The sequence below is a fragment of the Sphingomonas sp. HMP6 genome (genome assembly GCF_013374095.1).
In the GTDB taxonomy this organism is placed as follows: Bacteria; Pseudomonadota; Alphaproteobacteria; order Sphingomonadales; family Sphingomonadaceae; genus Sphingomonas.
Genome location: NZ_AP022672.1, coordinates 1,205,034 through 1,434,140, shown reverse-complemented (window position 1 = coordinate 1,434,140; position 229,107 = coordinate 1,205,034). Strand labels below are relative to the sequence as shown.

At 64.1% G+C, this 229,107-nt stretch carries 211 protein-coding genes, 4 tRNA genes and 2 pseudogenes (1 of these 217 cut by a window edge); 112 read left to right on the top strand and 105 right to left on the bottom strand.

From position 1 onward, the window contains the following. A protein-coding gene (locus HMP06_RS07170) for a hypothetical protein (RefSeq protein ID WP_176496479.1) crosses the window boundary here: on the top strand, positions 1-210 show its 3' end. 1,275 nt of this gene lie to the left of the window's left edge; only the last 210 of its 1,485 coding nucleotides appear in the window; the start codon falls outside the window, past its left edge; its stop codon occupies positions 208-210. A gap of 3 nt (positions 211-213) precedes the next feature. On the opposite strand, the gene HMP06_RS07165 is transcribed toward HMP06_RS07170, so the two are convergent. After that, positions 214-1,215 carry an NADP-dependent oxidoreductase gene (locus HMP06_RS07165; protein ID WP_176496478.1) on the bottom strand — a complete coding sequence of 334 codons (1,002 nt, stop codon included), beginning with the start codon at positions 1,213-1,215 and terminating at the stop codon, positions 214-216. 179 nt (positions 1,216-1,394) lie between these two features. Between HMP06_RS07165 and HMP06_RS07160 the strand changes: the two genes are divergently transcribed. Both HMP06_RS07160 and HMP06_RS07155 read left to right on the top strand, forming a co-directional pair. After that, a tRNA-Ala gene (locus HMP06_RS07160) sits at positions 1,395-1,470 on the top strand. A gap of 445 nt (positions 1,471-1,915) precedes the next feature. Continuing rightward, on the top strand, positions 1,916-3,523 hold the full coding sequence (locus HMP06_RS07155) for a carbon-nitrogen hydrolase family protein (RefSeq protein WP_176496477.1): 1,608 nt from the start codon (positions 1,916-1,918) through the stop codon (positions 3,521-3,523). A 235-nt stretch (positions 3,524-3,758) separates the two neighbouring features. On the opposite strand, the gene HMP06_RS07150 is transcribed toward HMP06_RS07155, so the two are convergent. Together HMP06_RS07150 and HMP06_RS07145 are read right to left on the bottom strand one after the other, a co-directional pair. Beyond that, positions 3,759-4,667, bottom strand: a complete 909-nt coding sequence (locus HMP06_RS07150) for a cobalamin B12-binding domain-containing protein (protein ID WP_176496476.1) — start codon at positions 4,665-4,667, stop codon at positions 3,759-3,761. Between the two features lie 433 nt (positions 4,668-5,100). Beyond that, entirely contained in the window at positions 5,101-5,487 is a 387-nt protein-coding gene (locus HMP06_RS07145) for a BLUF domain-containing protein (RefSeq protein WP_176496475.1), read from the bottom strand. A gap of 379 nt (positions 5,488-5,866) precedes the next feature. Here HMP06_RS07145 and HMP06_RS07140 point away from each other — a divergent pair, with 379 nt between their 5' ends. From HMP06_RS07140 to HMP06_RS07120, 5 genes are all read left to right on the top strand, one after another. After that, a complete protein-coding gene (locus HMP06_RS07140) occupies positions 5,867-7,441 on the top strand; it encodes a glycosyltransferase family 39 protein (RefSeq protein ID WP_176496474.1) in 1,575 nt (524 codons plus the stop codon). Positions 7,442-7,465: 24 nt separating this feature from the next. Next, entirely contained in the window at positions 7,466-7,882 is a 417-nt protein-coding gene (locus tag HMP06_RS07135; RefSeq protein ID WP_176496473.1) for a hypothetical protein, read from the top strand. Between the two features lie 3 nt (positions 7,883-7,885). Continuing rightward, positions 7,886-9,289: a RiPP maturation radical SAM C-methyltransferase gene (locus HMP06_RS07130; RefSeq protein ID WP_332103033.1), complete on the top strand. Its 1,404-nt coding sequence runs from the start codon at positions 7,886-7,888 to the stop codon at positions 9,287-9,289. Between the two features lie 129 nt (positions 9,290-9,418). Continuing rightward, complete coding sequence (locus HMP06_RS07125; RefSeq protein WP_176496471.1) at positions 9,419-11,275, top strand: asparagine synthetase B family protein; 1,857 nt, start codon at positions 9,419-9,421, stop codon at positions 11,273-11,275. 27 nt (positions 11,276-11,302) lie between these two features. Beyond that, positions 11,303-11,590 (top strand): PqqD family protein, encoded by a 288-nt coding sequence (locus HMP06_RS07120; RefSeq protein ID WP_176496470.1) that lies wholly within the window; start codon positions 11,303-11,305, stop codon positions 11,588-11,590. Here the strand turns inward: HMP06_RS07120 and HMP06_RS07115 are convergent. The 4 genes from HMP06_RS07115 to HMP06_RS07100 form a co-directional block, all read right to left on the bottom strand. Then, positions 11,587-12,177 (bottom strand): 2OG-Fe(II) oxygenase, encoded by a 591-nt coding sequence (locus tag HMP06_RS07115; protein ID WP_176496469.1) that lies wholly within the window; start codon positions 12,175-12,177, stop codon positions 11,587-11,589. The two genes, HMP06_RS07120 and HMP06_RS07115, sit on opposite strands and share 4 nt — an antisense overlap. Positions 12,178-12,197: 20 nt before the next feature. Then, the gene (locus HMP06_RS07110) at positions 12,198-13,025 is read right to left on the bottom strand and encodes a Stf0 family sulfotransferase (RefSeq protein WP_176496468.1); all 828 of its coding nucleotides are present in this window, start codon (positions 13,023-13,025) and stop codon (positions 12,198-12,200) included. A gap of 108 nt (positions 13,026-13,133) precedes the next feature. Continuing rightward, a complete protein-coding gene (locus HMP06_RS07105; RefSeq protein WP_176496467.1) occupies positions 13,134-13,286 on the bottom strand; it encodes a hypothetical protein in 153 nt (50 codons plus the stop codon). Positions 13,287-13,345: 59 nt separating this feature from the next. Continuing rightward, positions 13,346-14,410, bottom strand: a complete 1,065-nt coding sequence (locus HMP06_RS07100) for a 50S ribosomal protein L11 methyltransferase (RefSeq protein WP_176496466.1) — start codon at positions 14,408-14,410, stop codon at positions 13,346-13,348. A gap of 184 nt (positions 14,411-14,594) precedes the next feature. Between HMP06_RS07100 and HMP06_RS07095 the strand changes: the two genes are divergently transcribed. The 6 genes from HMP06_RS07095 (at position 14,595) to HMP06_RS07070 (ending at position 21,048) form a co-directional block, all read left to right on the top strand. After that, a complete protein-coding gene (locus HMP06_RS07095) occupies positions 14,595-15,680 on the top strand; it encodes an acyltransferase family protein (RefSeq protein WP_176496465.1) in 1,086 nt (361 codons plus the stop codon). A 98-nt stretch (positions 15,681-15,778) separates the two neighbouring features. Next, positions 15,779-16,402 (top strand): PAS domain-containing protein, encoded by a 624-nt coding sequence (locus HMP06_RS07090; protein ID WP_232089898.1) that lies wholly within the window; start codon positions 15,779-15,781, stop codon positions 16,400-16,402. 323 nt (positions 16,403-16,725) lie between these two features. After that, positions 16,726-18,342: a phytoene desaturase family protein gene (gene crtI / locus HMP06_RS07085; RefSeq protein ID WP_176496464.1), complete on the top strand. Its 1,617-nt coding sequence runs from the start codon at positions 16,726-16,728 to the stop codon at positions 18,340-18,342. Between the two features lie 386 nt (positions 18,343-18,728). Next, entirely contained in the window at positions 18,729-19,577 is an 849-nt protein-coding gene (locus HMP06_RS07080) for an oxygenase MpaB family protein (protein ID WP_176498405.1), read from the top strand. After that, positions 19,574-20,329 (top strand): NUDIX hydrolase, encoded by a 756-nt coding sequence (locus HMP06_RS07075; RefSeq protein WP_176496463.1) that lies wholly within the window; start codon positions 19,574-19,576, stop codon positions 20,327-20,329. Before HMP06_RS07080 ends, HMP06_RS07075 begins: the two co-directional genes overlap by 4 nt. Continuing rightward, positions 20,329-21,048, top strand: a complete 720-nt coding sequence (locus HMP06_RS07070) for an extensin-like domain-containing protein (RefSeq protein WP_176496462.1) — start codon at positions 20,329-20,331, stop codon at positions 21,046-21,048. The genes HMP06_RS07075 and HMP06_RS07070 overlap by 1 nt, the downstream gene beginning before the upstream one ends. 248 nt (positions 21,049-21,296) lie before the next feature. Here HMP06_RS07070 and HMP06_RS07065 read toward each other — a convergent pair whose 3' ends face one another. The 4 genes from HMP06_RS07065 to HMP06_RS07050 all read right to left on the bottom strand — a co-directional run bounded on the left by HMP06_RS07065 (position 21,297) and on the right by HMP06_RS07050 (position 24,054). Next, positions 21,297-21,851 carry a hypothetical protein gene (locus tag HMP06_RS07065; RefSeq protein WP_176496461.1) on the bottom strand — a complete coding sequence of 185 codons (555 nt, stop codon included), beginning with the start codon at positions 21,849-21,851 and terminating at the stop codon, positions 21,297-21,299. Between the two features lie 218 nt (positions 21,852-22,069). Beyond that, positions 22,070-22,378, bottom strand: coding sequence for a hypothetical protein (locus HMP06_RS07060; RefSeq protein ID WP_176496460.1), 309 nt, complete (start codon positions 22,376-22,378; stop codon positions 22,070-22,072). 55 nt (positions 22,379-22,433) lie between these two features. After that, a complete protein-coding gene (locus HMP06_RS07055; RefSeq protein WP_176496459.1) occupies positions 22,434-23,210 on the bottom strand; it encodes a transglutaminase-like domain-containing protein in 777 nt (258 codons plus the stop codon). Positions 23,211-23,316: 106 nt separating this feature from the next. Further along, positions 23,317-24,054, bottom strand: coding sequence for a Bax inhibitor-1/YccA family protein (locus tag HMP06_RS07050; RefSeq protein ID WP_176496458.1), 738 nt, complete (start codon positions 24,052-24,054; stop codon positions 23,317-23,319). Positions 24,055-24,172: 118 nt separating this feature from the next. On the opposite strand from HMP06_RS07050, the gene thpR reads away from it, so the two are divergent. After that, positions 24,173-24,718, top strand: a complete 546-nt coding sequence (thpR, locus tag HMP06_RS07045; protein WP_176496457.1) for an RNA 2',3'-cyclic phosphodiesterase — start codon at positions 24,173-24,175, stop codon at positions 24,716-24,718. A 351-nt stretch (positions 24,719-25,069) separates the two neighbouring features. After that, the gene (locus HMP06_RS07040) at positions 25,070-26,641 is read left to right on the top strand and encodes a spinster family MFS transporter (RefSeq protein ID WP_176496456.1); all 1,572 of its coding nucleotides are present in this window, start codon (positions 25,070-25,072) and stop codon (positions 26,639-26,641) included. A 138-nt stretch (positions 26,642-26,779) separates the two neighbouring features. Here the strand turns inward: HMP06_RS07040 and HMP06_RS07035 are convergent, their stop codons facing one another. The 3 genes from HMP06_RS07035 to HMP06_RS07025 form a co-directional block, all read right to left on the bottom strand. After that, positions 26,780-27,319: a superoxide dismutase family protein gene (locus tag HMP06_RS07035; RefSeq protein WP_176496455.1), complete on the bottom strand. Its 540-nt coding sequence runs from the start codon at positions 27,317-27,319 to the stop codon at positions 26,780-26,782. 146 nt (positions 27,320-27,465) lie between these two features. Beyond that, the gene (locus HMP06_RS07030; RefSeq protein WP_176496454.1) at positions 27,466-28,488 is read right to left on the bottom strand and encodes a ferritin-like domain-containing protein; all 1,023 of its coding nucleotides are present in this window, start codon (positions 28,486-28,488) and stop codon (positions 27,466-27,468) included. Between the two features lie 32 nt (positions 28,489-28,520). Beyond that, a complete protein-coding gene (locus tag HMP06_RS07025) occupies positions 28,521-29,528 on the bottom strand; it encodes a ferritin-like domain-containing protein (RefSeq protein ID WP_176496453.1) in 1,008 nt (335 codons plus the stop codon). A 442-nt stretch (positions 29,529-29,970) separates the two neighbouring features. Here HMP06_RS07025 and HMP06_RS07020 point away from each other — a divergent pair, with 442 nt between their 5' ends. Beyond that, complete coding sequence (locus HMP06_RS07020; RefSeq protein ID WP_176496452.1) at positions 29,971-30,486, top strand: HEAT repeat domain-containing protein; 516 nt, start codon at positions 29,971-29,973, stop codon at positions 30,484-30,486. Between the two features lie 223 nt (positions 30,487-30,709). Here HMP06_RS07020 and HMP06_RS07015 read toward each other — a convergent pair whose 3' ends face one another. From HMP06_RS07015 to HMP06_RS06995, 5 genes are all read right to left on the bottom strand, one after another. Beyond that, positions 30,710-32,101, bottom strand: coding sequence for a DUF1501 domain-containing protein (locus tag HMP06_RS07015; protein WP_176496451.1), 1,392 nt, complete (start codon positions 32,099-32,101; stop codon positions 30,710-30,712). Between the two features lie 11 nt (positions 32,102-32,112). Next, positions 32,113-33,855, bottom strand: coding sequence for a DUF1800 domain-containing protein (locus HMP06_RS07010; protein ID WP_232089897.1), 1,743 nt, complete (start codon positions 33,853-33,855; stop codon positions 32,113-32,115). A gap of 183 nt (positions 33,856-34,038) precedes the next feature. Next, positions 34,039-34,851 (bottom strand): hypothetical protein, encoded by an 813-nt coding sequence (locus HMP06_RS07005; protein WP_176496450.1) that lies wholly within the window; start codon positions 34,849-34,851, stop codon positions 34,039-34,041. 202 nt (positions 34,852-35,053) lie between these two features. Further along, positions 35,054-36,091 carry a type II toxin-antitoxin system antitoxin DNA ADP-ribosyl glycohydrolase DarG gene (gene darG, locus HMP06_RS07000; RefSeq protein ID WP_176496449.1) on the bottom strand — a complete coding sequence of 346 codons (1,038 nt, stop codon included), beginning with the start codon at positions 36,089-36,091 and terminating at the stop codon, positions 35,054-35,056. Continuing rightward, complete coding sequence (locus tag HMP06_RS06995; RefSeq protein WP_232089896.1) at positions 36,091-36,903, bottom strand: DarT ssDNA thymidine ADP-ribosyltransferase family protein; 813 nt, start codon at positions 36,901-36,903, stop codon at positions 36,091-36,093. Before HMP06_RS06995 ends, darG begins: the two co-directional genes overlap by 1 nt. A gap of 280 nt (positions 36,904-37,183) precedes the next feature. Here HMP06_RS06995 and acnA point away from each other — a divergent pair, with 280 nt between their 5' ends. The 4 genes from acnA to HMP06_RS06975 all read left to right on the top strand — a co-directional run bounded on the left by acnA (position 37,184) and on the right by HMP06_RS06975 (position 42,193). After that, the gene (acnA, locus tag HMP06_RS06990; protein WP_176496447.1) at positions 37,184-39,856 is read left to right on the top strand and encodes an aconitate hydratase AcnA; all 2,673 of its coding nucleotides are present in this window, start codon (positions 37,184-37,186) and stop codon (positions 39,854-39,856) included. Next, the gene (locus HMP06_RS06985; protein WP_176496446.1) at positions 39,853-40,110 is read left to right on the top strand and encodes a CBU_0592 family membrane protein; all 258 of its coding nucleotides are present in this window, start codon (positions 39,853-39,855) and stop codon (positions 40,108-40,110) included. The genes acnA and HMP06_RS06985 overlap by 4 nt, the downstream gene beginning before the upstream one ends. A gap of 290 nt (positions 40,111-40,400) precedes the next feature. After that, positions 40,401-41,786 (top strand): helix-turn-helix domain-containing protein, encoded by a 1,386-nt coding sequence (locus tag HMP06_RS06980; protein ID WP_176496445.1) that lies wholly within the window; start codon positions 40,401-40,403, stop codon positions 41,784-41,786. A gap of 209 nt (positions 41,787-41,995) precedes the next feature. After that, on the top strand, positions 41,996-42,193 hold the full coding sequence (locus tag HMP06_RS06975; RefSeq protein WP_176496444.1) for a hypothetical protein: 198 nt from the start codon (positions 41,996-41,998) through the stop codon (positions 42,191-42,193). Positions 42,194-42,249: 56 nt separating this feature from the next. On the opposite strand, the gene HMP06_RS06970 is transcribed toward HMP06_RS06975, so the two are convergent. Next, the gene (locus tag HMP06_RS06970) at positions 42,250-43,074 is read right to left on the bottom strand and encodes a helix-turn-helix domain-containing protein (protein WP_176496443.1); all 825 of its coding nucleotides are present in this window, start codon (positions 43,072-43,074) and stop codon (positions 42,250-42,252) included. Positions 43,075-43,275: 201 nt separating this feature from the next. On the opposite strand from HMP06_RS06970, the gene HMP06_RS06965 reads away from it, so the two are divergent. The 3 genes from HMP06_RS06965 (at position 43,276) to HMP06_RS06955 (ending at position 47,001) form a co-directional block, all read left to right on the top strand. Next, positions 43,276-44,271, top strand: coding sequence for a hypothetical protein (locus tag HMP06_RS06965; protein ID WP_176496442.1), 996 nt, complete (start codon positions 43,276-43,278; stop codon positions 44,269-44,271). 136 nt (positions 44,272-44,407) lie between these two features. Beyond that, a complete protein-coding gene (locus HMP06_RS06960) occupies positions 44,408-46,003 on the top strand; it encodes an isocitrate lyase (RefSeq protein ID WP_176496441.1) in 1,596 nt (531 codons plus the stop codon). A 137-nt stretch (positions 46,004-46,140) separates the two neighbouring features. Further along, positions 46,141-47,001: an ATP-grasp fold amidoligase family protein gene (locus tag HMP06_RS06955; RefSeq protein ID WP_176496440.1), complete on the top strand. Its 861-nt coding sequence runs from the start codon at positions 46,141-46,143 to the stop codon at positions 46,999-47,001. Here HMP06_RS06955 and HMP06_RS06950 read toward each other — a convergent pair. Genes HMP06_RS06950 through HMP06_RS06940 form a run of 3 tightly spaced genes read right to left on the bottom strand, consistent with a single transcriptional unit; the run spans position 46,998 to position 48,417 of the window. Beyond that, complete coding sequence (locus tag HMP06_RS06950) at positions 46,998-47,948, bottom strand: aldo/keto reductase (RefSeq protein ID WP_176496439.1); 951 nt, start codon at positions 47,946-47,948, stop codon at positions 46,998-47,000. The genes HMP06_RS06955 and HMP06_RS06950 overlap by 4 nt on opposite strands. After that, positions 47,945-48,142, bottom strand: coding sequence for a hypothetical protein (locus tag HMP06_RS06945; protein ID WP_176496438.1), 198 nt, complete (start codon positions 48,140-48,142; stop codon positions 47,945-47,947). The genes HMP06_RS06950 and HMP06_RS06945 overlap by 4 nt, the downstream gene beginning before the upstream one ends. Further along, positions 48,139-48,417: a hypothetical protein gene (locus tag HMP06_RS06940; RefSeq protein WP_176496437.1), complete on the bottom strand. Its 279-nt coding sequence runs from the start codon at positions 48,415-48,417 to the stop codon at positions 48,139-48,141. Before HMP06_RS06940 ends, HMP06_RS06945 begins: the two co-directional genes overlap by 4 nt. Before the next feature lie 133 nt (positions 48,418-48,550). Between HMP06_RS06940 and HMP06_RS06935 the strand changes: the two genes are divergently transcribed. The 5 genes from HMP06_RS06935 (at position 48,551) to HMP06_RS06915 (ending at position 55,440) form a co-directional block, all read left to right on the top strand. Continuing rightward, positions 48,551-49,510 carry an ArsR/SmtB family transcription factor gene (locus tag HMP06_RS06935; protein ID WP_176496436.1) on the top strand — a complete coding sequence of 320 codons (960 nt, stop codon included), beginning with the start codon at positions 48,551-48,553 and terminating at the stop codon, positions 49,508-49,510. Beyond that, complete coding sequence (gene metF / locus HMP06_RS06930; protein ID WP_176496435.1) at positions 49,507-50,457, top strand: methylenetetrahydrofolate reductase [NAD(P)H]; 951 nt, start codon at positions 49,507-49,509, stop codon at positions 50,455-50,457. The genes HMP06_RS06935 and metF overlap by 4 nt, the downstream gene beginning before the upstream one ends. A gap of 132 nt (positions 50,458-50,589) precedes the next feature. After that, positions 50,590-51,636: a homocysteine S-methyltransferase family protein gene (locus tag HMP06_RS06925; RefSeq protein ID WP_176496434.1), complete on the top strand. Its 1,047-nt coding sequence runs from the start codon at positions 50,590-50,592 to the stop codon at positions 51,634-51,636. Positions 51,637-51,764: 128 nt separating this feature from the next. Then, positions 51,765-54,428, top strand: coding sequence for a methionine synthase (metH, locus tag HMP06_RS06920; RefSeq protein WP_176496433.1), 2,664 nt, complete (start codon positions 51,765-51,767; stop codon positions 54,426-54,428). A gap of 79 nt (positions 54,429-54,507) precedes the next feature. Further along, the gene (locus HMP06_RS06915) at positions 54,508-55,440 is read left to right on the top strand and encodes a right-handed parallel beta-helix repeat-containing protein (RefSeq protein ID WP_176496432.1); all 933 of its coding nucleotides are present in this window, start codon (positions 54,508-54,510) and stop codon (positions 55,438-55,440) included. A 7-nt stretch (positions 55,441-55,447) separates the two neighbouring features. Here HMP06_RS06915 and HMP06_RS06910 read toward each other — a convergent pair whose 3' ends face one another. Then, positions 55,448-56,425, bottom strand: coding sequence for a phytanoyl-CoA dioxygenase family protein (locus tag HMP06_RS06910; protein ID WP_197940727.1), 978 nt, complete (start codon positions 56,423-56,425; stop codon positions 55,448-55,450). Then, positions 56,422-58,077: an alkaline phosphatase family protein gene (locus HMP06_RS06905; protein ID WP_176496431.1), complete on the bottom strand. Its 1,656-nt coding sequence runs from the start codon at positions 58,075-58,077 to the stop codon at positions 56,422-56,424. Before HMP06_RS06905 ends, HMP06_RS06910 begins: the two co-directional genes overlap by 4 nt. 86 nt (positions 58,078-58,163) lie before the next feature. On the opposite strand from HMP06_RS06905, the gene HMP06_RS06900 reads away from it, so the two are divergent. The 4 genes from HMP06_RS06900 (at position 58,164) to HMP06_RS06885 (ending at position 63,987) form a co-directional block, all read left to right on the top strand. Then, complete coding sequence (locus HMP06_RS06900; RefSeq protein WP_176496430.1) at positions 58,164-60,215, top strand: protein-disulfide reductase DsbD family protein; 2,052 nt, start codon at positions 58,164-58,166, stop codon at positions 60,213-60,215. A gap of 526 nt (positions 60,216-60,741) precedes the next feature. Next, on the top strand, positions 60,742-62,232 hold the full coding sequence (locus tag HMP06_RS06895; protein ID WP_176496429.1) for a circularly permuted type 2 ATP-grasp protein: 1,491 nt from the start codon (positions 60,742-60,744) through the stop codon (positions 62,230-62,232). Next, complete coding sequence (locus HMP06_RS06890; protein WP_176496428.1) at positions 62,232-63,167, top strand: alpha-E domain-containing protein; 936 nt, start codon at positions 62,232-62,234, stop codon at positions 63,165-63,167. The genes HMP06_RS06895 and HMP06_RS06890 overlap by 1 nt, the downstream gene beginning before the upstream one ends. Before the next feature lie 13 nt (positions 63,168-63,180). Then, positions 63,181-63,987, top strand: coding sequence for a transglutaminase family protein (locus tag HMP06_RS06885; RefSeq protein ID WP_176496427.1), 807 nt, complete (start codon positions 63,181-63,183; stop codon positions 63,985-63,987). A 45-nt stretch (positions 63,988-64,032) separates the two neighbouring features. Here HMP06_RS06885 and HMP06_RS06880 read toward each other — a convergent pair whose 3' ends face one another. Together HMP06_RS06880 and HMP06_RS06875 are read right to left on the bottom strand one after the other, a co-directional pair. Beyond that, a complete protein-coding gene (locus tag HMP06_RS06880) occupies positions 64,033-64,836 on the bottom strand; it encodes an arginyltransferase (protein ID WP_176496426.1) in 804 nt (267 codons plus the stop codon). 232 nt (positions 64,837-65,068) lie between these two features. Beyond that, positions 65,069-66,307, bottom strand: coding sequence for a threonine ammonia-lyase (locus tag HMP06_RS06875; RefSeq protein ID WP_176496425.1), 1,239 nt, complete (start codon positions 66,305-66,307; stop codon positions 65,069-65,071). 55 nt (positions 66,308-66,362) lie between these two features. Here HMP06_RS06875 and HMP06_RS06870 point away from each other — a divergent pair, with 55 nt between their 5' ends. Next, positions 66,363-68,024 carry an amidohydrolase gene (locus HMP06_RS06870; RefSeq protein ID WP_176496424.1) on the top strand — a complete coding sequence of 554 codons (1,662 nt, stop codon included), beginning with the start codon at positions 66,363-66,365 and terminating at the stop codon, positions 68,022-68,024. A 764-nt stretch (positions 68,025-68,788) separates the two neighbouring features. Here HMP06_RS06870 and ctrA read toward each other — a convergent pair. Continuing rightward, positions 68,789-69,493 carry a response regulator transcription factor CtrA gene (gene ctrA, locus HMP06_RS06865; protein ID WP_176496423.1) on the bottom strand — a complete coding sequence of 235 codons (705 nt, stop codon included), beginning with the start codon at positions 69,491-69,493 and terminating at the stop codon, positions 68,789-68,791. A gap of 149 nt (positions 69,494-69,642) precedes the next feature. Beyond that, entirely contained in the window at positions 69,643-70,548 is a 906-nt protein-coding gene (locus tag HMP06_RS06860) for a LysR family transcriptional regulator (RefSeq protein ID WP_176496422.1), read from the bottom strand. A 90-nt stretch (positions 70,549-70,638) separates the two neighbouring features. Between HMP06_RS06860 and HMP06_RS06855 the strand changes: the two genes are divergently transcribed. The 3 genes from HMP06_RS06855 (at position 70,639) to wrbA (ending at position 72,625) form a co-directional block, all read left to right on the top strand. Then, a complete protein-coding gene (locus tag HMP06_RS06855; RefSeq protein ID WP_176496421.1) occupies positions 70,639-71,181 on the top strand; it encodes a putative colanic acid biosynthesis acetyltransferase in 543 nt (180 codons plus the stop codon). Positions 71,182-71,263: 82 nt separating this feature from the next. Beyond that, positions 71,264-71,962 carry a pirin family protein gene (locus HMP06_RS06850; RefSeq protein ID WP_176496420.1) on the top strand — a complete coding sequence of 233 codons (699 nt, stop codon included), beginning with the start codon at positions 71,264-71,266 and terminating at the stop codon, positions 71,960-71,962. Between the two features lie 60 nt (positions 71,963-72,022). Beyond that, positions 72,023-72,625 carry an NAD(P)H:quinone oxidoreductase gene (gene wrbA, locus HMP06_RS06845; RefSeq protein ID WP_176496419.1) on the top strand — a complete coding sequence of 201 codons (603 nt, stop codon included), beginning with the start codon at positions 72,023-72,025 and terminating at the stop codon, positions 72,623-72,625. Here wrbA and HMP06_RS06840 read toward each other — a convergent pair. After that, positions 72,615-73,463: a M15 family metallopeptidase gene (locus HMP06_RS06840; protein WP_176496418.1), complete on the bottom strand. Its 849-nt coding sequence runs from the start codon at positions 73,461-73,463 to the stop codon at positions 72,615-72,617. The genes wrbA and HMP06_RS06840 overlap by 11 nt on opposite strands. 29 nt (positions 73,464-73,492) lie before the next feature. On the opposite strand from HMP06_RS06840, the gene HMP06_RS06835 reads away from it, so the two are divergent. Continuing rightward, a complete protein-coding gene (locus HMP06_RS06835; protein ID WP_176496417.1) occupies positions 73,493-74,167 on the top strand; it encodes an RluA family pseudouridine synthase in 675 nt (224 codons plus the stop codon). A 22-nt stretch (positions 74,168-74,189) separates the two neighbouring features. Here the strand turns inward: HMP06_RS06835 and HMP06_RS06830 are convergent, their stop codons facing one another. Both HMP06_RS06830 and arfB read right to left on the bottom strand, forming a co-directional pair. Next, the gene (locus tag HMP06_RS06830; protein WP_176496416.1) at positions 74,190-76,007 is read right to left on the bottom strand and encodes a hypothetical protein; all 1,818 of its coding nucleotides are present in this window, start codon (positions 76,005-76,007) and stop codon (positions 74,190-74,192) included. An 84-nt stretch (positions 76,008-76,091) separates the two neighbouring features. Then, positions 76,092-76,514, bottom strand: coding sequence for an alternative ribosome rescue aminoacyl-tRNA hydrolase ArfB (gene arfB / locus HMP06_RS06825; RefSeq protein WP_176496415.1), 423 nt, complete (start codon positions 76,512-76,514; stop codon positions 76,092-76,094). A gap of 63 nt (positions 76,515-76,577) precedes the next feature. Between arfB and HMP06_RS06820 the strand changes: the two genes are divergently transcribed. Next, positions 76,578-77,063, top strand: coding sequence for a GAF domain-containing protein (locus HMP06_RS06820; protein WP_176496414.1), 486 nt, complete (start codon positions 76,578-76,580; stop codon positions 77,061-77,063). Positions 77,064-77,174: 111 nt separating this feature from the next. After that, positions 77,175-78,206, top strand: coding sequence for an RcnB family protein (locus HMP06_RS06815; RefSeq protein WP_176496413.1), 1,032 nt, complete (start codon positions 77,175-77,177; stop codon positions 78,204-78,206). A 129-nt stretch (positions 78,207-78,335) separates the two neighbouring features. On the opposite strand, the gene HMP06_RS06810 is transcribed toward HMP06_RS06815, so the two are convergent. The 3 genes from HMP06_RS06810 to HMP06_RS06800 all read right to left on the bottom strand — a co-directional run bounded on the left by HMP06_RS06810 (position 78,336) and on the right by HMP06_RS06800 (position 80,984). Further along, on the bottom strand, positions 78,336-79,655 hold the full coding sequence (locus HMP06_RS06810; RefSeq protein ID WP_176496412.1) for a M20/M25/M40 family metallo-hydrolase: 1,320 nt from the start codon (positions 79,653-79,655) through the stop codon (positions 78,336-78,338). Between the two features lie 425 nt (positions 79,656-80,080). Then, positions 80,081-80,476: a hypothetical protein gene (locus HMP06_RS06805; protein ID WP_232089894.1), complete on the bottom strand. Its 396-nt coding sequence runs from the start codon at positions 80,474-80,476 to the stop codon at positions 80,081-80,083. Positions 80,477-80,528: 52 nt separating this feature from the next. Continuing rightward, positions 80,529-80,984 (bottom strand): universal stress protein, encoded by a 456-nt coding sequence (locus HMP06_RS06800; protein ID WP_176496410.1) that lies wholly within the window; start codon positions 80,982-80,984, stop codon positions 80,529-80,531. A 132-nt stretch (positions 80,985-81,116) separates the two neighbouring features. Between HMP06_RS06800 and HMP06_RS06795 the strand changes: the two genes are divergently transcribed. Genes HMP06_RS06795 through HMP06_RS06775 form a run of 5 tightly spaced genes read left to right on the top strand, consistent with a single transcriptional unit; the run spans position 81,117 to position 85,722 of the window. After that, positions 81,117-82,397 (top strand): pyruvate dehydrogenase complex dihydrolipoamide acetyltransferase, encoded by a 1,281-nt coding sequence (locus HMP06_RS06795; protein WP_176496409.1) that lies wholly within the window; start codon positions 81,117-81,119, stop codon positions 82,395-82,397. Between the two features lies 1 nt (position 82,398). Then, positions 82,399-82,611, top strand: coding sequence for a hypothetical protein (locus HMP06_RS06790; protein ID WP_176496408.1), 213 nt, complete (start codon positions 82,399-82,401; stop codon positions 82,609-82,611). Then, positions 82,604-82,987: an acyl-CoA thioesterase gene (locus HMP06_RS06785; protein WP_176496407.1), complete on the top strand. Its 384-nt coding sequence runs from the start codon at positions 82,604-82,606 to the stop codon at positions 82,985-82,987. Before HMP06_RS06790 ends, HMP06_RS06785 begins: the two co-directional genes overlap by 8 nt. Positions 82,988-83,015: 28 nt before the next feature. After that, positions 83,016-84,410, top strand: coding sequence for a dihydrolipoyl dehydrogenase (gene lpdA / locus HMP06_RS06780; protein WP_176496406.1), 1,395 nt, complete (start codon positions 83,016-83,018; stop codon positions 84,408-84,410). Between the two features lie 34 nt (positions 84,411-84,444). Beyond that, a complete protein-coding gene (locus HMP06_RS06775) occupies positions 84,445-85,722 on the top strand; it encodes a Xaa-Pro dipeptidase (RefSeq protein WP_232089893.1) in 1,278 nt (425 codons plus the stop codon). 12 nt (positions 85,723-85,734) lie between these two features. Here HMP06_RS06775 and HMP06_RS06770 read toward each other — a convergent pair whose 3' ends face one another. Further along, complete coding sequence (locus HMP06_RS06770; protein WP_176496404.1) at positions 85,735-86,202, bottom strand: bactofilin family protein; 468 nt, start codon at positions 86,200-86,202, stop codon at positions 85,735-85,737. A gap of 73 nt (positions 86,203-86,275) precedes the next feature. After that, positions 86,276-87,079 (bottom strand): hypothetical protein, encoded by an 804-nt coding sequence (locus HMP06_RS06765; RefSeq protein ID WP_176496403.1) that lies wholly within the window; start codon positions 87,077-87,079, stop codon positions 86,276-86,278. A 97-nt stretch (positions 87,080-87,176) separates the two neighbouring features. On the opposite strand from HMP06_RS06765, the gene HMP06_RS06760 reads away from it, so the two are divergent. Next, on the top strand, positions 87,177-90,395 hold the full coding sequence (locus HMP06_RS06760) for a bifunctional cytochrome P450/NADPH--P450 reductase (RefSeq protein WP_176496402.1): 3,219 nt from the start codon (positions 87,177-87,179) through the stop codon (positions 90,393-90,395). A gap of 46 nt (positions 90,396-90,441) precedes the next feature. On the opposite strand, the gene HMP06_RS06755 is transcribed toward HMP06_RS06760, so the two are convergent. Next, positions 90,442-91,062 carry a DUF1353 domain-containing protein gene (locus HMP06_RS06755; RefSeq protein WP_176496401.1) on the bottom strand — a complete coding sequence of 207 codons (621 nt, stop codon included), beginning with the start codon at positions 91,060-91,062 and terminating at the stop codon, positions 90,442-90,444. Between the two features lie 100 nt (positions 91,063-91,162). Here HMP06_RS06755 and HMP06_RS06750 point away from each other — a divergent pair, with 100 nt between their 5' ends. From HMP06_RS06750 to HMP06_RS06735, 4 genes are all read left to right on the top strand, one after another. Then, positions 91,163-92,668: a WS/DGAT/MGAT family O-acyltransferase gene (locus HMP06_RS06750; RefSeq protein WP_176496400.1), complete on the top strand. Its 1,506-nt coding sequence runs from the start codon at positions 91,163-91,165 to the stop codon at positions 92,666-92,668. After that, positions 92,665-92,994, top strand: a complete 330-nt coding sequence (locus HMP06_RS06745; RefSeq protein WP_176496399.1) for a phasin family protein — start codon at positions 92,665-92,667, stop codon at positions 92,992-92,994. The genes HMP06_RS06750 and HMP06_RS06745 overlap by 4 nt, the downstream gene beginning before the upstream one ends. Positions 92,995-93,090: 96 nt before the next feature. Further along, complete coding sequence (locus HMP06_RS06740) at positions 93,091-93,552, top strand: phosphate-starvation-inducible protein PsiE (RefSeq protein ID WP_232089892.1); 462 nt, start codon at positions 93,091-93,093, stop codon at positions 93,550-93,552. 201 nt (positions 93,553-93,753) lie between these two features. After that, complete coding sequence (locus HMP06_RS06735; RefSeq protein ID WP_176496398.1) at positions 93,754-94,281, top strand: hypothetical protein; 528 nt, start codon at positions 93,754-93,756, stop codon at positions 94,279-94,281. A gap of 153 nt (positions 94,282-94,434) precedes the next feature. Here HMP06_RS06735 and HMP06_RS06730 read toward each other — a convergent pair whose 3' ends face one another. From HMP06_RS06730 to HMP06_RS06695, 8 genes are all read right to left on the bottom strand, one after another. Next, complete coding sequence (locus HMP06_RS06730) at positions 94,435-95,226, bottom strand: esterase/lipase family protein (RefSeq protein WP_176496397.1); 792 nt, start codon at positions 95,224-95,226, stop codon at positions 94,435-94,437. Positions 95,227-95,278: 52 nt separating this feature from the next. Beyond that, positions 95,279-95,815 (bottom strand): GNAT family N-acetyltransferase, encoded by a 537-nt coding sequence (locus HMP06_RS06725; RefSeq protein ID WP_176496396.1) that lies wholly within the window; start codon positions 95,813-95,815, stop codon positions 95,279-95,281. Continuing rightward, positions 95,812-96,879, bottom strand: coding sequence for an alpha/beta fold hydrolase (locus HMP06_RS06720; protein WP_176496395.1), 1,068 nt, complete (start codon positions 96,877-96,879; stop codon positions 95,812-95,814). The genes HMP06_RS06725 and HMP06_RS06720 overlap by 4 nt, the downstream gene beginning before the upstream one ends. After that, positions 96,876-97,229: a poly(R)-hydroxyalkanoic acid synthase subunit PhaE gene (locus HMP06_RS06715; RefSeq protein WP_176496394.1), complete on the bottom strand. Its 354-nt coding sequence runs from the start codon at positions 97,227-97,229 to the stop codon at positions 96,876-96,878. The genes HMP06_RS06720 and HMP06_RS06715 overlap by 4 nt, the downstream gene beginning before the upstream one ends. A 74-nt stretch (positions 97,230-97,303) precedes the next feature. Further along, complete coding sequence (locus HMP06_RS06710; protein ID WP_176496393.1) at positions 97,304-98,758, bottom strand: efflux transporter outer membrane subunit; 1,455 nt, start codon at positions 98,756-98,758, stop codon at positions 97,304-97,306. Beyond that, the gene (locus HMP06_RS06705; RefSeq protein WP_269473408.1) at positions 98,755-101,943 is read right to left on the bottom strand and encodes an efflux RND transporter permease subunit; all 3,189 of its coding nucleotides are present in this window, start codon (positions 101,941-101,943) and stop codon (positions 98,755-98,757) included. The genes HMP06_RS06710 and HMP06_RS06705 overlap by 4 nt, the downstream gene beginning before the upstream one ends. A gap of 7 nt (positions 101,944-101,950) precedes the next feature. Continuing rightward, complete coding sequence (locus HMP06_RS06700; RefSeq protein ID WP_176496392.1) at positions 101,951-103,153, bottom strand: efflux RND transporter periplasmic adaptor subunit; 1,203 nt, start codon at positions 103,151-103,153, stop codon at positions 101,951-101,953. A gap of 133 nt (positions 103,154-103,286) precedes the next feature. Next, positions 103,287-103,469, bottom strand: a complete 183-nt coding sequence (locus HMP06_RS06695; protein ID WP_176496391.1) for a hypothetical protein — start codon at positions 103,467-103,469, stop codon at positions 103,287-103,289. Positions 103,470-103,578: 109 nt separating this feature from the next. Here HMP06_RS06695 and HMP06_RS06690 point away from each other — a divergent pair, with 109 nt between their 5' ends. Beyond that, the gene (locus HMP06_RS06690; RefSeq protein ID WP_176496390.1) at positions 103,579-106,062 is read left to right on the top strand and encodes a TonB-dependent receptor; all 2,484 of its coding nucleotides are present in this window, start codon (positions 103,579-103,581) and stop codon (positions 106,060-106,062) included. Between the two features lie 112 nt (positions 106,063-106,174). Beyond that, positions 106,175-107,287, top strand: a complete 1,113-nt coding sequence (locus HMP06_RS06685; RefSeq protein WP_176496389.1) for an S-(hydroxymethyl)glutathione dehydrogenase/class III alcohol dehydrogenase — start codon at positions 106,175-106,177, stop codon at positions 107,285-107,287. Here HMP06_RS06685 and HMP06_RS06680 read toward each other — a convergent pair. Beyond that, positions 107,281-109,662 carry a TonB-dependent receptor gene (locus HMP06_RS06680; RefSeq protein ID WP_232089891.1) on the bottom strand — a complete coding sequence of 794 codons (2,382 nt, stop codon included), beginning with the start codon at positions 109,660-109,662 and terminating at the stop codon, positions 107,281-107,283. The genes HMP06_RS06685 and HMP06_RS06680 overlap by 7 nt on opposite strands. Before the next feature lie 227 nt (positions 109,663-109,889). Here HMP06_RS06680 and HMP06_RS06675 point away from each other — a divergent pair, with 227 nt between their 5' ends. From HMP06_RS06675 to HMP06_RS06665, 3 genes are all read left to right on the top strand, one after another. Continuing rightward, positions 109,890-111,896 carry a TonB-dependent receptor gene (locus HMP06_RS06675; protein ID WP_176496387.1) on the top strand — a complete coding sequence of 669 codons (2,007 nt, stop codon included), beginning with the start codon at positions 109,890-109,892 and terminating at the stop codon, positions 111,894-111,896. Positions 111,897-112,004: 108 nt separating this feature from the next. Next, positions 112,005-112,664, top strand: coding sequence for a YoaK family protein (locus HMP06_RS06670; protein ID WP_176496386.1), 660 nt, complete (start codon positions 112,005-112,007; stop codon positions 112,662-112,664). A gap of 68 nt (positions 112,665-112,732) precedes the next feature. Further along, complete coding sequence (locus HMP06_RS06665) at positions 112,733-113,416, top strand: NAD(P)H-dependent oxidoreductase (RefSeq protein ID WP_176496385.1); 684 nt, start codon at positions 112,733-112,735, stop codon at positions 113,414-113,416. 151 nt (positions 113,417-113,567) lie between these two features. Here HMP06_RS06665 and HMP06_RS06660 read toward each other — a convergent pair whose 3' ends face one another. Further along, a complete protein-coding gene (locus HMP06_RS06660; RefSeq protein WP_176496384.1) occupies positions 113,568-114,467 on the bottom strand; it encodes an HpcH/HpaI aldolase/citrate lyase family protein in 900 nt (299 codons plus the stop codon). 298 nt (positions 114,468-114,765) lie between these two features. Between HMP06_RS06660 and HMP06_RS06655 the strand changes: the two genes are divergently transcribed. Together HMP06_RS06655 and HMP06_RS06650 are read left to right on the top strand one after the other, a co-directional pair. Then, on the top strand, positions 114,766-117,522 hold the full coding sequence (locus HMP06_RS06655; protein WP_176496383.1) for a TonB-dependent receptor: 2,757 nt from the start codon (positions 114,766-114,768) through the stop codon (positions 117,520-117,522). Between the two features lie 99 nt (positions 117,523-117,621). Continuing rightward, positions 117,622-118,884 (top strand): annotated as a pseudogene (locus tag HMP06_RS06650) (sodium:solute symporter family transporter); the annotation flags it as partial. Positions 118,885-119,313: 429 nt separating this feature from the next. Here HMP06_RS06650 and HMP06_RS17975 read toward each other — a convergent pair. Next, complete coding sequence (locus HMP06_RS17975; protein WP_269473407.1) at positions 119,314-120,477, bottom strand: ROK family transcriptional regulator; 1,164 nt, start codon at positions 120,475-120,477, stop codon at positions 119,314-119,316. A gap of 363 nt (positions 120,478-120,840) precedes the next feature. On the opposite strand from HMP06_RS17975, the gene HMP06_RS06645 reads away from it, so the two are divergent. After that, positions 120,841-122,148 carry a phosphodiester glycosidase family protein gene (locus tag HMP06_RS06645; protein WP_176496381.1) on the top strand — a complete coding sequence of 436 codons (1,308 nt, stop codon included), beginning with the start codon at positions 120,841-120,843 and terminating at the stop codon, positions 122,146-122,148. Between the two features lie 353 nt (positions 122,149-122,501). On the opposite strand, the gene HMP06_RS06640 is transcribed toward HMP06_RS06645, so the two are convergent. From HMP06_RS06640 to recJ, 4 genes are all read right to left on the bottom strand, one after another. Continuing rightward, on the bottom strand, positions 122,502-123,095 hold the full coding sequence (locus HMP06_RS06640; protein ID WP_176496380.1) for a hypothetical protein: 594 nt from the start codon (positions 123,093-123,095) through the stop codon (positions 122,502-122,504). A gap of 67 nt (positions 123,096-123,162) precedes the next feature. Continuing rightward, entirely contained in the window at positions 123,163-124,002 is an 840-nt protein-coding gene (locus HMP06_RS06635) for a PDZ domain-containing protein (RefSeq protein ID WP_176496379.1), read from the bottom strand. Positions 124,003-124,210: 208 nt separating this feature from the next. After that, a tRNA-Glu gene (locus tag HMP06_RS06630) sits at positions 124,211-124,285 on the bottom strand. 80 nt (positions 124,286-124,365) lie between these two features. Continuing rightward, positions 124,366-126,126: a single-stranded-DNA-specific exonuclease RecJ gene (gene recJ / locus HMP06_RS06625; RefSeq protein ID WP_176496378.1), complete on the bottom strand. Its 1,761-nt coding sequence runs from the start codon at positions 126,124-126,126 to the stop codon at positions 124,366-124,368. Positions 126,127-126,352: 226 nt separating this feature from the next. Between recJ and HMP06_RS06620 the strand changes: the two genes are divergently transcribed. Further along, entirely contained in the window at positions 126,353-128,632 is a 2,280-nt protein-coding gene (locus HMP06_RS06620; protein WP_176496377.1) for a penicillin acylase family protein, read from the top strand. A 151-nt stretch (positions 128,633-128,783) separates the two neighbouring features. Here HMP06_RS06620 and HMP06_RS06615 read toward each other — a convergent pair whose 3' ends face one another. The 4 genes from HMP06_RS06615 to HMP06_RS06600 form a co-directional block, all read right to left on the bottom strand. Continuing rightward, positions 128,784-129,464: a prolyl hydroxylase family protein gene (locus tag HMP06_RS06615; RefSeq protein ID WP_176496376.1), complete on the bottom strand. Its 681-nt coding sequence runs from the start codon at positions 129,462-129,464 to the stop codon at positions 128,784-128,786. 89 nt (positions 129,465-129,553) lie between these two features. After that, on the bottom strand, positions 129,554-130,558 hold the full coding sequence (locus tag HMP06_RS06610; protein WP_176496375.1) for an RcnB family protein: 1,005 nt from the start codon (positions 130,556-130,558) through the stop codon (positions 129,554-129,556). A 107-nt stretch (positions 130,559-130,665) separates the two neighbouring features. After that, on the bottom strand, positions 130,666-131,208 hold the full coding sequence (locus tag HMP06_RS06605) for a (2Fe-2S)-binding protein (protein WP_176496374.1): 543 nt from the start codon (positions 131,206-131,208) through the stop codon (positions 130,666-130,668). 83 nt (positions 131,209-131,291) lie between these two features. Next, complete coding sequence (locus HMP06_RS06600; RefSeq protein WP_232089890.1) at positions 131,292-134,018, bottom strand: TonB-dependent receptor domain-containing protein; 2,727 nt, start codon at positions 134,016-134,018, stop codon at positions 131,292-131,294. Position 134,019: 1 nt separating this feature from the next. Between HMP06_RS06600 and HMP06_RS17890 the strand changes: the two genes are divergently transcribed. Together HMP06_RS17890 and HMP06_RS06595 are read left to right on the top strand one after the other, a co-directional pair. Then, the gene (locus HMP06_RS17890) at positions 134,020-134,370 is read left to right on the top strand and encodes a hypothetical protein (protein ID WP_232089889.1); all 351 of its coding nucleotides are present in this window, start codon (positions 134,020-134,022) and stop codon (positions 134,368-134,370) included. Between the two features lie 17 nt (positions 134,371-134,387). After that, complete coding sequence (locus HMP06_RS06595; RefSeq protein ID WP_176496372.1) at positions 134,388-134,912, top strand: hypothetical protein; 525 nt, start codon at positions 134,388-134,390, stop codon at positions 134,910-134,912. 244 nt (positions 134,913-135,156) lie between these two features. Here the strand turns inward: HMP06_RS06595 and HMP06_RS06590 are convergent, their stop codons facing one another. The 4 genes from HMP06_RS06590 to HMP06_RS06575 form a co-directional block, all read right to left on the bottom strand. Continuing rightward, positions 135,157-135,918, bottom strand: a complete 762-nt coding sequence (locus HMP06_RS06590; RefSeq protein ID WP_176496371.1) for a class II aldolase/adducin family protein — start codon at positions 135,916-135,918, stop codon at positions 135,157-135,159. A 180-nt stretch (positions 135,919-136,098) separates the two neighbouring features. Beyond that, positions 136,099-137,220: a CaiB/BaiF CoA transferase family protein gene (locus HMP06_RS06585; protein ID WP_176496370.1), complete on the bottom strand. Its 1,122-nt coding sequence runs from the start codon at positions 137,218-137,220 to the stop codon at positions 136,099-136,101. Then, positions 137,220-138,404 (bottom strand): acyl-CoA dehydrogenase, encoded by a 1,185-nt coding sequence (locus HMP06_RS06580; protein WP_176496369.1) that lies wholly within the window; start codon positions 138,402-138,404, stop codon positions 137,220-137,222. The genes HMP06_RS06585 and HMP06_RS06580 overlap by 1 nt, the downstream gene beginning before the upstream one ends. A gap of 39 nt (positions 138,405-138,443) precedes the next feature. After that, positions 138,444-139,688 carry a TetR/AcrR family transcriptional regulator gene (locus tag HMP06_RS06575; protein WP_176496368.1) on the bottom strand — a complete coding sequence of 415 codons (1,245 nt, stop codon included), beginning with the start codon at positions 139,686-139,688 and terminating at the stop codon, positions 138,444-138,446. A gap of 143 nt (positions 139,689-139,831) precedes the next feature. Here HMP06_RS06575 and HMP06_RS06570 point away from each other — a divergent pair, with 143 nt between their 5' ends. From HMP06_RS06570 to HMP06_RS06545, 6 genes are read left to right on the top strand one after another with little or no spacing between them, the layout of a single operon-like run. Beyond that, the gene (locus tag HMP06_RS06570; RefSeq protein ID WP_176496367.1) at positions 139,832-141,115 is read left to right on the top strand and encodes an acyl-CoA dehydrogenase family protein; all 1,284 of its coding nucleotides are present in this window, start codon (positions 139,832-139,834) and stop codon (positions 141,113-141,115) included. Continuing rightward, positions 141,112-142,197, top strand: coding sequence for a Zn-dependent alcohol dehydrogenase (locus HMP06_RS06565; protein ID WP_176496366.1), 1,086 nt, complete (start codon positions 141,112-141,114; stop codon positions 142,195-142,197). Before HMP06_RS06570 ends, HMP06_RS06565 begins: the two co-directional genes overlap by 4 nt. Beyond that, positions 142,197-143,264, top strand: a complete 1,068-nt coding sequence (locus HMP06_RS06560) for a phosphotransferase family protein (protein WP_176498400.1) — start codon at positions 142,197-142,199, stop codon at positions 143,262-143,264. Before HMP06_RS06565 ends, HMP06_RS06560 begins: the two co-directional genes overlap by 1 nt. 3 nt (positions 143,265-143,267) lie before the next feature. Next, the gene (locus tag HMP06_RS06555) at positions 143,268-144,032 is read left to right on the top strand and encodes an SDR family NAD(P)-dependent oxidoreductase (RefSeq protein ID WP_176496365.1); all 765 of its coding nucleotides are present in this window, start codon (positions 143,268-143,270) and stop codon (positions 144,030-144,032) included. An 11-nt stretch (positions 144,033-144,043) separates the two neighbouring features. Beyond that, on the top strand, positions 144,044-144,844 hold the full coding sequence (locus tag HMP06_RS06550; RefSeq protein ID WP_176496364.1) for an SDR family NAD(P)-dependent oxidoreductase: 801 nt from the start codon (positions 144,044-144,046) through the stop codon (positions 144,842-144,844). Beyond that, entirely contained in the window at positions 144,841-146,556 is a 1,716-nt protein-coding gene (locus tag HMP06_RS06545; protein ID WP_176496363.1) for an alpha/beta hydrolase family protein, read from the top strand. The genes HMP06_RS06550 and HMP06_RS06545 overlap by 4 nt, the downstream gene beginning before the upstream one ends. An 87-nt stretch (positions 146,557-146,643) precedes the next feature. On the opposite strand, the gene HMP06_RS06540 is transcribed toward HMP06_RS06545, so the two are convergent. From HMP06_RS06540 to HMP06_RS06515, 6 genes are all read right to left on the bottom strand, one after another. Then, entirely contained in the window at positions 146,644-147,522 is an 879-nt protein-coding gene (locus tag HMP06_RS06540) for an acyl-CoA thioesterase (protein ID WP_176496362.1), read from the bottom strand. Continuing rightward, positions 147,522-148,649: an acyl-CoA dehydrogenase family protein gene (locus tag HMP06_RS06535; protein ID WP_176496361.1), complete on the bottom strand. Its 1,128-nt coding sequence runs from the start codon at positions 148,647-148,649 to the stop codon at positions 147,522-147,524. The genes HMP06_RS06540 and HMP06_RS06535 overlap by 1 nt, the downstream gene beginning before the upstream one ends. Before the next feature lie 94 nt (positions 148,650-148,743). After that, positions 148,744-149,925, bottom strand: coding sequence for an acyl-CoA dehydrogenase family protein (locus HMP06_RS06530; RefSeq protein WP_176496360.1), 1,182 nt, complete (start codon positions 149,923-149,925; stop codon positions 148,744-148,746). After that, the gene (locus tag HMP06_RS06525) at positions 149,926-151,227 is read right to left on the bottom strand and encodes an amidase family protein (RefSeq protein ID WP_176496359.1); all 1,302 of its coding nucleotides are present in this window, start codon (positions 151,225-151,227) and stop codon (positions 149,926-149,928) included. After that, complete coding sequence (locus tag HMP06_RS06520) at positions 151,224-153,254, bottom strand: 3-hydroxyacyl-CoA dehydrogenase NAD-binding domain-containing protein (RefSeq protein WP_176498399.1); 2,031 nt, start codon at positions 153,252-153,254, stop codon at positions 151,224-151,226. Before HMP06_RS06520 ends, HMP06_RS06525 begins: the two co-directional genes overlap by 4 nt. A gap of 94 nt (positions 153,255-153,348) precedes the next feature. Further along, positions 153,349-154,581, bottom strand: coding sequence for a serine hydrolase domain-containing protein (locus tag HMP06_RS06515; RefSeq protein ID WP_176496358.1), 1,233 nt, complete (start codon positions 154,579-154,581; stop codon positions 153,349-153,351). Positions 154,582-154,761: 180 nt separating this feature from the next. On the opposite strand from HMP06_RS06515, the gene HMP06_RS06510 reads away from it, so the two are divergent. Continuing rightward, entirely contained in the window at positions 154,762-156,462 is a 1,701-nt protein-coding gene (locus HMP06_RS06510) for a class I adenylate-forming enzyme family protein (RefSeq protein WP_176498398.1), read from the top strand. 18 nt (positions 156,463-156,480) lie between these two features. Here the strand turns inward: HMP06_RS06510 and HMP06_RS06505 are convergent, their stop codons facing one another. Together HMP06_RS06505 and HMP06_RS06500 are read right to left on the bottom strand one after the other, a co-directional pair. Beyond that, on the bottom strand, positions 156,481-157,173 hold the full coding sequence (locus HMP06_RS06505; RefSeq protein ID WP_176496357.1) for a hypothetical protein: 693 nt from the start codon (positions 157,171-157,173) through the stop codon (positions 156,481-156,483). A gap of 30 nt (positions 157,174-157,203) precedes the next feature. Continuing rightward, a complete protein-coding gene (locus HMP06_RS06500; RefSeq protein WP_176496356.1) occupies positions 157,204-158,691 on the bottom strand; it encodes an FGGY family carbohydrate kinase in 1,488 nt (495 codons plus the stop codon). A gap of 54 nt (positions 158,692-158,745) precedes the next feature. Between HMP06_RS06500 and HMP06_RS06495 the strand changes: the two genes are divergently transcribed. Next, a complete protein-coding gene (locus tag HMP06_RS06495) occupies positions 158,746-159,960 on the top strand; it encodes an AI-2E family transporter (RefSeq protein ID WP_176496355.1) in 1,215 nt (404 codons plus the stop codon). A gap of 45 nt (positions 159,961-160,005) precedes the next feature. Further along, positions 160,006-160,082: transfer RNA gene (locus HMP06_RS06490), tRNA-Asp, on the top strand. A 114-nt stretch (positions 160,083-160,196) separates the two neighbouring features. On the opposite strand, the gene HMP06_RS06485 is transcribed toward HMP06_RS06490, so the two are convergent. The 4 genes from HMP06_RS06485 to HMP06_RS06470 form a co-directional block, all read right to left on the bottom strand. After that, complete coding sequence (locus tag HMP06_RS06485; RefSeq protein WP_176496354.1) at positions 160,197-160,406, bottom strand: DUF2842 domain-containing protein; 210 nt, start codon at positions 160,404-160,406, stop codon at positions 160,197-160,199. Beyond that, positions 160,403-160,951: a 5-formyltetrahydrofolate cyclo-ligase gene (locus HMP06_RS06480; RefSeq protein WP_232089888.1), complete on the bottom strand. Its 549-nt coding sequence runs from the start codon at positions 160,949-160,951 to the stop codon at positions 160,403-160,405. The genes HMP06_RS06485 and HMP06_RS06480 overlap by 4 nt, the downstream gene beginning before the upstream one ends. Positions 160,952-161,243: 292 nt before the next feature. After that, positions 161,244-161,531, bottom strand: a complete 288-nt coding sequence (locus HMP06_RS06475) for a cell division protein ZapA (protein ID WP_176496352.1) — start codon at positions 161,529-161,531, stop codon at positions 161,244-161,246. After that, positions 161,531-161,716 (bottom strand): hypothetical protein, encoded by a 186-nt coding sequence (locus HMP06_RS06470; protein ID WP_176496351.1) that lies wholly within the window; start codon positions 161,714-161,716, stop codon positions 161,531-161,533. The genes HMP06_RS06475 and HMP06_RS06470 overlap by 1 nt, the downstream gene beginning before the upstream one ends. A gap of 180 nt (positions 161,717-161,896) precedes the next feature. Here HMP06_RS06470 and gap point away from each other — a divergent pair, with 180 nt between their 5' ends. Genes gap through HMP06_RS06455 form a run of 3 tightly spaced genes read left to right on the top strand, consistent with a single transcriptional unit; the run spans position 161,897 to position 164,549 of the window. After that, positions 161,897-162,907 carry a type I glyceraldehyde-3-phosphate dehydrogenase gene (gap, locus tag HMP06_RS06465; RefSeq protein ID WP_176496350.1) on the top strand — a complete coding sequence of 337 codons (1,011 nt, stop codon included), beginning with the start codon at positions 161,897-161,899 and terminating at the stop codon, positions 162,905-162,907. Between the two features lie 47 nt (positions 162,908-162,954). Continuing rightward, a complete protein-coding gene (locus HMP06_RS06460) occupies positions 162,955-163,362 on the top strand; it encodes an MOSC domain-containing protein (protein ID WP_176496349.1) in 408 nt (135 codons plus the stop codon). After that, positions 163,359-164,549 (top strand): phosphoglycerate kinase, encoded by a 1,191-nt coding sequence (locus tag HMP06_RS06455; protein WP_176496348.1) that lies wholly within the window; start codon positions 163,359-163,361, stop codon positions 164,547-164,549. The genes HMP06_RS06460 and HMP06_RS06455 overlap by 4 nt, the downstream gene beginning before the upstream one ends. 34 nt (positions 164,550-164,583) lie before the next feature. On the opposite strand, the gene HMP06_RS06450 is transcribed toward HMP06_RS06455, so the two are convergent. Then, on the bottom strand, positions 164,584-165,108 hold the full coding sequence (locus HMP06_RS06450; RefSeq protein WP_232089887.1) for a TlpA family protein disulfide reductase: 525 nt from the start codon (positions 165,106-165,108) through the stop codon (positions 164,584-164,586). A 148-nt stretch (positions 165,109-165,256) separates the two neighbouring features. Between HMP06_RS06450 and HMP06_RS06445 the strand changes: the two genes are divergently transcribed. Together HMP06_RS06445 and thiE are read left to right on the top strand one after the other, a co-directional pair. After that, complete coding sequence (locus HMP06_RS06445) at positions 165,257-166,153, top strand: fructose bisphosphate aldolase (protein ID WP_176496347.1); 897 nt, start codon at positions 165,257-165,259, stop codon at positions 166,151-166,153. A 48-nt stretch (positions 166,154-166,201) separates the two neighbouring features. Next, positions 166,202-166,882 (top strand): thiamine phosphate synthase, encoded by a 681-nt coding sequence (gene thiE, locus HMP06_RS06440; protein ID WP_176496346.1) that lies wholly within the window; start codon positions 166,202-166,204, stop codon positions 166,880-166,882. Here thiE and HMP06_RS06435 read toward each other — a convergent pair. Continuing rightward, positions 166,879-167,958 carry a potassium channel family protein gene (locus HMP06_RS06435; RefSeq protein ID WP_197940747.1) on the bottom strand — a complete coding sequence of 360 codons (1,080 nt, stop codon included), beginning with the start codon at positions 167,956-167,958 and terminating at the stop codon, positions 166,879-166,881. The two genes, thiE and HMP06_RS06435, sit on opposite strands and share 4 nt — an antisense overlap. A gap of 108 nt (positions 167,959-168,066) precedes the next feature. On the opposite strand from HMP06_RS06435, the gene efp reads away from it, so the two are divergent. The 23 genes from efp (at position 168,067) to HMP06_RS06320 (ending at position 190,521) form a co-directional block, all read left to right on the top strand. Beyond that, positions 168,067-168,630, top strand: coding sequence for an elongation factor P (efp, locus tag HMP06_RS06430; protein WP_176496345.1), 564 nt, complete (start codon positions 168,067-168,069; stop codon positions 168,628-168,630). A 137-nt stretch (positions 168,631-168,767) separates the two neighbouring features. Further along, the gene (locus HMP06_RS06425; protein ID WP_176496344.1) at positions 168,768-169,580 is read left to right on the top strand and encodes an inositol monophosphatase family protein; all 813 of its coding nucleotides are present in this window, start codon (positions 168,768-168,770) and stop codon (positions 169,578-169,580) included. Between the two features lie 218 nt (positions 169,581-169,798). Beyond that, positions 169,799-170,173, top strand: coding sequence for an NADH-quinone oxidoreductase subunit A (gene ndhC / locus HMP06_RS06420; RefSeq protein ID WP_176496343.1), 375 nt, complete (start codon positions 169,799-169,801; stop codon positions 170,171-170,173). Further along, positions 170,164-170,709, top strand: coding sequence for a NuoB/complex I 20 kDa subunit family protein (locus HMP06_RS06415; RefSeq protein ID WP_176496342.1), 546 nt, complete (start codon positions 170,164-170,166; stop codon positions 170,707-170,709). The genes ndhC and HMP06_RS06415 overlap by 10 nt, the downstream gene beginning before the upstream one ends. Next, positions 170,706-171,275 (top strand): hypothetical protein, encoded by a 570-nt coding sequence (locus HMP06_RS06410; RefSeq protein WP_176496341.1) that lies wholly within the window; start codon positions 170,706-170,708, stop codon positions 171,273-171,275. The genes HMP06_RS06415 and HMP06_RS06410 overlap by 4 nt, the downstream gene beginning before the upstream one ends. After that, on the top strand, positions 171,268-172,035 hold the full coding sequence (locus HMP06_RS06405) for an NADH-quinone oxidoreductase subunit C (protein ID WP_176496340.1): 768 nt from the start codon (positions 171,268-171,270) through the stop codon (positions 172,033-172,035). Before HMP06_RS06410 ends, HMP06_RS06405 begins: the two co-directional genes overlap by 8 nt. Positions 172,036-172,183: 148 nt before the next feature. Continuing rightward, positions 172,184-173,419, top strand: a complete 1,236-nt coding sequence (locus tag HMP06_RS06400; RefSeq protein ID WP_176496339.1) for an NADH-quinone oxidoreductase subunit D — start codon at positions 172,184-172,186, stop codon at positions 173,417-173,419. Then, the gene (locus tag HMP06_RS06395; protein ID WP_176496338.1) at positions 173,416-174,024 is read left to right on the top strand and encodes a hypothetical protein; all 609 of its coding nucleotides are present in this window, start codon (positions 173,416-173,418) and stop codon (positions 174,022-174,024) included. The genes HMP06_RS06400 and HMP06_RS06395 overlap by 4 nt, the downstream gene beginning before the upstream one ends. A 2-nt stretch (positions 174,025-174,026) precedes the next feature. Next, positions 174,027-174,695: a complex I 24 kDa subunit family protein gene (locus tag HMP06_RS06390; RefSeq protein WP_176496337.1), complete on the top strand. Its 669-nt coding sequence runs from the start codon at positions 174,027-174,029 to the stop codon at positions 174,693-174,695. Further along, the gene (locus tag HMP06_RS06385; RefSeq protein WP_176495223.1) at positions 174,692-174,862 is read left to right on the top strand and encodes a hypothetical protein; all 171 of its coding nucleotides are present in this window, start codon (positions 174,692-174,694) and stop codon (positions 174,860-174,862) included. Before HMP06_RS06390 ends, HMP06_RS06385 begins: the two co-directional genes overlap by 4 nt. After that, a complete protein-coding gene (nuoF, locus tag HMP06_RS06380) occupies positions 174,863-176,167 on the top strand; it encodes an NADH-quinone oxidoreductase subunit NuoF (protein WP_176496336.1) in 1,305 nt (434 codons plus the stop codon). Further along, entirely contained in the window at positions 176,167-178,167 is a 2,001-nt protein-coding gene (gene nuoG, locus HMP06_RS06375; RefSeq protein ID WP_176496335.1) for an NADH-quinone oxidoreductase subunit NuoG, read from the top strand. Before nuoF ends, nuoG begins: the two co-directional genes overlap by 1 nt. A gap of 133 nt (positions 178,168-178,300) precedes the next feature. Further along, positions 178,301-179,344 carry an NADH-quinone oxidoreductase subunit NuoH gene (gene nuoH / locus HMP06_RS06370; protein WP_176496334.1) on the top strand — a complete coding sequence of 348 codons (1,044 nt, stop codon included), beginning with the start codon at positions 178,301-178,303 and terminating at the stop codon, positions 179,342-179,344. A gap of 418 nt (positions 179,345-179,762) precedes the next feature. Further along, positions 179,763-180,248 carry an NADH-quinone oxidoreductase subunit NuoI gene (gene nuoI, locus HMP06_RS06365; RefSeq protein ID WP_176496333.1) on the top strand — a complete coding sequence of 162 codons (486 nt, stop codon included), beginning with the start codon at positions 179,763-179,765 and terminating at the stop codon, positions 180,246-180,248. A 162-nt stretch (positions 180,249-180,410) separates the two neighbouring features. Next, on the top strand, positions 180,411-181,022 hold the full coding sequence (locus HMP06_RS06360; protein WP_176496332.1) for an NADH-quinone oxidoreductase subunit J: 612 nt from the start codon (positions 180,411-180,413) through the stop codon (positions 181,020-181,022). 157 nt (positions 181,023-181,179) lie between these two features. Next, positions 181,180-181,485: an NADH-quinone oxidoreductase subunit NuoK gene (gene nuoK, locus HMP06_RS06355; RefSeq protein ID WP_176496331.1), complete on the top strand. Its 306-nt coding sequence runs from the start codon at positions 181,180-181,182 to the stop codon at positions 181,483-181,485. A gap of 6 nt (positions 181,486-181,491) precedes the next feature. Next, the gene (gene nuoL, locus HMP06_RS06350; RefSeq protein WP_176496330.1) at positions 181,492-183,546 is read left to right on the top strand and encodes an NADH-quinone oxidoreductase subunit L; all 2,055 of its coding nucleotides are present in this window, start codon (positions 181,492-181,494) and stop codon (positions 183,544-183,546) included. Between the two features lie 127 nt (positions 183,547-183,673). Next, positions 183,674-185,203, top strand: coding sequence for an NADH-quinone oxidoreductase subunit M (locus tag HMP06_RS06345; protein WP_176496329.1), 1,530 nt, complete (start codon positions 183,674-183,676; stop codon positions 185,201-185,203). Next, complete coding sequence (nuoN, locus tag HMP06_RS06340; protein ID WP_176496328.1) at positions 185,200-186,639, top strand: NADH-quinone oxidoreductase subunit NuoN; 1,440 nt, start codon at positions 185,200-185,202, stop codon at positions 186,637-186,639. The genes HMP06_RS06345 and nuoN overlap by 4 nt, the downstream gene beginning before the upstream one ends. 47 nt (positions 186,640-186,686) lie before the next feature. After that, the gene (locus tag HMP06_RS06335; RefSeq protein ID WP_176498395.1) at positions 186,687-187,436 is read left to right on the top strand and encodes a biotin--[acetyl-CoA-carboxylase] ligase; all 750 of its coding nucleotides are present in this window, start codon (positions 186,687-186,689) and stop codon (positions 187,434-187,436) included. 112 nt (positions 187,437-187,548) lie between these two features. After that, positions 187,549-188,331 (top strand): type III pantothenate kinase, encoded by a 783-nt coding sequence (locus HMP06_RS06330; protein ID WP_176496327.1) that lies wholly within the window; start codon positions 187,549-187,551, stop codon positions 188,329-188,331. A gap of 198 nt (positions 188,332-188,529) precedes the next feature. Beyond that, the gene (locus tag HMP06_RS06325) at positions 188,530-190,116 is read left to right on the top strand and encodes a ribonuclease J (RefSeq protein WP_176498394.1); all 1,587 of its coding nucleotides are present in this window, start codon (positions 188,530-188,532) and stop codon (positions 190,114-190,116) included. Positions 190,117-190,233: 117 nt separating this feature from the next. Beyond that, positions 190,234-190,521, top strand: coding sequence for a DUF1467 family protein (locus tag HMP06_RS06320; RefSeq protein ID WP_176496326.1), 288 nt, complete (start codon positions 190,234-190,236; stop codon positions 190,519-190,521). Positions 190,522-190,677: 156 nt separating this feature from the next. On the opposite strand, the gene bfr is transcribed toward HMP06_RS06320, so the two are convergent. From bfr to aroQ, 9 genes are all read right to left on the bottom strand, one after another. Continuing rightward, positions 190,678-191,163, bottom strand: a complete 486-nt coding sequence (gene bfr / locus HMP06_RS06315) for a bacterioferritin (protein WP_176496325.1) — start codon at positions 191,161-191,163, stop codon at positions 190,678-190,680. 35 nt (positions 191,164-191,198) lie between these two features. Then, positions 191,199-191,369: a (2Fe-2S)-binding protein gene (locus HMP06_RS06310; protein ID WP_176496324.1), complete on the bottom strand. Its 171-nt coding sequence runs from the start codon at positions 191,367-191,369 to the stop codon at positions 191,199-191,201. Between the two features lie 101 nt (positions 191,370-191,470). After that, positions 191,471-192,064, bottom strand: a complete 594-nt coding sequence (locus HMP06_RS06305) for a peroxiredoxin family protein (protein ID WP_176496323.1) — start codon at positions 192,062-192,064, stop codon at positions 191,471-191,473. A gap of 54 nt (positions 192,065-192,118) precedes the next feature. Further along, positions 192,119-194,359 (bottom strand): phosphoribosylformylglycinamidine synthase subunit PurL, encoded by a 2,241-nt coding sequence (gene purL, locus HMP06_RS06300; RefSeq protein ID WP_176496322.1) that lies wholly within the window; start codon positions 194,357-194,359, stop codon positions 192,119-192,121. Between the two features lie 41 nt (positions 194,360-194,400). Beyond that, the gene (locus HMP06_RS06295) at positions 194,401-194,757 is read right to left on the bottom strand and encodes an arsenate reductase family protein (RefSeq protein ID WP_176496321.1); all 357 of its coding nucleotides are present in this window, start codon (positions 194,755-194,757) and stop codon (positions 194,401-194,403) included. Then, positions 194,754-195,701: an alpha/beta fold hydrolase gene (locus tag HMP06_RS06290; RefSeq protein WP_332103025.1), complete on the bottom strand. Its 948-nt coding sequence runs from the start codon at positions 195,699-195,701 to the stop codon at positions 194,754-194,756. Before HMP06_RS06290 ends, HMP06_RS06295 begins: the two co-directional genes overlap by 4 nt. A gap of 2 nt (positions 195,702-195,703) precedes the next feature. Next, positions 195,704-197,056, bottom strand: a complete 1,353-nt coding sequence (gene accC, locus HMP06_RS06285; RefSeq protein WP_176496320.1) for an acetyl-CoA carboxylase biotin carboxylase subunit — start codon at positions 197,054-197,056, stop codon at positions 195,704-195,706. A gap of 1 nt (position 197,057) precedes the next feature. Beyond that, complete coding sequence (gene accB, locus HMP06_RS06280) at positions 197,058-197,537, bottom strand: acetyl-CoA carboxylase biotin carboxyl carrier protein (protein ID WP_176496319.1); 480 nt, start codon at positions 197,535-197,537, stop codon at positions 197,058-197,060. A gap of 36 nt (positions 197,538-197,573) precedes the next feature. Next, positions 197,574-198,008 carry a type II 3-dehydroquinate dehydratase gene (aroQ, locus tag HMP06_RS06275; RefSeq protein ID WP_176498392.1) on the bottom strand — a complete coding sequence of 145 codons (435 nt, stop codon included), beginning with the start codon at positions 198,006-198,008 and terminating at the stop codon, positions 197,574-197,576. Between the two features lie 173 nt (positions 198,009-198,181). On the opposite strand from aroQ, the pseudogene thiS reads away from it, so the two are divergent. From thiS to HMP06_RS06255, 3 genes and pseudogenes are all read left to right on the top strand, one after another. Continuing rightward, positions 198,182-199,299, top strand: a pseudogene (thiS, locus tag HMP06_RS06265) (sulfur carrier protein ThiS). 43 nt (positions 199,300-199,342) lie between these two features. After that, positions 199,343-200,116 carry an alpha/beta hydrolase gene (locus tag HMP06_RS06260; RefSeq protein WP_232089886.1) on the top strand — a complete coding sequence of 258 codons (774 nt, stop codon included), beginning with the start codon at positions 199,343-199,345 and terminating at the stop codon, positions 200,114-200,116. 96 nt (positions 200,117-200,212) lie between these two features. After that, entirely contained in the window at positions 200,213-200,383 is a 171-nt protein-coding gene (locus HMP06_RS06255) for a CsbD family protein (protein WP_176496317.1), read from the top strand. Between the two features lie 52 nt (positions 200,384-200,435). On the opposite strand, the gene HMP06_RS06250 is transcribed toward HMP06_RS06255, so the two are convergent. The 5 genes from HMP06_RS06250 to HMP06_RS06230 all read right to left on the bottom strand — a co-directional run bounded on the left by HMP06_RS06250 (position 200,436) and on the right by HMP06_RS06230 (position 204,369). Continuing rightward, a complete protein-coding gene (locus HMP06_RS06250) occupies positions 200,436-201,182 on the bottom strand; it encodes a class I SAM-dependent methyltransferase (protein WP_176496316.1) in 747 nt (248 codons plus the stop codon). 145 nt (positions 201,183-201,327) lie between these two features. Then, on the bottom strand, positions 201,328-202,989 hold the full coding sequence (locus HMP06_RS06245) for a thiamine pyrophosphate-binding protein (protein ID WP_176496315.1): 1,662 nt from the start codon (positions 202,987-202,989) through the stop codon (positions 201,328-201,330). 480 nt (positions 202,990-203,469) lie between these two features. Continuing rightward, entirely contained in the window at positions 203,470-203,805 is a 336-nt protein-coding gene (gene grxD, locus HMP06_RS06240) for a Grx4 family monothiol glutaredoxin (protein ID WP_176496314.1), read from the bottom strand. A 4-nt stretch (positions 203,806-203,809) separates the two neighbouring features. Continuing rightward, positions 203,810-204,046 carry a BolA/IbaG family iron-sulfur metabolism protein gene (locus HMP06_RS06235; RefSeq protein ID WP_176496313.1) on the bottom strand — a complete coding sequence of 79 codons (237 nt, stop codon included), beginning with the start codon at positions 204,044-204,046 and terminating at the stop codon, positions 203,810-203,812. After that, entirely contained in the window at positions 204,046-204,369 is a 324-nt protein-coding gene (locus tag HMP06_RS06230) for a DUF1476 domain-containing protein (RefSeq protein ID WP_176496312.1), read from the bottom strand. The genes HMP06_RS06235 and HMP06_RS06230 overlap by 1 nt, the downstream gene beginning before the upstream one ends. Before the next feature lie 190 nt (positions 204,370-204,559). On the opposite strand from HMP06_RS06230, the gene HMP06_RS06225 reads away from it, so the two are divergent. The 3 genes from HMP06_RS06225 (at position 204,560) to HMP06_RS06215 (ending at position 208,156) form a co-directional block, all read left to right on the top strand. Next, a complete protein-coding gene (locus HMP06_RS06225; protein WP_176496311.1) occupies positions 204,560-206,005 on the top strand; it encodes an Nramp family divalent metal transporter in 1,446 nt (481 codons plus the stop codon). A 316-nt stretch (positions 206,006-206,321) separates the two neighbouring features. Continuing rightward, complete coding sequence (locus HMP06_RS06220) at positions 206,322-207,758, top strand: sensor histidine kinase (RefSeq protein WP_176496310.1); 1,437 nt, start codon at positions 206,322-206,324, stop codon at positions 207,756-207,758. After that, complete coding sequence (locus HMP06_RS06215; protein ID WP_176496309.1) at positions 207,758-208,156, top strand: response regulator; 399 nt, start codon at positions 207,758-207,760, stop codon at positions 208,154-208,156. The genes HMP06_RS06220 and HMP06_RS06215 overlap by 1 nt, the downstream gene beginning before the upstream one ends. 338 nt (positions 208,157-208,494) lie before the next feature. Here HMP06_RS06215 and HMP06_RS06210 read toward each other — a convergent pair whose 3' ends face one another. The 11 genes from HMP06_RS06210 to HMP06_RS06160 all read right to left on the bottom strand — a co-directional run bounded on the left by HMP06_RS06210 (position 208,495) and on the right by HMP06_RS06160 (position 217,914). Next, positions 208,495-209,496, bottom strand: coding sequence for an NADPH:quinone oxidoreductase family protein (locus HMP06_RS06210; protein WP_176496308.1), 1,002 nt, complete (start codon positions 209,494-209,496; stop codon positions 208,495-208,497). Continuing rightward, positions 209,459-210,088, bottom strand: coding sequence for a 3-isopropylmalate dehydratase small subunit (leuD, locus tag HMP06_RS06205; protein WP_176498390.1), 630 nt, complete (start codon positions 210,086-210,088; stop codon positions 209,459-209,461). The genes HMP06_RS06210 and leuD overlap by 38 nt, the downstream gene beginning before the upstream one ends. Then, on the bottom strand, positions 210,088-210,921 hold the full coding sequence (locus tag HMP06_RS06200) for an N-acyl homoserine lactonase family protein (protein ID WP_176496307.1): 834 nt from the start codon (positions 210,919-210,921) through the stop codon (positions 210,088-210,090). The genes leuD and HMP06_RS06200 overlap by 1 nt, the downstream gene beginning before the upstream one ends. Positions 210,922-211,083: 162 nt before the next feature. Next, entirely contained in the window at positions 211,084-212,532 is a 1,449-nt protein-coding gene (gene leuC, locus HMP06_RS06195) for a 3-isopropylmalate dehydratase large subunit (protein ID WP_176496306.1), read from the bottom strand. A 49-nt stretch (positions 212,533-212,581) separates the two neighbouring features. Continuing rightward, complete coding sequence (locus tag HMP06_RS06190; RefSeq protein ID WP_176498389.1) at positions 212,582-213,442, bottom strand: alpha/beta hydrolase; 861 nt, start codon at positions 213,440-213,442, stop codon at positions 212,582-212,584. Between the two features lie 35 nt (positions 213,443-213,477). After that, positions 213,478-214,113: a CoA transferase subunit B gene (locus tag HMP06_RS06185; RefSeq protein ID WP_176496305.1), complete on the bottom strand. Its 636-nt coding sequence runs from the start codon at positions 214,111-214,113 to the stop codon at positions 213,478-213,480. After that, a complete protein-coding gene (locus tag HMP06_RS06180) occupies positions 214,113-214,466 on the bottom strand; it encodes a DUF5076 domain-containing protein (protein ID WP_232089885.1) in 354 nt (117 codons plus the stop codon). Before HMP06_RS06180 ends, HMP06_RS06185 begins: the two co-directional genes overlap by 1 nt. Continuing rightward, on the bottom strand, positions 214,463-215,281 hold the full coding sequence (locus tag HMP06_RS06175; RefSeq protein WP_232089884.1) for an HAD family acid phosphatase: 819 nt from the start codon (positions 215,279-215,281) through the stop codon (positions 214,463-214,465). Before HMP06_RS06175 ends, HMP06_RS06180 begins: the two co-directional genes overlap by 4 nt. A 200-nt stretch (positions 215,282-215,481) precedes the next feature. Then, positions 215,482-216,183, bottom strand: coding sequence for a CoA transferase subunit A (locus HMP06_RS06170; RefSeq protein WP_176496304.1), 702 nt, complete (start codon positions 216,181-216,183; stop codon positions 215,482-215,484). A 99-nt stretch (positions 216,184-216,282) separates the two neighbouring features. Beyond that, entirely contained in the window at positions 216,283-216,975 is a 693-nt protein-coding gene (locus HMP06_RS06165; RefSeq protein WP_176496303.1) for a VIT1/CCC1 transporter family protein, read from the bottom strand. Between the two features lie 9 nt (positions 216,976-216,984). Continuing rightward, positions 216,985-217,914, bottom strand: a complete 930-nt coding sequence (locus HMP06_RS06160) for an SMP-30/gluconolactonase/LRE family protein (RefSeq protein WP_176496302.1) — start codon at positions 217,912-217,914, stop codon at positions 216,985-216,987. A gap of 115 nt (positions 217,915-218,029) precedes the next feature. On the opposite strand from HMP06_RS06160, the gene HMP06_RS06155 reads away from it, so the two are divergent. The 4 genes from HMP06_RS06155 (at position 218,030) to HMP06_RS06140 (ending at position 221,758) form a co-directional block, all read left to right on the top strand. Beyond that, a complete protein-coding gene (locus HMP06_RS06155; protein WP_176496301.1) occupies positions 218,030-218,398 on the top strand; it encodes a BlaI/MecI/CopY family transcriptional regulator in 369 nt (122 codons plus the stop codon). Next, positions 218,395-220,089: a M56 family metallopeptidase gene (locus HMP06_RS06150; protein WP_176496300.1), complete on the top strand. Its 1,695-nt coding sequence runs from the start codon at positions 218,395-218,397 to the stop codon at positions 220,087-220,089. The genes HMP06_RS06155 and HMP06_RS06150 overlap by 4 nt, the downstream gene beginning before the upstream one ends. Before the next feature lie 89 nt (positions 220,090-220,178). Then, on the top strand, positions 220,179-221,057 hold the full coding sequence (locus HMP06_RS06145; RefSeq protein WP_176496299.1) for an MBL fold metallo-hydrolase: 879 nt from the start codon (positions 220,179-220,181) through the stop codon (positions 221,055-221,057). Continuing rightward, entirely contained in the window at positions 221,054-221,758 is a 705-nt protein-coding gene (locus HMP06_RS06140; protein ID WP_176496298.1) for a DUF4230 domain-containing protein, read from the top strand. The genes HMP06_RS06145 and HMP06_RS06140 overlap by 4 nt, the downstream gene beginning before the upstream one ends. A 4-nt stretch (positions 221,759-221,762) precedes the next feature. Here HMP06_RS06140 and HMP06_RS06135 read toward each other — a convergent pair whose 3' ends face one another. Continuing rightward, entirely contained in the window at positions 221,763-223,124 is a 1,362-nt protein-coding gene (locus tag HMP06_RS06135) for a peptide MFS transporter (RefSeq protein ID WP_176496297.1), read from the bottom strand. A gap of 142 nt (positions 223,125-223,266) precedes the next feature. Here HMP06_RS06135 and HMP06_RS06130 point away from each other — a divergent pair, with 142 nt between their 5' ends. The 4 genes from HMP06_RS06130 to HMP06_RS06115 are packed head-to-tail and all read left to right on the top strand — an operon-like array spanning position 223,267 to position 226,683. Further along, positions 223,267-224,046 carry a hypothetical protein gene (locus HMP06_RS06130; protein WP_232089883.1) on the top strand — a complete coding sequence of 260 codons (780 nt, stop codon included), beginning with the start codon at positions 223,267-223,269 and terminating at the stop codon, positions 224,044-224,046. Positions 224,047-224,097: 51 nt separating this feature from the next. Further along, complete coding sequence (gene nadA / locus HMP06_RS06125; protein ID WP_176496296.1) at positions 224,098-225,108, top strand: quinolinate synthase NadA; 1,011 nt, start codon at positions 224,098-224,100, stop codon at positions 225,106-225,108. Positions 225,109-225,112: 4 nt separating this feature from the next. Further along, positions 225,113-225,958, top strand: a complete 846-nt coding sequence (nadC, locus tag HMP06_RS06120) for a carboxylating nicotinate-nucleotide diphosphorylase (protein WP_176496295.1) — start codon at positions 225,113-225,115, stop codon at positions 225,956-225,958. An 11-nt stretch (positions 225,959-225,969) separates the two neighbouring features. Next, on the top strand, positions 225,970-226,683 hold the full coding sequence (locus HMP06_RS06115) for a ribonuclease T2 family protein (protein ID WP_443026500.1): 714 nt from the start codon (positions 225,970-225,972) through the stop codon (positions 226,681-226,683). Between the two features lie 3 nt (positions 226,684-226,686). On the opposite strand, the gene HMP06_RS06110 is transcribed toward HMP06_RS06115, so the two are convergent. The 4 genes from HMP06_RS06110 to HMP06_RS06095 all read right to left on the bottom strand — a co-directional run bounded on the left by HMP06_RS06110 (position 226,687) and on the right by HMP06_RS06095 (position 229,076). Continuing rightward, complete coding sequence (locus tag HMP06_RS06110) at positions 226,687-227,100, bottom strand: DUF4112 domain-containing protein (RefSeq protein ID WP_176496294.1); 414 nt, start codon at positions 227,098-227,100, stop codon at positions 226,687-226,689. 27 nt (positions 227,101-227,127) lie between these two features. After that, entirely contained in the window at positions 227,128-228,600 is a 1,473-nt protein-coding gene (locus HMP06_RS06105) for an ABC transporter substrate-binding protein (RefSeq protein ID WP_232089882.1), read from the bottom strand. A gap of 54 nt (positions 228,601-228,654) precedes the next feature. Further along, positions 228,655-228,740: transfer RNA gene (locus tag HMP06_RS06100), tRNA-Leu, on the bottom strand. 57 nt (positions 228,741-228,797) lie between these two features. Continuing rightward, positions 228,798-229,076 (bottom strand): integration host factor subunit beta, encoded by a 279-nt coding sequence (locus HMP06_RS06095; RefSeq protein WP_176496293.1) that lies wholly within the window; start codon positions 229,074-229,076, stop codon positions 228,798-228,800. Positions 229,077-229,107 lie beyond the last annotated feature (31 nt).

Sequence of the window (229,107 nt, the reverse complement as noted above, 5' to 3'; positions counted from 1 at the left end):
TATTCTGGTCGTCCGGCCGGTGTTTCCGCAGCGGCCTGGGCGGCGGCAATCGCGCGGTCACGCGCCGACCATTCGGCGCGTACACTCGATCGAGCTATGCCCAACGATCCAAAGTTTATTGACGATGCGGATAAGGCTCGACGCCAGAACGGTCTCTCTGTCGGCCCCTGGAAAAACCGTGGCCAGCCGCTCGACCCGTCCTGGCGCTAGGCATCAAACCTTGACCAGCATCTTCCCGGTATTCCCACCCGTGAACAGCCCAAGGAACGCCTCCGGCGTCGCCTCCAGCCCGTCGAACACCGTCTCCGAATTGTGCAATTTGCCCTCGGTCAGCCAGCCGCCCATCACGCGGTAGAATTCCGCCGCATGGCCCATATGGTCGCTCACCAGTAGGCCGGTCATGCGGATGCGCATCCCGATCAGCCGCGCGAGATAGCGCAGCTCGGTCGGCTTGGCCGAATTGTAGATGTCGATCATCCCGCAAATCGCAAAGCGCGCGTGCAAATTGCCGGTCGCCAGCGCGGCATCGAGATGCTCACCGCCGACATTGTCGAAATAGACGTCGATGCCGTCCTTGCCGATCTCGCCCAGCGCCGCCATCAGCTTCTTCACCAGCGGTCCGTCGCTCTTGTAATCGATCACCGCATCGGCACCGAGCGACTTGACCAGCGCGCATTTCTCCGCCCCGCCCGCGCTGCCGATCACCGTCATCCCGCTCGCCTTGGCGACTTGCACCACGGTCGATCCGACTGCGCCCGCCGCGGCCGACACGAACACGACATCGCCTGCCTTGGCCTCGGCGACGCGCAGCAGACCGAAATACGCCGTCATCCCCGGCATCCCCAGCAACCCCAGGAATTGTTGCGGCGGTACGCCCAGATCGGGCAGCTTCTGCACGCTCGCACCCGGCAGCACGGCTTCGTCGCGCCAGCCCAGCATGTGCTGCACCATGTCGCCGACCGCGATGCCCTCGGCTTTGCTCTCCACCACTTCGCCGATCGCGCCGCCCTGCATCGGTTCGCCCAAGGCGAAGGGCGGAACGTAGGATTTCACGTCGTTCATCCGCCCGCGCATGTATGGATCAACCGACAGCCAGCGGTTCGCGATGCGCACTTCGCCATCTTTCAGCGCGGCACTAGCAACGTCGATCAGCTCGAAATCGGTTGTTACCGGCATGCCGTTCGGGCGCGATTTCAGGGTCCAGGCACGGGTCATCGATGACATCCTCTTGGTGATTTTCGAAAGCTGGGTATGCCGATGCCGCTACATTGGCAATGGCCAATCGCCGATCGAGAACGCCGAGCGGAGCGCAATCCGCGGCGCGTGGTTGCATCGGGTAAAAAGCGTCGCTAAATCTGCGCCGCAGCCCGTTTGAGGGCGCGAAGGCGTGGTGCGGGGCTGTAGCTCAGATGGGAGAGCGCTGCAATCGCACTGCAGAGGCCAGCGGTTCGATTCCGCTCAGCTCCACCACGCTTAACCTATTAAAAAACAATGATAAAATCCTCTACCTTTGGATTGCCAATCGCAAGCGCGGCGCTGTTGGGGATCACCATGGGATCATCAACCACCTGAGGGTAGGTTGAACGGGACGCGATTTCGATCTAGCTGCCATTCGTTCAGCGCGACCGTAATCACGAAACGACCCACAGTCGGACGTTCGTTCACCTCATTTTGGGAAGGCAGTGTTCGACCTGCCGCGTCGGCAGGAAGATCGCCGCTTGCCCCACGCAAAACCGGTCGAGATCCGACTCCCACGCAGCGAAGGGCATTATTTTGCATCGCCAGCGCTCCAGAGTCATACACGACAAGCGGTAGGAAGCCGCGGCATGTCGCCGGTACTTTTGGTGAATGCCTCTGGACAAGCGGATCAGAAGCGCTTTGAGAGCGTCCGCACCGTCGCAAGCAGGAACGTATCGTGCCCAGTAAAACGCCCGCCACCCTCGAAATTCGCGTAGCCGTGCCCCAGGACGTGTCGGGGATTCTCGCGCTGATCAGTCGCGCCTATCCCGGCATCGAGAATTACAGTTCGGGCCAGATCAGTGGGCAGATCAACAATTTCCCGCAAGGCCAGTTCGTTGCGGTTTTTGAAGGGGCAATCGTCGGATATTGCGCGTCCTCGCGGATTGACGAAGCCATTGCCCTCACGCCGCATGACTGGGCCACGATCAGCGGCAACGGCTTTGGCAGCCGTCACGATCCGACCGGCGACTGGCTTTACGGTATCGAGATGGCCGTCGATGAACGCCATCGCGGATTGCGGATCGGCAAGCGCCTTTACGAGGCCCGGCGTGTCCTCGCCGAACGGCTGGAATTGCGTGGGATCGTGTTCGGCGGTCGCATGCCGGGATATGCGCGTGCCAAATCCAAAATTGGCGATCCGACGGAGTATTTAAAGCAGGTCGTCGCAGGCGAGCAGCGCGACCAGGTCATCGGCTTTCAGCTCGCCAATGGCTTCACCCCCATCGGCGTGCTCCCCAAATATCTACCCTTCGATAAGGCGTCGGGCGGCTTTGCGGCGCACATGGTGTGGCGCAATCCCTATGTCGATCCAAACGAGCCGCCGGCGTTTCGCGTGCCGCGCGACGTGGAGAGCGTCCGCCTGGCGACAGTCCAGTTTCAGGCCCGCGCCGTCGAGGATTTCGCGGCGTTCGTGAAGAACGTCGAATATTTCGTCGATGTCGCGGCCGACTATCGCTCGGATTTCGTCGTCTTTCCCGAGCTCTTCACGATTCCGCTGTTATCATATGAGCCGAAGACGCTGTCGCCGATGGAAGCGATCGACCGCATGACCGAGCATCGCGAGCCGATCGTCGCGGAGCTTTCGCGCATGGCGCTGCGCTACAATATCAACATCATCGGCGGGTCGCATCCAACGCGTGTGGCGGATGGCAGCATCCAGAACGTCGCGTACGTCTGCCTGCGCGACGGGTCGATCCACTCACAGGAGAAGATCCACCCGACGCCGAACGAAGCCTATTGGTGGAAGATCAAGGGTGGCAGTTCGGTCGATGTCATTCAGACCGACGTCGGACCGATCGGCGTTCTGATCTGCTACGATAGCGAGTTCCCCGAACTTGCCCGGCGGTTGGTCGACGAAGGCGCGCGGATCATTTTCGTGCCGTTTTGTACCGACAACCGCCAGGGATACATGCGCGTGCGCTATTGTTCCCAAGCGCGCGCCATTGAAAATCAGTGTTTCGTGGTGCTGTCTGGCAATGTCGGCAATCTGCCCGGCGTGGACAATATGGACATCCAATACGCCCAGTCCTGCATCCTGACGCCGTGCGACTTTCCGTTCGCGCGCGACGGCATCGCGGCAGAGGCGAGCGAGAATATCGAAACGCTGACCATTGCCGACGTGAACATGGCCGATCTGACCTGGGCGCGGGCGGAAGGAACCGTCCGCAATTTGGCCGACCGCCGCTTCGACTTGTACCGGATCGACTGGAAGATCGGGAGCCCGGGCAATTCGCCATCACCCGAAACGCCGCCACGCGGACTCAAGGCACCGGGGGGAGGCTGACGGGCGACGGATTGTTCACGAGAGCCGGTCCCGTCGACACGCTGAGACTTTCGCGCCGCGCGCCTCGCAATATAGCGAGCGCGCGAAAACGGGCGTGTGCGCGGACTCTACCTGAAGGGCCTATGGCTGCAACGCCGCATTGGCCCGCAAAATCGTCGATGCCACTGGAAAAAGCCAGAAGCCTCTCTACGAGATACGCGCCGCGGCCTCTGCATTTGGCGTTACTGCCTGCAAGTTACCGCAACGCGCTGTCCCGGAAGGTAGCCGCCGCGAGATCAAAGAGTTTCTGCGCGACGATGACGGCGGCGGGCGCATTTGGCGCCGTGGCGTCAGCGCCGACGTCATGCGCCAGCGCTGGGTTCGCCGTGAACATTGGTCCCCCGACCATGATGCCGACCGCCTGATTACGCGACTCCCGGCGTATCTGCGCGATCGTGGTCCTCATGCTATCGAGCTGGCGCTCCGACCCGGCCGTTAATCCGACGACCGCAAACCAGGTGCTCTTCGCAACGTCGGCGATGTCTTCGGATGTACCCTCAAGCTCTGTCCGGACCTGCCATCCTGCCGCCAGCAGGAACCGCTCAACCATTGTGACTCCGAAGGAATGTTGGTTGCCCGGCGTCATTGCCATCAGAATATGGCGACGCTCGTCCAGCGCCGCTAAGGTGTAGGTGTCGTTAAAGATCGCCAGCAGCTTCTGCAGCCGGGCAATACCCAAGGTGACATCGATGAAGTCGCACTCGTCGCGGTCCCACATCTCGCCGAGCAGCCGCGCGGTCGGCTCTAACAGGTCGAGGAATAACGTATCGGTTGAGAGCCCACGGTCGCGAAGCACGAGCACGTAGGCGGCCGCCGCCTCCAGATCGCTGCCCAGAACGATGTCGGCGAGGCCCGTGATGTCGGCGCCGGTCGGGGCCAGCGTCTCGATGACCAACGCTACCGGCGGTGCAGCGGGAATGACCTCGGTGTGCAGCCGGAGCAGCCGTGGTACGATCTCGTTCGCGACGATGCGCGCCAGCTTCGCCTGGCGCTCGGCCACGTCGTCCCGCAGGTAAATCTCCGGCGAGATGAAGTGCGTTTCAAGGCGGTTCAGGCTGCGACGGTCGATTGTCGATTTTGCTAACGCCCTACTCGCCTGCCCCACGAACGTCCTCCTCGCCTCGCCATTGTGACGATCGTAATGTCTGAAATCAGCACATTACGGCGCAAGTGTCGATACCTGAGATTGGCGCAACGGTCGGAATGGGAATGCCGATGCAGCCGGTTTATTGGTCGGGCCAGAAGCGCTAGACCAGCTCAAGCCGACTCTAATTCCCGGCAAGCTCCTCCCTTTTGGCGAGGCGCTTACCAGGTTTTGCTGGCGGCGTTGATCCAGTCTCGGACGATCAGGGTGCTCAAGGCCGCTCCACACGCCGGACACCTGTTTGTTCCGAAAGGGCGCCGGTCCGTTCGTCGGCAAGCTCGGTTCGGAATGGCGCGCGGTGGACCTTACCAGTCGGGCCAACGATCAAATCCGGTCGGTCGGCACTCGGCCATGATCAAACCTTTGTCTTCGGCAGGATCATCCGCTGGAAGAGCTATGCCGATGCAAAGTCGACGATCATCTTGTCGAGGCGATCAATTTTCTGTTCGTCCACGTTTAGCCCATGGCCGAATACGTCAGCAATGTTTTGCGCCGTATAATTCCACTCTCCTGCGTAGGCCATCGACCAACCGCCAAGCCGACGGGTGTTTTGAGGCCTCACCCGCAATATCGTGACGTCGGCATGGCGCGTATCGCGCGCGATGCTTTGCATCAGCGTGTCGACCGCGTCAGTGGATCCCTCAAGCAATTGTGCGAACCAGTTCTTCGCCCGCACCAGGCCGCCGGTGATTCCCACCGTCGGATTGTAAGCATGCGCGTGCGCTATAATTGCCGCGAATTCGGCGTCCCGCCGCACTGGATCAATGGTTACGCGGCTCACGTATAGGAGTGAGCATTCCCTGGTCATAGTCTGTGGGCCTTAAACGAAGTCGACCAAGCGGCCATGCGGCGGGGGATCGTCAAACCCCGGCTTTTGGCAAAAGGCAACGCCTCTGCGTCCGGGCGATGCTGCCCATGAGACGGGGCGGTCGCGAAGGCGGGCGCGACGACTGAGCAATTCGTAGCGATACGAGGTGAAGCGTGTCACTGCAGTTCCCCGGCTTCGAGGGCGCCGCGCCGGAACCGCCCGGGGGGCCTGATCGACGGCGATGTCCGGGCATTGACCCCCGAACGGGAGGACGATCCGATCGAGCCACATGACTTGATGCCGGGCGCGGGGCGATTTGGACGGGGCCGCGACTTGCGATAGGGGGCGGGCGATGTCGCTGCCTGGATTTCAGCTCGCCTATTTGGTGCCGGCCCTGGCAGTCCTTCTGGCCGCGTTCGCCCCGCGTACGCCGCTCCCGGCCACGGTCCGCCGCGCCGCAGCAGGTGTCGCACTGGCGACACTCGCCGTGGCGATCGGCCTGCGGCTGGGGGTGATTGCAGCCGCGCTACGCGGTGCTGTGCCGTCCGCCTGGGATTCGGGGCTTCAGGCGATTGCCGGGGCGTGGCTGAACGGCCAGCCGATCCAGCCGGCACTGCGAGACGGATTGTTCTATCGCTGGGCCTATGGGCCGTTGCATTACGAGATCCTCGGCGTGACCCAAAGCTGGTTCGGCATCGGGGATCCGCTGGTCGGTTTGCCAATGGCGCTTGCGGAGCTCGCTGCGGCGATTGTTACCTGGCGGCTGGCGCGGGCGATGGGCACCTCCCGCCTCGCGTCGACTGCGGCCACCGGCCTCATGGTTGCAGAACTCGGCTTGCTCGATGTCGGTGGCGTCCGGTCCGATCAGATGCTCGTGCTGCTCGCGGCGCTGGCATTGGCCGCAGCGCGCGCGGCCGATCGCAATCGCGGCGCTGCGGTTCTGCTCGGCCTGTGCGGCGGGCTCGGCATGGCGCTGAAATTTACCGCGTTTCTCTACGTCCTCCCTGCCTTGCTCCCGATGTTGATGCAGCGAGGCACAGCGCGCGGTTCTAAGCTCGGGCTTGTGGCGATCGGCGCCGTACTCGGTGCGGTTGTGCCCTATCTGGTACCCGCGGCAGGGATCACGCCGCAGATCTTTTACGAGGAAACCAGTCATTACCGGCCGATGCTCAAGGCGTTCGGCCACAATCTGCTGTTCACGATCATCGCATTGCTGCCGCCGCTCTTATGGTCCCGCAGCGAAAACCGCCGCGACCGCGCGGCGGAGTTGGGTTGGATCGCGCTGCCATGGGTGCCGATTTTCGTCATCGCCTGCAATGGTGCGGCCGGGCCGTGGCACCTGGCACCGTTCCTGCCCGCCGTCACATTATGCTTGGCGCGGTCGCTGGATGATCGCGGCGGTATCGCCGCGCGTCAGCTGGCCCTGATCGGCGCGTTGATAGCGCTGGTGCTTATCGACGCGCGCCAGCGCACCCCGCGCCTGTTCGACAGGCGGGAGGCTGCGCACAACGCGCAACTGCAAGGCAATATCCGACGCTTTCTGGACGCGCATCCGGGCGAATCCGTCGCGATCGGCAGCGGTTCTGGCCGTCGCGCAAACGGTCGCTCCGGCGATGCCGACGTTGCCTATTTCCAGGCCGAAATCCCCCGCGCCAAGCGCCCCTTGCGTTTCATGGAGCAGAGCTTTGTGCTGGTCAGCAGCGCGGCGACGGCCGATATCGTCACGCGAAAGCTCTTCGACCATTGCGCTGTTACATATTGGATCACCGGGCGCGGCGCGCCCTTTGCCGGGCGGCTCTACGATCCCAGCCTCGAACCGGCCTTCCGCGCACGCTACCGGATGACGCAAGCCTATCCCGACATGGCGATCTGGACGTGCGCGGACGCGGCGATGGGGCTGGCAGACGTGCCACGTCGTGTTAGGTAGGGCTGGCACATAAGGGGGCGCGAGATGGAGCATGACGTGACGGCAAACGCGACCGACGTCTGTCTGGTCGTTCCACCGTTCGATTCGATGCATTACCCCCAGCTTGGCACCGCCATCCTCAAAAGCGCTTGCGTGGCACGGGGGCTTCGCACGCGCATCGTGTATGCCGGCATTGCCTTGGCCAAGCGGGTCGGGCTCGAGGCCTATGACGCCATCAGCCACGGCGAAATGAATCAGATGGTGGGGGAGCGGCTGTTCCGCGCCCATGCCTATCCCGCGGCGACGGTGGCAGGTTTGCCGCCGCTCGATCCGCTGCCCGACGCGCGCCGTGCCGAGTCCGATCGCGTCGAGCCTGCGATCGCCCCCATGCTCGCTGAAGTGACCGCACAGATCCTGGCCCTGCGCCCGCGCATCGTGGGCGTCTCCTCGACCTTCGAGTAGAATCTGGCGGCGGCGACGATCGCCCGCTTGGTCAAGGAAGCCGACCCCACGATCGTGACGGTGATGGGCGGCGCCAATGCCGCGTGGCCGCTAAGTCTCGGCTTGGCCAAGGCATTTCCGTGGATCGATCATTTCTTCGCCGGGGAAGCCGATGTGGATTTTCCCGAATTTTGCGAGGACTATCTCCGCCGCGGCATCCGACCCGAGGCGCGCGTAATTCGGTCGGAACCGGTGCGCGACATGCGCACGGTCTTCCCACCCGATTACACCGATTTCTTCGCCGACCTGCGCCCGGTTCAGGCATCGGGCGCGCTGCCGGATTGGCTACCGCGCTATTTGATGATGGAAACCTCGCGCGGTTGCTGGTGGGGGGCAAAGAACCATTGTACCTTTTGCGGCTTGAACGGTGAGGGCATGGCGTTCCGGGAAAAACCGGTTGCCACCGTAAAGGCGGAGCTCGACGCGCTGCAGCCCTGGGGCGTGGAAAGGGTCTGGATGACCGATAACATCATGCCGGTCCGATATTTACGCGACTTGTTGCCGGATCTGGCCGCGGCCGGCGCGCCGATGAAATTATTCTACGAAGTGAAAGCGAACCTGACCGAAGCGCAAGTCGACACGATGGCGATGGGCGGGGTCGTGGCGATTCAGCCGGGGATCGAATCATTGTCCAGTCCAGTGCTCAAATTGATGCGCAAGGGCGTGTCGGCGCATCAAAACATCGCCTTGTTGCGCCACGGCCGCGGGATCGGCATGCAATTCTATTGGGGCATCATCTACGGTTTCCCGGGTGAGGAGGTGGAGCATTATGAGGCGATGGTCCGCCTGATGCCAAAGCTCGAGCATCTGCACGCGCCGACCGGCGGCAATAAGATTTTGATCGATCGCTACAGCCCCTATTACTTCGATCCGATCGGCCTCGGCATTGGGGAAATTACGCCCGCGCCAGGCTATCGCCAACTCTATCCGCTGCATGTCGGCGCCGATGAGGTCGGCTATCATTTCGGCGGCACCTACACCACGCCGCTGCTCGATGATGCCGATCTTCGGTCACGGCTCACCGCAGCGATCGAATCGTGGAAAGCGGCGTGGCGGCAGGAGCCGCCCCCCGCGCTCGAACTTTTCCAGATCGGCGCGACCGAAGCGGTGCTCGATACGCGCAAAGTGGCGCGCGCACCGATGACGCCGTTGACGCCAGCGCAGGCGGCGCTGCTGCGGGCGCTCGACAAGCCGACCTCACGTCGTTCGATCCCACCGGAGAAACACGCCGACGTCGCTTGGCTGGTCGCCCGCGATTTCGTGATCGATCACGAAGACATGCTGATGAATATCGTGGTGCGCGCGCGTCCCGCTGTGATCGCCCGCCGGGCTGCCGCCGGTGCGACGGCGCTGGAGGCTGCAGCCTAGCATAGGCGGGCAGAGCGGGGTGTGCGCGATTGTCGTGCCTCGAAAAGCTGGTACTACCCCGTGGCAGTACGTTGAACGAGGGACGGAATGGGAGCGATCGCCGGCGCCGTTCATTGCGATGGCCGTGACATGACCGAGGGATTGCTCTCGTCGATCGTACGGGCTGCCGTGCCGCGCGGCTTCGACGGGGTGTCGCACTGGCGCGATGGTCCGGCCGGGCTGATCCGCTTCGCCCACGCAACCACGCCCGAAGCGGTTGGCGAGCTACAGCCGTTCGTCAGCGCAAATTCTGGCGCAGTAATGGTGTTCGACGGTCGGCTCGACAATCGCGGCGACCTGCTCCGCCAACTCGGCGCACACGGCGACCAGCTGGCAACCGCGCCGGATGGCGAAATCGCGCTCGCCCTGTTCGACCGGCGCGGCGATAATTACGTTACCGCGTTGGTCGGCGACTTCGTCATCGCAGTGTGGCAGCCGCGCGACCGGCGCTTGTTATTGGTGCGCTCGCCTTATGGCTGGCGTCCGATCGTCTGGACCTTCGATGGCACGACCTTCGGTTTTGCGACCGAACCGCGCTCGCTGGTCGTCGGGATGGGCATGGAGCGCAAGCTCAACGAAGCGGCGATCGGCGAATTCCTCTCCGCGCGTTTCGTCAGCCAGACCGAGACGTTCTGGCAGGGCCTAAACCGCTTGCCACAGGGCGCGGCGCTTGCACTGGAAAAGGGCCGGGTGCGCGAATGGCATTGGCATGTCGGCCCGTTCGAGGACGTGTCGCGGATGAGCGATGCCGATCATGTCGCGCGCTTTCAGGAATTGTTCGATCAGGCACTGATCGCGGTCACCCGCAGCGCGACGCCGCTCTCGTCGCAGCTTTCGGGCGGGCTCGATTCCTCCTCAGTGGTATGCCGCGCGACCCAGCTTCACCGCGCCGGGCGGATCGATCGGCAGATCGGCGCGATCACCGCGCGCTTTCCGGGCGAACCGCATGATGAGACCGAATGGAGCAGCGCGGTCGAGGCGCATCTCGGCATCACCGCGAAAGTCGTCGGCTCGCATCCGTTCGATCCCGACGCCGCGCGGCAATGGTGCGCCGATACGCTGCAACTCCCGCTGCGGCCCAACGTGCTCGATACGATGGCAGAGGTCTGTATCCGTCAGCAAGCCGACGGCGAACGCGTCTTGCTGACCGGCGAAGGCGGCGATGATTGGCTTGCCGGGTCGCTAGCCTATTGGCCCGATCTGGTTCGCTCCGGGCGCTGGGCGACGCTGGTCAAGGCGGGGTTCCAGCATTTTCCCGGTGCGCCGGCGCATGTTTCGGCCCGCCGCATCCTGTATCACGGCGTCGGGCCGCTGGTGCGCAAGAGCCAGCGCGAGCGGCTGTTGCGGCCGCATCTCGATTTCGCGACCGCCGCCCCGCCGTGGCTCAATCCCGACTGGGCGCGGCGCATTGGACTGTCGGACCGCTGGTATGCCGATGCGTTGCCGCTCGATTTGCCCGGAATGGCGCAAAAGCAGCGCTACGGCGTGTTCGCGCTCGCGCGGCGGCATGTGAATGTCGAACCGGCAATGGCCTATGCCGCCAGCTTCGGCATCGAACACCGCCATCCCTTTCACGATCAGCGCTTGGCCAGCTTCCTGATGGGCGCGTCGGGGTCGATGCTGAACCGCTTCGGACAAAAGAAATATCTGCTGCGCCAGGCGATGAAGGGAGTCCTGCCCGAAAAGGTCCGCACGCGGCAAAGCAAGGCGACCTTCGTCGCGCACACCGTCGATGCGATCTCCGAATTGCTGCGTCAGCGCCCGGCCGATCAATTGCTGTGCGCCCAGCTTGGCTGGGTCGATGGCCCGAAGATTGGGGAAATGCACGCCGCGTTTCAGCACTGGCGTGACGCCGGGTCGACCGGCGTCGTGCCGGATCAGCCGTGGGGGCCGGTGTGGTTCACGCTGGCGATGGACATGTGGCTCGAAAACGCCTTCAAGATTTGAAACGGTACGGGCTGGGAAGGGGCAGGCATGTCAGCAATTGAAATCGACGACACGATGACGGTGAGCCGGCACCATGAGATGATCGCGGCCGATATCGGCGACGAAGCGGTGATACTGAACGTGCAGAACGGATACTTCTTTCAACTCAATCGCACCGCTGCGTTGATCTGGGGGGCGTTGGAAACACCGGTCTCGGTCGGGACGCTCTGCACCATGATCGCCGACGCGCATTCGGTCGATCCCGATACGTGCCGCCAGGACGTCATCGCGTTCATCGCCGACATGCACGACCGGGAGATCGTAACCATCGCCTAGGGTTGGCGCGCGCGATAGACCCAGCAATTGATGGCGAAGCGCGAATCCCCGAATGCTCCGGAGGGGCAGCGCACCGGCAAGACTTCATGCAGTGCCCAGGACGGAAAGACGACCAGGCTGTTGCGCTCGGGCGTAACATCCACGCCCGCATCCCCGGGTTTCGCGCCGATCCGGTGCAGACGGAGGCACCCCCCCGAAAAGCCCTTGGGCGTGCGGTGAAAATAATAGACCGCGCTGAGCATACGATCGCCCAGTCCGTTGCTGCGTCCGGTGACAAGATCACCATGCAAGGCGAAATGCGCGCCGTCATTATGCGCGACGACTTCCAGCTCGATCCGGCTTGGCGCGAACGGTGTCATGCGAAGCTGAGCAATCAGTTCGGGCAGCCGCGCGCGGATGTAGCCGTCGAACAGGTCGGTGAACGGCCCCAAATCACGCAAGCTTACCGAACGGCGGAACGCTGGATCGATCAACCCCTGGTCGAGCGCGGAGGGGGAGAAGCGCGCCGCATTGGCCAGCGTCCACTCCAGCAGGGCATCGTGCTGTGTAGCGGCGAGCACGTCCCGCTGCACCAGCCAGGGTGGCATCGGCCCGGGCGGTGCTCCGGTCACGTCGTCGTCACAAGTGCCGCACGCGCATTATGCTCCTGCAGAAAACGCAGAACCAACGCCTCGCTGCGCGCGTCGGACTGTCGGCGCATCCGCACCGGACCCGGTTCCGCATTGCTGCCCAGATGATCGAACACCGCGCGCATGGTCGCTGCGTAATCGCGCGAAAGATCTTCATAGGCGATGGGGAAGGGGGCCGCGCCGATCGCCGCGAAGAAGCCGCGCCAGTGCCGGTGGCAGAAATCCACATAGGCGATCAGGCGCTCGATCGTCGCCAGATCATAAGCGGGCGGTGCGGCTTCGGCACGTTCGCCCATGCCGGGGATTTGCCGCCAGATGCCGGTGCGGGTCACGGCTGCGCTGGATACCGCCTGCCGCACGCGGTCGCGGCGGATCAGATGAAGGTAGGTCGGGGCCGGAAACAGCGGTGCCAGCAACCCGGCGATCTCGCGATAGGTTTCGGGCGATATCGTTTCGGGCGGACGGCTGTGAAGATCGGGGAAACGGTCGGGTGCCAGTTCCAGCGCCAATTCGGCGATATCACGCCAGAACAGCTTTACCGCCAGCGTACCGTTCGGATCGGTTCGGCGTCGGTGCACCGCGCTGGCATAATCCGAGATCGTGGCACATCCCCATCGCGCCGCGATGCCCGGGCGGAAGCCCGCGTGGAAATATTCAAGCGGGCAGCCCAGCCCTCCCGCAAAATACAGCGCCTCGCCCAGCAAGGTGCTGCCCGATCGCGGATGCGTGCACAGCAGGATCGTCCGCCGTGGCGGATCGGTCGCGATCGGATAATCATGTTCGGCGGTCGCGAGATCGTAGATCATGCGGGATGATCGCACGGTCTATGCCCCATCGTGTCAATTACGCCATCAATTACGAATGCGCTGCCGACGCGGCAAATTTCGCGCACACTTCAGTCCGTCTCGAACGGATCAACTAAGGTTGCTGAGGCCGTCGTTGGGACGATACGAAATGCCTTCGGCGGCTTGAACTGGCGCATAGGCGGTCAGTTCGGGCTTCACCCACTCCGGCTTTGCGGCCGCTTCGATTACACCAGCCTGAACCGTCTTTTTGATATCGTCCATGGTCGTGTTCCCTGAAGTCGGCGTTACGACCCTACCCATCCCGGAAATCGGCGAAAATGTCAATGTTTGGGGTGTAGTTCGCGCCACAGCCTGACGCGGTTCCCCTCATGGCAAGCGGCAATCGCAACGGCCTCGCCCGGCACGGTCGCAAGCGGCTCGACAAACGGCCAAAATATCGCCGCCCAGCACGAGCTTGCACTGGGCGCGGGCATGTTTTCGTAGAGCGTTTCGTCGTCGAGGTCGAGCGCGATCCATTGCACCACCCCACGCACGCGCCCACCGCGGGAGCGCAAAAGCATGTGCGTCCGCGCGCCATGCCACGGCCCGCGCGCGAAATCGAAAGCGAACAGATCGGCCGCGTCGCTGCGCAGCGTGATCGATGCGTTACCGACGGGAATCTCCCGATACGGCCGCCGCAGCCGGTTGAACGGGCTGAGATCGAACGAGTCGATTTCGGTCAGGTCCGGTTGAACCGAGCCGCCATCGTCCATCAGCGCGATCCGCATCCGGCCGCGCACCGGTATGACCGTGCCACCCGGCTTCAGCAGCCGCGGCACCGCATCGGCATGGGCCGGCAGCGCGCCTTCGCTGACCATGTCGTTGCTGACGATTTCGGAGACCAAAATGTCCGCCGGACCACAAATCTCGCTGGGATCGAGCGCGGTCGAATGCGCGGTGAGCACGGTGATTCGATCGGCGAAACCGTTGCGGCCGATCGTGGCGCGCGCTGCGGCGGCGACTGCGGGATCGGCCTCGCACGTCACGACTCGCCCCGCGCCAGCCCGCGCCGCCATCATCGCGAGCAGCCCCGAACCGGTCCCGATTTCGAGCACGGTGCAGCCCGGAAAGACCGCGCGGCGCAACGCGGCGTCATAGGCGGCATTGCGCACCTGATCGCGCACAATCGAAAAGTGCCACAGGGGCACGCCGTCGCTCAACACCTCAGTGGCGAGCGCGCGGACCTCCCCGTCCCCCGGCGCGAGTGCCAAGGCGCGCGCGGCCAGGTCGAGCGCGCGGTCGCGGTGGCCGGCACCCGCCAATTGCCGGGCCAGCGCCATCATTGCCATCGGCTGCCCCTCGACCAGAGCGCACAGCCCCAATAATTCCTGAGCGCGATCGCGCATCGTAATCCCCCGTCGCGCGGCGCAAAGACCGTGGAAAGTGTTGGGTACAAGGCTCGGGCCGCAAATGCCAAGCGGCGCGGTGCGTGGCTTCCCACGCCCGTCCGACTTTGCAAGCGCGCGTCTTCGTTCTAGATATTCCCTGGCACCACGTCCCGGCGCGGGTGGTGATGAGCAAGGGGGCGTAATGCACGATTTCGCCGCGCAGACGGGCTCCTGCCGCCGCGCGCAATCCTTCGTCATACTGGATATCTTGCGGGGCGTGGCCGCGATCAGCGTCGTCGTGCTGCACTTCCGCCCGATCTTCGCACCGATCCGGGCGGCGGGGGGCTATCGCGCGGTTGATCTGTTTTTTGTGATCAGCGGCTTCGTCCTGGCGCACGCTTACGACGGCAGGCTGGCAGCCGGGATGCCCGTCGCGTCTTTCTTGCGAGCGCGGTTCGTGCGGCTGTTTCCGTTTTACCTGCTCGCGCTGCTATTGGGGGTAGCGGAACTGGCCTATCTGAGCCGCCATCTCGGGATGACCGACATCATCGCGGCGTCCACGATCTTCGGCCTGTTCATGCTGCCGACTCCGCCGATCGGCTTTGCTTACGATCCGCTTTTCCCGGCGAACGTCGTATGCTGGACGCTGTTCTGTGAACTTTGCGTCAACGCGCTCTATGCCGCCTCGCGCAAATGGCAGTCGATCCCGGCGCTCGTTAGCACGGTCGCAGCGGCGGCCTGCGCGCTTGTGGCGATAGCCGTCTTTCGCGGCACGCTGAACGGCGGCGGGTTTTGGGGTGACACCTATGTGGCGTGCGGTCGAACGCTGTTCTCGTTCTTTGCCGGCGTCCTGCTCTTCCGGCTAGGTCGCCCACGGCGTGCGCCGGATCGCCGCATGGCGACCGGCATCGCGGTCGCGGTCGTCGGCCTGGCGCTGTTCTGGCCTTTCCCGGCGGCCGCGCGCGGCCTGATCGATGTTGGGGTAGTGCTGTTCGTTTTCCCCGCAGTGGTGCTGCTGGCGACGGCGCGCGCGCCCGAGCCATGCGGATCGCTCGACCGGCTGCTGGGGGAAATATCGTATCCGATTTACGTCCTGCAAATGCCGCTGCTCACGACAATGATCATGGCGCTCGACCGGTTGTTTCCCACCCTAATCGCACGGACCTCGCCGTGGATTGGCATTGGCGCGCTGATCGCGCTGGCTACCGCGTCGCTGCTTCTTGTGCGCTGGTGGGACCAGCCACTTCGCCGGTGGATCGCGCGCTGGGGGGCACCGCGGGGTTCCTGACGGTCGCCTCCGCCCGTCTGCCACCCTGCGGGATAAATCGGGTGTCATCCCGCCCGCGCCTTGGTATGATCGGCGCAATGCACAGGATTCAACGCTAGATGGTGCCCGCCGCCGATCCTCTCGTCGTCAACGACCGCCACATGCGGCTCGTCACCGATAGCCCGGTGCCGTCGGTGATCAGCGATCCGCGGTTGCCCGACAACCCGATCGTCGCCTGCAATCAGCCATTCTGCGATTTGACCGGCTATCCGCGCGAAGAGGTGATCGGGCGTAATTGCCGCTTTCTGTCGGGCCCGGCGACCGAGCCGTGGCTGACCGAGGAAATCCGCCGCGGGGTGCGGGAACATCGCCCGGTGCTGGTCGAAATCCTCAATTACAAGCGCAACGGCCAGCCGTTTCGCAACGCCGTGCTCGTCGCGCCGATTTATGACGAGGACGACGCGTTGCTCTATTTCCTGGGCTCGCAGCTCGAAATCGATGCCGATGCCGCAGCCCCGACCAGTATGCGCCGGATCCGCGCTGCCGAAATGGTCAAATCTCTCTCGCGGCGGCAGGGGCAAGTGCTCAAGCTGGTGGCGAGCGGCTTGCTCAACAAACAGATCGCCGCCGAGCTCGAGCTCGCCGAAAAGACCGTCAAGATGCACCGGGCGATCCTGATGGAGCGACTGGGGCTGAACACGACCGCGGACTTGATCCGGCTGGCGGTCGAAGCCGGACTGTAATCGCGTCTCGCCGCGGTACGGCACAAGGTCTGTATCGCGGGATCGGCACTGCTCCGCTATCTCTTGGTCGTCGTCACAACGGCATTTGATGCGTCTTCCGCCATTAGACGTATCCGCCGACAGTCCCTCCCATCGTCGGTGCCGTTGTGACGACGCTGCCTGGCTTCGTCTTCCCCCGCACCGGCATCGCCCACCGTCGTTGCAATTTGACGGTTCAGGTGCTTCGGTTACTGGCAGCTATAGTGGCGTTAGCCCTCCGTCGCGGGGGCAGTGCCGCAACCCGCATTCCGGCGCACCCGCGCCCCATCAGGACCAGCCCCGTTATGACTCGCCAGACTGCCATCGTGATCGGCTCCGGGATCGGCGGCATCGCCTGCGCGATCCGGTTGCAGAGCCTGGGGTTCGACACGCGCATCGTCGAACAGCTCGATGCGCCGGGCGGCCGCGCCTATGTCCGCCGCGCGGAGGGCTTCACCTTCGACATGGGGCCGACCGTGCTGACCGTGCCGCACTTCATCGAAGAGCTGTTCTCGCTCGAACGCGACGCCGCGATGCTCGGCGAGCCCGATTTTCCGGCCGACGTGCTGGCCGAAAAGCGCATCCTGTCGGGCATCAGCGGCGGCTCGAACACCAGCCGCTATCTTGAGATCGTCCCGGTCCTGCCCTTCTACCGCATCTATTTCGATGACGGCACCTTCTTCGATTACGACGCCGATCCGGTCAACGTCCGCGCCCAGATCGCAAAGCTCGCTCCCGAGGATCTGGAGGGCTATGAGCGTTTCCACGAGGCCGCCCGTGCAATCTTCCAACGCGGCTTCCTCGAACTCGGCTACACCTATTTCGGCAGCCTCGGCTCGATGCTCGGCGTCGTGCCCGATCTGCTCAAGTTGGGCGCGGTACAGCCGCTGTTTTCGCTCATCAGCAAATATTTCAAGAGCGACAAGATGCGGCAGGTGTTCAGCTTCGAACCGCTGCTGGTTGGCGGCAACCCGCTGAAGGTGCCCGCTATCTATGCGATGATCCATTTCGTCGAAAAGACCTGGGGCGTGCATTTCGCGATGGGCGGCACCGGTGCGCTCGTCACTGCAATGATCCGCAAGTTCGAGGAGCTCGGCGGCACGCTGCAGCTCAACGCCAAGGTCGATCGGATCGACGTCGAGAAGCGCGGTGGCAAGCGCGTTGCAACCGGCGTGACGCTCGCCTCGGGCGAGACGATCGCGGCCGATCTCGTGGTCTCGAACGGCGATTACGCGAATACCTATCTCAAGTTGGTCGACAAGACGCATCGCAAGATCAATCGCGACGCGCTGGTCAAGTTCCGCAAGCAAAGCATGTCGCTGATGGTGATCTATTTCGGCTATCAGATGCGCGACGGCGATCCCGATCTGCGCCACCACAACATCATCCTCGGGCCGCGCTATGAGGAATTGCTGACCGACATTTTTGAACGCAAAGTGCTCGCCGAGGATTTCTCGCAATATCTCCACATTCCGACGATCACCGATGCGAGCCTGGCGCCGCCGGGGCATCATGCGGCGTACACGCTGATCCCGGTGCCCAACACGCTCGGCGATGTCGATTGGGACGTAGAGGGGGAGCGTTTCGCCGACACGGTGATGCAGTTCCTGGAGGAGCGCGGTTACATTCCCAATCTCGGGGAACGGCTGGTTTATCGCAGCTTCGTCACCCCGAAATATTTTGAGGAAGTCCTCGGGTCCTATGCTGGCAACGGTTTCGGGGTCGAACCGCGCCTGACCCAGACCGCCTTTTTCCGCCCGCACAATCGCAGCGAGGATATCACGAACCTGTATCTGGTCGGGCAGGGGACTCAGCCCGGCGGCGGGACGCCTTCGGTGATGATGTCGGCTAAGATGACCGCGCGGGAGATTGCGCGGGATTATGCGATCGATCCGGCGGTGGTGAACGGCGTGCCTGCGTAAGCGCGTCGTTCAATCCTTTGGACGCAACAGTGCCGCGAAAAATCGTCGTAAGAAATCGGGATGCTTAGGAACCGGCACCCGGATCGGCGATACCGGCTCGGTTTCGGGGTGAGCGGGATCATCGTGCCGCGATTTCATCTCTGGAGTGGGATCAGCATCATTGGAAGACTGAGACATTTCGCGTCTTTCAAGCGCCCTGACGCCGCGCCACCGGGGCTGCGCGCGGTGCAAACCGAGCTGGTTGAAGGGTCGACGAGTGCCCCAAACTGCAGCAAATGTCGCGCGCGCGCGATACGGGCTTTTGTGCATCGTCTGTTGGTAGCATCCCGCTTGGTCGAGGACGGGAACCCTATCCCCGCCTCAAACCTTCAGGCACCATGACCGCAATGACTCCCGCCGACCGCTTTGCCCGCCCGTTGAAGGGTCTGATCATCGGACAGGTCCGCGCGCTGTTCAACGACAAGGCGCGCGGCGAAACGCCCGTGCAGCGCAGCAATGATGCGCTGTTCCCGCCGAACTCGGTCGCATGGCGCGTGCATGGCGATGTCACGTCGATGCTGGTCGGCGGGATAGCCGCCTTGTTGCTGCAGATGCTCCACCCAAAGGTGCTGGCGGGCGTGTGGGACCATTCGGGCTTTCGCGACGACATGCAGGGCCGCTTGCGCCGCACCGCACGCTTCATCGCCGTCACCACCTTCGGCGCACCCGACGATGCGCGGGCAACGCTCGCCAAGGTCCGCCGCATCCACGATCATATCGGCGGCACCTTGCCCGATGGCACAGACTATCGTGCGGGCGACCCGGCGCTGCTCGCTTGGGTGCATGTCTGTGAGGTGTTGAGCTTCCTTGACGGCTGGATCCGCTATGGCGAGCCCACTATGAGCCGCGCCGATCAGGACCGCTACGTCGCCGAAATGGTGCGCATTGCCGAACCCCTCGGCGTCGATCCGATCCCGCACACCCGGGCAGAGGCGGAGGCGATCATGACCGCGATGCGCGGCGAACTCGTTGTCGATGCGCGCACCCGTGATGTTGCGCACGTGCTGCTTGATCAGCGCGCGCCCTCGCTCGTCGCAGGACCGTTCCAGGCGATCACCTTGCAGGCTGGGGTCGACCTGCTCCCCGGCTGGGCACGGGCGATGCACGGCCTCACGCAGCCGAGCGTCGGCTTGCCGCTGCTCCGCGCCAGCACGTACAGCGTTGCGTCGACCTTGCGCTGGGCGTTTCGACCATGAGCGACACGATATCCGAGGCGATCCCCGCCGCCACGCTGGTGCTGTTCCGTGAGCGCGGGGCGGTGCCCGAACTGCTGTTCGTCGAACGCTCGAAGGCGATGGTGTTTGCCGGCGGCGCATTGGTCTTTCCGGGCGGGCGGATCGATCCGGGCGACCGCGCGCTCGCGCTCGAGCTCGGCGGCGACCCCGACGACATGGCCGCCCGCATCGGCGCAATCCGCGAGACGATCGAGGAAGTTGGGGTCGGCGTCGGCCTGTCCGACCTGTCGCCCGAAACCCTGGCGAAGCTCCGCGCCGGGCTTCACCGCGGCGAAGCGATCGGCGCGGTGCTCCGCGATCTGTCGCTGACGCTTGATCCTTCCGCGCTCACCCCGTTCGCCCGCTGGCTCCCCGCGCACGCCAACATGCGCATCTTCGACACGCGCTTCTATCTCGCGCGGCTCCCCGCCGATGCGCCCGCGCCGGTCGTCGACGATACCGAAAACGTCCGCGTCTTTTGGTCCACCGCGCAATCCGTGCTCGACGATGCCGATGCCGGACGCGTGCGGATCATCTTCCCGACCCGCCGCAATCTCGAACGCCTCGCGCAATTCAGCAGCTTCGCCGACGCCGCGGCCCATGCCGCCGATTACGAAATCCGTGCCGTAACCCCCTGGATCGAACGCCGCGACGGCGTCGATCACCTCTGCATCCCGCACGATCTCGGCTATCCCGTGACGTCGGAGGCGATCAGCGCGGCGCAGCGCGGCTGATGCGCACCGTCCGGCAAGCGATAGCGGCGATGCTGATCGCCGCGCTGGTCCTCGTCGTCGTGCTCACCGTAATCGCCGGGGTGCGCCAGCATCCGCAGGATATGCCGTGGACCAAGCTCGATCTCGCCGATCCGGTGGGGATGTTCACCGCGCGGAAGTTGGCGGCGTTGACCAATGATTTCCCGGGGTGCCGCGCACTGCTCGGTCGCGCCGGCGTGCGCTACACCGTCCTGCCGCCGGTAAAGGCCGAGCATTGCGGCTATGCCGACGGCGTCGCGTTCGATCCCGGCGGCGCACGCCGCGCGTCGTATCGGCCCGCGCTTGGCACTGCTTGTCCCGTCGCTGCGAGCCTCACGTTGTGGGAATGGCACTCGGTCCAGCCCGAGGCGCGCACTTTGCTCGGCAGCCCGGTTGTGGCGATCGAGCAGCTCGGCAGTTACAATTGTCGCCGAATTGGTGGCAGCGAAAGCTGGAGCCAGCATTCCACCGCCGACGCGGTCGATATCGCCGCGTTTGTGCTCGCCGATGGTCGCCGGATCAGCGTGCTCGACGATTGGCAGGGCAACGGCCCGGAGGCGACGTTCCTCCACCGCGTCCGCAACGGCGCGTGCCGCCTGTTTGCAACCACGCTTTCGCCTGATTACAACGCCGCCCATGCCAACCACTTCCATCTCGATCAGGCAAATCGCGGCGGGATGGGCTGGACGGTGTGTCGTTAAGCTCGATCTCCGATAGCGACGATCACCCAAACACCGGTCGGGCTGAGCCTGTCTAAGCCCTGCTCTCCGCACGCGCGGCGATCGCTCGCTGAGACAGCCCTTCGACAAGCTCAGGGCGAACGGGGAGGGGCCGTTTGCTAGGCAAAGGGAGTTTAACCCACATGCTCCTGCGAAGGCAGGAGCCCTGGATTACAGGTGCTGCGCTTCGTTACCCAACGCTCCTGCCTGCGCAGGAGCACGGGTAGCGATCAGTTCGGCAACGCGCCAACCTCGACCTTCTCCACCCATTTCGGGAAGAAGGCCGGCTGCCGGTTCGACCAGCCCGATGCCGTCGCCGCCGCTTCGCTGATCGACTGGAGCAGCTTGCGCCGCAAATCGGGGTGCAGATGCGGCAGCGCCGCCGCCGAGCAGAACGCCGCTGGCAACCACGGCCGCACTTCGGCCCCGACCAGCCGCTCGTACAGGAAGCGATACGCCGAGAAGGTCGTCAACCGCCCCTGGCCGAGATCGAACGCGGTCACCGTGGTGAGGGGTGCGAGGAACGGCTCCACCGCATCGAGCCCGCTATCGTCGGGGATCGTCTCGCGGATGTTGGGGAGGCGCGAATAGAGCTTTGCTTGGGCGCGGATGCTCGCGGCTTCCACCACGTCGCGCGACCAGCGCGTCATCGCATCGTCCCGGTCGAGCCCGATGTCGAGCGAGCGGCGGACATAGCGCTGCGTGGCGGAGGGGAAGGTCGCGAACTCCTTCATTTCGGCCAGCGTCATCGCGCCATTCGCCGGTTTCTTCATCCGAGCAGCCATACCGTCACCTCGCCTTAAAGTGTCGACGGGAAAGATGCGCCACCAAGCGTTGCACTGTGGTTAACGCTTCGTCGCCCGCCGTTAACAAAGCGACCATAAAATGTGGTGCGACGCAATATGAACTGCGTAAAATCGGCTGAAGGTTTGTAAAATTGCCGAAAAGTGCGGCGATTGCGCAACATTCTCATGTCCGCCATCGCCGCGTTAAGGAGAAATCCCTACTTACGTTCCGCCTGGATTGCCGCCTCGGCCTCGGCATCGAAGCCCGATGATTTGGCCGGCGCGCCGGTGTGGCCCGGTTGCGTCGATGATGCGGGGTCGGATGCGTCCATCGATTCGTCGAGCCCATTGTCGAGCGCCGCGTCGGCGCTCCCGGGGTCGCGCTCCATCCGCTTGGCGATCGATTCGTCCTGCCCGGCATTCTGGCGCGGGTCGTGGATGTCGGCCGCTGCGTCCGCCGGGTCGCCCGGCGCAACCGACAGCCCGTCCAGCGCCGTGTCGTCGATCAATTTGTCCTGTTCGCTCACTGTCGCTCTCCTGTCCGTAACGCAACTAGAACGATGCGAGCAGGAGCCTGTTCCCTCAGAGCTGTTTGACCGAGACCGACTGCCATTGCAGCGTCGCACTGCCGAACACCGTCATGAACGCGATGTCGGTGGCGTCACGCCCGACCGCGACGCGGGCCAGATTGCCGCACGACGCCATTCCCGTTGCATCGACCAGATGCCAGCCGCCGCCGATCCAGAGCTCCGCGACCGCGTGGAAATCGGGCGGATCGACGCCGGGGGCATAAGCCGAGACGCAGCGTGCCGGAATCCCCCCGGCGCGCGCGAGGGCCACCAGCAGGTGCGCATAATCGCGGCACACGCCGCGCCGCTCGGCAAAGGTCATCATCGCGGTTGTCGTGCCGCTCGATATGCCCGACGCATAGGTCAAATGCTCCCCCACCCACGCGGTCAGCGCAGTGGCGAGTGGCCCCGCCGCCATCCCGCCGAACTCCTGCTCGACAAAGCCCTCCAGCCGGTCGGACTCGCAATAGCGGCTGGGCAGCAAGTACGGGATCGTCTCGGGCGGCATCTGCCGGATCGGCGTGTCGCCGAGCGTGGAGAAATCGATCGGATCACGCAGGATCTCGACGACCGCCTTGTAATCGGCCCGGAACGCCCCCTTGCCGCGCGCCCAACAACGCTGGCCGATCCCATCCTCGCCCGGCACCGCGCGCAGCGGCTCGGGCGAATGGACGCGCAGATCCTGGAGTTCCAGCCGCTGGTCCGGTCCCTTCGCCGCTTCGATCAGCAGCAGCACGTCGGCCTCACCATCAATCGTGTAGTCGAGCGTGACGTCGATCGAGAGGCGCATGGTCTATCCGTCGGTTAGGGAGGGGGCTGGGGAGGGCAAAGGGCAAAGAAAAGGGCCCGACAGGTCTCCCCGTCGGGCCCCAAAGCCGGAGCGATCCGGTCTTTGATTAGTTCCGGCTGCTACCAAAAAGCCGCAGGATGAACAGGAACATGTTGATGAAGTCGAGATACAGCGTCAGCGCCGACATGATCACCGTGCGATGCTCGTCCTCGGTCCCCGCGACATGCGCGTACATGCTCATGGTCCGCTGCGTGTCATAGGCGGTGAGCCCTGCGAACAGCAGCACGCCGACGATGCTGATCACCAGCGTCATCACGCCCGACTGGAAGAACAGGTTCAGCAGGCTGGCGACGATCAGGCCGACCAGGCCCATCACCAGGAACGTGCCGAACGCCGAAAGGTCACGCTTGGTGGTGTAGCCGTAGAGGCTCAAACCGCCGAACGCCGCCGCCGTTGCGAAGAACGCCTGTGCGACAGACGCGCCGTCATAGCGGAGAAAGATCGTCGAGATCGACAGGCCCATTACGATCGAAAATCCCCAGAACATCGCCTGCAAGGTCGCGGACGACATGCGGCCCTGACCGAAGCTCATGCCTAACACGAAACCGAGCGGCGCCAGAGTGATGATCCATTTCAGGATGCCAGGGCCGGCGAAAACCTGCTCAGCCATGCCGCTGGCGTAAAAGCCAAGCGACACGATTCCGGTCAGCAGTACCGCCGACGCCATGTAATTGTAAACCGACAGCATATAGCTGCGCAGACCGGCGTCGAACGCATCGGTACCGACTGCCCCGGCCGTCTGGAATGCCGCGGCATTCGGACGTGGATCAGACCAGTTTGCCATTGTAAAAAGCTCCTCAATCCCGGCGCTATGCCGGTTAGTTCGGAATATCGGCCCTTCGACCTCGGTTTTCAAGCGAATCCGGTCGCGACACAATCGGGAAACACGTTAATCCCGCGGCATGCCCCGTCTGTTCGCCGCATTGCGCCCACCCCCGGAAATCCGCGACAGCCTGCGCGCTGTTATGACCGGCGTGTCCGCCGCACGCTGGCAATCCGATGCGCAGCTCCATCTGACGTTGCGCTATCTCGGCGAGGTCGATGCTGGCACCGCGCAAGACGTCACCACTGCGCTCGCGGCGGTCTGTGCCCGGCCGATCACCGTGCAGCTCGCTGGGGTCGGGGCATTCGAGCGGCGTGGGCGCGTCGACACGCTCTGGGTCGGCCTCACCCCGCATGACGCCCTTCGCCGGTTGCACCATGCGGTCGATCGCGCACTGGCGGCGGTCGTGGCGTGGCCCGCGGCGCGCACGTTCGTGCCGCACATTACCGTCGCGCGTCTCGCCCACGGCGCAAAGGTCGCCGACGAGATTGCGCAATGGCAGCGCTTCCATGCCGCAGTCGCGAGCACCGCCTTCGACTTCACGCATGTCTCGCTGTTCGAGAGCGAGCTGGCGCCCGGGGGCGCGGAGTATCGCGAAGTCTCGCGTCGTCCGTTGCAAGATTAGCGCGCAAAGTAACACGCTTTTCATTCGCCATTTCGGCCAAAATGGTGCATGGCAGCATAGTATCGCGCCATTCCGGGAAGTCGGATAATGATAGCGTTGGGTATCTTCACGGCCCTTGTGGCAATTGCTGTGGCGGCAGCGCTCGTCTTTAGGCGCAATCGCCGCTTGCGTACGCGCAGCCGCAAGGGCTCGCGCTATTTCTCGGTCAGCCTCACTAATCCAGACGCGCCCGCGCGCCCCGACGATCACGTGCCCTGACGCAATCCTGCGTGCGGCGAAATCGCTTTCGTATTTTCGGTATGCTCTGCTAGGCCGCTTGGAAGAACAGAAACTTCCCGGGAGGAATGACAGATGGCGACCGAACCGGCCCCACAACCGGCAACCCCGCAAACGCGCGCGAGCGGCTATGCATGGTACGTTCTGGCCGTCCTGTTCGTCGTGTACGTCCTCAATTTCGTCGATCGCCAGATTATCTCGATCCTTGCCGAGGACATCAAACGCGACTTGCATTTGAAGGATGAGGACCTCGGTTTCCTGTATGGCACCGCGTTCGGTGTGTTCTATTCCTTGTTCGGGATTCCGCTGGGCCGTCTCGCCGACAATTGGAATCGCGTCCGGCTGATGACGCTGGGGCTGGTGCTATGGTCGAGCATGACCGCGCTTTCAGGCTTCGCACGCAGTGGCGGCATGTTGGTCGGCGCGCGAATCGGCGTCGGCATCGGTGAGGCGACGGCAAGTCCCTCGGCCTATTCGCTCATCTCCGATTATTTCCCCAAGAAACTCCGCGCCACCGCGCTCGCGATCTATTCGTCAGGCCTTTACGTCGGCGGCGGCGTGTCGCTCAGCATCGCCGGGATGATCGTCCACCGCTGGAACCAGGCTTACCCGCAAGGCGGCCCGCTCGGGCTGCACGGCTGGCAGGCGGCGTTCATCGCGGTTGGCCTCCCCGGCTTGCTCATCGCCATCCTCGTCGCCACCCTGCGCGAACCCAAGCGCGGCGCGGTCGAGGGCCTGCCCGAGCCCGAACGCCACCCCGCGCCGTTCCAGGCGCTGCTCGCCGATCTCGTCACGATCGTCCCGCCCTTCACGCTGATCGGCGCGGCGCGCGGCGGCGCGAAGGCGCTGGCGGTCAATCTGCTCGCGCTCGGCATCGTGTCGGGCGTCATTGCGATCCTGCTGGCCTATGGCGAACCGTGGCCGCAATGGACTGCGGTCGGGCTCGGCGCTTATGCCGTCTTTTCCTGGGCGACCGCGCTCAAGCGCCGCGATCTGCCGACGTACACGCTCGTCATCGCTAACCCGGCGTTCATCGCGATCGTGATCGCCTACGGCCTCAACGCCTTTGTCGCCTACGGGGTCAGCCTGTGGTCGGCACCGTTCGCGATGCGCAACCTCGGCGTCACGATCCAGCAAGCCGGCGGGACGATCGGCGGGACGCTCGCGTTCGGCGGTTTCGTCGGCGTGATGGTCGGCGGGGTCATCGCCGATCGCTTGCGCCGCTGGCATCCCGCGGGCCGGATCATGGTGATCCTGTTCGGCGCGATCGTGCCGGTGCCCTTCATCATCCTCGCGTTTCGTGCCACCGAGGTCGCGGTGTTCGTGCCGTGCCTGCTCGTCGCCGCCACCTGCGCCAGCACCGCGCTGGGCGCGGCAGGCGCGACGATGCAGGATCTGGTGCTTCCCCGCATGCGCGGCACTGCAACGGGTGCCTTCTTCATCGGCACGACGTTGCTGGGATTGGCGATGGGACCGTATATCGCAGGCCGCGTCTCGACGCTGACCGGGAGCCTGTCGACCGGCGTCCTCTCGCTGCTACTCACCGCCCCGATCACGATCGCGGCGGGCATCGCCGCCTACCGCCTCGTCCCCAAGGCCGAAGCCAATCGCGAAGCCCGCGCGCGCGCGGCGGGGGAGCCGATCTAGCGGCTGGTTTGCGCCGAGCCTACGCCGGCTTAATCCAATTCCGTTCGTGCTGAGCTTGTCGAAGCAAACCTCGCCGCAACCGAGACCTGCGTGTGTGGCACAGGCCCTTCGACAAGCTCAGGGCGAACGGATCAGCCCTCAATTCGCCCCGAATACCCCGCACGCGATCCGCGCGCCGCTATTGCCCGACGGGTCGGTCATCAGATCATCGGCCTTGTCATGCACCACGATCGCCGATCCATCGGCGTCGAGCAGCCCGGCCATCGTCGCCGCTGGAATGACCATCCCGATCGTGCCGTGACCGTTCGAGGCGATGACCAGATTGGGCAGATCGCCTTCGTGCGGCCCTTGCGGGTTCATCGAGCCGTGCTTTGCGCCAAGCGGGTTCCAATGCCCGCCCGCCGTCTGGAAATCGGGCGCATCGCAATGCCCGACGGTATGGACGTGCGCGCCGTGCGTGCCCGGCGTCAGGCCATGGACGTCGAGCGTGAAGCGCAGACCGCCCGCCACTTCGGTCGCGACCGCGCGGCCGACATCGGCGCCATCGGGGGTGCGCAGCATCGCGACGGCTTGCGCGCCCTGCGCGATCGGCGATCCCGTCGCCATCGAATCCTTGTCGCAGGCCGAGAGCATGAGGGCCGTCGTCAAAACGGTCGTTGCGAGGGCGAATCGACGCATGCTGGTCTCCTGTGGTCGTGTCGCGCGCCTTGCTGCGCGTATCACGCCAAACGCGCAACCGATGCGATCGCTCCGCTCCGAAAAAAAGGGCCGCGCGACATGGTCGCACGGCCCCGAAGTCCAAGGGAGGACGCAAGTGGGGTATGTCAGGCGCTGTTGGCGCTCGTCCGGATATTTCCGTTGATGCCGGATGGGAAGAAACCGCCGCCGATCAGCGCCGATTTCGACAGATAGACGATGTTGAGCACTTGGCCGGTCGTGCGGCTGTACGCGATGCCGTCCGCATCGGTCGGCACGATGTTCGAAACGCTCGCATCCGCGCCGAGGATGCCCTGATCGAGATCGGTCGGTCCGTCGAGGCTGTCGCGCGCATCGCTGATCTTTCCAGCATTTTGTGTCAGCGACAGGGCCGGCGTCTGCAAACCCTTGACGTACAAAACCGTGCGGATCAGCCCGGCATGATACGCCTCTGCCGCAAGGATGCCGGCGGCGGCCTCCAGATACGTCTTGTTGGTGATCAGCGGCGACGCGCCTTTATACGCCGATACGCCGACATCTTCGAAGATGAACGCGCCGAGCAGGAAATTCTCGTCGCTCGCGTAAGGGTCGAACGTGTCGGTTGGCCCCACCACACCGGCCGCGCGCGCCGCCGCGGTAAAGGCACCGCCCGCGCCGCCATCGATGTTGATCAGCGGTTGCGCGACAGCAGCCGATCCGAGCACCGATCGCAGGAAGGTGACGTGCGCCGCCTCGTCTGCGGCGATTTCGCGCGCATATTGCGCCACCACCGGATCGGTGAAGGTGACCTGGCGACCGCCGATGACGCTGCCACCCGCTGCGCCATCGCCACCCGCCGTGGCAGCGGCCGGCAGGCCCGTGCCATACACCGCGCGGACGTAGAATTGCGCCTCGAGATATTCGAGGTTCAGCGCAAAGTTCAGTACGTCCAGATCCTGCTGGACGCTCGCCGAATTGGTCGGGGTTGGCGTCGGCGTCGGGCTCGGCGTCGGTGCCGGAGTCAGGACGTCGGTATTGCCGCATGCGGCGAGCAGCGACAGGCCACCTGCCGCGATCGAGGCACTGGCGGCGGTCTTCATAAAGCGGCGGCGCTCGTCGCGGCGGCGGTCGCCGGCTTCGAGCACTTGGGCAAGGACGGATTGGTCGGTCATGTCGAAATCTCCCGAAAGGGGGGGCAAGCGGCTCAATTCGCCGCGCTGGTCCGAAGGCTGGTGTTGTTCGGCAGGTTGATGCCCGCCGGGAAGAACCCGCCCATCGAGACCGCCTTATTGTTAAGGTACACGACGTTGAGCACCTGTCCGGTCGACCGGCTGTAGGCGAGGCCCTGCGCGTCGAGCGGCACGATATTCGAGGCGAGCCCGCCGTTGATCGTCGTCGGCGAAATGCCCTGGTCGAGATCGGTCGCGGTCCCATCGACGCTGTCGCGCGCGTTGGAGATCGCATCGGCCGAGGTCCGCAGCGACGGCGTTGCGACGCCCTTGGCATACAGCACCGTCCGCACCAGGCCCGCATGATAGGCCTCGACCGCAAGGATCCCGGCGGCCGCCTCCAGATAGGTCTTGTTGCTGATCAGGGGCGACGCGCCTTTATAGGCGGTCACGCCGACATCCTCGAACACGAACGCGCCGAGCAGGAAGTTGTTGTCGCTGGCATAAGGATCGAACGTGCCGTTGGTGGCATCGATCGCGCCCGCGCCGTTGGTCGCGATGCCTGCTGCCCGCCCAAGCGCGGTGAACGCGCCGGTAGGCCCGCCATCGATGTTGAGCGCGGGCTGGGCCGCCCCACTCGTCCCGAGCACCTTGCGCAGAAAGGCGACGTGCGTGACTTCGTCCTGCGCGATTTCCTTGGCATAAGCCGCGACGATCGGATCGGTGAAGACGACCTTGCGCCCCCCGGTCACCGCACCCTGCGTGCCCGTGCCGGTCTGCATATTGGCCGGAAGCCCCGTGCCGAACACCGCGACATTATAGAATTGCGCCTCGAGATATTCGAGGTTGAGCGCGAAGTTGAGCACATCGAAATCGCTCGGCGCGGCCTGCGCTTCGGCGCGCGCGCCCAGCGAAATCGCACCGAGCCCCGCCCCGGCGACCGCAGCCGCCCCGAACGCCGTCCTGAAGAAATCGCGCCGCTCATTCCGTCGCTCGACCCGGTGGTCGAGAACATCGATAAACTGTTGCGTGTCGTCGGTCATCGGTTGGACCTCCCTTTGTGGCTGGTAAAGGGCGAAACACGCGCGCAGGCGATTGGTTCCAAGCTATTGAAACTAAAGGATTATTTTAGCTTTTCTGGCGGCGCGAGGCGACGCTCTCGCAGTCCAACGGACGCGAAGCGCTGTGCGGGGGAATGTACGGGGTGAGGTGGCGCGCGGATGCAAACAGCGAAATTTTTCTGTGAGTTCAGCGTCGCTTGTTAAGCGCAGCGCCGATACTCGCGGCGGAAAAGCGGGACGGACCGTGCAGGAACGTTGCCACCCGGCGTAAAGGTGCGATTGACAGTCTCGACCGCCTCTTGCGCCGAATCCGGCAAGCTCCGAGCCGGAAAAGTGGTCGGGCTGCTTCCGCCCATTTACGGTCATTCAGGGTAGCTCGCACGTCATCCCCTTGCGGACAATCAGTCAGGTGTTAGCTTCGCGAATGGATGATCGATATCTGCCTGCGTCAGAATTTCTGAATTACGTTCTAGCCGACGAAGTCCGCTTCGACGACGACGTTATCGGTCAAGCTAACCTACAGCGGCTAATTAAACTCGTCGATGACGAGGATAGATCAAATCGAGACTGGGCTACCTTCCTAATTTCTGGCCTCCCACTCGACAGCCTCCGAATACGCGCAGCGCTGGAAAGGGCGGCAGACGACCCCGATCCCGATACGCGAGATGAAGCGATTGTCGGCCTCGCTCGTCGGGACCGCGAAGAAGCCCTTCAACGGCTACGGCCACTCCTTCCCGACGATTTTAGCAAAGTTTTATTAGAAGCGGCTGCGATTTTGGGAGAACAAAGTCTCGTTCCAGCCTTACGAGCAATTGAAGCGTGGGAAGGCGTTAGCGACAGTGTTCGAGAAAAGCTGAACATGGCATTGGCGGCATGCGAAGCTGGGGTTGGACGTGACGTATCAAAAAGCGACCTGACCTCGCAGCATCGGCTCTCTTAAGGCCCACCGCCCTCGACGTTGGTTTGTGTTAAGAGCATCCGAAAGCCGCCGTTCCGCTCTCCACCACCTATCGCCGTTCGGATCGCTCCCGCCGCGTCGTCTCGCGTGAAACCGGAACAGCAGGTATCGGACGGAAAAGCGAATTCGCGACCACCGCCCAGCCTCGGTCGTCGGACCGACCAGAGGTGCCGGAGCGCTTCCCCGCATCGCACCCGCCACCCCCTCAAACAAACCCCAAATTCCAAGTCGAGCTGTTATAATTCCCAATATTCGGCAACACGGTCGGCATATCCCCCGCCGACACCCCGAACCAGCTCGCCAGCGTCGAGGCGTACTGATCCACCGACATCGTCGGCAGCAACCGGCCCTGGCCGACATCGTCGGGGGTATTGTTGCCCACCGCCGGCGGCGTGCCGTAGAAGCGCTGGCCGCGCACCGCGTCGCCCATCACGAAATGCATGCTGCCCCAGCCGTGATCGGATCCGTCGTCGTTCGATTGCAGCGTCCGCCCGAAATCGGAGGCGGTAAAGGTCGTCACCTTGTCGGCCACGCCCAGCGTCTTGGTCGTCTCGTAGAAAGCGCGCATCGCATTCGCCAGCAACCCGGTCTGGGTCGGATGGTTGGCTACGAGCGCGTCGTGCATGTCCCATCCGCCGATCGACACGAAGAACACTTGCCGCCGCGCGCCGAGTTCCGACGATACCGAGATCAGCCGCGCCACGATCTTCAACTGGTCGGCCAGGCTGTTCGGCGTCGGGAAACCGGGGAAATTTGCGATCGGCGCTCCGGCGAGCGCGGTGTTGACCTGCGCATAGGTATCGATCGCGCGCTTGCTCACCCGGGCATGTTCGTTCTGGAAGATGTTGGCCTGTCCCGCCGTCATCAGCGTGCGCAGCGTGCTCGCCGCCGTGGTCGATCCGAACAGCGAAGCGTTATTGCCGAGCAGCGCGATCGGCCCGCCCGTGCCGACCGAATATTGGATTGCGGTCTTGCCAGTCAGGAACACCGCATTGCCCGTCGCATTGATGCAGGTGAGCGTGGACGAGCCATTGCCGCTCTGGAACAGATCGCCGATCCGCCCGCCCCAGCCCGATGTCGCGCCCTCCGGGTTGCTCGCCTGCCAGAAGCTTTGCTGATCGTTATGGCTGAACAATTTCGGCGGCAGCGGCACGGAATTGGCGCTGTACTGCGCCTTGGTCGTCGGCTGGATCAGCGATCCGACGTTGAGCGCGACCGCCATCTTGCCCGCATTGAACAGCGGCAGCAGCGGCGTCATCGTCGGCGCCAGCGCATATTGCCGCCCCCCGGCCAGCGCCGTCACCGGATTGAGCACCGTCGCATCGAGCGTATTCCGCGCCAGCGCAATGTTGCTCCGCGCCGCCTGATACAGAGTGTAGCTCGCCTGGTCATACGGCGGCAGCGTGTTGGCGTAATCGTTCCCGCCGTACAGGAACACGCAGACGAGCGCCTTGTAGTCGGTCGTCACCGCCGCGGCCGCCTCGCCGATCGCGGCGAGGCTGGTGACGAACGGCATCGCGCTCCCCGCCAGCCCCAAGGCGGCGGAACGTTTCAGGAAGGCGCGGCGCGATTGATAGCCGGTGTCGCTGGGGTTCATCGGTCCGGTCCTTATCGGAAGGTCAGATAATCGGGGGCGGCCATCGTCAGCAGGATCGCGGTCATCACGCGGTTGCTGGGGCCGGTCGCGCCGCTATTGGCGATGCTGTCGACCGCACCCTTGATCGCGGCGATCGTCGCGGCGGAAAGCTGCCCGTTCGCCAGCACCAGATTGACCTCGTCGATCAGCGCCTGAGCGTCGCCCGCAAGGGTCAGGATCGCCGAGTAATCCGCCTTGAAATCGCCCGTCCCATTGGCGATCAGCGCCTGCATGTAATTGATATAGGCAACGACGCTCAGCTCGTTGGTGATCTGAAACTCCGGCGCGACCAGCCCCGCGGTCGAGATCGCGGTGTTCGCCGGCGTGTATCCGGGGCGGAAGAAGTTGAACACCGTCGCGCTATGCCCGATCGACTGCGCCAGCCTGGTGCTCGAACTCGACGTATCGCCGATCGTCCAGGCGTTGGACGGCGAACTCGCCGAAAACGCCCGCGCCCAGCCGGTCAGCCGCAGCACCGGCTCGCGCAATTTGCCCGCATTGCTAGAGGTCACCGCGGTCCCGTCGCGCGCCTCGGCATCCAGCAAAATCGCGCGGATCACTGCCTTCATGTCGCCGCGCACGCCCGATCCGTTGTTCGCGAACACCGCCGCCACCCGCCCGACATAAGCGGGGGAGGGGTTCGACGTCACCATCCGCTGGATCAACTGCTTCGACACGAACGGCGGCACGTTGGGATGCGCGAAGATCGCATCGAGCGCGAGGCTCACCGCCGCCATCCCCTCGGTCCCCATCGGGATGCTCGTGCCAAGGAAGCTCGACGCGCCGCTCTCATGCTGCGCCGCCGTCATCACCAGCGGCACGCGGTAGCGGTCCGGCGTGGTGCTGACCGACGACGCCAGGTTCAGCCCGGTAAACACCCGCGCCAGCCCCGATACATCCGCCGGGGTATAGGTCTCGAGCGGCTTGCCCCCGCTCGTCTTCACGCTCCCGTCGGGGTTGAGCTGATACAGCCCGAGCGTGAACAACTGCATCAATTCGCGCGCATAATTCTCGTCCGGCTGCGCGCCCGTGGTCGTGTTCGCCTTCTTGTTGCCCAGAAAGGTGAGGAACGATGCCATCGCGGCATTGGTCGTGATCGCCCCCATCAGGTTACGGAAATTGCCGAACGCATTGTCGAGCAGCACGTCGAAATACGCCGCCCCCGCAAACTGCTTCCAGTTCAGCGTCAGCCCGTCGACGCCCACCACCAGCATCTCCGACAGCGCGATCCCGACGCGCTGCCGCAACTGGTCGGGCTCGGCGATCATCTGGCGCCAGATCGTCGGGTCGAACCCGGTCGTATTGTTGATGTTCGCCGCGACATTATAGCCATTGGCGACCAGCCAGTCCCAATGGCTCGTCGCGCGCGGCTGTGCGAATTGCGCGGTGATCCACCCGTCGAAGCCGAGCGACTGCACGCTCGCAATCTCGCCCTTCGTCGCCCCCATCGTCGCCTGGCCGAGCAAGCGGCTCGCGGCCGCCGCGGCGATCGGCGTCGGGGTCGGCGTGGCAGGCGGCGTCGGCGTGGGCGATCCGCCCGCCGTCGTCCCCGCGCCGCCGCCACCGCCCGAACACGCCGCCAGCGCCAGCCCGCCCGCCAGCGTCGTCGCCAGCGTCGTCAGCGAAGCACCCGAAAGCCCCAGCGGCACCGCCGGATCGGGCGCGTCGGCCGAAACCACCTTCGCCTCGATCGTGTCGAGAATCGTGTCCGCCAAAGTCCGTCCCCCCAAACCCCGCGCCCAAACCCAGCGCCCAAACCCCGCGTGCCGCGCCGCCACGGCATCCTCCGCCCGACCAGACCTATCAGGGCCGTCCGCGCACGCCAATGGAAGCGCTCCGGCAAACTGTGTCAATCCGGGGTTCACCGTACGCGCGGGCGGCGGGGCAGGGGAGCACGCTCACGGCACCAGCCCGTCGGCCAGCAAGCGCTCCGCCCGCAGCCGCTCCTCGCGCAGCGTCCGCCGCCGCATCCCGTCGAGCTTCTTCAGCAGCGACGCATTGACCGCCTCGTCGTCGGCCGGCAGCGAGAAGAACCCGCCCGCCAGCCGCGCCGCCGCCTTCGCTTCCTCGACCAGGTCGCGCTTGCTCTTGTGCGTGCCCATCCGCGCGTCCTCGCGCTTCAACGCATCGCGCATCAACGCGTCCGAATAGCGCCGCTTGTGCCCCACCACTTGCCCGGCATGATAGACCGGCTCGGCCACGCCGTTGATCGCGCGGTCGACCGCAATCTGCTCCAGCGTCGGCTCGGCCTTGGCGATCGCCCGCTCGCACGCCGCCGCAAAGCTCGGATAGGCCGCGCGCGCTTTCCGCACCGCCGTATTGGAGATGCGCGCGAGCTTGCACGCCGTCTCGATCTCCCCCGTCGCCGTCAGCGCACGCAGGAACGCGCGCTGCCGCAGCGGCGTCCACCCATCGACCCGCGCGCGGTTGCACATTTCGCCCGTGTCGGGTTCCAGATCGACCGGATCGATCGCCGCCAGCTTCGCTTTCTCAGCGGCGATTGTCGCCCAGGGCTTCGCATCGAGCACCGCCTGCCACCGCGCGGCAAAGTCCGGCTTGCGCTTCCGCCGAAACGCCACGCTGCTGAACGGCCGCCCAATCTCCCGACACGCCGCCTTCGCCGTGCCGTGCATCCGCAGCGCGAGCAAAAACGCAATTTCGGTGTCGGCCGTCCAGCGCGGCTTGGTCTGGCGATCCCCGGTGCTGCCCATTGTCCTGCTCCTTCAGTTACGAAAAGGAGCGGGGTATTTATCGCAAGGGCGGGGCTGTAGGACAGGGCGCAAGAACACGCGCCTCCGCGTCTGGTCGTGATAGCACTGTCGCTGTGTCATACGACTTACTCAGATGCAGAGGCTGATAGCTGTTTGTCCGAATGGCTGAACGTTAAGACGCAAGGGATCGGCGATAAAACCTTTAGCTAATCAAACCGTCGGCTGTAAGTCGACGGTAAGCGCCGCGTATTGATGGCTCGTCGAACAAATTTTTATGTTCGCTCCATTCGCGTAGTGCCTCAATTACCTTTTCAACTGGGTAACGCTTCTCATTGACCGCAAGCCAGTGGACCGACGATAGCAATTCCATACCATATGGGCCTTCGTATCCCTCGATCAATCGAGCCAGCTTTTGGACAATTTCATCGATAACGATGTCGTTGCTGCGGAGAAAATCATCTGCAGCAGCGCATCCCGCAGGGGTTACGTGCGCACGTTTATCCCCGTTGAAAAATCCTGAGATCATACCGTGACGCTCTAAAGCGCCAAAGGCCTTTTTTAGTGGTTCAGAATACGGCCCGTACAAATTACGCTCGAAGCTCAAATTAAAATTTACTCCAAGAGTCTGCAGAAAATAGACAATCTTTTGCAACGAGAGGCGATCAAAAGCGCCCTCAAACTGGACTTCTAATTCAGACAGCGTCTTCAATAAGGTGGCCCGCGTACGGTTCATCAATAAGTTGGCTCTTTCTGAAAATTCTGGTTCGTCCACAGTTTCCCTTGGAGAAAAAACAACGACTTTTACGCCGTCCAAGTTCGATAACTTTTGTAAAATCAACGGCTTTACCTCGGACCATTCGAGGCCCCCATTGCCGCAACCGAGCGGCGGCAATGCGATTGATTTTATACCAAAGTGTCGGATTTCATCAACCAACGCATCTAAACCATCGGCAATGTAAGACAGCTTTGAGGGCGCGCGCCAATGCGCTTTAGTAGGAAAGTTTACAAGAAAACGTGGCCCATCGGAGCCAAGTAACCCGCCAATCTGGTATACAAAAATACGGCCAGGCACTAGCTGCTTGGTGTCGCATGCCGTTTTGTAAGCTTTAAAGTTATCAGGCCATCTCTGCTTGAACTCCAAAGCAACGCCTTTGCCCATAACGCCAACACAATTTACCGTGTTAACCAGAGCGTCCACGGGCTCTACGAACATATCGCCAGTTTTGAAGGTGACGCTCATTAGAAAAAGCACCCTGGTTTATCTAGGATAGGAATATTCCATTGCGACGCATCCATCAGTAGCTGCAACTGATGCTTCATTCCTTGATCTTTCGTGACGATACAGTCGACTAGAGATAGTGGCACTGCATCTTTTACTAAAAACTCTGCCATCCGTTGTTTCGATCGATTCTGGTATTTCTGGGGTGAGGCACGACTGGCGAAATATTCGCAAACTCCGCCATATTCGATCTCCGGAATCTGCGCCTTCATCGGTACGTCATCGAACATGGGCCAAGCGACGTGTGTTTCAAGATTTGCGATGCTAGCTTCGAGTTTCGGCATAGGCGCCGCAGTGTTTAAGGCGAGATCGCTGAAGCAGTATTGCAGGTTCGTGTTTGCAAATGCCTCCACCGCGCAAACGAAAAAGATTCGCTCATCGTCGGAAGCCTTTCCCAATACGGTATTCGCCGGGTCTCTGAGGTCCACGTTGCCGCGACTGATTGTGAATGTGAAACCGGTTAGCGGAGAGAAATAGAACGGAACATAATCATTAACCACCCCTCCGTGGGGGAGTAAAAACATGGGCGTTCCGCGGGAGGCGACGATATTTTCATATGACGTTTGGTGAAGGCGCTGGGGGTGACAATGATTTTTCGCCCTGATCTCCCCATCCGTGAGGAAGGTCTGAAGGTCCCGACTGCAAACCTGACGGAACACGAATCTTTTCGGCACGTGCCACTCCCAACCACGACCTCTGTCGCCCCAGACTCCGTCACTTCCTGAGCGCCCTCGCACCGATATGCAAGCTATGGGAAAGCAGGGGCGGCCCATCTAACTGATTACGCGGTAAAAAACCTTGAGAGAAAAGATCGCAGCGTTTTTTTAGTCAAATGGCCGACGAGAACTCAAAGCTCGTTGCTGTGCCTATTAAAGCCTACTCTCAAAAGTGCGAACAGGCCGCTCTCGCAACGATACCCCCCACTTCCCCCAAACCCCCACCCGCGCTAAGGCCGCTCCGACTCTCGCTTCCGCCCAGCCCGGGCGCGCCCGCGCGGCATTCTGCCGCCTCCCCGCCGCGCCCGCGTCAGGCACCATCAGGGAAAGGACCCGCATGACTGCCATCGGCCAGGATACGCTCGGCACCCGCACCACGCTCGACGTGAACGGCGCGCGCTATGATTATTACAGCCTCGCCACCGCGGCGGAAAAGCTGGGGGATATCAGCCGCTTGCCCTTCTCGATGAAGGTGCTGCTCGAAAACCTGCTGCGGTTCGAGGATGGCGTCACCGTCACCACCGCGGACGTGCAGGCGATCATCGACTGGCAGCAGGAGCGCAAGTCCGACCGCGAAGTGCAATATCGCCCCGCGCGCGTGCTGATGCAGGATTTCACCGGCGTCCCCTGCGTGGTCGATCTGGCGGCGATGCGCGATGCCATCACCAAGCTTGGCGGCGATGCCGCGAAGATCAATCCGCTCGTCCCCGTCCACCTCGTGATCGATCACTCGGTGATGGTCGACGAATTCGGCACGCCGCAGGCGTTCGCCGATAATGTCGAGCTCGAATATCAACGCAACAACGAGCGCTACGAGTTCCTGAAATGGGGCTCGAAGGCGCTCGACAATTTCAAGGTCGTGCCCCCCGGCACCGGCATCTGCCACCAGGTCAACCTCGAGAACCTCGCGCAGACGGTGTGGTCCTCGGTTGCGCCCGACGGCAGCAAGATCGCCTATCCCGACACCTGCGTCGGCACCGACAGCCACACCACGATGGTCAACGGCCTCGGCGTGCTCGGCTGGGGCGTCGGCGGGATCGAGGCCGAGGCCGCGATGCTCGGGCAGCCGGTGTCGATGCTGATCCCCGAAGTCGTCGGCTTCAAGCTCCACGGCAGCCTCGCCGAGGGCATCACCGCGACCGATCTCGTGCTCACCGTCACGCAGATGCTGCGCGCGAAAGGCGTGGTCGGGCGCTTCGTCGAGTTTTACGGCCCCGGCCTCGACGCGCTGGCGCTCGCGGATCGCGCGACGATCGCCAACATGGCGCCCGAATATGGCGCGACCTGCGGCTTCTTCCCGATCGACGACGCCACGCTCACCTATCTGCGCCTCACCGGCCGCAGCGAGGAGAACATCGCGCTGGTCGAGGCTTATGCCCGCGCGCAGGGCATGTGGCGGCTGGCCGATGCGCCCGATCCCGTCTTCACCGACACGCTGTCGCTCGACATGGCCAATGTCGTCCCCTCGCTCGCCGGACCCAAGCGCCCGCAGGACAAGGTCATCCTCACCGAAGTCGACGACACCTTCAACGCCGATCTGGCAAAGGTCTATGGCCACGCCTCGGCCAAGCGCGTCGCGGTCGAGGGCCGCGATCATGACATTGGCGACGGCGACGTGGTGATCGCCGCGATCACGAGCTGCACCAACACGTCGAACCCCTCGGTCCTCGTCGCCGCCGGTCTGGTCGCGCGGAAAGCCAATGCGTTCGGGCTCAAGCCCAAGCCGTGGGTGAAGACCTCGCTCGCGCCGGGTTCGCAGGTGGTCACCGACTATCTCGACAAGGCCGGCCTCACGTCGGACCTCAACGCGGTCGGCTTCAACCTCGTCGGCTACGGCTGCACCACCTGCATCGGTAACTCGGGGCCGTTGGCCGCGCCGATCTCCGCCGCGATCAACGAAAACGACATCGTCGCGGCCTCGGTTTTGTCGGGGAATCGGAATTTTGAGGGCCGCGTATCGCCAGACGTCCGCGCCAACTTCCTGGCCTCGCCGCCCTTGGTCGTGGCCTATGCTTTGAAGGGCACCGTCACCGAAGATTTCACGACCACCCCGATCGGTCAGGCGACCGATGGCACCGACGTGTATCTGAAGGACATCTGGCCGACCAATGCGGAGATCCGCGAGGTCATGGATTCGAACATCGACCGCGAAATGTTCCAATCGCGCTATTCCAGCGTCTTCCTCGGCGACGCCAAATGGCAGGCAATCGCGATCGAAGGATCGGACACCTACGCCTGGCCGCCGGCCTCGACCTACATCGCCAACCCGCCCTATTTCGACGGCATGTCGATGACGCCTGCGCCGGTGCAAGACATTGTAGAAGCACGACCTTTGGCGATCCTGGGCGATTCGATCACGACCGATCACATCTCGCCGGCAGGCTCGATCAAAGCCGATTCGCCCGCAGGCGCGTGGCTGATGGACCGCCAGGTAAATCGTGCCGATTTCAACAGCTACGGTGCTCGCCGCGGTAACGACAACGTCATGGTCCGTGGTACTTTCGCGAATATTCGCATTAAAAATGAGATGGTTCCGGGCGTCGAAGGCGGCATGTCGTCGTACAAGGGCGAGACCATGCCGATCTACGATGCGGCGATGCGCTTCAAGGCCGACGGCACTCCGCTGGTGGTCATCGCGGGCAAGGAATACGGTACCGGTTCGTCGCGCGATTGGGCGGCGAAGGGCACCAACCTCCTCGGCGTGCGCGCGGTCATCACCGAAAGTTTCGAGCGAATCCATCGCTCTAACCTGGTCGGCATGGGCGTCCTGCCGCTGCAGTTCGCGGAAGGCGTCGACCGCAAAACCTTGAACTTGGACGGTTCGGAAACCTTCACGATCATGAAGGTCGCCGAAATCCGCCCGCGTCAGGATGTCGAGGTCGTCCTCACCCGCGCCGACGGCACCGTCGAAACCTTCCTCACGCGCTGCCGGATCGATACCGTCAACGAGCTGGAATATTTCCTCAACGGCGGCATCCTGCAGTACGTATTGCGCAAGCTGGCCGCATGATGCTGGCGATCGAGGTCGTGGGATGGGCAGCAGCGCTGCTCATCCTCGCCTCGTACCTACTTGTTTCGACAGGGAAACTTTCTGGCCAATCGACGACATTCCAGTGGATGAACGTCGTCGGGGCTGCAGGCTTTATCGTCAATAGCGGCTGGCATGGCGCATGGCCGTCGACCTCGCTCAATGTGGCGTGGGCGGCGATCGGACTGGTGACGCTATGGCGGATCGGGCGCGGTCGGATCGGGCCGACGGTGTAACAGGAAATGCCCGCCGCGAGGGTGAGTCGCGGCGGGCATCCTTTCCTCCCCAGGAAACTCTCAAAGCCTGTTTGTCGGTCGCATCTTTACAAACGTTGCGCCGAAACAAATCCGGTACGCAGGCAATTCCTCGATATTTTGGGCGGCTGCCACACAATTCACCATCCTCGCAAAGTCGCGTTGTACGACCCGTGCCTTGCCAGTGTGTGATCTTGTAAAGACATCACAAGCTAGGGCATGATGTCGCTCTGGCTCCCGTAGCGGGAGCCGACGTATTTGAGGTGCCGCATATGGCCGATCGCAAGCTCTTCGCCGGACACGCCATTCGCCGGATGCGGCGGCAGGCGGGATTGACGCAAGCCGCTATGGCCGAGGTGCTGACGATCAGCCCGAGCTACCTGAACCTTGTCGAGAAAAACCAGCGCCCGCTCTCGGCCTCGCTGATCGTCCGGCTAGCAGAGAGTTTCGACTTCGATCCGCGCGCGCTGGCGGCCGGCGAGCCGGGCGGGGGCGAGGCTGCACTGCGGCGGCGGCTGGCCGATCCGATGTTTGCCGATCTAGAAATCGACCGCAACGAACTCGAGGAATGGCTGGCAGGCGCACCGGGCGGTGCCGAGGCCTTTGCGCGCGCGTTCGACCGGATCGGGGCAGGGGGCATCGATACGGCCATCGCGAGCGACCCGGTGAGCGAAGTGCGCCGCGAAATCGAGCGCTGGCGCGGGCATTTCGCCGATCTCGACGCGATGGCTGAGACGCTCGCCGACGAACTGCGGCTGGGCGCGGGCGATCTCTACGGCGCGATCGCCGAGCGCTTGCGCGTCAAGCACCAACTGACGATCCGCGTCCTGCCGGTCGATGTCATGCCCGACATGCTCCGCCGCACCGATCTCCACGCGCGACAATTGCAACTTTCGGAGACGCTCGATCCCGCCTCGCGCACCTTCGCGGTCGCGTTCCAGCTTGCCCAGATCGAGGCACGCGGGGAGATAGACGGGCTGGCCAAAGGCGCTGGCTTCACGGATCGCGCCGCCGAACGGCTCTATCGCCGCCACCTTGCCAGCTATTTCGCCGCCGCGGTGATGATGCCCTACGCCCGCTTCCTGCGTGCATGCGAGGCGACGGGGTATGACATAGAATTGCTCCAGCGCCGCTTCGGCGCGGGGTTTGAACAGGTCGCGCATCGGCTGACAACGCTGCAGCGGATCGGCGCGCGCGGGCTGCCCTTCTTTCTGGTGCGGATCGACCGGGCCGGGCAAGCGTCGAAGCGCTTTTCGGGCGCGAGCGGATCGCCGCTCGCCGAGGCCGACGGGCGCTGCCCGCTGTGGCGGCTGCACACCGCGTTCGACCGGCCCGGCGCGCTTGCCGTGCAGGTCGTTGAGCTCGAAGACGAGACGCGCTGGTTGACCATTGCGCGCACGGTGACCCCGCAAGGGCGGCGCTATGGTGCGGTGCCGGCGGAGTTCGCGGTCGGGCTTGGTGTCGCGGCTGCATTAGGGGGCACGATGGCGGTGGCGCGCGGGCTAGATCTGAAGGGCGAGGCAACGCCGATCGGCCTCGGCTGCCGTGCCTGCGGACGCGGCCATTGCCCGCAACGCTCGCTGCCGCCGGTTGGCCGGGCGCTGGTGCTCAACGAACGCGAGCGCGGGGTCAGCGCGTTTACGTTTGGCGGGGATTGAGGCGTGGGGAGGGCAGTGATCCGTGAAAAAACGGCCGCTATCGCCCAGGTGTGGGTCTTCCAACTGTGATCACGAGCGACCGATCTCTGCCCTTATAGCCATATGTTGGCGTTGGCAGCTGGCTCTTCATCAATTAGGCGGAGGCCTTAAGACCGTAAACCGTTGTTAACCACGCGAACCCCAGGCTTTCCAAAATTAGGGGGCTTTAGATGGCGGGATTATTTAAGCGGTTTTTTGCAAAGCGCGAATTATTGCTGACCGAAGTTGCGTCTGACCATGTGGAACGAATTCGCGAGATGATGACCTTCCTCCGTGAGGAATGTCCTGGTGGCTGGGAAAATGCGGAAAGCCGCTATGTGAGTGAACACGAGAGTTTCCGCGGGCGTCATAGCGAGGTGATTAGTTAAGAGCGGACGAGTGGCTCACCACCACTTTGGGAACCTCCGCTGTACGAGCGCGCAACCTAAGGCACCACCGCTGCCCGCGGTGCATGCAGCCCCTGGAGCGACCCGCCAATCATGCGCTGCCGTTCGATCGCGGCGCGGCGCAGCGTCTCGCGGGGGGAGCGGAAATAGGCGAGCGGTGTCATGCCCATATATTGGCGGAATTCGCGGTTGAAGTGCGACTGGTCGTAATATTCGTCGCCGAAAACCTGACTCAACGGCTGATCGAGATGATCGCTGGTTGCCTCCAGAGCGCGCAGGAAACGCTGCCGCCGCAGCAGCCGCTTCGCCGAAAAGCCAAAGCTGCGCAGACAGGCGCGGTGGAGCGTCCGGTCCGAGGTCTGCAGCGTCTCGGCAAGGGCGGCGACGCTGGTGTAATCGTTGGCAAGCAAGGCTGTATGGATCGCGCGGACCATCGCTTCGTCGTGTGACGGAGGGCCGATGCGGTGCTCCAGCAGATCGGTAAGATAGGCAATGCGTGCGGCTTCGTCGGGGAAAGCCAGCAGGTCGGGCACGATCGTCGCGGCGTCCTCCCCCAGAACGTCGCCGAGGTAGCCGACGCGGTTGGCATAATCGCGCGCGTCTGCACCGATCAGGCGAAACCAGCCGACCGGGGTTAGGCCGATGCCGATCATGATGCCGCCGTCTGCCTCGACCCGGCGCGTCCGATCGGTCGGGCCGTAGATGGTCGCACTGCGGATCGGATCAGCGGGCCCATTGATCGGGCAGGTGCGCCACGTGCCGCTAAGCACCAGCCGAATATTCGCCCATTCGGGGTGTGTATGGTCGAGCAACGGACGCGGGGCTTCGACCACGTAGAACGACGTAACAAAGTCATGCAGCATCGGCGGGGGACGATAGAAGCGCACACTCGGCATGCCTGTGGCGCTCGCGTCATCATCCATAAAACCGCCCCCGGTTATCGATCTCGACCTTCTGTCACCGCGAACGCTGCGTGGCAGAAACGTCCAATGCGGTGCCGATACTGTTCCCTAACACATCGTTTAACAAGCCGAATTCGGCCTGGATTATCGTCAGGGGGATGTATGAAGCTGAAGCCTTTTATCGCGATTTCCGCCGCCGCGTTGGCGCTTGCCCAGCCCAGCTTGATCGCCGCTGCGGGCGACGATGCGCCGCTCAAGATATCGTCGGGGCAGGCAGCAAAGGGCACCCAAGCCGTCGTGATCGGCGCGTTCAACGTCGGCTTCATTTTCTCCTCGATCGACAATGACAAGACAACCGGCGGGATGATCGGCGGGTTTGGCGGCACGACCCGCGCAAAGAGCGTGCTGGAAGGCGTGACGCGCGAGATGATGCAAGCCATCACCGATGCCGCCTATGCCGATTTCAAGGCGCAGTTGGAGGCGAAGGGCTTCACCGTCGGCGACGCCGCTGCCTTGTTCGCGAGCCCAGCCTTTGCGCGCGTAAAGCCAATTGCCTCGCCTTATGATGCCAAGGTCCAGCTCGACAAGAAAAGCACGGGGAAGGCGAGTTATTACAAAGCGGGGGTCTTGCCCGGGCTAGTGATGCTGCCCGGCGATGTCGTTGCCAGCGGCTTCAGCGGAATGGGCATGGCGATGTCGTCCGGCTACACCCAATCCGGCATGAGCGAGCATGCCAAAGCGAGCGGCCAGGCGGTTATCGACGTCACCTATCTGATTGATTTCTCCAATGCCAAGCGACCCGGAGCATTCAGCTTTGGTGGCGTAAAGATAACCTCGGGGATGTCGATTGTGGACGATTATTCGAGGATGAGCGTGGTCGGCGCGGGCGGCAAGATGGCGACGATTACGCTCAATCAGGCCGTCGCGGTCGAGGGCGATTTCGCCGATATGAAGGATGTGACGAAGGATGCAGGCCTTCAGAAAGCCGCCAACATCTTTGGCGGGCTTGCGGCTGCCGGCGGATTTGGCGGACTGAAGTTCGGCAAGAGCAAGACCTTCGCCTTTACCGCCAAGCCGGGGGTTTATGAGCAAGGGGCGATCAAGGCGGCAACGCTGGCCAACGCCCGATTGGTTGAGCAACTCGCGGCACTACGCTGAACGACTGTAAAAATATTACAGTGTTGCAAGGCGTTTCGGCGACGATTGACCGATAAACGTCGTTGTGGGCCAAAGATGGGGTGGTCTGCGTGTAAATTTCGGTACTGAGAAGGCACGCCATTGAGGAATTCGTGCCATGACCTATCAAACCGACATCGCGCAAACCGCCACCCTGATCCAAAGCTATGACGGTACGTGGGACGGCATCGACGCCGAGAGCGTTGCGCGGATGCGGGTGCAGAACCGCTTCCAGAGTGGGCTCGACATCGCGCGGTATACTGCCGCGATCATGCGGCGTGACATGGCGGCCTATGATGCCGATCCGGCGAAATACACGCAATCGTTGGGGTGCTGGCACGGCTTCATCGCGCAGCAGAAAATGATCAGCATCAAGAAGCATTTCGGGTCGACCGAGCGCCGCTATCTTTATCTGTCGGGCTGGATGGTCGCCGCACTTCGCAGTGAATTCGGTCCGCTGCCGGATCAGTCGATGCATGAGAAGACCAGTGTCCCGGCGCTGATCGAGGAACTCTACACCTTCTTGCGGCAGGCGGACGCCCGGGAGCTCGGCATGATGTTTCGCGATCTCGACGCCGCGCGCGCCGCTGGCAACCAGGTTGAAGAGCAGCGCTTGCTCAACGCGATCGACGGCTATCAGACCCACGTCGTGCCGGTCATCGCTGATATCGATGCGGGTTTCGGCAATGCCGAGGCGACCTATCTGCTGGCGAAGAAGATGATTGAGGCGGGTGCGTGTGCGCTTCAGATCGAAAATCAGGTCAGCGACGAAAAGCAATGCGGGCATCAGGACGGCAAGGTGACCGTGCCGCACGAGGACTTTCTGGCGAAGGTCCGCGCCTGCCGCTACGCCTTCCTGGAGTTGGGCGTCGAGGACGGGATTATCGTCACGCGGACCGACTCTTTGGGGGCGGGCTTGACCAAGCAGATCGCGGTTTCGAAGGAAGCGGGCGATCTGGGCGACCAGTACAATGCCTTCCTCGATTGCGAGGAGGTGACCGATCTCTCGACGATCAACGGCGACGTCGTGATCAACCGCGGCGGCAAGTTAATGAAGCCCAAGCGCTTGCCCTCGAACCTTTTCCAGTTCCGCAGCGGCACAGGCGAGGACCGTTGCGTGATGGATTGCATCGCGTCGCTGCAAAATGGGGCCGATCTGTTGTGGATCGAAACCGAGAAGCCGCACATCGATCAGATCGCCGGTATGGTCGACCGCATCCGCGAGGTGATCCCCAACGCCAAGCTGGTCTACAACAATTCGCCGAGCTTCAACTGGACGCTCAACTTCCGTCAGCAGGTTTACGATGCCTTTGTCGCGGCGGGACAGGATGTGTCGGCCTATGACCGCGCGAAACTGATGTCGGTCGATTATGATGGCACGCCGCTGGCCGACGAAGCCGATGAACGCATCCGCACCTTCCAGCGCGATGCAGCGGCGCGAGCGGGGATCTTCCACCACCTCATCACGCTCCCGACCTATCACACCGCGGCGCTGTCGACCGATAATCTCGCCAAGGAGTATTTCGGCGAGGCGGGGATGCTCGGCTATGTTAAGGGCGTTCAGCGCAAGGAAATCCGCGAGGGGATTGCCTGCGTGAAGCACCAGAACATGTCGGGTTCAGACATCGGCGACGATCACAAGGAGTATTTCGCGGGCGAGGCGGCATTGAAGGCCGGCGGCGCGCACAATACGATGAACCAGTTCGCAGCATAGGGCGAACGGCGTTCGCGGCGACACGGCCACGGTCGGTCGGCGGGGCCAGCAGCGCCGTCCGACGGCGCGGCGTCGCCGCGCCGGTTGCCGAGGTTGCACTTCCGGAACAAAACGCTTCCTTCGCGGCTTGTGCGGCGATGCAAGCCGCTCTCCCCACGTTCCCCGCGCGCCTTACTCCAGCGCGTACACGATGGCGGATCAACCTCACGTATTGGTGGCGGCACGGGCGTTGGCCTAAACTCGACGATCCGCGGACGTTTACCGAGCTGATACAGGCACGAAAGCTTGGTGGCGCGAACGCCACGATGGCGCGGATGGCGGACAAGGTGGCTGCGAAGCACATCGTCGCCGCGCAGCTGGGTTCGGACTGGCTGATCCCGACATTGTGGCATGGGGCCGATCTGCCCGAGCGGCCGATTTGGCCGACGCCGTTCGTGGTCAAGGCGCGGCACGGCTGTAATCAGACGGCTTTCGTCCTGGACGACGCTGCCGATTGGACCGCCATTCGTGCGCGGGCGAAACGGTGGATGGAGGCCGACTATGGCTATTGGCTGGACGAGGATGTGTACGCGCGCATCCCGCACGGGCTGATCGTCGAGCCGTTCATGGGGCCACCGCCGATGCTGCCGGTCGATTACAAATTCTACGTGTTCGGTGGGCGGGTCGAGTATGTGCAGGTGCATCTCGGGCGGGGCGGACGGCATCGCTGGATCTTGCTCGATCGACAGTGGCGGCGGGTGTCGGCGGCGAGCGTCGATCCCGACCCTGCCGCGCCCGTGTCGCTCGCGCGGATGGTCGCCGCAGCGGAAGTGCTGGCCGCGGGGCGTGATTTCCTGCGGGTCGATCTATACCAAATTGGCGGGCGACCACTGTTCGGCGAAATGACCTTCTATCCCGGCTCGGGGCTCGACCGGTTCGATCCCATTTCACTCGATCGCGAATTGGGCGAATGCTGGTTGCGTGCGTTGGCGCCGGAGCCGGAGCGAGTCGCAGCCTAGACTCCGGCGACGGTCAGCCGTTCTAGCTGCTCCGCAGTCAACACCAGATCCAACGACCCAAGCAGTTCTTCGACCTGAATTACGCTTGTCGCACTCGCGATCGGCGCGGTGATGGCGGGCTGCGCCATCAGCCAAGCCAAGGCGATCTGCGCCAGAGTTGCGCCGGTTTCCGCGGCCACGCCATCCATTGCGGCGAGCACGGTTGGGCCGGTACCGTCCATGAACGCCTGCATCCGCCCGCCGCGCACGCTCTTGCTGAAATCGGCGGCGCTGCGATATTTCCCGGTGAGATAGCCCGAGGCGATGCCGTAATAGGGAATGGCGCCGATATTGTGCTCGACGCAGTAATTTTGCAGCTCACCTTCGAATTTTTGGCGGCTCACCAGGTTATATTCGGGTTGCAGCACGTGATAATGCGGCAGGCCGTGGGCGCGGGCGGCGTCGTTCGCGGATTTCAGGCGCGCGGCGTGGAAATTGGACGCGCCGAGCGCGCGGATCTTGCCTGCGTCTATCAGCTTCGAAAACGCCGCGAGTGCGTCCTCCTGCGCCACCGCATCGTCATCCTGATGCGCGAAATACAGGTCGATCGTGTCGACGCCGAGCCGTTGCAGCGAGGCGTCGCAAGCCGCCGCGATGCGCGCGGGGGCGAGCTTCTCGCCGCCTTCGCCGGGCAGCATGCCAACCTTGGTGGCGATCTGGACTTGGTCGCGCTTGCCGGACTGCTTGAGCCATGCGCCGATCACGCTTTCGGACTCGCCGCCTTTGTGGCCGGGAACCCACGCGGAATAGACGTCGGCGGTGTCGATCATCGTGCCACCGCCTGCGACGAATGCGTCGAGTATGGCAAAGCTGGTCGCTTCATCCGCGGTCCAGCCGAACACGTTGCCACCCAGCACCAGGGGAGCGATGTGGAGATCGGTCGCGCCGAGGCGGCGTAAAGCGGTCATTGCGGTTGGCTTTCATTGCCGCCGTCGTCTTCATCGACGATTTCGGCGGCGTTGGTGTTAATCGTGTTGGCATCAAGCGAGGCGGCGGCATCGTTGAGCATTTTGTCCTCGCCTGGGGAAGCGCCCGTCGACGATGCGCCGCCGCTGCACGCCGCGATCAGGATTAGCGGCGTCAGGAAAACCGCCCGCTTCATTCCGCTATCTCGTTGCCTAAGTCTTTGGCCGCAGCGTCGGCGGTATCGGCAACGCGGTCGGCCTTGTTGCCGAGCACGTCGGCAACATTATCGATCCGGGTTTCCGCGGCACCCAGCGCGGCGTCGGTATCCGACACCGCCTCCGCCGCGGTCGCATTGGCATCGGCCTCGACCGTGTTGGCGGTGGCGGCGGCCTCGCTCTGCGCCTTCGGGCTACAGGCGGCTAGCGCGAGGCTGGTCAGTGCGATCAGCGGCAGGATGCGAGAAGGCTTCATGGAACGGCTCTCCTGATGGAAGCGGGGACGGTACCCACGCGATGAAACCCGCGCAATCGCTTCCGGGTTCGTAGCAACTGCGTTGACCTCATATAAAGATATCTTTATATGTGCTTCCCAGGATGGAAACGCTGTGACCCTCGCCCTCGATATCTTCCGCGCGCTGGCCGATGCGACGCGGCTGCGCATTCTCGCGCTGCTGCGCACGATGGAGCTGTCGGTTGGCGAACTCGCGCAAGTGCTCGGCCAAAGCCAGCCGCGCGTCAGCCGCCATGTTAAGATCCTATGCGACGCGGGCATTGCCGAACGTCGCAAAGAAGGGAGCTGGGTATTCGTGGCGCTTGGCAGCGGTGCGACGGTGGGGCCGGTGATCGGCGCGCTCGACCAATGGGCTGCGATCGAGCCCGATCATTGGGCGGTGGCCGATGCGGCGCGGCTGGCCGCGGTGCGCGCTGATCGCGCGGCGTCGGCGGCGAGCTGGTTCGAGGCGAATGCCGGGCAATGGGATGCGATTCGCTCGCTCCATATCGCCGAAAGCGAGGTCGAGGCGGCGATCTCGGCAGTGCTGGGCGATACGTCGATCGGACAGTTGATCGATATCGGCACGGGCACCGGGCGGATGCTCGAACTGTTTGCTGGCCGCGCCGAACAGGCTTTGGGGATCGATCGCAGTTCGGAAATGCTCCGTCTGGCGCGCGCGAAACTGTCCGAGCGCGGGGTGGCCAATGCCGAGTTGCGGCAGGCGGATCTCTACGCACTGCCGCTCGGCGATGGCGGTGCGGATGTGGCGATCATCCACCATGTGCTCCATTTCGCGCAACAGCCGGGCGCCGCAATCGCCGAGGCGGCGCGTGTCCTTGGTCCGGGCGGGCGCCTGCTGATTGCCGATTTCGCGGCGCATGACCGGGAGGAACTGCGCACCAAGGACGGCCATACGCGCCTGGGCTTCGCCGATGATCAGATGGCGACGTGGTTCGCGGCGGCGGGTCTTGCCCCGGCGCGGATCGAGACGCTCGGCGGTGGCGAATTGACCGTGAAATTATGGCTTGCGCGTAAAGTAGGCCCGGTAGTGAAAGAAGTGAGGGCGGCATGACGGTTTCAGTGAAGCAGATGGAGGAAGCGCGTCATGCGCTGGCGACGCCGCTGTTCGCGGATCTGGCGGGCGATGCGCGCGTGAGCTTCGAATTCTTCCCGCCCAAGACCGAGAAGATGGAAGAAACGCTGTGGGCTTCGGTGCAAACGCTGTCGCCGCTTGGGCCCCGTTTCGTATCGGTTACGTACGGCGCGGGCGGCACGACGCGCGAGCGGACGCATGCGACCGTGGCGCGGATCGCACGCGAGACGGATATTCCAGCGGCGGCGCATCTGACGTGTGTTGCGGCTACGCGCGACGAGATCGATGCGGTGGCCGATGCCTATTGGCAGGCGGGCGTGCGGCATATCGTGGCACTTCGCGGGGATTCACCGGTGCCGGGGGAGAAGTTCCATTCGCCGGTTGGGGGCTATGCCAATGCGGTCGAGCTGGTCGAGGGGTTGCGCAAGCTCCACCCGTTCGAGATTTCGGTCTCGGCCTATCCCGAATGCCACCCGGATTCAGTCGATGCGGCGGCGGATATCGACAATCTTAAGCGCAAGCTCGATGCCGGCGCGACCCGCGCGATTACGCAATTTTTCCACGAGGCGGAAACCTTTTTCCGCTTTCGCGATGCGGCGACCAAGGCGGGTGTGACGGCGGAGATCGTGCCGGGAATCATGCCGATCATGAATTTCGGCGCGGTGCAGCGGATGTCGGCAATGTGCGGCACGGTGGTGCCGCCGTGGATGGGGACGCTGTTCGAAGGGCTCGACGATCATCCCGCCGCGCGGCAGCTCGTCTCGGCGACGATCGCCGCCGAACTGTGCCGACGGTTGTATGCGGGTGGCGTGCGCGATTTGCATTTCTACACGCTAAACCGCGCGGAACTGAGCTTTGCGATCTGCCATCTGCTGGGCGTTCGCGCGAAGGCTCCGGTTCCTGCGGTGAAGGCGGAGGCCGCATAATTCCTCCCCTCCCGCGTGCGGGAGGGGGTTAGGAGGTGGGCTCGCGCTCGCCTCCGTCGTTTACCGCTCGATGAGGTCGGGCGCCCACCCCTCGGTCCCCTCCCGCAAGCGGGAGGGGAAGAAGGAAAATGTATGACCATCCGCGAAACATTTCTCGCCGAAGCCGCCAAGCGTATCCTCATCACCGATGGTGCGTTCGGGACCGAAATCCAGAATTGGAAGCTGTCCGAGGCCGACTATGCCGGATCGCTCGGCCTGGCCAAGGATCAGAAGGGCAATAATGACATCCTCGCGCTGACCAAGCCGGAGGTGCCGGAGACGATCCACCGCGCCTATTTCGAGGCAGGCGCGGACATTGCCGAGACCAATACCTTCTCCGCCAACCGCATCAGCCAAGCCGATTATGCCGCCGAGGGCCTGGTGCGCGAGATCAATGTCGAAAGTGCTAAGCTCGCGCGGCGGCTAGCCGATGAATATCAGGCGAAGGACGGCCGCCCGCGCTTCGTCGCGGGTGCGGTCGGGCCGACCAACAAGACGCTGTCGCTGTCGCCGGATGTCAACGATCCGGGCTTTCGCGAGATCGATTTTGACTATCTGAAAGACGTGTATCGCGAACAGATCGACGCCTTGCTTGAGGGCGGGGCCGATTTCATCCTGATCGAGACGGTGTTCGACACGCTCAACGCCAAGGCCGGGATCATGGCGGTGCTGGAGGCGGGCGAGGAGTTGGGGCGCGATGTGCCGATCATGCTGTCGATGACGCTCACCGATCTTTCGGGGCGCAATTTGTCGGGCCACACGGTCGAGGCGTTCTGGCACGCGGTGCGGCATGCGCGCCCGGTGACGATTGGGCTGAACTGCTCGTTCGGGGCCGAGCAATTGCGTCCGCATGTGCGTACGCTGTCGCAGATTTGCGATACGTTGATCATGGTCTATCCCAATGCCGGATTACCCAATGAACTCGGCGAATATGACGAAGCGCCTGCCACGACGGCGGGGCTGGTCGGGGAGTGGGCGCAGGCGGGGCAGGTCAACGTGCTTGGCGGCTGCTGCGGTTCGACCCCTGCGCATATCAAGGCGATTGCCGACGGCGTGCAAGGCGTCGCGCCGCGCGGCGTACCGGTGCCGCCTGTGGTCACCCGGCTCGCCGGGCTGGAGCCGATGACGATGGCGGCTTGATTCTTCTACCCCTCCCGCTTGCGGGAGGGGGCAGGGGGTGGGCTCGCGCTTTCCCCAATCGATACCGCTCGTTAGATCGGGCGCCCACCCCCAACCCCTCCCGCAAGCGGGAGGGGAGGAATTGCAGAATGACCACCACCACCGCCCAATTCGTCAACATCGGTGAGCGCACCAACGTCACCGGATCGGCCAAGTTCAAGAAGTTGATCATGGCGGGGGATTATCCCGCCGCGGTCGAGGTCGCGCGCCAGCAAGTGGAATCGGGCGCGCAAGTGCTCGACGTCAACATGGACGAGGGCCTGCTCGACGCGGAATATGCGATGGTCACCTTCCTCAAGCTGATCGCCGCCGAGCCCGACATCGCGCGGATCCCGTTCATGGTCGACAGCTCGAAATGGTCGGTGATCGAGGCTGGGCTCAAGTGCGTCAGCGGCAAGCCGATCGTCAATTCGATCAGCATGAAGGAGGGGGAAGAGCAGTTCCTCGCCCAGGCCAAGAAGGTGATGAACTACGGCGCGGCGGTCGTCGTGATGGCGTTCGATACGGTCGGGCAGGCGGACACGCGCGCGCGGAAAGTCGAGATTTGCGGGCGCGCGTATGACCTGTTGATGGGCATCGGTTTCCCGCCCGAGGACATCATCTTCGATCCCAACATCTTCGCGGTCGCGACGGGGATCGAGGAGCATAACAACTACGCGGTCGACTTTATCGAAGCCTGCCGCGACATCAAGCAACGCTGCCCGCACGCGCATATCTCGGGCGGGCTGTCGAACCTGTCGTTCAGCTTTCGCGGGAACGAGCCGGTGCGTCGCGCGATGCACTCGGTGTTCCTCTATTACGCGATCCCCGCCGGGCTCGACATGGCGATCGTCAATGCGGGTCAACTCGACATCTATGACGCGATCGACCCGAAGTTGCGGCAGGCGTGCGAGGACGTCATCCTCAACAGCGACGAGGGCGCGACCGAGCGGCTGATCGCGATGGCCGAGAGTTTCAAGGGTACCGATGCTGTCGCAGAGAAAGCGGCGGCGGAATGGCGCGGGTTGCCGGTCAACAAGCGGCTCGAATATGCGCTGGTCAAGGGCATCGACATGCATGTCGTCGAGGATACCGAGGAAGCGCGGCGAGCGATCTTCGACAAGGGCGGTCGCCCGATCGAGGTGATCGAGGGGCCGTTAATGGACGGCATGAACGTGGTCGGCGACCTGTTCGGATCGGGCAAGATGTTCCTGCCGCAAGTCGTTAAAAGTGCACGCGTTATGAAGAAGGCGGTGGCGCATCTGCTGCCCTTTATCGAGGCGGCGAAGGAGCCCGGCGCGCGCGGCAAGGGCAAAATCATCATGGCGACCGTCAAGGGCGACGTGCATGACATCGGCAAGAACATCGTCGGCGTCGTGCTCCAGTGCAACGGGTTCGATGTCGTCGACATGGGGGTGATGGTCCCCTGGTCCGATATCCTGAAGGCTGCGAACGAGAATGACGCCGACATGATCGGCCTGTCGGGGCTGATCACGCCGAGCCTCGACGAAATGGTAACGGTGGCCGAGGAGATGCAGCGCGCCGGCATGACGATGCCGCTGCTGATCGGCGGTGCCACGACGTCAAAGGTCCACACCGCGCTGCGCATCGCGCCAGCCTATAAGGGACCGGTCGTGCATGTGCTCGACGCGAGCCGCGCGGTCGGTGTCGCCTCGACGCTGGTCAGCGACACGATCCGCGACGATTTCGTGACCAAGACCGCGGATGAATATGAGGCTGTGCGGATCGCCCGTGCCAATCGGGGGCAGAGCGAGCTGGTGCCGCTCGCCAAGGCCCGCGCCAATCCGTTCGTCGCCGATATGAACCTGAAGCCGGGCGCTCCCGCCAAGCCCGGCGTACACGTGTTCCGCGACTGGGACTTGGCCGATCTGCGCGAATTGATCGACTGGACGCCGTTCTTCCGCGCGTGGGAGCTGGCCGGCAATTACCCCGCGATCCTGACCGATTCCGTGGTTGGGGAAAGCGCAACCTCGCTGTTCGCCGATGCGCAGGCGATGCTTAACAAGATCGTCGGCGAGAAGTGGCTGACGGCGCGGGGTGTTGCTGGCCTGTGGCCGTGCGCACGCTGGGAGGACGATGTCGTCATCGATTTGAAGGGCGATTTTAACGCCGACGAGTTGCGCGGGTTCGACATGCTGAATTTGGTCGACAGCAACGACATTGTTCGTCTGCCCTTCCTGCGTCAGCAGATCGCCAAGCGCGAAGGCCGTGCCAACATGTGCCTCGCCGATTTCATCGATCCCAAGGGCGACTGGATCGGCGGCTTTGCCGTGTCGATCCACGGCATCGAGCCGCACCTCGCCAAGTTCAAAGCGGCGATCGACGATTATAGCGATATCCTGCTCAAGGCGCTGGCCGACCGTCTGGCCGAGGCGTTCGCCGAGCGGCTGCACCAGCATGTCCGGCAAGACCTGTGGGGCTATGCGCCCGACGAACAACTGACCAACGAAGCGCTGATCCGCGAGCAATATCGCGGCATCCGCCCCGCGCCGGGCTATCCTGCCTGCCCCGAGCACAGTCTGAAGACCAAGCTGTTCGAAATGCTCGACGCGCATCATGCGACTGGCGCGACGCTAACCGAAAGTTTCGCGATGCTGCCGACGGCGGCGGTATCGGGCTTCTATTTCGGCCACCCGCAAGCGGAGTATTTCGGCGTCGCGCGCGTAGGGCCGGACCAGCTCGGGGAATATGCGGTCCGCCGCGGGGTCGATCTGGAAACCGCTACACGCTGGCTGCGGCCGAATCTGGATTGATAGCGGGCTTGGGTTAACCCTCAATTCGCCTTCACAAGCCGCGCCATGCGGCGCATTTCGGGTCGTAAAGGAGTTCCCGATGCGCCCGTTCTTGCCATTGTTCGCCCTCGCGCTTGCCGTCCCCGCTGCCGCGCAGCAGGGCCGCGCGCCGTTCACGATCCAGGAAACCGGCCAAGGTTTCCCGACGATCGACGATGCCGTGCAGTCGGTCCGGATGGGCACCGCGACGATCCTGATCGCGCCCGGCGTCTATCGCCAATGCACGGTGCAAGCGGGCGGAGTGATCACCTTCAAGGCGATCCAGCCGGGCACCGCGATCTTCGAGGGCACGACGTGCGAGGGCAAGGCGGCGTTTGTGCTGCGCGGGCAGGGATCGACCGTCGAGGGGCTGGTGTTTCGCGGGATGCGCGTCGCCGACGGCAATGGCGCGGGCATCCGTACCGAGATCGGCGATCTGGTGGTACGCGATTCGACCTTTCTCGATAGCCAGGAGGGCATTCTTGGCGGACATCCGTCGGCGCAGAAAATCACGATCGACCGTTCGACCTTCGCCGGGCTCGGCCAATGCGATGAAAGCCCGAGCTGTTCGCACAGCATCTATCTGTCCAATCAGGGGTCGGTCACGATCACCAATTCGCGCTTCGAACGGGGGACGGGCGGGCATTACGTAAAGCTGCGCGTGCCGCGCGTGACGATCGCCGACAACAGCTTCGACGATACCAAGGGCCGCAAGACCAATTACATGATCGACTTGCCCGAAGGATCGACCGGGCTGATCACGCGCAACACCTTCGTTCAGGGTGCGCACAAGGAAAACCACAGCGGCCTGATCGTCGTCTCGGCCGAGGCGAAGACGTACCGCGCAACCGGGCTGCGCGTCGAAGGCAATGACGCGACGCTCGCGCCGAATGCGCCGACCAACCCCGCCTTCGTCGCCAATATGAGCGGCGATCAACTTGCGGTCGGCGCGAACCGGCTTGGGCCGGGGATCCGCATCTACGAGGTCCGCTAAGGCGCGTTCACAGCCAATCGCGCGGGACGATCGGGGTCGGCGGGTACATCGCCATGTACTGAACCAGGCGGGGCGCGCGCCCATGATTGGCAGTGGCACCGTGTGGCAAGTCCGATCGCCAGATGATCAGATCGCCCGAATTGGCCGCGATCGGCACCGCCTGTCCGGTCAGATCGACCAGGCGCGGATCGCAGTCGCCCATGCTGTCGAGCCAAGCATCGAGTCTGTGGTGGAAACCGGGCACCAGCCTCAACGCACCCTGTTCGGGAGCGGTATCGGTTAGATACAGGATGCCCTGCGTCCCGAACGGGATCGGGCGCACCAAGCTGTCGTCCCAATGCAACGGTTGTCCGGCAAATTTCCAGTCGTGTCGCGCAGGAGGATTGAAACCCAGCCGATCGGTACTGATCCACAAATCCGAGCTGCCCCAAAGCTGTGCAAAGGCCTTGTGAATGCGTGGCGACTGCCGGATCGCATCCTGTTGCGGGCTCTGAAAATGCTGCACCATGATGCCGTTGTGCGACTTGGCGTACCAGCTTTCGGGGTCGTCGGGCGTCGCGCCGACGATGTCCCACACCAGCGCCGCCGTATCGTGCGCCAGCGCCGGATCGATCGCGCCCCGCAGGATGACGAAGCCGTGCGCCTCCCAATGCGCCAAATCCTCCGCCTCGAGCACCGGCGGCATCGCGTCGATTTCCGCCAGGCGCGCGGCGGTGGCGGCGGGCAGCGGCGTGCGGTCGAGCGCGGCGTGATAGCGGGCCACCCGATTCGGATCGGGTGGCCCCGCAGTCGCGATCACCCAATCGGCAAAGCTCGCCGGATCAGGGCGCGTCCGCCCAATATGCTGCATCGCCTGCTCGATCCCGAGGCCGAGCGTGTCCAGCAGCATCCGCCATTGATGCTCAGGCAAGCGTTCCTGCGCGCGTCCGCTCAGCCGATCGAGGTACGTCGCGATGCCGCGGATGTCCGCAAGCGCGTCCCTCACCGGCAGACCGCACCTGCTTTGCTCAGATCGAGGCACTTTCCGTCGATCTTCGGCCCAGTGATCCGCAAGCTGATCTGCCGCGCCAGCGTCGGCATGATGTCGACCGTCTCGATCCCGCCGGAATGTTCGAACCCGGTCATTCCCTTGCGCCAGAACAGGATCGGCACGCGGCGGTCGTAATCATACGGGCTGCCGTGCGTCGCGACATAACCCCGCGTCGGATCGGGGATCGGCGTCACGCGCGGTTTCAGGAAGACGAGCAGATCGCCCGATCGGCCCGCCTTGTACGACGCGCGGGCACGTTCGATCATGCTCCACTTCTCGGGCGGCCCCTTGGGAGCAGGCGCGGCCTGGAGTTGCGCGGCGGTGAACACCTCGGCCACTTGCGGCGCGGCCTTGTAGTACGCGACCGCCGCATCCTGCACGGCTTTGCGCTGCGCCGGCGCCAAGTCGCGCGCGATGTAGATATCGCCATTGGGAATGTCGCCGAACAGCACCGGCGTCGTGATGCCGAGCTTGGTCATAATCTGCTTGCCGACCAAAGACGGCGCTAGGTCGACCTTGACGCGCTGCGCATCGGGCAGACCAGCAGCGACTTCGCGCTCGGGGATATCGTTGCCGCCATGATCTGCGGTCAGCACGACTTCATAATCGACGCCGGTCGCATCGAGTACGGTGAAGAACGAGCCAAGCGTCGCATCGAGTTGCTGGAGCTGGATGCACATCTCGGCACCCTCGGTGCCATAGGTATGGCCGATATAATCGGTTGCCGATGCACCGACATCGATAATGTCGGTCGTCGGCCCGGTACCAAGCTTCATGTCCTGCACCAGCCCCGCCGCCAGCGCGACGATCGCGCCGTCGAACGCAGGAGAGGCGCGGAAGGCGGAGGCGTTGCCGGCTGCACGCTCGAAATGGCCGTCGCCGACGGTCTTGCCAGCGCCGATCGGCGTCGCGCGATCGTGTGGCTTGCAGATTTCCGGTACGTCGAGGGCCGCTTGCGGCGTGGCGATCTTCGCGGCGGTGGCGGCATTGGCGCGCGCGACCACGGCGGGCGTGGCGCGTCCGGCATAGCTGACGAACGCCTTGCCGTTCCACCACCACAGCTCGTCGACATTGTGGCCGCCCATCATCACGGCCGCGCGATCCTTGCCCGCAACCGACACGACGCGCGTCGCCGGGATCGCCGCTTTCATCCGCTCGCCCAGCGTGGGTACGAGCAGATGCTTGTTGGACACGGTATAGTTTGACGAGGTCGATCCGGGGACCGTCTCGTCTTCAGCGCAATAGACTTGCTTGTCGGCGCGCGTGACCGCGAGATCGGTCCAGTTATTGGCGATGATGCCGGTATGTTCGGGGCGGAAGCCGGTTAGGATCGTAGAATGGCCGGGACAGGTCTCCGTCGCGGCATGGCTTTGATATCCGCTCGGAAAGACTCCGCCTTGCTGCAATCGCGCGAGGCCGCCGGTGAAGGATTTGCGATATTCGTCGAACAGATCGGCGGAAAATTGATCGACCGAGATCACGACGATCAACTTCGGCGGAGTCGCGGGGGCTTGCGCGGTCGGGGGAGCGGCCGGTGCGGTATCGGCCCGGACCGGTGTGGAAAGCAACGCCAGCGCCAGAGCACTGACAGACGCGTATCGATTCATTCGACTTCTCCGAATTGGCGGCGGACCGATTGTGCCGCTATGGCGCGTCGAGGCTGGGCCGACAAGCGGACCAACGAGGATGTGCGATGCGCTGGTTTCATGACTTCATGGTGACAATGCTGGCGCTGCTGGCAGCCAGTGGCGCGCACGCACAGGAGGTGACGCCGGACCCCTATGGCAAGGGCCCGCATCTGGCGATCACGCTCGTCGCGGAGACGGAACGCCCCGCTGCGGGATCGACCGTTACGCTCGCGCTGGCGACGGTGCCGCAGCCGGGCTGGCACGGGTATTGGCAGAATCCGGGCGACGCGGGTTTCGCCGCGAAGCTCGACTGGACCCTGTCCAGCGGCGTGACGGCGAGTGAACCGGCCTATCCGGTGCCGGGCCGGCTGATTGTCGCGGATTTGATGAATTATGTCTTCGAAAAGGCGTATGCGCCGCTCGTCACGCTGAAACTCCCGGCCGGTCTGGCGGTGGGGACGCAAGTGCCGGTCAAGCTGCGCACCAATTACCTCGTTTGCTCGGCCGAAGTTTGCGTGCCCGAGTCCGCCGATCTGTCGACCGTGCTGACGATCGGCGACGGCGCAATCTCGAGTGCATCGCAGGGCCGCTTCGATGCCTGGCGGCGCGCAGTGCCAAAACCGCTCGATGCGAAAGGCGTGTTCCAGGCGAGCGGCGGGCGCATCCGCATCGCCATCCCCTATCCGGCCGGCGCGGCGCTGCCGAAGGATGTCTATTTCTATCCGATTACGACGGGCCTTATCGATTACTCCGCGCGGCAGATCGTCTCGCAGGATGGCGACCGGCTGGTGGTGGAGACCAAGGCCGCCGTACCGGGTGTTAGCGGGCCGCTGGTTGGCGTCGTGCAGATCGGCCAGCAGCAGGGCCTTGTGGTGACCGCCGATGCGGGCACGGTCGCGGCAGCAACGCAGACCGGATCGGCAGGGGTGAGCGGCGTGCTACTCGCGACACTGATCGCGTTCGGCGGCGCGATGCTCGGCGGGTTGATCTTGAACATCATGCCGTGCGTTTTCCCGATCCTGAGCCTCAAGGCGCTGAGCCTGGCGCGCGGCCATCTCGACGAGGGTGCGGCGCGGCGCGAGGCGCTCGCCTACACTGCGGGCGTGGTGTCCGTATGCGTCGGACTTGGCGGCGCGATCCTCGCGCTGCGGGCCGGCGGGACTGCGGTCGGCTGGGCGTTCCAGTTGCAAGACCCGCGCGCGATCGTCGTGCTGCTGCTACTGACGGTGGCGCTGTCGCTCAACCTCGGCGGATTGTTCGAAATTCCGACGCCGCAATTCGTCAACCGATCGGGCGGGGCAGGCGGTGCCTTTGCCACCGGTGCGCTCGCGGCGTTCATCGCGACGCCGTGCACCGGACCGTTCATGGGGGCGGCCCTTGGCGCGGCGCTGGTGTTGCCATGGCCCGCCGCGCTCGCGGTTTTCGCAGGGCTAGGACTAGGGCTGGCGATCCCGTTCCTGTTGCTCGGCTTCGTGCCCTCCTTGCGCAAGCGCTTACCCAAGCCAGGGGCGTGGATGGAGACGTTCCGCCATATCCTGTCGGTGCCGATGTGGCTGACGGCGCTCGCGCTCGCGTGGGTGCTGGGGCGGCAAGCGGGGGTCGACGGGCTGACGCTGGGCCTCGCGGCAGCGCTGTTCGCGGGATTCGCCTTACGGATCGGTGGACGCCGCCAGGCGCGCGGCTTGGCCTTCGGCTGGGTCGCGCTCGGTGCGCTGGCGGTGGTGACGGTCGGCGGCGCGGCGCTGGTCAGCCGCGCGCCAGCGGGGGCAGCCGTGGCCGAGGCGGGAAGCGAGGCGTTCACCGAGGCTAAGCTCGACGCCCTGCGTAAGGAGGGCCGCCCGGTGTTCGTGTATTTCACGGCCGATTGGTGCCTGACGTGCAAGGTCAATGAGAAGGTCGCAATCGACACCGATGCGACTCGCAAGAGCTTCGCCGATCACAAGGTTGCGGTGCTGGTGGGGGATTGGACCAATGGCGATCCGGTGATGGGCCGCTTCATTGAAGCGCATAACCGCGCCGGCGTGCCGCTGTACCTCTATTACGCGCCGGGCGCCGCCGAGCCGCAGGTCTTGCCTCAAGTGCTGACCCCGGCGGTCCTGGCCGTATTGGGGGGCTGATCACTCTTGTGAGGATTAACCGATTCCGGTAATTTCATCCAACGCATATCCTTTTAATTTTGCTGGTTATTCGCGCCGCGACCCCCGATGCGACCGCATTCGCTCGCTGCGCGGAGGCGGCGCGCAAAATTAACATCTGTCATGCGGGGCGTGGTGCGCTGATTTCCGTAAGTGGCGGCTATTCGACGCGCCTCGGGTTCAACAATACGCGTGAATACACGTTCGGCGGTGCGGTGTCTCAGCCCGGAACCGGTGGATGCGACTGGACTCCGCATACCCCCAAAGGGGCACCGGAATCCTGGCCGATCGATCAGACCGAGCTTGTAGGAAACTATCGATATTGCCTGACGAACCGCCCGATCCGAGGGAACCTTCCGATTGGTTGCCTCACGCACGCCCGAGATTTGAGATATCGACGTATGAATTTCGAAAACGCTCCGGTTCGTTAAAATCTTCTAGCCCTTGTGCATCGCAGCAATCCGTCGCAGCATGGGACCGACACGGATCTGGGGGCTTTACCGTTTCAATGGCGACAAGACCGGCGTTCGACGAGATTATGGGAAAAGCCGGGTCGAGCGTGGCACGGCCCGAACTCGCCGCGCTCGGGGCGTGGATCGATGATACACCCGATGCCGAGTTGCGCCGCCGTCAGCAATCGGCCGAGGCGACCTTTCGACAGCTCGGTATTACCTTCGCGGTGTATGGTGACAGCGATGCGAGCGAGCGGATCATTCCCTTCGACATCGTGCCGCGCGTGTTCCTTGCGGACGAATGGGCGCGACTGTCTGCCGGACTGGTGCAGCGAGTCGAGGCGATCAACGCTTTCCTGGTCGACATCTATGGTGATCGAAAAATCCTCGATGCGGGGGTGCTGCCGCCCGATCTGATTTTCGGTAACGCGCAATTCCGGCCCGAAATCGCCGGTATCCGGCCACCGCACGACATTTGGGCGCATATCTGCGGGATCGATCTGGTCCGCACCGGCCCCGACGATTTCTTCGTGCTCGAGGATAACGCGCGCACGCCCTCGGGTGTGAGCTACATGCTCGAAAACCGCGAGGCGATGCTGCGGCTGTGCCCCGAACTGTTCCGCGATTTCCGCGTGGCGGCGGTGGACAGCTACCCCGACCGGCTGCTCGAGACGATGAAATCGGTCGCGCCCGAAGGCGTCGCCGCGCCGGTCTGCGTCGTGCTGACGCCGGGGCATTACAATTCAGCCTATTACGAGCACAGCTTCCTCGCGGATTCGATGGGGGTCGAACTGGTCGAGGCGGCCGATTTGGTGGTCGATGACGATGTCGTGTGGATGCGCACGATCGCGGGGCGGGTGAAGGTCGACGTGATCTATCGCCGAATTGATGATGATTATCTCGATCCGCTCGTGTTCCGTCCGGATTCGATGCTCGGCGTGCCTGGGCTGATCTCAGCCTATGCCGCGGGTAACGTCGCGTTGATCAACGCGCCGGGCAACGGGATTGCGGACGACAAGGCGATCTATTCGTACATGCCCGAGATCGTGAAATTCTATTCGGGTGGCGAGCCCAAGCTGCCAAATGTCGAGACGTGGCGCTGCCGGGAACCGCAAGCGCTCAAATACGTCCTCGACAATCTGAAGGACGTGGTGGTCAAGCTCGTCGACGGCTCGGGCGGCTATGGCATGTTGGTCGGGCCGACCGCGACCAAGGCCGAGATCGAGACATTCCGCGCAGCGCTGATCGCCGAGCCGCACCGCTACATCGCGCAACCGACGCTGGCGCTGTCGACCGTCCCGACGCTGGCCGATGCGGGACTTGCCCCGCGGCACGTCGATTTCCGACCGTTCGTGCTGACCGGTTCGAAGGGCGTGCAGGTTGTGCCCGGTGGGCTGACGCGCGTTGCGCTCAAGGAGGGGTCGCTGGTGGTGAATTCGTCGCAAGGCGGCGGCACCAAGGATAGCTTCGTGCTGATGGATAATGGCGCGGCGCCCGGTCAGCGCCAGACTCAGGGGCAGTCGCAGCAGCAAGGGCAGGTCGGCTGATGCTCTCGCGTACCGCCTCCTCGCTGTACTGGCTCGGCCGTTATGTCGAGCGAACCGATTTCATCGCACGCCTGGTTGAGGCGACGGTGCGCCTCGACGTGCTGTCGCCGCGCCCGGCGGGGGAGGCGGCGTGGGCGAGCGCGCTGGCCGTGACCGAGACTGACACTGCCTTCGCCAAGACCGGGCAAAGCGTCACGCAGGCCAATGTCGCGCGCTTCCTGACGGTGGATCCCAGCCATTCCGGCTCGATCGTCCGTTCGCTCGACATGGCGCGCAACAACGCGCGTGCGGTCCGTACCGCGCTGACCAAGGAAGCCTGGACCGGGATCAACCGCGCCTGGTTGTTGTTCGACAATCGCTCCAGCCCCGGCGGCGCAATGGCGACGCTGAACCTGGTGGAGGCGGTCAAGGCCGAGACGCGCGGGTTTGAGGGCGCGGTCCATCGCATGCTCCGCAACCAGACGACGTGGTTCATCCGGCTCGGGCAGGCGATCGAGCGCGCCGACAACACCGCGCGGCTGCTCGACGTGAAATATCACATCCTGCTGCCGGAGGGTGAGCGGGTCGGCGGCGTGGTTGATCGCGACCAGTGGACGACGATTTTGCAGACCGTGTCCGCCGTCACGGCGTATCGCTGGCTCTATTCGGAAGGGTTGAAGCCCGCCAATGTCATCGACTTGCTGATCGCGCGGCCCGAACTGCCGCGCAGTCTGGCCGCATCGGTCGAGGAAGCGGTCGACATCCTCAATCTGCTTGCAAAGCGTACCGGTCTGCATGGTGAGGCCGACCGCATGGCGCGCAATCGCCACATGCGCTTGTCCAAAACACAGTCGGGTGCCGTCATCACGCGCGGTTTGCATCAGTATCTTCAGGGTTTCATTGCCGAAAACGACGAACTGCACGGTGCGGTTGGTCGGCAGTTCAAGTTCACGTGATGCGAGCCGCCCGATGAGATTGATCGTCGATCATCGCACGACCTACCGTTTCACCGCCCCGCAGGCGCGTTTGATCCAATTGCTCCGCGTCAATCCGGAGGACACGCATGATCAATCCGTTGCGAGCTGGAACGTGCATGTCGATTGCGACGCGCGCTTTCGCTACGGGCGCGATGGCTTCGGCAACAGCACGACGATGCTGTATGTCGACGGGCCGGTCGACAGCATTGAAATCACCGTATCGGGTGAGGTGTTGACCAACCCGTCGCGCGGCATCGTGCACGGTGCGCATGAGCCGCTTCCGCCCGAGATGTTCCTCCGCGAGACAGCGCTTACGACGGCAGATCCCGATATGCGTTCGTTCGCGCGCGACGTTGGCGGCGGAGAGCCGTTGGCGGGGTTGCACGCGCTGAATGGCGCGCTGCATCGGCGTTTCGCGCTCGACCGCGGGCGCCCGGTTCCCGGCCAGAGTGCAGCGACAGCGTTTCAGCACGCATCTGCGACACCGCGCGATCTCGCGCAAATCTTCGTTGCCGCCGCACGATCGGTCGAAATCCCGGCGCGCTATGTATCTGGCTACAGCCCGGCCTGTTTCGGTGCGGACAGCAGCCCTGCGCCGCATGGTTGGGCCGAGGCACATGTCGAGGGACTTGGTTGGGTCGCGTTCGATCCCTGCACCGGGCTCAGCGCCGACGAAGCCTATGTGCGCGTGGCGGTCGCCCTGGATTCGGCGGGGGCGGCACCGGTCGCAGGCTCGCGTTTGGGTGAGGGTGAGGAAGAGCTCGACGTCGATCTTCATGTCGACCGGGCAGGGCAGTAGCGGTCCGGAACATCCCTGAAAACCGAGGCATTTCAGGCGCGGCGGCTACCGGGTACTCACCAGCTCCTCGGCCATGATGGCGTATTTTTCGGCCGGCGGCGTGTAACTCGCTTCTTCATCGACCAATAGGCTCCATCCCTTTGGGCCGAGGACCTCAATCGGGCGGTACCGGATCTTATACGCCATGCGCGGCGATCCCTTTACCCAATAGCCGAGGTAGACATAGGGCAGCCCGACGCTGCGGGCGCGCAGGATATGATCCATGATGATCTGGCTGCCCAGACCGCGACGCTGTTCATTGTCGGCGTCAAAGAAGCTGTAAATCATCGACAGCCCGTCGGCTTGCTGATCGGTCAGGCATGCCCCGACGAGCTTGCCGCGCTCGCCATGCTGCGATGGCTCGCGATATTCGACGATGAAGCTGTTGACGGGCGAATGCTCGACCATGTCGGCATAGTCGCTCTCGTCCATCTCGGCCATCCCGCCGCCCGGGTGGCGCGAGGCGAGATAACGGCGGAGCAGCTGAAATTGTTCGTCGGTCGCCCATGGACGGCATGCCGTCACTTCGAGATCGGCGTTGCGTTTCACCTGGCGGCGCTGCGTCGCATTCGGCACGAAATCGGACGTGACGACACGAACCGACACGCACGCCGTACAGCCTGCGCAGCTCGGCCGATACGCCACAGATTGGCTGCGCCGAAACCCGATTCGGCCGAGCGCGTCGTTGAGGTCGGAGGCTTGCTCGCCGCGCAATTCGGTGAACACCTTCCGCTCCTGCCGACCGGGCAGATACGGGCAAGGCGACGGGCTCGTGACGAAGAACCTGGGAAACCGAAAGGGTGCCGTCACCGTGAAAGGTTTCCTCAATTCTGCCCAAGTCGCCCCAGTGCCGACCGCTAAGGCACGTTATGAATCAGCCCGATCGTGATGAAAAGCGGCTTTACCATTAATGGTGGTTAATGTCCGCCAAGGCCGGGTGATTGCTCATACTAAAGGATGATGCGGGGATTGTCGCGCGCGGAAAAGCCGCGCGCGACTCGACTGGCCGCACGCGGGATTCCGCTCGTCACACTTTTGGCGATCAGGCTAGTTCGATGGTGCTCACGTCGTAATCGCTTGCGCGCAAGGCCGCGAGCAAGCGGTCGAGATGCGCCTTGTCGCGCGTCTCGCACTCCACCTCGAGGCTGAGACCCTTGGCCGGCAGATTGGTAAAGATCCGCTGGTGCGCCAGTTCGAGGATATTGACGCGCTGCTGCTCGAAAATGCGCGCGACGTTGAACAACGCGCCCGGCTGGTCCTGCAAGCGGATGCGCAGCCGCGCGAGCCGCCCCGAGCGCGCCAGATCGCGCAGCAGCACGTTGGCGAGCAAGCGCGTGTCGATATTGCCGCCACACAAAACGACGCCGACGGTCTTGCCGGCGAACCGTTCGGGATGTTGCAGCAACGCGGCAAGCCCCGCTGCACCCGCTCCCTCGACGACGGTCTTCTCGATCTGCAGCAACAGGCTGACGGCCTGCTCCAGGCTGCGTTCGCTGACGAGGACGATGTCGTCGACCAGCGCCTCGACCATTTTGGACGTGACCACGCCAGGTTCCTTGACCGCAATGCCCTCGGCGAGCGTGTCGCCCGCGCAGGGCATGGTCGTGCCCTTGATGCGATTGTACATCGACGGGAACAACTCGGCCTCGACTCCGATCACCTCGATCGCATGATCGGAGGCGGCAGCCACTACCGCCATGCCCGAGATCAGCCCACCACCCCCGATCGGCGTCAGGAAGGTGTCGATCGCGGCGACATCCTCCAGCATCTCGATCGCAACCGTGCCTTGTCCAGCGATAACGCGCACGTCGTCGAAGGGATGGACGAAGGTGAGGCCGCCGGTCGCCTCCAACTCGCGGGCATGGGCATAAGCAGCATCGAAGGTATCGCCGTACAGCACGACGGTCGCGCCGTGACCCTCGGTCTGCGTCACCTTCACGGTCGGCGTGTTGGTCGGCATCACGATCGTCGCCGGGATGCCGAGGCGGTTGGCATGATAGGCAAGGCCCTGGGCATGGTTGCCGGCCGATGCGGCGATCACGCCGCTGGTGCCCGCGGGCAATTGCAGCAAGGTGTTGAGCGCGCCGCGTTCCTTATAGGCCGCGGTGAACTGCAGATTCTCGAACTTGAGATAGACCGTCGCGCCGGTCAGCTCGCTCAACGTGCGGCTGATGAAGAACGGCGTGCGCACGATCTGCGGAGAGATTCGCGCGTGCGCCGCCTGTACGTCGGCAAGCGTGACGGGGAGGGTGTCGGGCGCGGGGCGGGTGTGGGTAGCCATGCCGCGCCGCCTAGACCATCTGGCGCGGCGGGGGAACATTGCTTATCGCATCGCCATGCAAAGCTCCTCCTTCGCCCGTCGCGCCGCCTGCCTGCTGGCCGCGCTCCTGCTCCCCACCACCGCTTTTGCCGATGCGCTGGTCGACAATGTCACCGGCATCACGCTCGACAAGGACGGCAAGGTCGTGCGCTTTACCGGGCTGCTGATCTCGCCCGAGGGCAAGGTCGTCAAGCTGTTGGCGGAGAATGAGAAACGCCCGGTCAAGCTTGACTGGCGCTCGGACCAGAAGGGCAAAGTCCTGCTGCCCGGTTTCATCGATGCGCATGGTCATGTGCTGGAACTGGGCTTCCGCGCGATCGAGCTCGATCTGTCGGGGACGAAGACGCTGGAGGAGGCCAAGGCCGCGATCGCTGCGTACGCGGCCGCCAACCCCGAGAAGAAGTGGATCATCGGCGGCGGGTGGAACCAGGAAGTCTGGGCGCTCGGCCGCTTCCCGACCGCAGCCGATCTCGACGCCGTGGTCAGCGATCGCCCGGTGTGGCTGGCGCGCGCGGACGGCCATGCGAGCTGGGGCAACAGCGCGGCGCTGAAGGCGGCTGGCGTCACCGCCAAATCGATCGCTCCCGCCGGGGGGCGGATCGAGAAGGTCGGTGTGGTGCCGAACGGGGTGTTCGTCGATGCCGCGCAGTCGCTGGTCGAGAAGGTCGTGCCGCAACCGCTTCCGAAGGAACGCGACTACGCCTTTCAAAAGGCGCAGGAAATCCTGCTCGCGAACGGCATCACCGCGACCGCCGACATGGGCAGCAGCTTGGACGACTGGCTCGCCTATCGCCGCGCGGGCGATGCCGGAGCGCTGCGCGTGCGGATCATGAGCTACGCCTTCGGGGTCGATACCGCGGTGCGGGTCGGCGGCAGCGGGCCGACGCCGTGGCTCTATGCCGACAAGCTTCGCATGGGCGGCGTGAAGCTGTATGCCGATGGCGCACTCGGATCGCGCGGGGCGTGGCTGAAGAAGCCGTATAGCGATGCGCCGGGCCAGTCGGGCGCGGGCTTCATGTCCGACGACGTGATCCGCAATTTGATGAGCCGCGCCGCGCTCGAGCATTTCCAGGTCGCGGTCCACGCGATCGGCGACCGCGCCAATGCCGAGGTTCTTAATGCCATCGATGACATGGTCGACACCTATAAGGGCGATCGGCGCTGGCGGATCGAACATGCGCAGATCGTCGATCCGGCGGACCTGCCGCGCTTTGGCAAGAACGGCATCATCGCTTCGATGCAGCCGACGCACCAGACCAGCGACCGCACGATGGCGGAGGCGCGGCTGGGGCCGGACCGCTTGGCGGGGGCTTATGCCTGGGCATCGATGTTGAAGAACGGGGCGACGCTGGCGTTCGGATCGGATTATCCGGTCGAGCGGCCCGATCCTTTCGCCGGCTGGGCCGCGGCGTTTACCCGCCAAGGTGCCGATGGCGAGCCCTATGGCGGATGGCGCCCCGAGGAACGCGTAACGCGCGAGCAAGCCTGGTGGGCGTTCACCGGCGCGGCGGCCTATGCCGGGTTCGCCGAGGATAAGTTCGGGCGGCTGGCCGTCGGGCAGCGCGCCGATTTCGTGATCGTCGACCGCGACCCGCTGATGGCCTCCCCGAGCGACCTGCGCGCGACCAAGGTGGAACAGACCTGGGTGGGGGGCGAGAAGGTGTGGGTGCGAAAGTAACGGCTTTCGATACCACCCGTTTTCTCGGCTAAAGTCGCAAAGGTCGCACCATGTGACCGGTTTTGCGCGCGGAAGGTCACGGGAAAGTCACGCGTAATGCGTGCGTTTGGCGCGGCCCCTTGCGGGCGCGGGGCGATTTAGTGGCGCAGCGGTGTCAAAGAGTGACGGGCCGGGGAGCCCGGATCAGGAGTATCGCAGACCGGGGGCGTGTAGGACATCGCGTTCGCACGCTCCACCCATTAACCTTGAACCTGCCGATGGCAATCAGGGGGGGCATCGATCGTGGCACCGGAAAGACGATAGTTGGTGGTTAGCGGACGTTCCCACGGCTAACCGCATACCCCGTGCCAGCAAGCATTCCCCAGATCACAATCGCTGGGAGGATCACTATAAAACCTGCCTCCCACCAAACGAAACTGTTGGGAGGCGAGGGCGGCATCGTGGCCATTAAGATCGTCAGAACCCAAACCGGCGTGAGCAAAAACAACGCTAAGAGTGTCATTCTAACAACGACGTTTTGAACACGTCCCAGCCAATATCCACCGATCGGGGGAACCGTTAGGAGGATCGCCCATATAAGCGCGGTTGTCAGAGACTGGGAGACCATCCGCACCGTGTAAGCTCGCAGGAGAATGTCCGCTATTGGGCGGAAGCGGACATTCCACAATTGAACGCACCGCACCCCCCAGAACAAGAAAGGCCGCGGCACCCCCCGATGCCGCGGCCTGCTCCCGGATACCGGGGAGCGTTAAATCTTGGGAAAATCAGGCGACCTCGGTGGATACCAACATGTCGTCTGGCTCGCGCAGGACATAGCCGCGGCCCCAGACGGTTTCGATGTAATTCTCGCCTTCGCAGGCCATCGACAGCTTCTTGCGGAGCTTGCAGATGAAGACGTCGATGATCTTGAGTTCGGGTTCGTCCATGCCGCCATAGAGGTGGTTGAGGAACATTTCCTTGGTCAGCGTGGTGCCCTTGCGCAGCGACAGCAGCTCGAGCATCGCATATTCCTTGCCGGTCAGATGGACGCGGGCGCCATCGACTTCGACGGTCTTGGCATCGAGATTGACCGCGAGCTTGCCGGTGCGGATGACCGACTGGCTGTGGCCCTTCGAGCGGCGCACCACGGCGTGGATGCGCGCGGTGAGTTCTTCGCGGTGGAACGGCTTGGTGACGTAATCGTCGGCACCAAAGCCGAAGCTACGGACCTTGCTGTCCATCTCGTTGATGCCCGAAAGGATCAGTACCGGGGTCTGGACCCGCGCCACGCGCAGTTTCTTCAGCACGTCATAGCCGTGCATGTCGGGCAAGTTCAGGTCGAGCAGGATGATGTCGTAATCATACAATTTGCCCAGATCGAGGCCCTCTTCGCCGAGATCGGTTTTATAGACATTGAAACCTTCGGTGGTCAGCATCAGTTCGATCGCCTTGGCGGTCGTCGGCTCGTCCTCGATCAGCAATACGCGCATCTGGGCTTTCCCCGTCGTTTCGTCAGGCGTTCGCTGCCCCCTGTGGCGCGACTTGCCTGAACCAATCCATTAACCTCTTCAGTGATGAACGCAAAAGGTTAATTTCGCATTAAACGGCCTCAATCCACGAGTCGCGAGAGGGATTGTACCTAGCTGCGCACCGCACACAATGTTTTCAGATGCTCGCTGAGATACGCGATCAGCGCTTCGACGCGCGCCGGGCGAAGCGTCCCGGGCGGAGTCATCAGGTGCAGCGCGCCGCCATGCGGCACCCAATCCGACAGGATCGGCACCAGCCGTCCTTCGGCGATGTCCGCGCCGGCAATGAAGTCGGGCAACATCGCGATGCCGAGGCCGCGGCGGAGCGCCGGGAGCATCGCCTCACCGCTATTGGTCGAAAGCGGGCCGTGCAGCCGGACCGAGACTTCGGTCCCGTCCGGCCCGACGAAGCGCCACGGCGTGGTGATGTTGGTATAGGTGAAGCAGCGATGCTCGCCGAGTTGCCCGGGATGGGTCGGCGTGCCTGCGCGCGCGAGATATTCCGGCGCGGCGACCAGATGCACCGACATGTCGGCCAGTTTCCGCGCACGCAGCGATGAATCCGGCAGGGTGGCGATCCGCAGCGCCACGTCGAACCCTTCGGCGACGATATCCACGCGCGCATCGGACAGGTGCAGGTCGATCTCGATGCCCGGATGCGCGACCAGAAAATCGGCGATGACGGGCGCGATCGCGATCAGGCCGAGCGACATCGGTGCAGCGACGCGGACCAGACCGGTTGGCGCGGAGGCAGCGTCGAGCGCGGCTTCCTCGGCCGCATTCGCCTCACCCAGGATGCGCGCGGCATGTTCGGCCAGCGCCTTGCCATTTTCGGTGAGGCTGAGGCGACGCGACGTGCGGTGGAACAGCGATTGGCCGAGATGCGTCTCGAGCCGGGTGATCGCCTTGGACACGGTCGCCTTGGAGACACCGATCGCCTCCGCCGCGCCGCTGAACGAGCGGTGTTCGACGACACAGGCGAAAATCGCCCAAGCTTCGAGATCGGGCAGGCGCATGGCGCGTCCTCGCGGAGAAAAGCGGGCGCTGTCAATGGAAACCCGCCGGGATTGGTTGCTGACTCTTCCATTGCCTCATAGAGGGTCCGGATGGCGTTGACCCGCATTCCTCCTCCGAATTTTGCCGATCGGGTGCGCCGCGCGGTGTGGCAGGTCGCCTGGGCGCTGCTGTACCGGACGACGCCCAACCCGCTGCATGGCTGGCGGCGGTTCGTGCTGCGCTGCTTCGGCGCCAAGATCGGGGCGGGCGCACATCCGTATCCCTCGGCGCGGATCTGGGCACCGTGGAATCTGGTGATGGAGGCCGACAGTTGCCTCGCCAACGAATGCGATTGCTACAATGTCGCGCCGGTCATCCTGCGGCGCAACTGCATCGTCAGCCAGAAGGCGTATCTCTGCGCTGCCAGCCATGATGCCGCCGACCCCGGTTTCGCGCTGACCGGCGCGCCGATCGAGATCGGCGCTTATGCGTGGGTCGCAGCGGGCGCGTTTGTCGGACCGGGGGTCACAATCGCGGCAGGCGCGATCGCGGCGGCGCAAGCGGTGGTGATCCGCGATGTCGCGCCGGGCATGGTCGTTGCAGGCAATCCCGCGCGGGAGGTTTCGGATCGCGGGCGGCCAGTTCTCGACTGAATTCGAAACGATCGGTTTCCAGCGTTTCCATTTACGACGTGATCGAAATCCCTATCTTGGCGGCAACAAGAGGAGGTCACCGATGATCGAGAAACGTTCTTTCGAAAGCCTCGGCCATGCCGATCACGGCTGGCTGAATGCCCGCCATCATTTTTCGTTCGCGAATTATCATGAGCCGGCCCGGATGGGTTGGGGCGCGATCCGGGTGTGGAACGATGACGAGATCGCCGCGAACAGCGGTTTCCCGCCGCATCCGCACCGCGACATGGAGATCGTGACGTATGTCCGTAGCGGCGCGATCACGCATCAGGATTCGCTCGGCAACCAGGGCCGTACGGGCGCTGGCGATGTGCAGGTGATGAGTGCCGGCACCGGCGTGCGGCATGCCGAGTATAATCTGGAATCCGAAAAGACGACGCTGTTTCAGATCTGGATCGAACCGACGCGGACCGGTGGTGCGCCATCCTGGGGTGCCAAGCCGTTTCCGAAGGACAATCGGTCGGGCAAGTTCGTGACGCTCGCCAGCGGGTTTGCCGAGGACAAGGATGCGCTGCCGATCCGCGCCGATGCGCGGGTGTTGGCGGCAATGGTGCGCGCGGGCGAGACGATCACGCACGACGTCGCCCTCGGTCGGCACGCCTATCTCGTCCCTGCGACCGGACGGATTGAGATTGCAGGCCAGACCTTCGAGGCGCGCGACGGCGCGGCGATGGATGGCGGGCAGACCATTACGATCACCGCGCTTGAGGATGCCGAATTGGTGCTCGTCGACAGCGAGTAAGCCCCGGACAATCCCCCTCCCGCGGGCGGGAGGGGAGCTTTTAGATGAAGGAGACATCCCATGACCAAGGTTATCGTGCTGTATTATTCGTCCTATGGCCATATCGAGCAGATGGCCGACGCCGTCGCCGAAGGCGCGCGCTCGACCGGTGCGCAGGTCGACATCCGCCGCGTGGCCGAAACCGCCCCGCAAGCCGTGGTCGAGGCCGCTCATTTCAAGACCGACACTGCGCACGAAGAGATTTCCGGTCCCGACGCGCTGGCCGACTATGACGCGATCATCGTCGGCGCGCCGACCCGCTTCGGACGGATGCCGAGCCAGATGGCATCGTTTTGGGACATGACCGGCGGGCTGTGGTTCACCGGCAAGCTGATCGGCAAGGTTGGCGGTGCGTTCACCGCGACCGCGAGCCAGCATGGCGGGCAGGAGACGACGCTGTTCTCGATCATCACCAACCTGCTGCACCACGGGATGACGATCGTCGGGCTGGATTATGGCTTCAAGGGCCAGATGGGCGTCGACAAGGTGCGCGGCGGATCGCCTTACGGCGCGACCACGATCGCGGACGGCGACGGCAGCCGTCAGCCCGATGCCGATGAACTTGCGGGTGCCTTCTATCAGGGCAAGCGCATCGCCGAGACGGCGGCCAAGCTCAGCGCCTGACCTCTGGCACGCGCGGTGGTGCCGGGCCGAGAACCGGCGGCAGCACCGACGGCGGCCGCGTTGCGGGTGGCGGAAGCGTCGGCATGGCCGGGGTCGGGGTAAACGAGGCGTCCGAGACTTCGGCCACCCGCGGGTTGCCTGGATAGGTTGAGCGCGCGCGCGAAAACGTCAGCCGCGCGCGCGCCGCGCCCAGCGCATTGATAGTCATTCCCACCCAGCGCCAATGCCACGGCTCCCACGTCACGCCCTGCGCATTGCCTGTGGGGAACGACATTTCGAAGCCATATTCCGGCCCGTGGGCGAGCAGCCAGCGCCCGGTCGCGGTCGCGGCAATGCAAGCATCGACATCGGCACAGCCCGGTGCCGGCCGCACCCCGAAGTCGATCGCATAGCCCGTCGCATGCTCGCTATAACCGGGCGGCCCGACGAAGCGCGCACGCGGCACTGGATCGTGACAGGTGCCAGGGGTGTAGTTGCGGCAGAACACAGCGCGCTGCCGTGCGATCGTGCGGAAACAGGAGACGCCGTGGAGTGACTTGCCCACTTCCGGTGTCGCCGCGGCGGCGGCGAGCATCCGTGTAAGATCGGGCGCGGCGTCGCGATGGATCAGACAGGGCAGGCCACCCGCAAAACCGGGCGGCGCTACGAGCAGATCGGTGCGCGCCGCCTCGGCGTAGGTCAAATGGCCGAACATGCGCCCGTCGGGCGCGGGCGGCGGCAAATCGTTGGGGGCGGCCTGAACGGCGATCGGCGACCCGGCGAGGAGCAGCGCAGAACAGCCCGCTGCGACCTGAATCGCCCATTTCCATTTCACGCCCACGGGCAAGGGCTCTGGCATGGCGGCGCTTATGGTGGCAAGGGGCGCGTATGCTCGCAAATCATGTTCTTTTCCTCGACGGCGAAGCGCTCGTCATCGACAAGCCCGCCGGGCTCCCGGTCGACCGTCCGCGCGATGGCTCAATCTCCCTTGAAAACCATCTCGATGGGCTCACGTTCGGGTTCAAGCGCTGGCCGCACCCGGTCCATCGGCTCGATCGCGATACGTCGGGATGCCTGTTGCTGTCGCGCAACCCCAAGGCGCACGCCAAGCTGCAGCAGGCGTTCGAACAGGGACTGGTCGAAAAGCGTTACCTTGCGGTGCTGGAGGGCGTGCCCGAGGGCGAGGAAGGGATGATCGACCTGGCGCTGGTCAAGGTCAGCACCGAGGCAGATGGCTGGCGGATGATGGGCGACGCCGATGGCAAGGCGGGCGGCAAGGCCGCGCGCACCGGCTGGCGGGTCTTGGCGGTGAAGGACGGGCGCAGCTTCGTCGAATTCCGCCCGGAGACGGGCCGCACGCACCAAATTCGCGTTCATGCCGCCGAAGTGCTCGGCGCGCCGGTGGTCGGCGATCCGGTCTATGGCGCGGTGCGCGGCGGGGGCGGCGTGCCGACCTTGCTCCACGCCGCCGCGCTCACCGTACCGCGCGCAGGCAAGGAACCGATCATCGCCAAAGCGCCCTTGCCCGAGCGGTTTCTGGCAGCGGGCTTCAGCGAGGCATAAGCGCCTTCGATCGGGCGGGCCGTCACAGCTTGCAGTCGTGCCGTTTCACTCCGGACAGGATCATGCGCTGCCAACTGCCGTTTACGGTCACCGAGGGCTGATCGGGCGCGCGGAAATCGGTGATCGGCACGCCGAGGCTTACGAGCGTGATGACGAAGCCGTCATTGACCTTTTTGCCGCGCCACAGGGCACTGTATTTGCCCGGGTTGGGGGTGGGCCACCGCTCCGACGTGCCGATTAGCTTCTGCTTGGCGGCGATAATCGGGCCGAGCGCGCTGCGCGCCGGGGTGCCGATCCGGCACAAGGCGGCGACGGCGGCGTGCATGCCGTCGGTCGCGCCGTTGCGCGCATAGCCTTTGTCTTCGATCGCGGAAACGCGCTCGGCCCCCCGCGTCATTATTTCGGTCAGCAGCGGCACCGCCGTCGCGCCGCCCGCGTCGAGCTTGGCGATGATCCCTCCGCCTGCGCGGCGATGACCGGATCGCGCAACAGGTCGGTCAGCGTGGACGGGGGGGGAGGCGAACCACAATGCGGGCATCTGCGCGACGATCGTGTTCAGGGCGCGATCGGGAAAGGTTGCCGGATCGCCGGCCGGTAGCCGCGCGAGCCGTGCAATCGCACTGTCGGCGATCATCGCATAGTCTGCGCCCAGCTTCCCGGCGATCTCATGCCGCGGCTCGATCTTCGTGAAGCGATCGTCAGCGATCGCCTTCGCCAGCAAGGCGGCGTCGCACGCTACGGCGTCGTTGCGGGCGATATCGACCATCACCGAATTCGCCAGCAGCAGCCCCGCATCGTCGCGGCCGCGGCGCGGGTCGGCGAGTGCAGCGGCAAGCAAGTCGCGCATCCGCGCTGGCGAGATACCCTCTGGCACGTCGGCCTTGAAGGCCACCAAAGTGCGGAGCGCCGTCACGCTGTCCCAGTCCCAGCGGCTTTCGCCGGCCGTGGTGCGGCTCCAGGTGAAATGGGCATTCTCGAAGCCGCCGATCATGTCGGGCCTGAGCGGAACCGACAGCATCGCGGCATAGGCGTTGGTAAAGCGCCCGACCGCCCGCATCGTCGAACCCTCACGGCGATAGACGGTGATGCGCGTCCCTTGCGCGGGCTGCGGCGCGATCGACCAGCGGGCGAGCTTCGGCCGGGGGGCAATGCCGACGCGCTCGATCGTCCAGTCGGGGCGGATGGTGCCGCGCACCTGTATCAGGCAGTCGCCGCCTGCGATCCGCGCCTCGACGACTTCCTTCAGGCCGGGCGGCGGCGGCCAGCGAAGCCCGCTTTTGCCCGAAGTGCGATCGGGCCATTTATGCCATTTGAGCACGTCCTGCGAGAGCAGGAAGGGCGGGCACACCGCGCGCCGCTCAACCGTGAACGCCGCGCCGGGACGACCGCGCTGCGCGAGGTACACGATCTTCGCGTCGCCGTTGAACAGCAAGCGCAGGCACAGATCGTCGCAGCCATCGTCACGCTGATGCCAACCGCCGGTGGTACCATCGCGCAGTAACGCCACCGTCTCACCGATCGGCAGCGGGCGCACCGGGCGGATGTCGTTGGAAACTGACACCGCCAGCGCCGCGCGGGTTGCGGCATTGCTCCCATCGGGCAGACCGAAGCCGAAAAGAAGCGGGACCGCCAGCGCCGGGAGGACCGCGATCCACCAGCGGAGCCCGAGGGCGCGCAGGACGCCGTAGGGCAATGCGAACAGCCAGCCATAGAGCGCAACCGTGGGTGAAAGGGCGAGGATCAAACCCGGCAAGAGCAGCAGGAAGAAGCCGATAATGACAAGGCTTGGGAACGCCAGCGCGGTCAACGCCAGCCCCGTGACACCGAGGAGCGCGATCAAGCATATTTTCTCGAGCCCGCTCATTGCGGTTGAGCATAGTGCGCGATTGCTAAGCCGACGTTACCGCTGTCATTCCGCGGGCAATTAATCGGTCACGCGTCCCCGCAGCGACTTCACCACCGATCGCTTGGTCTTTCCATCCACCCGCTTCGCCTTCGCCGCCTTGCTCGGTTTGGTCGGGCGGCGGCGTTTGGGGACCACCGTCGCCTCGCGGATCAGGTCGATCAGCCGTTCGCGCACCTCTTGCCGGTTGAGCAATTGCGAGCGCGCGCCTTCGCTGCGCAGCACCAGCACCCCGTCGCGCGTCAGCCGCGATCCCGCCAGCACCGCGAGCCGGTTCTTCACCGCCAGCGGCAAGGACGGCGAATTCCCGACGTCGAAGCGCAGCAGCACCGCGCTGTCGGTGGTGTTGACATGCTGCCCGCCGGGGCCGCCGGCGCGGGTGAAGCTTTCCGTCAGCTCGTCGCTGTCGATGCTGATCGTACGGGTGACGGGGATCGCGGCCATGCCCCGCCCATAAATCAAGCCAGCAGCTTTCGCGAGGGGGCGGGAGCGGATAGAGCAGCCGGCATGTACGACTTCACGATCGACCAAAGCTCCAAGGCGGAACTCTACCGCGACCTCCACGCCGCGCTCGGCGCGCTGACGCACGGGGAGGGCGACGCCATCGCCAACATGGCGAACGCCGCGGCGCTGATCTGGCAATATCTGCCCGACCTCAACTGGGCGGGATTCTACCGCAATGTCGGGGGCGAGTTGGTGGTCGGGCCGTTCCTTGGCAAGCCCGCCTGCATCCGGATTGCGTTCGGCGACGGGGTGTGCGGCGCGGCGGCGGAGACGCTGGAGACGCAATTGGTGGAGGACGTCCACGCTTTCCCCGGTCATATCGCGTGCGATGCGGCGAGCCGGTCGGAACTGGTGGTGCCGATCGTGCATGACGGTCGCTTGATCGGCGTGCTCGATCTCGACAGCCCGACGCCAGCGCGTTTCGACGCCGAAGATGCGGCCGGGTGCGAGGCGCTGGTCGCGCTGCTCGGTCCCCGGCTGACGGGCTGATCCGTTTCGGGACACTCGTTAACCTAGAGTGAAACCGGGCAAAATGGTAACGCGGTCGTTAATGATCTGACGGCCTGCATCCTCGCAACCGTCGCGACGGGAGTGTTTACCATGCGAACCCTAGCTCTTTCGGTCCTGACGATGGTTACCGTTTTTGGGGCCACCGCAGCCGATGCGCAACGACTCGGGGGCGGCAGGACCAATCCCGGCGCGTCCTATCCGATCCCGGGCACGATGCCCCGGATGCAGCAGCCCGGCGGCAACGGGCCGATCAGCCTGCCGCCGCCGCCACAAATCAACACTATGCCGCGTCCGCACCAGGGCCAGATGAACCCGCAGCGCCCCTATCCGGGTCAGTGGGATGCACCGCGCCCAAATCCGGGCCAGGTCGGCCCGCAGCGCCCCTATCCGGGTCAGATGAACCCCGGCCAATCCTATCCCGGCACACGACCGGTGCAGAATGGCGGCGTCTACAATGGCGGCGGGTCGCGCTGGGGCGGCTCCTATAGCGGCCGCTGGTCGGGCGGGTGGAACGCACCGGGCGGCTGGAACGCCTATCGGCGCCCGTCGCGCGGCTTTCGCTTGCCGACGTACTGGATTTCGCCGAATTTCTTCGTCAGCGATTTCGGCGGCTATGGCCTTTATGCCCCACCGCAGGGCTATGGCTGGCAGCGCTATTATGACGACGCCGTGCTCGTCGACCCCCGTGGCCGCGTGCGCGATTCGGTCTATGGCGTCGATTGGGACGGCGCTTATGGCTACGGCTATGGCGATGGCGGCTATGCCCAGGGCGGCTATTCGTCGGTCGATTATGGCTATGCGCAGAGCAGCGCGGGCGCGCAGGGCTATGCCTATCAGACACTGCCACCGGTCGTGCAGAATGGCGGGGTGACGACGTATTCGACATCGAACGGCTATAGCGCCGGCGGCTATGTCAGCGGTGGCTATTACATCCCCGGCGCGACAACGACGGTGGTGACGATTATGGGCGCGCCGAGCGTGACCACGACGACGACCGAATATATCGAGACGACCCGCACCCGCTACGTCGCGCCGCGCAAAGTGTATCGCGCGAAGAAGAAGGTGTACCGCCCGCGCTGCGTCTGCCGCCGCCCGGTCGAGCAGCCGATCTTGGGGAGCTGATCGCGGGGACGCCTCGCATCCCTCCGTTCGTGCTGAGCCTGTCGAAGCACCTCGCGCAACAGGCGTAGCGCTTGCGGACAGATGCCCTTCGACAGGCTCAGGGCGAACGGGTGGGGGTGGCGGCTCTGCTTATCCCCCGCGCGGTTCCGGCCCGGCGAAGGTGACGACGCTCTCCGATCCATCCGCCGCGACCGCGCCGACGCCCACGAAGTGATCGTCGACGCTGATGTCCTTGAGCACAGTGCTGGTCGCGGTGGCCGGGACGTCGAGCGATTTCTGCCAGACTTGCGTGTCGTTTCGGCGCCAGTGGATGCGGTAGGCGGTGGCACCCTCGACCGGCTTCCATTTGACCGTCGTGTCGAAGCTCAAAGCGCCCGCGATCGTCACCCCGTCGGGTGCGGCGGGCGCGGTGGCGAGGCGGCGGATCGTCGCGACGTTGATCGCGGTGACCTTCGCCAGATACGGGAAGTCCATCTTGTCGACCGTGTCGCCGTAAGGGATGCCGTTTTCGACGCGCAAATCCTGATGCTGCTGCGTCCAGTTTTCGGCACCGACCGAAAAGCGCACCGCCGGATAGCCCAATTTCAGGAACGGCTCATGATCGCCCCCGCGCCCGAAGCGATCGGGGCGGCGGTCGAGAAACACGTCGAGCCCGCCGGGAATCGTGCCCGCCACGCCGTCGATCGTCTTGGCGAGCGCGCGGCTCGGCCCGTCATCCTCGCCACCATTGCCGCGCCGCGCGAGTTGCGCGGGCAGGTCCTCGGCCCCGCGAATGCCTTCCGAAAACACGCGGACGCGGTCGGCGACGGGCACGCCGTTCTGCCCCATCGTGTTGCCGACGATATCGTTGTTGAGCATCGCCGAGATCGTCCAGCCGCGCTGCTTCGCGGTTTCCGCCAGCAACGTGCCGCCAAACAGCCCCTGCTCCTCGCCCGAGAAGATCGCGTAGACGATCGTCGCGCGGAATTTCTCCTTCGACAGGATGCGGGCGGCCTCCAGCACCAAAGCGACGCCCGAGCCATCGTCATTCGCGCCAGGGGCGTCGCTCGTCGCGTCCATCGCGTCGCTCACGCGGCTGTCGATATGCGCGCCGACGATGATCACGCGCTTGGGGTCGAGCCCCTGCTGGAAACCGAGCACGTCGACCACATTGACCCCGTTCGGCGCGCGCGCATTGGTGAAGGTGCGCGCGATATTGGCGACGGTGATGCACCCGCCGCACGCATCGGCAATGCGGGTCAGCTCGCCCCCGACCCAGCCCCGCGCCGCCCCGATCCCGCGCGTCGAGTGATCGGGCGAGGATAACGTGTGCCGCGTGCCGAAGCTGACGAGCTTCTCGACGGTTGCTTTCAGGCGGATGGGGTCGGGCGCGGGTTTCGGCGCGTCCTTTGCGAAAGCGGGGGTGGCGAGGAGGGCGAGCGCCAGGGCGGCGGTGGGGAGGGTGCGCATTGCGGCATCGTGGCGGGGAAGGGGCGGCGGTTCAAGGGTTTCGATGGCCTCTTCCGTTTCGGTTAATCCTCCCCCGCCAGGGGGAGGTGGCACGCAAAGCGTGACGGAGGGGGAGGTCGGCGAAGCGCTTGGAAGGGTGGGCAAACGGCAAATGCAACGCGAGTGGTGACACGAGGCTGTGGCAACCGCGCCGCGGAGACACATTGAGAGCTGGCCGCCAACCTCCCCCTCCGTCGCCTTCGGCGCCACCTCCCCCTGGCGGGGGAGGATCGTCGAAGGCTCCGACTACGCCCCAATTCGTCACCCCGGCCTCGTGCCGGGGCCCATCGGGCCACGTACACACCGCCGCCGCACTATCGCTCCCGCGCGTCAAGCCGCCAAGTGGACCCCGGCACATGGCCGGGGTGACGGTTTACCGTTGCGAATTATAGCCCAACAAGCCTCGTCACCCGCCGCAACACAGATGTCCTGCGAACTGGAATGTAGGGTGTGCCGCCAAGGCGTGCGGCGGGCTGGCCGGCGAAGGCAATGTTCAGCATTTTCTTCGTCAAGCCGTCAGGGATCGGGATTTCCGCAGAGCCGGAATCCTGAACCACGCCGTCGATGAAAACCGCCACCGTCGGTCCGGTCGCCCAAATCACAAGGTTGTCCGGACCCCACTCTACCTCGCCCAGTGCGGGCTCCTGAGCGTCGCCTGATGGTTTCATTGTGATGGTCGATCGGACCGGGACCTCGAACTCCTCACACCACGGCTCAAGCCAAACGAGAAGTGTCTCGGGTCCCGGATTGCACAGACTCCATCGGTAATCGGTCGCCGTCATCGAACTCATCATCCTAATCGTCCGAAAGGCCGCGCTTGGCTGATGCCCCCCCTCAACTCAACCGATCAATCGCCTCGCGATCCAGCGACCCCGGCACGATCATCAGCGGGATCGGCAAACACCCCGCATCGGTCCCCGCAAAGTGCGTGACCAAAGGCCCCGGCGCGCCGCTCGCCGCTGCCGCCAGCACGAGAGCGGCAATGTCGGGGTTGGCGGCGATCATGTCGCGGATCACCTTGGGGCCTTCGCCCTGTTTCACGGTGATCGTCGGCTTCAGCCCCGATTCCGCAACCAGCGTACCCGCCGCACCCGTCACCAGCCCCTCGGCATGGAGCCGCGCCTCTTCCTCGATCGTCGCCTGTATGCCGCCGAAGGGGGTGAATTCGGTCGGCGGCATGAGCGCGAGGATTTCCACGCCGCCGCCAGTCTTCACCGCGCGGCGTGCGGCGAAGCGCAAGGCGATGCCGCTTTCGGGCGTCTCGTCGACGACCACCAGATAGATGCGCATGGTTCTCCCCTCCATGGAGATTTTCACCGCATCGTGAGGCCAAGCGGGCCCGTGCGCAAGGGACGGTCTTGACCGCTGGCACCTTGAGGGCGAGAGACGGCGCTACGGATTCGGTCAGATAAGGACGTGTTGATGCCGGTCGAGATCAAGATGCCAGCGCTTTCCCCGACGATGGAGGAAGGCACGTTGGCTAAATGGCTGGTTAAAGAAGGCGACACCGTCAAATCCGGTGACCTGATGGCCGAGATCGAAACCGACAAAGCGACGATGGAATTTGAAGCGGTCGATGAAGGCGTGATCGGCAAGATTTTGGTCGCCGAGGGCTCCGACAATGTGAAGGTCGGCACGGTGATCGCGACGCTTATGATGGACGGCGAGAGCGCCGGAGAAGCCGCACCGGCCCCCAAGGCGGCGGTAGCGGAGAAGCCCGCAGCAGCGACGGCTCCCGCACCTGCTCCCACTCCCGTACAGCCCGCCGCTGCCGCTCCGGCGCCCGCTCCAAAGGCGGAAGGCGAACGCATCAAGGCCAGCCCACTCGCGCGGCGGATCGCGGCGGAGCAGAGCATCGATCTCGCCACGCTGACCGGTTCCGGCCCGAATGGGCGGATCGTCAAGGCCGATCTCGATGGTGCGAAGGCCGGCGCAGCTCCGGTCGCTGCGGCTCCGAGTGAAAGCGCTGCCCCCGCCGCCGCGGCCCCGGCCAAGCCCGCCGCAATCCCCGATATCCCGCATGAGGCGACCAAGCTCAGCAACGTACGCAAGACGATCGCGCGCCGCCTGACCGAATCGAAGCAGACTGTCCCGCATATCTATCTGACGGTCGATATCCGGCTCGATGCGCTGCTCAAGCTGCGCGGCGAGCTCAACAAGGGCCTCGAAGCGCGCGGCGTGAAGCTGTCGGTCAACGATCTGATCATCAAGGCGCTCGCGGTCAGCCTGATCCAGGTGCCGAAGTGCAACGTCATGTTCACGCCCGATCAGTTGATCAGCTTCAGCCGCGCCGACATTTCGGTCGCGGTCTCGACGCCGAGCGGCCTCATCACCCCGATCATCACGGGCGCCGAGACCAAGGGAGTCGCGGCCATCGCGACCGAGATGAAGGATCTCGCCGCGCGCGCCCGCGAGGGCAAGTTGCAGCCGCAGGAATATCAGGGCGGCACGGCCAGCCTCAGCAACATGGGCATGTACGGCATCAAGCAGTTCGATGCGGTCATCAACCCGCCGCAGGGCATGATCCTGGCGATCGGTGCGGGCGAGAAGCGGCCCTACATCATCGACGATGCGCTCGGCATCGCAACGGTGATGTCGGCGACCGGCAGCTTCGATCACCGCGCGATCGACGGGGCGGACGGGGCGGAATTGATGCAAGCGTTCAAGGCGCTGGTCGAATCACCGCTGGCAATGCTGGCCTGAGATGGTCTGGCGGCGCACTCTGGTCGAGCTGCTGCATCTGGTGATTGGCGTCGCCGGCGCGGCGGTGATCGCTTATGGTGCCGTATGGTCGCTGCCGCATGCCAGCGACACGATCTGGTCGGTGATGTTCGGCGTGATGGCAGTGGTGGTGGCGATGAGCATCCCCTCGCTGCGCGCCGCGGCCAAGGCGGATCGTCGCTCGACCGATGGTTGATCTGCCCGACGCCGTCCCCGCGATCCGTGCGACCGCAATGGCTTGCGACGCGAACCCGTACGGCAAGATCTTCGTCGGCTGGCTGATGGGCCAGATGGCGCTCGCCGCCGGATCGGTTGCCTCGCGGCACTGCGGCGGGCCTGCGCCTGTCGTCGCGGCGGACAGCTTCAGCTTCACCGCACCGGTGAGCATCGGCGAGGAAGTGTCGTTCTACGCCGAGATCATCGGCACCGGGCGCACCTCGATGACGGTGGCGGTGGCGGTGTGGCGGCGCGACCGGCATGGCGAAGGCAGCGCACTCGCCGCGAACGGGCGCTTTACGTTGGTTTCGATGGGCGCGGATGATCGACCGCGGCCCCTCCAAAAGCTGATCTAGCAAGAGCTAGTATAGAAGGAACTCCCCAGTGGCCGACACTTTCGACCTCGTCATCCTCGGTTCGGGCCCCGGCGGCTATGTCGCGGCGATCCGCGCGGCGCAGCTCGGGCTCAAGACCGCGATCATCGAGCGTGAGCGCTTGGGCGGCATTTGCCTCAACTGGGGCTGCATCCCGACCAAGGCGCTGCTGCGCTCGTCGGAAATCTATCATTACATGCAGCACGCCGCCGATTACGGCCTAAGCGCCGACAATGTCGGGTTCGATCTGACCAAGGTGGTCGAGCGCAGCCGCAAGGTCGCGGGCCAGCTCAACATGGGCGTGAAAGGCCTGATGAAGAAGAACAAGGTGACCGTGTTCGAGGGTGTCGGCACGATCACCGCTGCAGGCAAGGTGACCGTCAAGCAAGGCGACAAGACGACCGACCTCGAAGCCAAGAACATCATCATCGCCACCGGCGCTCGCGCCCGCGACTTGCCCTTTGCCAAGGCCGATGGCGCGCGGATCTGGACCTATCGCCACGCGATGGTGCCGACCGAAATGCCGACTAAGCTGCTGGTCATCGGGTCGGGTGCGATCGGCGTCGAATTCGCGAGCTTCTACAACGATATGGGCGCGGATGTTACCATTGTGGAAATGCTCCCGCGCATCCTTCCGGTGGAAGATGAAGAGGTCAGCGCGTTCATGGACAAGGCGCTGACCAAGCAGGGTATCAAGCTGCGCACCGCGACCGGGCTGGAAGCGCTCGACCCAAGTGCGAAGGGCGTGACCGCCAAGATCAAGGGTAAGGACGGCACGGTTACGTCCGAAGGGTTCAGCCACGCCATTGTCGCGATTGGCATCGTCCCCAATACCGAGAATATCGGGCTGGAGGCGCTCGGCATCGAAACCGATCGCGGCCACATCAAGACCGACGGCTATGGCGCGACCAACGTTCCGGGTATCTGGGCGATCGGCGATGTCACCGGCGCACCGTGGCTGGCACACAAAGCGAGCCACGAGGGCATCATCGCGGTCGAGAAGATGGCTGGCGGCCACCCCCACGCGATGGACAAGGGGAATATCCCCGGCTGCACCTATTCGCGCCCGCAAGTCGCGAGCGTCGGCATGACCGAGGCAAAGGCCAAGGAAGCCGGATACGAGCTCAAGGTCGGCAAATTCCCGTTCATCGGCAATGGCAAAGCGATTGCGCTGGGCGAGGCCGAGGGCTTCGTGAAGACGGTGTTCGACGCCAAGACCGGTGAATTGCTCGGCGCGCACATGGTCGGCGCGGAAGTGACCGAGCTGATCCAGGGCTATGTCATCGCGCGCCAGCTGGAGACGACCGAGGTCGAGCTGATGGAAACCGTCTTCGCGCATCCGACGCTCAGCGAAATGATGCACGAAAGCGTGCTCGGCGCGTACGGCCGCGCGATTCATATTTGATCGGCCACACGGCCAGGCACGGGGAATGGATCGCATGTTGAAGACGTTGGGGGCCGCAGTGGCGGTCGCGATTGCTGCACCCGCATTGGCCGAGCCCGCCGCGCCGCAGATGGTTGTGGTGACGGCGGACAGGATGGTCGACGTGCTAACTGGCAAAACCGTCGACCACCCTGCCGTCTTTATCACCGACGGCCGCATCACCAGCGTGGCCGACGCGCGCACCGTGCGGTGGAGCGACAAGGTCAAGCATATCGACCTTTCCGGCAAGACGATCCTGCCCGGCTTGATCGACATGCATGTTCACTTGACCAGCCTGGCCGAGATCGGCGGCTATCGCGACTTGCAATATACCGACAGCTTCTGGAGCGCGGTCGGCGTGGCCAATGCTGCAAAAACGCTTAAGGCGGGCTTCACTTCGGTGCGCAATGTCGGCGCGGCCGATTTTCAGGATGTCGGCTTGCGTCAGGCGATCGACGGCGGCTGGGTGGTCGGGCCGCGGATCACGACCGCGACTTACGCGATCGGCGCGACCGGCGGGCATTGCGACGACAACAAGCTGCCGCCGAGCCTCGATCGCGCCACGCCATCGACCGTCAATTCGCCCGACGAGGCGCGCACCCGCGTTCGCTGGCTCCACAAATATGGCGCGCAGGTCATCAAGATCTGCGCAACCGGCGGCGTCTTCTCGCTCGGGGACAGCGTCGGCGGGCAGCAGCTCAGCCTCGGGGAAATGAAGGCGATCGCCGACGAAGCGCATATGCTGCACATGAAAGTGGCGGCGCACGCGCATGGCGATGAGGGCATTCGCACCGCGATCCTCGCCGGGATCGACACGATCGAACATGCCAGCCTCGCGTCGGACGAGACGATCAAGCTCGCGGCGCAGCGCGGCACGTGGTTCGACATGGATATCTATAACGACGATTATATCCTGGCGACCGGCACCGCCAACGGTACTGAGCAGGAGAGCCTCGACAAGGAAAAGGAAATCGGCCTCAAGCAGCGCCAGACCTTTCAGCGCGCGGTGAAGGGTGGGGTGCGGATGCTGTACGGCACCGACGCCGGGGTCTATCCGCACGGCGACAATGGCAAGCAATTCGCCAAGATGGTCGAATGGGGCATGACCCCGCTCGGCGCGATCCGCGCGGCGACGTCCGATGCTGCGGTGGCGCTGGGCAAGACCAGCGATGTCGGTGCCATTGCCGTCGGGCGCTATGGCGATATCGTTGCGGTGGACGGAGATCCGCTGGCCGACGTGCGCGTGCTGGAACACCCCGCCGCGGTGATCAAGGGTGGCGTGCGGGTCGAATAAAACGACCGCGATTCAGGCGGCTGCGCTGTCCGCGATTTGCACTGCATCGTCGCTGCGCGGCAAGGCGATCGGGGTAGAGCGTCGCGCAACGGCATCGCCGCTGACATGCTTCAAACAGCCATCGACCGCCGCACCGGTTTCGATCGAGATCGATTCATACTCGACGTCGCCAGTGATCCGTGCGGCGCGCTCGACGGTGAGTTGACGCACCGACACCGATCCCTCGATCGACCCGGCGATCCGCGCCGTCTCGGCGTGGACGGCGCCATGGATACGGCTTTCGCTGCCCTGGACGAGATTACCGCAATGCACGTCCCCTTCGACACAGCCGTCGATGTGGAGGTCGGCAGTCGCGGAGAGGTTTCCGGTAATCACCACGTCCGGCCCGATGACCGAGAACATGCCACGCTTGCCGCCCGTTGATGCTGCTGCTGCCGCACCCGCCTCGCGGCCGCCGCGTGCGCTGTTGAACATCGCCATAGTGACCGCTCCCCGCATTCCCGATTCGGTCTCTTCGGTAGCATATCGCGCCGAAGCGCTGCAGCGCGTTTCGTCAGGCCGTGCGCGGCATCAGCGGATTGTCGTTTGCGGCGGGCTTGAGCACCGCGCGCGCTTGTAGCAGCGTCGCGGTCAGCAGCGCGACCGTGGCGAGCGGCATCGCGCCGCGTTCGGGGAGCAAGGCAAGTGCACTTGCTGCCAGGACGAGCCCTGCAACGCGCCAGCGGGGCGGGTCGCCGCGCTCCGCGATCGCCAGCGTGCCGGCGACGATTGCGGCGATCATCAGCACCATCGCGTCGGTCGCCGGGATAACCACCGTCATGACGAGTGCGCACAGCAAGATGGCATCCGCCCTCTGCTGCGAATACAGCCGCCGTGCCGAAAACCAGGCGGTATAGGCCCCGGCGGTTCCGACGGTCGCGACGATCGCGAGGCCGTTCAGCGGCAGGTCGCCGACCCCCGGCGCCGCCTGCAGCAGCACCCAAAGGTTCGGTGCACCACGCGATAGCGGGAGGTCGAGCAGGAAGGGGGGCATCGACAGGTCGCCAATCGACCCGCGCGCCAGCAGGATTGCGGCGGCGGCCAGGCCAGACAGCGCCACCCACAGTGGCGCGGCGCGGTGCTGGATCGCCAGTGCCGCGATGAACGGGCCGATCAGCAGCGCTTGCGGATCGAACCCCAGCGCCACGCCGTACCAGAGCAGCATCAGCCACAGCTCGCCTCGGATCGCGGCCCGGAGCGCGATCAGGCACGCCCATGGCCAAGCCAGAGCCCCGCCAAGCATCAGCCCGAGTGGGATCAGCGCGATCGCCACGGCATCGTGCCGGAGCGGTTGCGAAAGTGTCGGGCCGACGATCATCGCGCAACCCTGCACCGCTGCTGGTTGCGGCGGCGTTAAGGTTGCGCACGCCGCGCCGCTGTGGTCAGTTCTTCAAAAGATAAGACAGGAGATGAGGATGGCGACATCGGCGATTGAGCGGCCGGGCGATCAGCCGGGAACGCCTGGTCGGATCCCCGCGCCGAAGGGCTTGCCCGTCGTCGGCCACCTCCACCAGATCGCGCGCGCCGGGCTGATCGGGCACCTCCTCCACGTCAGCCGTGATTTTCCCCAAGGCATCTTCAAGCTCAAATTCGGTAGCCGCGTCGCGCTGTTCGTGACCGATCCCAATCTCGTTGCCGAACTGTGCGACGAAACGCGCTTTCGCAAGATGCCGGGGCCGGGCCTGCGCGTCGTGCGGAAGTTCGCCGGCGACGGGTTGTTCACCGCCTTCAGCGAGGAGCCTAATTGGGGCAAGGCGCATCGCATCCTGCTCCCCGCGTTCAGCCAGCGCGCGATGAAGGGCTATTTCGAGATGATGCTCGAGGTGGCGGACCAGTTGGTGGCGAAATGGTCGCGGCTGTCGGGCACCGACGTGCTCGTCGCCGACGACATGACGCGCTTCACGCTCGATTCGATCGCGGTCGCCGGGTTCGGCCACCGCTTCGCCTCGTTCGAACGCGAGGAATTGGACAGCTTCCTCGAAGCGCTCGCCCGCGCGCTCGGCGAATCGCTCAACATGATCACGCGTCTGCCCTTCCAGCAGCGCCTCGCCAAGAAATCCGCGCGGCAGTTCGAGGCCGACATTGCCGAGATGAACACGCTGGTCGACGGTATCATCGCCGAACGCCGTGCCAATCCGAACGATGGCAAGGATCTGCTCAACCTGATGCTCTCGGCAGTAGATCCCGAGACGGGGGAGGGGCTCGACGATCTCAACATCCGCTACCAGGTGCTGACCTTCCTGATCGCGGGGCATGAGACGACGTCGGGGCTGCTCACCTTCGCGCAGCATCTGTTGCTGCGGCACCCGCACGTACTCGCGCAGGCATATGGCGAGGTCGATCGCGTCCTGCCCGGCGACAAGCGCCCTGATTATGCCGACATCGCACAGTTGGACGTGATCGAACGCATCCTGAAAGAAGCACAGCGGCTGTGGCCGACCGCGCCGATTTTCAGCCTGGCACCGTATGAGGATGAGGTGATCGGCGGCACGTGGACGATGCGAAAAGATCGCCCAGTCAACGTCTTCTCGCCCGGTCTTCATCGTAACCCGCAAGTGTGGCCGAGCCCGGACGAATTCGACATCGACCGCTGGCTCCCCGATGCCGAGGCGGCGCGGCACCCGCATGCCTATAAACCGTTCGGCAACGGCATGCGCGCGTGCATCGGGCGGCAATTCGCGATGGTCGAGGCGAAGATGGCGCTCGCCATGATCCTGCAGAAATTCGCGATCAGCGATCCGCATGGCTATCGGCTGCGGATCAAGGAAACGCTGTCGATCAAGCCCGACGAGTTCACGATGCGCATCCGCCTGCGCGGCGAGCATGAGCGGATGAGTTTCGGGTCGGTTGCCGCGACGCCCGAAGACGCGCCGGTCGCTGCGATATCGGGCACCGGGCAGCGTTTCTCGGTGCTCTACGGATCAAGCCTTGGCACCGCGCGCGACATTGCCGAGGAAATCGCCGAGCGCGCCAATCTCGATGGGTTCGAAACTGCCGTGCGATCGATGGACGAAGCCTTGCTGCAAGGGCATTTGCCTGAGGACAAGGTAATCGTCGTCGTCACCGCGACCTATAATGGCCGCGCCCCCGATACCGCGATCGAACTCGAACGCGCGATGGATGCCGATACGTTCAAGGATGCCGATTGGGTCGGCGCGAAGTTCGCGGTGCTCGGCATCGGCAATTCGCAATGGCCGAATTACCAGCATTTCCCCAAGCGCGTCGATGCCGCGTTGGAGGCGACCGGGGCCGACCGCCTGCTCCCGCGTGCGGAGGCTGATGGCTTGGGCGATTTCGACGGGGCGGTGGCGCAGTTCGTGCGCGATTTGTGGAAGGCGCTGGGCAACGTCGCCGAGCCGAGCGTCGCCAAATCCACGCTGTCATTACAGGTGGTCGACACCGCGGAAACCCGCTCGCGCGTTCTGCCCGAACATGCGCAGCAACTCGAAATCGTTGCGAATGACGAGATGGTGCGGCCCGCCGACGGCCTGTGGGATTTCGCGCTCGAGCCGCCGCGCCCCTCGACCCGCTTCATCCGCATTCGCTTGCCCGAGGGGCAGCGCTATCACACCGGCGACCATATCGCGATCTATGCGCATAACCGGCCCGAGCTGGTGACGCGCGCGATGGCGCGGTTGGGCGTGGCGGGTGCGACGCAATTGCGGCTCGACGGGCAGGGCGGTCGCTTCCACCATCTGCCGCTGGGTCAGACGGTGACGGCGCGGCAGTTGCTGACCGATTTCGTCGAACTGTCGGATACGTTGCCAAGGCGCGCGCTGGCCGTCGTGGCCGAGCAAACGCGCTGCCCCAATACCAAGGCCAAGCTGGCCGCGCTGGAGGCGGATTATGACGCCGCGGTGGCGGGCAAGCGCCTGTGCTTGCTTGATCTGCTCGAACAGTATCCCGCCGCCGAACTGTCGCTCGACAATCTGGTAAAACTCTCCCCCGCGATCGCCCCGCGCTTCTACTCGATCGCGTCCAGCCCGTTGAACAACCCGCACATCGCCGACCTTATCGTCGGCACGATGGCAGCACCCGCCTGGTCGGGGCTGGGCGAGCATCGCGGTTTCGCTAGCGGATACATGCAGACTGTTGCGCCGGGCGATCAGGTGTTCGGCTATATCCGCCGCCCCAACCCGCCCTTCGCGCCGCCCGCCGATCCGTACGCGCCGATGATCCTGATCGGCCCCGGCACTGGCTTCGCCCCGCTACGCGGCTTCCTCGCCGAGCGCGCCGCGCAAGCGGCGGCGGGGGAGGCGGTGGCGAAGAGCCTGCTGTTCTTTGGCTGCCGCCATCCCGATCACGACTGGTTCTGCCGTGACGAGGTCGAGGCTTGGGCGGCGGCGGGGATCGTCGATCCGTACCTCGCCTTCTCTGCGGTCCCGAGCCACCCGTGGAAGTTCGTCCAGGACGCGCTCTGGGCCGAACAGGAGCGTATCTGGGCGGCGATTCAAGCGGGCGCGCACATCTTCCTGTGCGGCGACGGCAAGTTCATGGCGCCTGCGGTGCGCGACACGCTGATCCGCATCCAGATGCAGCAAGTGGGGGATGAACATGCGCAGGGCTCCGACTGGCTGAATGCGATGATCGAGGACGGGCGCTTCCATCAGGACGTGTTCGGGTTCGGGAAGTAGCTGAACAATACCCTTTGCAGGTGCAGACCGTGACACGGTGACCGCGTCAGCCGGGATCGGGCTGTCGATCGATCTGTTGTTCGACGATGGCGCGAATTTCAGACGGGGAGAGTGTGCCGGCCTCGGCCTGCATGGTGATGCTGTTCAGCTCGGCCAATAGCGTCTCTTCTAGCATCGGACTGGGCGTCGTAAGAACCGCGCTTTTCGCGACAGAGGAGGGGGCAAACGCAGCATCGTGATCGCGCCCGGCGCGCGGCACCTTGAACGGCCAGAGGCCGCTCCAGCGATAGTGATCGTCCCAGCGCGGACCACCGCGAACAACCGCCCAATATTTGATCAGCGCTTCGCTCTCGCTCGTCCGTGATGTCAGCATCGCATCATAAAAAACGCGGTGGGTTTCTTCCCACGTGCGTTCCATGCTGTCGCAATAGTGATCGTGGATGATTGAGGCATCGCGATACGGCATTTGATAGGGGCTGCCGACGATCGCCCAGGCGATGCGCGGGATCGAGGCACCGTTGATTACCGACCCGCTCGGTGCGGTCCACATCCTGCCCGCCGGGTCCTTATAGCGAAACGCTTCGAGCAACTTCATGCCGTCGCTGTCGGAAAGCCACTCGGTCTTGGGTGTCGAATAATATTCGCCACCGGGGTTGGCGTCGGTCATCGTAACTGTCCCCCCTCATCGTGCGCTTTTTCTTGCGCAGCCTCGTCCCAAGGTCCAGCATGATCCACGCACCGGTAGAGTGCAAGACGGAGAGCCACCGATGCTACAACTCAGCGGACAGGACGCATCGTTCGTCTATCTCGAGACGCCGCATACGCCGATGCATATCGGTTCGGTCGGCATCTATGATCCTGCGACCGCGCCCGGCGGGTTCGTCCGCTTCAAGGATATCCTCAGCTTCATCCAGAGCCGCCTCGGTGGCGCGCGGTCATTCCGGCAGCGGCTGGTGCGGGTGCCGTTCGATCTCGATCATCCCTATTGGATCGAGGATCCGGAGTTCGACATCGAATTCCACGTCCGCCACATCGCGCTCCCCAAGCCGGGTGATTGGCGGCAGCTCTGTATTCAGGTCGCGCGGCTGCATGCCCGCCCGATGGACCTCAGCAAGCCGCTGTGGGAATTCACCATTCTCGAAGGGCTCGACAATGTCGAAGGCTTGCCGCCGGGCTGTTTCGCGCTGATCGCCAAGGTGCATCATGCCGCGATCGACGGCATGTCGGGGGTCGAGATGTCGGCCGCTTTGCACGACGTCGACGCGAACATGACGCCGCCCGCCGCGACCGATGATTGGAAGCCCGAGCATATGCCCAAGGTCGCCGATCTGCTCACGCGCAGCTATTTCAACTCGCTGCTGCAACCGATGCGCGTGGTCGAGACGATCGGGCGCTCGCTCCCCGGCATGGCCAAGCTCACCGCGAGCGTGACCAAGGGCGACGTCAGCATCGCGGGCGCAAAGCTCGCGCCGAAGACGCGCTTCAACGCGAAGGTCTCGGCGCACCGCGTGTTCGATGCCGCTGCGTTCAAGCTTTCTGACATCCGCGCGATCAAAGATGCGGTGCCTGGCGCGACCGTCAACGACGTGATCCTTGCGATCGTCGGCGGCGGATTGCGCGGATACCTCGCTGCGAAGGGCGAACTGCCCAAGGACACGCTGAGCGCGATGGCGCCGATTTCGGTGCGCGGGGAGGGGGAGAAGGCGGCACTCGGCAACCTCGTCTCGGCGATGGTCGTGGGCCTCGGCACGCAGATCGAAGATCCGCTTGAACGGCTTCGCTTCGTCCACGCCGAAGCCGCCAATTCCAAGGCGATGACTGGCGCTGTCGGCGCGCGGACGCTGACTGATTACAGCCAGCTAATCCCATCGGGGCTCGCCGGGCTCGCCGCGCGGCTCTACACGCGGGTCGGGGCGGCGAACGCGCACGCCCCGGTGTTCAACTGCGTGGTGACGAACGTGCCGGGCAGCCGCATCCCGCTCTATTTCGGCGGGGCGAAGATGGTCGCGATGTACGGCACCGGACCGGTGTTCGACGGCATGGGGCTGATCAACACGATCTATTCTTATACCGACACGATCGCGATCAGCTTCACCAGCGACCGCGCGATGATGCCCGATCCGGAGGCTTATGCCGCGGCGCTCACCGCAGCGTTCGCGGCGCTGAAGAATGCCGCCGCCGCGCCGCAACCGGCGGCGGCCAAGCCAGCGAAATCCCCCCCGCCTGCGCCCAAAAAGGCGAAGGCACCCAAGCAGAAGGAACTGACCGCATGACCGACAAGATCCGCGATACGTTCGAGAAGATGGCCGAGCCCGCCAAGAAGGCCGGCGAGGCGCTCCGCGATGCTGGCACCAAAATGGCAGAGAGTAGCTCGACCGTTGGGCTCAAGATGCTCGATCAGGCCGAATCCAATACGCGCGAGGCGTTCCAGGCGATGCGCGCCGCCGCCGGTGCCAAGGATCTGTCCGAAGTGATGAAGATCCAGGGCGATTTCATCCGCGAACAGGGCACCCGCAGCATGGGCCAGGCGCGCGAGATCGGCGAGCTGATCATGCAATTCGGTCGCGATGCGGTGAGCACGGTGCGCGGCGAGAAATAGGGGGAAGGCGTCGGCCCGCGCTGCGTTCGCCAAGCGGCGGGCGTGGCGTGGGCCAGGCCACCTGCCGGTCCCCCGCATAGCACGAGGATCCCGCCGATGAACGCACCGACCCCGCCCGGAACCAAGCTGTCCGGCAACGATATGATCGACGACAGCTCGTTCAAGCCGACCGTCAGCGGTGCCGAACACGCCGTTGCGGCGGCGGGCTTCCATCTGGTCGAGCGCGTGCTGTTGATCCTCGTCGCGCTGATGACGATCGGCGGCGCGTTGACCGAGATTGTCGCCATTTATCAAAGCTGGTCGATCACGCTCGCCGATATTCTGCAAATGTTTCTCTACACCGAAGTCATCGGCATGGTCAGCGTTTTCTACACCGGCAAGGGCGCGACCTTCATCTACCCGATCTTCATCGCCATGACCGCGCTTGCCCGCCTGATCGTCCTGCAAAGCAAGGAGATGGCGCCGGAGAATATCGTGTTCGAAGCAAGCGCGATCCTGCTGCTGGCGGTCGCGGCGGTGGTCATTACGCGAATCAGTCGGCCGGGAACGGTGGCCTGACGCAAGCCCGCCCGGGCGTTCCTGCCGGGTGCGTCTAACCGCCCGCTCGACCAAGACCGATGGTGCGACTCCGCCACTCCGACGCCGCATGCGGTGGTTCGACGGTTTTACGCGGCATTTCGCTGCTTTTGTTCGGAACAGCTTTTTCTCCAAGTAGTTATGGAAGCTGGGAAAATTGCTCCCAGATACTGGAGAGAGAGAATGCACCAGAACCTTGTGTCCGCAGTTTTCGACAGCCGTTCGGAAGCCGAGCGTGCCGTATCCGAGTTGCGCTCGGCCGGTCTGAACGACAGCGCGATCTCGATCATCGCACAGCACGACGGCGAAAACACCACGACGGATGGTGCAGGCGCAGAGGCCGCCACCGATGTGGTTGGCAAGACCGCGCTTGGCGCAGGGGCCGGGACGTTGCTCGGGATCGCCGCGCTCGCGATTCCAGGCGTCGGTCCGCTCGTGGCGGCAGGGGCGATCGCGGCGGCAGCCATACCGGGTGCCGCGTTGACCGGTGCGGCGATCGGCGCAGCGGCCGTTGGCATCAGTGGCCTGTTGACCGACCACGGCGTGACCGCGGAAGATTCCACCTATTACGAGGGCCGTATCAACGATGGCGGCGTGTTTGTTTCGGTAGACACCAGCAATGCCGGCGTGACCGAAGAGCGCGCCAGCGACATTCTGAGCCGCAACGGTGGTCACAGTTCCACTCGCGCCAAGATGATGCCGGCACTGTAAAGCGTCGCAGCACGGTAATATCAGGGCGCCCGGGGAGAGATCCCCGGGCGCTTTTTAGATCATGCGAGCGATCTACAGACCGTGACCGTCAACGACGCGCCGTGCCTCCAGCCGCAATGGGCGTAGCTTTGGGTATAGTCCGGGGCGTACCGCTCAGGCATGTCCCGCAAACGGATAGACCAGCCGCTTCAGTCCATTCCGCTTGAACGGGTGCCAATCGCCCTCGGCTTGCGCCAGTCGGTCGGCGACGGCGTAGAGCACCGCCGGATTGACGCCGAGTCCGCAATGGCTGCCATGCACTTCGATATTGTCGGTCTCGGCGCTGCGCGGTTCGACGCAATTCTGCCAAGCGACCACACCGTCCTCGCGCGTGTAGATTGACGTCGAGGGCACCGGCGGCGGGCTGGCGCTTTCGCGCAGCTGCTCGGTCACATCCGCGTCGTCGATCTTCTGGCCGGTCAGCATTTCGTAGGCGCGCCAGACGTTGGTCGCTTTGGGCGTGCCGGTGAAGGGCGATCCGAGCGAAATGACTTGGCGCACCGCATCGGGCGCGCGGCGCGCCAGCTGGCGCGCCATCACGCCGCCGAGGCTCCAGCCGATCAGGCTGACCTTCTGGCCGGTTGCTTCGTGGATCGCCTTCAACCGCGCGATCAGCTTCTCGCCTTGCTGGCCGATCGCCTTTGGGCCGAGATTGCGCCCCAAGTCCCAGGTGTGGGCATCATAGCCGATCTGCGTCAGATAGCGGCGCAGCACCGTGGTCGAAATGTCGCTCGTCACGAAGCCGGGCAGCACCATGACCGGATGTCCGTCACCGCGCGGCGCGCTGGCAAGAAACGGGGCGGCCATGCCGAGGCTCGACAGTTCCGCCAATGCGCGCGGCAATTCGGTCAGCGCCAGCAACGCGGAGGGCGGGGCGACCTGTGTCGTCGCATGGGGGGTGGGCATCGGGCATTCCTTCCTTGAATTGCAGTCTAAACGTGCTGCATTGCAATATAGTTCAATCTTCCACGCCGAATGCGCGATGCTGCGCCGCGACGCGCGCGACATCATGGCTCAATATAGCAAGATCGAAGGCGTTCCCGGCCCGATCCCGGACGTGATCTTTCAATAGCGCTTCGGCGCGGAAGCCGAGGCTTTCGAAAAGCATGACCGATCCGATCTGGTCGGGCGTCATTTGCGCAGTCAGCTTGGCGATGCCGCGCTCCATCGCGATCGAATAAATCCCTTCGAGCAGATCGCGCCCGAGCCCGGCACCGCGCTTGGACGGCGAGACGAGCAGTCGCACCTCGCCGACATGCGCGCTCCAGCCGAGCGGATCGCGCACCAAGGCAGCGGTGCCCACGAACTGGCCATTCTCCTCCGCGACGAGGCTGTCGATCCAGCCCTCGGCAATCGCTTCGACCCAGGCGGCGATCACGCGCGGATGCTTCAGGTCGCGGCCCAGGAAAAGCAGATCGTGCTCTGGCAAGGCTTCCGCAAATGCCAACATTGCGTCTGCATCCTTGGCATCGAACCGGCGAATGTGATGGCTCATTCCGAACGCTCCTCGAGCCAATCGACCAGTTTCGGCCATAGGCGCTTGATGGCATTGCCGCCGGCGACGAGGCTGACATGCCCGCCTTTCAGTGTCACTTGTTCCTTGCTGGCGCTGCCGACCAACTCGATCAGCGGGGCTGATGCAGCGGCAGGGACGATATGGTCGTGCTCGGCAGTGACGTGCAGGAACGGCGCGGTGATCGCGCCCAGATCGACGCGGCGGCCGCCGACGTGCATGGTCCCTTCGTGGAGTTCGTTCCCCCACAGGAGTTGCTTGACCGTCTGACGGAAATATTCGCCGGGTAGCGGCAGGACGTCGCTGGTCCAGCGATCGAACATGCGGAAGGAACGGACATAATCGTCGTTCCACAAATTGTCGGCGAGCCGGATATTCCCCGCGATCCGCCCGCCCGGCCGCAGCAGATCGAAGGCGGTGTACAGATAATCACCAGGGCAATTGCCGAACGTATCGACCAGTCGGTCGACATCGAAGAAGCGTCGGTCGGCCCAAGCCTGAAACATGTCCATCTTCGAGAAATCGACCGGCGTGGTGAAGCAGACGAGGTTCTTCATCGGCGCGTCAGGATGTAGCCCCGCCCAGAGCGTGGAAAGCACCCCGCCGAAGCAATAGCCGACGATCGTGAAGTCCTGTTCACCCGTCTCGGCCTGCACCCGCGCGATCGCCTGGGGCAGGAAATCGAGCACGTAATCCTCAAGGGCGAGCGTCTTCTCATCGGCGCGCGGTGGCGTCCAGTCGAGCATGAAGACGTCGAACCCGGCCTTGAGCAGATATTCGACCAGGCTTTGACCCGGCACCATGTCGAAGATGTAGCCGCGGTTGGTGGTCGCCATGACGAGCAGCAGCGGCACGCGGTACACATCATCGACCAGCGGGCGGTAATGGTAGAGGTTCATCGTCCCGCGCTGGATCAGCAGATCCTTGGCGCACGCCCCGAGTGCGGGGGCGGAGGAGGTGAGATAGCCAAGGCCCTTGATATTGCGCTGGAGCGCCCGGTCGAAAGCAGTGCGCGCCTGGTCGAGAAGGTTGGGCGCCGCGCTCAAGGCTTGGCCGGGGCCGTGCGCGTGCGCTTGGGTTTGGGCCGGGCCGGGGGTGCGATCCCGGCTTGCGCCATCACGATCCCCTCGATCCGCGCGACCGCTTCCTCGATCCGGGCAAGGCGCGCCGAGATGTCGGCGACTTCACTGCGGCTCGGCATGTTGGCGGCGGCGAGCGCGCGGTCCATCACTTGGTGCGCCGCGCCCTGCGCCTGCATCGCGGCGGCGTTCGCGCCTTGCATCACGCGGGCGAACTCGCCGGTCTTCAGCGCTTCCCCGCCAAATTGGTTGGTCATCTGCTCCCACTGGCCGAGCATGTCGCGGAACAGGGCGCCGGGATCGGTTGGGTTTGCCATCGACCACATCCTTCACCGCCGGCGGGGAGCCGTCAAGCGGATGCTGCACGTTGCAGTGCAGCATGATTGCAGCATCACCTGGTCGGGGTGGCCGGCTGTGGTCCCGCCGGCGTCGCATCGAGCGTCGCGTCGCCGCCGAGCGTGCGGTAGAGCGTGACCAAATTTGTCGCGCCCGTAAGCTGCGTCGCGACCAACGAGCGCCGTGCCGAATAAAGCGAGCGCTGCGCATCGAGGCTCTGCAGGAACGTATCGATCCCGCCGCGATAGCGGGCGTCGGACAGCCGGTAATTGTCGCTCGCCGCTGCGGTCAGCGCGGTCTGCGCGGCGAGCTGATTGCCGATCGTGCCGCGCCGCGCAAGCGCGTCGGCGACTTCCCGGAACGCGGTCTGGATCGTGCGCTCATACGTCGCCAATGCAACGTCGCGTTGCGCCCGCGACTGGGCGACGCCCGCGCGTCCGGCACCGGCGTTAAAAATCGGATAGCTTGCGCCCGGCGAAAGCGAATAGTTGAAGGCGCCGCCGGTGAACAATCCACCCAGCGTATTGCTGGCCAACCCGGCGAGTGCGGTCAACGAAATGCGCGGGAACAAGGCCGCGCGTGCAGCGCCGATCTCGGCATTGGTTGCGCGCAATTCATATTCGGCCTGCACGACGTCTGGGCGGCGCAGCAGCACGCCCGAATCCACGCCCGCAGGCAGCGCGGCCACAGTCGCGGCGGCCTCCTCGATCGATTTGGGCAGCAACGCGGGGTCGACCGGTGCGCCAACCAGCAACTGCAGCGCGTTGACGTCCTGCGCCACCGCCGTTGTCTGCGTCGCAAGATCGGACTGCGCCGTCTGGAAGACGATTTGCGCCTGCGCAAGGTCGGTCCGCGGTGCGATCCCGCCATCGAGGCGCAGCTTGGTCAGTGTTACGCTGCGTTCTGCATTGGCAGCGGTGTCGCGCGCGATTTGGAGAAGGCTCTGGTCCGACGCATAGGTCAGCCAGGCGGTGGCAATGTCGCCGACCAGCGTCAGTCGGGTCGCGCGGGCGGCCGCCTCAGTGCTGAAATAGCGGTTTTGCGCCGCGGTGCTGAGCGACCGGACACGACCGAACAGGTCGATCTCGAACGCGGTGATGCCGAGATTGGCCGAAAAATTCTCGCGCACTCCGCCGGTCACCGGCGCGCCGCCATTGAACGCGCGACCGGTTCCGGCGTCGCTGCGCGTGTAGTTTGAGGATGCGTCGATCGTCGGTAACTGCTCGGCCCGCTGAATGCGGTACTGCGCCCGTGCGATAGCGATATTGGCGGCGGCGATGCGCAAATCGCGATTGTTGGCGAGTGCCTGTTCGACGATCTTTTGCAAGCGCGGGTCGCGGAAGATATCGCGGTACGAGATGCTGGGCAGCGCTGCCTCGTTTTGCCGCAGATAGGCATCGCCGACTGGCCAGCTCGGCGGAACCGGCAAGTCCGGACGGACATATTTCGGCGCAAACGAACAGGCCGAAAGAGCGGCGAGCGATGCGAGGGTGATGGCCTTGCGGATCATGCCGTCGCCTCCCCAGTACTGGAGGGCGGGGCGTCCGGCGCGGGTTTGTGCCGGAATTTCTTCAACGTATCGCGCGTGCCGCGGCGGACCAAGACGAAGAACAGCGGGATGTAGAACACCGCGAGGATCGTCGCGGTCAGCATCCCGCCGATCACCGCCGTGCCGATCGCGACGCGGCTGTTGGCACCAGCGCCGGTAGAGATCGCCAGCGGCAAAACGCCGAAGATGAAGGCGAGGCTGGTCATCAGGATCGGGCGCAACCGGAGGCGGGCGGCCTCAAGCGCGGCATCGATCACACGCTTTCCCGATTTCTCCGCCTGTTCGGCGAATTCGATCATCAGGATCGCATTCTTGGCGGCGAGGCCCATCGTGGTGAGCAAGCCGATCTGCAGATAGACGTCATTCTGCAATCCGCGCAGCGTCACCGCGAAGATCGCCCCGACGAGGCCGAGCGGAATGATCATCAGCACCGCGATCGGGATCGTCCAGCTTTCATACAGCGCGGCGAGGCATAGGAACACGACCAGCAGCGAGATGCCGTAGAGCAATGGCGCTTGCCCAGACGACAGGCGTTCCTGGTAGGACAGGCCGCTCCACGCAACCGAGGTGCCGGGATATTTGGCCGCAAGCTCGGCCATCGTGTTCATCGCGGTGCCGGAGCTTTCCCCCGGTGCCGCCTGACCCGAAATCTCGTAGGATGAAATGCCCGAGAACCGTGCGAGCGTCGGGGGTGTCTTGCTCCACGCAATTGTCGAAAAGGCGGAGAAGGGCGCCATTGCCCCGCTCGAACCGCGCACGAACCATTTCGACAGGTCTTCGGGGGCCGCGCGGTATGGCGCGTCGCCCTGGACATAAACGCGCTTCACGCGGCCACGATCGTTGAAATCGTTGACATAGCGGCCACCCCAAGCGGTTGACAGCGTGGTGTTCACGTCGGCTTGGCTGAGGCCAAGCGTGCTCAGCTTTTGCGGATCGAGGTCGATGCGCAGCGTCGGCTGGTCTTCCAAATCGGTCGGGCGCACCGCCGCCAGTGTCGGATCAGCGCGCGCGGCGGCCAGCAGCGCGTCACGTGCCGCCTTGAAGTCGGCGCGGCTCAAACCGCCGGTGTTCTGCAACTGCATGGAGAAGCCGTTCGACTGGCCGAGCCCGCGCACGGCCGAGGGGACGGTAGCGTAGAATTCGACGTCGCGCAGGCCGCTCAGCGCCTTGTTTGCGCGCTGCGTGATCGCGTCGGCACCGTTTTGGGTCCCCTTGCGGTCGGCCCAGTCCTTGAAGGCGACGAAGCCGCGACCGGCGTTCTGGCCGCCGCCGCCGCCCCCGCCGCCGCCGGCGACCGTCAGGAAGCCGGCGACGTTCTTGCCTTCGCTACCCGCGAAATACTTCTCGATCTGCAACTGCGCCTGACGCGTCTGGTTAATCGTCGAGCCCGGCGCGAGGTTATACTGAATCTGCGCGATTCCCTGGTCCTCGGTCGGCAGGAACCCGGTCGGCAGGCGGAGGAACATGATTGCCAGGATCGCGACCACGCCTGCGTAGATCAGCAGGAACAGCCATTTGCGGTCTACGACCGTTCCGACGGCGGTGACGTAGCGATCGGTCGTCCGCTCAAATCCGCGGTTGAAGCGGTCCTTCAGCGGCTGAGTCTTGCGGGCCAGCCAGCCGTCCTGTTTGGTGTCCTGCTTGCGCTTCAGCAACGTTGCGGTCAGCGCCGGGGTCAGGACCAAGGCGACGACGACCGACAGGACCATCGCCGAGACGATCGTGATCGAAAATTGCCGGTAAATCACGCCGGTCGATCCGCCGAAGAACGCCATCGGCAGGAACACCGCCGACAATACGAGCGCGATCGCGATCAACGCGACGGTGATTTCGTCCATCGATTTGATCGTGGCGTCGCGCGGCGACATGTCGGGATTTTCATCCATCAACCGCTCGACATTCTCAACGACGACGATCGCGTCATCGACGAGCAGTCCGATCGCCAGCACGAGGCCGAACAAGGTCAGCGTGTTGATGGTGAAACCGGCGAGCGCGAAGATGCCGAAGGTGCCGAGCAGCACGACTGGCACCGCGATCGTCGGGATCAGCGTCGCGCGCCAGCTTTGCAGGAACACGAACATGACGATCACGACCAGCACGATCGCCTCGATCAACGTCTTTTCGACTTCTTCGACCGAGAGTTTGATGAAGGCGGTCGAATCTTGCGGGAAGCTGTAGGCATATCCTTGTGGGAAATTTTTCGCCGAACGCTCGATCTCGGCCTTGACCAGTTCTGCGGTGCCAAGCGCATCGGCACCGGGTGCGAGGCTGACGGCGATGCCCGCGCCGGGATGCCCGTTGACGCGGCTGGTGACGCCATAATTTTCTGCGCCCAACTCAACGCGCGCCACGTCGGACAAGCGCACAACAGAGCCATCGGGCTGCGTTTTCAGGACGATGTTGCGGAACTGTTCGGGCGTGGAAAGCCGCGCCTGTGCTGTGACGGTGGCGTTTAAGACCTGTTCGGGCGCGTTGGGCGTGCCGCCGATCTCGCCCGCCGCCACTTCGGTATTCTGTGCGGTGATCGCGGTGACGACATCGCCGGGGATCAAGCTGAAGCTGGCAAGTCTGTTGGGATCGAGCCAGATCCGCATCGCATATTGCGCGCCGAACACGTTGATGTCGCCCACGCCTTTGATGCGGCCGATCGTGTCCTGCAGGTTCGACACGAGATAGTCGGACACGTCCTGGTTGGTGGTGCGGTCGCTGGTGTCGTAAATCGCCGCGATCAGCAGGAAGTCGGGGTTCGATTTGGTGACGGTCAGGCCCTGTTGCTGCACTTGTTGGGGCAACCGGGGCAGGGCTTGCTGAACCTTGTTCTGCACCTGCACCTGCGCAATGTCGGGATCGGTACCCTTCTCGAAGGTGGCGGAAATCGACACCTGACCGCGCGAAGAGGATGACGTGCTGAAATAGAGCAGGCCATCAATGCCGGTCAGTTGTTGCTCGATCACCTGCGCGACCGAATTTTCCAGCGTCTCGGCCGATGCACCGGGATAGCTGGCACGGATATTGACGTTTGGCGGCGCGATATCGGGGAATTGCTCGACCGGCAGGGTGTAGATTGCGCCGATGCCGGCCAGCATGATGATGATCGAAATGACCCAGGCGAAAATCGGCCGGTCGATGAAAATGCGCGAAATCACGGCGCGCTCAGGTCTTGGGCTTGTCGGAGGAAGGCGACTTGATCGTTTGCGGGGTGCCCGCCGCGACGGGGCGAACCGTCGCATCGGCCTTTACCTTGCCCACACCCTGCACGATCACCTTGTCGCCCGCGTTCAGACCGGCGGTCACCACCCAGTTGGAGCCCGATGTGCGCGTCGTCGTGACTTGCTTTGACACCGCCTTGCTGCCGCCTTTGCCGTCGGGGGCAACAACGAACACCGTCGCATTGCCCTTGGGGTCGCGTGAGACGGCTTGCTGCGGGATCAGGAAGGCATTGGTGTCGATCGATTGCGCAAAGCTTGCGCGGACGAACATGCCCGGCAGCAGCAGCCCCTGCGGATTGGGGAAGCGCGCACGCAACGTTACCGTGCCGGTCGCGGCATCGACCATCACCTCGGCGAATTCCACCCGGCCCACCATCCCGTAATCGCTGCCGTCTTCCAGTTTCAGCCGTACATCGGCGCTGGCGGCGGTGCCCGCGGTCGCGAGCGACCGCCGCAGGCGGAGCAAGTCGGCGCTCGCTTGCTGGATATCGACATAGATTGGATCGAGCCGCTGGATCGTCGTTAGCGGGTCGGTCTGGCTCGCTGTGACGAGGGCGCCTTCGGTGAACAGCGACCGCCCGATCCGTCCGGTGATCGGCGCGGGCACGGTGGTGAAGCGCAGATTGATCTGCGCGGTCTCCAGCGCCGCCTTGGTCTGCGCCACTGCGGCGGCCGCCTGGCGCGCTTGCGCGGCGGCGTCGGTGTAATCCTGCTTGGCCACGGCCTGCATGTCGGCGAGCGGCTTGAAGCGTTCGGCCTTGATTCGCGTCGCTTCGGCATTGGCAGCAGCGCTACTGAGGCTGGCGCGCGCTTCGTTGGCGGAGGCGCGGTAGAGGCTGGGGTCGATCTGATAGAGCGGTTGGCCCTTGCGGACGAGCGCACCCTCGGTGAAAAATCGGCGGCGGATCAGCCCGGTGACCTGCGGGCGCACTTCGGAGCTTTGATAGGCTGCGGTACGGCCGGCAAGCTCGGTTACGATCGGCACGCTGCTTGGCTGCACGACCATGAAGCCGACTTCGGGCGGGCCCTTCGCGGCACCCCGACCGCCCTTGGCCTTGTCGCCGGAGTCTGCACCGCATCCGGACAGGGCAAGCGCCGCAACGCCCAATGCACCTATCGTGCGAAGATAGAAAACCCGAACCGTCATTACGTGTCCACCGCTCCGGAGCAGTTGCGTACGGTGGATACCTCACGCAATCGTCGCCCAACGCCACCTGTTAGGGATTGTTCCGGCCCCGGATCAACTGTCCCGGTTCGGTCCTTTTGCAGTGCAGCATGGCTTAGCGCAATTTGGCGATGCTCAAAGAGTCGGCTTTGGCGCGGTCCTTGGTCGATTCTTCGCTGCGCTTTAGCGCCTTGGCGATGGCCTTGAGCGCCATGCCTTTTTTGGCAAGCGTGTGCAGCTTCTGGATCTCGTCGGTGGTCCAGGGCTGCCGGTGGCGTTCGAATCGATCTTCGCTCATGGGGTTCGGATACGCCTACCCGTGCGGATGCGCCAGCACGCCCGCAATATCGACACACTCTTGCGACACATCGCCGCTACCGCACCTGCGAACGGATTATGGAATCGCAATGACACGTGTATCGACCCTGCTGACGCTCGCCCTCGCCGCGACCCCGACCTTCGCGCTGGCGCAGCAGCAGACCGCTCCCGCCGCGCCGACCCAGCAGCCCGCGCCGATCTCCGACGAAGGCGAAGATGGCCCCGATATCGTTGTCCAAGGCGCGAAGCAGCCCGGCGCGGTGGTCGGCGACATTCCGCCCGAACAGCAGCTTTCGCCCGCCGACATCCGCTCCTACGGGGTTGGTTCGATCTCCGAACTGCTGGCCGAACTGGCACCGCAAACGCGCAGCGGCCGCGGTAGCGGCGGCGCACCGGTGGTGTTGCTGGATGGAAAGCGCATCTCAGGCTTCGCAGAAATCCGCGATTTGCCGACCGAGGCGATTGCGCGGGTCGATATTTTGCCGGAGGAAGTTGCGCTTAAATATGGCTATCGCGCCGATCAGCGCGTGGTGAACATCGTGCTGCGGCGTCGTTTCCGCGCGGCGACCGTGGAACTGGCGGATCGCGTGCCGACGGCGGGCGGACGTGGTGCTCCTCAGGCCGAACTCGATCTGCTCAAGATCGCGAACAAGGGCCGGGTGAACCTTCACCTCGAATATTCATCGACCAGCGCGCTCACCGAGGACGAGCGCAACATTGCCCCGTCGGCGCTGCCGGGCGCGGTCGACCAGCGACCGTTCCGCACGCTGCTGCCCTCGAGCGAAACATTCAACGCCAACACCACCTATTCCCGGGCCTTCGGAAACATCTCCGGTACCTTCAACGGCACACTCGGGACGACCAGCAGCGACGCGCTGCGCGGCGTGCCCACCAATGCGCCTGCGGGCGATCTGTCGCCGCTCAATCAGCGCAATTCGACGATCGCCACGCATTTGGGCACGGCGTTCAACGGCGCGATCGGCAAATGGCAGTGGACGCTGACCGGGGGGTACGACCACAATGAATCGAAGACGCTGACCGACGTCGGGATCGACAGCAGCACGACCCCGCCAGGCGTATTGCCGGCCACGCGCGGATCGTCGGTTTCCAACACCGGGCAGATCGACGCGTTGCTGAGCGGCGCGCTGTTCAAGCTGCCGGCGGGGGATGTATCGACCAGCGTGCGCGTCGGCGGTGATTTCAACAGCTTTTCGAGCCGGTCGTTTCGCGGCGGTGTATCGACGCCGGGGTCGGTTTCGCGAAACAGCGGCAATGGCCAGATCAACGTCGACGTGCCGCTGACCAGCCGTACCAAGGACGTGCTGGCGGCAGTCGGGACGCTGTCGGTGAACGGCAATCTGGCGCTCGATCAACTCTCCGATTTCGGCACGCTCAAGACGGTCGGTTACGGCCTCAACTGGTCGCCGATCATTCCGCTGCGGATCATCGCGTCGGTTACCGATCAGGACGTTGCGCCAACGCCGCAACAGCTCGGCAACCCGCAGATCGTGACGCCGAACGTCCCGGTGTTCGATTACGTGCTCGGCCAAAACGCGCTGGTCACGACCGTGTCGGGTGGCAATTCCGGCTTGGTGGCGAGCAGCAGCCATGTTCGCAAACTGGGCGTCACCCTGAAGCCGTGGAGCGCCAAGGAGCTCTCCTTTTCGGCCAACTATATCGATGCACGCGTGGAAAATCCCGTCGCTGGCTTCCCAAGCCCGACGGCCGCGATCGAGGCGGCCTTCCCGGGACGATTCACCCGCGTCGGGGGTGCGCTGGTTCGGATCGACAATCGCCCGATCAATTTCGCCGAAACCAGTCGATCGGAACTGCGCTGGGGGATCAATTTCTCGACCGCACTCAAGTCGAAACTGCAGAAGCAGATTGAGGCGTGGCGCGCGGGTAAGGGCCCCAATCCCTTTGCCGGCCTGAAGATTCCGGCAGACGTTCAGCGCCAGATCGATCAGGCGCGCGCCGCCCGCGGTGGCGCGCAGGGGGGTGGCGAGCGCGGTCCCGGGGCCGGTGGCGGCCCGGGCGGTGGCGGGCGCGGCGGTTTCGGTGGCTTTGGCGGTGGCGGACGCGGCGGCGGTCGCCTGCAGTTCGCGCTGTATCACACCTGGCACTTCACCGATCGCGTGCTGGTGCAGCAGGGCGACCCTGCGCTCGATCTGCTGAACGGCGATGCGATCGGCGGCAGCGGCGGCCAGCCACGCCACGAGCTCGAGGGCCAGGCAGGCTATAGCAACAACGGCATCGGGGTGCGCCTGTCGACCAATTGGCAAAGCGCCACGCGGGTCAATGGCGGAACCCCGGCCAACCCGCAGACGCTGCGCTTCTCCGACCTCGGTACCGCAAACCTGCGGCTGTTCGCCGATCTTGGGCAGCGGCTGGAGCTGCTCAAGAAATATCCGTGGCTACGCGGCACGCGCGTTGCCTTCTCGATCGACAATCTGTTCGATTCGCGCCAACGCGTGACCGACGCGAACGGCACGGTGCCGGTCGCGTATCAGCCCGATTATCTCAACCCGCTTGGCCGGACGGTGCGCATTTCGGTGCGCAAACTGTTCTTCTGATTGGTGGCGGCGGCGTGTCATGCGCTGGCGGCATAACGCCTGAACCGGGAAGGGCGTTGACGGGGGCGGCGTGCCCCGTAAGTGGAACGTAACCCCCGTCGAGGATACGCCCATGAAGACCCGTGCCGCCGTAGCGTTCGAAGCGAAGAAGCCGCTGGAGATCGTCGAACTCGATCTGGAAGGCCCCAAGGCGGGCGAGGTGCTGGTCGAGATCATGGCGACCGGCATTTGCCACACCGACGCCTATACGCTCGACGGGCTGGATTCGGAGGGCTTGTTTCCGAGCGTCCTGGGGCATGAAGGCGCAGGCATCGTTCGCGAAGTCGGCCCGGGCGTGACCAGCGTGAAACCCGGCGACCACGTTATCCCGCTTTACACGCCCGAATGCCGCCAGTGTAAGTCCTGCCTCAGCGGGAAGACCAACCTCTGCACCGCGATCCGCGCGACGCAAGGAAAGGGCCTGATGCCCGACGGCACATCGCGCTTCTCGTACAAGGGGCAGACGATCTTCCATTATATGGGCTGCTCGACTTTCTCGAACTTCACCGTGTTGCCCGAGATTGCGGTTGCGAAGATCCGCGAGGACGCACCGTTCCAATCGAGCTGCTACATCGGCTGCGGCGTGACGACGGGGGTCGGCGCGGTGATCAACACCGCCAAGGTTCAGGTCGGCGACAATGTCGTCGTCTTCGGGCTCGGTGGCATCGGGCTCAACGTGATCCAGGGCGCGCGGCTTGCCGGGGCGAGCAAGATCGTCGGCGTCGACATCAACCCCGACCGTGAGGAATGGGGCCGCAGGTTCGGCATGACCGACTTCCTGAATTCCAGGGGGATGAGCCGCGAGGAGGTTGTTGCGGCGGTCGTCGCGATCACCGATGGCGGCGCGGATTATACGTTCGACGCGACCGGCAACACCGAAGTGATGCGCACCGCGCTCGAGGCGTGCCACCGCGGTTGGGGCACGTCGATCATCATCGGCGTCGCCGAAGCGGGCAAGGAAATCATGACGCGCCCGTTCCAGCTGGTCACCGGGCGGAATTGGCGCGGCACGGCGTTCGGTGGTGCCAAGGGCCGCACCGATGTGCCCAAGATCGTCGACATGTACATGACCGGCAAGATCGAGATCGACTCGATGATCACGCACGTCATGGGCCTTGAGGACATCAACAAGGCGTTCGACCTGATGCACGCGGGCGAGAGCATCCGCAGCGTGGTCGTCTACTGACGCATCCGCAGCGTTACGCCGATCACGCGCGGGTCGCTCGGCGTTCCGAGGATCAGACCGGAATTGCCGGCCTGGATCGTCAGATTCTGGATGTAATGCGCGTCGAACAGATTGCGTGCGAACACCCCGATCTCCAGGCCGTTCCTCGCGCGATAGTTTAGGCTCGCATTGGTCAGGTTGTACCCGTCGATCTTTGTGTAGCGCGACAGCGTCGACTCACCGGCATAGCTGCTGCGGAAGTTCGAATCGGCGTGCAGGATGAACGCGCCTGAACCGACCGGCATCGTGTAGTCGCCGCCGATCGTGGTCGCCCATTTCGGCAGGCCGGCGAGCGCGCGACCGGTCAGGTTGCACGCCTGCGTTCCGCTGGTTAGCGCTTCGAGTGGGCAGGGGCCGGCGGGGTAGCGCGCATATCTCCCGTCGGCGTAGGCAACACTACCGCGGAGCTGGAAGTTCCGCGTGAGGTTCGCGGTCACATCCGCCTCAAAACCCTTCACCGTTACCTTGGGGATGTTCGACAGATAGCCGCGCAGCGCGATCGTCTGGCTGCTATTGACGATCGTCGCCTGGAAATCGCGCACGTCGGTGTAATAGCCGGCGAGGTTGACGGTCAGGCGCTTGTCCAACAATCTGGCTTTGATCCCGCCTTCATAGGTCTGGTTTAACTCGGGCCGTACCACGGCGGTGGCGAGCGCCGGGCGATTGTTCGCGTCGAGCGGCAAGCCCGACAGGTTGATCCCGCCCGATTTGAACCCGCGCGCATAGCTTCCGTAAAACAACACTGTGTCAGTCGCTTGCCATGCGAGGTTGGCGCGACCCGACAGATTGCTCTCCCTGTCGCGCGCGGCATAACTTTGTCCGCGCAAGACCCCCAGTTGCGCGTTGATCAGCGTCGCACTGGTGACGGTCGGGCCGCCAAAGGTGAAGGTGTCGTAGCTCCCGTCCTTCACCTCATAGGTGTAGCGCAGCCCCGCGCTTAGCGTGACGCGCGGCACGATCTTGTAGGTCAGCTCGCCGAAGCCTGCGTAGCTCTCCTGGCGGAGGCGTGTGCTGCCATCGGTGCCATAGCCGTCGAGCAAATTGGCCGGCACCGCGACTGCCGCAGCGCCGGTGCCGGCACTGGTGCCGATCAGATAGCGTGCGCCCGCCGGACCGTAGATGCTGATCGGTCGCCCGCTGATCGCCTGATCGAAGACGTAGAGCCCCGCGACATAGCCGAGCCGATGCTCGCCGTTCGAAGCGAGGCGCAGTTCCTGGCTGAACTGGTCCTGCCGGGAGGGAATATGCTGCGTGATCTGCACCGGGATGCCGGTGTAATCGCGGTCGTTCGCTGCGTCCCAGTTCCAGAACCGCCACGCGCTAACCGAGCTCAGCGTCCCGATCCCGCCGAGGTTCCAGTGGGCGATCGCCGATACGCCGCCCTCATTGGTCTCGACGCCAAGCGCCGCATCGATGTCGGTCAGGCGATCGTACGGGTTGGTGCTCGGCGGGGCATAGCCGAATTGCGCAGCAAGCCCGTTCGGCCCGCCATATTGCCGTGTGGCGGAGCGTAGTGGGCTGACATCGGCCGCGCGCAGATAGACTTGCGTGCAACACGCGCTTTGGAAATTGGTGAAATCGGCGGTTAGCCGCAACTGGAAATCGGAGGTTGGCTTGAACAGCAATTGCCCGCGCACCGCCTGATTGCCGATGCCGTTTTGATCTGCGCCGGTGCGCGTGTTGTGGATCACGCCGTCACGCCGGGTAATGAGCCCGGAGAGCCGAAACGCTACGCTGTCGCCGATCAGCGCCCCTGTCGCCGACGCCCGCGCCTGCACAAAATCTGCGTTCCCGACCGAAAGCTCGGCGTCCATATGAGGCGTAAAGCTTGGCACCTTGGAGGTTATGCTGATCGCGCCCGCCGTCGTATTTTTGCCGAACAGCGTGCCTTGCGGCCCGCGCAGCACTTCGATCCGTTCGATATCCGCGAAATCGAACGCGGCGGTGGCGGGGCGGGCGTGATAGACTTGATCGACGTAGAAGCCGACGCCGGGCTCCAGCCCGTCATTCGCCTGGCTGACCGCGACGACGCTGCTGCCCAGGCCACGGATTGTGAAAGCGGTGTTGCGCGGATTGGCCGAACTGTAATTGAGCGCGGGGACGAGCACGCTCAATTGCTGTGTGTTCACCGTATAAGAGCGCCGGATCTGCTCGTCGTCGATCACCGACACCGCGATCGGGATTTTTTGTACGTCCTCTGCTCGCTGGCGCGCGGTGACGATGATGATGTCGGAGGTCGCGTCACCGCCCGGAGGCGTGGCAGTCGAGGCATCTTTCGCAAACGCGGAAAGCGGGTAGCAGGCTAGCAGCGCACCTGCAGCGGTTCCCGCTAACATCGTCGATCGCATGGGAATCCCCGTTGTGGCACCGTGGTCGCGCCGGCGACTCGCTATATACCGAGGGATATAGAGATTGAAAGTCGATGGTACGGAAGCCACGTCGATGTGAGGGAACGGGCGGCCGGATCCCGGTCGATCTAGCCCTTGTGACCTTGAGCGATGCTCGCGATAGGGAGCGTTGCTATTGCCCGGTCGCTCCGCGCGTTGAGAGTTTCACCCACACGATGCGCCCTTTCCTGCTCCTGCCCGTCGCCGTGCTCACGATTTCCGCTCCGGTGTTTGCGCAGCAGGCCGCGCCGCAACCCGATGTCCCGGACATCGTGGTGCTCGGACGCCCGTTGCCGCCGCCGCCCGGCGTTCCGGCTTATGGGTCCGTCACGATCGAGCGCGCTCGGCTAACGGGCGACGCATCGGGCCGGGTCGAAAACGTGCTCGCCGATGTCGCTGGGTTCCAGCAATTCCGTCGCTCCGACAGCCGATCGGCAAACCCGTCGGCGCAGGGCGTGACGCTGCGTGCGCTGGGCGGCAATGCCTCAAGCCGGGCGCTGGTGCTGCTCGACGGCGTGCCGCTGGCCGATCCCTTCTTCGGCTATATCCCGTTCAATGCGCTCTCCGCCGACCGGCTGTCGAGCGTCCGCATCACGCGCGGCGGCGGCGCGGGTGCGTTCGGCGCGGGAGCGGTTGCGGGTACGATCGAACTGGCCAGCGCGACCCGGCGCGATCTATCGCAATTTTCGGGGGAAGCATTTTACGGCAGCGCCAATGCGGTCGAGGCCGCGGGTAGTGTCTCGCCCGATGTCGGTGGTGGCTTCGTCAGCGCATCGGGCAAGTTCCAGCAAGGCGATGGTTTCTTCACCACACCGCCCGCGCAACGTTCCGCCGCCACCGTGCGGGCGCGCTATCGCGACTGGTCGGGATCGCTACGCGCGGTTGTGCCGATCGATGCGCAGACCGAGCTGCAGGCGCGCGGTCTGCTGTACCGCGACAACCGCACGCTGCGCTTTGCCGGGGCCGACAGCAGCTCGGCAGCGCAGGATGCCAGTGTTCGGCTCATCCATCGCGGGAGCTGGGCGGTGGATGCGCTGGCCTATGTCCAAGCGCGCAACTTCACCAACCGCGTCATCAGCGCGACGAGCTTCAAGCTCACACTAGACCAGCGCAACACGCCCGCGACCGGCGTTGGTGGCAAGATCGAGCTGCGCCCGCCGGTTGGACCGGATCATGTGCTGCGGGTCGGGGTCGACGCGCGGATCGGGGAGGGCGTGCTGTATGAGGATGCCTATGCCGCGACCGGCCTGGTCACGACGCGGCGAACCGCGGGCGGGCGGACCAGCACCGCCGGGCTGTTCGTCGAGGATGACTGGACGCTCGGTCGTTTGGTCCTGACCGCCGGGGTGCGCGGCGACCGCTGGACGATTACCGACGGTTTCTTCCGCGAAGCGAACGCGGCGGGTGCGCCGACTACGGACACGCGCTTCGCCGACCGGAATGGGGTCGAGGGGACCGGGCGGGCCGGCGCGCTGTTCCGCGCGAGCGACGCGGTGCGGCTGCGCGCGGCGGGCTATACCGGGTTCCGCTTGCCGACGCTGAACGAACTGTACCGGCCGTTCGTCGTCTTTCCGATCACGACGCAAGCCAATGCCGCGCTCGGTTTGGAGCGGTTGCGTGGCGTGGAGGGGGGAGTCGACCTCACTCCGACGCGCGGCGTGTCGCTCGGGCTCACCGCCTTCTACAACCGGCTGAACGGGGCCATTGCCAACGTCACGATCGCCGCCAACACGCGTCAGCGCCGCAATGTCGACGCGATCGTCGCGAAGGGCGTGGAAGTGACGGCGCATGCCGCGCGCGGTGGCTTCTCGCTGGATGCCACTTATGCGTTCAGCGACAGCAAGGTCCGCGCTTCCGGGGCTTCGGCGGCGTTGAATGGATTCGCGCCCGCGCAAAGCCCGCGCCATGCGGCAAGCGCGACGCTGGCCTGGGAGGGCCATCGGTTTGGCGCATCGCTCACTGCGCGCCACGTCGGTCGGCAATATGAGGATGACCTGCAGACCGATATCCTTCCCGCCGCGACCACGCTGGACGCGGTCGTGAAGCTGCCGCTCGGCGCGCATCTCGCGCTGATCGCGCGCGCGGAGAATGCGCTCGACGAGACGATCGTCACGCGCAACGCGGGCGGGTCGACCGACCTTGGCACGCCCCGTACGCTGTGGATCGGGCTGCGCTTCAGATGATCGGGATGCAGCCGCGCGGTCCGCTCGCGGGCTTCGGCGGCATATGGGCAGCGACCCGACTTGGTGATAGGCTCGCCGCGATGGTCGGACATTCTCTTTCTCGGCGTGATGCCCAGCCGCTGCGGTGCTGGCCTGACCAAGCTCGATAAGCGCGTCCAGGCGCTCGCCGTCTGCTTGTCCGGCGTGGCCGGCTATGTCGATGCCGTGGGTTTCCTGCACTCGGGCGGTTTCTTCGTGTCGTTCATGAGCGGGAATTCGACGCGTCTGGCGGTCGGCGTCGCGCATTGGACGACGGCGGCGGGGATGGCGGGCGGGTTGATCCTGAGCTTCGTGGTCGGTGTCACGCTCGGCTCGCTGTGCGGATCGATCGATGAGCGACATCGCCGTTCGATCGTGCTGGCGCTGGTCGCCGCGCTGCTGGCGGGTGCGGCCATGGCCGGGACCGCGGGGAGCACCGTCTTTTCCTTGGCCTTGACGGCCCTGGCGATGGGTGCGGAGAATGCCGCGTTCGAACAGCCCGGCGGCGGCAGTATCGGGCTCACCTACATGACCGGCACACTCGCCAAGATCGGGCAGGGCATTGCCGCGATGCTGCGCGGGACCGGCGGGCTCGAATGGCTGTCCTATGTCGCCTTATGGGCGGGCCTCGTTGCGGGCGCGATCCTCGGCGCGGCGGTCTATGCGCAGATCGCGATGGCGGCGCTATGGGCGGCGGCGGGCGCGTCGGCGATCCTGGCGCTCGTCGCCCGACGATTGCGCGTTGGTTAGGCAAATCGTCGTATCTCGCACCCCGGCAAGCGTGGTATGATCACGCCACGATACCGGAGGATGACATCATGACTGACCATTCAGCATCGGCCAGCGCGCCGATCCGCCACATCGTCGTGCTCGGTCACCCCGAACCGGGCAGCTTTAACCACGAAGTCGTCGAACGCTATTGCAAGACGGTCCGCGAGATCGGCCATAGCGCAGTGGTGCGCGATCTTTACGAACTCGATTTCGATCCACGGCTGCGCGCCAACCGCCGGCCTGGCCATGCCGATGGCATGTCGGCTGACGTCGCGCACGAAATCGGCCTGTTGCGCGATGCTGACGTGCTCGTCTTCGTCTACCCGATCTGGTTCGGCATGCCGCCTGCGATCATAAAGGGCTATGTCGATCGCGTGCTTGGCGTCGCGCTGACGCCGACCGACATCCGCGATCATCACCCGGATTCGGTGCTGGCGGGGAAATGGTTCGGCACTTTCTCAAGCTCGGCCACAACGCGGATCTGGCTCGACGAACATGGCCAGATGGAATCGATCCGCCAGGCTTTCGACCGCTATCTGATGGGCATTTTCGGGATGCGCGATGCCGGCCACGTCCATTTCGGCGCGATCGTCGATGGGATGGACGCCCGTTTCGTGCGCGAAAGCCTGTATGAGGTGGAAGAACAGGCGCGCAAGATTTGCAGCACCGCAGGTGCCGCGCGGCATGCGGTCAAGGCGAAGGAAGCGGTCGCGACCCTGACGGGTGACTGACCCGGACGACCAAAGTCGCCGACCCTTGAAGCAAAACCACGTGGATATCGGCGGGCCTGGGTAAGAGCGAACCGTGCCGGGCTCGGCTCGCTGCGCTAGGACCAATGGAAACAGGCGACCGTCATGGGCCGCAATTACGCCTCCACGCCGTTCAGCGTGTCGCTGACGCCGTTACCGTGGGCACCATCGCCCGATGATCGCTTGTGACGTCGACATCTCCGCCGTGCCCGCGGGAAATCACCGCGCGGGCCTGTTTGAGGTGGGGTGCGTCGATCATCTTGCCGTCGAGCTGGAGCGCGCCCACGCCAGGTGCTGCCTCGAACGCCGCCACGATCCGCAGCGCCCACGCGCGCTCCGCTGCATCGGGCGTGAAGGCCGCGTTGATGACGGCGATTTGCTTCGGGTGGATCGCCATCATGCCGCTGAAGCCGTCGCGCCGTCCGCGCGCGGCATAAGTGGCGAGGCCGTCGAGATCATTGAAGGCGGGATAGATCGTCTCGATTGCGGGGACGCCGGCCGCATGGGCGCCGAATAACATGAGTGAACGCGCGAGTTCGATCGGCGCGGTATAGCCGCCGTCGGGCAGGCGCGCCGCGGTCGCGCCGATCGCCGCGGGCAAATCCTCCGCACCCCAGGTCAGCCCGGCGAGGTGGCGGGCGACGGTTGCGTAGCTGCCGAGCCCGAAGATCGCGCGGGGCGTCTCGGTCGCGATCGGCAGGATCGGAACACCGGTCAGTCGCGCGGCGAGTCGGCTGACGTCATCGGCATGCTCGGCCTTTGGCAGGACGATGCCGTCGGGCCGATGTGCGCCGATTGCGGCGAGATCTGCGGCGTGATCGGCCCCGTCCGCCGGATTGACGCGGACGAACAGCGCAGGCCCGGTCCGGTCCCCGGACAGCCGCGCTGCGATGGCATCACGCGCGCGGCCCTTATTTTCGGCGGTGACCGAATCCTCCAGATCGAGGATCAGCGCGTCGGCGCCGGAGGCAGCGGCCTTGTCGAATCGCTCGGGCCGGTCACCAGGCACGAAGAGCAGCGATCTGAATGTCATGAGGCGATCCTTGCCGCGAGTTTCTCAACCCGGTCGTCGATACCGGGAATCGTTTGGCTTGTCTCGTCGGGCCTGCCTTGGCGACGTGCGTGCTGCGACCGATCGCCATATGCCGAGCACCGGCGGCAGTACGACGTCAAGCCATCATAGCTTGCAATGCTGCGGGGCACGGCGGCGCCTTATACAGCAACACGCCCCACCCACATTTGCATCGCTATTTCACTAAATCCCTTAGCGATACTTATTAATGTAACATAGCTCGCTCATAGGCGCCTGGACACGTCAAAGGGGCACCACCATGAACAAATCGACACTTTGCTGCGGCTGCGCGTTAGTCGCGCTGGCCTTTGTCGCTCGTCCTGCACAGGCCCAGTCCAGCCCGCCTCCGAGCGACGCGGCACCGACACCGACCACTTCGGGCGACGTCGATGAGCCCGCCGACATCGTCGTCACGGGCTTCCGGGGCAGTCTCCAGCGTTCGTTGACCATCAAGCGCAACGCTACGGGCATTACCGACGCGATCACCGCTGAGGACATTGGCAAGTTTCCCGATCTGAACATCTCGGAATCGCTGCAGCGCATCCCGGGCGTAACCCTGGACCGCAACAGTTTCGGTGAGGGGCAGCAGATCAATTTGCGCGGTCTCGGCCCGACGTTCACTCTGGTCGAGATCAATGGCGTAGCCGGCACCTCGAACAATGATGGTGGTCGCTTTGGCGGCAGCTCGGGCGGCGGCGGCCGTGGCTTCAGCTTCGAGATTCTGCCCGCCGAGCTCTTCACGAGTGCGGTCGTCAACAAGACGAGCCTTCCGTCACTGACCGAAGGCGGACTTGCCGGCGTGGTCCAGCTGGAAACGCCGCGTCCGCTATCGCAAAAGGACGGTTTCCATATCTCGGCATCGGCGATCGGCAATTACAGCAACATCAACAAGCAGGTCGATCCGCGCGGATCGGTCTCGCTGAGCTATCGGCCCAGCGAGAGCTTCGGGATTACGGCTTCGCTCGCTTATGCCGACACGACGTTCCGCTCCGACACGATCGAGGGCGGCAGCTGGCGCGCCTTCTCCAACGCCAATACCGGGCCGGTTAAGGCAACTGCGGCCGTGGGCGCTGCACTGAACGCAAACGGCCCGCGCTACTATTACTTCCGCGATCACCGGAAGACGCTCGGAACCACACTCGCGATCCAGGCACGGCCCAGCGATACGTTGGAACTGACGGTCGATGGACTCTACGGCAAGCTCAAAAGCGATCGCTTGGCCCTTCGCGACGACATGGCAATTGAGGGCGGCGCGAACGCGCCGACCAATACCGTCATCGAAAACATGGGCGGTAGAGACGTCATCACCAGCGGCGACTTCACGAACATCCAGCAGCGCGTCGGGGCCAATTTTTACAAAACCGACGAAAGCTTCCTGCAGCTGTCCGGCAGCGTCAAATGGACACCGGCCAACGCGTGGACCATAACGCCGATGGTTGGCTATTCGCGCCGCAAATCCGATCGTACATTTGACCTCTATTCCTTCCGCCTCGCCGACGGCGCGGGTAAGTTCGATCCGGGCGTCGTGAGTTATCAAGCACGCGGGAACTTCCTCGATTTCAGTTCGACCGCGACCGACTTCATGAGCAATCCCAACAATTTTCTGCTCAACACCTTCGCCTTCCGCCCGACGAGCGACAAGGACAGCGAATTTTCGACCAAGCTCGATGTGGAGCGGACATTCGATTCGGCACTCAAGAACGTCCGCTTCGGCGCGCGCTACTCGGATCGCAATGTTACGCGTACGGCCTCCGACACACGGCTCAATCGCGCGACAGGCGTGGCGACGAACGCGCTGCCCTCGCTGGCCGTTGTCGGCGCGCTCGTTCCCTTCCATGTGAGCGGCGGGGGAACGTCGGTTCCGAGCCAGTTGATCTCGGTCGACGAGGCACTCGTACGCAGCATTTACCTGCCCAATGGCATCAACGGGACACCGCTCGCGGGAACCACGCTCCGGGTGATGTCGGCAGCGGCGCCTGCGCAAAGCTATGACGTGACGGAGCGGACATTCGGCGCCTATGCGCAGGCCGAATTCGGCACGGACACTTTGAATCTGGTCACCGGCGTCCGCTTCATCCACACCAAACAGCTGATCAGCGGGTTTCAGGTCGCCAATGCGAACCAGGCCAACCAGCAAATCACGCCGGTCAGCCTCTCCAGCGCTTATTCTTCCTTTCTGCCGAGCATGACTGCCCGATGGGAAGTCACCCGGGGGGTGATCTTGCGGGCAGCCTATGGTCGCACGCTGACTCGCGCGAACCTTGGCGATTTGGCCCCATCCGAAAGCTATAACGGCATCGATGAAAGCGGCGGCAAGGGCACGAAGGGCAATCCGGCGCTGACGCCTTACTCCGCCGACAATTTTGATGTTGGCGGCGAATGGTATTTCAGTCGCGACGGCGTGTTCGGGGTGAACGTCTTTTACAAGGACATAAAGGACTTCATCGACACAAAGACCTTCGTCGAAACCCGCACCTACCCGCGGCAGGCCGATGGTGTGCTGGTCAGTGGGCCGATCACCTTCACCCAGCCGGTGAACGGTGTGTCCGCGAAGATCAAGGGATTCGAAGTCACCCTTCAGTCGCGCCTCGGCCTCATCACGCCGGTGCTGAAGGATTTCGGCTTGGTCGCAAACTATTCGTATACCGATAGTTCCGCTAACTTCGGCCAATCGAACGATGTCCGCAGCCAGGGGCTACCCGGCCTTTCGAAGAATAGCTATAATTTGGTCGGCTATTACGACAACGGCCGGTTCGATCTTCGATTCTCATACTCTTATCGGGCGCGCTACCTCGCGCAGTTCAGCGATGACTTCGGCATTCCGCGCTTCACCGATCCTTATGGTCAGCTCGATTTTTCCGCCAATTACGACATCACCGATCATGTCTCGGTGCAGTTGCAGGCCAACAATCTGACCAAGGCGCAAGCCGTCAACAAATCGACCGACCTCTATTTGCCTTATAGCGTGGCCGAGCTTGACCGGCGCGTGCTCTTTGGCGGACGCGTGAAATTCTGATCGGAGCAACGTCCGTCTGATCGCTTGAAGGCAGCCGAGCGGCGATATCGCCGCTCGGCTGTCATGGTTGCTGCCATATAGTGATGCCATAATGTGATCATGTTTCTCGACCTCGTCCTGGCAGGCTTGATCCTGATCGTGGTGGCGGCGGCAGGGTATGGGCTTAAGCAGCGCCGCGACGACCTGATCGAGCGTTTTGCTGCCCGCAGGCAACTCTCCTGGCTGATGCTCGGTGCCTCCATGGCCGCGACAACGACATCGGCCGACACACCTTTGCTGGTGGCCGGCGCGGTGTATGCCGACGGTTTGCCCGGAAACTGGTTCTGGTGGGCGAGCGCGCCCGGCGTTCTCGCCACGCTGTTCTTCTTCGCGCGATTGTGGCGACGCGCGGGGGTGGTGACCGAAGTCGAGATCATCGCGCTGCGCTACGACAAGAACGCGACGACCCGACGTTACCGCATGGTCAAAGCGGTCTTCGAGGGACTGATCGTCAACGCCCTGATCCTCGGCTCGAATGTGTTTGCCTTCGGGCTGGTTCTGGCCGCCATGGTCGATCGGCTTGGCGCGTCCGCGCTAAGCGGGCTGGCGGGTGCGATCGTGGTCGCTTGTCTGCTCGCGGCCGGAGGCTATGCGCTGCTGGTCGGCTTTCGCGGATTGGTGAAATCCGGTTCGGTGGAATTCGGTATCTCGATCGTCGTCTGCTTCGTTCTGGCGGGCATCGCCGTCGCGGGGTTGCCGCATGGCTTTGCCAGCCTCGCCACGCTGTCAGCAGCCCGAAGCCACGATCCCGTGTTCGCGCTCTGGCCAGCACAGGACTGGCTTGCTCCAGTCATTTTGCTCGTTTGCAGTTGGTGGCACAGCGCGCCGGGCAAAGGCATGCTGGTGCAGCGCATCGCCGCATCGCGCGATGAAAGTTCGGCGATGCTGACGATTCTCGCATTCACGTGCCTGCACTATCTCGTACGGCCCTGGGCATGGTATCTGATCGGCGGTGCCGGATTGATCTATTTGCCGCACCTATCCAATCCTGAAGCGGTGTTTCCGAAGATGGCCGCGCTGCTGTTGCCGTCAGGTATCTTCGGTCTGCTGGCGATGGCGATCGCGCTGAGTTTTATGGCGAGCGTGAACAGTCGACTGAACTTCGGTGCCTCGCTGATCGTCAATGATGTCGCGATGGTGCTTCGCCCGTCCGCTTCGCCGCAAGCGCTGAAGCGTGTCGAAGCCGGCGTGATCCTGCTGCTGTGCTTAGCGGCCTTCGCGGTCGGCACATCTTGGGCGTCGTCTGGCATTCGCGCGCTCTATCAGTTCCTCACTATGATGCTGGCGGGGACGGGCTTCGTGGCGATCGCGCGCTGGTACTGGTCGCGAACCACGATCTGGAGCGAGATTGGCTCGCTGGTCAGTGCGATCGTCGTTGCGGCGATTTCCTTGTCCTGGGCAGATACTGGCCGGCCGCTGGATTACGCCCTGACACTGGGCTTCAACTTTGGCGTTGGTGCGATCGTGACGCTGCTGGCGGCGTTCCTCGGCCCCGCCGCCGATCGCGACGTTGCTGCCGCCTTTTACCGGCGCGTGCGGCCGGCAGGCCCGGGCTGGAGCGCGTTCGCGGAAGGGGCGAGCGGACAGCTTGGTCGTCTTTTCTTGCAATGGCTCTTTGCCAATGGTGCGCTATTCAGCGGAATCTTTGCGGGTTCGCGCGTTCTGGGCGGAAACATCCCGCAGGCAGCCGCTTTCGCCGCGCTCGCTATCGCCTGCCTTGCGGCGCTCGCCTTCAGCTGGCGCTCCGCTTCGTCAGCGGCGCCGACTGATGCCCTCGAACAGCCGGGCAACGGGCAAAGACGCGGCACCGATTTCAAGGCAGTCGGCCGCGGGGTCGACGATGATCTGCGGAAGCGGGGCGGAGACGCCGCTGAATGCCCGTCCTGAGAGTTGAACGCGGTCAGCCAGTGCTTTGCGGATCGCGATCGGCATGCGCCCAGCGAACACGATCGCTTCGGGGTCGATCATCGCGCAGACCGGCAGAAGGGCCTGCTCAATCATCGCGACGTTGGCCGTCAACCAGGCTGCGAGAGCGCCATTCCCGTCTGCAAGTGCCCGTGTCGCGGCCGCTTCGAGTTCGTCGTCGCTGGACAAGCCCAGGCACATGACCAGGCTCTCGGTCGAAGGCCGGACGTGCGGCGTGCGCGGAAACAGCCAGGCAATTTCGCCGGCATTGCCCATGCGGCCGCGCAGCAGCTTTCGGTCCACGATCGCGCCGCCGCCGAGGCCGCGCGTCATGATAAACACGAAGAAATTGTCGAACTGCGCGCCAACGCCATGCACCAGATGACCAGCCGCTGCTGCCCGGCCGTCATTTTCCACGATCACCTCGATCCCGAATCGTTCGGTGATGCGCGTGTCGAGATCGAGCTGCATCCAGCCATCGACGTCACCACGACGGACGACGCGCTGCACGGCGGGATCATAGAAAAAGCCCGATTGCGAGACGCCAAGCCCGAGCAGAACAGCGTCCTGGGGAACATGACGCAGCGTCTCGGCTACCAGCGCCTCGCTGGCTTCGCCCGACGGTTCGGCCCGCAGGAAATCGCCATGCTTCTCGATCCGCTTGGTAACACCCTCGACGAGATCGCTGATGACGCAGGTGATCCGGTCATGCTCCAGGACCAAACCGAGCGACACGATGCGCCCCGGCACGATGCCCAATTCGATCGCCGGTTGCCCCATGCCGCCGGTATGACGGCGTGCAAGCTGGGAGACATGGCCTGACGCGATCAGTTCTTGGCCGATGCGTGTCATAGATTGCGGCGAAAGTCCGGTAGCCTGCGCGATCTCGGCGCGACTGGCAAATTTCGCCGCGTTAAGCGCGCGCAGCACCGCCACGTGCCCGGAATGCCAGCCAATCTTCTCCCAGGCATTCATTACCCGGCGCGGGGAATAGCTCATCGCGCCGATCATGGATTGTGGCCCAAGAGACAGCAAGAATAATTGCGTTCCTGCCGTTGAATTTAAATACCGCTACGGTATTAAGATGCCATGTTAGCTTCCGCGCGAGTCTTTCGATCGATTTTGCCGCTGGCGATAACCATGGCTCAGCCCGCGACCGCGGAGCTCCCGGCGGGCGCGTTTCCGCTTGGCAAATCCGACCTTGCAGAAGCACGATCGCGCGAAACGCTGGCCGCTGGTGTTACCCATTACCGTATCAGCCGCGGTTCCGCCGACCGCAATTCCCCTTGGGTCATGACCGCCGGCGTCGCTCGAACTGCGTCCGAAAGAGCGAGGCTTCGCGCTTGCGTTCGGGCTGCGGGCGCTGAGCCTCGTATGGAAACCTATCGTACTACCGGACGACGTCCCATCACCTATGTCGAAGTCATAGGCGGCAGCTATCCCAACGAGGCTTCGGCGAAACTGGCCGCTCAGCGTCCGAATGGCTGCGCGCTCGGCACGCGCGCGGTCGCGGCGGCACCTTACCAAAGCACTGGGCCCTGGCGCCTCAGCATCGTCGAAATTGATCCGGCGATCTACCGGGGACGCCTGTTTTCGGCAAGCGGCACCGGACGCGTTGCGGGCCGCACGACGACCTCGGAAATTGCCCGCCGGTCTGACGCACTCGCGGCGATCAATGGCGGTTTCTTCGCGATGTCCGCGGACGAAGGTGTCGTCGGCGAACCCGCCGGCATATCAGTCGTGGCGGGCCAGGTGCAAAGCGAGGCCACGCTCGGCCGTCCCTATCTCATGATCCGCGATCGGCCCCGTGTTTCGGCCGAGATTGTTCCTTTCCCGCTGCCCTGGCCCCGGGTCAAATGGAGCGATGGTCGCACCTCCCAGATCACCGGCGTCAATCGCCAGCCGGGACAGGTTCGGGATTGCGGGACGATTGGACCGCCACAAAACCGCCTGCCGGCGCAAGACGAAACCTGCACCGTCGCTGACGATCTTGTGGCGATCACGGATGCGGCAGGATTCGAACCTGCGGCGGCTGGTGCTTCGACCGCGACTTTAAGGCCGGACGGCCACCTGGTCGAAGGCAAAGCAGCTTTGCCCGGGAGCGTCATACTCGTCGGGATCGGCCGAGGCGCGGCAGACCTGCGCGAGCGACTGGCATCCGGTGTTAAGGCTCGGCTCAATCTGGGCTTTCAGGACCCTTCGGGCCGTAGCGAGCCTGGCGCGCTCTATGCGGTCAATGGCGCGCCCTTGCTCCTCTGGCACGGCAAGATGGTTCGCAACGATGAAGCCGAAGGCTGGGCTGTCCGTCAGCGTTCCTCGTCACGCCTGAAATATGTCCATCAGTGGTCCACGCTGCGCAATCCGCGCACAGCCGTCGGTGTGGGCGCGGACGGCCATATCTGGCTGGTCGTCGTCGATGGCCGGGAGTTCGCCGAAGCCAATTCCGTATCGGCGCGCGCGAGCGTGGGCCTGTCGATTGAAGAGTTACGGCACGTGATGCACTATCTGGGTGTGCGGGACGCCATCAATCTCGATGGCGGCGGCTCTAGCGCCATGGTGATCCGCGGCAATCTCGTGACGCATCCGTCAGATTCAACCGGAGAACGCGCAGTCGGCGATGCGATTTTGCTAGTTCTCGATGCAAAGACATCCCGTGAAGGCGAGACGATAGATTCTAACTGAAGACTGCAAGATTGTCGCGCATGCCTACGGTTATCAAGTTACCTTGCCGAGATTGCGATAATTTATCCGCCAAGAGCGCCCGCCAGAGGGCGTCACGAGCAGATCAAGCCCGTGGCTATCGCCACGCTCGTACGCCTTATCGCGACTCTTCGCCGCTTTGATCGTCACGACCGACAACGTCGATGGTATCTGCCATCTAAACGGCCGGGATATGCCATCAAAAATACCGTCGGATTGTTGAAATGCAGTGGTATTTGGCCGATCCAACTGGGATGATTATATTATGAAAAATCGTAGAAAAAAGCCATCCACGGCACATCTTAGGATGCAGTGAGAAGACAAGTTGGTGACCCCTACGGATACCGTTGTGAAATTCCAGGAACCATCATTACGTCACAGCCTCTTGATATTGTTGCGAATACCTGAAATCTGTTGAGCCAATGCGTCCCACAGTTTTCCGTTAAATACGGATCAAAGTGTGGGACTTGATGTGGGACTTCATTTCGGAGTTTCAGATGGCGTTGACGACTCTCAAGGTCAAACACGCAGGCCCCGGCAGTCACGCACGTATCAACGTTGAGGCAGCACGGCAGTGGCGACTTAGCGCCCACTTCAGCCCGTTCCCAGCTTTTGGTCTGCAGCTTGGCGTCGCGCGGCCGCACGACGACGCCCTCCCCGCCTGTGGTGCGGTATCCGGGGGCGTCGTCCGGGATGTCGGCTGCGCTCGGTCCCTTGCGCCCGCCCGCATTGTGAAACCGAGCATGCGTGAGTGCCAGCGCGGCGTCGCATTTCGCGGCAAAGGCCGGATGGTGCGCGCGGCGGTGCTGGACCACGCCGTATTTCAGGCCGGTGTGGCGCGCGGACAGGCGAATATTGCCGGTGCGTTCGAGTGCTTTCAGGAAGGCGCGGTTTTGGAGCACCTGTTGGCGGGTGAAGCGACGTGGCATGATGCGTTGGTCTGCTTTGATATCCTACATTTCAAGCCAGGTCGGACCGAGCCGGCGCGCGTCCCCGCTACATCTTCGTGAACGCGCGCAGGATGACGATCTTTCCGCCGCGCCATATTTTGGCGCTTTGTACGGGTGCGGTGCCAAGCTGGCGCTGCGCCGTGGCCAGATCGATGACTTTCGTTCCGTCAATCTCGAGCAAATAATCGTCGCGCAGAATGCCCAGACGTTCGCCGGGCGTGCCCGCATCGACAGCACCGACATAGAGCCCTGATTCCACGCCGGCCTGCCGCATCTCTTCTGCGGTGAGCGCGCGCGCCGATATGCCGAATGCGGGCTGGGGCATATCGAGCGTAATGCTGCCCCGGCCCACAGCCGAAAGAGTGGCAAAGGCATCCGCCAGCTTCCTCGCCACGTCGGCGTCGCGCGCGCGAAACCAGAATGTTTTTTGGTCCGCCGCCTGTGCCGCGGGACCGACCTTTATCGCGAAGCGAAATGGCTCCCGAAGTTTCGGGAATTGAACGATTTCAACACTGCCGATGTCCGCGATGTTGACCGACATGTCGACAAGCGTCGGGATCGCGCCCGAAAAGGCGACCCGCGTCTTGCTCAAATTGACCGCCTTCACTTTGCCATCGACGAGTGGACTGTTCAAACAGCTGACGCTCGCCGGATCACCGACGATTTCCGCGCACCACGAAACATATGCGTCGGTGTTCTCGCCAAACGCTTTTCCCACCGCTTCCATGTTGGGCAGCAAACTTGGCTGATAGATCACGGGAACCGCGTCCCGCCTGATTTTGGGAAGATGCTCGCCGGCCTGCGCCGGGGGAATGAGCGCTAGCCCGACGGACAGCGCCCAGAGAATTGCCGGCACCTGACGACCGAACCAGCTCGCGATGCCCATCTTATCCGCCTCCGCTCAACCGTGCCTGCATGATCGGACCGTGGACCAGGTCGACGAGGCGGAATAGCCAATTACTCGAACGCTTCGGCTTATAGGGCCCGGCCACACGCAATCTCATCGTTTTGGACCACCCTTTTGTATCACTAGGCGGCCGCTAAGTCGATGAAATGTGTGTCACCTGCAGAAATCCTCACTTCTTAAAGGAGAATGGTGACCCCTACGGGAATCGAACCCGTGCTTCAGCCGTGAAAGGGCCGCGTCCTAACCGCTAGACGAAGGGGCCGTGCCGGGGATGTGCCCGGGTGCGGAGGGTCGGTTAGGCGTAGCAGCGGCGCTGGTCAAGCGCTGTGTGCAGGGATTTCTTCAATCGGCCCATGCCGCGTCATCCAGATGCAGCTCAGCGGCGGGGCGGGCGCCCCAATCGTCGATCTTCGCACGCCCCGCCAGCCACAGTTTGCGGTGCGGTGGTGCGCCAAGCAACGCTTGCCCGAGCGCGGTGTCGGCCTGGCGGAAGGCGACGGTCTTGAGCGTACCGCCGCCGTCTCCGCTGACGATTGCGCGGACGTGGCCGTTGCCGACGACATCGGCCTTGATCACGCGCACCGGCCCCGCGACGACGCGCGGTTGCGGCCAGCCCATGCCGTACGGCCCGCCCGCCTCCATCGCCGCCACCAGCGCCGGGTTTACGCCGCTCGCGGTCAGCACGGCATCGAGCAGCAGCGCGCGGTCGCCCATCGCGCGCGTCACGGTCGCGTCGAGTCGGCCGTTGAGGAACTCGCTGAACGCCTCGATCTGGTCCTCTGCGATCGTCAGGCCCGCCGCCATCGCATGTCCGCCGCCCGCGACCAGCAGCCCGTGCTCCTTCGCCGTCAGCACCGCCGCGCCGAGATCGACGCCGGGGATCGACCGGCCCGATCCTTTGCCGACGCCCATGTCGTCGATTGCGATGACAAGGGCAGGGCGGCCGAATTTCTCCTTCAGCCGCCCCGCCACGATGCCGATCACGCCGGGGTGCCAGCCGTGCCCGGCTACCACGATGACCGCGCGGTTGCTCTTGGTCGCGGCGATCGCTTCGGCCGCCTCCTGCACGATCCCCTCGATCGCGCGGCGTTCCTCGTTCAGGCGGTCGAGCTCGACCGCGATGGCGTCCGCCTCGGCCGGGTCGCGCGTGGTCAGCAGCCGCACGCCGAGGTCGGATTTGCCGACGCGCCCGCCGGCATTGATCCGCGGCCCCAGCGCGAAGCCGAGGTCGGTCGCGGTCGGCGCGCGCGTGAGGCGCGATGCGGTGATCAGCGCGTTGAGACCGATGTTGCGGCGCTGCGCCATCACCTTGAGCCCCTGCGCGACGAAGGCACGGTTGAGGCCCTTCAGCGCCGCGACATCGGCCACCGTGCCGAGCGCCACGAGATCAAGCAGGTCGAGCAATTTCGGCTCTGCCTGCGCCGTAAAAAACCCCCGCGCGCGCAGCGTTCGGATCAGCGCCGCGCCGAGCAGGAAGGCGACACCGACCGCCGCCAGATGGCCGTGCGCGGCCCCCTCCGTCTCATCCAGCCGGTTGGGGTTCACCAGCGCGTGCGCATGGGGCAGGGCAGCGGCGCATTTGTGGTGATCGACCACCAGTACATCGACACCCGCGACGCGCGCCATTTCGAGCGCCTCGAACGCCTGCGCGCCGCAATCGACGGTGACGATCAGGCTTGCGCCCTCGTCCTTCAAGCGCACCAGCGCCGCGCCCGAGGGACCATAGCCCTCCATCAGCCGATCGGGGATGTAGGGCCGCGCCTCCAGCCCCAGATCGCGCAGCAGCAGGATCATCAGCGCGGCCGAGGTTGCGCCATCGACGTCATAATCACCGAACACCGCCACATGCTCGCCCGCTTGCACCGCGTCGGCGAGGCGATCGGCAGCGCGGTCCATGTCGCGGAAGATCGACGGGTCGGGCATGAAGCTGCGGATGCTAGGTGCCTTGTGCGCCTCCAGCGCGTCACGCGGGCACCCGCGCGCGAGCAGCAATTGCGTGACCAGATCATCGGGCGCAAACCCCGGATCGCGCGCATCGGTCTCGAGCATGCGCCAGCGCCACGGCTGGCCGAGGATCGATTGTTTGATGTTGAGGACGTTCATGTGGGGGTGTCGTAGCGGGTTGTGGGGGCAGGGGGCAATTCTCCGCTGTGCTCGAATCGTATCCACCCCGGCGAACGCCGGGGCCCAGCCGCGAAGGTGTAGGTAACGAAGCGCAGCAACAGCCCTCGGGGTAGTGCTACTGGGCCCCGGCGTTCGCCGGGGTGGAGGAGTTTGGTTGCGTGGGCGGTGCGGGCGGTGCAAACGTCGCCAAAACAGGAGAGAGACGATGCGGTATCTGGCAAGCCTCGCAGCAGGCGCAGCATTGCTGTGCGCGACCGGAGCACAGGCAAAGGCCCCACGCTTCGCCGCCACCATCACCCGCACCACTTACGGCATCCCGCATATCCGCGCGGCCAATTGGAGCGGGCTCGGTTACGGCGTGGCCTATGCCTATACGCAGGACAATCTGTGCATGTTGGCGGAGGAATTCGCGACCGTCGCGGGGGACCGCTCGCGCTGGTTCGGACCAAAGGGGACGGCGACGCTCGGCTTCGACCGGATCGACAATCTGTCCTCGGACGTGTTCTTCCGCTCGATCGTCGATCTGCCTGCCTTGCGCACCGGCTTCGTGAAGGCGAGCCCCGCGACCCAGGCTCTCGTGCGCGGCTATGTCGCCGGCTATAACAAGGCGCTGCGCGATCTTGGGCCGCAGGGCGTGCCGGTTGCGTGTCGCGGCAGCGGCTGGGTCCGACCGATCGCGCTCGACGACATGCTGCGCCTGACGGAAAAGCAAATGCTGCTGGCGAGCTCGCTCGCACTCGCGCCAATGGTGGTGTTCGCGACGCCGCCGGGAACCGCGCAGGCGAGCCTGGCACCGAGCGAAGACCCGCTGCGTCCCCGCGATATCGGCTTCGGCAGCAACGGCTGGGCATTCGGGTCCGAAGTGACCGCGAACAAGCGCGGCATGCTGGTCGGCAACCCGCATTTCCCCTGGAACGGGCCGAGCCGCTTCTACGAAATGCATCTGACCGTGCCGGGCAAATATGACGTGATGGGCGTCACGCTGGCGGGCGGGCCGATCGTGACGCTCGGCTTCAACAAGGATGTCGCCTGGACGCACACCGTCACCGCCGCACAGCATTTCACGGTGTTCCAGCTCAAGCTCGATCCAGCCGATCCGACCGCCTATCTGGTCGATGGCAAGAGCGAGAAGATGCGCCGCATGAGCGTCAGCGTGCCGATGCCCGACGGCGCGGCGCCGGTGGTGCGGACGACGTACGCGACGCGCTATGGTCCGCTCATCGCCAATCCGCTGGCCGGGTTCGCGTGGAACAAGACCACCGCCTTCACCTTGCGCGATGCCAACCATAACAATCAACGCGCGCTCGATACCTGGCTGGCGATCGGTCAGGCGAAGAATGTCGGCGAGGTGCGTGCGGCGGTCGAACGCACCCTCGGCATCCCATGGGTCAACACGATCACCGCGGATCGCTTCGGCGCGGCGCTCCATGCCGATGTCACTGCGGTTCCCAACGTCTCGACCGCCAAGGTCAAGGACTGCGCCACGCCGCAATCGGCCGCGTTCACCGGGCGGCTGGTGCTGCTCGATGGCAGCCGCAGCGCGTGCGACTGGGACAAGGCCCCCGGCACGGCGGTGGCCGGGCTGATGCCGGCACGTGATCAGGCGGTGCTGGAACGCCGCGATTATGTCGCCAACAGCAACGATTCCTACTGGCTGAGCAATGCCAAGGTGCCCGCGATCGTCCGGTCGCCGATCCTGGGCACAGCCGAGACGACGCGCACGCTGCGCACCCGCTCGGGGCTCCTTGAGATCGAGCGGCGTCTGAGCGGCACCGACGGCTTGCCCGGCACGCAGATCGACCACGCCCGCGCCGAGGCGATGGCGTTCGCCAACAAAAGCCTCGCCGCTGAACTCGCGGTCGATCCGCTGCTGGCTCTGTGCCGCGGGCAGGATGACTTGAAGGCGGCGTGTACGGCGCTGGCCGGGTGGGACCGGCGCTACGATCTCGACAGCCGCGGGGCCTATCTGTTCTATGCCTTCTGGGATGCGGTGAAGGCCCCGCAATGGGCCGTGCCGTTCGACAAGGCCGATGCGGTCCACACCCCGCGCGATTTGATGACAAGTGGGGCGCAGGGCGAAAAACTGCTCGCGGCCCTCCGCGCGGCGGTCGCCCGGCTCGGCAAGGAAGGCATCGCGCTCGATGCGCGCTGGGGCGATGTGCAGTTCGCGGAGCGCGGTGAAGACCATATCCCGATCCACGGCGCGGCGGGTACGCTCGGCGTGCTCAACGTCCAGCAATCCGAAGTCGTGGCCGGCGGCATCGTGCCCAAGCACGGGACGAGCTATATCCAGGTCGTCGGTTTCGATGCGGCCGGCCCGGTCGCCGATGCGCTGCTCAGCTATTCGCTCTCGACCGATCCGGCGTCCCCCTATTACGCTGATCAGACGCGGGCGTTTTCGGTCAAGAAGTGGCACCGGCTGCCCTTCACCCCTGCGCAGATCGCGGCGGATGGGGGGACGAAGACGGTGCGGATCGCGGAATAGGGCCCCCCGCTACCACCCCGGCGAAGGCCGGGGCCCAGTTGAGAAACGGTTGCTGGTGGAGGTGTGCCCGATGACATCGGCCTTCGCGACTGGGCCCCGGCCTTCGCCGGGGTGGTAGCCCGCGTGGCAAAGGAGACGGACGGCCAACCCCTTACGGCTGAATCCAATTCCCCTCGCGGAACCACTTCGTCACGATATACTTAGTGCCCTTCACCACGGGCATACCCTCGTGCAGCGTTTGCTCGTTGCGGCTGCCGTCGGGGTTCATGTTGTTCCACGCGAGCAGCAGCCCGCGCTTGGGCGCTACCTTGATCCCGATTTGCGGGAACCACGTCGCGCCGCCTTCCTCGACCGTGTTGAGATAGATCATCGCGGTCCAGGTGCGCTGCCCGCCGGTCTCGATCATCTTCGGCCAATAGGGCTGCTTTTCGTTGAAATAGTCGAAATGCGCGCGGAAATGCTGGCCGATCGCATAGCGTTGGCCTTGCATCGTTTCGCCATGCACCGGATCGATCCCGAGCAAATCGGCGATCGCCTCGTCGGTCGGCCGAACCTCGGGCGACCAGCGGTCCATGTCGCAGCTTTCGCTGGTGCGGAATTCCTGGATCGTCTCCGCCGCCAGCACGGTCGATCGGCGCCGATTGGCGTCGATCAGCTTGCACAGATGGTCGCACGTCGCCGCATCGAGAAAATCGGGATGGTAATAGATGTTCGCCGTGTCGACCTTGGCGCGCTTTACCGCCGGGTTGCTTTCGAGCCGGGCAGAGACGGTTTCACCGAACAGCCGGCGCACCGGCGATGCGCCATTCGGTTTCTTTGCAAAGAGAGCCATGCCCGCGACTTTGCCTGCCCCGTTCCAAAAAACAAGGGGTCCGCAGCCATGCGCCTGCGGACCCCTGTTAGATCACCGTCTCCCGGCGCTTACCAGAAGATGTCGTACACCGTGTCGACGACATAGCCGGTGCGGATATCGACCAGCAGCGCATCGTTGTAATAGCGCACCCAACGATACGGACCGTACGCAGGGGGCAGGCGGTAATAGTCGGCATCATCGATCCAATAGTTCTGGTTGAACAGGATCGAGCTCAGCGTGAAGCCAATCGAGAAACGCCGATAGCCATAACCCCAGCCATTCGGCGCATAGTAGCGCGGTAAGCGGAAGATATTGCGGTTCTGGTTCCGGTACACATTGTAATTGTAGCGGTTGTCGCGCCGCCAATCCCGGTTCCAGTTGCGATTGTTGCCGTTCCAATTGCCGTCCCAGCCGCGATTGTAGTTGCTCGAATAGCCGCGCCGATCGTCCTGCCGTCCGTTGCGCCACGCATCCTGACGCCCGTCCTGCCGATTGTCCTGACGCCAGTCGCGCCGGTCATCACGGCGATCATCACGGCGCGCGTCCTGACGGTCGTCACGGCGGTCGGTGCGAACGTCGCCGCGCTGTCCCTGTCCGGGGTTGAAGTCCGGCCGGCCATCACGGCGCCCCTCACCGAAGCGCCCGTCGCCACCCCGCTGGAAGGGCTGCGTTTGCGGCTGCTGCGGCGTATCGACTTGCGGCGTAGCCGGCGCGCGCACCACGGCCGGTCCACCCTGGAACTCGCCACGCCCACGAAAATCGCCGCGCTGCTGCCCATCGCCGCGAAACTGCGGCCGGTCACCACGATCGGGTCGCTCGAAGCGCGGCTGCGCCTGCACTTGCGGCTGCTGGACCGGCTGCGGACGCTCCGCCTGTTGCGGACGCTGGAACTCGGCGCGTGCTTCGGGCGCGCGCATCTCGCGCTGCGGACGGTCGCCCCGCTCGCCCCGCTCGCCCCGATCGGGGCGGTCCTGTCGACCACCACGCTCCTGCATACCACCATCTTGCGCAAAGGCCGCCGCCGGGATCAACGCAGAGGCCGCCATGATCGCGGCGAGCAAAGTTTTGCGCATCGAATTGTCCTCACTCTTCGTCCGGACGTCATGTCCGGTCGTTGGCTTCTTCTAGGCGGGAGTCGATGAGCCGTGTCTGAATTGCGCTGACAGCTATGCGAAAGGAATCATCGACTGCGCGGGACCAGTGCCGGGACTTCACGCGCCGCGTCGGCGGGCGAGATACCAGGCGCGGGCGGCGCCTCGATCGTCTCGTCCCCACGCTGCACGCTCGCCGCCAGCAGAATCGCCTCGATCAATCGGGGATAGATGCCGCAGCGGCAGAGGTTGGTGATCCCGGCGCGGATATCGTCCTCGCTCGGATTGCGGTTCTTCTTCAGCAGGACCGATGCCGCCATCACGATGCCGGGGATGCAGAAGCCGCATTGCACGACATTCCCCGCGATCAGCGCCATTTGCGCCGGATGCGTGCGCTCGCGCGACAGGCCCTCGATCGTAGTGACGAAGCTGCCCTCGACCGCGCCGATCGGGCGCTGGCACGATCGTACCGCCTCCCCGTCGATATCGACCGTGCACGCACCGCATTCGCCAGTGCCGCAGCCATATTTGGTGCCGGTCAAATTGGAGGCATCGCGCAACGCCCACAGCAACGGTGTCTGTGGGTCCATCTTATAGTGCACGGGCTGATTGTTGACGGTGAAGCGAGTCATGTCGCTACGATAGCGCCGTGCGCACGATAGCGAAATGACCCGTTTCCGACGCTGCCGCTCGATGGCACCGCGCGGGCGGCGCGTTACATCTTGTACGAGATCCGAAGATAGCCGAACTGGCCTGGCACATCATAGGTGGTGGGATCATAATTCGGGCCGGTGCAGCTGAAGCACGCGGGTGGATCCTGGTTGAAGACGTTGTTCACGCCGACCGTCAGCGCGAGCTTCCGGTCAAACAGCGCGTAACCGATCTGCACGTCACCGTAGAACGTGCTCTTCAATTTGGTGCCATCGGCTTCGCGCACGGCATCAATGTAGCGACCCGTGAACGACGCGGTGAAGGCATCCATTGCCCAATCCAGCGTGCCATTGCCCTTAAACCGAGGATAGGACTGATCGGGGAAGCCGCGCGTGCTGCCCAGATAGTTGGTCGTGGTGAACCCGGTTGCGGCCGGGAATGTCTCGCTATACTTCATCAGGAAATTGCCGCTGCCGGTCAGGCCGAAGGTGCCTGCCGCCGTCTTCTTGGTGCGAAAAGCAGCGATCACGTCGATCCCGCGCGTGCGGATGCTGCCGATATTTTGCAACTGCGCGTTGATCCGCGAAATCAGGCCGTTTGGCGTGCGCGTGATCGCCGCGCAGCTCAGCGGATCGCCGCTGAAGGCACAGCGGCTGAGCGTCAGCGATGCGTCGACCGGCGCGATCGCATTGTCGACCTTGATGTCATAATAATTGACCTCAAGGCTCAACTGGCTGGCGAAGCCGCGACGCGCCCAGGTCGGCGAATATACGCCGCCGAACAGCAACGTCTTTGACGTTTCGGGCCGCAGATTGAGATTGCCGCCGGTCAGGACGCCCAACTGGCCGCCATTCGGCTCCTGATAACTGCCATTGGCGGGTACGCCATTGGCGGTGCAATTCGCCCGAACGCTGCCGACATTGTTACGATAGGGCGATCCCACGACGTTCGTGCAGGGGTCGTCGATCGGCGCATCGGCGCGCGATGCCGCACCGAACGACTCGCCAATCGCGGGTGCGCGAAATCCGGTCGCATAGGAACCGCGAAGCAACACGTCCCGCACCGGCTTCCAAGTGGCGCTCCCCGTATAGGTCGTCGTGCTGCCGCTGCGCGAGAAGTTCGCATGGCGCACGGCCCCGTCGAGATCGAGCGAATAGAAAAACGGCTGTTCCTTCAACACCGGCACGCGCAGCTCGCCGTAAACTTCGTTCGAAATATAGCTGCCGACGGCGGGAAGCGACGGGATGTCTGAGCTCAGCCCGGCTGCCGTGATCGGATCAGGATCGAAACTTCCCTTCTGGTACCGATGTTCATACCCGACCGCGAAGCCGACCGGTCCGGCCGGCAGTTCGAACAGGTCGCCGCTCAAATTTGCCGTATAGTCCTGCAGCTCCTGCGCGCTGCGGTTGCGCTCGGTATAGGTAATATAGGCAAGCTGATCGGCGGTGATCGATCCCGCCCCGCCGAAGATGTTCACCGGCACACAGGCACCCGTGCAGCGCGACACGGGGCCGAGCGCGCGGGCCAAGTTCGCTGCGTTGACGTTACCGGTGAAGGACTGTTTGGCATCGTTGAACCCGATGACCGCGCTCGCATCCCAATACCATTTGTGCGCGCCGACCGTGAACGACCCGTCCAGGCCGCCCGTGATCGACATGGTATTCACGTCTTGCGTGTAGGTGCGCTGTCCGGCCTCGACGAGGCGGCGGCGCACCGTCGAATAATTGGCTGGCGGATCACCCGGATTGCCCGCCGACAGGGTGCCGAACGGGTTGTACGGATTGCTTGCATCGATCGTGATCGTGTCGAGCAAATTGCCGTTGCCGGCATCCGGACCGATGAACAACGGCAGAAACGCAGCCTGATTCTGCGAGGTCCGGTGCGCATAGACCGCCTTCACGCGCAAATTGACGCTGGAGGACAGTTCCTGTTTGATGTTGACGAACCCGCCATAGCGTTCCGACGGGGTCAGGAAATAGTTGAAGGGCGAAAAGTTGAAGCGGGCGGCCGAGGTGAAGTTCGTAAAATCCCCGGTCGCGAGCGTCGGGTCATACACCGGTCGGCGCCCGATGACGGGCGCGCGCAGCGTCAAGCTCTGCCCGTTGACGTCATACCGCCCAAGCACCGGCGCGCTACTGCAGCCGCCAATCGGGTCAGTGCAGCTGGTCTGGCCTGGATTGGGAAATTGCGAAATCGCGCGGTTGCTCGTGCGCACGGCGTCCTGTTTGACGTAGCTGGCACCGAAGACGATGTTCGTCGTGTCACCCTTGATGCCATAGCTGGCATTGTAATCCTGCGTATGGCCATCGCCCTGACGGAAGGTTCCGAACTGTGCCGATGCCTGCAAGCCCTTCTGGCTCGACTTGGTGATGATGTTGACGACGCCGCCGAGCGCGTCAGATCCATAGAGCGGAGACTGCCCCGATTGCAGGACTTCGATCCGCTCGATCATATTCGCCGGGATCGTGTTCAAATCGACGGTCGACGGAATTCCGCTGGCACTGGCACCGTTCACGAAGCGCAGCCCGTCGACCAGCACCAGCGTACGCTTGGCCCCGAGATAACGCAGATCGATATTCGCCGATCCGGCGCCGACGCCGCCGCCATCGGGCGGATTGCCAATATTGCCGCTATTGTTGACCTTCGTATTGAGGCCGCCTGCGGCGCTCGGGAGGCGTTGGAGGATGTCGGCAACGCTACTCAGCCCGGTTTGATCGAGCGATGCCCGGTCAAGCGTAGTAACCGGCGAATCCTGATTGAGCGGATCGCGACGAATACGCGATCCCGTCACGATGATGTCTTCGCCGTCCGCAGTGGCGGTTGTCGGCGCGCTGGTTGTTTGCGCCTGCGCCGTGCTGGCTGTAAAAAGGAGAACGCCTCCGGTCAGAAGGCAGGACGAAAGAAGTGCAGATCTCGTCATTATTGTTCCCCTTTGTAATGTTATGTTTCTCCGATTTTGGATCTTTGCCAACCCCCGGAGTGTTATGGTGCATGGCGGCTCCCACTATCGTTACGGGGTGTTGCTGTATTGCAACGGATCATGGTGGCATTGCCCGCCGCTCAACGGGGACGTACACATCGGCCGTCAGCATTTGCTGAGCGATCTGCACCCTCACGCCGGAGAGCGGTTTTGCGCCATCTGACGATCCTTCTCGCCCTCGTGGCCGCACCCGCCGCCGCGGCGGACAAGGATGCAGCGGCCGCGGCGCTGCTGGCGCAGACCGCCGGGCGCTGGCAGGGGGAACTGCAGTATCGCGATTATCAGTCGAACACCTGGCAGGGCCTGCCGATGACCGTCACGATCGTAGCGCAGCCCGATCAAATGACGACGGTCCGCACCGCGCAATATGATGACGGGCCAAAGACCGGGATCGTCACGATTACTACGGTCAGTTCGGTCGATCCCGCCGCATCCACACTCAGCTACGCGAGCTTCCGACGAGCCCGCGCCACCGATGTTGGCCTTGAGAACATCACCAAGGTCGAGCAGGGCGCGGATCCGACGCACTGGACGATCGTGACCACCGAAAAGCGCACCGATGGCAATCAGGTCGCCGATGTCCGCGAAACCACGACGCGCGACGGCGATACGCTGACGACGCTGAAAGAGGTCAATCCGGTCGACGACGACAAGGACGTCTGGCTACCGCGCAACCGCTCGGTGCTGCGTCGCATCGGGGCGTAGCATTGGGGCGGCAGCAGACGCTGTCCTACACGCGCGCGATCTGCCATCCTCGCTGCGGCTCTTTCAAACCGTCGAAACCCGCCCGCCGCATGTGGCTCAGCACGCGCCGACAATCGCGGCCCGATGGCGAGCGTCTGCCGCCCGCCACCAACCTTCGATGGTGCGACTCACTGTGACTTTAAGCGTCGCTTGCGGCCCGCAAAAAACGCGTTTCGCGTAAATTTCCAGTGACTTTCCGCGCCGCTTACGCGCGCCAGCCGGTGTCGATCTTGTCGACTAGACGCACCATCGCCGCGAAATCCGCCGCGCCTGCGCCGCCGGGGATCTGCACCATATGCAGGTCGCGTTGATGCACCTTCACCACATCATCCGACACTTCCAGCGGTTCGCCCATCGACATCGTCGCCACCTGGATCTCGCACGCGCGCTGCAGCGACCAGTGTTTCAGGAACGCCTCGGGCAGCGTCTTGCCCATCACCAGGATGCCGTGGTTGCGCAGCAGCATCACGCGCTTGTCGCCGAGATGCTCCAGCAGGCGCGTGCCTTCCTCGTCGCGCACCGTGACGCCTTCGAAATCATGGTATGCGATATGGCCGTAGAAATTGCAGGCGTAGAAATTGGTCGGCCGCAACCCGCCCTTGACCGCGCTGACAGCCATCCCCGCCGTCGTATGCGTGTGCATGATGCAATGTGCGTCGGGCAAATGCCGGTGGAACAGCGCATGTTGCACGAACCCGGCGCGGTTCACCGGATAGGGGGATTCGTCCAGCTTGTTGCCGTCGATATCGATCTTGACCAGGCTCGACGCCGTCACTTCGCTGAAATGCAGCCCGAACGGGTTGATCAGGAACGCGCCCTCCTCACCCGGAATCTTGAGCGTGATGTGGTTGTAGATCATCTCCGACCAGCCGAGCATCGCGAACACGCGGTAACAGGCGGCGAGCTGCTGGCGCGTTTCCCATTCGGCTTCGGTCATCTGCGACGGGCTGATTGCGGCGGTGGCCATGGCGCTTCTCCTAATCGATTTTGCAGCGTTATCGCATGATCGGTATGGTCGCGCAAACGCCTGCTTCTGGTATCGCGGCAAATCCAAACCCGTTCGTGCTGAGCTTGTCGAAGCACCGCCGCCGCAGTCGAGGCTTCACATGCGGCACGGGCCCTTCGACACGCTCAGGGCGAACGGGATCTAGGCCAGTGCGGCGATCTCGGCCTCGTTCAGCCCCGCCTCGGCCAGGATCGTTGCACCGTCGGCCGCCTCTCCCATCCGTGGAGCCACCGTACCGCTGACCGAGTAACGCGGGGCAGGGGCGGGCTGCGCGATGCCGCCTGCGGTCACGAACGTGCCGCGCGCGACATTGTGCGGGTGCTGCGTCGCTTCCTCGAAATCGAGCACTGGCGCGACGCACGCCTCATGCCCGTCGAACGCGGCGACCCATGCGTCGCGGGTGCGCTGTTTGAAGCGCACGACCAGCTCCTGCTTCAGCTTTAGCCAGACGGCGGGCACGAACTGCGCATCCCACTCCGCCCCGTCCAGCCCCATGACACGGCGCAGAGCGGCATAGAATTGCGGCTCGATCGCCCCGACCGCCAGCCACTTCCCGTCGGCGGTCTCATATGTGTCATAGAAATGCGCGCCGCCATCGAGCAGATTCGTGCCGCGCTGGTCGTTCCACCGGCCTTGTCCGCGCATCCCCCAGATCATGGAGGTCAGCACCGCCGATCCATCGGTCATCGCGCAATCGACCACTTGCCCAACGCCGGTGGTCTTTGCCTGCAGCATCGCGGCGAGCATCCCGAAGGCGAGCATCATCCCGCCTCCGCCGAAATCGCCGACCAGATTCATCGGCGCGACTGGCTTCCCGCCTGCATCGCCGATCGCATGGAGCGTGCCCGAGATCGCGATATAGTCGATGTCATGCCCCGGCTCGGCGGCGAGCGGCCCGGTCTGGCCCCATCCCGTCATCCGCCCGAACACGAGCTTCGGATTGTCTGCAATCAGCACGTCAGGCCCCAATCCGAGCCGTTCCATCACGCCGGGACGGAATCCCTCGATCAGCCCGTCGCACGTAGCCGCGATCCGGCGCACCGCGGCCGCCGCTTCGGGCTTCTTCAGGTCGAGCGCGATCGTCCGCCGCGACCGCAGCAGCGGGTCGCGCGCATCGTCGCTCACCCCGCCGCCGCTGTTCGGCCGCCCCACGCGGATCACCTCGGCCCCGTGATCGGCCAGCATCATGCCGCAGAACGGACCCGGACCGATCCCGGCCAGTTCGAGGATGCGCAGGCCGGACAGCGGGGCAGGGGCGCGCATCAGAACGCCGCGATCCCGGTGATCGCCCGGCCGAGGATCAGCGCATGGACATCATGCGCGCCCTCATAGGTGTTGACCGTCTCCAGGTTCATCAGATGCCGCATCACCTGATACTCGCCGCTGATGCCGTTGCCGCCGTGCATGTCGCGGCTCATCCGCGCGATATCGAGCGCCTTGCCGACATTGTTGCGCTTGACGATCGAGATCATCTCGGGCGCGAACCGGCCTTGATCCATCAAGCGCCCGACGCGGAGGCTCGCCTGAAGGCCAAGCGCGATCTCGGTCTCCATATCGGCGAGCTTCTTCTGATACAGCTGACGCCCCGCCAGCGGTGTCCCGAATTGCTGCCGGTCCAGCCCGTATTGCCGGGCCGCATGGAAGCAGAATTCCGCCGCCCCCAGCGCGCCCCAACTGATCCCGTAGCGCGCGCGGTTGAGGCAACCGAACGGCCCCTTCAACCCCTGCACATCGGGCAGCAGCGCGTCTTCGGAAAGCTCGATCTCGTCCATCAGGATCATGCCGGTGATCGATGCGCGCAAGCTCAGCTTGCCCTCGATCTTCGGCGTCTTGAGCCCCTTAGCGCCACGCTCGACGATGAAGCCGCGGATTCCGTCGCCATGCGCTTCGGACTTTGCCCAGATGATGAACACGTCGGCGATCGGCGAGTTGCTGATCCAGGTTTTGGCGCCCGACAGCAAATACCCGCCATCGACCTTCTTGGCGCGCGTCGTCATGCTGCCGGGGTCGGACCCGGCGTCGGGTTCGGTCAGGCCGAAACAGCCGATCCATTCGCCGGTTGCCAGCTTGGGCAGATACTTCATCTTCTGCGCTTCCGACCCAAAGCTCAGGATCGGGTACATCACCAGGCTCGACTGCACCGACATCATCGACCGGTAGCCCGAGTCGATCCGCTCCACTTCCCGCGCGACCAGGCCGTACGCGACATAGGATGCGCCGACGCCGCCATATTGTTCGGGCACCGTCGGACCGAGCAGCCCGAGCGCGCCCATCTCGCGGAAGATTTCGGGGTCGGTGACCTCGTTCTGGAATGCATCGACGATGCGCGGCGCAAGCTTGTCCTGCGCATAGGCCCGCGCCGAATCGCGGATCATCCGTTCATCGTCTTCGAGTTGATCGTCGAGAAAGAAGGGGTCAGCCCAATCGAAACGCGCCATCTCGGCCATGCTACAGCTCCAAAACTACGGAAATTCGGTACGCGGCGGCTATTGCCCCAGCACGCGATCGTCGAACAGCCCAAACGCTAACGTGGAGGCATAATAACTAATCGCCCGCTCGCGCGTCATCGTGCTGGCCCATTTGCGCATGTCGAACGCGGCGTTTTGCATCGCCATCAACGCCTGCGAGGCGACGAGGGGATCGACCGGGCGGATCGATCCTTCCGCGATCCCGTCGCTCATCGTGCCCGCAAAGCGCCGCGCGATCCGGTTCGATCGATCGACCATCGCGCGCCGTGCGTCACCGGGCAAGCCGGACAGCGCGGTCGTCCGCAGCAGCGGCCCGCGCTCCGAAAACTGCACGTCGAGCAGGGTCGCGATCGTGCCCGACAGCCGATCCCAATGGGGTCCGCCGCGGTCGTCGGCGAAGCGCTGGGCATCTGCGACGGTGTCGAGGCTGCGCTTGTAACAGGCCAGCACCAGATCGTCCTTGGCGTCGAGATGGTGGTAGAAGCTGCCTTTGGTGACGTTCAGCTCGGACGCAATCTTCTGCACCGATGCGCCGCGATAGCCGAGCTCGTTGATCAGCCGCGTCGCCGCCAGCAGGAACGCCTCGCGCCCCGGCTCGGGCTCATCATGGGCAAGGTCGATCAGCGTTGGGTTCCAGCGCGCATCCGGCCCGGCGATGCCGTGCGCAAAGACGTCCATCAGCCGATCTTCGACTCGGTCGTACTGGTCGGGCTCGTAGCGATTGAGCCAGACCGGCAGCCAGAAGGTGTTTTCGAGCAGGACGTGCGCGCGGCCGCCGTGCAGATCGGTCTGTGCGCGGTTGGCCGCCGGCCCCCACAGGCTGCGTGTCTTGCGGAAAACTTCGCGCCAGCCAGTCATCAACCGGCCAAGCACCGGCTCCTCCATCGCGCGCAGATCGGATAGGATCGCGAACGGCGTCTCCTCGCCGCGCTGAATCCGGGCCAGACGCACCATGTTGAGCGACAGATACTTCGCGACCCGCGCGCGCGGCGTCGGTTCGGCCAGCGACTCGTCGAGCATCGCGAGCAGCTTTTCGAGCGTATATTCGAAACACGCCGCTGCCAGATCTTCCTTGCGCTTAAAATAGTAGGTGACGCTCGTGGTGTTGAGCCCGACGCGGCGCGCGACGTCGGCGAAGGTCATGCCTTTGGCGCTCTGTTCGTTGATCGCCTCGGCCGCCGCCGCCAGGATCGCGTCGCGCTTGGCGCGAAAGCGCTTGGTGCTGGTATCTTCCTCCAGCGCGATGGTCTCTGCGGCCTCCATGGCGAAACTGTAACAGCATCTTTTAGAAGAAACAGTCCCTTTCGAGCGGACTGCGAATACGGGCATTTTGATGCTCGAAGGCGCTTTACCGAAAACGCGGTACGGTCTAACGACCCGTGCAACAGCAGATTTGGAGAGCGGCGATGGACTTCACACTCAGCGAACGCGAAAGCTATTTCCGGGACCGCGTGCGGACGTTCATCGACCAGAATATCCGGCCCCGACAGGCCGAGTTCGACGAACAGCATCACGAGGGCGATCGCTGGAAGGTGATCCCGGTAATCGAAGAGATGAAGGACAAGGCCAAGGAAGCCGGCCTGTGGAATTTCTTCATGCCGCCACATTCGGGCCAGACGCATGTCGACGACAGCTTCGTGTTCGAAGGTACGCAGCTTACCAATCTCGAATATGCGCTGTGCGCCGAGGAAATGGGCAAGGTTGGCTGGGCGAGCGAGTGCTTCAATTGCTCGGCGCCTGATACTGGCAATATGGAAGTTTTCCATCGCTACGGCACGCTGGCGCAGAAGGAACAGTGGCTGCGCCCGCTGATGAACGGCGAAATCCGCTCGGTTTTCCTGATGACCGAACCGGCGGTCGCTTCATCGGACGCGACCAATATCGAGACGAGCATCGTGCGAGACGGCGATCATTATGTGATCAACGGCACGAAATGGTGGTCGTCGGGCGTGGGGGATCCGCGCTGCAAGATCGGCATCTTGATGGGCAAGACCAATCCCGATGCCTCGCGCCACAGCCAGCAGAGCCAGATCCTCGTGCCGATGGACACGCCCGGCGTGACGATCAAGCGGATGCTGTCGGTTTATGGCTATGATCACGCGCCGCATGGCCACGGCGAAGTGGTGTTCGAAAATGTCCGCGTTCCGGTGGAAAATCTGCTGCTCGGTGAAGGGCGTGGGTTCGAGATCGCGCAAGGGCGGCTCGGGCCGGGTCGCATTCATCACTGCATGCGCACGATCGGCGTCGCCGAGACGGCAATCGAGGCGATGGCCAAGCGGCTGCTGACCCGTGTCGCCTTCGGTAAGCGCATCGCCGATTTTTCGGTGTGGGAGGAGCGCATCGCGCGCGCCCGGATCGACATCGAGATAACGCGGCTGCTGTGCCTGAAGGCCGCCGACATGATGGACCGCGCGGGCAACAAGTCGGCACAGCAGGAAATCGCGATGATCAAGGTGCAGGCACCGCTGATGGCGTTGTCGATCCTCGATGATGCGATTCAGGCGCATGGCGGCGGCGGCGTGTCGGGCGATTTCCGCCTCGCGCACGATTGGGCGGCAATGCGCACGCTGCGCTTTGCCGACGGTCCCGACGAGGTGCACAACCGGGCCATCGCCCGCAATGAATTCGGCAAATATGCCGAATACAAGGCGGACCGCGTGTCGAGCGGCGACCTGGCAGCGACCCGGTGAAAGCGGCCGTCCTTTACGCTCCGAAAAGCGCGCTGGTGATCGACGATATCGCGATCTCCGATCCCGGCCCGCGCGAGGTGCTGATCCGTACGGTCGCGTGTGGGGTCTGCCGGTCCGACTTGCATTTCGTCGATGGTGCTTTCCCGCATCCGATGCCGACGGTGCCGGGGCATGAGGCGGCGGGCGTGGTCGAAGCGGTCGGCTCCGACGTCGCGCATTTGAAGGTCGGCGATCATGTCATCACCTTCTTCACGGTGTTTTGCGGCAGTTGCGAGATGTGCGTCACCGGACGCCCATCACTCTGTGTCGATCCATCGACGCGGCGGGCAAAGGGCGCGCCGCCGCGCTTGAGCCTGAAGGATGGCACGCCGCTGGCGCCGTTTCTCAATCTATCCGCTTTTGCCGAGATGATGCTGGTGCATGAAAATGCCTGCGTCGCGATCGACAAGGAAATGCCGCTCGACCGTGCGGCATTGCTTGGCTGCGCGGTGATCACCGGCGCCGGCGCGATCTTCAACGACAGCCAGCTCCGTCCCGGCGAGACGGTTGCGGTCATCGGCTGCGGCGGGATCGGGCTTGCTGCGATCAACGCGGCGAAGATTGCGGGGGCAGGGCAGATCCTCGCGATCGACCCTGTCGCCGACAAGCGCGCGCTCGCCGAGAAGCTCGGCGCGACGCATCTGCTAGACTCGAACGATCCGGACCTTGCCAAAAAGGTCGCCGGACTGACCGGGGGCGGCGTGCATTACGCGATTGAGGCGGTCGGGCGTCCCGAAACGGCAGAGCTCGCTTGGACGATCCTGCGGCGTGGCGGCACCGCCACCATTCTCGGCATGATCGCGCCGGGGGGCGAGGTGAAGATCGCCGGACCCACCTTCCTGACGGGCAAGAAGCTTCAAGGCTCGCTGCTCGGCTCCACGCGTTTCCCGATCGACATGCCGCGGCTGGTGCGACTGTATCTCGACGGCAAGCTCGATCTCGACACAATGGTGGCGGAGCGGATCAAGCTTGAGGACATCAACGAGGCCTTCGCCAAGTTGCGCACCGGCGACACGGTGCGTTCGGTGATCGAGTTCGCATGATGGCCGACAGCGCTGATATCTCGATGGTCGGCACGATTCCCCTCCCGGTCGACGATACGATCGATGCAGGCGCGGTCGCCGCGTGGATGAAGGGGCACATGCCCGACATCGACGGGCCAATCGTGTTATCAAAGTTCAAAGGTGGTCAGTCTAACCCGACGTATCGGGTTGATGTGTTGGGGAAAAGCTATGTCCTGCGGCGTCAGCCGTTCGGTAAGCTGCTGCCCTCCGCCCACGCCGTAGACCGTGAATATCGCCTGATCGCGGGGCTCCACCCGACCGGTTTCCCGGTACCGGCACCGTTCGGGCTGTGCGAGGATCCGGAAATCATCGGATCGATGTTCTACGTAATGGAACTGGTCGAGGGGCGTAGCCTGTGGGACGGCGCGCTGCCCGGTATGACCCCGCCCGAACGCCGTGCACATTATGATGCGATGGTCGATACTCTGGCGGCGCTGCACAACACTGATCATGTCGCCGCAGGCCTTGGCGAATATGGTCGGCCCGGCAATTATTTCGAGCGGCAAGTGGCGCGCTGGACCAAGCAATATCGCGCGTCCGAGACCGAGCATATGCCGGCGATGGAGTCGCTGATCGAGTGGCTCCCCGCGACGCTGCCCGAGCAGACGCGGACTTCGATCGTCCACGGCGATTACCGCATCGATAACATGATCTTCGCCGCCGACGCCCCGAAGGTGATCGCGGTGCTCGATTGGGAATTGTCGACACTCGGCGACCCGCTCGCCGACATTGCCTATTTCCTGATGAACTGGGTGACCGAACCCGAGGGTCGTTCGGGTGTGATGGGGCTCGACGGGCCGGAGAGCGGCATCCCTACGGTCGATGAGGTGGTCGCACGCTATTGCGCGGCGACCGGGCGCGACGGTCTGCCCAACCTCAATTGGTATTTCTCCTACAGCCTGTTCCGGCTGGCGGGTATCGTCCAGGGCATCAAAAAGCGCATCGTCGATGGCACCGCGTCGAGCGCGCAGGCTGCCAAGACGGCGGAGCGAGTCGGGCCGCTGGCCACGGCCGCCTGGGATTTTGCGAAACGGGCGGGGGCGTAAGGCATGTCGCAATTCGATCTGACCGGCAAAGTTGCGGTCATTACCGGCTCCTCACGCGGGATCGGCAAGGCGAGCGCATTCGAGCTGGCGGAGCATGGCGCGAAGGTCGTCATTTCCAGCCGCAAACAAGATGCGTGCGACGCAGTTGCTGCCGAGATCAATGCGAAATTCGGGGCGGCAACGGCCATCGCGGTCGCCGCCAACATTTCGGACAAGGCCGGGCTTCAGCATCTGGTGGACGAAACGCGCGCCGCTTTCGGGCAGATCGACATTCTGGTCTGCAACGCCGCCTCGAACCCTTATTACGGGCCGCAAGCGGGCATCTCGGACGAACAGTTCCGCAAGGTGCTCGACAACAATATCGTCTCCAACCACTGGCTGATCGCGATGGTGGCTCCAGAAATGCGCGAGCGGCGGGGCGGGAGCATCGTCATCATCTCCTCGATCGGCGGAATTCGCGGTACACCGATCATCGGCGCCTATGCCATCTCCAAGGCCGCGGACATGCAACTCGCGCGCAACCTCGCGCATGAATTCGGCCCCGACAATGTCCGCGTGAATTGCATCGCACCGGGCCTGATCAAGACCGATTTTGCGCGCGCGCTCTGGGAAGATCCGGCGCGGATCGCCGAGTCGAACCAGCGCGTGCCGCTGCGCCGCATCGGCGAGCCCGAGGAAATTGCGGGCGCGGTCGTGTTCCTGGCGAGTGCGGCGAGCAGTTTCATGACTGGGCAGACGATCGTGCTCGATGGCGGCGTGACGATTTAGGAGAGCAAGCGATGGCACGGTTCAGCGGCAAGTCGATCATCGTGACGGGCGCGGGTTCGGGGATCGGGCGCGCGGCGGCGTTGCTGTTCGCATCCGAAGGCGGCAGCGTCATCGTCGCCGACCTTTCCGACACGGTGCACGAAACCGCGGCGATGATCGATGCAGCGGGCGGCACGGCCCATGCGATCCAGATCGACGCCGGGCTGGAGGAAGACGTGATCCGCGCGGTCAATGTCGCCTGCGAGTATTACGGCGGCCTCGACGTGATGTTCGCCAACGCCGGTATCTCCGGTGGGATGGCCAATATCTTCGATACCGATGTCGCGCTGATCACCGAAGTGCTGCGGGTCAATCTGATCGGGCCATATCTCGCAATCAAGCACGCCGCGCCCAAGATCGCGGAGCGTGGCGGCGGCGCGATCGTGCTGACGGCAAGCGTCGCGGGGATTCGCTCGGGCGCCGGATCGCCGGCTTATTCCGCATCCAAGGCAGGCGTCATCAATCTCGCGATGGTGTCGGCCCAGCAATTGTCCGGCTCGAACGTGCGCGTCAACGCGATTTGCCCCGGCCTTACCGAGACCGGCATGACCAAGCCGACCTTCGATTATGCGCGTGAGGCGGGCAAGATGGAGAAGGTCGGGCGGCTCAACCCGCTGCGCCGCGGTGCGCAGCCCGAGGAGCTTGCCAAGGTTGCGGCCTTCCTCGCCTCGGACGATGCGAGCTACGTCAACGGACAGGCGATCGCGGTCGATGGCGGACTCTCCTCAAGTCACCCGGTGACCCGCCAGGAATATGGCAAGACGGCGGTATGACCGCGCCGCGCCATCGCGGCTGGCTCGCGCTGATTGGCCTGCTCCTGATCCTCGTCGGCGCGGCGTGCGCGATGCTGGTGCGGACTGCGCCCGATGCGAGCGGGAGCCCTGTACGCGTGACCGACATCCGTTTCGTCGGCACCGGCGGGACAGTGATGAGCGGCCTGCTCTACGTCCCCGCCTCCGCCAACCCGGCACACCGCGCGCCGGGTATCCTCGCGGTTCACGGCTATATCAATTCGCGCGAGACGCAGGATGGCTTCTCGATCGAATTCGCGCGGCGCGGTTATGTCGTGTTGGCGCTCGACCAGACCGGCCACGGTTATAGCGGCGGCAAGGCCTTCTCGAACGGGTTCGGCGGGCCGGATGGGCTGAAATACCTCCGCTCGTTGACGATGGTCGATCCCGACCAGATCGGCCTGGAAGGGCATAGCATGGGCGGCTGGACCGTCCTTGCCGCGGCCGCCGCGATGCCCGATGCCTATCGCGCGATCGTGCTGGAAGGATCCTCGACCGGCGCACCTTACGCCAGAGAGGGCAGCCCGGATTGGCCGCGCAATCTCGCGCTCGTCTACAGCCGCTATGACGAATTTTCGAAGATCATGTGGGGCGTCGATCGCGCCGTCGATCTCACCACCGGCAGTGCGAAATTGAAGAGCGTGTTCGGCACGAAGGAGACGATCGTGCCCGGCAAAACCTACGGTTCGATGGCGGCGGGGACCGCGCGGGTGCTCTATCAACCCGCGACGACGCATCCCGGCGACCATATCTCGACCGTCGCGATCGGTCACGCCACCGACTGGTTCGCCCGCACCTTGAAGGGTGGCACGCCGCGTCCGTCCAGCGATCAGATCTGGTATTGGAAGGAAATCGCGACCGGCGTCTCGCTGATTGGTTTCGTGTTGCTCGTGCTGGGCAGTTTTGACCTGCTGGTGCGCACGGCCCCGTTCGCCGGGCTGCGCGGGGCGCCCCGAGGCGTGTCTGCCACGCGCGATCGGCGCTGGCGGCGTGACCTTTGGCTCGCTGTCCTGGTGCCGACGTTGCTCTTCTATCCGTGCTTCATCGCGGTTTATCTGCTGCTCCCGGCCACCGCCTTCCTGCCCCAAACGGTCACGACGCAAGTGGCGGTGTGGGCGCTGGTCAGCGCGGCTGCAGGATGGGTGTTGCGGCGCTCCGGTACGGATCGGTCGCGCGCGGCGGACTCGCCGTGGGTGCCAGCGATTGCGATTGCGCTGATAACGACCGCCATCGCATACCTCGCTTTGTTTGCGGTCGATCGGCTGTTCGGCACTGACCTGCGTTTCTGGATTATCGCGGTGAAATGGCCTGATGCGCGGCAATGGGGCATCGCGCTGATCTATGTCGTACCGATCACGGCGGCATTCCTGGTGCAGCAACGCGGGGTGCTCGCGCTAATTGTGCCCAGCGATTGGCCAGGTCGGATGTATGGTAACGCAGTGCTGGCGATGGGTGGCGGGATCAGTGCGTTGATGGCGCTGATCTACGCGATCTTCTTCGCCACGGGCACCCTGATCACTGGCTTCGATCCCCTGACGACCGTTATCGCGCTGCAATTCGTCGCGGTGTTGCCGGTCATCGCGATCGTCGCCGTCTTCGTGTGGCGCCGCACCGGCAGCCACCGCGCCGGCGCTGTGCTGACCGGTATGCTGGTAACGCTCTACGTCGTGGCCGGGACCGCGACCCAGGCTTAGGTCTGAACCGCTCCCTTTGATCGCCGATGATGTGGACCGGCCCGGCGCCTTGACGGGGCGATCACCGTCATCAACCGAGGAACTGGACTATTCCCGCAAGCGGATCAGCCCTTCCTGCGCGCAAGAGGCGACCAGCCGCCCATCGCGGGAGAAGATCTTGCCCCGGTTGAAACCGCGCGCATGCCCCGCCCATGGGCTGTCGCAGACGTAGAGCAGCCAATCGTCGGCGCGGAAATCCTCGTGCAGCCACACGGTGTGATCGAGACTGGCGGTCTGCAATTTGTGCGTCATCCAATTGACGCCGTGCGCCAGCGTCGCGGTGCCAAGCAGCGACATGTCGGACGCATAGGCCAGGATCGCGCGGTGCATCGCGGGATCGTCGCCGATCGGCGCGACGACGCGGAACCAGCTATTCTGCGCCGGGGCCTGCTTGACCGGATCGAGCCAGCTCCGCGGTGAAACCGGGCGGATGTCGACCATCCGCGGCCGCATAAAGTTCGTGCGGAAGCGTTCCGGGATGCGATCGATCATTGCGAGGCGCAACTCGCGGTCGCTCGTCAATTCCTCGGGTGGTGTGACCTCGGGCATCGTGTCCTGATGGGCCAGGCCGCCCTCGGGGCGTTGCAGCGAGCAGGTCATGCTCAGGATCGGCTGGCCATGCTGCGTCGCGATCACGCGGCGCGTGGCGAAACTCTTGCCGTCGAAATCGCGCACCACGCGGTAAATGATCGGATGGTCCTCCGCGCCCGGTCGCATGAAATAGGCGTGGAGCGAATGCGCGATTTTGGGTTCGTCGGTCGAGCGCTGCGCGGCTTGCAGCGCCTGCCCGATCACCTGGCCGCCGAACACCCGCCCGAAGCCATCATTGCCGAGCTTCCCGCGATACAGATCGGTGTCGACCTCCTCAATATCGAGCAGGTCGACCAGGTCCCGCGCGAGCTGTTCGGGAGTGGGCGAGACTTCCATCAATAGCCCGCCGCGCGCGCGACGCGGTCGGCGTGGAAATTGGCATCGCCGAACACTTCGGCGAGCACGCGGGCGCGCTTCATGTAGAAGCCGATGTCATATTCATCGGTCATGCCGATGCCGCCGTGCATCTGCACGCCTTCCTGCACCGACAGCGTCGTTGCCATCGCGGTCATCGCCTTGGCGACCGAGACGGCGGTATCGGCGGCGTCGCTGCCGGCATCAAGCAATTGTTGCGCCTTGATCACCGCGGCGCGGGCGACTTCCATTTCACTATAGAGATGCGCGGCGCGGTGCTGGAGCGCCTGGAAGCTGCCGATCGTCGTGCCGAATTGCTTGCGCTGCTTCAGATACCCGACGGTCATGTCCATCGCGCCGCCACCGACGCCGAGCAACTCAGCCGAGGCACCGGTGCGGCCCGCGCGGAGGAGGCGGTCGAGCGGCGAGCGGCCGCCGTCGACGTCTCCGATCACCGCATCGGCATCGACCTCGACCCCGTCGAAATCGAGCCGTGCAGCGATGCTCGAATCGGCCAGGCGTTCAGGTGTGGCGGTGAGTTTGGCGAGGTCGTTGGGGATCGCGAACAGCGTCACCCCCTCGGCGTCATCCGCGCTCCCCGCGGTTCGCGCCGCGACGATCAGCAGGTCGGCGACATGGCCGTGGGTAACGAATTGCTTCTTGCCGGTCAGCTTGAAGCCGTTGCCGGAGCGTTCGGCCTTGAGGCCAACACTATCGCGGTGCTTCGCGCTCTCGTCGATCGCGAGGGCGGCGACGGTATCGCCAGCCACGATGCCGGGAAACCAGCGCGCGGCATGGGCGGTGCCCTGCAGCGCAGCGACCGCCGCGACCGCGGTCGTCAGGAACGGCGAGGGCGAGAGGTTGCGCCCGATCTCCTCAAGCACCACGCCGGCCTCGACATGACCGAGACCCAGCCCGCCCTCGTCCTCACCGATCAAGATGCCGGTGAAGCCCATTTCGGCAAAGCTCCTCCACAAATCGCGGCTGAAGCCGGTCGCGTCCTTCGCGTCGCGCAGCGCGCGCAGGTGTTTTACCGGCGCGTGTTCGCCCACGAAATCGCGGATGGTATCCTGCAGGGCGGTTTGGTCGTCGTCGAGAAACAGGGGCATTGTACGGGGTCTCCGTGTTCCGGCGAAGGCCGGAACGCTGGGTTAGTTACGCTTCGATCGCCAACGCTCCGGCCTGCGCCGGAGCACCGGGCGATCAGACGGAGGGCAATTCCAAAATCCGCTTGGCGATGATGTTGAGCTGGACCTCGCTCGTGCCGCCTTCGATCGAATTGGCCTTGGTACGCAGCCACGCGCGCGCCTCGGCGCCGTCGCGCGATGCCCCGCTCTCCCATTCGAGCAAATCAGAACCGCCCGCCGCCATCATCAGTTCGTGACGCGACTTGTTCAGCTCGGTCCCGTAATATTTCATCATCGAGGGCTGGGCAGGGTGAGCGCGACCCGCTTTCAGCTCATCGATGAAGCGTTCGGACATCGATCCGAACGCCTTCGACCGCACTTCGAAAGTTGCGATCGTTGCCCGCAGAAGGGGGTCGGCAAGGCGACCCTCATGGTCGAGGCCGATCGTGGCAATTGCGCCCTCGATCAAGGGGTTGCCGCCAGAACTTGCCAACCCCATGCCGGAAATCATCTCGCGTTCGTGGCCGAGCAGGTACTTGGCGACGTCCCAGCCTTTATTCTCATCATGAACGCGCTGCGACTTTGGCACCTTCACATTGTCCATGAAGGTTTCGCAGAAGGGCGAATAGCCCGAGATCAGCAGGATCGGCTTGGTCGAGACCCCGGGCGAGGCCATGTCGAACAGCACGAAGCTGATCCCGCCTTGCTTGCTGGTCTTGTCGGTGCGGACGAGGCAGAAAATCCAGTCGGCTTTGTCGGCGTAGGAGGTCCACACCTTCTGCCCGTTGATGACATAATGGTCGCCAGCGTCCTCGGCACTGGTGGCGAGGCTGGCGAGATCCGATCCGGCATTGGGCTCGGAATAGCCCTGGCACCAGCGGATTTCGCCACGCGCGATCTTGGTCAGATAGTCGAGCTTCTGCTCCTCGGTGCCGTATTTCAGCAGTGCTGGCCCAAGCATAGAGATACCAAAGGAATTGAGCGGGTTGCGCGCCTTTATTGCGGCCATCTCTTCGCGCAGCACTTTGGTCTCGGCGGGCGAGAGACCGCCGCCGCCATAAGCGACCGGCCAATCCGGCACGGTCCAGCCGCGTGAGGCCATCGCGTCCATCCATTCCTTCTGGCCGGGCTGAAAATCGGGGTTCCGCCCGCCCCAGCACGCATCCTTATCGGTGCGGATCGGCTCGCGCATTTCGGGCGGGCAGTTCGCCTCCAGCCAGGCGCGGGTTTCGGTGCGGAAGGTGTCGAGGTCGGTCATCTATCGGCTCCAGACAAGATCGTGCGCCGCGCGGGCGACGGCGATGGCGGTGTGGTCGGCATAACGGTCGGCAATCACTTGCACGCCGATCGGCAGACCGTCGGGATCGACGCCGACGGGCACGCTGGTGGCGGGCAAAAGCGGGAAGGTGGCCAGACCGGGGTACGCGATCTGCGCTGCGAACGGCGTCGCCTCGCCGTCTATCATCGCGGTCCGGTCGGCGAGCGGTGTGTCGTCGTGGGGGAAGGCGGTGGTGCCCCAGGCGGGGGCAATCACTGCGTCATACTCGCGGAACAGCCGACGCCAAGCGCGGCGGCAGGCGGCTTGCCGGTCGAGCAGCACGATCATCGGGGTCGAGGGTGGTCCGCCCGGGGAGGGTGCCCCGCGCGCCATCGCGACGGCGAGGATACGCATGTAATTTTCATGTTGCGCTACAAGATCGGGAAGTAACTCACTGTGATAATCAACTTTAGATCCCGCGGTGGCAAACGCCGTTCCAACCGCTTCGACAGCACCAGCCACGGCCACAGAAGCCTTGGCAAGTGGATGGCGCGCGAGGACTAGAATGCGCCATTCGCCAGCACCACGCGGTGCGGGCCTGGGCAAGGGAAGATCGCTCACCAGATCGAGCGCCAGCGCGAGATCGTCGGCATCGCGCGCGAGCGGGCCGATCACGCTGAGATTGGGCGCCGCCCCCTGCGTGCGCGGAAAATAATGGCCGTCGGTGTCGAGCATCCCGAAGGTCGGCTTATGCCCCCACACCCCGCAAAAGGCCGCAGGAACACGGATCGACCCGCCAATGTCCGATCCGAATTCGAGCGGTACGAAGCCGGCCGCAAGCGCAGCGGCCGATCCCCCCGATGATCCGCCGCTGACGCGGTCGAGGTTATGCGGGTTGCGGGTCCGGCCGTAATTAGGGTTGTTGGTCTGCAGATCGGCGAGGCCGACCGGAATGTTGGTCTTGCCGAGAATAACCGCGCCCGCAGCCTTCAACCGCTGCACCGCGACAGCATCCTCGGCCGCGATATGATCGGCGTGTTCCGCAAAGCCCCAGCTTGTCGCGAGGCCGGCGATGTCGAAGCTTTCCTTTACCGTCATCGGCACGCCGAGCAGTGCGCGCGCGTCCTTCGGCCCCGCGTCGACCGCGCGCGCGGCGTCGCGCGCACGGTCGAAATCGCGGATGACGACGGCATTGATCTCGCCATCGCCCGCTTCGATCCGCGCGATCGCCGCGTCGCACTCGGCGAGCGCGGTGGTTTCGCCCGAACGGATCGCGGCGGCGGTGGCGATGGCTGACTTCAATTGAAGCGTCCGTTGCTCTCGGCCTTGCTCTTGAGCAATTCGCTCACCGCAAAACCGTGCTTCTCGAGACCAGCGACGATCTTCTTCAGCCCCTCGCTATCGGCCCAGAACATTGGGCCGCCGCGATACACCGGCCAGCCATAGCCATAGATCCACACGACATCGATGTCGGACGCGCGCTGCGCCATCTTCTCTTCCAGGATCAGCGCGCCTTCATTGACCATCGTGTAGAGCGTCTTCTCGATGATTTCCTCATCGCTGATCTCACGCTTCTGCATGTTCGATTTCGCGCGGAAATCCTCGATGATCTCGGCGACGCGGGGGGAGGGAGTTGGGTTCCGCTTCTCGTCATAATCGTAGAAGCCCTTTTGCGTTTTCTGCCCCCAGCGTCCCTCGGCGGCGAGTGCATCGCGAATGCTTTCAATCCGGGTCGGATCGCGGTGCCAGCCGATATCGACGCCAGCGAGATCGCTCATCTGGAACGGCCCCATCGGCATGCCAAACTCGACGTGCACGCGGTCGATCTGTTCGGGCGTGGCGCCTTCCATCAGCAACTTCATCGCCTCGACCTGGCGCGGCTTGAGCATCCGGTTGCCGATGAAGCCGTCACATACGCCCGCGACGACCGCGACTTTCTTAATCGTCTTGGCGAGCGCCATCACGGTCGCGAGCACATCGTCCGCGGTCTTTTCCCCGCGCACGACTTCCAGCAACTTCATGACATTGGCAGGTGAAAAGAAGTGCATCCCGAGCACGTCGCCCGGGCGGTTGGTCGCGGCGGCGATTTCGTTGACGTCGAGATAGGAGGTGTTCGACGCGAGGATCGCTCCCGGCTTGCAGATCGCGTCGAGCTTGCCGAAGATCTCCTTCTTCACGTCCATATTCTCATACACCGCTTCGATCACCAGGTCGCAATCGGCGAGTGCGGCGAAGTCGAGCGTCGGGGTGAGCGCACCCATCGCGGCTTCGGCCTGTTCGGGCTTGATCCGGCCCTTAGATGCCGATGCCTCGTAATTCTTGCGGATCGTTCCGGTTCCGCGATCGAGCGCTTCCTGTGCCATCTCGACGATCGTCACCGGGATGCCCGCCGACAGGAAGTTCATCGAGATGCCGCCGCCCATCGTGCCAGCGCCGATGACGCCGACCTTCTTGATCGAACGCAGCGCGATCTTCGGGTCGATCCCGTCGATCTTCGCGGCCTGACGCTCGGCAAAGAAGATGTGACGCTGCGCCGCCGACTGGACGCCCATCATCAGCTTCATGAATTCGGCGCGTTCGAACGCGATACCCTCTTCGAAGCTCGAGCCGTCTGATGCCTTCTCGACACAGGCGATGTTGGCGGCGGGGGCGTCGAAGCCGCGGAAGCGCTTGGCATTGCCCTTTTTGAATGCGGCAACGGCTTCCGGGTCGGGCTGGGCGAGCTTCTCGCGGGCGCGGGGCAGCGGGCGTGCTGCGGCGATTTCGCGCGCGAACGCAATCGCATCGGCGACCAGACTGTCCTCTCCAGCGACCCGATCGATCAAGCCTGCACCAAGCGCCATCTTAGCCGAGATCGGATCGCCCTTCGCGGTCATCTCAAGCGCGACCTTCACCCCGGCGATGCGCGGGATGCGCTGCGTGCCGCCAGCCCCTGGGAGCAGGCCAAGCTTCACTTCTGGCGTGCCGATCTTCGCGCTCGGTACGGCGATGCGGTAATGGCAGCCGAGCGAGACTTCACACCCGCCGCCCAGCGCCGTGCCATGGATCGCGGCGACGACGGGCTTCTCGGCCAGCTCGATCAGATCGACGACGGTAGGCAGGCCCGGTTCCTGCATCGGGCGACCGAATTCGGTGATATCTGCGCCTGCAAAGAAGGTGCGCCCGTCGCAGCGGATTACGATCGCCTTCACCGCATCATTGGCGAGGCCCTCCTTTACTCCGGCCTCCAACCCCTGCCGCACCGCCGCGCCAAGCGCGTTCACCGGCGGGTTGTTCGAGATGATCACGAGGACGTCGTCATGCAGTTCGGTGGTGATCGGGCCGGTCATTTTCTTCTCCTGTGCTCCGGCGCAGGCCGGAGCCTTGGCCGCAAGCGGTTCGGTCACAATGCAAAGCTCCGGCCCGCGCCGGAGCACGGAAAACTCAGCTCAACGCGCTATAAATCAACGTCTTCAACTCGCGCCGGATCGGGTAAACATTGCTCGGGCTCATCTGCGTCATGAACACCATCGACAGTTGCTCGACCGGATCGACGAAGAAGGCGGTTGAGAACATGCCGCCCCAATAATATTCGCCAACCGAACCGGGGATCATCGATCGCGCGACATCGATATTGACCGCGAAGCCCAGCCCGAAGCCGGTGCCCGCATTCGCCGCTTCACTGAACAACGATTTCGACATGGCGGCGAGATCCGATCCGCCCGGTAGATGGTTCATCGTCATAAGTTCGATCGTCTTGCGCCCGACAATCCGCGCGCCGTCGAGTTCGCCGCCGTTCAACAGCATCGTGCAAAAGCGGTGGTAATCGAGCGCGGTCGAAACCAGCCCACCGCCGCCGGACACCAGCTTAGGCATCCGGCTCCAAGCGCTTGCCTCACCGCGGTCGTACATGATGCGCCCCTTTCCGGGCACGAAGGTGTAGCAATCGGTCAGGCGGTCGATCTTGTCCTGGGGCACCGCGAAAAAGGTGTCGTCCATCTTGAGCGGGGCGAAGATTCGCGTGCGGAAGAAGTCGGCGAGCGGCAGGCCGGATACCCGCTCGACCACGGCACCCAGTACGTCGGTCGCGACCGAATAATTCCACGCCTCGCCCGGCGAAAATTCGAGCGGCAACTGACCTAGCGCAGCGATGAACTCGTTCAGGTCCAGCCCACCGTGCCAATTCTCGATCTTGCCCTCGCGGTAGGCGGCATCGATGTTCGAGCGATTCTGGAAGCCATAGGTCAGGCCCGCGGTGTGGCGGAGCAGATCGACCATGCGCATCGGTTCGGTCGTCGGCTTGGTCTGGAACGGCACACCGCCACCGCCGCCATTATAGACACCGAGTCCTTTGAATTCAGGCAGCACGTGGTGGACCGGCGTATCGACCGCGACCTTGCCCTCCTCTACCAGCATCATGAAGGCGATCGAGGTGATCGGCTTGGTCATGCTGGCGATGCGGAACAGCGACGTCTCATTGATGCTTGCGCCACCCTCGCGCGCCGCGCCTTGTGATGAGAAATGCGCGATTTCGCCAGCCTGCGCGATCAGCAATTGGCAATTGGGCAGCTTGCCCGAATCGAGATAGCGTTCCTTGAGAAACGTATCGATCGCGGCAAGGCGGGCGGTGTCGAATCGTCCGGTGACGGGCAGGTTCACGGTCATGTCGGTTTCCATACCCCTAATTCGAAAGCGCGCCCACCCTATTGCCTTGAGTGGCGCTCGAATCAACACTAACCTTGCGAAATTCGATCGACGCGGCAAACCCGAGTTTCAACTGCTGCGCGCGCCGGCACAAAGGAGAGCATCTTCGTGAATACCGAACCGCTTGTCGCGCTCGACCCCACCTGGCCCAAAATGACCTTGGCCGAGACGCAGGCGGCATTGACCGTTGCCGGTGGCAAGTTCGAGATCGAGACGGTCGACATTGGCGGCGTGCCGACGCGCGTGTGGAAGCATGCACCGCCGTCGCTGCCCGCGCTGATCGCGATGTCGCGCGCGCATGGCGAGCGCGAATTCATCGTCTATGAGGATGAACGCGTCACCTATGCTGCGCATTTCCGCGCGGTGGCGACACTCGCGCACGCGTTGATCGGCATGGGGATCGCCAAGGGCGACCGCGTCGGCCTGGCGATGCGCAATTTGCCCGAATGGCCGGTGATTTTCTTCGCCGCCGCCAGCATCGGGGCAATCGTCGTCCCGTTGAACGCGTGGTGGACTTCGGGCGAACTGGAATATGGTATCGACGATTCGGGCTGCCGCATCCTGTTCGTCGATGACGAGCGATACCAGCGGCTGTCGGCGGACAATCCCGCGCTGCCGGCACTGGAAAAGATGATTGTCGCGCGCGCCTCTGGCCCGCTCGATCCGCGCGCGATGCGGCTCGAGGATCTGATCGGCACGCCACACGGTTATGCAACGCTGCCTGAGACTGAGCTGCCGCCGGTTGAGTTGCTGCCCGATGACGATGCCACGATTTTCTACACCAGCGGCACGACCGGCAACCCCAAAGGGGCGCTCGGGACGCATCGCAACCTGACCACCAATATCCTGACCTCGGCCTATTCGGGCGCGCGGTCGTATTTGCGGCGCGGCGAGGCGATCCCCGATCCGACTCCCAAGACCTTCCTCACCGTCATCCCGATGTTCCACGTTACGGCGTGCAGCGCGACGATGATGATGACGATCGCGGCCGGCAATACGATCGTCTTCCTGCGTAAATGGGACGTGGTTCGCGCGATGGAACTGATCGAGCGTGAGAAAGTGCATGTCACCGGCGGCGTGCCGACGATAGCGTGGCAAATTCTGGAGCATCCCGATCGCGCACGTTACGATCTGTCCTCGCTCGAGGCGATCGCTTATGGCGGCGCGCCTTCGGCACCCGAATTGGTGCGGCGCATCTTCACCGAATTCGGCGCGCTCCCGTCCAACGGCTGGGGCATGACCGAGACGATGGCGACCGTCACCGGGCATGGCGGCGAGGATTATCTCGCTCGGCCAACCAGCGCCGGGCCGCCCGCGCCGGTCGCCGATCTGAAAATCATGGACGAGGAAGGCGAGACCGAATTGGCGATCGGCGACGTCGGCGAGCTGTGGGCGCGCGGGCCGATGGTCGTGAAGGGTTATTGGAACAAGCCCGAAGCGACCGCTGCGACCTTCGTCGACGGTTGGGTGCGGACCGGCGATCTGGCCAAGCTCGACGAGGAGGGCTTCGTCTACATTGTCGATCGCGCCAAGGACATGATCATCCGCGGCGGCGAGAACATCTATTCGTCCGAGGTCGAGAATGTGCTGTACGCACATCCCGCCGTCACCGATTGTGCGCTGATCGGTATCCCGCATCGCACGCTGGGAGAAGAGCCCGCCGCCGTCGTCCACCTCGCGCCCGGAATGGAGGCGAGCGAAGCGGAATTGCAGGCTTGGGTAAAGGCCCGCCTCGCGATCTTCAAGACGCCGGTTGCGATCCGCTTCGTGCATGAGACGCTACCCCGGAACGCCAATGGCAAGATCCTGAAGAAGGATCTGAAGGCGCTGTTCGAGGATCGAATCGCCGCCTGAGGCACGCAGGTGTAGCGCTTAGCCGTGGTGGGTGGTGCCTGGGTCGTCGGTGGCAGTGCCGCCGATTCCGCCGCCGCCCATACCGCTACCGCTACCGCCACCGCCACCGCCGCCGCCACCTTTGCCGCCTGTTTGCCGCGAGTCGCCATCGCTTCTTCCGCGACCGCCGGACCCGGATGGCCGGGTCGGGCCCTGGCGCGGGATCGACAGGTCTGCGGGGATGCGGGCGAGGCCGAGTGCCTGCCGGATAAACGCGCGTAGCGACACCACGAGTTGATCGATGTGAACCGGCTGACCCGCGACGAGCTCGCGCGCGGCGCGCTCCGAAAGGCGGACATGCTCTTCGGTGCCGAGCAGGATCACGTCGGATAAAGCGGCCTCGACCGCATCCCGGGTTCGCCGGGCGCGATCCGACCCTGCTTCTGCGGGGGAATCACCTGGCGGCATTTCGGCGCGGTCGGTGGCGCGACGCAGATCGCGCAAATGGGTCGGATCCACCGCCAGATTGCCGGTGAACGATCCGCCGAGCGTCTTGTACGCGGCGATCAGAACGCGCAGGCGTTCATTGATTTGGCGATTCTCGCGCTCGCGGCGCTGCTGGAGCGTGTACATCGCCACCAGGCGGATCCCGACCCCGACGAGCGTGATGAGTGCAAGACCGAGCATGGTCGAGACGACAGCCTGCCACGAACTGAAATCGACGCTACGCATGTCAGCTTTGTAGGTCAGTTGCGGACGGAGTCACGTATTCGGTCGGGCGATTGCACTCTCCACCGCCACTTTCCACCCCGTCAGGCGCGCGTTGCGGGTTTCTGCGGCCATTGTTGGCTCGAACGTCTCGACTGCGCCGCGCATGACGCTGGCCTCGGCGAGGTCGGCGAAGAGGCCGCAGCCGATCCCGGCCAGCATGCCCGCCCCCAACGCGGTGGTCTCCGCGAATTTTGGCCGCTCGACGCTGACGCCAAGCATGTCGGCCATGTCCTGCGCCATCCAGTCGTTTGCAACCATGCCGCCGTCGATTCGAACCGTCGCCCAATCGACGCCATCGGCGGCAAAGGCGGTCTTCAGATCATGCGCCTGATGCGCCATCGCCTCCAGCGCGGCGCGGACGATGTGTGCCTTGCCGGTCGAGAAGCTGAGGCCCGAGATCGCACCGCGCGCGTCGGGCTCCCACCACGGTGCGCCGAGCCCGGACAAAGCGGGCACGAAGTAGACGCCGCCATTATCGGGCACGCTGCGCGCGAGCGCTTCGGTTTCAGCCGCTGTGCCGATCAGCGCCACTTCGTCGCGCAGCCATTTGATCAGGCTACCCGCGACGAACACCGAACCTTCGAGCGCATAGGAGCGCCGCCCGCCAAGCTGCCAGACGATCGTCGATAGCAAGCGATTGCGCGAGGTCGGCGGCGTCGGCCCGGCCTGGCTCAGCACGAATGCGCCGGTGCCGAAGGTGGCCTTGGTTTCGCCGACCGCGAGGCAGGATTGGCCGATCGTCGCGGCTTGCTGGTCACCGGCGATGCCGCAGATCGGGATCGCGGCACCGAACAAAGTGGTCTCGCCGAATTGCCCGGCGCAATCGACGATCTCGGGCAAGGCCGCGCGGGGTACGGCGAAGAGATCGATCAACCCGTCGTCCCATTGGCCGCTGCCGATCGCCATCAGCGCGGTACGGCTGGCGTTGGTCGCGTCGGTGATGTGCAGGCCGCCCCGGTTTTCGTTGGCGGTCAGTTTCCAGATTAGCCAGCTTTCGACCGTCCCCACGGCCAGCCGCTTGCCGGCTGCCTTGACCGCGGGCCAATGCTCCATTGCCCAGCCAATCTTGCTCCCGGAGAAATAGGGGTCGAGCAGCAGGCCGGTCTTGGCCTGGACGACGCTTTCGTGACCCGCCTCTTTCAGCGCGCGGCATGTCGCGGCGGTGCGGCGGTCCTGCCAGACGATCGCGGGTGCGAGCGGTTCGCCGGTCTCGCGGTCCCAAAACACCACCGTCTCGCGCTGATTGGTAATGCCGATCGCGGCGATCCGCTCGGCACCGCCCGCTTCGTCGATCACGGCGCGCGTCACGGCAAGCGTCTTCTCCCAGATTTCGCTGGCATCATGCTCGACTCGGCCGGGCTCGGGATAATGTTGGGTCAACTCCTCCGCGCGCGTGGAGAGGCACGTCCCGTCGGGGCGGAACAGCATGGCGCGGGTCGAGGTGGTGCCCTCGTCGATGACCAGGATGAGATCGGACATGGCATCCTCGCTAGCGCCGTTTGCGCCGCGTGGGAATGCCGCTAGAGTCTTGGGATGGCAGACCTGGATGACAGCAAGAGCGGCGCTTTCGAATTGCCGACGGTGGAGGCGGCCGAGGACGCCGACGAGCCGCGGGTTGCGCTAAGGCGAGATCGCTTGCTGGCGGCGCTGACGCTGATCGCGGGGGCGGGGCTGGCGCTGGCAGTGCCGTTCGCGCTGAAGGCCGGGGCCGAATTTTTCCTGCCGACCACGGCAGCGCTGGTGATCGCGGTGGCGTTGGTGCCGATCCTAGAATGGCTGGAGCGGCGGCGCGTGCCCTCCGCGCTTGCGGCTCTCACGTGCGTCCTGCTGTTCCTCGTCGCGGCGAACGTCGCGCTGGCGGCGATCATCGTGCCGGCGACCGAATTCTTCCGGCGTCTGCCCGAACGAATCGACCGCATCCAAATGAACATCGCGCCGCTAATCGACCTGTATCAAAGCTTCCAGAAATATCTCAACCGCACTGTTCAGCATCTCGCCGCGACCGGCCCGATCAAGGCCCCCGCAACGACCGCCGTGACCCCGCCGAGTTCGATTCTCGAGCTTGCGGCAAGCTTCGCGCCGTCGGTCATCGTGCAAGTGTTCTTTGGCGTGCTGATCGTGTTCTTCTTTCTTTCCGGCTGGACCCGGCTGCGCAAGAAGACGATCACCAGCCGGGCGAGCTTTGGCGGCGCGATGGCGACCGCGCGGGTGATTCAGGACGTGGTGGACGATACCTCGGCCTATCTGGGCACGATCACGGTGATCAACCTGTCGCTCGGCCTGCTGATCTCCGGGCTGCTCTGGGTGATGGGGATGCCGTTTCCATTGATGTGGGGCGGGATCGTCGCGTTGCTCAATTATGTGCCCTATTTCGGGCCGATCGCGGCGGCTATGTTGCTCGCGCTGGGCGGCCTCATGACGTTTCAGGACATTTGGGTCGCGCTGATTCCCGCCTTTGCGATGATCGGCTGTCATTTGATCGAAGCGAATGCGATCACGCCGTTGATCGTCGGGCACCGGCTGACGATCAACCCGATCATGATTCTCGTGTCGATCAGCTTCTGGTCATGGGTGTGGGGCACGGCGGGCACGCTGCTGGCGGTGCCTTTGCTGATTATTTTGCAAACCATCATCGGCGCAGCAGGCAAGCCCGATATCGCCGGATTCCTGTTCGAACACGGCACATTGACGACGCGCGGCAAAGGTCGTTTCGACACTTCTTCGGAAGAACGTGAAACCGGTGGTTGACAGGGTAGGGCGGCTCGCATAGTTGGCCCGCCTGCCGCTTTACAAGCGGGTGTAGCTCAGTTGGTTAGAGCGCCGGCCTGTCACGCCGGAGGTCGCGGGTTCGAGCCCCGTCACTCGCGCCAAAGCGCAGCAAGCACGAAATTTGCGAAGCAAATTACGAGACTTGCACGGTCGGCCGGCGGGGCCAATGACCCGGTGGACGGCGCGGCTTTGCCGCGACGCTCTCTAGGCGAAAATCACCAACGCCCGGTCTCCATCCACGCCAGCATCCGCCTGAGCGGCAGCACCCAAATCCACGCGATGCCTGCGACCAAATAAAACACCGCCTGCAGCAGCGGGTGCAGTTGCCCGACCGGACCCGACAGGCTGGCGGCCAGAACGCACCAGACAGTGATCAGCGCGAGGATGCCAAGCATGCCCACGGGTTTGCGCCAACTTGGGGTCATAAAGCGGTGATCCATCCTGATTCGGTAATGACGGCGTCGAGCGGCATATCCCACGGATCGACCGGGAGCCCATCGACGCATTGTACGTTCCAGGCGACGCCGATCCGGCGGGCGTTCGGGAACTCGGCAAAGGCGCGGTCGTAATAGCCAGCACCCTGGCCGAGTCGGTCGAGCTTCGAATCGAACGCGAGCAAGGGCGTGAGGATGATGTCGGGGACGAGCGCTGCGGCGTCCGCTGCTGGCTGCTGGAGGCCGAACGGGCCGGCAACCAGCGCCGCCTCGGTCGCCCAGGAAAGGAAGCGCATCGGTTCGGCGCGAATCGTGACGTGGGGCAGGGCGATGACGCAGCCCGCCTCGACCGCAGCGCGCGCGAGCCGCGACGGGTCTGCTTCGCTCCCAACGGGCACGTAGGACGCGACGGTGAGCCCGGCCTTCAGCAATGCGTGATATTCTGGTGGCGCTTCGAGCGCTGGCGGCCTTCCGGCCACGAACGCGTCGCGGGAGGCGCGAATTTGCGACCGTAATTGGACTTTGTCGATGCTCACAGACGCGCGTCGCGGCAAAGCCGCGCCGTCGAAGCTCGGCTGAAGCCGAGCCCGGCCGCGCTTGTGCGTCTCGGCGACAGCTCCGCTGTCGTCGTGCGCGCGGCGCGGGTGGCGGGACCGCCGTGACCGTTGGCCGGGTTATCCACTGACGCACGGTACGTCAGGTGGGGACCATGTGCTTCGGACCAAGATCCTAACAGGGACAGCCCCCTATGGATGATGAATAGCCTCAGGGATAATAAAGGCGCGTATCGGGCAGTGCCCGCCGTTCATAGATATAGGCGCGTTCCCGCTATTGCTCAAGGGATGCTGCGAGCGATTCGAGCCGGTCCGCGATGCGGGCCAGGACGACCTCGTCCTTCGCGGCTGCTGGGCGACGGTCTGCCTCTTCGAGTTCGTCGGCGAGCATCAGCGCGACGAACAACATCGTGCGCTCGCCATTGAGCCCGCCCGACGCGCGTGCGGCGGTCGCCCAATGCGCATCGAGCATCGTGCCGAGACGACGCACCTGATTCTCCTGCCCATCGGGGCAGGCGACGGTATGCCGGCGGTCGCCAATGGTGAGCGTTACGTCTGCCATCAATTTTGCTCGCGTTCGATGATCGCATCCAGCGCGGCAATAGCCTCCGCCATACGGCGGCGCAGCGTTTCATGACGTTCGATCAGTCTTGCGCGGCTGGTGTCGCGCTGCGCTGCGGCGGCCTCGATCCGGGCAAGCGCCCGGTCGATCCGGTCGAGCGCGGTCGGGGGGGGTGCCTCTGCCATGCGCAGCAGATAGCATGCCGCGACGCCTCCACAAGGCGCATTTGTGACGGTGATGTGGCAAGCCGGGCGCGTCGCGCGACGGTTGACGTGCGCGCCCGTCGCCCGCAAAGACGCGCGCATTGCAGGACTCGGATGCCGCAATGCGCCGCCGGGCCGATCCGTTTTCAAGGAGCTATAGCGATGACGATCAAGGTTGCGATCAACGGTTTCGGGCGCATTGGCCGTCTTGTCGCGCGTGCGATTCTCGAGCGGAGCGACAGCGGGCTCGATCTGGTCGCAATCAACGATCTTGCCGATGCGAAGTCCAACGCGTGGCTGTTCAGCCGCGATTCGGTGCATGGCAAATATCCCGGCAAGGTTTCGGCCGAGGGCAATGATCTGGTCGTCGACGGCAAGCGCATCCGCGTCACCGCCGAGCGCGATCCCGCCAATTTGCCGCACGGCGAACTGGGCGTGGATATCGTGCTTGAATGCACCGGCTTCTTCACCGACCGCGAAAGCTGTCAGAAGCATCTCGATGCCGGTGCCAAGAAGGTGCTGATCTCGGCGCCCGGCAAGAATGTCGATCTGACGGTCGTGTTCGGCGTCAATAACGACAAGCTGACCGCCGAGCACACGATCGTGTCGAACGCGTCGTGCACCACCAACTGCCTGGCCCCCGTCGCCAAGGTGCTCAACGATGCGATCGGGATCGAACGCGGCCTGATGACCACCGTGCACGCCTATACCAACGACCAGAAGATCCTCGACCAGATCCACCCCGATCTGCGCCGTGCGCGCGCCGCTGGTATGTCGATGATCCCGACCACCACCGGTGCCGCGCGCGCGGTTGGCGAAGTGCTGCCGGAATTGAAGGGTAAACTCGACGGCTCGGCGATCCGCGTGCCGACCCCCGACGTGTCGCTGATCGACCTGACCTTCACGCCCAAGCGCGACACCACGCGGGACGAGGTTAACGCGATCCTGAAGGCCGCGTCCGAGAGCGGCCCGCTGGTCGGCATCCTCGACTGGTCGGATGAGCCGCTGGTCTCGATCGATCTGATGCACACCTCGGCCTCATCGACGGTCGACAGCCTCGAAACCGCGGTGCTCGACGGTAAGCTCGTGCGCGTGGTCAGCTGGTATGACAATGAATGGGGTTTCTCGAACCGCATGATCGATACCGCTGCCGCGATGGGCAAGTTCCTCTGAGCGGATTGCTCGCCGGAATCGCGCGTCACGCGCGGCCGAAGGGGCCGATGGAGACGCTCGACCATGTCGAGGTGAGCGTCGAACGCGGCCTGAGCGGCGATTTTCGTGGCGTGGTGAAGCCCGGCGGCAAGGGGCGACGGCAAGTCACGCTGGTCGAGACGGGCGACTGGGCCGCCGCGATGGCGGAGACCGGGCATAGCATCCCGTGGTTCGAACGGCGTGCGAACTTGCTGGTCGAAGGGCTTGATCTGCCGCAGATTGCCGGGACCAAGCTGCGCATCGGCGATACGGTCGTGCTGCAGATCACGCGTGAGACCGATCCGTGCGAACGGATGGAAGCGCTTGCCCCCGGCCTGCGCGCTGCGCTGCTGGTCGATTGGCGCGGCGGGGCGTGTTCACGCGTATTGGCTGGCGGGATCATCCGCGTCGGTGACACTGTAAGGGTGGAAGAATGACGAGAGCTTTCAAGACGCTCGACGATATCGGCGACGTGCGCGGCAAGCGCGTGCTGGTGCGCGAGGATCTGAACGTGCCGATGCAGGACGGCGTGGTGAGCGACGATACGCGGTTCCGCGCGACCGTACCGACCGTGACCGAACTCGCCGACAATGGCGCCATCGTGCTGATCCTCGCGCATTTCGGGCGACCCAAAGGCCCGAGCGCTGAGTTGTCACTCAGCCAGATCGTCGAGCCCTATGCTGGGGTGCTCGGTCGACCAGTGCATTATGTCGACTGGGAAGGCGACGTCGCAGCCGTCGCGGCGCTCGCCCCCGGCGATATTGCGGTGCTTGAAAACACCCGCTTCTTCGGCGGCGAGGAAAAGAATGACCCCGCGACCGTGGCGCGCTTCGCCGCGCTCGGCGATCTCTACGTAAACGACGCTTTTTCGGCGGCGCATCGCGCCCACGCCTCGACCGAGGGGCTGGCGCATGTGCTCCCGGCCTTTGCCGGGCGGGCGATGCAGGCCGAGCTGGATGCGCTCGACAAGGCGCTGGGAAATCCCGAACATCCGGTCGCAGCAGTGGTCGGCGGCGCGAAGGTCTCGACCAAGCTCGACGTGCTGCAGCATCTCGTCAGCCGGGTCGATCACTTGATTATCGGCGGCGGGATGGCGAACACCTTCCTCGCGGCGCGCGGTGTCGATGTCGGCAAGTCTTTGTGCGAGCATGACCTGACCAGCACGGCCGAGGAAATCTTCGCCGCCGCCGAGCGCGCCAATTGCACGATCCATTTGCCCTATGATGTCGTAGTGGCAACGGAATTCCGCGCCAATCCGCCGGTGCGCACGGTCAACGTCCACGAAGTCGCCGCCGACGAGATGATCCTCGACATCGGCCCCGCCGCGACCGAGGCTCTGGCCGATGTGCTCAAGACTTGCCGGACTTTGGTGTGGAACGGCCCGCTCGGCGCGTTCGAGACGCCGCCGTTCGACACGGCGACCGTCGCGCTGGCGCGGACGGCTGCGGCACTGACCAAGAGCGGTTCGCTCGTTTCGGTCGCGGGCGGCGGCGATACCGTTGCCGCGCTCAACCAGGCGGGCGCGGCAGAGGATTTCACCTTCGTCTCAACCGCAGGCGGCGCGTTCCTGGAGTGGATGGAGGGCAAGGACTTGCCCGGTGTCGCGGCGTTGCGGCAGGGGTAAGAGATCTTGGCGACTGACGGAGGCGATACCTCCGTCAGGATGTCGGCGCGGGGGCCGGTTCGAGTAGCAGCGGCACCAACTCCTTGTTGAGCGCATCCAGATCGAACGCTGCCGCCTTGGCGTAGCGGATGCGGCCCGCGCGATCGATGATGTAGTTGGTCGGCACGCCGCCCAGCGACCCGTAGTTTCCTTTCAACTTGCGGATCGCTGGGATCTTCATGACCGCGAACAGCTTCTTGAGCTGATACAGTTGGAGCGAATCTTCGGTCGTGATTGCGAAAACGCGTAGCCCGCGGTCGCGCTGGATCTCATAATAGCGATCGAGCAACGGAAGCTCGGCCCGGCATGGCACACACCACGTCGCCCAGAAATTGAGCACCACCACTTGCCCGCGCAGACCGGCCGAGGAAATTTTGGTGCCGTCCATCAGCGTGAGTTCGAACGGTGGGGCCACCGCGCCAACCTTGGCCGGTCCGCTCGCCCCCAGCAGCAGCGGCGCGGCAAGACACAATCCCGCGCCCGCAACTATTCTTTTCGCGGAATTCAATGAAATGCGCATCGTTCGCCCCCGCATGATGTCGCGTCGCAGACTGACGCGCGGGGTCACCGAGGTCAACCGTTGCCCCGCGCGGCGCGCCCGGCTAACAGCCGCGGCAACATTCGTATGCAGGACGCCAAACGGCGCGCAGATATTTGAGGGACATTCGATGCTCGACCAGGACATGATGGCCAAGATCGCGACCGGCAACGGCTTTATCGCAGCACTCGACCAGAGCGGTGGATCGACCCCCAAGGCGCTTGCCGGCTACGGCATCGATGGCGGCTGGGCGTCGGACGAGGAGATGTTCGCGCTGATCCACGACATGCGCAGCCGGATCATCACCGCGCCGAGCTTCAGCGGCGACAAGGTGATCGGCGCGATCCTGTTCGAACGCACGATGGACGGGCTGGTCGACGGCAAGCCCGCGCCGCAGGCGCTGCGCGACCGCGGTGTCATACCCTTCCTCAAGATCGACAAGGGCCTGGAGAATGAGGCCGACGGCGTGCAGTTGATGAATCCAATGCCGGGACTCGACGCCTTGCTAGCGCGTGCGAAGGCGCTCGGTGTGTTCGGCACCAAGGAACGCTCGGTCGTTAACCTGGCCAACCGTGCGGGCATCGCCGCGATTGTCGCGCAGCAGTTCGAGATTGCCACGCAGGTGCTGGCCGGCGGGCTGATGCCGATCCTCGAGCCAGAAGTGAACATCAAAAGCGCCGAGCGCGCTCAGGCCGACCAGATCCTGCTTGAGGAAATTCTCAAGGCGCTTGATGCAATGACCGGCGACGACAAAGTCATGCTGAAAGTTTCGATCCCCGCGACCGCGAACCTGTTCGCGCCGCTGGTCGATCACCCGCGCGTGCTGCGCGTCGTCGCACTGTCGGGCGGGTTCAGCCGGAGCGAGGCGTGCGCCGAACTGGCTAAAAACCGGGGCATGATCGCTAGCTTCAGCCGCGCGTTGTTGTCCGATCTGCGCCACCAGATGAGCGATGCCGAGTTCGACGCTGCGCTGGGAGCCGCGATAGACGAGATTTACACGGCATCGACGGACAAGACGGCGGGCTGATCCCTGCGCAGACTTTCGCTGCGCGCGATCTGCGGTTAGGGCGGCGCGATGGACATCATCGACCCGCTCGGCCCGCTCGACCCAAATTTCGCGACGCAGTTCAAACGTGACGATCGTCGGCCGAAGTGCCAGCTTTATCTCATCTCCCCGCTGGAAGTGGGCGGCGGGTTTCCAGATCGCCTGAAACGCGCGCTCGACGCCGGCCCGGTCGCCGCGTTTCAGTTCCGCGTGAAGGGCGTGGATCAACATGCCGCCGCCGCACTTGCGGAGCCATTGCGCCGGATCTGCGCCGACGCGGATGTGGCGTTCATCGTCAATGACAGCATTGCGCTGGCCAAGCGCGTCGGTGCGGATGGCGTCCATCTGGGGCAGGGTGATGGCGATCCACGCGAAGCCCGGCTCGAGCTCGGGCCAACCGGGCAGATCGGCGTGACCTGCCATGGCAGCCGCCACCTGGCGATGGAGGCGGGGGATGCAGGCGCGGATTACGTGGCGTTCGGTGCCTTCTACCCCACGCAGACCAAGACGACGGAACATGTCGCGGACCCGGTCCTGCTCAGCTGGTGGTCGACCGTGTTCGAAATCCCGTGCGTCGCGATCGGCGGGATCACGCCGGTCAATGCGCCACCGCTCGTTGCGGCGGGTGCCGACTTTCTGGCGGTGAGCCACGCGGTCTGGGGCGGCGACGAAGCAGCGGCGGTCAAGGCATTCGAGGCGGTTCTCGCCTAGAAGCGGTTGCGGCCGACCCGCACCTCGACCTTGGTTGTGCACAATTTACGCGCGACCGTCCCGGCATCGCGCACCAGCACCATCAGTTCGTCGCCGGGAAGGATTCGTTCGTCACTCGGCGGGCGGGTGATGCGCGTGTCGCCGCGCCGGATTTGCACGATGAAGAATGCTCCCGCCGCCAGCCGCTCGGCCGCGCCGACAGAGAGATTGGCAACCGCCGTACCGGACTCGGCGACGATCAGTTCGAGATCGAGCCCCAATTCGCCGAGATCATGCCGCGTGCGGGCCACGTCTGGCGCGGAAGATAGCGCGTCGCTTGCGGGGTAGAGGATCATCCGCGCAATCCGCTCCGCGCCGATATGGGTGGGAAGGACAACCTTGTTGGCACCGGCGCGCAGCAGCTTGCGTTCCGTCGTCGGCGCTTCGCCACGTGCGATGATCTGCAGCGCGGGGTTCAGGTTGCGCGCGCTCAAGGTGATGAAGACGTTTGCGGCATCGTCAGGCAGCACCGTCGCCAAAACGCGCGCGCGGTCGATCCCGGCGGCGAGCAGCACGTCCTCCTCGGTCGCGTCCCCCGCGATGCAGAGATAGCCCAGCGCCTCCGCCTCGGCGAGGCGTTCCGGTCCGCGTTCGACCACCACCAGCGGTGCGCCAGCCGTCGCCAGATCGCGCGCCAGCATCAGGCCGATCCGCCCGAAGCCGCAGACGATGACGTGCCCGGTCAATTTCTCGATGCGCGCGTGCATGCGGTTGGCTCCCAAAATCTGCTTGAGCTGGAGGACGGTGAAGAGCTGGACGAGCGCGCCGGTCAGCAGGATCATGCCGGTGCAGCCGAGGATCATCGTCCCCATCGTGACCGCGTGGAGATACGGCGTGTCAATCGGCCGAACCTCGCCATATCCGACGCTATAGACGGTCAGCACGACCATGTATGACGCGTCGGTGAAGCTCCACCCGGCGGCCATATACGCGAGCGTCGACACCACCATGACGGCTAGCACGAACGCCACGATCGACGCGAGATTGCGCGCGGGCGAACCCAGGACGCTTTCGGTGTCGGTCAGGAAAGTGCGCACGGACAATGGGTGTGCCGGGGCGGTGCCGCTGAGTCCAGCCCGCCTTGCCGAAACGGGCGACCGACGCTAAGGGCCGCGCTCACGCTCTTTCAATCTGCAGGCACCCCAATGAAGATCAACGCGGTCGAAATCCGTCCCGGCAACATCCTGGAATATGAAGGCGGCATCTGGAAGACCGTCAAGATCCAGCATACCCAGCCGGGCAAGGGCGGTGCCTATATGCAGGTCGAGATGAAGAACCTGATCGACGGCCGCAAGACCAACGTCCGCTTCCGCTCGGCCGAAAGCGTCGAGAAGGTCCGGCTCGACACGGTCGATTTCCAATATCTGTTCCGTGAGGGCGACACGCTGACCTTCATGGACAAGATCAATTACGAGCAGATCACGCTCGACGCCGATATCCTGGGCAACGCTGCGGCGTTCCTGCAGGATGGCATGGATGTCGTGATGGAATTGTGGGACGAACGCCCGATCGCGGTGCAGTTGCCCGATACGATCGAAGCGATGATCGTCGAGGCCGATGCCGTGGTGAAGGGGCAGACCGCCTCTTCGAGCTATAAGCCCGCGATCCTGGAGAACGGCGTCCGCGTGATGGTGCCGCCGCATATCGGCGCGGGTACGAAGATCGTGGTCGATGTTTATGAGCAGACTTACGTGCGCCGAGCAGACTAAGACGATTAGCGTCAGCTAATCGCATGGTCTGCCGGCCGGCCGGCGCGCGTCGCGCGACCGACGACGCGGGCTTTGCCCGCGGCTGACATTCCCTCCCCCAGCCCCTCCCGCAAGCGGGAGGGGAGGAAGAAAAAGATATGGCATCCCATTCCGGTCTCATGACCATCATCGATCGCGCCGTCCGCAAGGCGGGGCCGCGGTTGCGTCGCGATTTCAACGAAGTCCAGAATCTGCAGGTCAGTCGCAAGGGACCGGCCGACTTCGTATCGATCGCCGACCAGCGCGCTGAGCAGACGATCTACGAAGAACTGTCGCGCGCACGGCCCGATTGGGGTTTCTTGATGGAGGAGCGCGGCGAGATTGCCGGCGACCCTAACAAGCCGCGCTTCATCGTCGATCCCTTGGATGGCACGACCAACTTCCTGCACGGCATCCCGCATTTCGCGATTTCGATCGGGGTCGAGGAGCCGCTGCCCAATGGCAAGCGCGAGATCACCTCGGCGATGGTCTATCAGCCGATCACCGATGAGGCGTTCTGGGCCGAAAAGGGGCGCGGGGCATGGGTGCAGTCGGAGCGGCTGCGCGTATCGGCGCGGCGCGATCTCGGCGATTCGCTGATCGCGACGGGCATTCCCTTCATGGGGCATGGCGATTTCGCGCAGTGGGCGCGCATCTTCGGCGCGGTCGCGCCCGAAGTTGCGGGCATCCGCCGGATGGGATCGGCCGCACTCGATCTCGCCTGGGTCGCGGCGGGGCGCTATGACGGGTATTGGGAAAGCGACCTTAAGTATTGGGACGTCGCGGCGGGGCTTTTGCTGGTCAAGGAAGCGGGCGGTTTCGTGTCCGATTTCCGCGGTGGCGAGCGGATGATCGAGCGTAGCGAATTCCTCGCCGCGAACGACGCGCTGCAATCGCGCCTGCACAAGCTGATCGCGGGGGCCTTGCGCTAAAGTCGCAAAGGGTCACACTATCGACGATTGCTGCGCGCTGAGCGTAGGTCGGCTTGCGGCGTGCGCCCTCGTGCTCCTGCTTGGCCATCATGCGCTTATAATGCGTGTGGGACAGGCGTTCGCGTTCTTGCGAATCATTCTCACCCGCCAAACCCTTGCCCGACTCCCGGCACGGGCCTAAAGCCCGCGACACCTCCTTCGCACATGCGAGATGCCTCTTGATCGACCTGTCGCAATATCTGCCGATTCTGCTGTTTCTGGGCGTGGCGCTCGCGCTCTCCAGCGCGTTCGTGTTCCTGCCGATGATCGCCCAGCGCTTCACCGGCGCCTATAAGCCGACGTCGGAAAAGCTCAGCGAATATGAGTGCGGTTTTCCCGCATTCGAGGACCCGCGCAGCCAGTTCGATGTGCGATTTTACCTCGTCGCCATTTTGTTCATCATCTTCGATCTGGAGGCGGCATTTCTCTACCCGTGGGCGGTGAGCGTGTTCAAATTGGGTTGGGTCGCCTGGGCGTCTATGATGGTGTTCATCGCCGAGCTGGCGCTGGGCCTGGTTTATGCGTGGAAGAAGGGAGCGCTCGAATGGGAGTAGAACTTACCCATCCGTCGAGCACGGGTGCCATCATCCAGCCCGACGCGAGCTTCTTTAACGATTTGAACGGCGAGCTCGGCGACAAGGGGTTCCTCGTCACCTCGACCGAGGACCTGTTTCATTGGGCGCGCACCGGCAGCCTGTGGTGGATGACGTTTGGGCTGGCGTGCTGCGCGGTCGAGATGATCCACGTCAACATGCCGCGCTATGACCTGGAACGCTTCGGCGCCGCGCCGCGCGCGTCCCCGCGCCAGAGCGACGTGATGATCGTCGCGGGCACGCTGTGCAACAAGATGGCCCCGGCGCTGCGCAAGGTCTATGACCAGATGAGCGAGCCGAAGTACGTCATTTCGATGGGCTCGTGTGCCAATGGCGGCGGCTATTACCATTATTCGTACAGCGTCGTGCGCGGGTGTGACCGGATCGTTCCGGTGGACATCTATGTGCCGGGCTGCCCACCGACTGCCGAGGCTTTGCTGTACGGGATCATGCAATTGCAGCGGAAGATCCGTCGGATCGGGACGATCGAACGGTGAGGAAGCTTCTAGCAATTTTGGCAGTTCTTGCGGTTGCTGCCTGCAGTGGTTCGTCGGATGCTGAAACTAGCCCAGTCACGATGCACAGGCTTGGCGCCGGTACGCCCGATGCTGAGGGCTGGGTTCGCGCCCAATCAACCTCTGGTGCGATGAAAGCGGACCTTCCCTGCCGTTATAACGATTTCACCATGACCGTCGTCGAGCAGTCGGCCCCGGTCATCAAATCGTTCGGGATCGGCTGCAAACGTCCCGATGGTTTGAAAATGTCGGTCGTTCGCGCTGTTTATAGAGCTGGAGAGAAGTCGGCAGTCGGTTCGTTCACGGCTGTGGCCGCCAATTACGGTAAAGCGGCCAAAAAGGTCACTCGGTCGAAGTCGAACGGGCATGACGTGATCGATATAAGCTCTGGTGAGGCGGGAAGTTGCGCAGAAAGCCGGTTCGTACGTGCAGGCCGCGATAACATCATCATGACTCTTGAAGCGCCGACAAGTGACTGCGCAGCCTTCAAGGCTGTGGGCACTAGGTTCTTCAATTCCTTAGAGTTCGAGAACCGGTCCGATGCGTAATTCCTCACCGCGCTACTCCCCGTCCGATGGGGTTACGGACGCCGCTGGCGCGGTATTGGGTGCGCGTCTGCTGTCGTCGCTCGACGCGGTCGGCGAAGTGGCGCTGCATGTCGAACGCACGTCGCTGGTCGAGACGATGACGTTGCTGCGCGATACGCCTGGCCTCGAATATCAGCAGCTCATGGAAATCGCGGGTGTCGATTATCCCGATCGCGGGCAGGACCGGTTCGAGGTCGTGTATTGCCTGCTATCGCTGACGCGCAATCACCGCATCCGCGTGCATGTGCAGACCGATGACGAGAAGCCGGTGCCGTCGGTGACGGGCATCTGGCCGGTCGCGGGTTGGCTCGAGCGCGAAGTGTATGACATGTACGGCGTGCTGTTCAGCGGCAATGCCGATCTGCGCCGCATCCTGACCGATTACGGTTTCCGCGGGCATCCGCAGCGGAAGGATTTCCCGCTCACCGGCTATGTCGAGCTGCGCTATTCGGAAGAAGCCAAGCGCGTGGTGTACGAGCCGGTGCAACTGGCGCAGGATTTTCGCAGCTTCGATTTCATGAGCCCGTGGGAGGGTGCCGAATACATCCTGCCGGGTGACGAGAAGGCCAAGGTTCCAGAGGCCAAGGGCGCGCCGACGCCGCTTTCGGCCGATGCGATCGTCAAGGCTGATGCAGCGAAATCGCCGGTTTCGGGGGCGACCGAGGTGAAGACCAGCGAGAGTACGGCGCAGACGGGCGCAGGAAAGCCGGGGCCTAAGTGATGGTGTTTTCCTTTTGCGACCACCCCGGCGAACGCCGGGGCCCAGTTGCGGGCGTTTTATTAGAGAGTGCCGCGCTCAATTTTCAAAACCTGTGCGACTGGGCCCCGGCCTTCGCCGGGGTGGCGCTAACGTCCGCGGGAGTGGCCGCATGACCGACTATCTCGACCAGATCGAAGGCCGCCGCGACGGGGAAGACCCCGCAGTCGGCGATGTCGAAATCCAGAATTACACGATCAATTTCGGGCCGCAGCACCCCGCCGCGCACGGCGTGTTGCGGCTCGTGATGGAGCTTGACGGCGAAATCGTCGAGCGAGTCGATCCGCATGTCGGGCTGCTGCACCGCGGCACCGAGAAATTGATCGAGTACAAGACCTACATGCAGGCGCTGCCGTATTTCGATCGGCTCGATTACTGCTCGCCGCTGTGCATGGAGCATAGCTATGTGCTCGCGATCGAGAAACTGCTCGATCTCGAAGTGCCGATCCGCGCGCAATATCTGCGCGTGTTCTTCGCCGAGCTGACGCGCATTTCGAACCACATGCTCAACCTCGGCAGCCACGTCATGGACGTCGGCGCGATGACGCCGAACCTGTGGATGTTCGAAATCCGCGAAGACTGCATGAACTTCTTCGAGCGCGTGTCGGGCGCGCGGATGCACTCGGCCTATTTCCGGCCCGGCGGCGTGCATCAGGACGTGCCGTTGAAGTTGCTGGCGGACATCGCCGACTGGCTCGACACGCGCTTGCCGCGCTTGTTCGAGGATGCGATTTCACTCGTCGCCGACAACCGCATCTTCAAGCAGCGCAACGTCGATATCGCGACGGTGAGCCGCGACGATGCGATCAAATGGGGCTTTTCCGGGCCGATGATCCGCGGATCGGGCATCGCCTGGGATTTGCGCAAGTCGCAGCCGTATGACGTGTACGCCAAGATGGATTTCGAGGTGCCGGTCGGCACGCGCGGCGATTGCTATGATCGTTTCATGGTGCGCGTCGAGGAAGTCCGCCAATCGGCGCGGATCATGAAGCAGTGCCTCAACGAGATGCCCGAGGGGCCGATCGCGTCGCTCGACCGCAAGGTGGTGCCGCCCAAGCGCGCCGAGATGAAGCGGTCGATGGAAGCGCTGATCCACCACTTCAAACTCTACACCGAGGGCTTCCACGTGCCCGCGGGCGACGTCTATGTCGCGACCGAAAGCCCCAAGGGCGAGTTCGGCGTGTATTTGGTCGCGGACGGCACCAACAAGCCGTACCGTTGCAAGATCCGCCCGACCGCCTTCTCGCATCTGCAGGCGATGGACTTCATGGCGAAGGGCCACATGCTGGCGGACACGACGGCGATTCTCGGCGCGATGGATATCGTGTTTGGGGAGTGTGACCGGTGAGTGGTGACCAGCAAGAAATGCTCGGGGCTTTCGTCGGGCACCTGATTTTCTTTGCGATTTTAATGGCCGTTGGGGTCGGCATGAGCGCGTGGCTTGGCTCTCGTCGTTCCGACAAGAAGTTTGTCTGGTGGCCTAGCGTCGTTTCAGCGGCTTTGGTTGGTGTTGCGCTGGTAAGCACCTTCAGCCGTTTTGGTGCGGCCGATGCTGCGGCCGGAAAAGCTATGCCAAAAGTCACGCCTGAGGTTTTGAGGCAAAAGTTACGCCTGGGCGCTCGGCTACCCACGGACGATGCCTCGCTTCGGACAATGGAGACAAAGGCGAAAGCCGCGATGGCGCAGCAGGGGAAGATCGCTTCCGGCGAGATCGTGGTTAGAATTGTCGCGATTCAAGTCGGCCATCAGAAACTGATTTTGCAGAAAGCTTGGTGGCAGAAATATCTGGTCAACAGTGAGATTATGACGCTTCGCGACGGGGAGATGATAGGCATTAATTGCACATCTTCGCAGGCTGATGTTTTGCCACCGAAATTTAAGGGCACGGCGTGCGGGGCTGAAGTTTTGAAGGTTCTAAATGTTGATGTTTCGACGTTGTCTGGTGATATCTAAAAATGGCTGAAGCCCCAAAAATCCCCGACGAAGCCGAAACCCGCGCACGCTGGGGTTCCTTCGCCTGGACCGAAGAAAACCAGACCAAGGCGAACGAAATCCTCGGTCGCTATCCCAAGGGGCGCGAGCAATCGGGGTCGATCCCGTTGCTCGATCTCGCGCAGCGCCAGGTCGGCGCGGAGACGCAGACGCAAGGGTGGCTGCCCGTGCCGGTGATCGAGTTCGTCGCGCGGCAAATCGGCGTGCCGTACATGCGCGTGTATGAGGTCGCGACCTTCTACACGATGTTCAACATGGCGCCGGTCGGCCGTTTCAACGTGCAGGTGTGCGGCACGACGCCGTGCATGTTGGGCGGCAGCGACGACGTGCTGGCAGCGTGCAAGAACAAGGGCCTGATCAAGGGCCGCACCACGCCCGACGGCCTGTTCACGCTGACCGAGGTCGAGTGCCTGGGTGCCTGCGCCAACGCGCCGATGGTGCAGATCAACGACGACAATTTCGAGGATCTCGACTATGACCGCACGATCGCGGTGCTCGAGGCGCTGGCTGAGGGTAAGCCGGTAACGCCGGGCTCGCAGACCGGGCGGCGCGACAGTTGCGCGGCCGGTGGGCCGACCAATTTGACCGCAATGGTCGATGAAAACCATGATTATCGGGGAGAATGGGCGTGAATAAGAACACCATCGTCACGATTCTGGCGATCATCGGCGGGATCGTCGTGCTGGGCTGGGTGCTGCGGCTGACCTTCGCGTTGCTCGGGCCGATCATCGTGATCGGACTCGGCGTGCTGATCTACCTCGTGCTGACCGGCGACAAGCGTATCGGAGGACCGAAGTAAGTGCTTGCCGACAAGGATCGCATTTTCACCAACGTCTACGGTTTTCAGCCGTGGAACCTGAACGCCGCGATTATGCGGGGCGATTGGGACAATACGCGGGCGCTGATGGCGCGCGGGCAGGACCCGATCATCGACGAGATCAAGGCGTCGGGCCTGCGTGGGCGCGGTGGCGCTGGCTTCCCGACCGGCACGAAATGGTCGTTCATGCCCAAGGAACCCAAGCCCGACCGGCCCAACTTCCTGGTCATCAACGCCGACGAATCCGAGCCGGGTAGCTGCAAGGACCGCGAGATCATCCGGCATGATCCGCACAAGCTGATCGAAGGCGCGCTGGTCGCTGGCTACGCGATGCGCGCGCGTGCCGCCTACATCTACATTCGCGGCGAATATATCCGCGAGGCCGAGACGCTCTTCGCCGCCGTGGCGGAGGCGTATGACAAGGGCCTGCTCGGCAAGAATGCGTGCGGATCGGGCTATGATTTCGACGTGTTCGTCCACCGTGGTGCTGGCGCGTATATCTGCGGCGAAGAGACCGCGATGCTTGAGAGCCTTGAGGGCAAGAAGGGCCAGCCGCGGCTGAAGCCGCCGTTCCCGGCGGGTGCGGGGCTGTATGGCTGCCCGACGACGGTCAACAACGTTGAGTCGATCGCGGTCGTGCCGACGATCCTGCGGCGTGGTGCGGCGTGGTTTTCAAGCTTCGGCGCCGAGAATAACCGCGGCACCAAGCTGTTCCAGATCAGCGGCCATGTGAACAAGCCGTGCGTGGTCGAGGAAGCGATGTCGATCACCTTCCGCGAGCTGATCGAGACGCATTGCGGCGGCATTCGCGGCGGGTGGGACAATCTGCTCGCAGTGATCCCCGGCGGCTCCTCGGTGCCCTTGGTGCCGGCGGCCGAAATCATGGATTGCCCGATGGATTTCGACGGCCTCAAGAAGGTCGGCTCGGGCCTCGGCACTGCGGCGATCATCGTGATGGACAAGTCGACGGACATCGTCCGCGCGATTTCGCGGCTTTCGTACTTCTACAAGCACGAAAGCTGCGGCCAGTGCACGCCGTGCCGCGAAGGCACCGGCTGGATGTGGCGCGTGATGGAGCGGATGCGCACCGGCGACGCCGACATCTCCGAGATCGACACGCTGTACCAGGTGACCAAGCAAGTCGAAGGCCACACGATCTGTGCATTGGGCGATGCTGCGGCCTGGCCGATCCAGGGGCTGATCAAGCATTTTCGCCCGGAAATGGAGCGGCGGATCACCGAGAAGCGTGGCGGCGGGCTGAGCCCGATGATGGAAGCTGCTGAATAATGCCTAAACTCAAAGTCGACGGCGTCGAGATCGAAGTGCCTGCCGGTGCAACCGTGCTCCAGGCCTGCGAGCTTGCCGGCAAGGAAATCCCGCGTTTCTGCTACCACGAGCGCCTGAGCATCGCGGGCAATTGCCGGATGTGCCTGGTCGAGGTGAAGCCCGGACCGCCGAAGCCGCAGGCTTCGTGCGCGTTGCCGGCGGCCGAAAATCAGGAGATTTTCACCAACTCGCCGATGGTCAAGAATGCGCGCGAAGGGGTGATGGAATTCCTCCTCATCAACCATCCGCTCGATTGCCCGATTTGCGATCAGGGCGGGGAATGCGATTTGCAGGACCAGTCGATCGCCTATGGCCGTGGCCAGTCGCGCTATGACGAGAATAAGCGTGCGGTCACCGAGAAATATATGGGGCCGATCGTCAAGACGGTGATGACGCGCTGCATTCAGTGCACGCGCTGCATCCGGTTTGCCGAGGAAGTCGCTGGCGTCGAGGAAATCGGTGCGATCGGGCGTGGCGAGAACATGCAGATCGTGTCGTACCTCGAAGGTGCGGTGACGAGCGAGCTGAGCGGCAATGTCGTCGATCTGTGCCCGGTCGGCGCGCTGACGTCGAAGCCGTACCAGTTCGAGGCGCGGCCGTGGGAGCTCAAGAAGACCCTGACGATCGACGTGATGGACGCGGTCGGCACCAACATCCGGCTCGATAGCCGGGGTCGGCAAGTGCTGCGCGCGCTGCCGCGGATCAACGAGGATGTGAATGAGGAATGGGCGTCGGACAAGACGCGCCACGCGGTTGACGGGTTGGTCCGTCGCCGCCTCGATAAGCCATACATCCGCAAGGATGGCCGCTTGACCGAAGCATCGTGGGATGCTGCGTTCCTTGCCATCTCGCAGGTGGATGCCGGGGCAAGCGTCGCGGCCATTGCGGGCGATCTGGTCGATTGCGAGACGATGTATGCGGCCAAGGCGCTGCTCGCGTCATACGGCTCGTCGCTGCTCGAAGGGCGGCAGACGGGGATGGATTACGATACCTCGTCGCTGGCCGCAGTCAATTTCAACACGACGATCGCGGGCACCGAGCGGGCCGATGTGATCCTGCTGGTCGGCAGCAATGTGCGCTGGGAAGCGCCGCTGGTGAACACGCGGATCCGCAAGGCGATCAAGAAGGGCGCCAAGGTCTTCGCGATCGGGCCGGAGACCGAGCTGACCTATAAGGTCGAATGGCTCGGGGCCGATCTGGCGCTGCTCGGCAATTTGCCCGAGGCGGTGACCGAGGCATTCGGCAAGGCCGAGCGGCCGATGGTGATCGTTGGCGGGGCAGGGCTCAAGGCACTCGGCGCGGCGCTCGCGCTGGTTGGGTCGCTGGGTCTCGTGAAAGACGGCTGGAACGGCTTCAACGTGCTCCATATGGCGGCGAGCCGGATGGGCGGACTGATGCTGGGGTACGCGCAGAAGGGCGGCATCGCGGATGTCGTCGCGGCGGCCCCGAAGCTCGCTTTCTTCCTGGGCGCGGACGAGGTCGATTTCGGCAAGTTCGCAGGGACCTTCAAAGTCTATGTCGGCCATCATGGCGACAAGGGTGCGGCGGCGGCGGACGTGATCCTGCCGGGCGCGAGCTACGCCGAGAAGTCGGGGACGTATGTGAACCTTGAAGGCCGGGTCCAGCGTGGCGAGCGCGCGGTGTTCCCGCCGGGGGATGCGCGTGAGGATTGGACAATCTTCCGCGCGCTCTCCGCGGTGCTGGGTAAGACGTTGCCGTTCGATACGCTCGACGAACTGCGTGCGGCGATGGGCGTGGATACGCCGGCGCTCGCGACGTTGGGGCTGGCGCGCTTCGAGTGGGCAATGCCTGCACTGGATGCGGCTGCAGCAGGCGAGATTGCAGGGTACCCGATCAAGGATTTCTACCTGACCAACGCGATCTGCCGTGCTTCGCCGACGATGCAGCGCTGCTCGGCGGAACTGGTGCATGGGCAGGATTTTGCGGAGGCGGCGGAATGAGCCTGCATCCGTACCGTTCCCCGGCGCAGGCCGGGGTCCAGTTGTGCGCGATCGGTAACGCGAACGCTGCGCAAGCCAACCAAAACCATCGCAACTGGACCCCGGCCTGCGCCGGGGAACAGGGAGCGCACGCATGACCTCCTGGACCTCCGCCTGGCTCGGCTATGAAGGATCGTGGTTCCTCTGGACCATCATCGACATTCTGCTGATCGCCTTCCCGCTGATGCTGTCGGTCGCGATGATCATCTATGCCGATCGCAAGATCTGGGCGTCGATGGCGCTGCGGCGTGGGCCGAACGTGGTTGGGCCGTTCGGGCTGCTGCAAAGCTTCGCCGACGGGTTGAAGGTGTTCCTGCAGGAAACGATCATCCCGTCCGCCGCGAACAAGGTGCTGTTCCTGCTCGCGCCGATCATCACCTTTACGGTCGCCTTGATCGTATGGGCGGTGGTGCCGTTCGACGCCCGCGCGGCGCTCAGCAATATCAATGTCGGCTTGCTCTACGTGCTCGCGGCGTCGTCGCTCGGCGTGTACGGCATCATTCTGGCGGGCTGGTCGTCCAACTCGAAATACCCCTTCTACTCGGCGATCCGCGCTGCGGCGCAGATGGTGTCGTATGAGGTCGCGATCGGCTTCGTGCTGATTTCGATCGTGCTGTGGAGCGGCAGCTTCAATCTGACGAACATCGTCGAGGCGCAGCGCGGCATGGGCTTCGGGCTGATCAACGGCTTCTTCATCAACCCGTTGCTGTTCCCGATGGCGGTGGTGTTCTTCATCTCTTCGCTTGCGGAAACGCAACGCGCGCCGTTCGATCTGACCGAGGCGGAGAGCGAGCTCGTCGCGGGGTATCAGACCGAATATTCGTCCATGTCGTTCGCGCTCTATTGGCTCGGCGAATATGCCAACGTCATCTTGATGTGCACGCTCAACGCGACATTGTTCTGGGGCGGGTATCTGCCGCCGCTCGACTTGCCCGTCCTGTACGCGGTGCCGGGCATCCTGTGGCTGTTCGCCAAGATGCTGTTCTTCTTCTTCCTGTTCAGCTGGGTGAAGGCGACCGTCCCGCGCTATCGCTACGACCAGTTGATGCGCCTGGGGTGGAAGGTGTTCCTCCCGCTGTCGCTGTTCTGGGTGTTCCTGGTGTCGGGCTATTTGATGCTGACGCGGGTGGGGATGTGATGCTTGCACTCCTCCTTATGACGGCACAGGGTGGTCCACCTCCTGCGCCAGCCGGCGCAGGTCGGTTGAATTACGATTTCAGCTGCCGAATCCGCGGGAGCGGTTCGGTCGCTGCGGACGTCTCCGGTTACGTTCGGCAAGGCGCTGCCCGGGGGCGGGATGTCGAAACGACGATCAGCATCACGTCGGACTCGTCGGACTTCCCATCTGTCCGTTCCGATCACTTCTGGACCCCTGACGCGCAGATCACGACGACGGTGGAAATGGGATCGCGTCGCTACACTTGGCGGCTTTATCTACCGCCAAGTATGATTGAGCAGAACGGACATATCGCTCTGTTCGAATACGATCGGGCGTCGAATTTCGCAAAGTTCGTGGCAACGGGCCTATGCGATCTGAAAAAAGCAGAGACAGTGCAATGAACATTGCTCAAATTATTAAGTCGTACACCCTGTGGGAATTCCTCAAGGCGCATGCGCTGACCTTGCGGTATTTCTTCAAGGCCAAGGCGACGATCAACTATCCGTTCGAGAAGAACCCGATCAGCCCGCGCTTCCGTGGTGAGCATGTGTTGCGGCGCTATCCGAACGGCGAGGAACGCTGCATCGCGTGCAAGCTGTGCGAGGCGGTTTGCCCGGCGCAGGCGATCACGATCGAGGCCGAACCGCGCGACGATGGGTCGCGCCGCACGACGCGCTACGACATCGATATGACCAAGTGCATCTTCTGCGGGCTGTGCCAGGAAGCATGCCCGGTCGATGCCGTGGTCGAGGGTCCGAACTTCGAATACGCGACCGAAACGCGCGAGGAACTGATCTACGACAAGGCGAAACTGCTCGCGAATGGCGATCGCTGGGAAAGCGCGGTCGCCGCGAACCTTGCCGCCGATGCACCGTACCGGTAGGCGAGCGCGCATGAACGATTCTCAAAAATCCTCCCCGGTACGGGGAGGTGGCATGCGCAGCATGACGGAGGGGGGCTTCCTCTCGCGTATCGCGTGTGGCGCCCCCCCTCCACCGTTCGCTGAATGCTCACGGTCCCCCTCCCCGTGCCGGGGAGGATTGTGATGATCCAGGCTATCGCCTTTTATCTCTTCGCGTTCATGGTGATCGCGTCCGCCGCGCTGACCATCACCGCGCGCAACCCGGTCCATGCCGTGCTGTGGCTGATCCTGGCGTTCTTCAACGCCGCCGGGCTGATGGTGCTGGTCGGCGCCGAGTTCATCGCGATGCTGCTGGTGATCGTGTACGTCGGCGCGGTCGCGGTGTTGTTCCTGTTCGTCGTGATGATGCTCAACGTCGATTTCTCGGAATTGCGCAGCGGCTTCGTGCGCTATGCCGGGATCGGGGCGTTGCTCGCGCTCGGATTGGCGGCGGAGATCATGGTCGCGTTCGGCGCGTGGAGCGCGGGGAAGATCGAACTCGCCCGCCGCGCCGCACCGACGCCGGAGACGGTGCCGAATATCGAGGCGCTGGGGATGCTGCTCTACACGCGCTATCTGTTCGTGTTTGAAGGGGCGGGCCTCGTGCTGCTGGTCGCGATGATCGGCGCGATCGTGCTGACCCACCGCGACCGCAAGGGATCGCGCCAGCAGGATGTCGCGCGGCAGAATGCGCGGCGTCCACAGGATGCAACGCGCAACACGCGGCCGACCGTCGGCGCAGGGGTGGAATTGTGATGGGTATTTCTAAAATCCTCCCCGGCACGGGGAGGGGGACCGCCAGCCTTCTTCAGGCTGGTGGTGGAGGGGTAGCCGCAAGCGCTGCGCCCGGAACTACCCCTCCACCGTTCGCTGAATGCTCACGGTCCCCCTCCCCCGTTGGGGGAGGAGCGCAATGATCGGCCTTACCCACTATCTCGTCGTCGCGGCGATCCTGTTTGCGCTGGGCGTGTTCGGCATCATCGCCAATCGCAAGAACCTCATCGTCATGTTGATGGCGATCGAGCTGATCCTGCTCGCGGTGAACCTCAATTTCGTGGCCTTCTCAGGCTATCTGCACGATCTGGTGGGGCAGGTGTTCGCGATGTTCGTGCTGACCGTCGCAGCGGGTGAGGCGGCGATCGGGCTTGCGATCCTCGTCATCTATTTCCGCGCGCGCGGGACGATCGCGGTCGACGATGCCAACCGGATGCAGGGGTAAAGTTACGTGCATTCGATCCTTTTCATCGTTTTCCTGCCGCTGCTCGCGGCGATCGTCGCGGGTTTCGCGAATAAGAGCTTTGGTGCGCTGCTGCCCAAGGTCGTAACGACCGGCGCGCTGTTCGTTGCCGCTGCGCTGAGCTGGAGCGTGTTCATCCCGTATCTGGGCGGTGGGGAAGCAACGGTCACGCCGGTGCTCGACTGGATCCATTCGGGCGATATGCGCATCGACTGGGCGCTGCGCGTCGATTCGCTCACTGCGGTGATGCTCGTCGTCATCACGTCGGTGTCGGCGCTCGTTCACCTGTATAGCTGGGGCTATATGGAGGAGGACCCCGACCAGCCGCGCTTCTTCGCGTATCTGTCGCTGTTCACCTTCGCGATGCTGATGCTGGTGACGGCCGACAACCTTGTGCAGATGTTCTTCGGCTGGGAAGGCGTGGGGCTCGCCTCATATCTGCTGATCGGGTTCTGGTTCCGTAAACCGACCGCCAATGCCGCCGCGATCAAGGCGTTCGTCGTCAACCGCGTCGGCGATCTCGGCTTTATGCTGGGGATTTTCGGAACGTATCTGGTGTTTAACACGATCTCGATCCCCGAGATCCTGCGGCTGGCGCCGGGGATGGCCGGGTCGACGATCGGCTTTGTCGGGTATCGCATCGATACGATGACGGTGCTGTGCCTGCTGCTGTTTGTGGGCGCGATGGGCAAGTCGGCGCAGCTCGGCCTGCACACCTGGTTGCCTGACGCGATGGAGGGGCCGACCCCGGTGTCGGCGCTGATCCACGCGGCGACGATGGTGACGGCAGGCGTATTCATGGTGTGCCGCCTGTCGCCGATGTTCGAAACCTCGCCCTTCGCGCTGACCGTGGTGACGACAGTGGGGGCGGCGACGTGCCTGTTCGCGGCGACAGTTGCGCTGGTACAAACCGATATCAAGCGCGTGATCGCCTATTCGACCTGTTCGCAGCTCGGCTACATGTTTTTCGCGGCAGGATCGGGCGCGTATGGCGCGGCGATGTTCCACCTCTTCACGCACGCTTTCTTCAAGGCGTTGCTGTTCCTGGGTGCAGGGTCGGTGATCCATGCGATGCATCACGAGCAGGACATGCGCTATTACGGTGGCCTGCGGAAAAGCATCCCGCTGACTTTCTGGGGCATGATGATGGGCACGCTCGCCATCACCGGCGTCGGTCTGCCTGCGGTGTTCGGCAATCCGCTCGCGATTGGTTTCGCCGGCTTCCATTCGAAGGATGCGATCATCGAGGCGGCCTGGGCTTCGGGCAATCACGGTGCGTCGATCGTCGGGATGATCGTCGCGTTGCTGACGAGCTTCTATTCGTGGCGCCTGATGTTCCTCACCTTCTGGGGCAAGCCGCGCTGGGTGCAGTCCGAGCATATCCAGCACGCGCTGCACGATGCGCATGGGCATGGCGATCACGCCCATGACAACCACGCGCACGACGATCATGGCCATCATGCGCCGCACGACGGCACGGGTGGCTATCATCCGCATGAGAGTCCTCTGGCCATATTGATTCCGCTGATCCTGCTGTCGATCGGTGCGATCGCAGCTGGCTTTGTGTTCCACGGCTCGTTCATTGAACCCGAGGCCGGTGAGCGTTACTGGCGCGGCGCAATCGCCTTCCGCGAGCATTTGATGCACGCGATGCACGAGGTGCCGCTGGGCGTGAAATTGTCGGCGACGATCGCGATGCTGACGGGCCTGGTGGGCGCGTATATCTTCTATATCCGCGCGCCTCAGGCCCCGGTGAAGCTCGCCGAGACCTATCGGCCGGTCTATCTCTGGCTGCTCAACAAATGGTATTTCGACGAGCTGTACGATCTGCTCTTCGTAAAGCCCGCTTTCGCGCTTGGCCGCTTGTTCTGGCACCGCGGGGATGAGCAGACGATCGACCGCTTCGGCCCGAACGGCGTTGCATGGGTCGTCGCGCAAAATGCGCGCGTCGCGGGCAAGATCCAGTCGGGCTATGTCTATACCTACGCCTTCGTCATGCTGCTTGGGCTGACCGGCGCCGTTACCTGGGCGATTACACGATGAGCTGCCTCTTGAGCGTTTCCGTTCGCCCTGAGCTTTTCGAAGGGCAGCTCTCCACCAGTAAGACATCGCGTGTCGCGAGCCGGGCTTCGACAAGCTCGGCCCGAACGGATGCAGGGACGATTACACGATGACCGGCGTGCCTCTTCTTTCGATCATGCTGGCGGTGCCGGCGATCGCGGCGGTCGCGTGTCTGTTCACGACCGCGCAGAACGCGCGCTGGATCGCACTGATCGCGACGCTGGTCGATTTGGTGCTCGGGATCGCCCTGTGGGCACAGTTCGATATCGGCGGACCGCAATGGCAGTTCGTCGAGGATGCGGGATCGCTGGGCGTGTTCGGGTGGAAGCTCGGCATCGACGGTTTCGCGCTGATGCTGGTGATGCTGAGCGTGTTCCTGATGCCGATCTGCATCGGCGCGAGCTGGGTCGCGGTGACGAGCCGCGTGCAGGAATATATGGCGGCGTTTCTGTTCACCGAGATGCTGATGATCGGCACCTTCACGGCGCAGGATCTGTTCCTGTTCTACATCTTCTTCGAGGCTGGCCTGATCCCGATGTACCTCATCATCGGCATCTGGGGCGGGGCGAACCGGATTTACGCCAGCTACAAATTCTTCCTCTACACGCTGCTCGGCTCGGTGCTGATGCTGGTGGCGATGCTGTGGATGGCGAATTTCGCCGGCACGAGCGACATCCCGACGCTGCTCAACACCGATTTCCCGGTGCAGGTGCAGACGTGGCTGTGGCTCGCTTTCTTTGCCTCGTTTGCGGTCAAGATGCCGATGTGGCCGTTCCACACCTGGCTTCCCGATGCGCACGTGCAAGCGCCGACGGCGGGTTCGGTCATCCTGGCGGGCGTGCTGCTCAAGCTTGGCGGATATGGTTTCCTGCGCTTCTCGCTGCCGATGTTTCCGGAGGCGTCGGCACAGTTAAGCTGGCTGATCCTTGGCCTGTCGGCGGTGGCGGTGATCTACACTTCGCTGGTGGCGTTGGTGCAGTCCGACATGAAGAAGCTGATCGCCTATTCCTCGGTCGCGCATATGGCGATCGTGACGATCGGGCTGTTCGCGTTCAACCGGCAGGGGATCGAAGGCGCGATGATCGTCATGCTGTCGCATGGTCTCGTCTCGGCGGCGTTGTTCCTGTGCGTCGGCGTGATTTACGACCGACTGCATACCCGTGAGATTTCGCGCTACGGCGGCCTTGCGATCAACATGCCGAAATACGCCGTGCTGTTCATGCTGTTCACGATGGCATCGGTCGGCCTGCCGGGGACGAGCGGCTTCGTCGGCGAATTCCTGAGCCTTGCGGGCACGTACCGCGTATCGACCACGATCACCTTGCTCTGCACGACGGGCATCATATTGGGTGCCGCTTACATGCTCTATCTCTACCGCCGCGTCGTCTTCGGCGAGATCGTCCATGACGATGTCCGCGCGATGCCCGACCTGTCCTTCCGCGAAGTTGCATTGCTCGCGCCGATTGCCGCCGTTGTCTTGTGGATGGGCGTCTATCCAGAAAGCTTCCTGGCACCGATGCGTGGCGATGTCGGCACGTTGGAGGCGCGGATCGCGCGCGCTGCTCCCAAGGGGGACTCGCTCCCGACGATGAGCAAGGCGGTCGCGCTGCCGGCGCACCATGCGGAGGCACACCCATGAACGCCGATCTGTTGATGACGCTGCCCGAACTGGTTCTGGCGGTTGGAGCCATCGCGCTGATGCTGGTCGCAGCGTGGGGCGGGCAGGGCTCGACCAAGCTGGTGTCCTGGGCCTCGGTCGCGGTGCTGATCGGTGCCGGGATCGCGCTGACCGGCCCCGCGTCGAGTGGCGGCCCGGCGTTCGGCGGGTTGTACCGCGCCGATGCCTTCGCGGCTTTTGCCAAGGTGCTGATCTACGGCGCGTCGGCAGTGGCGATCATCATCGCACCGCGCTTCTTTGCGGCGGGCACGGGCGACGATCTGCGTCCGGAGTATCCGGTGCTGATCCTGCTGTCGGCAGCGGGCATGGGAATGATGGTGTCGGCGGGCGATTTGCTGACGCTCTATGTCGGCCTCGAACTGCAGAGCCTCGCGGCATACGTGCTCGCAAGCTTCATGCGGCGCGACACGCGCTCGGCCGAGGCTGGCCTCAAATATTTCGTGCTCGGTGCGCTGGCGAGCGGGATCCTGCTGTACGGGATAAGCCTCGTTTACGGGTTCAGCGGCACGACGCTCTTTTCGTCGATTTCGACCGCTTATGGCGCAGGCCACTCGCTCGGGCTGACCTTCGGGTTGGTGTTCGTGTTTGCCGGGCTCGCCTTCAAGATCAGCGCGGTGCCGTTCCACATGTGGACGCCCGACGTCTATGAAGGCGCGCCGACGCCGGTGACGGCGTTCTTCGCCTCCGCGCCCAAGGTTGCGGCCGTTGCGCTGTCGGTGCGCGTTGCGATCGAGGCGATGGGCCCGGCGACTGACCAATGGCGGCAGATCGTGATCTTCGCGTCGCTTGCGTCGATCATCTTCGGCGCGGTCGCGGCGATCGGGCAAACCAACATCAAGCGGCTGCTGGCCTATTCGTCGATCAACAATGTCGGCTTCGTGCTGGTCGGGCTAGCGGCGGGCACGCCCGAGGGGGTTGCGGCGACCTTGTTCTACCTTGCCGTCTATGTCGTGATGACGCTGGGCAGCTTCATCATCGTGCTGCAGATGCGCGATGCGGAAGGGCATCCGGTCGAAACGATCGCGAGCCTGGCGGGCCTGTCGCGGACGCGGCCGGGGCTGGCGCTGGCGATGGCAATCTTCATGTTCTCGCTGGCGGGCATTCCGCCGCTCGTCGGGTTTTTCGCAAAGCTGGCCGTGTTTACCGCGGCGGCGCATGCCGGGTTGTATCCGCTCGCGGTGGCTGGCTTCGCGGCCTCGGTGATCGGCGCCTATTATTATCTGCGCGTCATCAAGGTGATGTATTTCGATGCGCCCGGTGAGGCTTATTCGGGCCGCGCGACACCGGTCGAGGGCGGATTGATCGCGGTCATGGCGGTTGCCGTGTCGCCGGTCGGCTGGATCGCGCTGGGGACGCTGGGCGTGTGGACCACCACCGCAGCGAAAGCGCTGTTCTGAGCGAGCGCGTGCGGACCGTCGCCGAGACGGGGTCGACCAACGCCGATATGCTGGCGCTCGCCGGGGCGGGTGTCGCCGAGGGCGTATGGCTGCGCGCCGAGCGCCAAAGTGGCGGGCGCGGGCGGCAGGGGCGAGTGTGGGCCTCGCCGGTCGGCAATTTCTATGGGTCGACCGTGGTGCAGGTGCGGGGTGGTGATCCGTCCCCTGCGACGCTGGCGCTGGTGGCGGCGGTAGCGTTGGAAGAGGTGGTTCGGGTGTACTTGGCGCTGCCGTTCCCCGGCGAAGGCCGGGGCCCAGGGTTTCAGAGGACAGCGCTTGCGACCCTGGACCCCGGCCTTCGCCGGGGAACAGCGAGTGCAGGCGGCCTCGCCATAAAATGGCCGAACGACCTGCTGCTCAACGGGGCCAAGCTTTCCGGCATCCTTCTCGAACGCGCGGGTGATGCGGTGGTGGTGGGCATCGGCGTGAACTTGGCGCACCACCCCGAAGACACCGACCGCCAAGCGACCAGCCTTGCCGCTTACGGCACCGCACCCGATCCGAGCGACTTCGCCGAAACGCTGGCCGATGCCTTCGCGCGCTGGGTCGGCATCTGGCGCGGGCAGGGGCTCGGCCTCGTCCGTACGCGTTGGTTGGAGCGCGCGCACCCGATCGGCACCGCGCTCACCGCACGGCTGCCCGATGGCAGCGCGACCGATGGCCTGTTCGGCGGGCTCGATTTCGACGGTGCGCTCAACCTGCGCTTGGCGGATGGCACCACGCGTGTCATTCACGCCGGCGACGTATTTTTGCTATAGATTTCTTCAACCGTTCGCCCTGAGCCTGTCGAAGGGCTGTCCTTCTGACGGACCCAACAAGGCAGTGCTTCGACAAGCTCAGCACGAACGGACAGGTAAAGGTCATCACCGAATGCTGCTCGCCATCGACGCCGGCAACACCAATGTCGTTTTCGCGCTGCTCGAAGGCGGTACGATCAAGGCGCGCTGGCGGATCGCGACCGATCCGCGCCGTACCGCCGACGAATATGCGGTGTGGCTCAGCCAGTTGCTCAGCCTTGAAGGCTATGACCGGGCGCAGGTAGCCGGCGTCATCATCGCCACCGTCGTGCCGCGTGCGCTGCACAATCTGCAGACGCTGGCGCGCAAGTATTTCGGCAGCGAACCGCTGATCGCGGGCGAGCCGCCGGTCGAATGGGGCATGGCGCTCGACGTGCTCGAACCCAAGAGCGTGGGCGCGGACCGCGCGGTGACGATGATCGCGGCGCATGCGCTGCACCAGGGCGATTTGATCGTGATCGATTTCGGCACCGCGACGACGCTCGACGTGGTGGACTATAGCGGCGCGTATAAAGGCGGGATCATCGCGCCGGGCATCAACCTGTCGCTCGACGCGCTCGTCACCGCCGCTGCCAAGCTGCCACGCATTGCGATCGAAGCGCCGGCCGATACCAGCGTGATCGGGCGCGATACCGTCAGCCAGATGCAGATCGGGATCTTCTGGGGCTATGTCGCAATGATCGAAGGGCTGGTCGCGCGGATGAAGGCCGAGGTCGGGCGGCCGATCACCGTCGTCGCCACCGGGGGTCTCGCGATCCTGTTCGAGCAGCATACGACGATGTTCGACGCGGTCGAACCCGATCTTACTATTCAGGGGCTGGCGATTCTGTGGGATCGCGCCCATATGAAGGCCTAGAGTCAGCGCGTGCGCGCCCCGCCAAAGTCTAGGCTACGCGGTGCCCCGCTTCCCCGATCTCTACGAAATCAAGCGCTTAGATGCGCAACCCTTGGTCCGCGAGTCCCGCGAGGCCGCATGTGAAAGAACGAGACCTACGTGACGAACCCCAAGAAAGAACTCCTGTTCCTGGCCCTCGGCGGGTCGGGCGAGATCGGCATGAACGTCAATCTCTATGGCTGTAACGGCAAATGGATGATGGTCGATTGCGGCATCACCTTCGCCGACCCGCAATATCCCGGCATCGACGTTATCCTGCCCGACTTGCAATTCATCGAGGAACGGCTCGACGATCTGGTCGGCATCGTGCTGACGCACGGGCATGAGGATCATATCGGCGCGTTGCCGTATCTGGCCGAGGATCTCGGCGTGCCGCTCTATGCCACCGCCTTCACCGCCGGCCTGATCCGCGGCAAGCTTGAGGAAGAGGGCAATGCCAACCGCGTCAAGCTGAAGGTCATCAAGCCCAATACTAAGTTCGATCTCGGCCCGTTCGGCGTGACGTTCGTCCCGCTGTCGCATTCGATCCCCGAAGCATCGGCGCTGCTGATCGACACGCCTTACGGCCGCATTTTCCACACCGGGGATTGGAAGCTCGATGCCGCGCCGGTGATCGGCCACCCCGCCACGCCCGACGAGCTTGAGGCGATCGGCAATCAGGGCATTCTCGCGCTCGTTTGCGATTCGACCAACGTGTTCAACGCCGAAGCGTCAGGTTCGGAAAGCGACGTGCTCTCCGGCCTGATGGACGTGATCAGCAAGGCCAAGGGCCGCGTGATGGTGACGTCGTTCGCGTCGAACGCGGCACGCCTCCACACGCTCGGCGTCGTCGCGCGCGAGACCGGGCGGCAGTTGAGCGTACAGGGCCGTTCGCTCGATCGCATCCTGAAGGTCGCGCGCGCAACCGGCTATCTCAAGGATTTCCCCGAGACGATCGACGCCGATGCCGCGATGCGCTTGCCGCGCGACAAGGTGCTGGTGGTGGCGACTGGCGGGCAGGGCGAGGACCGTGCGGCACTCGCGCGTGTTGCCAACGGTCAGCATCCGATCAGCCTGGACTCGGGTGATACCGTCGTCTTCTCCTCGAAGCAGATTCCCGGCAACGAAGTCGCGATCGGGCGGATTCAGAACCAATTGGCGGCCAAGGGCGTGATCATGATCACCGACCGCCAGGCGCACGTTCACGTGTCGGGCCATCCGGGTCGCCCCGAGTTGCTGCAAATGTATCGCTGGATGAAGCCTGAGCTGCTGATGCCGGTCCACGGCGAAATGCGGCACCTCATGGAGCAGGCGCGCTTTGGCTTGTCGGAAGGCGTGCCGCGCGCGCTGGTGCAGACCAATGGCGACATCGTGCGGCTTGCGCCGGGCGCGCCGACCAAGATCGGCAACGCCGCGGTCGGGCGGCTGGTGCTCGACGGCGACGTGATCCTGCCGGGGGATGGCCAGACGATCAACGAGCGCCGCAAGCTGGCGATCAACGGGCAGATTTCGGTTGCCGTGGCGATCGGTCAGCGTGGGCTGATCGGTACGCCGCAAGTCCGCATCCAGGGTATTCCGGTCGAGGAAGACCGTGAACCGTTCCTCGACGAGACGATCGATGCGGTGATCGCGGCGGTCAAGCAGGGCGGGCGCGGCAATGGCGGAAGCGACAAGCTGCGCGAGAACATCCGTCTGGCGGCGCGCAAGGTCGCGACGCGCTGGACCGGCAAGAAGCCCAATGTGGATGTGTTGTTGATCGAGGCTTGAACAATAACCTCCGTTCGCCCTGAGCCTGTCGAAGGGCCAGTGCTACCTCTGCCGTTTGTGTTGCCATGTGCTTCGACAAGCTCAGCACGAACGGGACATATGTAAGGCTGGACAAAAATGCGGTGGACTTCGGCGCTGGCGATCTATTTCCTATTTTGGGCCTTTTCGGTGTTCTTCGTCCTCCCATTCGGGGTGAAGACCAGCGACGAGGCCGGGGTGGAAAAGATCCCCGGCCAGGCCGAAAGCGCACCGCATGAATTCAAACCCGGGAAGATCGCGCTCCGCGTCACGATCGTCGCGACGATCCTGTGGGCGCTTTATATGTTGAACTTCACTTATGGCTGGGTGACGCCGCAGATGATCGACCCACTGGGGGCTTGGAACGGGGTCGATTATGCGGGGTAGGGGTTAGAGGTGCCCCTGAGTATGCGCACCCATCCCGTTCGGCCCCGGACTTGATCCGGGGTTGTCGAAGCCCCGCGCGCCACAACACAGGTTGAAAGTGTTGCACGCAGCCCTTCGACAAGCTCAGGGCGAACGGGTTAGGAAGGGCAGTAGCCCTTACCCCTCGTCGTCGGCGGGCTTGCTCTGCAGCTGGACGTAATTCTCGATTCCCATGCGGCTGATCATCTCGAATTGGCGTTCGAGCGTGTCGACATGCTCTTCTTCGCTGTCGAGGATGCGGCGGAACAGGTCGCGGCTGACATAGTCGCGGACCTTTTCGCTATGCTCGATCGCATCGCGCAGCAGCGGCAGCGCCTCCATTTCGAGCGCGAGATCAGCCTTGAGTACTTCCTCGACCGATTCGCCGATGCGCAGACGGCCGAGCATCTGGAAATTGGGCAAGCCGTCGAGGAACAGGATGCGTTCCGACAACCAGTCGGCGTGCTTCATTTCGTCGATCGATTCGTGGCGTTCGAACTCGGCGAGCTTGCGCACGCCCCAATGGTCGAACAGCCGGTAGTGCAGCCAATATTGATTGATCGCAGTGAGTTCGTTCTTGAGCGCCTCGTTGAGGAACTCGATGACCTTTGCATCGCCTTGCATGAATCGCCCTTTGTACGTGAAGGTATCCCGCGAGCTTATGCGACCGCACGCTCCGCGTCGATAATGCTGCGGGCAAAGGGCAGGCATTGTCCGCATTTTGGGCGCAGCCCGAGCGCGCGGTACGCTTGGCACGGCGTCGTCGATCCCTGGCGCGCGGCATCGCGAACGTCGCGTTCCCGAATTGCGTTACAGATGCAGACGACCATACGGCGCTCCTTTGCTCCGCAGACATCTAGCGCTAATGCGAATTGTTCGCAAGGTCTATTGCGTATCATTCGCAACTAAGTTCATTGCGACTTACGCGCGGTCACACCCGTGGCAGCATCGCAATCAGATCGGCGTTGGTCGGGCGGATCTTGTAGTCGGTTTCGACCGTCTTGCCCTTCACTGTGCCCGCGGCGTCGAGCAGGAGCGTAGTTGGGTAAGGTACGCCATAGGCGAAACTGTCCGCCGCATAGCGCGGATCGCGCAGCTTCAAAGCGTCGATCATCTTGCTGCCGGAGTCACTGTAAAGCGGAAAGCTCAGGCCCTGTTTCGCGGCGAAGGCCGCGAGATCGACCGGCGAATCATAACTGACCGCGATGAACCCGACGCCCTTCGCCTTGGCGGCGCCCGCGACCGTGCCGAGGCTCTTCAACTGACCCTGGCAGTATGGACACCATTTGGCCGAGCGGAATAGCACGACCATGATCGGCTTGCCGTGCGCGACCGCGGCGAGCGTGGTCTTGCGGCCGCTACTGTCGATCAGCGCGGCATCGATTGCGATCCGCGTGCCGATTGCGGGGCCAATCGCGGCGGGGGCGGCTGCGGGGGCCGATCGCGCATCGCCGATCGTGGCGGCCCCAGCCGATCCTAGCGCGAGCGCGACGGCGAGCGGTGCGCGGAAAGAGCGTGACGTCATGACAGGGTCCTTGCAGTTGGTACCCCGCTATATTCGCCTTCGACCGCCGTTACGTTACGCGGCCGGTGCGGTCGCGTCCCCCATCAGTTGCGGGAAGAACCCTTCATGTGCCGCGCGCAATTGATCAAGCGTCACGACATGGTCGTCATCGGGTAGCTCGAAGATGATCCGCCCGGCGATCGTGCGGCCGATCCGCTCGATTTCGACGCCTGCCGTGTCGGCTGCGGTGAGTGTATCGAGCAGCAGATGATCGGCGATGGTGGCGACGTACAGCCCCTGATCCTCGCCAAACAGCGAACACGCGACCCCGCATGGCAGCGGCGCGTGGAGCATCGCGCCGATATTTCCGGCGAGCGCCATTTCCGCAATCGTCACCGCGACGCCGCCGTCGGACACGTCGTGCACCGCGGTCAGCGCGCCATTGGCAATGTGCTTGCGGATGAACACGCCATTGCGACGCTCGGCCATCAGATCGACCGGCGGCGGCAGACCTTCCTCGCGGCCATGCACTTCGCGCAGCCATAGCGACTGGCCGAGATGGCCGCGGCGTTCGCCGATCAGGACGATGACGTCGCCTGTGCTCTTGAATGCGATCGTCGCGGACTTGGACCAATCCGGCAGCAGGCCGACCCCGCCGATCGCGGGGGTGGGCAGGATCGCCGAACCGCCGCCGGTCGCCTTGCTCTCATTGTAGAGCGAGACGTTACCCGACACGATCGGGAAATCGAGCGCGCGGCACGCATCGCCCATGCCGTCGAGGCAACCGGTGATCTGCGCCATGATCTCGGGCCGTTGCGGGTTGGCGAAGTTGAGGCAGTTGGTGACGGCAAGCGGCATCGCGCCGACCGCCGAGAGGTTGCGATAGCATTCGGCGATCGCTTGCTTGCCGCCTTCATAGGGATCGGCATAGCAATAGCGCGGGGTGCAATCGGTGCTCATTGCGAGCCCCTTTTGGGTGCCGTGGACGCGCACGACGGCGGCGTCGCCACCGGGGCGCTGGATCGTGTCGGCGCCGACTTGCGTGTCATATTGCTCCCAGATCCAGCGGCGCGAGGCGATGTCGGGCGAGGCCATCAGGGTGAGCAGATCGCCGGCGATGTCGCTCGCTTCGGGAATTTCGCCGAGCGGCGGAACCTTGGCCCACGCCTGATACTCTTCCTTGCTCGCGGAAGGGCGATCGTAGAGCGGCGCTTCATCCGCGAGCGGCGCAAGCGGGATATCGCACACGGTTTCGCCGTTGAATTTCAGGACCATATGACCGGTTTCTGTCACCGTCCCGATGACCGCGAAATCGAGTTCCCATTTGCGGAAGATCGCTTCGGCGAAATCCTCGCGGCCGGGCTTGAGGACCATGAGCATCCGCTCCTGGCTTTCGCTCAGCATCATTTCATACGGCGTCATGCCGGTTTCGCGCTGTGGCACGGCGTTCATGTTGAGTTCGATCCCGACGCCGCCCTTGCTCGCCATCTCGACTGCCGATGAGGTGAGGCCGGCCGCGCCCATATCCTGAATCGCGACGATCGCGTCGGATGCCATCAGTTCGAGGCACGCCTCGATCAGCAATTTCTCGGTGAACGGGTCGCCGACCTGCACCGTCGGGCGTTTCGATTCGGAATCTTCGCCAAAATCGGCCGAGGCCATCGTCGCGCCGTGGATGCCGTCGCGCCCAGTCTTGGAGCCGACATAGACGATCGAATTGCCGATGCCCGACGCGGCCGAATAGAAGATCTTGTCCTGCTGCGCGATGCCGACTGTCATCGCATTGACCAGGATGTTGCCGTCATAGGCCGGGTGGAAATTCACCTCGCCGCCAACGGTCGGCACGCCGACGCAATTGCCGTACCCGCCGATGCCGTGGACGACGCCCGCGATCAGATGGCGCATCTTGGGATGGTCGGGCCGCCCGAAACGCAGTGCGTTGAGGTTGGCGATCGGGCGCGCGCCCATCGTGAAGACGTCGCGCAAAATGCCGCCGACGCCGGTTGCGGCACCCTGATACGGCTCGATGTACGACGGATGGTTGTGGCTCTCCATCTTGAAGATCGCCGCCTGACCGTCGCCAATGTCGATCACACCGGCATTCTCGCCGGGGCCACAAATCACTTGCGGGCCAGTGGTTGGCAGCTTTTTCAAATGGATACGGCTGGATTTATAGCTGCAATGTTCGGACCACATGACCGAGAAGATACCCAGCTCGGTCAGATTGGGCTCGCGGCCCAGCGCGTGCAGGACACGCTCATATTCTTCCGGGGAAAGCCCGTGCTGGGCGACGATCTCAGGCGTGATTTCGGTCATGCCGCGGCTTTAGCGGGGTGGTTACGCTTCGTCACGCCCGTCTAGAGAATCTCGCGCACCTTTTCTGCCGGGCGGCACAAGCGGACGCCCATTTCGGTTTCGACCAGCGGTCGTTCGATCAGGGCGGGATGCTGCATCATCGCGTCGAGGATCGCAGAGTCGCTGGCGTCCTTCAGCGCGAGTTCGGCGCAAAGCTCGGCCGCCGGGCTGTTGCGGGTACGCAGACCTGCGCGCGCGGTGATCCCGGCGCGGGCGTACAGCGCAGCCAGCATCTCGCGCGTCGGTGGCGTCTTGAGATACTCGATGACCTTGATGTCGACGCCCGGCGTCTCGCGCAGGATCGCCAGTGCCGAGCGCGACGTCCCACAGGCCGGGTTATGCCAGATCGTTGCCTTCATCGAAGCGCATCCACGAAAGCCTTCAGATCCGCTGCGCTCTGGTCGGGGTGTTCCTCCATCGGCAGATGGCCGACGCCGGGATAGACGATCAGGCGGCTGCCCGGGATGCGGGCGTGGAGCCACTGCCCGGACGATACAGGGATGAGCTGGTCCTTCTCGCCCCACAGGATCAGCACCGGCAGTTTCAACGATGCCAATTGCGCGTCGGTCGCCCGGTCGGAGGGACGCGCGAAGCGGTCGAGCGTGGCTTCGCGGTTGCCGGGGTAGCGGAGCAATTCCCAATAGCGATCGACCATCGCGGCATCGGCGAGCTTGGGATTGCCGAACACGCCGGGCAGACTGTCGGCGATCATGCGGCGCGGGGTGATTTGCGCGGCGACGTTGCGCAGCACCGGTACGCGCGCGATGCGAAAGGCGAGCGGTGCCTTGCCATTGCCGGGCTCAGGCTGGCCGACCGAATCGATCAGCACGAGCGCGCGGACATGATCAGGGTGGGCCAGCGCATAATGCCACGCCACCCCGCCGCCCATCGAATTGCCAGCCAGTACGATATGATCAATGCCGAGCTTCGCGCGGATCCGCTCGACGACGCCGACATAGGCGGCTGCGCTGTAATCCCGCGTCGGGCTGGCCCCGGTCAGGCCGTGGCCGGGCAAGTCCATGCGGATGATGCGGTAGGTCTTGCCGAGCCGGTCCGCCCAGGGCTCCCACGTCTGGAGCGACGCGTTCGATCCGTGGACCAGCACCAGCGCCGGCGCATCGCGCGGACCGGTGTCGCGCAGATGCACCGTCAACCCGCCGCCCAGATCGACGAATTGTGACGGCGGCGTGCCGTATTTCGCGCGCATCGCGGCGGGATCGGTATCGGGCGTGCGCAACCACAGGAATGCGATGACGAGGATCGCGATCAGGCCGAGCACGATATAGCCAAGGACGCGCAGCACGCTCAATCCTCCTGCCGCGCCAGCCATTCCTCGAGCCATTTGATCGTATAGTTCCCGGCGAGGAAGTCGGGATCCTCGATCAAGGCTTGATGCAGCGGGATCGTGGTCTTCATGCCATCGATCACGAATTCCTCCAGCGCACGGCGCAACCGCCGGATCGCGCCCTGGCGGGTGGTGCCGTAAACGATCAGCTTTGCGATCATCGAATCGTAATAAGGCGGCACGCGGTAGCCGGCGTACAGCCCGCTATCGACGCGCACATTCATCCCGCCGGGCGCGTGGAATTGCTTCACCAAGCCGGGCGAGGGGGCGAAGGTGCGCGGGTCCTCGGCGTTGATGCGGCATTCGATCGCATGGCCGCGGAACTGCACGTCTTCCTGCCGCAGCGTCAGCGGATGCCCCTCGGCGATGCGGATCTGCTCGCGCACCAGATCGAGCCCGGTGATCGCCTCGGTCACGGGATGCTCGACTTGCAGGCGCGTGTTCATCTCGATGAAGAAGAACTCGCCATTTTCCCACAGGAATTCGATCGTCCCCGCGCCGCGATAGCCCATGTCGGCCATCGCCTTGGCGCAGATGCCGCCCATCCGCGCGCGGTCTTCCTCGCCCAGCACGGGCGAGGGGGCCTCCTCCAGCACCTTCTGGTGCCGACGCTGGAGCGAGCAGTCGCGCTCGCCGAGATGGATCGCATTGCCCTGGCCGTCGCCGAACACCTGGAATTCGATATGGCGCGGGTTGCCGAGGTACTTTTCGAGATAGACCGTCGCATCGCCGAACGCGGCTTTGGCCTCGCTCCCGGCTTGCTGCATCTGCGTCTCGAGGTCGGCCTCAGATGTGCAGACCTTCATGCCGCGCCCGCCGCCGCCCGATGCCGCCTTGATGATGACGGGATAGCCCGCCTCAGCGGCGATCGCCTTGGCTTCGGTGATATCGCTGATCGGCCCAGCCGACCCCGGCACCAGCGGCAGGCCGAGCGCGCCGGCGCTCCGCTTCGCCTCGATCTTGTCGCCCATCGTGCGGATATGTTCGGGCTTCGGCCCGACGAAGATGATATCGTGCGCTTCGACGATCTCGGCGAATTTGGCGTTTTCGCTCAGGAAACCGTAGCCGGGATGGATCGCATCGGCGCCCGAAATCTCGGCGGCCGAGATGATGTTGGGGATGTTGAGGTAGCTCTCGGTCGCCGATGGCGGCCCGATGCAGATCGCCTGATCGGCGAGCCGCACGTGCATCGCATCGCTATCGGCCGTCGAATGCACCGCGACCGTCTGGATGCCCATTTCATGGCACGCGCGGTGGATGCGCAGCGCGATCTCGCCGCGATTGGCGATCAGGAGCTTTTTGATCTCGGCCATATTACTCTACGACAACCAGCGGTTGGTCGAATTCGACCGGCTGGCCGCTGGTGACCAGAACCATCTTCACGACACCGGCATTGGGCGCGAGGATCGGGTTCATCACCTTCATCGCCTCGACGATCAGCAACGTATCGCCCGCCGCGACGGTGTCGCCGACGTTCACGAACACCTTGGCCTCCGGGTTCGGCGACAGATAGGCGGTGCCGACCATCGGCGATTTCACTGCATTGGCAGCGGAGGGTGCAGCGGCGGGTGGCGGCGCGCCGAGTTCGGTCGGTGCGACCATCGGCGCGGCGACCGGCGCGGGGGCATATTGCACCGCCTGCGCGACCGCAGCGGCCTTGCGCGCGATGCGGATTTTGCGCCCGCCATCCTCGACCTCGATTTCGGTCAGGCTGGTATCGTCGAGCAATTGTGCGAGTTGGCGCACCAGATCGACGTCGATCCGCATTGCGTCCTGATGTTTGTCTTCGGCCATGCGACCCTAAACTCCCCTTATTCGGCGTCCGTCCTGTCAGAGTCGCGCGGCGGCTTCAAGCGCCAGCAGATAGGAAAGCGCGCCAAAACCGCTGATCGAACCGTGCGCGACGGGGGAGATACGGCTGACGTGGCGAAAGGCCTCGCGCGCGTGCGGGTTCGACAGGTGCACTTCGATGACCGGCGTGCAGATCGCCCGACATGCATCGTACAGCGCGATCGAGGTGTGGGTGTAGGCCCCGGCGTTGAGGATCACCGCCTTGGCGGGCAGCGCCTGCGCCTCGTGTAGCCAGTCGATCAGATGGCCTTCGTGATTCGATTGCCGCAGGTCGATGCCGAAGCCGAGTTCGCGCGCGCGATCCTCTAGCTGACCGGCAATGTCGTCGAGCGTATCGTGGCCGTAAATCTCCGGCTCGCGCGTGCCGAGCAGATTGAGGTTCGGGCCGTTGAGGACGAAGATCGTATCTGGGATCGTTTGGGTCATCTCGCTCGCTTTTGGTTGCGGGGTATCCGCCCGCGCCTATATCGCGTTTGGTCACCTTATCCGCTCGTGTCGAGCGAAGTCGAGACACAGGCCGCTCGGACTGGCTTCTCGACTTCGCTCGAAGCGAACGGCAGGTGGGGGCGCGCAGGAAAGGTCAGCAGTTGCACACCGACGGAACCCTCTCGATCCAGGTCAATGGCGAGCACCGCCGCGTTCGCTCGGGCATGAGCCTGGCCGACCTTGCAGCCGATCTCGGCCTCGCGCCCGAAAAGGTCGCGGTCGAGCGCAATCTGTCGGTCGTGCCGCGCTCCACGCTGGGTCAAGTGATGGTCGAGGACGGCGACCAGATCGAGATCGTGCATTTCGTCGGCGGCGGCTGACACGCTGTGCTCCTGCGACGGCAGGAGCGTAGGATTGCGGGCGTCGCACTCGCGGCCAGGGTTCCTGCCTTCGCAGGAACACAAAGTTTAAGCTGGAATTTCAAATGAATATCGCCACCCCGATCGTTGCCGCCGACACCTGGACCGTTGCGGGCCGCACGTTTCGCTCGCGCCTCATTGTCGGCACCGGAAAATATAAGGATTTCGCGCAGAACGCCGCCGCGCTGGAGGCATCGGGTGCCGAGATCGTCACCGTCGCGGTGCGCCGCGTCAACGTGTCGGACCGCAATGCGCCGATGCTGACCGATTTCATCGATCCCAAGAAGGTCACCTATCTGCCCAATACCGCCGGATGTTTCGATGCCGAATCGGCGATTCGCACGTTGCGCCTGGCGCGCGAGGCGGGCGGCTGGGATTTGGTGAAGCTCGAAGTGCTGGGTGAGGCGCGCACGCTCTACCCCGACATGGTCGAGACGCTGCGCGCGACCGAAATCCTCGCCAAGGAAGGCTTCCTGCCGATGGTTTACTGCGTCGATGATCCGATCGCGGCGAAGCGGCTGGAGAATGTCGGTGCGGTCGCGATCATGCCGCTCGGCGCGCCGATCGGCTCGGGCCTCGGCATTCAGAACCGCGTGACGATTCGTCTGATCGTCGAGGGCGCGAAGGTGCCGGTGTTGGTCGACGCCGGCGTCGGCACCGCGTCGGAGGCCGCGCAGGCGATGGAGCTTGGCTGCGACGGCGTGCTGATGAACACTGCCATTGCCGAGGCCAAGGACCCGGTGATGATGGCCGCCGCGATGAAGGCTGGGGTCGAAGCCGGACGCCTCGCGTATCTGGCGGGTAGAATGGGGCGGCGGATGTACGCCGATCCGTCGAGCCCGCTCGCCGGACTGATCTGAGCGCCGCGCGTAACCGGCGGCCCCGCTGGGCCGAACAGGAGGGATGATGCACCTTTCCCGCGCGCTCGCTTTGTTTCTTGCTGTGGCTGCCGTCTCCGGCTGCGACGGGGCCGCGCCGGTCCAAAATCCCGCGGCGCCGTTCGTCGCGCCGTCGCGCGCGTTGACGCTGAAAGCGCAGGACGGCGTAACCGTCTATGCCCGGCTTTACCCGGCCGAGCGCACCAAGGCGGTAATCCTGCTGTTCCACCAGGCCGGATCGAGCAAAGATGAATATGCGACGATCGCACCGCGGCTGGTGGCGGCAGGCTACACCGCGCTGGCGATCGATCAGCGCGCGGGCGGGGGGCTGTATGGCCCCAATGAAACCGCCGGGCATGTCACCGGCAAGCCCGACTATCTCGACGCCGCGCAGGATCTGCAGGCAGCGGTCGATTGGGCAAGTGTGCAAAATGTGCCCTTGATCGTCTGGGGCAGCAGCTATTCCGCGGCGCTGGTGTTCCCGATCGCAGCCAAAAATACGTTCAAGATCAAGGGTGTGCTGGCCTTTTCTCCCGGTGAGTATTTCGCTGAAAAGCATTTGGTCGAAGCCGCCGCGGCGCGCCTTACGGTGTCGGTGTACCTGACCTCTGCCCCCGATGCCGAGGAAGTGGCAGCGGCCAAGGCGGTTTCAGGTGCGCTGCCGCCGGGTCTCGTAACGCGCTACGTACCGACCGACGGGGTTCATGGCTCGTCGACGCTCATCGCCGCCAAGGACCCCAAGGGTGCGGAGACCAACTGGCTGCCGGTGCTGTCCTTCCTGAAGAAAGTCGCGCCGTAAAGGCTCGCGGAACCGCTTGGTCTTTCGACCGTTCTTTATCCCATGAGTAGGAGATACCGGATCGCGGTATCGCTCGGAACCGAAAGGATATTTTCCATGGGTGAACTCGTCGACAAGATCAAAGGCAACGTCAACGAAGCGGTTGGCAAGGCCAAGCAGCACAGCGACAATCCTGACACGCAGGCGGACGGTGCCGCGCAGGAACTGAAGGGCAAGGCCCAGCAGACTGCTGGCAAGGTCAAGGGCGCGCTCGGCGACGATATCTGAGCCGACCGACCTGGTTAGAAAGGGCCGTCCCGGGCAACCGGGACGGCCTTTTTCATGGGTCGAACCGCACCACGCATTCGAACAGGCAAATATCGTTTGCTGCGGTACGCTCGCGCCAGGTCGGTCTGGCCGAGACGGCGTCGCCGAATTGCGGGTTGATATACGCGAGCAGGATCGGGCGCGACGGGTCTTGTGCCTTCGCCGCCTCCAGCCGGTCCAAACAGCCGCGCAGAATCGCCGCCCCGAACGAATTGTAGAGATAGCAAAACAGCGCGCCTGCAGGCGGTGCATAATCCGCGGCGTTCCCCTGCCAGAATTCGGGTAGCACCTTTGCCCCGCCGCGCTGCACGAAGATGGTGCTGTTGGCCTCTGCGATGTCCGTCAGCAGCGCCGAATATTCGACTCCGATCGCACGCGCGAACGGCTTGGCGGCAGCGAGCAGCACAACGCGGCCTTTGCCGCAGCCATAATCAATGAAGGCGTAATCCGCGGGGTCGATCCCGGCGAGCGCGACGGCCTCATCGAGAACATGGGCACCACTTGCCTGATAATGGAAGCTGTCGTTTTTCAGGGTTACCGGAAAATCGAGCGCGTTCATGCCGATCTGGCGGCTGGTATCGGTGCCCCATTGCCGGTCGAACGCCTGATCCGCCCGCGTCGCCGCGCGTGCGGCCGGGGTCACACGCTTCATCAGCGCAAGGCCGGTCTTCACCGCCGCTTGCCCCAATTGCGCGGGCGATCGACCGGCAAGACCTTGCTTTAACCTGGCCAGATAGGACGAAGTGATTGGTTGGGGCACTACACGCTCGAAATAGAAGGGCCGAATACTGTCCCTTCGCCTATCACGGGCCCTGCTGAAGTAAAATTAACGCGCGCGGCTATTGCACGCCAAACTGCAATAGAAACACTTTAGGTTCGCCGCGCAATACTTCGCAATAATGCGATCACGCGCCGCGGATCTGGCTGATGGTGGTCCCAGCGGTGATCACCTCGATGTCGGTCTTGAGATGGAGCAACCGTACGCCCGGTTCGGCCATAGCGCGCGCGAGCGCCGGGGCGAAGTCGGCGGTCGTCTCGACCGTCTCGGCCCAGCAGCCATAGGCGCGGCCGAGCGCGGCGAAATCCGGGTTCTGCAACCGCGTGCCGCTGATCCGGCCCGGATATTCGCGTTCCTGGTGCATGCGGATCGTGCCGTAGCCGCTATTGTCGATCACCAGCACCAGCATGTTCGCGCCGTGCGCGACGGCGGTGGCGAGTTCCTGCCCGTTCATCAGGAAACACCCGTCCCCCGCGAGCGCGACGACGGTGCGATCCGGGTGGCGGAGCGCGGCAGCGGTGGCGGCGGGGACGCCGTAGCCCATCGCGCCTGCGGTGGGGGCGAGTTGCGTGCCATAACCGCCGTAGCGCCAGTAGCGGTGCCACCAGCCCGAATAATTGCCCGCGCCGTTGCAGATGATACTGTCGGCGGGAAGCTGCCCGCGCATCGCGGCTACGCAGAGCCCGAGGTCGAGGGTAACGCCCTCGCGCGGGGCGGGGGTGGACCAGGCGAGGTATTCGGCATGGGCAGCCGCGCCGCCCTCGTGGCTTCGGGTCTCGGTCGTACCGAGTTCCAAGCCCTTACAAAACTGCGTGACATCGCTGCAGATGGCGATATCCGCACGATACGCGCTATTGAGTTCTGTCGGGTCAGGGTGGACGTGAATGAGGGTCTGACCGGGGTGCTCGGGCGTGATGAGCGTGTAGCCGTCGGTGGTCGCCTCTCCGAGGCGCGCACCAATCACCAGAACGACATCGGCACTGCGAACGCGCTCGACTAGTCGAGGATTGGGTCCATATCCAAGATTGCCGGCATATGTAGTACAATCGTTCGGGACTGCATCCTGACGACGGAAGGCCGCAATCACGGGCAATCCACGATCGCTCGCCGCCTTTGCCGCATATTCTGCTGTTTCAGAAGTCCATCCGGCTCCCCCGATAATCGCGACGGGCGCTTTCGCCTCATTGATAAGGCGTTCTGCTTCTAGCCACTCGACGACATCGGTATCGATTACGACCCGCTCCACCCGCGGCCGATCCACCGCCACAACCTCGTCCAGCAGCATATCCTCGGGCAGCGCCAGCACGACCGGCCCCGGCCGTCCGCTCATCGCGACGTTCCAGGCGCGGGCGATATATTCGGGGATGCGGCGGGCGTCGTCGATCTTGGCGGCCCATTTGGCGATGGGACCGAACATCGCGGGGAAATCGATTTCCTGAAACGCCTCGCGGTCCTTCGTGCCGCGATCGACATCGCCGATGAACAGCACCATCGGCTGGCTGTCCTGCATCGCGACGTGGACGCCTATGCTCGCATTGGTCGCGCCCGGCCCGCGTGTGACGAACGCCACGCCGGGCCGCCCGGTCAGCGCGCCATCGGCGCACGCCATGAAGCCGACCCCGCCTTCCTGCCGACACACCACCAGATCGATTTCGGGCGTGTCGTGCAGCGCGTCGAGCACCGCGAGGAAGCTTTCGCCGGGGACGGTGAAGATCCGGTCGCAGCCCTGCGCGACAAGCTGATCGACGAGGATACGCCCGCCGGTGCGGGGAAGGGGGGAGGTGGTCATGGCCTCGGTTTCTAGCGGGGGATGCGGGGCTTGGGTAGCGTCAACCCTTGCCCTCCACCTTCCCCTCGCTCCACCCCGGCGGAGGCCGGTGCCCAGTCGCGGAGGTGGATGCTGTCGGGGACAGAGCTCACCTACTGAAGCTGCGTAACTGGGCCCCGGCTTCCGCCGGGGTGGAGCGATAGGCGTGAAACGTCGGAATTTCTTACAAAGCGCCGCGACGGCGCGGCGCGTTAACCACTCAACCTCGCCGAAATCCGCGCTTCACCAAAACTGGCACGCGGGATGCAAAACTCAAGTCACGCCGAGCGGTAACCGCTTCAGCAGGGCGGGCCAGCGCTTTCAGTCTCGCGCAGGCCCGCCCGACCCGGCTTTTCGATATTCCAAAGCATAAGCGGTGCTCCGGCGCAGGCCGGAGCCCTGGGAAACGCGCGCTGTCCTTGGTAACCCAGCGCTCCGGCCTCCGCCGGAGCACTGAAGAGCTCAATTCCCGGTCTTGACGCCTTGCTCTTCCAGTAACGTCGCCAGCTCACCGCTCTCGTACATCTCCATCATGATGTCCGATCCGCCGACGAATTCGCCCTTCACATAGAGCTGCGGAATGGTCGGCCAGTCGGAGAATTGCTTGATCCCCTGGCGCACGCCCTGGTCCTGCAACACGTCGACGCTGTCGAACTCCGCGCCAAGATGATTGAGGATCGCAATCGCACGGCTCGAAAAACCGCATTGCGGGAACAGCGGGCTGCCCTTCATGAACAGCAAAACGTCGCTCTTGCCGACCAATTCGGCGATACGGACCTGGTCTGGATCGGTGCTCATCTCTTCACTCCTGCGGTACGGCGGTGGACAGTTGCAGCGCGTGGAGTACGCCGCCCATCCGGTCGCCAAGCGCGGCATAGACCGCGCGTTGTTGTTTCAGCCGGGGCATTCCCCGAAAGCTCTCGGCGGTGACGCGCGCCGCCCAATGGTCGCCGTCGCCCGCCAGATCGGTCATCTCGACCGTTGCATCGGGGATGCCCGCCACGATCAGCGCGACGATTTCATCGCCTGCCATCGGCATTATTCGGAGCTCATCAATTGGCGGCGCGCCTCGACCGTCTGCTCCTCGATCGCGCGGCGAATCGCGGCTTCGTCGATCGTCACGCTGGCGGCAGTCAAGTCACTGACCAGCTTGCGAATCACGTCCTCGTCACCGGCTTCCTCGAAATCGGCCTGGACGACGGCGGTGGCATAGGCGTCGGCTTCTTCCTTGGTGAGGCTCATCAAACCCGCCGCCCATTGCCCGAGCAGCCGGTTGCGCCGCGCGGTGATGCGGAACGCCACTTCCTCGTCGCGGGCGAATTTGGTTTCGAAGGCGCGCTCGCGATCGTCGAAGGTGCTCATGTAACGGTCCCCTGGGGCAATTCGATTGTCGCGCCTGAGATAAGCGCGCGCGACCGGCTACGCAACGCCCAGTGCGCCTGTCGCGCAAAACCAATCCTGCACCATCCGAAACGCTTGGTTGAGCGTAGCTGAATTGTCGCGAGCCGTTATAGCGGCGGATCGAGTAGCGATTTGGGATGTTACCGCAAGCATGGCGACAGTGCCCGACCGACCTGCGCGCAATCGCCTTCTCCGCCGCAGCGATGCGGCCGATCTCGTGCGCTCGCTGCCCGAGGCGCACCGCACGCTGAAGGTGTGGGAAACGGGCGACGCCAAGCGCTCGCGCTGGCGGCAGTGGCTGGGCTTCGCCGGGCCGGGCTTCATGGTTTCGGTCGGCTATATGGACCCGGGCAATTGGGGGACCGATCTCGCCGGCGGCAGCCAGTTCGGCTACGCGCTGCTGTGGGTGATTCTCGCGTCGAACCTGATGGCGATCTTCCTCCAGATCCTCTGCGCGCGGCTCGGCATCGTCACCGGGCGTGACCTCGCGCAATCGTGCCGCGATTATTACCCAAGGCCCGTCGCGATCGCTTTGTGGCTGCTCTGCGAGATCGCGATCATCGCGTGCGATCTGGCGGAGGTGGTCGGCTCGGCGGTGGCGCTCAACCTGTTGCTGGGCATTCCCCTCGTCTGGGGTGTCATCATCACCGGCGTCGATGTGCTGATCCTGCTGATGCTGATCAATTGGGGCTTTCGCAAGATCGAGGCGGTGGTGATGACGCTGGTCGCGACGATCGCGGCGTGCTTCGCCTATACGATCTGGCTGGCCAAGCCCGATTGGAGCGCAGTCGCGCTGGGGGCGATCTCACCGAACATCCCGAATACCGCAGCGCTGCTGATCTCGCTCGGCATCCTCGGCGCGACGGTGATGCCGCACAATCTGTATCTCCATTCCTCGATCGTGCAGACCCGCGCGTTCGGCAAGGGCAAGCGTGACGTCAAGGCGGCACTCGCCTTCAACACGGTCGATACCGTGCTGGCGCTGGGGGCGGCTTTCTTCGTCAATGCGGCGATCCTGGTGCTGGCCGCCGCCGTATTCTATCGCAGCGGCGTGGTGGTCGATGATCTCCGCCAGGCGCACGAACTGCTACGCCCCGCACTCGGCGGTGTCGCGGCGACGGCGTTTGCGGTCGCGCTGCTCGCCTCGGGCCAGTCGAGCACGATCACCGGCACGCTCGCCGGGCAGATCGTGATGGAGGGCTTCCTGCGCATCCGCATCGCGCCGTGGCTGCGGCGACTGGTAACGCGCGGTATTGCGATCGTGCCGGCATTGGTGGTGATCTCCGCGACCGGCGGCAAGGATACCGTTGAGTTGCTGGTGATCAGCCAGGTCGTGCTGTCGATGCAGCTCCCCTTCGCGATCTTCCCGCTGATGATGGTGACGAGCTCACGGCTGCGGATGGGGGACTATGCCAATCCGTGGTGGGTGAAGCTGCTGGGCTACGCGATCTGCACGGTGATCGCGGGGCTCAACGTGTATTTGCTGTGGGAGACGATCGGGCCGGTTTGGGTTTGTGCGGGCGTGGCGGCGATGCTTGGGTTCGCGGTGTGGGTGCGGTTCGGGTGGCGGGGGCAGGGCCAAGCAGAAGCTGGCTAATGGGGACGAGCGGTTTCGCCCCTTCGCGGCCACCGACGCCACGGCTTAGTCTCTGACGATCGGGTACCATGCCTGTCCGGCTGGTTACGAAAACGGAGCGAATGCCGAAAGCCCGAAGTATGTTGGACTGTGTCGATCGAGCCCGATCATGTTGAAGTCATTGATGAAGCGGGGCACACGTCTGATACGGCTAAATCCGGCATGGCAGGCGTGGCGATTGAGACCGACGAGACAGCTCCAACAGGTCGCCTCACCCTTGCTTGACAGCGATCCTAGCTGGGTCCAATGCCCCCGAAGGGGGGCTATATGATCTGTGATGACCGGTAGTGCTTTTTCACGCGGCAGTCAGTCACCGCAGAGCCTGCTGTCGAGGTATTCCGTTCTCCGGTCCAACGCGGCGCTCGGTTATGGCGTCGGCTTTGTTGCGTTCATACCCGCGCTCGCTCTTCGCTTCTCGCTCGACGCGGCGATCCCTCAATTTCCATTCATCACATTCATTCCTGCAGTCGTAATATCTGCGTTTTTGGCTGGTTCTCGTGCGGGTGCGTTCTGCGCAGCGCTATCCGTTCTGTCGGCCTGGTACTGGTTTGTTGACCCAGCGGTACCGTTCTCTATTAGCTTTAATGCAATTGTCGGACTATGCTTGTTCGGCTTTATTATCGGTGTGGACATTGCCATCATTGAGGTTGCAGCAAGAGCTGTTGACCGCCTCACGGATCAGGAGGCGCAGCTTAATACTATCGTTGAAACAGTACCCCTTGGCCTGATCATGGCTGAGTTCCCCTCTGGCAATATTGTGGGAGGGAACAAGTATGTCGAGCAGCTGCTAGGGCATCCTATACGCGACTTACCTAACATCCAAAGCTATAGCGAATGGGTATCCTTTAACGAAGATGGTTCACGCGTAGACGCGACCGAGTATCCGTTCGTCGCGATGATGCTTCGCGGGGAGGAGAACCCTAGCATCGATATTCAATATCAGCGCGGGGATGGCTCTAAAACATGGACCCGGATCTTGGCACGGCCCGTGAAGGACGTCAGAGGAATTGTCACCGGCGGAGTCGCCGCCTTAATTGACATCGACGAGCAGCATAGAAACCGAATAGCCTTAAAAGAAGCGCTGCACGCCAAGGAACTACTTCTCTATGAGGTAAACCATCGTGTTAAGAATAGCCTTCAGCTCGTTAATTCATTTCTGCTGATAGAGGCATCAAAGATTGTTAACAGCGAAGCCTGCTCGGCCGTCATGGCCGCCCGAGATAAAATTAACTTGATCGCTCGTGTTCATCACCTTCTTTATAAAAGTGGAACTCACGAAAATGTCGATTTGAAAAATGCTCTTGAAGAAATTATACATGATTTGATTGCCTCGGCAGGAAGAAGCGACGTAGAATTGGAATTGTGCTTCTCTGGTGATTTTATGATAAATATTCGGCAAGCGAGTCCGCTCGTTCTGGTTTTTAACGAGATCGTGACCAACGCATTGAAGTACGGTCTGGGTTCGGACAATCCGAAGTTAACGGTTTCGGCCGTTAACACTAGCGACGAGATGACGCTGTTGATCAGGGACAACGGCCCTGGCATTGCTGCGTCAACGGCCGAGAAAAAGCCTGGCATGGGAAGCCAAATTCTCGAAGGCCTCGTATCTCAGATGCGCGGCAAACTAGTCATCCACAGCGATTGCTCTGGGACAGAAGTCGTCTTGACGGTGCCGGCCTATCCTCAGTCAGCTGACCAAAAGGACGCGATGTAATGAAGATCTTGCTTGTCGAAGACGAGTTTATCGTGGCCACGGCTCTAAAGATTTTGCTAGAGATAATGGGCCATGAAGTCGTAGGCATTGCGGATGATGTAGTTTCGGCGGTACATCAGTCCCAGAGTACGCATCCACAACTCGCATTTTTCGATATGCAGCTGGCAAATGGCGCTTCCGGGCTCGACGCGGCTGCCGAACTTCAAAAGAGCGGGGTCCTCTGCATATTTTTTACCGGCAACCCACCAGGAGGACCAAGACCCGATCTTGCACTCGGCTGTTTGCCGAAGCCGTGTACTGACAAAGCTCTGGCAGGCGCCATTAAAATTGCGGAGGCGGTCATCGAAGGATTGCCGTTACCGCCAACGCCGCTTGGTCTTGAACTTTACCGACGTTGACGTTTCTGCGAGACAAAGGTGACCCATAATACGGCGGCGACGGCCTGCAATTCTTTGCGACGCGGGCCGCACGCGTTAAGCAAAGCGCTCCAACAAGTCGGTGTGAATGTTCGCTTTCCATTAACCACGGAAATGCCGCCTGTCCTACGCACGGCGGTCATGTCAGTCTCGGCACCCGCCCTTTCCAACCGTCGATTTTTTCTCCGATGTGCACACCTGGAAAGGGCGTAGATGTTGCGACCTTCGCGAATTTTGCCACAATAATAGGCATCGACGCCGTGCATCAACCGTCGTTTGCGCGACTTTCGAGGGACTTCTCGCGACTGCCCGGAACAGCGCTACGCCGCCACTTCCACCACCAGTTTCCCGATTGCGCCCCGCGCCGCCATCTTGGCGATCGCCTTGCCGCCATCCTCGAACGCAAACGTCTCGGTGACGCGCGGGGCGATCTTGCCGTCTTTCCACAGGCGGAACAGGCGGTCGATGTGCGCGCGGTTCGCCTCCGAGTCGCGTGCGGCAAACGCACCCCAGAACACGCCGCACACGTCGCACGACTTCAGCAACGTCAAATTGAGCGGCAGGCGCGGGATGCCGGCCGGGAAGCCGACGACGAGGTAGCGCCCCTCCCATCCGATCGAGCGCAGCGCCGGTTCGGCATAATCGCCGCCGACCGGATCGTAGATCACGTCGTACCCCGTCTTGCCGCCCGCCGCTTTGAATTGCTCGGCGAGCGCCTTGGACTGGTCCTTGTCGAACGGGGCGCGGGCGTAGACGATTGTGTCGTCGGCCCCGGCGTCGCGCGCGGCCTGCGCTTTTTCCTCGGACGAGACGGCGGCGACGACGCGCGCGCCGAACGCCTTGCCGAGTTCGATCGCGGCGAGGCCAACGCCGCCCGCAGCCCCGAGCACCAGCAAGGTCTGCCCCTCGGCGAGATGCCCGCGGTCGAGCAAGGCGTGGATCGTCGTGCCATAGGTCAGCAGCAGCGCCGAGCCCTCGGCGAAGGTGCGCCCCTCGGGCAGCTTGAACAAAGCGGCGGCGGGGAGGGCGATCTTCTCGACCAGCCCGCCCGATCCCGTCGTCGCGATCACGCGGTCGCCGACGGCCCAGTCGGTCACGCCGTCACCGACGCTCTCGATCACACCCGAAATCTCGCTGCCCGGTGCGAACGGCCGCGGCGGCTTGAACTGGTATCTGTCCTCGATGATCAGCACGTCGGGATAGTTGATCGAGCACGCCTTGACCGCGACGACGACCTGGCCTGGCCCCGCCACCGGATCGGGCAGCTCATCCAGAACTAGAGTTTCAGGTCCGCCCGCTGCTTTCGACAGAAGTGCCCGCATGTGCCTGTTCTCCGCTTATCCACGGCCGGTGTGTCGCTACCCCGGCTTCGTATTTCGAAATCTGGGTATCCCTTGCCAGTGTCAGACCGATCTCGTCCAGCCCTTCCATCAGGCATTGGCGACGGAATGCGTCGAGTTCGAAGGTGAAGCGGTCCTGAAACGGGGTGGTGACGGTCATCGTCTCGAGATCGACGCTGATCGGCTGGTCCTGCGCGACCTCCAGCAGCCGGTCGATCGCTTCTTGCGGCAGCACGACGGTGACGATCCCGTTCTTGAAGGCGTTGCCCGAAAAGATGTCGGAAAAGCTCGGCGCGATCACGGCCTTGATCCCCATGTCGCCGAGCGCCCAGGCGGCATGTTCACGGCTCGACCCGCAACCGAAATTGTCGCCTGCGATCAGGATCGGTGATCCGGCATAGCGCGGATCGTCGAAGATGTTGGCCGGATCGGCGCGCACCGTCTCGAACGCGCCCTTGCCGAGCCCCTCGCGTGTGATCGTCTTGAGCCAATGCGCGGGGATGATGACGTCGGTGTCGACGTTCTTCTGGCCCCACGGATAGGCCTTGCCGGAGACTTGGGTGACCGGTTCCATCATTCGGCCCAATTCGGGAAGGAGGGCAGCTTGGCGATATCGCGCGGGTCGTGCTGGATGATGACGGTCGCTTTCAAATTCCTGGCCAATCCCTTGAAGCGTTCGATCGCGGCGATGCTGTCGGCGCGGTTGGTGTTGAAGCCGGGCACGCCGTCGCTGTCATAATTCTCCTGGAAATGCGCGACATCGCCGGTCAGCAGCACATTGCCCTTGCCCGCGAGATGGACGAGCAGGCCATGATGACCCGGCGTGTGCCCCGGCAAATCGAGCATCGTCACGCTGCCATCGCCGAACACATCCTTGTCGCCGCTGACCGGGTCCGACTTGGCCGTGCCGTCGATCCACGGCGCGAGCGGAACCTTGCTGGTGCCGGGCGCTCCGGCCTTCAACGCATCGAAATCGCCCCTGCCGATCAGCAGCGTCGCACCGGGGAAAGCGGCGGCCTGACCGATATGGTCGAAATGATAATGGCTGATGCCGATCTTCGAAATTTGCTCGGGCTTCACCCCGACTGCTGCGAGTTGCTCGACGATCGTGGCGGTGACGGTCGCGTCCATCGGCGCCTTGGGGTCGATCGGCTTGCCCTTCATCGCGGCGGGCAGGCCGGTGTCCCACAGCATGTACGCGTCGCCATGCTTGATCAGATAGCAGCTCGATGTCAGCCGCTTGCTCTGCCCGACATACGCGCGCGTGTCGGAGAATTGATCGAGATTGTTCGCGGCCACGGTGCCGCAATCGAGCCGCATCAGTTTGACCGGCGCGGGCGCTGTCGGCGCGGCGGTCTGGGCCATCAGGACGGTTGCAGCGACGGTCGCGAACAGCAGTTTTTTCATGAGGGTGTCTCCAGGATCGCCGCGTGATACCCGAGCACCTCGCGCGCGCCCATGCTTATTTGGCGGTGGTCGCGCCAATCGGGCGGGAATTGGCGGTCGCGGCATACGCGGCGATGCCGCTCAACACGGTACCGACCATCAGCAGAATCAGAACGCGCTTCATCAACCATCCCCCCCAGGGCGCAGCATCAGATCGCGCACGTCGCTCAGCCGCCCGGTCACCGCCGCTGCCGCCGCCATGGCGGGCGACACCAGATGCGTCCGCGCACCCGGCCCTTGCCGCCCGACGAAATTGCGATTCGACGTGGACGCGCAGCGTTTGCCCGGCGGCACCTTGTCCGGGTTCATCGCCAGGCACATCGAGCAGCCCGGCTCGCGCCAGTCGAATCCGGCGGCGATGAAGATCCGGTCGAGCCCCTCGGCCTCGGCCTGGCGTTTGACCAGGCCCGAGCCGGGGACGACCAGCGCGTGCAGGCCATCCGCGACATGGCGACCCTTCGCGACGGCGGCGGCAGCGCGCAGATCCTCGATCCGGCTGTTGGTGCAGCTACCGATGAAGACATAGTCGACGCCGACATCCTGCATCGCCATGCCGGGCGTGAGGCCCATATAGGCGAGCGATTTGCGTGCCGCGTCGCGCTTGGCCGGGTCGGCGAAGCTGTCGGGATGCGGCACGACGCCGGTAATCGGCACGACATCCTCGGGGCTGGTGCCCCAGGTGAGCTGCGGCGCGATGTCGGTCGCGTCGAGTTTCACCAGCGCGTCGTAGCGCGCGTTCGGGTCGCTCGGCAGCGTGCGCCAATAGGCGAGCGCTTGATCCCAATCCTGGCCCTTCGGCGTCATCGGGCGGCCCTTCAGATAGGCGAAGGTCGCCTCGTCCGGCGCGACCAGACCGGCGCGCGCGCCACCCTCTATCGACATGTTGGCGATCGTCAGCCGCCCCTCGATCGACATCGCGCGAATGATCGATCCGGTATATTCGATGACATGGCCGGTGCCGCCTGCCGTCCCGATCCGCCCGATGATCGCCAGGATCACGTCCTTCGGGCTGACCCCAAAGCCGAGGGTGCCGTCGACGCGCACTTCCATCGTCTTGGACGGGGTGAGCAGCAGCGTCTGCGTGGCGAGCACATGCTCGACCTCGCTCGTCCCGATGCCGAAGGCGAGCGCGCCGAGCGCGCCGTGCGCCGAGGTATGGCTGTCGCCGCACACCAGCGTCGTGCCGGGCAGGGTGAAGCCCTGCTCGGGCCCGACGACATGGACGATGCCCTGTTCGGGCGCGGCCGAGTCGATATAGTCGATGCCGAAGTCGTGCGTATTGCGTTCCAGCGCGTCGAGTTGTGCGGCGCTTTCGGCATCGGCGATCGGCACGCGATTGCCCGCGGCGTCGCGCCGCGGCGTGGTCGGCAAATTATGGTCGGGCACCGCGAGCGTCAGATCCGGGCGGCGCACCGCGCGGCCATTGGCGCGCAACCCCGAAAATGCCTGTGGGCTGGTCACTTCGTGGACAAGGTGCCGGTCGATAAAGATCAGGCACGTCCCATCGTCGCGCCGTTCGACGACGTGATCGTCCCAGATTTTTTCGTAAAGTGTGCGCGGATGGCTGGCCATGCGCGCGCTTTAACCGAAAGATGCGTCGCCGCAAGGGTGGGAGGGTCGTTTATTGCGCAGCGGGCGCTTGCGCGAGCTTTTCCTTGAGGAACGCCACGCTGTCCGCCAGCACCGGCGCGCGCGCGCGGAACGGCACCGAAAGCGCCATCGCAATCCCTTCGTGCGTCTGGCCCGGATAATTCTTCACGTCGACCGGCGCACCCAATGCCTTCAACCGCGCCGCAAGCCGGATCGCATTACGCGGGCGCACGGTCGTGTCGGCGGTGCCGGTCACCAGCAGCATCGGTGGCGCATCGGCGCGGGCGAAGGTGATCGGCTGGGTCATCGCCGGATCGGCAGCGCCCTGGAACGCCGCGCGGGCGCGGTCCGAGGTCCAGGGGTAGAAATCATAGGGCCCGCACAAGGGGGCGGCGGCCTTCACGATCCGCGGATCGACCCCGACCGCCTTCAGCCAGCGTTGGTCGAGCGTCAGCATCGCGACGGTATAGGCACCCGCCGAATGCCCGGACAGGGCGATCCGTGTCGGGTCACCGCCGAAGTCTGCGATGTGGTCGCGGGTCCATTTCACCGCGTCGGCACCGTCCTGCAGCATCGCCGGGAAGCGGATTTGCGGCACCTTGCGGTAATCCGGCACCACGACCACGAACCCTGCCTTGGCGAAGGCGCGCGCGGCGAAACCGTAGGCGCGGCGGTTGCCCTCGGCCCAGCCGCCGCCATACCAGAAGATCAGCACCGGGCGCTTCTCCGCCGGACCGACCGGACGCCATACGTCGAGCGTCTGGCCGTGGCCTCCGAACCCCAGACCCTTACCGACGCGCTCCACCCCAGTGCCGCCGCCCATCGCCTTGTCGAGGAAGCTGAGCAACCCCGGCGGCGATGTGAGCGCCACAGCGGACCCCATGCTCACCATCAACAACAGGACGAGGGCGACGACGATGCGGCGCGTCAAGCGAGATACTTCGCGGTCGTCTTAGCGGCGATTTCGTCGGCGGTGACGCCGGGGGCCATCTCGACCAAGTGGAACGGTGATGCGTGGTCGGGGCGCTGGAACACCGCCAGATCGGTGATGATCATATCGACGACGTTCTTGCCCGTCAGCGGCAGCGTGCAGGCCGGGATAAACTTGGGGTCGCCATTCTTGCTGGTGTGCTCCATCACGACGATGATCTTCTTGACGCCCGCGACCAGATCCATCGCGCCGCCCATGCCCTTGATCATTTTGCCCGGGATCATCCAGTTCGCGATGTCGCCATTCTCGGCGACTTCCATCGCGCCGAGCACGGTCAGATCGATATGCCCGCCGCGGATCATCGCGAAGCTGTCGGCGCTGGAGAAATAGGCCGTCTGCGGGAGTTCGCTGATCGTCTGCTTGCCCGCATTGATGAGATCGGGATCCTCTTCGCCGGCCAGCGGAAACGGCCCGATGCCGAGCATCCCGTTTTCCGATTGGAGCGTGACCTCGACGCCCGGCGGAATGTGGTTGGCAACCAGCGTCGGAATACCGATGCCGAGGTTCACATAGAAACCGTCCTGCAGCTCACGCGCGGCGCGCGCCGCCATTTCGTCGCGGGTCCAAGCCATTAGTGGATATCCTTGTTCGGTAAGTAGCTGATGATGCCATCCTCGGCGTCATCAGGATCGAGCTCATGGCCGGGGTCGGTCGGGTTACCGCGTTCGGCGTCGAGGCCTTCCCAGATCCGGGCTTCGGCCTCGGCTTCGGTAATGCCGGTCGCCTGGGCATACGCGCGTGCGCCGTGGCGGACGACATCGACCAAAGCGATGCCGAGCGCCATCGGATCGGCACCGATCGGCACGGGGTTGATGAAGCAGGTGGTCGGGCCATCCTTGATCGCCCAGACGCGCAGAAACTCGCGCGCACCGCCGAGCATACCGGCATAGCGCTGCAGATCGATCGGGATCGGCTTCTTCTTCACGGTGTCGGCTCCGTCGAATTCCAACGCTGGGCGGGGGCGAAGATGTCGTCCACGCCGCCCTTCAGCGCGGTGCCATAGGCCGGGTTGGGCAGCGTGAACCAGCCCGCACCGAACACGGTGATCAGCGGTTCGGTGAGCACCGCAGCCCGCCGCGCCGCAGGGGTGAGGCCGGCGTTGAACAGATCGCTGAAATCGCCGAGTTGATCGCCGCCCATCGCAACGACGCAATAGTTCGCGGCGATCGTCGCGCGGCGGCCGTCCTTCTTGCTGCCCATCGCGTCGTCGCCCGAGAGATAGAGCGTCTCGCCGTGAACCGCGGGGCCGAGACCGGCACCCTCGATCGCGGCGCGTGTCGTGTCGGCATTGGCGGAGGAGCGGTTGGTGTTGAACATAACGGTAACGCCCATCTGCCGGATCACGCCGAGCGCGCGGACCGATCCGGGCGTCGGGAGCACCCTTGTGCCGCCGCTCCGTTCCCAAGCCTGCCAGCGCTTCTCGTCATAGCTGCGGCCGGGGTGGAGCGCTTCGTCATATTCGAAGCCGGTGTTGAGCAGCACCGTCTCGTCCACGTCGAACACGACCGCCTTTGGCTTGGAGCCGCAGGGCACCCATTTCGGCGCGGCGAGCGTCGCATCCGGGGCGAGGACGACCGAGTCTTGCGGCGGCGTCGCCACTTGGCGCGCGACGTAAGAGACGATGCTCCGCCACGTCTGCTGCGAAGCGGCTGCGGCTTCGCCCGAGCCGTAGAGATATTGGATGCCGGTGGGGATGGCTGGGGCTGGGGGTATCCATCCGCCATGCTCGATAGGCGCCACGTCGCCAGCATGTCGAACTTCGGTCCGTGGTCCCGCCGCACAAGATGACAGTGCGAGCGCGATGAGCGCAACCGTTCCCCTCCCGCGTGCGGGAGGGGTTAGGGGAGGGGATGTTTGAGCGACGGAGCGCTGGACATGCCCTCCCCCAGCCCCTCCCGCACGCGGGAGGGGAGCAGAAGCAGCGCAGCCCGCCGCGCCCATCACGCCGCCTCGCGCACCGTGCGAAACTCGATCTTCTTGTCGTATGGCGCGCCGATGATCATGCGCTTCACATAAATACCCGGCAGGTGAATGCAGTCGGGGTCGAGGCTGCCGACCGGCACCACTTCCTCGACCTCGGCCACGCAAATCCGACCGGCCGTCGCCATCGGCTGATTGAAATTGCGCGCGGTCTTGCGGAAGATGAGGTTGCCGCTTTCGTCCGCCTTCCAGCCCTTGATAATGGCGAGGTCGGCGCGGATGCCGCGTTCGAGGATGAACTCCTCGCCGTCGAAGACCTTCACTTCCTTGCCCTCGGCGACTTGTGTGCCGACGCCGGTCTTGGTGTAGAAACCGGGGATACCGGCACCGCCGGCGCGGCAGCGCTCGGCGAGCGTGCCTTGCGGACAGAATTCCACCTCGAGCTCGCCCGCCAGATATTGCCGCTCGAATTCCTTATTCTCACCGACGTACGAGGAGATCATCTTCTTGACCTGACGCGTGCGCAACAGCTTGCCGAGGCCTTCGCCGTCGATGCCGGCATTGTTGCTGGCGATCGTCAGATCCTTGGTCCCGGCATCTCGGATCGCGTCGATCAGCCGCTCGGGAATGCCGCACAGCCCGAAGCCGCCCGCGCAGATCGTCATCCCATCATGGAGCAGCCCGTCGAGAGCAGCGGCGGCATCGGGATAGAGTTTGCGCATCGGTGGGTCCCCGGTCGAAGGTGCTTGGCGGATGTGCGCGCCGATTAGGGCGGGGAGGGGTGGCCGGTCAAGGAGACCCCGACCAACACCGGCCTTGGGTCAAATATTTGCGCCGAAAAGGTGACCAATGCCGGCCGTCACCGCCATCGCCAGCGCCCCCCAGAACAGGACGCGGATCGCGCCGCGCCAGATATTCGCCCCGCCGATCTGCGAGCCGACCGCGCCCAGCACCGCCAGCAGCACCAGCGTCGCCACCACGACCGCCTCGATCAACGCGGTGCCGCGGAACAGGAAGGCCATCAGCACGGGCAGGATCGCACCGACGGCGAAGCTTGCCGCCGATGCGAGCGCCGCCTGCACCGGCCGCGCGACCATCGCTTCGTGGATGCCAAGTTCGTCGCGCATGTGCGCGCCAAGCGCATCATGCGCCATCAATTGCTCGGCAACTTGCAGAGCGAGCGCGCGGTCCAGCCCGCGCTGACGATAGATTGCGGCGAGTTCGTGCGTTTCGGCCTTGGGGTCATCGGCCAGCTCGGCCGCTTCGCGCGCACGGTCGGCCGCCTCGGTATCGGCCTGCGAGCTGACCGAAACATATTCGCCCGCCGCCATCGACATTGCGCCTGCGACCAGCCCGGCGACGCCGGTGAGGAGGATTGCGTTCTGGCTCTGCGCGGCGGCAGCGACCCCGACTATCAGGCTGGCGGTCGAGACGATTCCATCATTTGCGCCGAGTACGCTTGCGCGCAGCCAGCCGATACGCTGGACCAGATGTCGTTCGCCGGTTCTTATCATTCCGACGGCCTAGCGCGCGCGCGCGCAATAGGCCAGCGCCAAGCCCGGGCGCGGCCATTCCATGCTGATCAGGCGTCCGGTGCCCGACAGCGTGATGTAGGCGGTGCGCAAGTCCGGCCCGCCCCAGCAGATGTTGGTGGTGAAGGGATCGGGGGTGGCGATGAACTCGATCAACGCCCCGGCGGGCGAAATGACCGAGATGCCGCTCTCGCCGATCGTTGCGACGCAGATGTTGCCGCACGCCTCGACCCCGAGTGAATCGAAGAATTTGTAGCCGGCGGGGCGATAGAGTGGAATGCCGGTACCGGCGAGGCCAGGGGTTTGATCGACTTTGCCCGGCGTGGTCACGTCGAATGCCATCAGGCGGCAGGTATAGGTCTCCGCCGCGTAGAGCCGCTTGCCATCGGGGGAGAGGCCGATGCCGTTGGGGTTCTCGCTGGGAAAGACGACTTCTTCCAGATGGCTACCATCGGCCTTTGCATAGAAGATGCCGGTGATGTCACGCTCACGGTCGCGGTTCTTGCCATGGTCGGTGAACCAGAAGCCGCCATGCGCATCGAACACGATATCGTTCGGGCCGCGCAGCACGCAGCCGAAATCGCCGTCCTTGTAGAGCACCTCGACCGCGCCGGTGGCCAGATCGATCCGTTCGATCCGTCCGCCCGAATAATCGTCGGCCTGGCCGTGCGGGATGAGCAGGCCGGCCGGGTGATCAATGTAATTGAAGCCACCATTGTTGCAGCAATAGAGCTTTCCGTCCGGGCCGATTGCCAGCCCGTTCGGGCCGCCGCCGGGTTCGGCGACGGTCTCGGTCGATCCGTCTGGGCGGACGCGGGTGATGCGACCGGCGGCGATTTCGACGAGGATCACGCTGCCATCGGGCATCGCCACAGGTCCCTCTGGAAAGCGCAGGCCGCTGGCTAAGGTCTCGAAAGTCACATCCTACTCCTCTTTTTCCGACAGCGTATCGGAAGCGCGCCCGCTCCCAAAGCGGCCTCTTGACTACAGACGTAAACGGTACGATTACAGCCGTAGTCATTACGGAGAGCGACTCATGGCCGAACGCATCAGCGACGCAGAACATGCGGTGATGGAAGTGTTATGGGACGAAAGCCCGCTCACCGCGCAGGACGTCGCCGAGCGGATCCCGGCGGAGCGCGACTGGTCCGCGAATACGGTCAAGACGCTGCTCGGGCGGCTGCTCGCCAAGGCGGTGATCGCGCATGAGGAGGACGGGCGGCGCTATCGCTATCGTCCGCTTGTACAGCGCGAGGACTATGTCGCGGGCGAATCGCGCAAGATGATGGACCGGCTGTTCGGGGGGCGGCTAACCCCTCTGGTCGCGCATCTGGCCGAGCGCGACGCGCTGACCGCGCAGGACATTTCCGAGATCGAGGCGTTGCTAAAGGGGTTGAAGTCGTGATCGGTTGGCTGGTCGAGGCGCTGCTCGCCTCAACCGTGTTGATGGTTGCGGTGCTGCTGCTGCGCGGTCCCGTGCCGAAAGCGTTCGGCGCACAGATCGCTTATGCGCTGTGGCTGCTGCCCGTGCTGCGGTTGTTGTTGCCGCCGCTTCCGGCCGATTGGTGGCAGGCCGCTGCCGTCGCGCCGGTGCAGCGTGCGACCGAGCAAGTCACGGTGTTGTTCGTCACCCCCATCGCGGAAACCGCTGCGCCGACTTTGACAACAATGGGGCCGATCTTGGGGCCGCTGCTTGGCCAGGTGCTGGCGGGGCTGTGGATTGCGGGGGCGGTCGCGTTCGTCGGCTGGCACACGCTTGCCCACCACCGCTTCTGCCGCCGCTTGCTCGACCGGGCGAGCACGCACGACACGGCGGATGACGTGCATATCATCGAGACCGAAGCGGCCACCGGCCCGCTCGCCTTCGGGGTTTGGCGGCGTTACGTCGCCTTCCCGCGCGATTTCGCCGAACGCTACGAGCCGGAAGAGCGCGATCTGGCGCTGGCGCATGAGCTTGGCCATCACGCGCGCGGCGATTTGATCGCGAACTGGATCGCCCTGGTCGTGCTGGCGCTGCACTGGTTCAACCCGGTGGCATGGCGGGCTTTTCGCGCTTTCCGCGCCGACCAGGAAATCGCCACCGATGCGCGCGTGCTGGCGGGGATGAACCCGATGCGCCGCCACAGTTATGCCTGCGCGATCCTGAAGGCCGCGCACCCGACATTTCTGGGCGGAACGGTTTCCGCGACGTGCCACCTCCACACCATCGACGATCTGAAAGGGAGACTAAGGATGCTGACCACCACAAGAACGTCGCGCACGCGGCTGGTCGCCGGGGCAGGGGTGCTGAGCCTGTGCGTCGCCGCCGGGCTGGTCCTGACGGCTTCGGGCACTGTCGCCGCCGCCAAGGTCCGCAGCACGGTCGAAGATGCGACCGGCGTCGATCTTGCCAGCCTTGATCAAAGCGCGGCTGCGCCGTTTGCTCCGCCCGCTGTGGCAGGACCGCTGACCCCTGCCCAGACCGAGCCGGACGTGCCGCTGAGACCAGGGCCGCCGCTGCCGCCGTCAGACGTGTCGCCCGCGATGCCTGAGACCCCGGAGACGCCCGAAACGCCAACCCTGCCTGAAACGTCCGCTCGCGCGCCGGGTGAGGCCCGCGCCATGACGACGACGGTGACGGTGACCAAGGACGGCAAGCGCATCGTCCGTTACGGCCGGTACGTGAAGCTCAACCGCGACGGCAGCTATACCGTCGTCGGGGAGATCGCGCCCGTACCGCCGATGCGCGCCTTACCTCCGATGCGCGCTTTACCGCCAATGCCCGCCATGCCGCCGATGCCGCAAATCTCTTCGCGGAACTGTGGCCCACTTGGAAAGGGCGGCAAGATGGTAATCAAGGAGCAGTTTTCGGGCGGGCAGCGCATCATCATCTGTAACGATCGCATTGCCGCTGCGGCCAACAAAGGCGCCGTGATCGCCGCAAACAGCGCGAATATCGAGCGCGACGCTTATGCCCATGCACTGAGCGGCCTGCGCGCCGCGCGTGCCCGGATGCTGAGTGACACCGACATGAGCACGGAAGCACGCAAGCACGCACTGGAGGGTATCGACACCGCAATCAAGGAAGTCGAAAGCGATCTGGCGCGGGTGCGATAGGACTCAAACCCAACGATCCCTCCCTCCGGATACGCCGGGGGGAGGGGTTGCCCTTGCCAAGGCCCGCCCGACCCGCCATTTCGCAGGGCATGAGCGAGCAACTCCCCGGCGTCCCCGAGCAGCTCGAACCGCTTGTGTCGCGCGTTCTGGCGCCCAACCCGTCGCCTTTCACCCATACCGGCACGCAAGTGCATCTGATCGGAACGACCGATCTGGCAGTGATCGACCCCGGTCCCGACACCCCCGGCCATATCGATGCGCTGGTCGCCGCGATTGGCGGACGCCCGGTCCGCGCGATCCTGATCACGCATACGCACCGCGACCACAGCCCCGGATCGCGCCCGCTTGCCCAAGCGACCGGCGCGCCGATCGTGGGCTGCGCGCCGCTTGCCCTCGATGACGCCGGGCTTCGATCGGATGCGTCATTCGACCGTGATTACGCGCCGGACCGGGTGCTGGCGGAGGGCGAAAGCGTCAGCGGCGAAGGTTGGACGCTGACTGCGCTGGCGACGCCTGGCCATACCTCCAACCACCTCGCCTTTGCTCTGCCAGAAGCGCAGGACGAGGCGGGCGCGCTCTTCACCGGTGATCATGTGATGGGCTGGTCGACCAGCATCGTCTCTCCGCCCGACGGCGACATGGCAGCCTATATGGCGAGCCTTGAGAAGCTGATGCACCGCACCGACCGGATCTATTATCCGGCGCATGGCGATCCGGTGGAAAGTCCGCAGCGGCTGGTGCGGGGGATGCTCGGCCATCGCAAGCAGCGCGAGGGACAGATTTTGCGCCTGCTGCGCGGCGCGCCCGCAACGATCCCCGACATGGTCGCGCGCATGTATGTCGGGCTCGACCCGCGGCTGTTCCCGGCGGCAGAGCGATCGGTGCTGGCGCATCTGATCGACTTGCGCGACCGCTATCTGGTGACGGACGACGCCGCGCTATGGCGACCCGCGGCGGAGCCGGCATGACGGCTGACCGGTCGCCGATAAAGATCGCGGTTGCGGTCGCACTGCTGATCGCCGCGCTCTTCGCGATCAAGCTGGGCTATGACCGCTATCGCAACGATTATGTGGTCGAACAGAATGACGATCGCGAGGCGATCGACCGGATCGTTGAGACGACGTTTACGAAAACCAGCGCGCTGAAGGTCGCGACCTTGTCGGGCACCGAACAGGTGACTGCGCGCGATGTGCGGATGGGCGGGTGGCTGACCTCGGCAAAGGTGGTCAAAGTGCCCTTCACGGTCGATTATTTCGTCGATCTGGGCGCGCTCGGCCCGCGAAAGTACCAGTGGGACGAACGCCGTCGCCGGCTTGCGGTAGAGATCCCGGACGTAACCGTCGCGCAGGCCAATGTCGATGAAAGCCGGATGACGATCAATCAAACGAGCGGCGTTTGGGTGACGCGTGGGGCTGAGGTGGCGCTGGCCCGGACGATTTCGACGAAGGCGCAGGCCAATGCGCAAACCGAAGGCCGCAAGCCCGAACATCTCGCCGAGGCACGCGAAAGTGCGCGACGCGCCCTTTCGTCGCTGTTGAAAGGTGCGCTGGCTGCGGCGCAGCAGGACGGTGTCGAGGTTGCGATCAGCTTCCCGTTCGAGCGCAAGAGCGATGGCGAGCGGTGGGACACGACCCGGTCGATCTCCGAAGTGCTCGGCACCGGCAGTTGACCGATCAGGCGGCGAACAGCTTGCGCAAAGGGCGTGCCAGCAACGCCAGCACCAGGCCGCCGCCGCCGACGATCGCGGCGTGCATCAGCCAGAAGCGCGCCGGGTCCATCGTTTCGTAAAAGCCGCCCAGGCGCCCGCTGATAATGCTGGCGAAGAAGGTCGATAGATAGTTGATCCCGACTAACGTGCCACGCAGCGACGGGGGGGATTTGGTCGCATAGAGCGCCAGCGAAATCGGCGTGAAATAGAGCCAGCCGATGTTCGAGATGAGGTGGAACGCCACCGCCCATAGCAGCGGCGCGCGGCCATCTGCGCCCGAGACGTACGGCGCGGCGGCAAGCCAGGCGGTGCCGAGCGCGAAGATCGCGCAGCCGATCGCCAGCTTGGCGATGTCGTCGGGCTCCGCGCCGCGCTTCGCTTGCCAACGCCACAGGGCGAGGAAAGCGGGCATCACCAGGATCGGGGCGACGCCGTCGAGCGCCTGCAACCACGGGACCGGCAGGGTGAACCCGCCGACGCGCAGGTTCAGATGATCGCGCACCCACAGATTGTAGACGTTCCACACTTGGCTCTGCGCGATCCAGAAACAGATCTGCACCGGGAAGACGATCGCCAGTCCGCCGATCCGCGACCAATCGCTGCCAGTTAGCGGCGCGTGCTCAACCACCGCGGCGCGCGCCGTGTCCGGCGGTAAGTGGCGCTGACCGATCAGATAGACGATCAGCCCGATCAGCATCCCGAAGCCCGCAAAGCCGAAGCCGGTGTGCCAGCCGTAGAGCGCGGCCAGCGCACCGGTAATGATCGGCGCGATGAATGCGCCCAGGTTGATCGCGACATAATAAAGCTGGAAGGCATCCGCCTCGCGCCGGTCGCCATCTGCGTAGAGCGATTTGACCTGCGCGCTGAGGTTGCCGCGCAACAGCCCCGCGCCGAGGATCAGCAGCAGCAGCGCCAGCAGGAAGGTAACGTCGAACGCCAGTGCGAAATGCCCTGCGGTCATCAGCAGCGCGCCGAGCGACACCGCGAACCGCCGCCCGGTCAGCCGGTCCCCGATCCAGCCGCCGATCACCGGCGTGAAATAGATCAGCCCCACATACAGGCCGAAGGTCTGGGCGGCCAGCGCCTGCACCGATAGCGGCCCGGTAACGCCCTCGACGAGGCGGCGGAAGCCTGCAAAACCTGCGACATGCTCGACATGCCCCGGCAGCAACAGCGCGCCGACCATATACAGCACTAACAGCGCCTGCATCCCGTGGAACGAGATGCGGTCCCACAGTTCGGTCCCGGCAAGCACCCACAACCCGCGCGGTTGGCCCCACACATCGGCGGCCGCTGCGGCGGGATGCGTCAAGGGGAGCGTGGCCATCGTCTGCAAGTTTGCACGGCCTCCGACGGCTGGCAAGCGCAGGTCCCGTCGGGCAACCGCGAATTGTTTCGCAAGCGTTTTTCCGCTACAGTCTGCGTCGAACATGACGGTCGGGGGGGCGAACATGGCGACAGTGGCGACAGTGGCAGCACCAAGCGCAGAGGGCGTGCGCGGCGACAGTTTTTTCCTGTGGAGCGCGATCGCGATGGCCCTGGTCATCGTGGCAGGCTTTTCGCTGCAACTCGCGATGGGGCGGTCGAGCTTCGCCGCATCGCCGCCGCTGGTTCACGCCCATGCTATCGTCTTCATGGGCTGGGTTGCGATCTATGTGGCCCAGAACGCGCTGGTCGCGCGCGGATCGATCGCGCTGCACCGGCGGCTTGGCTGGATCGCGGCAGGGTGGATCGTGGCGATGTGCGTTCTCGGCTGCGCGGTCACGTTGGCGATGGTGCGGGAGGCGCGCACGCCGTTCTTCTTCACGCCGCTGCAATTTCTGATCCTCGACCCGGTTTCGATCTTTTCCTTCGCCGGCCTGTCGGTCGCGGCGATCGTGCTGCGGCGGCAGACCGACTGGCACCGGCGGCTGCACTTTTGCGGCATGGCGATCCTGATGGGGCCAGCTTACGGGCGATTGCTCCCGCTGCCATTGCTCATTCCTTGGGCGTATGAGGCGACCTTCGCGGCGGTGATGATTTTCCCGGTGATCGGCGTGATCGCCGATTTGCGCCGAACCGGGCGCGTTCATCCGGCCTGGGGCTGGGGAATTGGGACAATCGTATTGGTGACGCTGCTGCTGGTCGAATCCCTGAGCCAAAGTTCGATCGGTGTCGTGCTCTATCAGGCGGCGACGGCGGGTTCGCCCGGGGCTGCGGTAGCGCCGCTCGCCTTCCCGCCATTCCCGCCGCTCGCACCGCACCCTTGATCGTGGGCGCGCCCGCGTCCATGTGACACGCGGATACGCGGGAGCAGCAAGATGGACGCACGTGGTGGTATCGGCGGGAGCCTGACCGGGCTGGACCTGCGCGCTGAGATCGATCGGCTGCGCGAGGAGCGCAATGCCGTGATCCTGGCGCATTACTACCAGAAGCCCGAGATTCAGGATCTCGCCGATTTCGTCGGTGACAGTCTCGATCTGTCGAAAAAGGCGGCGGCGACCGATGCCGATGTCATCGCCTTCTGCGGCGTGCGCTTCATGGCCGAGACGGCGAAGATTCTGTCGCCCGACAAGATCGTCGTGCTGCCCGACATGGATGCGGGCTGTTCGCTTGAGGACAGTTGCCCGCCAGACAAATTCGCTGCGTTCCGTGCGGCGCACCCCGATCACATCGCGCTGACCTACATCAATTGCTCGACTGAGGTGAAGGCGCTGTCCGACGTGATCGTGACCTCGTCGTCGGCCGAGAAGATCCTCAGCCAGATTCCGCTCGACCAGCCGATCATCTTCGGGCCGGACAAGAACCTCGGCGGCTATCTGGTGCGCAAGACCGGGCGCGAGATGCTGCTGTGGCCGGGGGTGTGCATTGTGCACGAACGCTTCAGCGAAACCGAATTGCTCAAGCTGCAGCTGCAATATCCCGGCGCGCCGATCGCTGCGCACCCGGAATGCCCGCCCTACATTCTCGACCATGCCGATTATGTCGGATCGACCAGCGGCATCCTGGCCTATGCCGATCAGATGCCCGGCGACACGCTGATCGTAGCAACCGAGCCGCATATCATCCACCAAATGCACAAGGCCGCGCCGCTCAAGAACTTCATCGGCGCGCCGGGCGCGGACGGCAATTGCAACTGCAACATCTGCCCGTACATGGCGCTGAATACGCTCGAGAAGCTCTACGTAGCGCTGCGCGACCTGACGCCGCGGATCGAGATCGAAGAGGGCCTGCGCCTGCAAGCGAAGAAGAGCCTCGACGCGATGCTCGCGATGGCGAGCGGGACAGTGGGGATGGGCGATCTGGGGCCGGTGCGGGTTACGGGGGATTGAGACGGTGACCTTTACCCTCGACCGTTTCGACCTCCCCGCCTTCGTCGCCTCAACCCTCGCCGAAGACCTCGGCCCCGGCGGCGACATCACCTCCGCGGCCGTCATTCCGGCGGAGGCACGCTTTACTGGCACGATGGACAGCCGCGATGCGATCGTCGTTGCAGGGCTGCCGATCGCCGAGGCGTTCTTTCGCGCGCTCGATCCCGATGTGGTGATCGAGCAACTGGTCGAGGATGGGCAGAGCGTGTCCGCCGGGACCGATCTGCTGCGGCTGCACGGTCTAGCCCGCGCGATGCTGACCGCCGAACGATCAGCGCTGAACACGGTGCAGCATCTCTCCGGCATCGCGACGATGACGCGGAGCTATGTGGATGCGATTGCGGGCACAGGTGCCACATTGCTCGATACGCGCAAGACAATCCCCGGACTCCGCGCGCTGGAGAAATATGCCACGCGGATGGGCGGCGCGACCAATCATCGCATGGGGCTGTGGGATGCGGCGATGATCAAGGACAATCATGTCGCAGTCGCAGGCGGGGTCGGTCCGGCGGTGGCGCGCGCGGTCGCGGCGGGGATTGAGCGGATCATCGTCGAGGTCGATTCGATCGACCAGATCGAACCCGCGCTGGCGGCGGGGGCGACGCATCTGCTGCTCGACAATATGGACCCGCCGACGTTGCGCGAGGCGGTGCGACTTGTCGGCGGGCGCGTGCCGACCGAGGCCTCGGGCGGGGTGCGGCTCGACACGATCCGCGCGATTGCCGAGACAGGGGTTACCTATGTCAGCGTCGGGCGCTTGACGCAGTCGGCTCCGGCGGCCGATATCGGGCTGGATTTCGCGACACTTTGAGGGGCTGGGCGATGCGGACGATGTTGGGGATCGCGGGGGCAGCGCTGATCGCGCTGCCGGGTGTGGCGGCGGCGCAAAGTTATCAATGCACGGTGCCCTCGACCGTGCCGACCCCGCGCCCCGATCTTGCGTCTGCCAGCCAACCGCAGCGGGTGCGTCCGATCACCGGCTATACGCTCGCGCTGACTTGGGCCCCGCAATATTGCCACAATAACGCGCGCGATGCTTCGGCGCGGTTTCAGTGTCAAAGCAGCAATCGCTTCGGCTTCACGCTGCATGGGCTATGGCCCGATGGCGTCGGCAAGGAGTGGCCGCAATATTGCGCCGCGACGCCGCTGCTCCCGCCCGCAGTGATCAAGCGGAACCTATGCGCGACCCCGTCGGCGCAGCTCCTGCAACACGAATGGGCCAAGCACGGCACCTGTATGCAGACCACGCCGACCGATTATTTTGCGCGCTCGACCGGCCTGTACGGCAAGTTGCGCTATCCCGACATGAACGCGCTGTCGCGCAAGCCGTTAAACGCCGGGCAATTCGCCGCGGCCTTCGCTGCATCTAACCCGGGCGTCCCTGCCAATGCAGTGCGCGTGACCGCCAACCGCAAGGGCTGGCTCGACGAACTGTGGCTGTGCCTCGACAAGACCTTCGCCTACGCCCGCTGCGAGGCCAATTCAGGTGGATTGGCCGCTAATGCCAGTCTCAAGATCTGGCGCGGGCGCCGCTGATCGTCAGCGCGCTTCGATCACTGCCGTAGCGGGGTGATGCTTGTCGAGGTGGCGCTTGATGATCCGCAGGTTGCGCGTGTTCGAGCGGAAGAAGAAATCGGGGATGGCGCCGATAAACGGCACGAGACCAAGCACGAAATCCAGCCCCACATTGCCGAACATCCGCGCCATTTGCGCCTTCGACATGCCGAGATTGCGCGCCTCCCACACCATCCATGCGCCCATTGCTGCGCCGGCCGCGTCGCCGCCGACCGGGATCAAATTGAGTATCACGTCGAGCCCGACGCGACGATTGATACCGGGAATCACGAACAGGCCTTCGAGCAATCGCTCCATCGCTTCGATCCGCTTGCGCACTGACGCCGCATCGCGCCCCGTATAGGAGGCAGCAAAGTCGCCGAACGGCGGAGCGGTCATGCGGGTAGTTTTATCTGCCATGTCACCTCAATTGGGGTCGTTGCGCAGATGATTCAACGGGTGCCACGCGCGCGAGTTCCCGGTCCAGGCGCGCAATCGTACACTGACCAGCGACCAGCGTAGCGGGTGGGCGAGCGGGATGAAGGCGACATCGCGGGCGAGCGCCGCATCGGCCGCCGCGATTTGCTGCGCGCGCAGGCGGGCCGAATCGGCACCGCGCGCCGCGTCGATCGCGGTTTGCGCGACTTCGCTACACATTTGGCACGCGGTGGCGACGTACCAGCGCCCGCTGTCATACGGCGCGACGGCGTCGATCAGGCGGAGATCGGCTGGCGCATCGATCGCCACACGCTCTGGCGTGATGCCGAGCGAGATCAGCGCGGCGCCCACGTAACCGAAGAGCAGATTTGCACCCGGCCCGGTCGGCAAGGCGATGCGCACGCGCAAATTGCCGGGATGCGCACGCTGCCACGCCGCAATCCGATCGCGCGGGGTGGGTTCACCGGGCGCGGGCGGAGCGGACCAGGCCGGCACGGCGGGCGGCGCGGACGAATCGAGTTGTTCGGGGAGCAATCGGGCCGCTGGCTCCCAATCGGGAGAAATGGCCGCGACGAACCCCGCACGGTCGATCGAACGGGCGATCGCGGCGCGATTCGCCGCATCGGCGAGCACACCGCTGCGGTTCACCACTGCCAGTCCGAATACGCCGGCGGCGGGATCGAACCGCCGGTTGATCGGCGCAATCGTCGTCAGATTGACCAGCGGCCAATCGGCGAAGGTGCCGCCCGTCACCAAATTCGCCTCGCGCCGGTCGAACCGCACGATCGCACGCGCAGCGCGCTCTCCGATCAGGCGGATATCGGCTGCGGGGGAGGGCTCCACCACATCGTCGTCTGGGCTCCGCGCCGGGTCGAACGCCGGGCGGAGCAGGACGGTACGGCGACGCTGCGACGCGATACGATAGGGTCCGCTGCCGCCGGGGGGTGTCATGCGCAGGATCGCCAGTTCGGGTTGGGCGAACAGTTTGAGCAGATCGGGGCGCGGGCGCTTCAGGCGGATCTCGATCACCTCTGGCGTCATCTCGACGATCTCGTCGATCGCGCTTAAATACGGCCGCAGGATATTTCGTGATCCCGCAGCGACCTGGCGGCGGAGGACTTTTACGACGTCGGCGGCGCTAACGGGCTTCCCGTCGCTCCATTCGGCCTCGCGCAGCCGGAAGATGTAGCTGGTGCCGTTATCGATGACGCTCCAGCGCTCCGCGATGCCGGGTTCGATTTGTCCGGTCGAATCGAAGCGGACGAGCCCTTGTGCGGTCGTGTCGAGCATCAGCCGTGTCGGGGTGTCGAGCGCGCCGCGCGCCGGATCGGCGAGGGCGGGTGATTCGCCGATTGCGCTGACCACGATCGGGCCATCATCGGCACGCGATGTGCAGGCCACAAGCAACATCGCGGTGGATGCGACGAGCGCGGGGAGGAAGATCGGTCGGCAGCGCATCATTGCTGCATCCTGCCACCGGGAGCGGCGCTATGCCACCGTCAAGCGCAGCGGCGGTGGTGCGGACGGCGGGACTCGAACCCGCACACCCAAAGGGCGAGGGATTTTAAGTCCCGTGCGTCTACCAATTTCGCCACGTCCGCATCCGCGGATCTGCCAAGCGCACCGCGCGCGTGACGTCAAGTCGAAGAAACAGCGTCTTACACGTTAAGACGAGCGCGCATTTCCTTGCCAGGTTTGAAATAGGGGACGCGCTTGGCATCGACCGCGACCAATTCGCCGGTGCGGGGGTTGCGTCCGGTGCGTGCATCGCGTGCGCGGGTAGAAAATGCCCCGAAGCCACGCAACTCCACCCGGCCGCCTTCGGCGAGGCGTTTGGAAATCTCATCGAAAAAGGTGGTCACGAGTGCTTCGATGTCGCGTGGGGACAAATCCGGATTATCCGCCGCGAGCATTTGGACGAGTTCCGAACGGATCATCGCATCATTCCCTTACCCGCTCGCCCGCCCG

Coding starts and splice junctions, on each gene's coding strand:
- HMP06_RS07165 (WP_176496478.1), bottom strand. CDS start 1,215: ATGACCCGTGCCTGGACCCTGAAATCGCGCCCGAACGGCATGCCGGTA.
- HMP06_RS07140 (WP_176496474.1), top strand. CDS start 5,867: ATGTCGCTGCCTGGATTTCAGCTCGCCTATTTGGTGCCGGCCCTGGCA.
- HMP06_RS07135 (WP_176496473.1), top strand. CDS start 7,466: ATGGAGCATGACGTGACGGCAAACGCGACCGACGTCTGTCTGGTCGTT.
- HMP06_RS07125 (WP_176496471.1), top strand. CDS start 9,419: ATGACCGAGGGATTGCTCTCGTCGATCGTACGGGCTGCCGTGCCGCGC.
- HMP06_RS07120 (WP_176496470.1), top strand. CDS start 11,303: ATGTCAGCAATTGAAATCGACGACACGATGACGGTGAGCCGGCACCAT.
- HMP06_RS07115 (WP_176496469.1), bottom strand. CDS start 12,177: ATGCCACCCTGGCTGGTGCAGCGGGACGTGCTCGCCGCTACACAGCAC.
- HMP06_RS07110 (WP_176496468.1), bottom strand. CDS start 13,025: ATGATCTACGATCTCGCGACCGCCGAACATGATTATCCGATCGCGACC.
- HMP06_RS07105 (WP_176496467.1), bottom strand. CDS start 13,286: ATGGACGATATCAAAAAGACGGTTCAGGCTGGTGTAATCGAAGCGGCC.
- HMP06_RS07100 (WP_176496466.1), bottom strand. CDS start 14,410: ATGCGCGATCGCGCTCAGGAATTATTGGGGCTGTGCGCTCTGGTCGAG.
- HMP06_RS07095 (WP_176496465.1), top strand. CDS start 14,595: ATGCACGATTTCGCCGCGCAGACGGGCTCCTGCCGCCGCGCGCAATCC.
- HMP06_RS07090 (WP_232089898.1), top strand. CDS start 15,779: ATGGTGCCCGCCGCCGATCCTCTCGTCGTCAACGACCGCCACATGCGG.
- crtI (WP_176496464.1), top strand. CDS start 16,726: ATGACTCGCCAGACTGCCATCGTGATCGGCTCCGGGATCGGCGGCATC.
- HMP06_RS07080 (WP_176498405.1), top strand. CDS start 18,729: ATGACTCCCGCCGACCGCTTTGCCCGCCCGTTGAAGGGTCTGATCATC.
- HMP06_RS07075 (WP_176496463.1), top strand. CDS start 19,574: ATGAGCGACACGATATCCGAGGCGATCCCCGCCGCCACGCTGGTGCTG.
- HMP06_RS07070 (WP_176496462.1), top strand. CDS start 20,329: ATGCGCACCGTCCGGCAAGCGATAGCGGCGATGCTGATCGCCGCGCTG.
- HMP06_RS07065 (WP_176496461.1), bottom strand. CDS start 21,851: ATGGCTGCTCGGATGAAGAAACCGGCGAATGGCGCGATGACGCTGGCC.
- HMP06_RS07055 (WP_176496459.1), bottom strand. CDS start 23,210: ATGCGCCTCTCGATCGACGTCACGCTCGACTACACGATTGATGGTGAG.
- HMP06_RS07050 (WP_176496458.1), bottom strand. CDS start 24,054: ATGGCAAACTGGTCTGATCCACGTCCGAATGCCGCGGCATTCCAGACG.
- thpR (WP_176496457.1), top strand. CDS start 24,173: ATGCCCCGTCTGTTCGCCGCATTGCGCCCACCCCCGGAAATCCGCGAC.
- HMP06_RS07040 (WP_176496456.1), top strand. CDS start 25,070: ATGGCGACCGAACCGGCCCCACAACCGGCAACCCCGCAAACGCGCGCG.
- HMP06_RS07035 (WP_176496455.1), bottom strand. CDS start 27,319: ATGCGTCGATTCGCCCTCGCAACGACCGTTTTGACGACGGCCCTCATG.
- HMP06_RS07030 (WP_176496454.1), bottom strand. CDS start 28,488: ATGACCGACCAATCCGTCCTTGCCCAAGTGCTCGAAGCCGGCGACCGC.
- HMP06_RS07025 (WP_176496453.1), bottom strand. CDS start 29,528: ATGACCGACGACACGCAACAGTTTATCGATGTTCTCGACCACCGGGTC.
- HMP06_RS07020 (WP_176496452.1), top strand. CDS start 29,971: ATGGATGATCGATATCTGCCTGCGTCAGAATTTCTGAATTACGTTCTA.
- HMP06_RS07015 (WP_176496451.1), bottom strand. CDS start 32,101: ATGAACCCCAGCGACACCGGCTATCAATCGCGCCGCGCCTTCCTGAAA.
- HMP06_RS07005 (WP_176496450.1), bottom strand. CDS start 34,851: ATGGGCAGCACCGGGGATCGCCAGACCAAGCCGCGCTGGACGGCCGAC.
- darG (WP_176496449.1), bottom strand. CDS start 36,091: ATGAGCGTCACCTTCAAAACTGGCGATATGTTCGTAGAGCCCGTGGAC.
- HMP06_RS06995 (WP_232089896.1), bottom strand. CDS start 36,903: ATGGGCCGCCCCTGCTTTCCCATAGCTTGCATATCGGTGCGAGGGCGC.
- acnA (WP_176496447.1), top strand. CDS start 37,184: ATGACTGCCATCGGCCAGGATACGCTCGGCACCCGCACCACGCTCGAC.
- HMP06_RS06985 (WP_176496446.1), top strand. CDS start 39,853: ATGATGCTGGCGATCGAGGTCGTGGGATGGGCAGCAGCGCTGCTCATC.
- HMP06_RS06980 (WP_176496445.1), top strand. CDS start 40,401: ATGGCCGATCGCAAGCTCTTCGCCGGACACGCCATTCGCCGGATGCGG.
- HMP06_RS06975 (WP_176496444.1), top strand. CDS start 41,996: ATGGCGGGATTATTTAAGCGGTTTTTTGCAAAGCGCGAATTATTGCTG.
- HMP06_RS06970 (WP_176496443.1), bottom strand. CDS start 43,074: ATGCTGCATGACTTTGTTACGTCGTTCTACGTGGTCGAAGCCCCGCGT.
- HMP06_RS06965 (WP_176496442.1), top strand. CDS start 43,276: ATGAAGCTGAAGCCTTTTATCGCGATTTCCGCCGCCGCGTTGGCGCTT.
- HMP06_RS06960 (WP_176496441.1), top strand. CDS start 44,408: ATGACCTATCAAACCGACATCGCGCAAACCGCCACCCTGATCCAAAGC.
- HMP06_RS06955 (WP_176496440.1), top strand. CDS start 46,141: ATGCAAGCCGCTCTCCCCACGTTCCCCGCGCGCCTTACTCCAGCGCGT.
- HMP06_RS06950 (WP_176496439.1), bottom strand. CDS start 47,948: ATGACCGCTTTACGCCGCCTCGGCGCGACCGATCTCCACATCGCTCCC.
- HMP06_RS06945 (WP_176496438.1), bottom strand. CDS start 48,142: ATGAAGCGGGCGGTTTTCCTGACGCCGCTAATCCTGATCGCGGCGTGC.
- HMP06_RS06940 (WP_176496437.1), bottom strand. CDS start 48,417: ATGAAGCCTTCTCGCATCCTGCCGCTGATCGCACTGACCAGCCTCGCG.
- metF (WP_176496435.1), top strand. CDS start 49,507: ATGACGGTTTCAGTGAAGCAGATGGAGGAAGCGCGTCATGCGCTGGCG.
- HMP06_RS06925 (WP_176496434.1), top strand. CDS start 50,590: ATGACCATCCGCGAAACATTTCTCGCCGAAGCCGCCAAGCGTATCCTC.
- metH (WP_176496433.1), top strand. CDS start 51,765: ATGACCACCACCACCGCCCAATTCGTCAACATCGGTGAGCGCACCAAC.
- HMP06_RS06915 (WP_176496432.1), top strand. CDS start 54,508: ATGCGCCCGTTCTTGCCATTGTTCGCCCTCGCGCTTGCCGTCCCCGCT.
- HMP06_RS06905 (WP_176496431.1), bottom strand. CDS start 58,077: ATGAATCGATACGCGTCTGTCAGTGCTCTGGCGCTGGCGTTGCTTTCC.
- HMP06_RS06900 (WP_176496430.1), top strand. CDS start 58,164: ATGCGCTGGTTTCATGACTTCATGGTGACAATGCTGGCGCTGCTGGCA.
- HMP06_RS06895 (WP_176496429.1), top strand. CDS start 60,742: ATGGCGACAAGACCGGCGTTCGACGAGATTATGGGAAAAGCCGGGTCG.
- HMP06_RS06890 (WP_176496428.1), top strand. CDS start 62,232: ATGCTCTCGCGTACCGCCTCCTCGCTGTACTGGCTCGGCCGTTATGTC.
- HMP06_RS06885 (WP_176496427.1), top strand. CDS start 63,181: ATGAGATTGATCGTCGATCATCGCACGACCTACCGTTTCACCGCCCCG.
- HMP06_RS06875 (WP_176496425.1), bottom strand. CDS start 66,307: ATGGCTACCCACACCCGCCCCGCGCCCGACACCCTCCCCGTCACGCTT.
- HMP06_RS06870 (WP_176496424.1), top strand. CDS start 66,363: ATGCAAAGCTCCTCCTTCGCCCGTCGCGCCGCCTGCCTGCTGGCCGCG.
- ctrA (WP_176496423.1), bottom strand. CDS start 69,493: ATGCGCGTATTGCTGATCGAGGACGAGCCGACGACCGCCAAGGCGATC.
- HMP06_RS06860 (WP_176496422.1), bottom strand. CDS start 70,548: ATGCGCCTGCCCGATCTCGAAGCTTGGGCGATTTTCGCCTGTGTCGTC.
- HMP06_RS06855 (WP_176496421.1), top strand. CDS start 70,639: ATGGCGTTGACCCGCATTCCTCCTCCGAATTTTGCCGATCGGGTGCGC.
- HMP06_RS06850 (WP_176496420.1), top strand. CDS start 71,264: ATGATCGAGAAACGTTCTTTCGAAAGCCTCGGCCATGCCGATCACGGC.
- wrbA (WP_176496419.1), top strand. CDS start 72,023: ATGACCAAGGTTATCGTGCTGTATTATTCGTCCTATGGCCATATCGAG.
- HMP06_RS06840 (WP_176496418.1), bottom strand. CDS start 73,463: ATGCCAGAGCCCTTGCCCGTGGGCGTGAAATGGAAATGGGCGATTCAG.
- HMP06_RS06835 (WP_176496417.1), top strand. CDS start 73,493: ATGCTCGCAAATCATGTTCTTTTCCTCGACGGCGAAGCGCTCGTCATC.
- arfB (WP_176496415.1), bottom strand. CDS start 76,514: ATGGCCGCGATCCCCGTCACCCGTACGATCAGCATCGACAGCGACGAG.
- HMP06_RS06820 (WP_176496414.1), top strand. CDS start 76,578: ATGTACGACTTCACGATCGACCAAAGCTCCAAGGCGGAACTCTACCGC.
- HMP06_RS06815 (WP_176496413.1), top strand. CDS start 77,175: ATGCGAACCCTAGCTCTTTCGGTCCTGACGATGGTTACCGTTTTTGGG.
- HMP06_RS06810 (WP_176496412.1), bottom strand. CDS start 79,655: ATGCGCACCCTCCCCACCGCCGCCCTGGCGCTCGCCCTCCTCGCCACC.
- HMP06_RS06805 (WP_232089894.1), bottom strand. CDS start 80,476: ATGACGGCGACCGATTACCGATGGAGTCTGTGCAATCCGGGACCCGAG.
- HMP06_RS06800 (WP_176496410.1), bottom strand. CDS start 80,984: ATGCGCATCTATCTGGTGGTCGTCGACGAGACGCCCGAAAGCGGCATC.
- HMP06_RS06795 (WP_176496409.1), top strand. CDS start 81,117: ATGCCGGTCGAGATCAAGATGCCAGCGCTTTCCCCGACGATGGAGGAA.
- HMP06_RS06790 (WP_176496408.1), top strand. CDS start 82,399: ATGGTCTGGCGGCGCACTCTGGTCGAGCTGCTGCATCTGGTGATTGGC.
- HMP06_RS06785 (WP_176496407.1), top strand. CDS start 82,604: ATGGTTGATCTGCCCGACGCCGTCCCCGCGATCCGTGCGACCGCAATG.
- HMP06_RS06775 (WP_232089893.1), top strand. CDS start 84,445: ATGTTGAAGACGTTGGGGGCCGCAGTGGCGGTCGCGATTGCTGCACCC.
- HMP06_RS06770 (WP_176496404.1), bottom strand. CDS start 86,202: ATGGCGATGTTCAACAGCGCACGCGGCGGCCGCGAGGCGGGTGCGGCA.
- HMP06_RS06765 (WP_176496403.1), bottom strand. CDS start 87,079: ATGATCGTCGGCCCGACACTTTCGCAACCGCTCCGGCACGATGCCGTG.
- HMP06_RS06760 (WP_176496402.1), top strand. CDS start 87,177: ATGGCGACATCGGCGATTGAGCGGCCGGGCGATCAGCCGGGAACGCCT.
- HMP06_RS06755 (WP_176496401.1), bottom strand. CDS start 91,062: ATGACCGACGCCAACCCCGGTGGCGAATATTATTCGACACCCAAGACC.
- HMP06_RS06750 (WP_176496400.1), top strand. CDS start 91,163: ATGCTACAACTCAGCGGACAGGACGCATCGTTCGTCTATCTCGAGACG.
- HMP06_RS06745 (WP_176496399.1), top strand. CDS start 92,665: ATGACCGACAAGATCCGCGATACGTTCGAGAAGATGGCCGAGCCCGCC.
- HMP06_RS06740 (WP_232089892.1), top strand. CDS start 93,091: ATGAACGCACCGACCCCGCCCGGAACCAAGCTGTCCGGCAACGATATG.
- HMP06_RS06735 (WP_176496398.1), top strand. CDS start 93,754: ATGCACCAGAACCTTGTGTCCGCAGTTTTCGACAGCCGTTCGGAAGCC.
- HMP06_RS06730 (WP_176496397.1), bottom strand. CDS start 95,226: ATGCCCACCCCCCATGCGACGACACAGGTCGCCCCGCCCTCCGCGTTG.
- HMP06_RS06725 (WP_176496396.1), bottom strand. CDS start 95,815: ATGAGCCATCACATTCGCCGGTTCGATGCCAAGGATGCAGACGCAATG.
- HMP06_RS06715 (WP_176496394.1), bottom strand. CDS start 97,229: ATGGCAAACCCAACCGATCCCGGCGCCCTGTTCCGCGACATGCTCGGC.
- HMP06_RS06710 (WP_176496393.1), bottom strand. CDS start 98,758: ATGATCCGCAAGGCCATCACCCTCGCATCGCTCGCCGCTCTTTCGGCC.
- HMP06_RS06700 (WP_176496392.1), bottom strand. CDS start 103,153: ATGACGGTTCGGGTTTTCTATCTTCGCACGATAGGTGCATTGGGCGTT.
- HMP06_RS06695 (WP_176496391.1), bottom strand. CDS start 103,469: ATGAGCGAAGATCGATTCGAACGCCACCGGCAGCCCTGGACCACCGAC.
- HMP06_RS06690 (WP_176496390.1), top strand. CDS start 103,579: ATGACACGTGTATCGACCCTGCTGACGCTCGCCCTCGCCGCGACCCCG.
- HMP06_RS06685 (WP_176496389.1), top strand. CDS start 106,175: ATGAAGACCCGTGCCGCCGTAGCGTTCGAAGCGAAGAAGCCGCTGGAG.
- HMP06_RS06680 (WP_232089891.1), bottom strand. CDS start 109,662: ATGTTAGCGGGAACCGCTGCAGGTGCGCTGCTAGCCTGCTACCCGCTT.
- HMP06_RS06675 (WP_176496387.1), top strand. CDS start 109,890: ATGCGCCCTTTCCTGCTCCTGCCCGTCGCCGTGCTCACGATTTCCGCT.
- HMP06_RS06670 (WP_176496386.1), top strand. CDS start 112,005: ATGCCCAGCCGCTGCGGTGCTGGCCTGACCAAGCTCGATAAGCGCGTC.
- HMP06_RS06665 (WP_176496385.1), top strand. CDS start 112,733: ATGACTGACCATTCAGCATCGGCCAGCGCGCCGATCCGCCACATCGTC.
- HMP06_RS06660 (WP_176496384.1), bottom strand. CDS start 114,467: ATGACATTCAGATCGCTGCTCTTCGTGCCTGGTGACCGGCCCGAGCGA.
- HMP06_RS06655 (WP_176496383.1), top strand. CDS start 114,766: ATGAACAAATCGACACTTTGCTGCGGCTGCGCGTTAGTCGCGCTGGCC.
- HMP06_RS17975 (WP_269473407.1), bottom strand. CDS start 120,477: ATGATCGGCGCGATGAGCTATTCCCCGCGCCGGGTAATGAATGCCTGG.
- HMP06_RS06645 (WP_176496381.1), top strand. CDS start 120,841: ATGGAAACCTATCGTACTACCGGACGACGTCCCATCACCTATGTCGAA.
- HMP06_RS06640 (WP_176496380.1), bottom strand. CDS start 123,095: ATGCCACGTCGCTTCACCCGCCAACAGGTGCTCCAAAACCGCGCCTTC.
- HMP06_RS06635 (WP_176496379.1), bottom strand. CDS start 124,002: ATGGGCATCGCGAGCTGGTTCGGTCGTCAGGTGCCGGCAATTCTCTGG.
- recJ (WP_176496378.1), bottom strand. CDS start 126,126: ATGAACGTCCTCAACATCAAACAATCGATCCTCGGCCAGCCGTGGCGC.
- HMP06_RS06620 (WP_176496377.1), top strand. CDS start 126,353: ATGCGGTATCTGGCAAGCCTCGCAGCAGGCGCAGCATTGCTGTGCGCG.
- HMP06_RS06615 (WP_176496376.1), bottom strand. CDS start 129,464: ATGGCTCTCTTTGCAAAGAAACCGAATGGCGCATCGCCGGTGCGCCGG.
- HMP06_RS06610 (WP_176496375.1), bottom strand. CDS start 130,558: ATGCGCAAAACTTTGCTCGCCGCGATCATGGCGGCCTCTGCGTTGATC.
- HMP06_RS06605 (WP_176496374.1), bottom strand. CDS start 131,208: ATGACTCGCTTCACCGTCAACAATCAGCCCGTGCACTATAAGATGGAC.
- HMP06_RS17890 (WP_232089889.1), top strand. CDS start 134,020: ATGATGTCTTCGCCGTCCGCAGTGGCGGTTGTCGGCGCGCTGGTTGTT.
- HMP06_RS06590 (WP_176496371.1), bottom strand. CDS start 135,918: ATGGCCACCGCCGCAATCAGCCCGTCGCAGATGACCGAAGCCGAATGG.
- HMP06_RS06585 (WP_176496370.1), bottom strand. CDS start 137,220: ATGCGCGCCCCTGCCCCGCTGTCCGGCCTGCGCATCCTCGAACTGGCC.
- HMP06_RS06580 (WP_176496369.1), bottom strand. CDS start 138,404: ATGGCCGAGATGGCGCGTTTCGATTGGGCTGACCCCTTCTTTCTCGAC.
- HMP06_RS06575 (WP_176496368.1), bottom strand. CDS start 139,688: ATGGAGGCCGCAGAGACCATCGCGCTGGAGGAAGATACCAGCACCAAG.
- HMP06_RS06570 (WP_176496367.1), top strand. CDS start 139,832: ATGGACTTCACACTCAGCGAACGCGAAAGCTATTTCCGGGACCGCGTG.
- HMP06_RS06560 (WP_176498400.1), top strand. CDS start 142,197: ATGGCCGACAGCGCTGATATCTCGATGGTCGGCACGATTCCCCTCCCG.
- HMP06_RS06555 (WP_176496365.1), top strand. CDS start 143,268: ATGTCGCAATTCGATCTGACCGGCAAAGTTGCGGTCATTACCGGCTCC.
- HMP06_RS06550 (WP_176496364.1), top strand. CDS start 144,044: ATGGCACGGTTCAGCGGCAAGTCGATCATCGTGACGGGCGCGGGTTCG.
- HMP06_RS06545 (WP_176496363.1), top strand. CDS start 144,841: ATGACCGCGCCGCGCCATCGCGGCTGGCTCGCGCTGATTGGCCTGCTC.
- HMP06_RS06540 (WP_176496362.1), bottom strand. CDS start 147,522: ATGGAAGTCTCGCCCACTCCCGAACAGCTCGCGCGGGACCTGGTCGAC.
- HMP06_RS06535 (WP_176496361.1), bottom strand. CDS start 148,649: ATGCCCCTGTTTCTCGACGACGACCAAACCGCCCTGCAGGATACCATC.
- HMP06_RS06530 (WP_176496360.1), bottom strand. CDS start 149,925: ATGACCGACCTCGACACCTTCCGCACCGAAACCCGCGCCTGGCTGGAG.
- HMP06_RS06520 (WP_176498399.1), bottom strand. CDS start 153,254: ATGACCGGCCCGATCACCACCGAACTGCATGACGACGTCCTCGTGATC.
- HMP06_RS06515 (WP_176496358.1), bottom strand. CDS start 154,581: ATGGAAACCGACATGACCGTGAACCTGCCCGTCACCGGACGATTCGAC.
- HMP06_RS06510 (WP_176498398.1), top strand. CDS start 154,762: ATGACCTTGGCCGAGACGCAGGCGGCATTGACCGTTGCCGGTGGCAAG.
- HMP06_RS06505 (WP_176496357.1), bottom strand. CDS start 157,173: ATGCGTAGCGTCGATTTCAGTTCGTGGCAGGCTGTCGTCTCGACCATG.
- HMP06_RS06500 (WP_176496356.1), bottom strand. CDS start 158,691: ATGTCCGATCTCATCCTGGTCATCGACGAGGGCACCACCTCGACCCGC.
- HMP06_RS06495 (WP_176496355.1), top strand. CDS start 158,746: ATGGCAGACCTGGATGACAGCAAGAGCGGCGCTTTCGAATTGCCGACG.
- HMP06_RS06485 (WP_176496354.1), bottom strand. CDS start 160,406: ATGACCCCAAGTTGGCGCAAACCCGTGGGCATGCTTGGCATCCTCGCG.
- HMP06_RS06475 (WP_176496352.1), bottom strand. CDS start 161,531: ATGGCAGACGTAACGCTCACCATTGGCGACCGCCGGCATACCGTCGCC.
- HMP06_RS06470 (WP_176496351.1), bottom strand. CDS start 161,716: ATGGCAGAGGCACCCCCCCCGACCGCGCTCGACCGGATCGACCGGGCG.
- gap (WP_176496350.1), top strand. CDS start 161,897: ATGACGATCAAGGTTGCGATCAACGGTTTCGGGCGCATTGGCCGTCTT.
- HMP06_RS06460 (WP_176496349.1), top strand. CDS start 162,955: ATGGAGACGCTCGACCATGTCGAGGTGAGCGTCGAACGCGGCCTGAGC.
- HMP06_RS06455 (WP_176496348.1), top strand. CDS start 163,359: ATGACGAGAGCTTTCAAGACGCTCGACGATATCGGCGACGTGCGCGGC.
- HMP06_RS06450 (WP_232089887.1), bottom strand. CDS start 165,108: ATGCGCATTTCATTGAATTCCGCGAAAAGAATAGTTGCGGGCGCGGGA.
- HMP06_RS06445 (WP_176496347.1), top strand. CDS start 165,257: ATGCTCGACCAGGACATGATGGCCAAGATCGCGACCGGCAACGGCTTT.
- thiE (WP_176496346.1), top strand. CDS start 166,202: ATGGACATCATCGACCCGCTCGGCCCGCTCGACCCAAATTTCGCGACG.
- efp (WP_176496345.1), top strand. CDS start 168,067: ATGAAGATCAACGCGGTCGAAATCCGTCCCGGCAACATCCTGGAATAT.
- HMP06_RS06425 (WP_176496344.1), top strand. CDS start 168,768: ATGGCATCCCATTCCGGTCTCATGACCATCATCGATCGCGCCGTCCGC.
- HMP06_RS06415 (WP_176496342.1), top strand. CDS start 170,164: ATGGGAGTAGAACTTACCCATCCGTCGAGCACGGGTGCCATCATCCAG.
- HMP06_RS06405 (WP_176496340.1), top strand. CDS start 171,268: ATGCGTAATTCCTCACCGCGCTACTCCCCGTCCGATGGGGTTACGGAC.
- HMP06_RS06400 (WP_176496339.1), top strand. CDS start 172,184: ATGACCGACTATCTCGACCAGATCGAAGGCCGCCGCGACGGGGAAGAC.
- HMP06_RS06390 (WP_176496337.1), top strand. CDS start 174,027: ATGGCTGAAGCCCCAAAAATCCCCGACGAAGCCGAAACCCGCGCACGC.
- nuoG (WP_176496335.1), top strand. CDS start 176,167: ATGCCTAAACTCAAAGTCGACGGCGTCGAGATCGAAGTGCCTGCCGGT.
- nuoH (WP_176496334.1), top strand. CDS start 178,301: ATGACCTCCTGGACCTCCGCCTGGCTCGGCTATGAAGGATCGTGGTTC.
- nuoI (WP_176496333.1), top strand. CDS start 179,763: ATGAACATTGCTCAAATTATTAAGTCGTACACCCTGTGGGAATTCCTC.
- HMP06_RS06360 (WP_176496332.1), top strand. CDS start 180,411: ATGATCCAGGCTATCGCCTTTTATCTCTTCGCGTTCATGGTGATCGCG.
- nuoK (WP_176496331.1), top strand. CDS start 181,180: ATGATCGGCCTTACCCACTATCTCGTCGTCGCGGCGATCCTGTTTGCG.
- HMP06_RS06345 (WP_176496329.1), top strand. CDS start 183,674: ATGACCGGCGTGCCTCTTCTTTCGATCATGCTGGCGGTGCCGGCGATC.
- nuoN (WP_176496328.1), top strand. CDS start 185,200: ATGAACGCCGATCTGTTGATGACGCTGCCCGAACTGGTTCTGGCGGTT.
- HMP06_RS06335 (WP_176498395.1), top strand. CDS start 186,687: ATGCTGGCGCTCGCCGGGGCGGGTGTCGCCGAGGGCGTATGGCTGCGC.
- HMP06_RS06330 (WP_176496327.1), top strand. CDS start 187,549: ATGCTGCTCGCCATCGACGCCGGCAACACCAATGTCGTTTTCGCGCTG.
- HMP06_RS06325 (WP_176498394.1), top strand. CDS start 188,530: ATGAACGTCAATCTCTATGGCTGTAACGGCAAATGGATGATGGTCGAT.
- HMP06_RS06320 (WP_176496326.1), top strand. CDS start 190,234: ATGCGGTGGACTTCGGCGCTGGCGATCTATTTCCTATTTTGGGCCTTT.
- bfr (WP_176496325.1), bottom strand. CDS start 191,163: ATGCAAGGCGATGCAAAGGTCATCGAGTTCCTCAACGAGGCGCTCAAG.
- HMP06_RS06310 (WP_176496324.1), bottom strand. CDS start 191,369: ATGGTCGTCTGCATCTGTAACGCAATTCGGGAACGCGACGTTCGCGAT.
- HMP06_RS06305 (WP_176496323.1), bottom strand. CDS start 192,064: ATGACGTCACGCTCTTTCCGCGCACCGCTCGCCGTCGCGCTCGCGCTA.
- purL (WP_176496322.1), bottom strand. CDS start 194,359: ATGACCGAAATCACGCCTGAGATCGTCGCCCAGCACGGGCTTTCCCCG.
- HMP06_RS06295 (WP_176496321.1), bottom strand. CDS start 194,757: ATGAAGGCAACGATCTGGCATAACCCGGCCTGTGGGACGTCGCGCTCG.
- accC (WP_176496320.1), bottom strand. CDS start 197,056: ATGGCCGAGATCAAAAAGCTCCTGATCGCCAATCGCGGCGAGATCGCG.
- accB (WP_176496319.1), bottom strand. CDS start 197,537: ATGGCCGAAGACAAACATCAGGACGCAATGCGGATCGACGTCGATCTG.
- HMP06_RS06260 (WP_232089886.1), top strand. CDS start 199,343: ATGATGCACCTTTCCCGCGCGCTCGCTTTGTTTCTTGCTGTGGCTGCC.
- HMP06_RS06255 (WP_176496317.1), top strand. CDS start 200,213: ATGGGTGAACTCGTCGACAAGATCAAAGGCAACGTCAACGAAGCGGTT.
- HMP06_RS06245 (WP_176496315.1), bottom strand. CDS start 202,989: ATGACCACCTCCCCCCTTCCCCGCACCGGCGGGCGTATCCTCGTCGAT.
- grxD (WP_176496314.1), bottom strand. CDS start 203,805: ATGAGCACCGATCCAGACCAGGTCCGTATCGCCGAATTGGTCGGCAAG.
- HMP06_RS06235 (WP_176496313.1), bottom strand. CDS start 204,046: ATGCCGATGGCAGGCGATGAAATCGTCGCGCTGATCGTGGCGGGCATC.
- HMP06_RS06230 (WP_176496312.1), bottom strand. CDS start 204,369: ATGAGCACCTTCGACGATCGCGAGCGCGCCTTCGAAACCAAATTCGCC.
- HMP06_RS06225 (WP_176496311.1), top strand. CDS start 204,560: ATGGCGACAGTGCCCGACCGACCTGCGCGCAATCGCCTTCTCCGCCGC.
- HMP06_RS06220 (WP_176496310.1), top strand. CDS start 206,322: ATGACCGGTAGTGCTTTTTCACGCGGCAGTCAGTCACCGCAGAGCCTG.
- HMP06_RS06215 (WP_176496309.1), top strand. CDS start 207,758: ATGAAGATCTTGCTTGTCGAAGACGAGTTTATCGTGGCCACGGCTCTA.
- HMP06_RS06210 (WP_176496308.1), bottom strand. CDS start 209,496: ATGCGGGCACTTCTGTCGAAAGCAGCGGGCGGACCTGAAACTCTAGTT.
- leuD (WP_176498390.1), bottom strand. CDS start 210,088: ATGGAACCGGTCACCCAAGTCTCCGGCAAGGCCTATCCGTGGGGCCAG.
- HMP06_RS06200 (WP_176496307.1), bottom strand. CDS start 210,921: ATGAAAAAACTGCTGTTCGCGACCGTCGCTGCAACCGTCCTGATGGCC.
- leuC (WP_176496306.1), bottom strand. CDS start 212,532: ATGGCCAGCCATCCGCGCACACTTTACGAAAAAATCTGGGACGATCAC.
- HMP06_RS06190 (WP_176498389.1), bottom strand. CDS start 213,442: ATGGTGAGCATGGGGTCCGCTGTGGCGCTCACATCGCCGCCGGGGTTG.
- HMP06_RS06185 (WP_176496305.1), bottom strand. CDS start 214,113: ATGGCTTGGACCCGCGACGAAATGGCGGCGCGCGCCGCGCGTGAGCTG.
- HMP06_RS06170 (WP_176496304.1), bottom strand. CDS start 216,183: ATGCGCAAACTCTATCCCGATGCCGCCGCTGCTCTCGACGGGCTGCTC.
- HMP06_RS06165 (WP_176496303.1), bottom strand. CDS start 216,975: ATGATAAGAACCGGCGAACGACATCTGGTCCAGCGTATCGGCTGGCTG.
- HMP06_RS06155 (WP_176496301.1), top strand. CDS start 218,030: ATGGCCGAACGCATCAGCGACGCAGAACATGCGGTGATGGAAGTGTTA.
- HMP06_RS06145 (WP_176496299.1), top strand. CDS start 220,179: ATGAGCGAGCAACTCCCCGGCGTCCCCGAGCAGCTCGAACCGCTTGTG.
- HMP06_RS06140 (WP_176496298.1), top strand. CDS start 221,054: ATGACGGCTGACCGGTCGCCGATAAAGATCGCGGTTGCGGTCGCACTG.
- HMP06_RS06135 (WP_176496297.1), bottom strand. CDS start 223,124: ATGGCCACGCTCCCCTTGACGCATCCCGCCGCAGCGGCCGCCGATGTG.
- nadA (WP_176496296.1), top strand. CDS start 224,098: ATGGACGCACGTGGTGGTATCGGCGGGAGCCTGACCGGGCTGGACCTG.
- HMP06_RS06115 (WP_443026500.1), top strand. CDS start 225,970: ATGCGGACGATGTTGGGGATCGCGGGGGCAGCGCTGATCGCGCTGCCG.
- HMP06_RS06110 (WP_176496294.1), bottom strand. CDS start 227,100: ATGACCGCTCCGCCGTTCGGCGACTTTGCTGCCTCCTATACGGGGCGC.
- HMP06_RS06105 (WP_232089882.1), bottom strand. CDS start 228,600: ATGATGCGCTGCCGACCGATCTTCCTCCCCGCGCTCGTCGCATCCACC.
- HMP06_RS06095 (WP_176496293.1), bottom strand. CDS start 229,076: ATGATCCGTTCGGAACTCGTCCAAATGCTCGCGGCGGATAATCCGGAT.